Genomic DNA, 178956 nt, shown 5'->3' with positions numbered 1-178956 from the left:
CTTAGTCATGAAAAATCCCCTCCAAGTAATAGTGTAACATCCATGTATGTACATGGTCTTTTTACACTGTCTACCTAAAGGGGATAATATCAAAATTCTAGTCTTTTTTTATTTGATTAGCAGAAAAAAACATGGAGAAAACACGGAAAGGACATTGGAAGTACATCTTTTATTTTTAGAATATTCTTAGTTTTAAAATATTTTAGAAAGGAAGATTGTAATGAGATTAACTCCAAGAGAAATTGATAAACTGCTGGTAGTTGTTGCGGCTGATTTAGCTTATCGACGAAAGGAGAGAGGGCTTAAGTTAAACTATCCAGAAAGTATCGCTATTATTACGTATGAAATTTTGGAAGGAGCAAGAGATGGTAAAAATGTAGCGGAATTAATGGAGCTTGGAAAAAATATTTTAAGTGCTGAAGATGTTATGGATGGGATTGCAGACATGATATCAGATATTCAAGTTGAGGCAACTTTTCCTGATGGAACAAAATTAGTAACTATTCATCAACCAATTCATTAAAGGAAGTGAATGTTATGATTCCAGGGCAATATATCCTTGCGAAAGAAGACATAGTATGTAATGGAAATAAAAAAGCAACGAAAGTTAAGGTGTTAAATCAGGGAGATAGACCGATTCAAATTGGGTCTCATTACCACTTTTATGAAGTGAATGAGGCGTTAAAATTCAATCGTAGTGTAGCAATTGGACAACATTTAAATATTCCAGCGGGTACAGCGGTAAGATTCGAGCCTGGGGATGAAAAAACGATTGAATTAGTTCCGTACTCAGGGAAGCAAGAAGTATATGGATTTAAAAATAAAGTGGATGGCGATATTCAATCTTACAAAAAAAGAGGGAGATAGCATGAGTTTTAAGATGTCACGTAAACAATATGCTGATTTATATGGTCCAACTACAGGAGATTCTATTCGTTTAGCGGATACACAATTATTCGCACATATTGATCGAAATTACACGGTATATGGTGATGAAGCTGTCTTTGGTGGAGGAAAATCAATTAGGGATGGTATGGGACAAAATTCGCAACTTACAAGGGAACAGGGTGTTGTTGATGTTGTTATTACGAATGCAATTATTATTGATTATACAGGAGTATATAAAGCGGATATTGGTATAAAAGATGGAAAGATTTCAGCAATTGGTAAGAGTGGTAATCCTTCAGTTATGGATAATATTGATATCATCATTGGAACATCAACGGAAGTAATTTCTGGTGAACGAAAAATCGTTACAGCTGGAGGTATTGATACACACGTGCATTTCATATCCCCACAACAAATTGATACAGCATTAGCTTCAGGTATAACAACTTTAATTGGGGGAGGAACAGGACCGGCAGAGGGTACTAAGGCAACTACAATAACGCCTGGATCTTGGAATTTAAGAAAAATGCTAGAGGCAGCAGAAGCTTTTCCTATAAATATTGGGTTTTTAGGGAAAGGAAATAGTTCAAGTTTACCTGCCCTGGAAGAACAAATATTTGCAGGAGCTATTGGATTAAAAATTCATGAAGATTGGGGAGCGACTTCTTCAGCAATTAATCACTCGTTACAGATTGCTGATAAATATGATATTCAAGTTGCTATTCATACTGATACGTTAAATGAATGTGGTTTTGTGGAAGAAACGATAAAGGCTATTGATAATCGTGTTATTCATACGTACCACACTGAAGGGGCTGGTGGTGGGCATGCACCAGATATTATAAAGATTGCTGCACTGAATAATATTTTACCTTCTTCAACGAACCCGACCTTGCCATATACAGTGAATACGTTGGATGAACATTTAGATATGCTCATGGTATGTCATCATTTAAAAGCAAATATTCCAGAAGATGTAATGTTTGCGGATTCAAGGATTCGAAAAGAAACAATTGCGGCAGAGGATATTTTGCAAGATTTAGGGGTTTTCAGCATGATTAGCTCTGACTCGCAGGCGATGGGAAGGGTTGGAGAGGTTATTATTCGCAATTGGCAAACCGCCGATAAAATGAAAAAGCAGATTGGTAGTTTAGAGGGAGATAAAGAGTATAACGATAATAATAGAATTCAACGCTATATAGCTAAGTATACAATTAATCCAGCTATTACACATGGGATTTCAGAATATGTCGGCTCTATTGAAGCTGGGAAATATGCAGACCTTGTAATATGGGATCCACAATTTTTCGGTGTTAAGCCAGATATGGTTTTGAAAAACGGGATGGTAGTGATGGCATTAATGGGAGACGAGAATGCTTCGATCCCCACACCACAACCATATTATGAAAAAAAGATGTTTGGTGCATATGGAAAAGCGGTACAGTCAAGTTCGATTACATTTGTATCTAAAGTAGCTTATGAGAATAATATTAAAGAAAAATTAGGTTTAAATAAAGTTGTATTACCTGTTAGAAATACGAGAGAGATTTCTAAGCAAGATATGAAGCTGAATAATGCAACACCAGAAATTGAAGTAGATCCGCAGACATATGAAGTTAAAGTTGATGGACAAGTTATTACGTGTGAAGCAGTAGATGTATTACCTATGGCTCAAAGATATTTTTTATTTTGATATAACGGAGGAGATAAAATGATTATTGAAAAAATTAATAACAACGTATGCAATATGAATGATTTTGCAAATACAAAAAAGCATCTTGATAAAATATTGATTTCTAGTGAGCTTTTACTAAAGAGGGTTCAGAAATTATATTCAGAATCTGGTTTTGAAATTGGGGTGTCTTTAGATAATGGAGAAACATTAAAGAACGGTGATATTTTATATGAAGATGAACATCGTATTGTATATATTGAAGTGTTACCAGAAGAGGTAATTGTAATTACTCCAACGTCAATAAAAGAAATGGGAATTATTGCTCATAACTTAGGAAATAGACATTTGCCAGCACAATTCGATGAAGGGTGTATGATTTTGGCGAACGACTACTTAGTAGAAGATTTACTCAAAAAGGAAGGTGTTCCTTATCAAAAAGAAAATAGAGTATTACCCAAACCGTTCAAGCATGCTTCACACAAACATATTTAACCTACTTAACCTACTTAACCTACTCCAAATTAGTGATTCGAACTTCCCAACAGGAAGTTTTAGTCACTCTTTTGGATTAGAAACATTTATTCAAGAGGGACAAGTTACAAATAAAGGAGAATTTTTCAAATGGATTAATCGATATGTAAAAGTGCAATTAACACACACGGACGGCTTAATTTGCAAATATACTTACGAAGCCACTAAGAATAATGATGGAAAACAAATTACATTTTTAGATGATTTAATAACAGCACAAACATTGCCTTTTGAATGTAGAAGAGCAAATAGAATGATTAGTAAAAGTACTTCTAAACTATTGTGTGAACTGTTCTCATTTGCAAATTTAAATATATACAAAGAAGATGTTATGGGTAATAAATTACAAGGTCATCCGAGTATCGTATACGGAATATTAGGGGCGGAATTGAAAATGACAGTAGAAGAAACGCTCTTAGTTTTCTTATATTCATGTGTTGGAAGTATTATTCAAAATGGTGTGAGAGCCATTCCTCTTGGACAGACGGATGGTCAAAAACTATTACAAGAATGCCATGAATTGATCTGTGAATCTATTGATAGAATTCAAATGCTTTCATTAGAGGATTTTGGATTGAATGATCCTGAATTCGAAATAAATCAAATGCAACATGAAGATGTAAATATAAGAGTCTTCATGTCATAGGGAGGAAAAATAAAATGATAAAGCCTATTAAAATTGGTATTGGTGGCCCGGTAGGTGCTGGGAAAACAATGTTAGTTGAAAAGTTAACAAAATATTTAAATACAGATTATGAAATTGCAGCAATTACAAACGATATTTATACGAAAGAAGATGCAAAGATTTTATTGAAAACGGGTGTTTTACCAGAAGATAGAATTATTGGTGTAGAGACAGGAGGGTGTCCACATACAGCAATTCGAGAGGATGCTTCTATGAATTTTGAAGCAATTGAAGAGCTCATGATTAGACATAGTAATTTAGATATTATTTTTATTGAAAGTGGGGGTGATAATTTAGCTGCCACATTTAGTCCAGAGCTAGTGGATTTTTCAATTTATATTATTGATGTAGCACAAGGAGAAAAGATTCCTCGTAAAGGTGGACAAGGAATGATCAAATCTGATGTATTTGTGATTAATAAAACGGATTTGGCACCTTATGTAGGGGCTGATCTTGGAGTTATGGAGCAGGATACGAAAAATTACCGACATAATAAACCATATTTTTTTACAAATTTGAAGGATGAGGAAGGCTTACAGGGATTAATAAATTGGATGCGACAAAACATCATGTTAGAAGGATTGAAGAAATGAAAGCCCCTACAGGTGTCTTAAACATTGATGTGATGGAAAAGAGACATAAAACGGTACCTATTAAGGTTTATCATAAAGATGCCTTAAAAGTAACGCAGCCAATATATTTGGACGATTATGGTAGAGCATATTACTATATCATGAATTCTGGTGGAGGTTATTTAAAAGGAGACTTCTATTCTATAAATATAAATGTTCATGAAGATGCGAAAACATATATAACAAGCCAATCAGCAACGAAAGTTTACAAGACTCCAAATAGCTATGCTTTGCAAGAATTGAATGTTTATATTGGTGAAAATGCTGTTATGGAGTATTTACCAGATCCGTTGATTATGTACAAGGATGCAGCATATAAGCAAAAAACAAATATATATATGCAAAATAATTCTACATTGATTTTATGCGATTCAGTTACGCCTGGTTGGTCTCCAAATATGGAGAAGTTCACATACCAGTATTTTGATTCGCTAACAAAAGTATATATGGAAAACAAACTTGTAGTTTACGATCATTTATTGTTAAACCCTTTCAAAGAGTCGTTAGATCAAATGGGAATATTAAATCAATATTCCCATTATGGTACTTTCATGGTTATTAATGAGAACATTACAAATGATTTAATTGTAGCATTAAAAACTTCGCTTTCTAACACTAACAATATGAAGATTGGAATATCTTCTATGCCATGTAAAGGCTTTGTCATACGCATACTTAGTCATAATACAGAGGATATGGAGTCTATATTTTTTCAGTGTCATCGTTTTGTTAGAGAGAATTGTCTGCATGAAAAATTAACATCCTATCGAAAATATTAAGTAGGAGAAGGGGATACTATGACTAATGTGGGATTATTATTTGTCGGTGCAGTTCTATTTATGAATGCACTAGCAGCTTTTAAACTCATTGATAGCAAAAGTGTAGGGTACTTCAATTTATTTGTAGGGGCATTACAAACTTTGACACCACTATATTTATTATTTACAGGAAGTCAATCTAATGAGTGGACTATCCTATCTAATGGAACTATTTTTTTATTTGGTTTTACTTATTTATATGTTGGCCTTACGAATATATTAGAACTTGATTCTTCAGGTGTAGGCTACTATTCTCTTTGGGTTGCTATTATTGCAACGGTTATGGGAATAGCGAATCAATTACATGAGAGTGGAAGTCTACAAAGTACAATAATTTGGTTCTTTTGGGCGTTCCTTTGGTTTTTATTTTTCTTGCAAGATGGGTTGAAAAAGAAGATTCATATTTATGTAGGGATTGTTTGCTTCATTGAATCTTGGATTACTGCAACGATACCAGCCCTGTTAACACTTACAAATAATACAGGCATGTTAAATGATTTTGTAATTATTTTAGTGACTATTATAACGATTGTAGTTTTTATTATGGCACTTTTCTTTTTCAAGAGTATTCAATCTAAAGTAGAAAGGGTTAGTAACTATGTGGAAAAGTGAACTGAAAAAAGCAACTAATTTTTTTGTTATTATTATATTTCTTCATGTGCTTGGAATTCTCTTATTATTACCTGCACTGTATAAAGGCAATAGCATAATTGGAATGGCTATTATTGCATATTCTTTAGGATTGCGTCATGCGTTTGATAGTGATCATATTGTCGCAATTGATAATACTGTTCGGAAATTAATTGAAAAAGGTAAAAACTCACAGGGGGTGGGGTTTTACTTCTCATTAGGACACTCTACTGTAGTATTTGTGATGATCGTATTAATTGCTTTAATTGGAAAAACAGCAAAACATGGAATGGAGAGTTTTTCTACTATAGGCGGTATTATCGGCACAATTGTTTCTAGTACATTTCTTATTATTATTGGGCTTACCAATCTGTTGTACCTTATTAAAGTGTTACGAAGCCAAGAGGATAAGCAACCAGAAAACTTAGGATTTATATATCGTTTCACGCAGCGCTTATTTACGTTTATTGATAGTCAAAAGCAATTGTATATGATCGGTTTTTTATTTGGGCTTGGTTTTGATACAGCAAGTGAAATCGGATTAATTGCTCTTTCTACAGTAACTGCAACAAGTCAATCTATCCCGCTTGTAAGTATATTTGCTTTTCCCATTTTGTTTGCTGCAGGAATGTCGTTGATGGATACATTAGATAGTACATTCATGAATACGAATTATAAGTGGGCAATGGAAAATAGTCGAATTAGAAATTCATATAACGTATTAATTACCTCAATATCTGTTATAACAGCTTTTTTAATAGGGGGTTATCAACTATTATCTTTACTTATTGAAAGCTATAATTTACAGGGACCGTTTTGGAATCTCATTCAGGTAGTTAATTTTGATTATTTGGGTATATGTCTTGTTGTATTCTTTATTATTTCTCTTATTGTTTTTGCTGTATGGAATAGAAATGCATTTAAAGAACCACTTACAAAGAGTATAGAGAAATAAAAATATACCGTATGATATTTGGTTAATTATGTATATAAACTGAAATAAAAAACACGTCAGATGAAAATGCATCTAACGTGTTTTTTATTATTTATGTTCCTTATATTCATGTACTTTTTCTTTTACATTACCAACTGTATCTTTTGCATTACCTTTTACTTTATCCCATTTTCCTTCGGCTTGTAATTTCTTATTGTCCGTTACTTTTCCGACAACTTCTTTTACTTCACCTTTTACCTTATCAATGGCACCTTCTACTTTTTCTTTTAAACCATGATCATGCTTTGTCATACATTTCTCCTCCTTGTAGTTTGATTAGAATTCTCTTTTCATATTGCAAGTTGAATGATGTATCTAGTAATAGCGTAACAAATCTAGTTCGAATATTCAAATGATTAATAGAATAGAAAAGGAATTGTCATAAAATGTTTAAGGTTGTAATGCGAAGAGAAAAAATGTTAATTATATGTCTTTCACAGTCCATATTGATTTTGTATAAGCGATTTTCAAATGAGCACGTTCCATATTATTTTGACTACCACTACCAAATCGAGCTTGTCCAACTATTAAATGACAGTCTGTTGCTATAGCTGTTTCTATTCGTTTTTGAATTAATGCAGTATGACAACCTTTACGCTGAAATTCCGGTAAAGTAGCAGAAGCAGCTAATGAGGCAATACCTTTATTTACATACAGTACACCAATGCCTGCAGGGATATTTTGAACTTCAGATATGAAAAAATGCCACCCGGGTTTATTGTAAAGAATTTCGTTATTTTGGCGAACACCATCTTTTGTAAAGGGGGGCATATTAAATCCACGTACATATATGTCTGCAAAAATATCAAACTCATTTTCTTTCAGTTTGCGTACTGAAATGCTAGAAGGGAGAAGGGATGAATCTTCTCTCGGTATACTATATAAAGCAGTATGGAAGCTAGATTGGTAAAAGCCTTTTTGAGATAAGTATTGAAATAGTTCAGTTGTGCCTTGCGCTGGTGTGATTTCAAAACGGCAAGGAATTTGTAGTGATTGATAATGAGAGATGATTACATCTAACTCATCTGTATTTATAAATGTAATGCCTTTTACCGTATTAAAAGCAGGACCAGTAATTACTTTTGATGAAAAGGCAGTGGCACTTCCGAATTTTTTTATTTGTATTTGCATTGGATTTCCGCTCAGTGCTTGTAGTGCTTCTAATCTAGAAGAAAGCATATCTATTTCTGCGTTTTCAATTTCACTTGCTGTATCGAGTGTCATAATAGTACTCATAAAATTCCTCCAAAAAAAATATAGTCATAGTATATATACGTTTTTTCTAATAGGATTCCTGTTGTAATCTAAGAGAATAAGAAGGTTTTTGGAAGGGAAATGGAAGTTAACTGTCGAAGGGAGTAGAAACAGATTAAAGGTGGTGCTCTCATGAAACAGAAAGACGTGCAGACATGCTCTCATTGCGGTTCTCATAACATAGGAGAAGGTGAGTTTATCGGTTATGCACAAATACGGAAAAAGGAGACGATGTTCACATCTTCACCAGTGGATGCTTATATTTGTACAGATTGCGGGAATATCCTTTTATTAAAGGTACGGAATTATGAAAAGTTTAAACAGAAGCCGTTATGATTGTTGAGAAGTGGTCATATCCAGCGTTGTATACGAAACGTCTTATATTAAGGGAAATTAATATGAGTGATATTTTACATATATCCGAGTATGCTTCGGATAATAAATTAACAACTTATACTGTATGAGATGAACATCGATCGTTAAATGGTACGAAAAAGTTTATTTATGAAATCATGGAACGATATGAGAAAGAAAAAGTCGCTCCTCTTGGAATAGTATTAAAAGAGAAGCAGAAACTCATAGGGACATGTGGATTTATAAGTTATGATTCAACTATACATAAATCGGAAATTGCATACACCTTGTCGCGAAAATATTGGGGGAAAGGACTAGCTACCGAAGCGGCGTTAGCTTTTTTTAGTTATGGATTTAATGAGTTACATCTTAATAGCATCGAAGCGGGATGTAATTCAGAAAATGAAGCAACTGAAAGACTAATGAAACGTTTAAATATGGAGTATGAGTGTACGATTCAAAATGATTTGTTTGTAAAAGGTAAATATCGTGATACGAAAAGGTATTGTATATCCCGAGAAAGATATAGGAATAAATGAAATATGTCATAACGAAAACTCCTTTAAATGAATAAGGGAGTTTTTTATTTCTATAACAATAATTATCTTTAATTGTTATAATTGGTTATTGAGAGGGGTTGTTTTATTAACGCCATAATCATAGAAGAAAAACAGCTAAAACGTATACAAAACCGCCATATAACATAATCGCAACCGTAAGTTGACAAAGTGCAACCGCAGGAAGATAGAGATAGGGGCAATGTTTACATACAATTTAGTTAAGAAAACAAGGGGGACACACATATGGGATTTGGTGAGAAACTTTTTAAATTAAGAAAGGAAAAAGGCCTTTCTCAAGAAGCATTAGCTGAGAAATTAAACACGACAAGGCAAGCGGTTAGTAAATGGGAAAACGGTCAAGGTTTTCCAGAAACTGAAAAGCTAATAATGATTGGAAATGTATTTGAAGTATCGCTTGATTACTTATTAAAAGAAACTGCTGAGCAAAGTAATGAAAAGGAACATGGTTATTATGTAAGTAAGGAAATGGCAGAAGGGTATATAGTATATGGGCAAAAAATTTCTAAATATATCGCATTAGGGTTTAGTTTGCTTATTTTATCTACAATACCGTATTTATTATTCAAAGAAGATCCAACAATGTCTACATTCCTTATCATTATTATTGCTGTCCTTGGAATTGGAGCGATTATGGTACCTGTAACGATAGAAGAGAGTCGATACAATGTATTGAAAAAGGAAGAACTACTATTTGATCCAAATTTTTTAAAAGAATTGACAAAAAGATATGCGACTATTAAAAAGAAATATGCTGCAGTAGTAATTGTTGGACTTTGTTTCATAGCAGCGGGTGCAATACCATTTTTGTTTGAGAAAAAGCATATCACTTCAGGAGAGTTAGTACAGTATTATCCTTACTGTGTGGTTCTTATTGCAATTGGTTTTTATCTTTTTGTTAGTGTTTTAGGAGTGTTAGAAACGTACAGAATTTTAGCGGAAAATAAAGAATATAGCAATCGTTTTATCTTTAAACTAAAAAAGAAAGTGAGAGAAAAAGTGGATAATTTTTAATAGGAGAAAACGTGTTTTAATTCGTTTTTTTATTAAAAGCTAAGATAGGAGTGGAATGATGTCAAACCTTTTAGAAATTGAAAATTTGAGTAAATCATTTGGAAACAAAGTTGTTTTAAGAGATGTATCATTCAATGTGCCGTCTGGATCAATTGTTGGATTTATTGGTGATAATGGAGCAGGTAAATCAACAACATTTAAAACAGTACTACAATTAATTTCTAAAGATAGCGGTACAGTAAAAATATTTGGTGAAGAAAATATAAATAAACATGCCAAGATTAAGGAAAAGATTGGAGTCGTATTTGATGCTATGAATCTACCGGCTCATCTTACAATAAAACAACTAAATAAGGTTTTTGAAAAGATGTTTGAATATTGGGACATAGAAAATTTTTATCGATTAGTTCATTCTTTCTCTTTACCTACTGATGAAAAAGTAGGTGAATTCTCACGTGGGATGTCAATGAAACTATCCATAGCTGTTGCATTGTCGCATAATGCAAAATTATTAATCCTAGATGAAGCGACGGGAGGTCTTGATCCTTCATCTAGGGAGGGCGTGTTAGAGGAATTAAAAAGTTTTGTGAGTAAAAGTAATGGTGGTATATTACTTTCTTCTCATATTATGAGTGATGTAGAAAAAATAGCTAGCCACCTTATCATTATAAAAGATGGAGAAATTTTATTGAATGAAGAAAAAGATAAGGTTTTGGACAGTTACGCCATTGTAGATGTTGATGTGGAACAACTAACTTTAATCAACAAAGATATAGTTGTGGCAAAGAGGAACCATGGTTCTTATTTCAATGTACTCGTATCAGATGTACATAAATTACCAAGTGGGATTGCTCATAGAACCATCTCGATAGAAGAAATGAGTGTCTTATTAACGAGGAGTGAAAAATAAATGAGAGGTTTATTATTGACAAACTATTACCTAGTGTATCGAACTTTCTTTATGTTCATGGGAATAGCGATATTGGGAGCGGGATTCGTGTTTTATTTTGGTGATGCTTCAATGTACCGTTTAATTGCTACGTTCATTATCTTATTTGCTGCGATTCCTGCACTTGAAGTTATTAAATATGAGAGTAAGTCGGGTTATGAAAAGTATGTACTTACTTTACCGGTTACTAGAAGTAATATTGTGCAAAGTCACTATTTTTTCTATTTTTTAGTTGTAATTATTGGTACCTTATTATCTTATGGCGTATTTTATGTATATGGTTTAGTTTCAGATACACCAATTGATGATGGTATATTCAAGAGTGTTTCTTTAGGGACTTTCATCATTCTTAATGCCGGAGCAATAGCCTATCCACTCCTCTATATTTTTGGAGCAGAAAAATCTGATGCTATTACAATTGGAGGCGCATGCGGGGGACTTGTTACTTATTTTGGATTACAAAGTGTAATTGGCTATCTAATAGAACAATTTCCAATATCAAATTTAAATTCATCTGTATACATTTCAATTCTATATACAATATTTGGCGTTATCCTATATATCTTTTCTTTTTTTATTTCGGTATTTATATATCGTAAGAAGGAATTTTAATAGATTCTCTCCTAGTATTTTCTGAATTATTTCCAAAGAAATAATTCAGAAAATACAGAAAAATATCGTAATTTTTTGTAGAAGTCTGTTATAATATACAGAAATGAAAACGCTTTAAAGGGAGGGTGTAAACAATATGATGATGAATGTACCTCTAACAATTAGTTCTATGATGGAAAGGGCAGAAAAACTATTCCCGAAGAAAGAAATCATTTCACGGACGCATGATACAGTTACGACCTTAACGTATAAGCAGCTAGGGGAAAGGACAAGAAGACTTTCCAGTGCGTTAACAAAGCTTGGGATTAAAGAAGGCGAGCGCATAGGAACGTTAGCGTGGAATCATCATCGACATGTAGAAGCATATTTTGCTATTCCAGGTATTGCTTCCGTTTTACACACAATTAATATTCGTTTATCTCCTCAACATATTTCATACATTATTCAGCACGCAGAAGATCGTATTTTACTCATTGATGAAGATCTCGTACCACTTGTTGAAAATATTCAATCGCAATTATCAACTGTACAAGCCTACATTATTATGACTGATAAAGACGAACTTCCCAAAACTACACTGGAGCCTGTATATCATTATGAAAAGCTATTAGAAGAAGGCGATCCCAATTTCCAATTTGTAAAAGATATTGATGAAAATACACCTGCTGGTATGTGTTATACGTCAGCGACTACAGGGAATCCAAAAGGCGTTGTTTATACGCATCGTAGTACGGTTTTGCATTGTATGGCACTCGGTTTAGCCGATACAGCTGCTTTATCGGAAAGTGATGCGGCTATGGCAATTGTACCAATGTTCCATGTGAATGCTTGGGGGCTTCCTTTTGCAGCTACTTGGTTTGGAACTAAACAAGTTCTGCCAGGACCAATGTTTACTCCGAAAATTTTATTAGAGATGATTCAAGCTGAAAAAGTAACGATAGCAGCAGGTGTGCCGACAATTTGGCTCGGTGTATTACAAGAGTTAGAAAATGATAGTTACGATTTATCTAGTATAACGAGAATATTATGCGGTGGTGCTGCTGCACCGAAAAGCGTTATTAAAGCATTTGAGCAAAAATATAATGTTCCTTTCGTACATGCATATGGTATGACTGAAACAAGCCCGCTCGTAACACTTGCACGTTTAAAAAGTTATGAAACAGAATTATCATATGAAGAGCAATTAGAAATCCGCTCAAAACAAGGATATCTTGTCCCTGGTGTAGAGATGAAAGTAGTCGGTACAAACGGTGAAGTGAAGTGGGATGGTACTGAGATGGGAGAGTTATGCTTACGAGCACCTTGGATCGCTGAAAGCTATTATAACGATGATCGTACTGTCGAAGGATTCCGAGACGGTTGGTTATATACTGGTGATGTTGTTACAGTTGATGAGGAAGGCTGCGTGAAAATTGTTGATCGTACGAAAGATGTTATTAAAAGCGGAGGAGAATGGATTTCTTCAGTGGATCTTGAAAATGCTTTAATGGCACATGATGCTATATTTGAAGCGGCTGTCGTTGCAATTCCTCATCCGCAGTGGCAAGAACGCCCAGTTGCCTGCGTTGTTCAAAAGAAAAATAGTACGGTTACAAAAGAAGAAATATATGAGTTTTTAAAACCGCAGTTTGCGAAGTGGTGGTTACCAGATGATATTGTATTTATGGAAGAAATACCGAAAACATCTGTTGGGAAGTTTTTAAAACAGGCACTTCGAAAAGAACTTGAGCATTTGCATAAAGAGAAATAACCGAACTTTTATTTGTAAACTTATTTTTAATTACGGTTGACAAATGTCAAAGGGAAAGATAATATAACTCCTATAATATGTTATCTAAAATCTGATTTAAGTTTACAAATAGGAGAAGCAAATATGAATACAAAAAACTTAGTTTTCGTCGCTTTATTTAGTTCTATTATGGGAGTGTTAGGGTTAATACCTCCAATTGCTCTTGCTATTACACCAGTTCCAATTACATTACAATCACTCGGTGTTATGCTTGCTGGTGGGTTGTTAGGCTCACGTCTCGGTGCGTTAAGTCAGCTTATTTTCTTACTTATAGTTGGAGTTGGAGCACCATTACTTGCTGGTGGACGCGGGGGGCCAGGTGTATTTGTTGGACCAAGTGCAGGATATTTACTTGGTTATATCGTTGGAGCGTTTGTCATTGGATATTTAATTGAGCGTTTACGTGAAGTTTCTATTATAAAAGTACTATGCATTAATATAATTGGTGGTATTTTCGTAGTTTATGTATTTGGTATTACTGTACAAGCTTTCTTAATGGGGGTTTCCGTATGGGAAACGATGAAAGTAAGTGCTGTGTTCTTACCGGGGGATTGCATAAAAGCAATTATAGCAGCGATTCTTGTGACAAGATTACATCGCTCATTGAAACATATTATTACGCCTGCTCTAAAGAGTGGGAAATATACAAATGCGAGATAAGAAAGAGAAGAAACACGTTCATTGCGTGTTTCTTTTTATTATTTTGTAGAGAAAGGACATCTCATATGGGAATTACGAAAGAATATAAAAAACATGCCTCTTTACAACCAAATAAAATAGCGCTAAAGGAAAATGATCGAGTTTTAACATATAAAGAATGGTTTGAGTCAGTTTGTAAAGTAGCAAACTGGTTGAATGAAAAAGAATCGCAGAATAAAACGATAGCAATTTTATTAGAGAATAGTATGGGATTTTTACAAATATTTGCAGGTTCCGCAATGGCTGGATGGGTTTGTGTGCCGCTAGATATAAAATGGAAACGAGATGAACTTAAAGAAAGAATAGCGATTAGTAGACCGGATATTATTGTGGCGGAGCAGTATAGGCTTAGTGATATATCGTGCGAAGAAGGAAGGATTATTGAGATTGAAGAATGGAAAGAAATGATTGAGAACTATCTTCCTGCATATCATTCTGTAGAAAATGTACAAAACGCTCCTTTTTATATGGGATTTACATCAGGATCGACTGGAAAAGCAAAAGCGTTTTTACGTGCTCAACAGTCGTGGGTACATAGTTTTGATTGTAATGTACATGATTTTTATATGAAAAAGGAAGATTCTATTTTAATAGCTGGGACGCTTGTTCATTCTCTTTTCTTATACGGGGCAATAAGTGCATTATTTCTAGGACAAACGGTACACATAATGAGAAAGTTTGTACCAGTTCAAGTGCTATCTAGTATAAAGATAGAGAATATTTCTGTAATGTATACAGTTCCTACAATGCTTGAGTCTTTGTATAAAGAAAATAAAGTAATTGAAAGTGAAATGAAAATTATTTCGTCAGGAGCGAAATGGGAAGTTGAAGCAAAAGAGAAGATGAAGAATGTGCTTCCTTATGCAAAAAGATATGAGTTTTATGGTGCGTCTGAGCTAAGCTTTGTAACGGCATTGGTTGATGAAGAGAGTGAAAGAAAACCGAATTCAGTAGGGAAACCTTGTCATAATGTACAAGTTCGAATATGTAATGAAGCAGGAGAAGAAGTACAGACAGGTGAGGTAGGAACTGTGTATGTGAAAAGTGATCAGTTTTTTATGGGCTATGTATCGGATGGAGCTATAATCCCGCAATTGTCCGAAGGTGGCTGGATGACAGTACAGGATGTGGGCTACCAAGATGAAGAAGGCTTTATATATATTGTTGGTAGAGAGAAGAATATGATTTTATTTGGAGGAATCAATATTTACCCAGAAGAGATAGAAAGTGTGTTATATACGCATCCAGCTGTTGAAGAAATAGTTGTGGTTGGTGTAGAAGATAGTTACTGGGGTGAAAAGCCTGTCGCTATCGTAAAAGGAAGTGCTACAAAGCAACAATTAAAGAGTTTTTGCTTACAACGATTATCATCTTTTAAAATACCGAAAGAATGGTACTTTGTTGATGAAATACCTTATACAAATAGCGGGAAAATAGCTCGCAATGCAGCAAAAAGTATGATTGAAAACCGGGAGAAGATATATGAATAGGGCGGTTATTGTAGAAGCGAAGAGAACACCTATTGGTAAAAAAAACGGGATGTTGAAAGATTATGAAGTTCAGCAATTAGCAGCAACACTTCTTACGTTTTTAAGTAAAGGAATTGAGAGAGAAATAGACGATGTTATATTAGGGAATGTTGTTGGACCGGGAGGTAATGTTGCAAGATTATCTGCTTTAGAAGCTGGGCTTGGTTATCATATACCTGGTGTAACGATTGACCGGCAATGCGGCGCTGGATTGGAAGCAATTCGTACTGCGTGTCATTTTATTCAAGGGGATGCAGGTAATTGTTATATTGCTGGGGGCGTAGAGAGTACAAGTACGTCACCTTTTCAAAATAGAGCGCGGTTTTCGCCTGAAACAATTGGGGATCCTGATATGGGAGTGGCAGCTGAGTATGTTGCAGAGCAATATAACATAACAAAAGAGATGCAAGATGAATATGCTTGTCTTAGCTATAAAAGAACGCTGCAAGCATTAGAAAAAGGATATATACAAGAAGAGATATTACCTCATTATTTTAATGGATTATTAGATGAATCTATAAAGCGAGAAATGAATTATGAAAGAATGATTAAGAGAACGAAACCTGTATTTTTGCAAAATGGAACGGTAACAGCAGGGAATTCGTGTGGTGTAAATGACGGGGCATGTGCTGTTCTTGTAATGGAAGAGGGGCAAGCTCGGAAATTAGGGTACAAGCCAGTTCTTCGTTTCGTTCATAGTGCTGTAGTTGGAGTTGACCCAAATATTCCAGGAACTGGTCCGATATTTGCCGTACAAAAACTACTTAGAGAAATGAATTTAGTAATAGAAGATATTGATTGTATTGAGATGAATGAAGCGTTCGCCGCTAAAGTTGTTGCATGTGCGCAAACGTTACAAATTCCGTATGAAAAGTTAAATGTAAATGGTGGTGCAATAGCACTTGGTCATCCGTACGGTGCGTCTGGAGCTATGCTTGTAACGCGCTTGTTTTATCAGGCTAAAAGAGAGTATATGAAATATGGAATTGCTACATTAGGAATTGGGGGAGGGATAGGGCTTGCTCTATTATTTGAGAAAGTAGAAAACTAGCAAGATAACTAGTTTTCTACTTTTTCAGGAATATAGACGTTGTTACCAGGTTTTGCTTTTATTTTGTTCCAAGCAGCGATAGCATCTGTTTTTGATTTTCCTTTGTTGTATGGGTCTTCGAAAAAAGCGCGAGTAAAACGATTGTATTCAAACTGTGTACCGATAGTTGTTTTATAGGATGGTTCTTTTTTACGTTCGTTTTCTTCGTACCAAAACGTTATCGCGTCTTCATACGTTTTTCCGGTATTCTTTTTAAAAAACTTTTGAAGGGCTACTGTAAAGCGGAAGTTTGCTCCAATTTTTTCTTTGAAAAAAGCACGCACATCTTCACTACAGCGGTGATTTTCAGTAATAATTGTTTGAAGAGAAAGATCTTTATAAGAGAGGGAAGCTTTACTTACCTTTTGATGAGAACAGTTTTTTAATATTTTACCTGTAGTTAAATAGTGTGAGATACGCTCGGTTATTTCGATTTTAGAGCCACTAGCTGGTAAATCATGCTCACGACAAAATGTTTGCAGTTCTGTTTTTAACCAATAATAGTTTTGGAAATCTTCAAGGGATATAGGCTTTGTTAAAGGTGGGCGCATGCATATAACAACTTCTTTCTTCCATAATTTCCTTTAATTATAAAACGTATGTTCTTTTTGTGGAAGGATTAATTTATAAATTTAATAGGAAGAGGAGATTACATATGGAAAATGTAATGCAAGTTCGTGTTACTGGGATTTTAATTGAAGGTGAAAAGGTATTGCTAGTAAAACAAAAAGTTGTGAATCGGAATTGGTCTTTACCTGGGGGAAGAGTAGAGAACGGTGAAACGTTAGAAGAAGCGATGATTCGAGAAATGAGAGAAGAAACCGGATTAGAGGTTAGGATTAAGAGACTACTCTATGTTTGTGATAAACCAGATGCTACCCCATCTTTATTGCATATTACATTTCTGCTTGAAAGGATTGCAGGTGAAATCAAGCTTCCGTCTAATGAATTTGATCTTAATCCAATTCATGATGTACAAATGGTAGCGATAGAAGAATTGAGTAGATATGGTTTTTCTGAGAAGTTCATTAAACTTGCATCTGAAAAGTTCTTGAACGCAGGAAGTTATCAAGGATTAAAACAAAACATTGGTTTGTAAACATAAGAGGAGGCTGTTATTTTAGAACAGCCTCCTCTTACTCTATAAGTTGTGTTTATTCTCGTATTTTGTTGGAAAATCGATATTTCTTATAGAATCGTTGATATATTTTGATTTATGATAGATATATTTGAAAAATCGTTAATATAATTTCATTTACTGTATTACTATGTATGAAGCAAAGCAGCAAAGAGGATATCATCCAGTTCAATGACATCCCATTCATAAAATAATTTACACTGCTGACTGTAAAGAAGAAACAAGTTGATTTAAAAACTCATCCCCACTCATAATTGCTTTTCCACCGCCGCGAGCATTCTTTTTATTTCCGCCACCTTTTCCTTCAATAGAAGGGAGGGCATCTTTTAAAAGTGTATTCATATCGAGTGTCACTGCTTTACCACAAGCGAGAATACATTGTAATTTGTCCTCATTTTCAATAACGAAATATGTAATTGCGTGTTCTTGTTGTTCCGTAATAATAGCAGACAGTTTTGCAATTTCTTGCATAGGGCGGTTTGTAAATACTTTAGAAATAAGTATTCCACCGTGTATTTCTAAAGGCTGTTGCAGTAGTTCATTTGCTTCTACAAATAATAGTTTTTCATTCATTGCTTGTACTGCCTTTTCGTTTTCTTTTTGAGAGGTAAGAAGTTGTGCCACTTTTACTGGAATATCAGTTTCGCTACTGTTCAATTGCTTAGAAACATCTGTTAATATTTGTTGATGTTGTCCCATTAATTTAAGAGAACGCCAACCAGCAATAAATATTAAGCGTATACCACCTTTATTGCGCTCCCATCCTAGTACTTGAATAGGGCCTACTTCACCTGCATGTTTCGGGTGTGTTCCGCCACAACCGTTGTAGTCATAGTTTTCGATGATAACAACCCGTATATTTTCTGTCATAGTCGGTTCTTTGCGAAGGGGTAATGCTTTGGCCTCTTCTAAGTTCATCCATTTAATACGAATAGGGTGGTTTTCAAAAACAATTTGATTAGCAATTTGTGCGGCCTTCTCAACAGTTTCTGTAGAAAGGTTAGCAGTTTCTAAATCAATGGTTATAGTTTCTTTTCCAAGATGGAATCCGATCGTCGGTATGTTAAAATGATCCCAAAAAGCAGCGGATAAAATGTGCTGAGCTGTATGTTGCTGCATATGATCAAAACGGCGCTCCCAATCTATTTTACCCTCTACTTCTTCTGTATGTAATTGTTCTATTATGAAATGACGAATTTCTCCATTTACTTCTTCAACGTTACTTACCGGAATACCATTTAAGGTTCCAGTGTCGTGTGGTTGCCCGCCGCCTGTTGGATAAAATGCAGTTTCATTTAAGACAACATATAAGTTTCCTTCTGTATCATGCTCTTGTTTTATAACTTTAGTTGTAAAGGTTTGCTGATAAGCATCGATGTAATATAATTTTTTCTCCAATTTTCTTTCCCCTTTCGTGTTAGCTAGTTTCATTGTAAAGCAATTGAAATTAGTTTCCTAATATTTCAGAAGAAAGAAACTTTTTTTAGAATTTTCTTGCTATAATAAGAAGAAAATGCGGGGGGGAATGAAAATGCCATATGAAAACGGCGTAGATAAGTTGCTTAGTTTAAGCAGAAATATTTCCGAATTATATCGAGAATTAAATGAGATGACCCGGATTTTAACGGATTGTAATCGAGAAAGTGTGAAATTTGATCGGTTATATGTAAAGGAGTTACTTTGGAAAAAAGAAGATGTCATAGAGAAGTATGAACAATTACTCGTCCAGCTTTGTATTAATGAATGCTTTGATTTAAAAAGTGTAATTACTGGCGAATATAAGTATACATATGAAGAAGTAGAAAGCATTGTTTTAGAATTTAATGAAAAGTATAACGTAGCTATTTTGATTAAAGATGTTTGTAAAGAACTACAGTTTACATATGGAATTGATATGGAAATAACGAGAACAGCTCGGGTATAAACATCTCAAGTATAGAAAAAGGAAAAAGAAAGCAGATCCTTTGCTTTCTTTTTTTATGTAGGAAAAGGGAGAGTAGGTTTAAAGATGAAGGGGAAGTTACAAAATATTCATCCACTTGGAATGAGTATCATTATAGGGACATTATTTGCTAGGTTTGCAACTTCAATGAGCATTCCTTTTTTAGCGATTTATTTAACGACTGTTAAAGACGTATCGGCTGGAATGACCGGTGCTATCATTGGAACGAGTGCGCTTGTTGGAGTGTTTGCTAGTTTTATTGGGGGCAATTTATCTGATCGATTTGGTCGAAAGATGATTATAATATGGTCCATGATTGTTTGGGTGTTTGTATTTATAGGATTTTCAGTTGCAGAGCATGTTTTGAGTTTCTTTCTATTAAACGCTTTGAATGGCTTATGTCGTTCTTTTTTTGAACCGACATCAAGAGCTTTATTATCAGATTTAACGAAACCAGAGTATCGTTTACTCGTATATAATTTGCGTTACGGTGCAATAAATGTTGGAGTAGCGATGGGTCCACTTGTTGGATTACAGATTGGAAGTGCAAAATCAACGATTCCTTTTTTAGTAGCCGCTGGAGTGTACATTTTATATACAGTTATATTAGCGTTTCAATTTAAGAAATATCCACTTGATAAAAAGAAAGTAGCTACAGAAAATCCGGTCACAATGTTAAGTGCGGTTCGGATTTTGCGAAAAGACATAGTATTTTTAGTTGCTTTAGTCGGAATCATTTTGAGTAATAGTGGTTTTTCACATTTAACGACGACACTATCTCAATATTTTGCAAATGCACATATATTTCAAGATGGAGTAAAGTTGTTCTCATATATGCTAACTTTAAATGCGATTACAGTAGTAGTTATTCAATACCCTGTTATTCAAATGTGTAAAAAGTATACGCCGTTAGCATCTATTATGGTTGGAACGTTATTTGTGAGCGGGGGATTGTTTGGATTTGGACTAGTAGAATCTATGTTAGGGGCTGCTATATGTACAATTATTTTTACATTCGGAGAAGTATTAATGTTTTCAATGACAGATGTATTTATTGATGAGATAGCTGTTCCACATTTGAAAGGGACATATTTTGGAGCTATGGGATTTTCAGGAATTGGAGTAGTAATTGGTCCTTGGTTTGGCGGGATACTTCTCGATCATTATGGATATCAAAATGGCTTTATAGTATTTTTAATATTAGCTATATTTTCAAGCATAGCGTTCCCAGTTCTTTTAGTGACAAAAGGTTTAATGAAAAAAAGATATATTAGAAATTCTAAAATAGAAATACATGCGAAATAACATGAGCCCGAGCAAACTAAAAGGTTGCTCGGGCTCATGTTTGTGTTTATAGTAATCCTTAATTTGAAAAAAGAACTTTCTTTTCATGTTTATTGGCAACTTCGTTTTTGGAAATATGAATGGCTAAACATCCATTCTCTAAACAGGCTAGCATCTTGTTATAAATGATATTAGTAGGTAAAGGAACAATCCGCTGTAAAGAAGTGTTTTTATAAAGTATACAAATGTTTAGGCCTGTCTCCATCTTTTTAATGAGTACATTTTGTGCAGTTGCATTTGGTACATCTGTTTCCAAAATGTATTCTTGTTCTGTTTCACAAAGGTCAATATGAATTTGATTTGGAAAACTAAAGTTGCTACAAGAATCAGAACAAAATTGATCCATCCATTCTTCGAAACCATCAACATGAAAAAGACAATCCTTCTTTTTCTTGCCCATGAAAGACACCCTCCGTAAAATCTCAATTCATACTATGTTATGCATGAATGAAATAGAGGTGAAGAACAAATAGAAAAATATAAACATTTTATGTGAAAGATACAGTGTGTGTGAATGCTTTTGCTTTACATATCATGATGTGCATGATTTTTTTGACGTGAATGATTACGATTTTTAACTTTGTGAGATCCACTTAAAGGTTCGGGCTGTCCAGAAGATTGCCCTTTTTTCTCGTTTTGACGATTAGATTGATTATTGTTTTTACCCATTGTATTTTACACCTCCTCTCCCTATTTAGAATGAGAGAAGTTTGCGAATTTATACGAGAATGTTTTTTGAGAAACGGGTAAAGATAAGTAGGACTAACTCATATAGGAAGGGGAAAGTGTTATGCCATATCATAAAGATAAGCAACAGGCTTTTCAGGCCGCGCAGCAAGGGGTTGTTCAAGCGGAAAATATATTCAATAATATTGTGAAAAATGACCCGAATTACGGCCATGATTTAAAAGAGTTACGCCAAGAAGTGCAAGAGGCGTACGAACAAATTCAAAATGCACTTGAAGTAGCATCAGAAACGCAGCGTCCACAACTTGAGCAATATGAAAGTAATCTCCAAAATATTATGCGAAATGTAGATCAAATAGAAAAGTGAAAAGGTTGTTGTGAATTCAACAATCTCATTACTTTTAGTGCTACTATGCTGAAACGAAAAATTATTCTATCAATTTTTTCTTTAATTTGTGCAGTACATATATTTCAAGTGGACAAAGTGGAAGCTAAAATGTTGTTAAGAAAAGAGCTAGAGCCAACTGGCTATGTAACATGGGAAGTACCAAATAATGAAAAAATTATCGCAATTACATTTGATGATGGACCGGACCCAACTTATACACCGCAAGTATTAGAGTTATTACGTCAATATAAAGCGGAAGCGACTTTTTTTATGATTGGCTTTCGAGTTCAGCGTAATCCGTACTTAGTAAAGCAAGTGTTGAAAGAAGGGCATGAAATCGGAAATCATACGATGAATCATTTGTATGCGAGTAATTCATCAGATGAAAAATTAGAACATGATATTTTAAATGGAAAGAAATATTTTGAAAAATGGGTGAAAGAACCTTTATTGTTCCGTCCGCCAGGTGGATATATTAATGATGCTGTATTTACTACGGCAAAAAAAGCTGGGTATCAAATTGTTCTATGGTCATGGCATCAAGACCCTCGTGATTGGGCGAATCCAGGTACAGAATCCATAGTAAATCATGTTGTGAAAAATGCTAAAAGTGGAGATATTGTACTGTTGCACGATGGAGGAAGTGATCGTAGTCAAACAGTGGCGGCATTAGCAAAAATTTTACCTGAGCTGAAAAAGCAGGGTTATCGATTTGTAACAGTTTCGGAGTTGTTACGTTATAAACATTAGAGAAAATCCCAAAAGGTATACCTTTTGGGATTTTTCGTTACTGATTCTTTTTTCGTTTTTTATTATTTTGTCGCTCTGCCGGAGTTAAAGGTTCATTTGCGAACTCTTCGTTATAACCAGTTCCTTGTCCTTGTGCGGATGCAGCATTCATTCCTGAAATAGTATGATTTGCTTTTCGTTTACCCATTTTTTCTCACCTCTATAATATTTTTTATAGATAAATCATGAGTTGTTCATAACATATATGAACGTAAAGTAGAGTGCTTTACTTTACAATAATAGTATTTATAAGGAGCATGGACACTATTCAAATTTAGAAAGATAAAGAAAACTTATTATAATCCATAAGTTTCTTATTATTTACTTATTTAGAAAGTTGTAATAAGATATTATCGTAAGGTATTGAAAAGTTTGTCTACATTTTATATTCAGACAAATTAGTCACGTTTAACAGGGGGGAAACATAATGGTCAAACATAATCCATTTCAATCACGTGCAACTTTTGAACTAGATGGAAAGACGTATCATTATTATCAATTGAAAGCGCTTGAAAACGCAGGGGCTGGCAACGTATCTCAATTACCATATTCCGTGAAAGTTTTACTTGAATCTGTACTTCGTCAAGTAGACGGACGCGTAATTACAGAAGAACACGTTACAAATTTAGCGAAATGGGGAACGAAAGATGTTCAAGATATCGATGTTCCGTTTAAACCATCTCGCGTAATCTTACAAGACTTCACAGGTGTTCCAGCTGTTGTAGATTTGGCTTCGCTTCGTAAAGCAATGGCAGACATGGGTGGGGATCCTGACAAAATTAATCCTGAAATTACTGTAGACCTTGTAATTGACCACTCTGTACAGGTTGATAGAGCGGGTACGGCAGACTCGCTTGCATTCAACATGGACTTAGAGTTTAAACGTAATGAAGAACGTTATAAATTTTTAAGCTGGGCACAGAAATCATTTGATAACTACCGTGCAGTTCCACCAGCAACAGGTATTGTACACCAAGTAAATCTTGAATATTTAGCACCGGTTGTTCATGCGGTGAAAAATGCTGAAGGTGACTTAGTTGCATACCCAGATTCATTAGTTGGAACAGACTCACATACAACAATGATTAATGGTATCGGTGTTCTTGGATGGGGCGTTGGTGGTATTGAAGCAGAAGCAGGAATGCTTGGACAGCCTTCATATTTCCCAGTACCTGAAGTAATTGGTGTGAAATTAACTGGTACACTTCCAAGTGGTACAACAGCAACTGACGTTGCATTAAAAGTAACACAAGTATTACGTCAAAAAGGTGTAGTTGGTAAATTTGTTGAGTTCTTCGGTAATGGACTAAAGAGCATGCCTTTAGCTGACCGCGCAACAATTTCAAATATGGCACCAGAATACGGTGCAACTTGTGGATTCTTCCCAATCGACGACATTTCATTAGAATACTTACGTTTAACAGGTAGAGATGAAGAGCAAATTCGCGTTGTTGAAGAATATTGTAAAGCAAATGGCTTATTCTATACAGCAGACAGCAAAGATCCAATCTATACTGATCTTGTTGAAATTGATTTAAATACAATTGAATCTAATCTTTCTGGACCGAAACGTCCGCAAGATTTAATCCCACTTTCAAATATGAAAGAGGAGTTCCATAAAGCTGTTGTAGCACCAGTTGGAACACAAGGACTTGGATTCAATGAGCAAGAGTTCGATAAAGAAGTGAAAGTTACATTGAAAGATCAAGAAGTAACGATGAAAACAGGTGGAATTGCAATCGCTGCAATTACAAGCTGTACAAATACGTCAAATCCGTACGTGTTAATTGGAGCAGGGTTAGTTGCGAAGAAAGCAATTGAAAAAGGACTTAAAGTACCTGGTTACGTAAAAACATCGTTAGCACCAGGATCTAAAGTTGTTACAGAGTACTTAGATAAGTCTGGTTTAACAACGTATTTAGATCAATTAGGTTTCCAAACAGTTGGTTACGGCTGTACGACTTGTATCGGTAACTCTGGTCCATTAGCAGAGGAATTAGAAGAAGCAATCGCAGCAAATGATTTATTAGTAACATCTGTTTTATCTGGTAACCGTAACTTTGAAGGTCGTATTCACCCACTTGTAAAGGCAAACTACTTAGCATCACCACCACTTGTTGTGGCATATGCACTTGCAGGTACTGTTGATATTGACCTGAAAAATGATGAAATCGGTAAAGATGTAAATGGTAATGCTGTTTACTTTAATGATATTTGGCCATCAGCTAAAGAAATTGAAGATGTAGTTCAAAGTGTTGTTACATCTGAATTGTTCAAAAAAGAATATGCACAAGTATTTAACAGCAATGAGCGCTGGAATGAAATCCAAACTTCAAATGAAGCTTTATATACTTGGGATAATGATTCAACATACATTCAAAACCCACCGTTCTTCGAAGGATTATCTAAAGAGCCAGGTGAAGTTGAAACATTATCAGGTTTACGCATAGTTGGTAAATTTGGTGATTCTGTAACAACAGACCACATTTCACCAGCAGGTTCAATTGGTAAGCACACGCCAGCTGGACGTTATTTACTAGAAAACGGCGTACAACCAGTCGACTTTAACTCTTACGGTTCTCGTCGTGGTAACCATGAAGTTATGATGCGTGGTACATTTGCAAACATCCGTATTAAAAACCAAATCGCACCAGGAACAGAAGGCGGATATACAACATATTGGCCAACTGGTGAAGTAACATCTATCTATGATGCTGCTATGAAATATAAAGAAGATGGCACAGGCCTTCTAGTTGTTGCTGGTAAAGACTACGGTATGGGAAGTTCTCGTGACTGGGCTGCGAAAGGTACAAACTTATTAGGTATTAAAGCAGTAATCGCAGAAAGCTTCGAGCGTATTCACCGCAGTAACTTAGTATTAATGGGCGTATTACCATTACAATTTAAAGATGGCGACAGTGCTGAAACATTAGGTCTTGTTGGTGATGAGTCATTTGAAATTCAAATTGACAAAACGGTTAGACCACGCGATCTTGTAAAAGTAGTTGCAATCGATGCAGAAGGCAAAGAGAAGCAATTTGAAGTAGTGGCTCGTTTTGATAGTGAAGTTGAAATTGACTACTACCGTCACGGTGGTATCTTGCAAATGGTTCTTCGTTCGAAAATCGAAGAGTCTAAAGTGTCAAACTAAATAATTGAAATGAATGATAAGGAAGCTAACATTTGTTAGCTTTCTTACTTTATGTACAGAGGGAAAGGGATGAAACCATTTGGTTTCATCCCTTTCCTTTTATTATGCAAAATTGGAGGAATGACAATGAATGAGTATAGAAGAATAATGTTGCCGCTGTTGCAAGAAAAGCTATTGCTAATTAGTGCGATTTGTAGCGGAATAGTAGCTGCCATTTTAAATTTATCCCGTCCGCTATTTATGGGGCTAATTGTAGATAACCTTATTCAGCGGGACTTAAAAGGTACGTATGTATATATTGCTTTGTTTGCGGGGAGCCGCTTTTTGATGTGGGTGAACAATCTGTTATTTGATTATGTAAGCTCAAAAGTAAGTCAGCGAATATTACGAGAGAAGCGTATAGATGTATTACGTCATTTTTTCTTATTACCGTTTGAAGAAAGTGAGAAGGTAAAACAAGGGGAGTTAGAAACATTAGTCGTTTCTGATATTCCGAATTGGGTAAGGTTATATGGATCATTAATAGAATACATCCACGCCATTGCACAATTTATTGGTGCGTTCATAGCTCTACAACATATCGATGTACAGTTCATATGGTGGATAACCCCGTTTTTATTTTTAAGTGCAATTGTTCCAATGATTATGGGGGAAAAAGTAAGAAATATTGCAAGTATTGCTCAAAAAAATCAATCAAGTGTTGTAGAGATGATGTCACAGTTTGTAAAAGGTATACAAGATTTAGGTAGTTTACAAAAAGAAAAATGGGCAATTCATTTGTTTAAAGGAGTGACGGCACAATCTTATAAAACAGAAGTAAAGAAGACGATGATACAACATTGTATTGGGATAGTTGGAACGGTAATAGAAACAGGAGCATATATAGTTGTTCTTATTGTAGGAGCAAAAAAAATAATAAAAGGGGATATGGAAGTCGGTTTGCTTGTGGCGGTATTAGCTACAATTGAGATGTTATTTTTCCCCGTTCGTTATGCGAGTGATTTATTGATGATGACACAAGTTGCTATTGCTTCGGCAAATCGAGTTTTTGGCTTTTTAGATATACCGGCTGAATACAGAAATGTAGAAAGAGCGATGGGAATGAAATTAACAAACGTTTCATTTCAAGAGAACGGTGAAGAGAGATGTAGAATTAAAAATATACATTTGCAAATTAATCCTGGCGAACTCGTTATTATTGTAGGGGAAAGTGGTGCAGGAAAAACAACGCTTTTAAAATTAATAACGGGTTTGTATAAACCATCTAACGGTAGCATTGTTTATTATGGTAATGGGGCTCGTATGACTACAGTGTGGCAAGAATCTCGTTTCTTTCGTACGACAGTAAAAGAGAATATGTATTTTGGGGAAGGGGTCTTAGAAAAACAGTTAGAAAAAAATATTGAACTTGTAAATGCGAAGTCAATTATTAGGAGTTTATCTAAAGGGATTCAGACTGTACTACATAAAAGCGGTGAAGAGTTTTCGGGAGGAGAGAGAAAGCGTCTTGCGTTATTGCGAGCGATTGTATCAAATCCGAATCTCATTATTCTAGATGAACCGACTGCGGGATTAGATCTGAGCAATCAAGAAGTGGTTTGGAATATGCTTAGAGGGCTAGAGGGGAATGTAACGAGAATTGTGACGACACATGATGTCGAGAGGGCGATGATAGCGGATCGGATTGTTGTCATGAAGAATGGGATTATTGTGGAATGTGGGGATCCTAGAGAATTATTAAATTGTAAGTCATTGTTTAAAGAGATGCTAATAAAAAGATAAGAGCTATATAGCGCTCTTATCTTTACTCGGCATTATTAAGTTGATACGTATAGGAATCAGGGTCATTAGTACTAAATTCTTTGACTAGAGTAAGTTGATTCGTATCTGGATTATATTTAAAGATTTTGATTGTACGTTCGCTACTTAGTGATGGATTATATTCTTGAATAGCAAATGTATTTTCAGCAATCTGTGTCATATTACTGGTTGAAACGTTTTCTACGGCATCATGATTTGTAGAAATTTTAACAACTCTTTCACCGTTGAAAAATAAAAGAACGATTACTAAAACAACTAAACATATTCGTATATAGCGAAGTTCTTTACTTATAGGATGTTCTCCCAAAATAATCATCCTTTCTATAACTATTGTATAGTAGTGGTAGTCATCGTGAAGAAACTAAGAATACCGAGACCGGCTAAAAGGATAAATGAGATTAAAGCGATAAAGAGACAAATACGCCCAACTTGCTTTTTTTCAGAATCTTTACTGAAGAGTGAGATGATCCAAGTGATAATCCCGATTGGGGAAAATATAAAACTAAGAATATATAAAAGTATTTTTTCGAATAAATTCATAAAATCCCCCTTTTTGAAAGTTCTATATGTGTAGTTTTCGTCGTATTAGTGCTGCCGTTATGTAGGAAAGTACAGAATAAACAGCACTATAAACAATCCAAGCGTCTAAGTTTTGTAAAGCTAGGTGTATATTAAATTTAGAGACGATAATGAAAAATATAAGTGGAACAGTAAAAGAAATAATAATTGCAGCCCATTTGAATTTGTATAGCAAGTAGCTAAAACAAATACATAGTAATGGTAAAGTGAAAAAAACAAAAGTGAAAGGGTTGATAAGTAATTGTAAAATACATATCACCTCGCAAGTTTTGTATTTATTTCTAATTATATGATAAAAAGGGAAATATTTCATCCGGACTATAAATATTCTAACTATTTCGACTGTGAATATTTCCAAGCTTGTCCGTATAAGCTAAAATAAGGTATATAGTATGTAGTTAATTATGTTATAAGAAGATAAACACGTAAGGGTGATATAATATGTGGCGGAAGCTTACCATTATTGTAGTGTTACTTTGTTTAGCGGGATATGCAGCTTATGAACAGTTTGGTAAAGAGGATCAAGTAATGCAAGAAAAGCCTGCCAAAAGTGAAGCTGCTATGAAAGAGATTTTCGCAAGGAACGGTATTGAAATTGGAAAGAGCGCACCAGATTTTGAATTAGCAAAGATAGATGGAACGAATGTAAAGTTATCCGATTTAAAAGGAAAGAAAGTTATTTTAAACTTTTGGGCAACGTGGTGTGGGCCTTGTCAGCAAGAAATGCCTGATATGGAGGCCTTTTATAAAGAACATAAAGAAAACGTAGAAATTTTAGCTATAAACTATACTCCTTCAGAAAAAGGAGGGGGAGAAGAAAAGGTAAGGAACTTCGCTAAAGAAAAAGGAATTACTTTTCCTATTTTATTGGACAAGAACATTGATGTGACAACAGCGTATAAAGTAATTACCATTCCAACTTCTTATTTTATTGATACAGAAGGTGTTATTCAAGATAAGTTTATTGGACCGATGACACAAAAAGAGATGGAAAAACGGATCGCGAAATTAAAATAATTAGTAAAAAGGCAGAGATGGAAATGGACCATTTCTGCCTTTTCTTTTTCATGGAGTGATGACTTCGTGATATGATAAAGAAAAACTTTAATCATAGGGGGATGAACATCCCCCCATGATTATTAGCCCGCACCAATCGGGCATTTACAGGTAGCCGCAAATAGCGGGGGAAAAGAAATGTAACTGTTAATAACAGATGAGGGAGTGTATGGATTGGGGAATGTATCCTTACCATTAGATTATGTTGTAATTGATTTTGAAACGACAGGGTTTAACCCCTATAATGATAAGATTATCCAAGTGGCAGCTGTGAAGTACCGTAATCATGAAATGATTGATCAATTTGTATCGTATGTGAATCCAGAGCGTCCAATTCCGAGCCGAATTACGAGTTTAACAGGTATTACGAATTATCGTGTTTCAGACGCACCAACAATTGCAGAAGTATTGCCTTTGTTTTTGGCATTTCTAGATACAAATATTATCGTGGCACATAATGCTTCTTTTGATATGCGTTTTTTAAAGAGTAATGTAAATATGCTTGGACTACCTGAGCCTAAAAATAACGTTATTGATACTGTGTTTTTAGCTAAAAAATATATGAAGCATGCGCCTAATCATAAACTTGAAACGTTAAAACGAATGCTTGGAATTCGCTTAAGTTCTCATAATGCATTTGACGACTGTATTACGTGTGCGGCTGTTTATCAAAAATGTGCAGCCGTTGAAGAAGAAGGAAAAAGAAAAGCGAATAAGGAAGTACTTGATGAAACAGCGGTATTTGAAGCAGTAAAAGAAATGCTTGTACGAAATAAACGTGATATTGAGTGGATTCGTTGTATGAATGTTGGGAGTTATTTAGATATAAAAGCCTTTTACCCAATTATAAGGTTAAAGGTCAAAGGGCGAAAGAAATATGTGTTAACAGAAAAAATGGAAGACGATGTAAGAGAAATTTGTACGAGCTTAACATACGAGGCAGCATTGAAAAGTGAGATTGGCAACACGAGAATTATGATTGACAGTGTAGAGGACATTTTGAAGCTAGAGAGCTACATTGTAGAAGAATACGATTCTGTATTACGAGCGCTGGATGAATATAGGGCAAATAAAGTAAATGCGGATGAAGAAATTAAAAAATATTTAAATATGATGGTGTAAAAAATCCCATGTGCAATATATGCGCATGGGATTTTTTATCAAAACATAAAATTTTCTTGCAAATCTGATTAAAGAGTTTTTCATTTGCTCATACTATGTAATAAGAAAGCGTTGAAGAAAGGGTGAGCAACATGAGAAGAAGTCGCCGTAGATCGTTTGAAGAACTTGTAAATGAAAATAAACAACAATTATTAAGCGATCGTGATGCAATGGATCGAATTGAAAAACGAATTGAAAAACGTTATGAAATGAAACTTTTTAAGCAGGCTGAATAATTCTTAACACTAGTACGATACTAGTGTTAAGGAGGCGATAGTAATGGGTAATCCGAAAAAAAATTCAAAAGACTTTGCACCAAATCAAATTGGAACACAATCGAAAAAAGCTGGTGGCAATAAAGGGAAGCAAATGCAAGACCAAACTGGCAAACAACCAATTGTTGATAACGGTTAAAAAAAGGAGAATGTCATCATTCTCCTTTTTGTGTGTTTGGATAATATTATAAAAATATTTAAAAAGCTGACTTTCGTCAGCCTTTTTTCGTAATTGTAAAGTTTTCAACGAGTAAACGCCAATTTTGTGGGAATGGTAGACCAATCTTCCAGTAACTAATACCGCCAATGCCTTGTTCTTTCATTAAATTGAATTTACTTTGAATAGACCTCGAATCTTCAAACCAAACCTCGTGTTGTACGCCGTTTTCATCAAAGTAATTAAAATGTGGAGCTTGGGCTGTGAAATCATAGCGGATAGGAACATTGTATTTACGAGCAAGTGCAACAGCTGCGACAGAGCTAACTGCTTTTGCGGGTGGATTCCCTTGTTTGAAAGGAAGTTTCCAATCAAATCCATATAAATTTTGCCCCATCATAATTTTTTGTGGAGGCATTTGAGATTTTGCATATTGAAGTACTTCTTTCACAGGACCAATAGGGGAAATCGCCATTGGTGGGCCACCTTGCCAACCCCAGTCGTATGTCATAATGACGACGAAATCAACAATTTGTCCTTGTGCTTTATAATCGTGAGCCTCAAAAAATTTCCCTTTTTGATTGGAACTTGTTTTCGGTACAAGCGTTGTACTTAATGTGTACCCGCTAGGTAAGCGTGTTTTCACATTTCGTAAAAAACGATTATAGGCTTCGCGATCTTCAGGTGCCACACTCTCGAAATCGAAATGAATGTCTCGCATGCCATATTTTTCAGCTGTTTGCAAAATGTTAGTAATAAACTTGTTTTGAATTGTTGCATCGCGTAAAATAACCGAGGTCAGATCGGCACTGAAATTTCCATTTTCGATATTTGTAATAACGAGCATAGGGATGGTTTTACCTTGCGTTGCAATATTAGCGATTTTCGCTGTTTCGGTTGGTTCTTTTAATGTACCGTCTCTTTTTGCTTCAAAACTAAAGTAGGCTAAATATGTTAAAAATGGGTTGATAGCACGTGTAGCAGTTACTAAACTTTCTTTTATCGGTATTGTTGAAGGTTGTAAATAAGCAATGGATTCTACTGCTCGTTTTGTTCCTTTCGGTATATATAATTGCTGTCCGACATGGAGAATAGATTTTAATGAAAGGTTATTAACTTTAGCTAAACTGGCGAGAGGAACGTTATACGTTTGAGAAATTCGATAAAGGCTGTCGCCAGGCTGTACATAATAATTATTGCCTTTCGTATTAACGATAAGTGCCTGACCAACAACGAGTGTTTCGGCTGGATTTAGTCCATTGTCTTTTACAATCTCTTCAGGTGTAGATCCATATTTTGAGGCTAAACTATATACGCTATCACCGCTACGAACAGTTACAATTTGAATCATGTGCTTGCCCCTTTCGGTAAAAGATTCACTGTTTTTATTTTATTTTTGATTCCACTGTATTATGATTAAATGTATGCAAGGGAACAGAAGTGAAAGAAGGCGAATAGAAATGTTTGTAGCAGAACATGAAGTTGAAATCCGTTATGCGGAAACAGATCAAATGGGTGTTGTTTACCATTCAAACTATTTAGTGTGGCTTGAACTAGGGCGCACGAAACTTATACAAGATTTAGGATTTTCATATGTTGAAATGGAGAAAGAGGGAATTATTTCTCCTGTGTTAGACTTACAAATTTCATATCGTAAAGCGATGCGTTATGGAGAAAAAGCTATTGTGAAAACGTGGGTTGATACTGTGAGCCCGCTCCGCGTTGTATATGGATATGAAATTTATAATGGTGATGGCGAACTTTGTATTACTGCAAGCACGACGAATATTTGTGCGAAAAAAGAAGGGTTCCGCCCTGTATCATTTAAAAAATTATATCCTGAGTGGTATGCGAAATATGAGGAAATTAAAAAGAAATAAAAAAGCGTGGCAGAAGCCACGCTTTTTTATTTTTCATAATTAAATTGAGGGAAATCATCACCGTCGTTAAGTGTAACTAATAAATTATGTCCATCGAAGAACCACTCATCATCGCTTTCAATAAAGAAGTTAATACCTTCTTCTTGAGTTTGAACAGCAGGGTGCGCAGGGTCATCTTTACGAATACCTAAAGAAAGTCCTTTTTGCACAGTACTGCAACCGCCGTATTGTACGAAAAGGCGTATTGTTTCACCCGATTGTAAGTTTAATTCGTTTTTATACCATTGTGCTGCTTCTTTTGTTACGGAAAGATTCATGTATAGTTCCTCCAAATTATGTTGCTTTTTCTTTTAGTATAAAAAATAACGCAAAAAGACGCTATTAATATGCTTCACGTTTTCTTTTTGCGTTATGTGGGTTACGATCTTATTTTTGCTTTTTTGAAAAGTTTGCTTTTGGTTCAGTTTTATTTATAATTCGTCCGATATTTGCACGGTGTTTATAAATAACCATACCTGCTAATAAACACATCGCAATAATGAAGATTTTATCCCCGCTAACAATGGATGCAATAACAGCAACGACAGCTGTTATCATAGAAGAAAGTGATACGTATCTTGTTGTAAATAAAAGGCTGAAAAAGACAACAGCTAATATTGCAAAAACAACTGGTGAATAGCATAATAGCACCCCAGCAGAAGTTGCAACTGCTTTCCCCCCGCGGAATTTTGCGAAGATCGGATAGACATGTCCAAGAACAGCGGCTAATCCAAACCATAGTGGGTGAATATCTGACCCGAAAATAATCGGTAGACCTGTTGCTAATGTACCTTTTAAAATGTCAGCAATTGTTACGATAAAACCTGCTTTTTTCCCTAATGTACGGAATGTATTTGTTCCGCCTAGATTACCGCTTCCATGCTCACGAATGTCGATTCCATAACCAATTTTTCCAACGACTAATGCAAATGGAATCGAACCGAGTAGATAGGCAACGATAAATAAAAGATATGTAATAACCATGAGTTCAGTCTCCTTTATACAAATGTGTTGATAAAGGGTAAAAAGAGTTTTTCCCATTTATTGTACCATACATTTGTAAAGAGCACATTTCTTTTTTATAAATGAAAAAGTCATTAATTTTTAAAAAAACTTTCACAGGAATGTTACATTTTTCACAGGAACAGAAGAACTATATGTTGTATGATTTTAATCAAAAGACAACAACATGTTGGTGGAGGGTTATGAATGTTGAAACAAAATGTACGTGGAGAAGAATTAATGAAAGTATTTGAGACAATTATCCACGGTAATGAACAAGATTTAATGCAGGAAAATGCAAATGTAGATGGTCGATCTCCAATGGGAGTAATGGGAACGTTCGCATCTGAGAGCGCAAAGTATTATGCAGTAGAAAAATTATTATCAGATCAAGTGAAAAAAGCGATAGATCAAAATATATTATATCCACATGATTTAGATTTTTATGCAACAGGAACGACGACTTGTTCGCAAATTCCGTTAGCGCAAATGCTAGCTAACGGTTTTCATACTGGCCATGGACATATGAGACAACCGCAAGACATTAAAAGTGCGTTGGCGCTTTCTTCAATTATTTTTCAGGCGAATCAAAATATGCAGCACGGTGGTCAATCGTTTGCACTCTTTGATATTGATTTAGCTCCATATGTGAGAAAAACAGTAAAGAGACATAAAAAACGACTACAGTCATATCCGCTTACGAAAGAACAAATAGAGGAATTTGCATGGAAAGAGACAGAAAATGATACGTATCAGGCGTGTGAGGCTTTCGTTCATAATTCAAATAGTATGCATAGTAGGGGCGGGGGACAAGTACCATTTATTTCTATTAACTACGGAACAGACACATCGAAAGAGGGAAGACTTTTAATTAAGCAACTTTTAAAAGCGACGCAAGCTGGACTTGGTAAAGGGGAAACACCGATTTTTCCTATTCAAATTTTCAAAATGAAAAAAGGCGTGAACTTTGAAGAGTGTGATCCGAACTATGATTTATTTGAATTAGCGTTAGAAACGACCGCTGAGCGATTATTCCCTAACTTTTCGTTTTTAGATGCTCCGTTTAATGCTGTGCATTATGACGGTCGACCTGAAAGTGAAGTATGTTATATGGGGTGCCGTACTCGTGTTATGTCTAATATACATGGGGAAGAAACAGCAATTGGAAGAGGGAATTTATCGTTTACTTCTATTAATTTAGTGAAATTAGCGCTAATTAGTGGTTCAAAAGAAGCGTTTTTTGAAGCGCTAAGTTATTATTTAGATTTAGGCGTTAAGCAATTATTAGAGAGATTTGCTTATCAATGTACAAAGAGAGCAAGAGATTTTCAGTTCTTATATTCACAAGGTGTATGGCGCGGTGGAGAGACGTTACAACCTGAAGATGCTGTGGCACCGATTTTAAAACAAGGGACGTTAAGTCTTGGTTTTATCGGTCTTGCAGAATGTTTAGTAGCGTTAACTGGAAAGCATCATGGAGAAAATGAAGAATCGTGGAAGCTTGGATATGAAATTATTTCCTTTATGAGAGAGAGAATGGATAAGGCGATGGAAGAACATCAACTCAATTTCTCTGTAATTGCAACGCCAGCAGAAGGGTTATCAGGAAAGTTTGTGAAAAAAGATAGAGAAGAATTTGGTGAGATTAGCGGTATAACGAACCATAATTACTATACGAATTCATTCCATATTCCAGTTTATTATAACATTCAAGCGATAAATAAAATTCGTTTAGAAGGACCTTTCCATGCCCTATGTAACGGGGGACATATTACGTATATTGAACTAGACGGAGCAGCTATGCATAACAAAAAGGCATTAAAGCAAATTGTGCAAGCGATGGCAGAGAATGGCGTTGGGTACGGTTCAATAAATCATCCTGTTGATCGTTGTAAGTGCTGTAGTTATCACGGAGTTATTGGGAATGAATGTCCAAGCTGTGGAAATGAAGATGAGGCTAATATAGAAAGAATTCGCCGTATAACGGGCTATCTTGTAGGAGATATGTCAAAGTGGAATAGCGCGAAACGTAGTGAAGAGATGGATCGGGTGAAGCATAAATGAAAGTTATGAATATTATTCATGATAGTGTAGTAGATGGAGAAGGGTTGCGGACAGTCGTGTTTTTTGCGGGCTGTCCGCATCGTTGTTTCGGATGCCATAACCCGAAATCTTGGAATGTTTGCAATGGAACTGAAATGACGGTAGAAGAAATTGTGAAAGAGATTGAAAGTAATTCATTAACAGATGTAACATTTTCAGGTGGAGATCCATTCTTCCAAGCTGCTGAAGTGAAAAAAGTAGCAAAAGCTGTGCAAGATTTGAAAAAAAATCTATGGATGTATACAGGTTATACGTTAGAAGAGATACAGAGTTCTCGAAATAATGATATGATAGAGTTGTTACAGTATGGGGATGTTTTAGTCGATGGAAGATTTGAAATCGAGAAAAAAGATTTAACACTTCCATTTCGCGGAAGCTCCAATCAACGTATTATTCGATTGAAAGAGTAAAAAGGCGGGATAGATTATATGAATAAAACAGTATTACTTGTTGAAGATGAAAGAAGATTACGTGAAATTGTTAGTGATTATTTTCGTAATGAAGGCTTTGAAGTAATCGAAGCGGAAGATGGAAAAAAAGCGCTAGAATTATTTGCTGAACATACAATTGATTTAATTATGTTAGATATTATGTTACCAGAAATAGATGGTTGGTCTGTTTGTAGACGAATTAGAAAAGAGTCAGCGGTACCAATTATTATGCTGACAGCACGTTCTGATGAGGATGATACATTACTAGGCTTTGAACTAGGGGCAGATGAGTATGTAACAAAACCTTTTAGTCCGAAAGTGTTAGTAGCTCGTGCAAAGACGTTATTGAAACGTGCGGATGGAGCAGTAGGAGTATCAGAAGAAAATACTATGTCTTTAGCTGGAATAGAAGTGAATCGACTATCTAGAACAGTTTTAGTAGATGGTGAAGAAATTATATTGACACATAAGGAGTTTGAACTTCTTGTTTATTTAATGGAGAACAAAGGAATTGTGTTGTCACGTCAACATTTATTAGATCAGTTATGGGGATATGATTACTACGGTGATGACCGAACAGTTGATACACATATTAAAAAACTGCGAAATAAGCTAGGAGATAAGGCGAAGCATATCGGCACTGTTATTCGAGTAGGTTACAAATTCGAAGAATAACCTTTAAGCTACTATGCATCCCGGCTTTGGGATATAGCAAATTTACACTCTCCTTTGTAGGTGGAATGTACAAAAAATACGTTTCTTGTCTACAATGGTAGATAGGAGTATTTTTTTAATTGGATTTCACGATGAGTTCACAAGAAGGACACAAAATGTGACTATACTGAAAGTACGAATTCACCAGGGAGGGGAAATAAAACATGGGATATTACGACGGACCGAATTTGAATGAAGAGCATAGTGAAACGAGAGAAGTGAAAAAATCAGGTAGTAAAAAAGGATATTTTTTCACAGGTTTAGTTGGAGCTGTAGTCGGGGCGGTTTCGATTAGTTTTGCAGCACCGTACATGCCATGGGTGCAAAATAATGATGCAGCTGTTTCGTCATTCAATTCTAATAAACAAGTAGAAGGAACTGTAGTTCCAGTTGTAAATAAAGCGAAAAATGAAACTGATTTACCGGGAATGATCGAAGGCGCGAAGGATGTTGTTGTAGGTGTGATTAATATGCAACAAAGTGTTGATCCATTTGCGATGCAACCGACAGGTCAAGAACAAACAGCTGGTACAGGCTCAGGTGTTATTTATAAAAAAGCAGGAAATAAAGCATATATCGTAACAAATAACCACGTAGTAGATGGTGCAAATAAACTTGCCGTTAAACTAAGCGATGGAAAGCAAGTCGATGCAAAATTAGTTGGTAAGGACCCTTGGTTGGACTTAGCTGTTGTAGAGATTGATGGATCTAATGTGAATAAAGTTGCAAGTTTAGGTGATTCCAGTAAAATCCGTGCGGGTGAAAAAGCAATTGCAATCGGTAATCCATTAGGATTTGATGGAAGTGTAACGGAGGGTATCATCAGTAGTAAAGAGCGTGAAATTCCAGTTGATATTGATGGTGATAAACGTCCTGATTGGCAAGCACAAGTTATTCAAACAGATGCAGCGATTAACCCTGGTAACAGTGGTGGTGCACTATTTAACCAAAACGGTGAGGTAATCGGTATTAACTCAAGTAAAATAGCTCAGCAATCAGTAGAGGGTATTGGTTTTGCAATTCCAATTAACATTGCAAAACCAGTTATTGAATCACTTGAAAAAGATGGAGTGGTGAAACGTCCAGCACTAGGAGTCGGTGTCGTTTCATTAGAAGATGTGCAAGCTTATGCAGTAAATCAATTAAAAGTGCCAAAAGAAGTAACAAATGGAGTTGTATTAGGTAAAATTTATCCAATATCACCAGCGGAAAAAGCTGGTTTAGAGCAATATGATATAGTAGTAGCGTTAGATGATCAAAAAGTAGAAAATTCACTTCAATTCCGTAAATATTTATATGAAAAGAAAAAAGTAGGCGAGAAAGTAGAAGTTACATTCTATCGCAATGGTCAAAAAATGACGAAATCAGCTACGTTAGCAGATAATTCAGCTACTAAGAATCAATAATCGGAATAAAAGAAAGTCTCTTTCATGTTGAAAGAGACTTTCTTTATCGGATATACTAAAGGAATAGGAGGGATTAATTATGGCAATTGAAAACCCAACTCGTACGGAAATTGGTGAAGTATTAAAGAAAAGTAAAACGATTGCAGTTGTTGGATTATCAGATAAGCCAGAACGCACATCGTATATGGTTTCAAAAGCAATGCAAGATGCTGGGTACCGCATTATTCCAGTAAATCCAACAGTAGATGAAGTACTCGGAGAAAAGGCGGTTTCTTCACTGACGGATATTAAAGAACATGTTGATATTGTAAATGTGTTTCGTCGCTCAGAATTTTTAAAGGATGTTGCGGAAGAGTTTGTAGAGATTGATGCAGATGTTTTCTGGGCACAATTAGGAGTACAAGATGAAGATACATATAAACTTTTACAAGAAAAAGGCTACACAGTAATAATGGATCGTTGCATTAAAGTAGAGCATGTAATGACAAAATAGTATAGATTTTAAAGATAGAAAGATTGATTCAGCCCTCGCTTTTTACATAAGTAGGGCGGATGAACGAGGTGTTCATCATGAGATTTTTTAAAGGCTGTTTTTGGGGATTATTACTTGTTATCCCATTTTGGATATTGATCATTTGGATCATGATAAAGGTTTGGAATGTATAATGTTGGAATACATATCCATTTCTCGTTGACAAACGATTATTTTTCTGAAATAGTAGCCTAGAGGAATCCTTGTGAAAAAAACAAGGATTTTTCTATTGAAAATAGTATATAAAAGAGATAAGATAACTTGCCAAAACTATAGTCGAGGCGTTATTCTATAATAGAAACATATGTTCTGATTTGATTAGGAAAGGGGCAAGGAGTTTGGCGAAGCATCAGTTCCAATATAATGAAGATGCAATTCAAGTGTTAGAAGGACTTGAAGCCGTTCGAAAACGCCCGGGTATGTATATCGGGAGTACGGATAGCCGTGGATTGCATCATTTAGTATATGAAATAGTAGATAACTCCGTTGATGAAGCATTAGCGGGATTTGGCGACGAAATTTCTGTCGTAATACATAAAGATAATAGTATTAGCGTAATTGATAAAGGGCGAGGAATGCCTACGGGAATGCATAAGCTTGGAAAGCCGACACCTGAAGTTATCTTAACTGTACTTCATGCTGGTGGTAAGTTTGGCCAAGGAGGCTATAAAACGAGTGGTGGTTTACACGGTGTTGGGGCATCAGTTGTAAACGCCTTATCAGAATGGCTAGTAGTAACGATTAAGCGAGATGGTAGCATTTATGAACAACGCTTTGAAAATGGTGGTACTCCTGCAACGACGTTAGAGAAAATCGGGAAAACGAAAGAGTCTGGTACAACGATGCACTTCAAACCAGATACAACTATTTTCAGCACAACAAATTATAATTATGAAACATTATGTGAGAGATTACGTGAATCTGCATTCTTATTAAAAGGAATGAAAATCTCGATAAAAGATGAACGTAATGATTTAGAAGATGTGTTTCATTATGAAACAGGAATTGAGGCTTTCGTTTCATACTTAAACGAAGAGAAAGATTCGATTCATCCAGTTGTATATTTCTCGGGTGAGCAAAATGGAATTGAAGCAGAGTTAGCGTTTCAGTTTAATGATGGTTACTCAGAAAACATTCTTTCGTTTGTAAATAATGTACGTACAAAAGACGGTGGTACACACGAAGCTGGATTTAAAACGGCAATGACACGTGTGTTCAATGAGTATGCTCGTAAAGTTTCTTTATTAAAAGAAAAAGACAAAAATTTAGAGGGTACAGATATTCGAGAAGGATTAGCTTCGATTGTTTCTGTACGTGTACCAGAAGACGTACTCCAGTTTGAAGGGCAAACGAAAGGGAAACTAGGTACAAGTGAAGCTCGTTCTTCAATTGATGCAATTGTATCTGAGCATTTAGCTTACTTTTTAGAAGAAAACCCGGATGTAGCTACACTTCTTGTGAGAAAGGCAATTAAAGCAGCACAAGCACGCGAGGCTGCTCGTAAAGCGAGAGAAGAAGCGCGTACTGGTAAGAAGAAGAAAAAATCAGAAGGTACTTTAAGCGGGAAGTTAACACCTGCACAATCACGTAATCCTCAGAAAAACGAATTGTATTTAGTAGAGGGTGACTCGGCTGGTGGTTCAGCAAAGCAAGGGCGAGATCGTCGTTTCCAAGCGGTACTACCATTACGTGGTAAAGTAATTAACACGGAAAAAGCAAAGCTTGCTGATATTTTTAAGAATGAAGAGATCAATACGATTATTTACGCAATTGGCGGCGGCGTAGGGAATGAGTTCGCTGTTGAAGATATTAACTACGATAAAGTTGTTATTATGACCGATGCAGATACGGATGGAGCACATATTCAAGTGTTACTACTGACGTTCTTCTACCGTTATATGAAACCACTTATTGAAGCTGGTAAAGTATTTATCGCACTTCCACCTTTATATAAAGTAAGTAAAGGAAAAGGGAAAAGTGAAGTAATTGAATATGCATGGTCTGATGAAGAATTAGGTGATGTAACGAAAAAGGTCGGTAAAGGCTACATGTTGCAGCGCTATAAAGGACTTGGCGAAATGAATGCCGATCAATTATGGGAAACAACGATGAACCCTGAAACACGTACGTTAATACGTGTGAAAATTGACGATGCATCAAGAGCTGAGCGCCGAGTTACGACGTTGATGGGGGATAAAGTAGAACCTCGCCGTAAATGGATTGAGCGTAATGTACAATTTGGTATGCAAGAAGAAGGAAATATTTTAGAAAATGAAATGATTATGGAGACGGAGGTGGAATAACATGCAGGCAGAGAAGTTTCATGATCTCCCGCTTGAAGACGTGTTAGGTGACCGCTTTGCACGTTATAGTAAATATATTATTCAAGACCGCGCGCTTCCAGATGCGCGTGACGGTTTAAAACCGGTACAAAGACGTATTTTATATTCTATGTATGTAGAAGGAAACGTACATGATAAAGCGTTTCGTAAATCAGCTAAAACAGTAGGTAATGTTATCGGTAATTATCATCCACATGGTGATTCCTCTGTATATGAGGCGATGGTCCGTTTAAGTCAAACTTGGAAAGTACGTAATGTTTTAGTTGAAATGCACGGAAATAACGGTAGTGTTGATGGGGATCCAGCAGCGGCAATGCGTTATACGGAAGCACGTTTATCACCAATCGCATCTGAGTTATTACGTGATCTTGATAAAGAAACAGTAGAATTCGTGTCAAACTTTGATGATACGAGTGAAGAGCCTATTGTATTACCGGCAATGTTCCCGAACTTATTAGTGAACGGATCTACAGGGATTTCCGCTGGTTATGCAACAGAAATTCCACCACATCATCTTGGAGAAGTAATTGATGCTACAATGATGCGTATCGATCAACCGAATAGTTCTGTGGATGACTTGTTAACAGTTATTAAAGGACCAGATTTCCCTACAGGTGGTATTATACAAGGGATAGATGGCATTAAAAAAGCGTATGAAACAGGTAAAGGGAAAATTATTATTCGCGGAAAAGCAGAGGTTGAAACGATTCGTGGCGGGAAGCAACAAATCGTTATTACAGAAATTCCTTACGAAGTAAATAAAGCGAATCTTGTTAAGAAAATGGATGAATTACGTATAGATAAAAAGCTAGATGGAATTGCTGAAGTACGTGATGAGACAGATCGTACAGGTCTTCGTATCGTTGTAGAATTAAAAAAAGAAGCGAATGCTGAAGGTATTTTAAATTATTTATATAAAAATACAGATTTACAAATTCCATACAACTTTAATATGGTAGCGATAAATAATCGTCGTCCGACACTTATGACATTACCTAAGATTTTGGATGCATATATTGGACATCAGAAAGAAGTTGTTACAAGACGCTCACAATATGAATTAAGAAAAGCAGAAAATCGTCAGCATATTGTAGAAGGTTTAAAGAAAGCATTATCAATTTTAGATGAAGTGATTGAAACGATCCGTGGGTCTAAAGATAAGCGTAATGCGAAAGATAATTTAAGTGCGAAATTTGGATTTACAGAGGCGCAGTCAGAAGCAATTGTTTCACTGCAATTATATCGTTTAACGAATACAGATATTACAGCGCTAGAGCAAGAAGCAGCGGAACTTAGTAAGAAAATTATAGAGTTACAGTCAATTTTACAAAGTGAAAAAAGACTTTTTCAAGTTATTAAAACAGATTTGAAGAGAGTAAAGAAAACATATAGTGATAATCGCCGTGCGATAATTGAAGAGGAAATTGAAGAAATTAAAATCGATGTGGAAGTTATGATTCCGCAAGAAGATGTCATCGTTACTGTAACGAAAGAAGGCTATGTGAAACGAACAGGTTGGCGTTCGCATAATGCATCGAACGGGAAATACTTCGGTATGAAAGAGGGTGACATCTTACTTGAGCGTTTCGATACAAACACGACAGAAACCGTTCTTTTATTTACGAACAAAGGAAATTATATTTATCTTCCTGTGTATGAAATGCCAGAAATTCGTTGGAAAGATTTAGGTCAACACGTTGCGAATCTTGTTTCACTCGAGCGAGATGAATCGTTAATTTGGGCAACAGTCGTACCGAATTTTGAAGAAGAAAAACGATTTATCGTATTTGTTACACGAAACGGTATGATTAAGAAAACAGAATTAAACCAATATAAAGTGCAGCGTTATTCACGGGCATTCGTTGCTGTAAACTTGAAAAAAGATGATGAAGTTGTTGATATATTTGCGACAGATGGGACAAGTGATATTGTTCTTGCAACACATGGTGCATATGCACTTGTATTCAATGAAGAAGAAGTAAGTCCAGTTGGTGTCAGAGCAGCTGGTGTGAAAGCAATTAATTTAAAAGAAGATGACTATGTTGCTTCTGGTAAACCGTTAAATGGTGAAAAAGATCAACTTATTCTCGTTACGCAGCGAGGTGCTGTGAAACGTATAAAGGCATCGGAAATTGAGAAATCAACGAGGGCGAAGCGAGGCCTTGTAATTTTTAAAGAGTTAAAACGTAATCCGTACCGCATTGTCGGTATTGAAATTGTTCGAGATGATGAATTAGTTTACATGAAGACAGAGAAACACATTGTAGAAGAAATTGATCCGAAAGCGTTTCGAAATAAAGACCGGTATAGTAATGGTAGTTTAGTACTAGATGTTAATGATACTGGTGAAGTAATTGAAACGTGGACAAAAAAACGAACAGAGTAAATGTGAAAAAACCTTGCTAGTGTATAACTAGCAAGGTTTTTAGTTATGAAAAGGTATGTATGAGCAAAACGTTATGTATATAAAAATAATCTTGTTATAATAATGAGATGAAATCGTTCTCATAAAGTGAAACTTTAATCAGTGGGGGTTTTCTTCATCCCCCACTGATTATTAGCTTTCACCAATCGGGCTTTTACGAGCAGTTGATTCCTCACCTAATTTCTTTGCTTTCGCTGAATTTTGAGGTAGGAATCTTACTGCCCGCAAATAGCGGGATAAATGGAGGGGCAACATGAAAAAAATAGGTGTAGGGATTGTAGGATTTGGATTTTCTAGTACAACATTTCACATCCCGTTATTACAAACGATAGAAGAATACGATATTCGTGCTATTTTATCATCAAAAGAAGAAGTAGTGAAACAAGCATTACCAAATGCTGAAGTTGTTGGTACAATTGATGAATTAGTAAACCGAGCTGATATTGACTTAGTGGTTATTACTTCGCCGAATACAACCCATTTTCCATATGTAAAAGAAGCAATTGTACACGGCAAGCATGTTGTTGTGGAAAAACCATTCGTTGTTTCAATTGAAGAAGGAGAAGAACTTATTTCATTAGCGAAGCAACATAATGTCGTTTTAAGTGTGTATCATAATCGCCGTTTGGATAATGATTTCTTAACGATAAAGAAATTGTTAGAAGAAAAAAGAATAGGGAATGTATACGCATATGAAGCGCATTTCGATCGTTTCCGCCCACATGTACGTGATCGCTGGAGAGAAAAGAATTTACCGGGATCAGGAATTTTATATGATTTAGGCTCACATTTAATTGATCAAGCATTATCATTATTTGGGAAACCAGATGCGATACATGCTGATGTAATAAAGCAACGACCAGGTGCAGAAATTGATGACTACTTCCATGTTGTACTTCACTACGGAGTAAAGCGTGTCATTTTACATAGTAGCAGTTATGTGAAACAAGCTGGACCACATTTTACACTGCATGGAGATAAAGGTTCTATCGTGAAGTATGGTATGGATTCACAGGAAGAACAATTAAAGACTGGAATGAAGCCGGGAGATAATGGTTATGGAGCAGACCCTGAAGAGAATTTTGCTACTTTAGAAACAGAAGAAAGCTTAGAGCGTATTCCAACAGAAGTCGGCTGCTATGACATGTATTATAAAGGTGTAAGAGATAGTATTGTAAATGGTGAGAAACCACCTGTAACAGCACAAGAAGGCTTAGAAGTTATTCGACTTATTCAATTAGCGATTGAAAGTAGTGAAACGGGTAGAGTCATTTCGGTAAAATAAAAAAGACACGATTCTGTGTCTTTTTTATTTTTGCGGAACAGAAAATCCGTAAAAGAACATCGTAACTATATCTTGTATATGTTTTTCTCGATCTCCTTCAAGAAGCTGTGACCCGAAATCATCACCTAATTTAGTGAACATTTGAATGTACAGTAACATCATTTCTTTTGAAAGATGAGGATTAATTTCATTTTTGCGCTGTGCTTGTTCTAGTATTTCTAAATACCAAGGCAGGATTTTTTCGTTTTGATAACTATAAATAAACTCTCGGAGCTCTTCATCCCTTTGCATCATTTGTAGTAACATATCTGGCTGAAATAACCCACCAGTATTCATTTTTCTTACAATCATTTTTTGCATCATATCATGAAAAGGTAAGTTTTCTTCTGCAAGATCTTTATAATATTGAAATTCAGATATTATAAATTCTTGTATGAGCTCCCTAAATAACGCATCTTTACTTCCAAAATGATTATAAATTGTAACTTGAGAAACGTTTGCTTTTTTTGCAATATGTTCTATTTTCACTTCATTAAATCCACGTTCTGAAAATAATTTAAAGGCCGCATCTTTAATGGCACGTTTTTTCTTTTCTTTCACTTTTTCAAAGCCGTTCAAAGCAATCACCTCATTTAAAATATACAAGAAAAAATAATTGAAAACAATATTTTTGAAATATGGACATATAAATATTTCAAAAAGTTGTTGCGAATATGAAAGATGAGGAGTACAATAATTTTGAAATATCATACATTAAATATTTCAAAAAATGAGGTGGGCTTATGATTTCAGTTCAAAATGTCACAAAACAGTTTTCAAATGGAAAAGGCTTGTTTGATATTACATTTGAAGTGAAAGAAGGGGAAGTTTTTGGCTACTTAGGACCAAATGGTGCTGGGAAATCAACAACGATTCGTAATTTAATGGGATTTATAAAACCGACGGCTGGTAAAGCGACAATTTTCGGATTAGATTGTTGGGAAGATGCTGCGAAAATTCAAAGAGAAGTTGGCTATTTACCAGGAGAAATTTCTTTTATTGAAGGAATGAATGGATTAGAATTTTTAAATTTGATGCAAGGAATGCGTGGGTTAAAGGAAACGAAGAGACGTGATGACTTGATAGAGCGTCTGCAATTCGATGTGAAAACACCAATTCGAAAAATGTCTAAAGGAATGAAACAAAAAGTAGGTATAGTTGCGGCATTTATGCATGATCCAGAAGTGCTAATTTTAGATGAACCGACATCAGGACTCGATCCACTTATGCAGCAAATATTTATAGATTTAATATTAGAAGAAAAGCAAAGAGGGAAAACGATTCTTATGTCATCGCATATTTTCACTGAAATTGAGAGAACTTGTGACAGAGTAGCGATTATTAAAGATGGTTGCCTTGTAACAGTTGAAAATATTCATGATTTACAAGAAATGAGACGACAGGTGATAGATGTAACAGTATCAGCGCAAGAAGAAATTGAGTCACTTACACAATCAAATTTACAATTCGAGGCTGTGAAAGGGAAAACAGCATCAATTATTGTACAAGGAAACTATCAAACTGTTTTACAAATACTTTCAAAATATAATGTAACTGCACTTCAAACAAGAGCAATGGATTTAGAACATTTATTTATGCATTATTACGATAAGAAAGAAGGGATAAAGCATGAATAAACAATTATTTTTAGCTAGTTTGAAAGAAACACAAAAAAGTATTTTGAGTTATGCGACTGGTGCAGCTCTTTATTTATGGCTATTAATTTGGATATTCCCATCGATGGTATCAGCGAAAGGCTTAAATGAATTAATAAGTGCCATGCCTGATAGTGTAAAAAAAATCGTTGGAATGGAAAGCCCAATTCAAAATGTAATGGATTTTTTAGCTGGTGAATATTATAGCCTGTTGTTCATTATCATTTTAACAATTTTTTGCGTCACGGTTGCAACGCATTTAATTGCTCGTCATGTAGATAAAGGGGCGATGGCATATTTATTAGCAACACCTGTATCCAGGGTGCAAATTGCAATTACACAAGCTACTGTTCTCATATTGGGGCTACTAATAATTGTAATTGTTACTTATGTAGCTGGTATATTAGGTGCAGATTGGTTTTTAAAAGATAATAACTTAAATAAAGAATTATTTTTGAAAATAAATGTAGTTGGAGGGCTTATATTTTTAGTAGTTAGTGCCTATTCATTTTTCTTTTCTTGTATATGTAATGATGAAAGAAAGGCACTTAGCTACTCAGCCAGTTTAACAATCTTATTTTTCGTATTAGATATGGTAGGGAAATTAAGTGATAAGTTAGAGTGGATGAGAAATATATCTTTATTTACATTGTTTCGTCCGAAAGAAATTGCTGAAGGAACATATAATATATGGCCAGTAAGTATAGGCTTAACTGCTGGAGCGCTTTGTATCTTCATAGTAGCAATTGTAGTGTTTAGGAAGAGGGATTTACCGTTGTAAATTAGAAAGTCCACTGAGAAAGTGGGCTTTTTTCGTTTTTGTAGGAAAAAGATTTCTAGAATATACATTATTTATTAACGATAATCTACAGTATGTTTATTAAAAAACATAATATACACTATTAAAATAGTGTATATGTAACGAGGAAAAATGATGTTGAAAAACTATATAGAATTTTCATGAATATTACTGTAAGAAAATAATTTTTTAAAAATTTTTAATAATAATACTTTACAAATTTTAAAAAATTAGTAGAATAAGAAGTAGTAAGAATCGTCTGATAAATATATAAAGAAAAACAGAATTATCAGAAAATTCTTAAATAGATATCGTTTAGAATTAGGGAGGGTACAGAAAATGAAAAAGAAAAAAATGAAAAAACTAACAGCAGTTGTAGTACCGGTTTTAGCAATGAGCATGGCATTAACAGCATGTTCTACATCAGGTGGAGATAAGAAGACAAGTACAAATTCTAGCTCAAGTGGAGATAGCAAGTCAGGGGAAAAATTAGCAGCGAAACAAGTATTAAATCGAACAGAGACAAATGAAATTCCAACAATGGATACTTCTAAAAATACAGATACATTAGGTTCTCAAATTTTAGGGAACACGATGGAAGGTTTATATCGATTAGATAAAGATAACAAACCAATCCCAGCTGCAGCAGAATCAAGCACGAAGAGTGAGGATGGTAAAAAATATACATTTAAACTACGTAAAGATGCAAAATGGTCAAATGGTGATCCTGTAACAGCAAAAGATTTCGTATTTGCATGGCAACGTCTATTAGATCCAAAAACAACTGCTGAGTATGCGTTTATCGCATTCCCAATTAAAAATGCAGAAGCAGTTAACCAAGGGAAAGCAGAAGTATCTACATTAGGTGTAAAAGCAGTAGATGACCTTACGCTTGAAGTTGAATTAGAACAAGCAGTACCATACTTCTTAAATCTAGTTGCATTCCCATCGTACTACCCATTAAATGAAAAATTCGTAAAAGAAAAAGGCGATAAATACGGTTTAGAATCTGATACAACAGTTTATAACGGACCATTCGTTCTTACTGATTGGAAACATGAACAAGGCTGGAAACTAAAGAAAAATGATCAATATTGGGATAAAAAGACTGTAAAATTAGATGAAATTAATTACAGTGTAGTAAAAGAAGTAGCTACAAAGGTAAACCTATATGATACAGGTGCAGTTGATTCTGCACTTTTATCAGGAGAATTTGTTGATAAGTATAGAAATAATAAAGATGAGTTTGGAACATACTCACAAGTAAGTACGTACTTCTTACGTATGAATCAACAACGTGGTGGACAAGATACACCATTAAAGAGTCAAAAATTACGTGAAGCAATTGCACTTTCAATCGATAAGAAAAATTTAGCAAGTGTTATTTTAAATGATGGATCTAAACCTGCGGACTTCTTAGTACCAAAGGGATTAGCAACTGGACCAGACGGTAAGGACTTCCAAGAAACATTTAAAAATGGTATCAAGCCAGATGCGAAAAAAGCAGCTGCTGCATGGGAAGAAGCGAAAAAAGAACTTGGTAAAGACCAAGTTACAATTGAACTATTAAACTATGATACAGGTAATGCGAAAAAAGTTGGGGAATATGTTAAAGATCAAATTGAGAAAAATTTAAAAGGTGTAACAGTTACCATTAAACTTCAACCATTCAAACAAAAACTGAAGTTAGAAACAGAGCAAGATTATGATTTATCATATGCTGGTTGGGGACCTGACTACGCAGATCCAATGACATTCTTAGATATGTTCCAGTCTAAGCATTCTCATAACCAAATGAGCTTCTCTGATCCGAAATATGATGAAATGATTAAGAAGGCTGGCGGAGAATTAATGGGTGATGCGAAGAAACGTTGGGAAGAGTTAGGAAAAGCAGAAAAACTACTTATTGAGCAAGATGTAGCGCTTGTACCTCTATACCAACGTGGTGATGCTTACGTTCAAAAATCGAATGTAAAAGACGTTGTTCACCATAACATCAGTCCAGAGTATAGCTTTAAATGGGCTTATGTAACCGAGAAAGACGGGAAATAATAGAATTTAAAAAAGGCATTGCAAAAGTGGCTAATCTACTTTTGGAATGCTTTTTTTAGTGTAATTAAATAGAGAAGAATAAGGGGTATAGTATGTAAATACAGTAGATGAGGGATAAATCATACTAAATTACGAAGAAAAAATCTGAATATTTAAAATAAAACTATTTACAAACACAGAAAATAGAGTAGAATAATATTAGTTATAATTTTCTGAAAAGTAAATCCTTAGCAAGGGGTCTCTCAAGGGTTGGTATTGTACATATAATTGGGGAGGGTATAAAAATGAAGAGAAAAAAGATGAAAAAGTTAACAGCAGTTGTAGTACCAGTTTTAGCGATGAGCGTTGCATTGACAGCGTGCTCTGGGTCAGGTGGAGAGAAGAAAACGACTACTACATCTAATAGTGGGGAAGAAAAAAAATCTGATATTAAATATGCAGCGAAGCAAGTATTGAATCGTACGGAAAATCAAGAAATTCCGACGATGGACACTTCTAAATCTACTGATACGTTAGGGGCACAAATTTTAGGGAACACGATGGAAGGATTATATCGTCTTGATAAAGATAATAAGCCTATTCCAGCTGCTGCAGAATCAAGTACGAAAAGCGAAGATGGTAAAAAATATACGTTTAAACTGCGTAAAGATGCGAAATGGTCCAATGGAGACCCTGTAACAGCGAAAGATTTCGTATACGGATGGCAGCGCTTACTTGATAAAAATACAGCTGCAGAATATGCGTTTATTGCCTACTATATTAAAAATGCAGAGGCAATTAATAAAGGTGAAAAACCTGCAACGGAATTAGGTGCAAAAGCGGTAGATGATTATACACTTGAAGTAGAATTAGAAAAACCAGTACCATATTTCTTAAACTTATTAGCATTCCCGTCATACTATCCATTAAATGAAAAGTTTGTAAAAGAAAAAGGAGATAAGTTTGGTTTAGAAGCAGATACAACGGTGTATAACGGACCATTCGTTATGTCTTCATGGAAACATGAACAAGGGTGGCAGTTGAAGAAAAATGATAAATATTGGGATAATAAGACTGTGAAATTAGAAGAAATTAATTACAGCGTTGTAAAAGAAGTGGCTACAAAAGTAAATTTATATGATACAGGATCAATTGATTTCACACTACTATCAGGAGAGTTTGTAGATAAATATAAATCGAATAAAGATGAGTACGGTGAGTATGCAGAATCAAGTACATTCTTCTTACGTTTAAATCAAAAGCGTAACGGACAGGATACACCGTTAAAGAGCAAAAAACTGCGTGAAGCAATTGCTTTATCAGTTGATAAAAAGGGCTTAGCAAACGTTATTTTAAATAATGGATCAAAAGCAACAGATCAATTGGTTCCAAAAGGGCTTGCGACAGGACCTGACGGTAAAGATTACCAAGATACGTTTAAAAATGGTCTGAAACAAGATACGAAAAAAGCAGCAGCTGCATGGGAAGAAGCGAAAAAGGAACTTGGAAAAGATCAAGTTACAATTGAATTACTAAGCTATGATGATGGAACTGCGAAAAAGATTGCTGATTATGTTAAAGATCAAATTGAGAAAAATTTAAAAGGTGTAACGATTAATACGAAAATTCAGCCGTTCAAACAAAAATTAAAATTAGAGTCAGCGCAAGATTATGAAATTTCTTATGCAGGCTGGAGCCCAGATTATGCGGATCCAATGACATTTATTGATATGTTTGAATCGAAGAGCCCATATAACCAAATGAGTTATTCGAATCCGAAATACGATGAAATGGTGCAAAAAGCAGGTAATGAATTATTATCTGATCCGAAGAAGCGTTGGGAAGCGTTAGGAAAAGCAGAAAAATTATTCCTTGAAGAAGATGCAGGATTAGTTCCTTTATATCAAACAGGAAGATCATATGTAATGAAACCGAATGTAAAAGGCGTCGTTAAACATAACATCAGTCCAGAATATAGCTTTAAGTGGGCGTATGTAACTGAGGATGGCGGGAAAAAATAATATAGAGGCATTTTAAAAGTGGCTAAGCTGCTTTTGAAATGCTTTTTTGTATGAATAGGAGAACAAGGCACATGGAAATTTTGAGAAATGTTGAGGTTGCTTTTAAAATTCTACTGTAGGAAATTAGAAAAGAGTTCAACAATTGGATAGATAAATGATAGCAGAGAGTTCATATTGATGAGAAAAATATAGAACTTAGTAATAGAGAAGAATAAGAGGAGGTATGTTTACATATAGTAGATGGGGGATAATTCATATAGTAGTAATAGTAAAATAACAAGTTACTATCATAAAAAAATAAACTTTTAGAATGTTCTTAAAAATACTTTACAAAACTGAAAAAAATAGTAGAATATTAATTAATAAGAATTTTCTGATAAATAAAGTTGGTAGAAATCTCTAAAAGTTAGTAGCGTACATATAATTGGGGAGGGTACAAGAATGAAGAAAAAGATGAAAAAGTTCACGGCGGTTGTAGCGCCAGTATTAGCGATGAGTATGGCGTTAACAGCATGTTCTGGGTCTTCCGGTGGGGAAAAGAAAACGACTACGACGTCTAATAATGGTGGGGAAGAGAAGAAATCCGATATTAAATATGCGGCAAAGCAAGTGTTAAATCGTACAGAAACGAATGAAATTCCGACGATGGATACTTCAAAAAATACAGATACACTTGGCTCGCAAATTTTGGGGAATACAATGGAAGGTTTATATCGCCTTGATAAAGATAATAAGCCAATCCCAGCTGTAGCAGAATCTAGTACAAAAAGCGAGGATGGTAAAAAATATACATTCAAATTACGTAAAGATGCAAAATGGTCAAACGGTGATCCTGTAACGGCGAAAGATTTCGTATTTGCATGGCAACGTCTAGTAGATCCACAAACAGCTGCTGAGTATGCATTTATTGCTTACTATCTTAAAAATGCAGAAGCAATTAATCAAGGGAAAGCAGAAGTTTCTACGTTAGGCGTAAAAGCAGTTGATGATTATACGCTTGAAGTTGAATTAGACAGACCGGTACCATATTTCTTGAACTTAATGGCATTTGCATCATACTATCCGTTAAATGAAAAGTTTGTAAAAGAAAAAGGGAAGAAATACGGTTTAGAGTCCGATACAACAGTTTATAACGGTCCATTTGTGCTTACTGATTGGAAACATGAGCAAGGTTGGAAGTTGAAGAAAAATGATCAGTATTGGGATAAAAAGACAGTGAAATTAGAAGAAATTAATTATAGTGTAGTAAAAGAAGCAGCTACTAGGGTGAATTTATATGATACAGGTGCAATTGATTTTGCACTTTTATCTGGAGAATTCGTTGATAAGTATAGAAATAAAAAAGATGAGTTTGGAGCATATTCGGAAACAAGTACGTTTTACTTACGTCTAAATCAAAAACGTGGTGGGCAAGATACACCGTTAAAGAGCAAAAAATTACGTGAAGCAATTGCATTATCGGTTGATAAGAAGGGTTTAACTAATGTAATTTTAAATGATGGTTCAAAACCAGTTGATTACTTAGTAGCAAAAGGTTTAGCAAGTGGACCAGACGGTAAAGATTTCGCAGAAACATTCAAGAATGGTTTAAAACAAGATTCCAAAAAGGCAGCAGCAGCTTGGGAAGAAGCGAAAAAAGAACTTGGAAAAGATCAAGTGACAATTGAATTATTAAATTATGATACTGGTAATGCGAAAAAAGTTGGGGAGTACGTGAAAGATCAAATTGAAAAGAATCTAAAAGGTGTAACAGTAAATATTAAACTTCAACCATTTAAGCAAAAACTAAAATTAGAATCAGATCAAGATTATGATTTCTCATATGGTGGCTGGAATCCAGATTATGCGGATCCGATGACGTACCTTGATATGTTTGAAACAAAGAATTCTCAGAACCAAATGAGCTACTCAAATTCAAAATATGATGACATTATTGATAAAAGTAAGACAGAATGGATGGCTGATGCAAAAAAACGTTGGGCAGAGTTAGGGAAGGCAGAGAAATTGTTACTTGAAGAAGATGTAGCGCTTGTACCTTTATATCAAAGTGCTAAAGCATATGTTATGCAACCAAATGTAAAGGGAATTGTGAAACATAATATTAGTCCGGAATATAGTTTCAAATGGGCGTATGTAGAAGAGAAATAATAAAAGAAAAAAGCATTTTCAAGTTGCGGTATTATAGCACTTGAAAATGCTTATTTTTCTGTGCACTATTTTTTTATGGATGAATATATGTATTATAGAAAACTCAAAGGAGAATCTCATGAAACGAAACACATACATCGATTTTCTAGCTTATTACGGAATAGGGAGTGCTCATCCTGGTGGTTTTACGTTAACGAAGCAATTACTATCTCAATTGCCACTTAGACACGAAGCAAATGTTCTTGAGATAGGTTGTGGGACGGGGAAAACAGCGGCGTATATGACAAAAGAATTGGGTTATAAAGTGACAGCGGTTGAAAAGAATGAAATTATGATACAAAAAGCGAAAGATAGATGGTTGTTTGATGGTTTAAATATACAATTGATTCAAGGCGATGTAGAAGGGTTACCGTGTTTAAATGATTCTTTTGAGCTTGTACTTGGAGAATCTATACTCGCTTTTACAAATAAAGAAAAGGTTATTTCGGAATGTTATCGTGTATTACAAAAGGATGGGAGACTTGTTGTCATTGAAATGATTACCGAAAAACATATTGAGAAGAAAGAGGAGGAAAAGATTGGACAGTTATACGGTATGAAAGAATTATTAACTGAGAATGAGTGGATTCATTTATTTAAAGCAGCAAATTTTAAAAAAATTACAATTGCGGGTGGCGGAACTATTGCAGAAACAGTTGCAGGACATGTGGAGGAGCCAGAGTGGAATGTATCACCGTTTATTCCGGAAGAATTGTATGAGGCGTGGGTGCAACACGAACAAGTACTGCTTATGTATCAACATATTTTAGGGCATCGGATTTTTATATGTGAAAAATAGAAAAAGAGTTGGCTAAAGATAGTCAACTCTTTACTATGTTAGATGAAAAATAATGCAGCCAAAGTAATTCCAAAAATAAAGCCAAATCCGAGTTCAAGACCCCAGCCACCGCCAAAGCCACAACCGCCGCAACCACGACGGCCACATCCGCAGCCACCGAATCCACCACCGAATCCACCATCGAATCCACCACCACATCCAAATCCACAGTTATCACATCTGCTAAGACCGCCGCAAATATCACATCCGCCGTTTGAATATGCGCCATAGTATCCAAATCCTGTATCAAAAGATGAACGCTGCTGTACTGGCTCAATCCAAACAGAATCATTTGTCACGTCTATTATTTTTCCTAAATGGATATGACCATCACGATCTTCAATTCGAACAACTTTTCCGAAATAACGTTGGCATGTATTATAACATTTTTGTCTATGCATGTTCTTTCCTCCTTCCGTATTACCGTAATACGATATGTAAGCAGGACAAGTGCGGCTTGTACGAATGACCTATCTATCATAATTGTTATACGAAAGGGGAAATATACGAACAGGATACATAACGAGGAGGAAGAGAAATGAAATCTACAGACCAATTTCAGACGTACGAAGTTCCTTGGGAGGAATTAATAGAAGCACTGCGAGGTGAAATGAAGAAACAAGTAGGAGCGGATATTATTGATACGGTCGTATGTAATTTGAAAGATGGTTTTGAAGTGTATACATATGTGCAGGGTGATTTGGATTTCGAGTATACAGAAGCTCTTGAACGAAAATATGGGAGTGACGGGAAAATCCCTAATTTGTTAACAGTTATGCTGGTAGCTAGCATTTATAATACGGGTGAAGAGAATATACGTTTACATGCAGATAATAAAGATAATCCAATTGTTGAGGTATATGTGAAGCAATGAAACACGCTGTGAAAGGCGTGTTTTTTATTTATATGATAAAATGTTAGAAAATTAAGAAAGAAGGCGAGTGAATTGAAAATTAATCATCTTAATTTAACAGTTATAGATGTAACAGCTGCTAGAGAGTTTTTAGAAAAATATTTTAGTTTAACTTGTAGTGGAACAAGGGGGAATGCCTTTGCGGTTTTGCGGGATAATGATGGGTTTATATTAACTTTAATGAAAGGGAAAGAAGTTCATTATCCGAAAACATTTCATGTAGGATTTCCACAAGAAAATGAAGAACAAGTTAATAAAATTAATCAAAGATTGAAGGAAGACGGATTTTCAGTCGAACCGCCTAAACATGCACATGCGTATACGTTTTATGTCGAAGCACCTGGAGGATATACAATTGAAGTGATGTGCTAATTAAAAATCAAACTTTTTGCTAGGAGTTTTTAATTTTAAAAGTAGGAAAAGTCTGTTTTAAGGGTGGAGCTTAAACAGGCTTTTTTACTTATATAATTGGATAGAAAATGCTAGAAGGAATATTACCAAGTTATATATCTATTTACATAATAAAGTTATGGTTCGTTCGTTGTCCTAAAATACAAGTCATATATCTTGTTTCCCCTCATAAATTTAAACATAGGAATTTGTCTACAAAGGTGGCGAAGCCTCATCATGAAAATTCGAATTTGTGCCACGTTCATGTTGTTTCTATTTATATGTTTACCTTTTTCAGTTTTTGCAAAAGGAGAGGAGGCAAAGGAAAGGGTCGTTTCACTTGTATATGATGATTCGGGCAGCATGAGAAATAACGATCGCTGGAAGTATGCCAATTACGCCTTGCAAAGTTTAGTTGCGCTATTAGATGAGAAAGATAAATTTTCTTACGTTCCAATGAGTAAGCCAAATGATCCATTAAACATTTCGTTAACAAAGGATCAAAGGCAAACAGAAATTAATGGAATCGGCGCGTGGAAAACATATTTAAATACTCCATTTAGCGCAGTAGAAACGGCGATGCAATCTATAGAGAAGGAAGCAGATATAGATGGAAAACGTGAATTTTGGCTTATTGTATTAACTGACGGGGCATTTAATGATTTGGAGAAAGATAAGATTGGCGGAAAAGAACAAATTACACAGAAGTTAGCACAGTTTAAGAAAGAGATGGATTCTAAAAAGATTTCTTTACACCCAGTCTTAATCACGATGGAAGAGGATTTAGGGCAGCAAGAGAAGTTGCAGTTAAATACGTTTAAAGAGATTTGGAAAAAAGAAATGAATGGAGTTGTCATGCCGTCTAGCGGTGAGGATGGTATTGTACAAAGTGTGAATCACGTGGCAGCATTAGTTGCAAATCGTGATCCATTTTCTTCTGTTGAATCGATTGTCAAAACGAAAATAGTAGGGAAAAAAGTAGAGATTACAACACCGTTTCCATTAAAGCGTATGACGCTTGTACGACAATCACCTTCTTTGTCTAATTATAAAGTTATGCAACTTTCCAAACCGTTACAATTGCAGTCTTCTTTTTCTATACATGCACCAGGAGAAGCTAAATTATTCGGAAATATAGTGCATGTAAGTACAGCGAATCAGGAAGTGATTAAGCCAGGGACATATACGATAGAAGTGGATCAGGACATTGAGAAAGAGGGATTACAAGTACTTGTTGAACCAGCGCTTAATTATACTGTTTCTACGTACGACAAAGATGATAAAGATAGAAAAACGCTTGAAAAAATGTATGAAGGTGTGACAGCTGTTATTGAAGCGAAACCTACTGAATTACCAATTCAAACTTCTTATTTCGAAGCAGAAGTAGAAATAGACGGAAAGCAGTATCCGATGAAGTGGGATGATAAAAGACATGTGTTTTATTACGAGACAAAGGTTGGTAAAGAGTTAGTACGCGGGAAAGTCCATATGAATATAAAGGGATTTTATAGACAGACGAAAGAATTCAAGATTGAACCAGCTGAAAAACCAAAATTAACACTTCAAGCTGTTACGAAAGATTATGAAGAAAAGGTAACAAATTTAGAAAATAGTAAACCATTTATTTTACAGCCCCAGTTAAATGGTAAACCGATGACAGAAGAGGCTGTAAAGAAACTATTAAAATCTACTGGTGTCACATCGAATCAATCGATCAACTATGAATTAAAACAGCATGGTAGTCAAGTTTATTTTTATCCTCGACCTTATTACTCCGACACATTCAATTTTACAGATACCGGCACCGTAGAGGCTACCATCACGATCAATGATTCAACATTACAAGAAGTAAAGGAAAAGATCGTACTGCACATTGAAAATGCGCCGTTTTTTGAGAAGTATGCGCTCATTTTTAAATTTGTAATTCCTATCACTTTATTACTTCTAATAGTAGGAATTATTATTTTAGGATGGATTGTTCGTCCGAGATTTCATAGGAAAGCATTACTATATTACGAATGGGATCAAGAAGTAGCGAAAGATTGGCTTTATCAATCTGAACCAGAGTTACTTAAAAATAAATGGTGGAAGCACTATTTTGGCATTCCATTCCGAGCAGAAAGAAAGACTGTGCAATCTGTAACATTAATAGCGAAAAAAGGATCGAAATCTATATTTGTAGCGAAAGAATCGCAAGTGGTTGGGATGATTATTGATGGGATGTTTATAACAGAGGAAGAGGTAGGAATGGAGCATAAGACGTTGTATCCAAATGAACTTTTAGTAATTGATAGAGGATATGGTAAGGAGATTTACCGGTACGAATGTGAATAGTAGATAGGGTGTAAGAGGGGCGGAGGAGGCCCGGCTCTCTTTATTCTTCTTTTCAAACAAGCAAGAATAGGAAGGTGGTTCACATGACATTACAAGTTCCAACAATTTTAATTGGCTTAGGTGGAATCGGTAGTACTGTCACACATCAAATATATGAAAGATTACCTGAGGAGCGTCGTAAAAAGGTAGCGATGCATGTATTTGATACAGATGTGAATACATTGAGTAAATTTGATCATATTCGGAAGTTTAAGACGCAAACGAGCTCGAGTAAAACACCGAGAGAGTATATTGCGGGAGATCCAACGATTCCAGAGTGGTTTCCGATGGACCCGACTATACTTGATAAACCGTTAACAGAAGGGGCTGGACAGTTACGCGTCATTTCACGGTTAGCGTTACGTGCTGCGATGAAAGAGGATAAACTCACATCGTTTTGGCAAGAAATCGAGAAGATTTTTCCAGTTACAAGTGATCAGACCGAATATGGTGTACGTGTCATTATTGTAACATCACTAGCCGGCGGAACAGGTTCAGGGATGTTTTTACAAATCGCATTATATTTGCGTGAGATGCTCCGGAAGAAATTGCAGCATCATAACATTTTAATTCGTGGTGCGTTTTTAATGCCAGATGTTTTAGTTAAGACGAGAACGGTTAGTGCGAAAGAGTTTGAAACTGTGCAAGCGAATGGTTACGCATCGTTAAAAGAGTTGCACGCTATTACACTCGGGTCAACTGGTGAATTATCAAAACGAGGCGGCGTAACGATTGAATTAGAATATCGTCCTGATCAAGTGGATGAAGATGGAAGAACGAATCATACGATAAAGCAGCATCATTTACCGTACAATTATTGTTTCTTATATGATTATGAAAATTTACATGGGCACCATTTGCACAATTTATCGGATTATATGGAGCAAATGGCAAATACAATTTATTTACAGTTATTTAGTCCAATGTCTGCAAATCATTTTGCACAAGAAGATAACCAAATTCAGCAATTGGCAGAATCGAGTGGGAAAGGGAGATATTGCGGAGCAGGAACGGCGAAGCTCATTTATCCGTATGAGCACGTTTTGAAATACTGTGCTTTAAAATGGGCGGTGCAAGGTTTAGATGAATCGTGGCTTCATTTAGATCAACTGTTTCAAGAGAAGAAGCAAAGATACGATCAAGATGTAAAACGTGGTATGCAGCGTGAACAGCCAGAGCGTGGGAAAAGTTATTTAGAAGATTTAGAGCATCTTGCTACTCGTCCAGAACAGGCTCATATTTTTTATAGACAAATGTTCAATGAGACGCGCGAAGGAGCAGAGGGCAGTAAGGTTGGTGTCGCGAAGTCTAAGTTGTTTTTAGAGGCTGTCGAAAGCTATGTACACCGTACAGTGCAAAAAGATGAAGAATTAAATCGCCTGCAGCATGAGTGTAAAATATCGGCTGCGAAGCTTAAAATGATGGAACAAATGAAGGGGGAAGTAGCGAGAGTTGATCATGCGGTTCGTTTATATGCTTATGCCATTCCGAGCCGTGTACATGAGCATGTTACTACCCTTCTATATGACATGATCGAATCAGACCGTTTTACACCGAGTGGCTCAGAAGGACAGTCTTACCAATTAAATACATGGTTTTTAAAGAAAACGGATCCAGTTCATCCAGTTGCAGCACGTTTTATGCTGTATGAAATTCGTAAGCAGTTAGTAGAGAAGATGAATCGACTACATGAAAATAATGAACAAAAGCGTAATTTAATTCAAAACTACGATAAGAAATTTAATGTGAGTAATATTGATGGAACTGTAACGGCTGTTCGCCGCGTTGAAATTGCGCAGCAACAAGGCTGGGTCGGGAAAATGTTTTACAATCAGCAACGTGTGTTCAAAAAAGAATTTGAAGATATCGTAACGCAATATGTCCACAAATTAAGTGAGTATCGTAAAGAAATGTTATTAGAACTCGTGTATCAATCGCTATACCAAGCAGTTGATAAAATGATTCAATATTGGGAAAGGTTCTTTGATAATTTACACGAAACACGTGAAAATTTATTGTTTGAAATCCAAAAGCGAAGCAAGGAATTTGAGGGGAAAACGAACCCGACGAATGTATACGTATTAGCTGAAGAGAAATTGCAAGAAAAGATTTGGCAAGATATGCAGCAGCATTTAAATTTAGGTGTATTACCGAAAGATATATCGTCCGAAATTTATATGAGCTTGTACGGGGAATATTGTCGTGATGCGAAAGCCGAAGAAATTCAGTCGAAAAAGGTGGAAGACTTCTATCGTGAACATATATTGAGTTATTGTTATGACGAACTTCAAGTGCGCTATCGTGACAAACTAGAGCTTAATATCGTTGAAGCATTGCGAAAAGAAGCAGATTTCAAGAAACGTGATCGTGATGAATACGTTCGTGAAAAAATTGAAGATCTTTTCCATTTAGCAAGTCCGTTCGTTCCGAAAGTTTCTCATCATAGAGAGTTACAATATTGGGGCGTACATCCTTCTTTAAAACAAGAATTGCAAGAAGAGTTATTGCAAGAAATGTTTAAAGAAAAAGATACGGTAAACGAGGCGTTTTCACCATTTGAAGTGATTTGTTATCGTGCTCATTACGGATTATCGCTACAAGATTTTCCTAAGCTTTCATCTGGACATATTGCGAATGGTTTTATGAACGATAAAGGTGATTATTTTCAATCGTATTATCGCCGCGTTAACAAATTAAATAGTAAAAAATCTAGTTTGACGCCGCATTTAGATAAGTATTGGCACTTACCAGCCTTTATGCCAGACTTGAATGCAACGCAAACGAAGTTAGATTACGACAAATGTAATCGTGCTCTTCTGTACGCGTATATGTATCGCTGGATTAGCTTAGTTGCTGTTGATGGACAATTCGTGTATCAATATAACGGTGTCGGCCGTAGCTTTTTAATCCAGTCGATGGGGAAAAATATTTCAAGTGAAAGTTATAAGTTGCACAGAGCATTGCTTCATAATCCGTTTATTTATGAAAACATCTTGTCACGATTTGAAGAAGAACAAGAAAAGGCAATGATACAAGGTGGACATTTATATACACATGCATTTGTATTAGGCGCTCAAGATATAAGATGGCTCCGTAAAGAGCATGTTCATAATATTTTAGATATGATTTTAATGTATGACCGTGAGGCAAAATATGACCCGACGTTAGAAGAAACATCTGACGATTTGTTAAGGCTATTCCTTGATGAAATTGAGTTGTATTTCCAAAACTATTACGGAACAGGTGCAGATATGGTTGCGAAGAAAGAGAAAGAGATGTTTATGAAACAATTGTGGGATCGTTCGTATGCGAAAGGGTATGTGGATCCAAATAGTGCGCCTTATAAAAAATGGCAAAATGTATTACATGTTCCCGATGAAGAAGAAGTGCCAAAAACGAATGTATAATGAGTGAAAAGGGAATCCTTAAGAATGACAATACAACTTTAGAAATGAGGGATTCCGATGCCATTTTTAGGAAGTGTATATCAAATATTTGGATTATATCCAGAAATTTATTATGGAATGATTTCAGCGGAAATCGCTGAACAACAAATGGAAGAACAGAAAGAACAAGAAAATCAAGAGACTGAATTATAAAACCATGCAGGCTACTCGCCTGCGTGGTTTTTTCGTGTTACAATAAAGCGAATTTTTTAAGGGAGAGAATAAGATGAAATGGATATACTTTATTATTATTAACGTTATAGCATTTAGTATGATGGGGCTTGATAAGCGAAAAGCAAAGAAAAAGCAGTGGAGAACGCCAGAAAGTACGTTGTTTTTATCAGCTGCAGCTGGAGGAGCGGTTGGAGCTTGGATTGGTATGTATATATTTCATCATAAGACACATAAAAGTAAATTTGTCTTCGGTATTCCAGTGCTCGTTATTATAACAGTAGGAGTGTTTTTATACATATAAAGGATTTGCAAGAGGAATGTCGAAAGAAATGCAGATTGAATATTGGTAAAGTAAGCATGTGAGACTTTATAATGGAGAAAAAAAGAGAAGAGGAGAAAAAGGAAGATGGGGAGTCAAACAGCAGAGCAAAAGCAGGGGATTATATATGCAGCAGGTGCGTATACGATGTGGGGAGTCCTTCCGATTTATTGGAAATGGGTGGAGGAAGTACCGGCAGATGAAATATTAGCGCATCGCATCGTTTGGGCATTTGTTTTTATGTTGTTAGTTTTAGGAGTAACGAAGAGGTTTCGTCAGTTTGGTGGGGAGTTAGTGGCCCTTTTTAAACGACCTAAATTATTAATGTCATTAACAATTGCTTCGGTACTTATTAGTGGAAACTGGTTTGTATACATATGGGCCGTAAATCATAACCATGTAATCGAAGCAAGTCTTGGGTATTATATTAATCCACTTATAAGTATTTTACTTGGTACAGTTGTTTTAAAAGAGAAGCTTAATTTTTGGCAATATGTTGCGGTTGGTTTAGCTGGATTGGGCGTTGTTATTTTAACGATACGTTTCGGATCAATTCCATGGGTTTCTCTTTCACTTGCTTTTTCATTTGGATTATATGGATTAACGAAAAAATTATTAAATTATGATGCAACAATTGGGCTTACGATGGAAACGATGTTAGTGACGCCATTTGCACTTATATATTTGTTTATGACAGGAGTTCATGGCTTTGGTTCGTTCGGTTCTATTTCGGCAATATCAACGTTTCTTTTAATAGGGGCAGGTATTGTTACAGCGTTACCACTCTTTTATTTTGCTAAAGGAGCACAACTTATTCCGCTCTATATGATAGGGTTTTTACAATACATCGCGCCGACTATTAGTTTAATTTTAGGTGTGTTCGTTTTTGGTGAACATTTCACATCTACTCATATGATTGCGTTTTTCTGTATATGGATTGCTTTATTTGTCTTTTCAATGGCGAAAACAAAGTTTCTACTACAGAAGCAACCAAAATTTATTAAAAATAAATCAGCAAAAGTATCATAATGCGTAGTATTTTCTACGCATTTTTCTTTATACTTATATTATATAGAAATTCCATTATAGTCAGTGAGGAGCTGAAAAACATGGAAACAATTTTACATAATGATCCACTTATAGCAGCTATAATTTCTTGGTTTTTAGCACAGTTAACGAAAGTCGTTTTTAAATTAATAAAAACAGGCGAGTTTGATTTTGCTAAGTTCTTTGCTTCAGGTGGAATGCCAAGTTCGCATGCTTCGACTGTTACTGCACTTGCTACAGGTGTCGGAGTGGTGGAAGGTGTCGAGAGTCCAATATTTGCGGTTGCCGCTATTTTTGCCATTATTGTTATGTACGATGCTTCAGGAGTAAGGCTTGCGGTAAGTAAGCAAGCGAAAATATTGAATGATTTTTTTCATGGTAGACAAACAGAATATAAAAAGTTAAATGAGCTCGTTGGACATACACCGTATCAAGTTGTTGTTGGTGCACTATTAGGAATTGTTGTCGGGGTTGGGTATTGTTTGTAAGCAGAATGTGTGTAATACACGTTCTGCTTTTCTTTGTTTTCATACATATTTAGATGAGTTTTCGAATATCGTATACGGACTTAGAAAAGGTGGGTGAGCGGTGTGCTACTATATGACAAAGTGCATGAGGAGATAGAGCGGAGAACGACTGCACTTCAAACGATGCAAAGGCAAGACGGAACGTGGCAATTTTGTTTTGAAGGAGCTTTGCTAACGGATTGTCACATGATTTTTTTACTCAAATTATTAGGACGAAATGACGAAATAGAACCGTTTGTGAAAAGGTTAGCATCTCTTCAAACAAATGAAGGGACTTGGAAATTATACGAAGATGAAAAGGGAGGGAATTTATCCGCGACGATTCAAGCATATGCTGCTTTACTTGCTTCGGAAAAATATTCGAAAGAAGATATGAATATGAGGCGAGCTGAAATGTTTATTAAGGAACACGGGGGAGTTTCTCGTGCTCATTTTATGACGAAATTTTTATTAGCGATTCATGGAGAATATGAATTTCCTGCGCTTTTTCACTTTCCAACGCCAATCTTATTTTTACAAAATGACTCCCCCCTCAGTATATTTGGGCTAAGTAGCTCAGCGCGTATACATTTAATTCCGATGATGATTTGTATGAATAAGAGATTCCGTGTAGAGAAAAAGTTATTGCCAAATTTAAATCATATTGCAGGCGGGGGTGGACAATGGTTTCGAGAGGAGCGGTCTCCGCTGTTTCAATCGTTTTTAGGTGATGTGAAAAAGGTAATATCTTATCCATTATCGTTACATCATAAAGGATACGAAGAAGTAGAGCGCTTTATGAAGGAGCGTATAGATGAAAATGGAACATTATATAGTTACGCCAGTGCTACGTTTTATATGATTTATGCTTTGCTTGCATTAGGGCACTCTATTCAGTCTCCAATTATTGAAAAAGCTGTGACAGGATTAAAATCTTATATATGGAAGATGGACAGAGGAAGTCATTTGCAAAATTCTCCTTCTACCGTATGGGATACCGCTTTACTTAGCTATTCATTGCAAGAAGCTAAAGTTACAAATGAAAATAAGATGATTCAAAGGGCGACGGAGTATTTATTGCAAAAACAACAAACTAAAAAGGTAGATTGGAGCGTACATGCATCATCACTTGTAGCTGGCGGTTGGGGATTTTCAGATGTTAATACGACGATCCCTGATATAGACGATACTACAGCTGCCCTTAGAGCGTTAGCGCGAAGTAGAGGGAATGATAGAGTAGATGATGCGTGGGGAAGAGGTGTGGAATGGGTAAAAGGATTGCAAAACAATGATGGAGGCTGGGGAGCTTTTGAACGAGGGGTAACGAGCAAGTTACTATCGAATTTGCCGATTGAAAATGCGAGTGATATGATAACCGATCCGTCCACACCAGATATTACAGGTAGGGTGTTAGAATTATTCGGAACGTATGCACCGAATGAATTGCTTGAAGAGCAAAAAAAGAAAGCTATCAAATGGTTAATGGATGTACAGGAACAGAATGGATCATGGTATGGAAAATGGGGGATATGTTATATATATGGGACATGGGCAACGATGACAGGCTTACGTGCATTAGGAGTGCCTTCTATTCATCCATCGTTGAAAAAAGCAGCTTCATGGCTCGAACATTTGCAGCATGAAGACGGAGGGTGGGGAGAATCCTGTCAAAGTAGTGTAGAGAAAAAATTTATTTCTTTACCTTTTAGTACACCGTCACAAACAGCGTGGGCACTTGATGCACTCATTTCTTACTACGATCAAGAAACACCGATTATTCGAAAAGGAATTTCATATTTGCTTGCGCAGTCTACTATGAATGAAAAATATCCTACTGGTACAGGGTTGCCGGGGGGCTTTTATATTCGCTATCATAGTTATGGGCATATATATCCGTTACTTGCTTTAGCGCACTACGTAAAGAAATATAGAAAATAAACCGAGAGATACTCTCGGTTTATTTTGATGGGTAGTAGGTCCCTGTTGAAAAGAATAAGGAACGTTGTAGTGCCTTATTTTTCTGTTGATTGGCGTTTTTGACGTGCATCAGCGGCATTTGCACGTGCGTTTGCTTCTAAGTCATTGTGGTCAGCGAGTTCGCGAGCGAACTCAACATCAATGCCATCGGCAGCTTTGTTTCGATTTACATTCTTTTTTTTCATTCGACACAATCTCCTTGTGTTTTATGCGGTGTTGCAAAGTTAGTTTGACACAAATAGACTTTTTTATACAAAGAGGATTTGGAAAGCATAGAGCCGAAATATACAATATAACTAATAGAAATGGGGGATAGAGATGGACTTGTTGAATGGGAAAACAGCTGTTGTAACGGGTGCTGCGCAGGGGATTGGAAAAGAAATCGCACGAGTGTTTGCAAAACTAGGGGCCAAAGTATTAATTAGTGATGTAAATGAAGAGAAGCTACAAAAAACGACACGTGAATTATCAGATGAAGGGTATGATGTGAGTTTATATCGATGTGATGTGAGTAATCAAAATGAAGCGAAGTCTTTAATTGAATATGCGGTGCAAAAATTTGGTACATTACATATTTTAGTGAATAACGCTGGGATTACAAAAGATGCAATGTTACATAAGATGGAGAAGTCTGCTTGGGAACAAGTATTACAAGTGAACTTAACTGGCGTTTTTTATTGTATGCAGCCAGCACTTCTTTATATGAGACAACAACAGTATGGACGGATTATTAATATTTCTTCTATTAGTAGGGAAGGAAATATTGGACAAGCAAATTATGCGGCTACAAAAGCAGGGGTTGTAGGCTTAACAAAAACAGCAGCGAAAGAGGTTGGAAGTTTTGGTATTACGTGTAATGCGATTTGTCCAGGGTTTATGGATACTGATATGACAAAAACAATACCGGATAAAGTAAAAGAGAAAATGGTTGGAGCGATTCCAGTTGGAAGAATCGGAACGCCGGAAGATATTGCAAACGCAGCTGCCTTTTTAGCATCAGAGTATGCCTCTTACATTACAGGAGAGGTATTAAATGTGAGCGGTGGGTTGCAAGTGTAAATGAATACATAATGAAAAGAACCTGACCGAGTAGGTCAGGTTCTTTCTCGTTAATTTAAGTTAATCCAAACGCTCTTCACTTCTGTATAGTTGTTCAGCGCGTAAGATCCCATTTCGCGGCCAAGGCCAGATTGTTTAAATCCTCCAAATGGAGATGCTGCATCAAAGACGTTATAACAGTTTACCCATACAGTACCAGCACGTACTTTACTTGCAACATAGTGTGCTGTTTTAACATTTTCTGTCCACACACCAGCCGCTAAGCCGAATTGTGATTTATTTGCACGTTCAATTACTTCATCAATATCGTTAAAAGGTATTGCAGAAATAACTGGACCGAAAATTTCTTCTTTTGCGATCGTCATTTCGTCATTTACGTCAGCGAATACTGTAGGAGAAACGAAGTAGCCTTGATCGAATGGATTACTTCCTCCGCAAAGTACTTCAGCGCCTTCTTCAATCCCTTTTTCAATGTAGCTCATTACACGTTTTTGTTGTTCTTCGGAAACGAGAGGACCGATTGTTGTTTCAGGGTTAAGACCGACACCTTGATTTAGTTTTTTAGAATAGAGGACGAGATCAGCCATGACATTATCATACATTTTCTTTGGAATAAATAAGCGTGATCCAGCAGAGCATACTTGTCCTTGGTTAAACATAACACCAGAAAGTGCACCAGGAATCGCGCGAGATAAGTCGGCGTCTGGTAAAATAATGTTCGGTGATTTACCGCCAAGCTCTAAAGTAACACGTTTCAATGATTCAGATGCTTGTCGCATAATTTGTTTACCGACTGGAGTAGAACCAGTAAATGCAATTTTATCAACGAGTGGATGATTAACAAGTGCTTGTCCAGCTGATTCACCGAATCCAGGAACGATATTAATAACACCTTTCGGGAATCCAGCTTCTTCAATTAATTCAGCTAAGTATAGAGCGGATAGTGGAGTTTGTTCTGCAGGTTTTAAAACGATTGTACATCCTGTAGCAAGCGCAGCTCCCATTTTCCACATTGCCATAAGAAGTGGGAAGTTCCAAGGGATAATTTGACCGACGACACCAACAGCCTCATGGCGTGTATAGTTAAAGTAATCACCGGAAACAGGAATTGTTTGACCAACAATTTTCGTCGCCCAGCCAGCATAATAGCGCATATGCTCAATTGCAAGTGGTATGTCTGCCGCCATTGTTTCACGGATTGGCTTTCCGTTATCTAACGTTTCGAGCTGTGCGAGCTCTTCTTTATGCTCTTCCATTAAATCAGCGAGCTTGTACATAAGACGGCTGCGTTCAGCAGTGCTCATGCGTGACCAAGGACCTTCATCGAAAGCCATTCGAGCAGCTACCACAGCTTTATGAATGTCTTCGCGACCAGCTTCAGCAACGATAGCGAGTGTTTCACCAGTTGCTGGGTTAGGAGTTTTAAAAGTTTTTCCGGAAGCGCTTTCAATGAACGATCCGTTCACATATAGTTTCTTTGTGCCTTGAAGAAATTTCTCTACCTTTTCATGAAGATTTACAGCTAGTTGACTCATTGTATAACCCCCTTGAAAATATAATTTAAACGCAGTACGAGACGGCGTTTATTCCGAAATCAAGGATGTAGGAACTAGATGGAAAGCCTCTAATTTAAATCATAATTAACAAATGCTGAAAATTCAAATTTCATTTGTGTTACAATTGTAAAAAATATGTAATGTAAGAGGGTCTTCTATATGATTATAAAAAATCCTGCTTGTTTTTGCTTTCTAGTAGGAAAAACTAGAAGAACAATGGTACAATTATACATCGTGAGAGGAGGGGGAAAATGAAGAATTATCATGATGATCCGCGCTTTCGAGTTGCCCATAGAGAAGCGTTAATTGGTCTTGGATTAGCTATTATTAATTTTATAATATGGTATGGATTTGCTTATGGGCTTGGAAGTAAGGATCCGAGTGAATATACATATGTATTAGGTTTTCCAGCATGGTTTTTTTATAGCTGTATCGTTGGATTTATCGTAATGGTTATTTTGCTTATTTTAGTTGTTCGTTTTTTATTTCAAGATATTTCACTCGATGAGGAAGAAAAAAGTGAGGAATGATAGATGAATTGGTATGTAATAATCCCAATGATAATTTCTTTTATCGTTGTGTTTTTAATTGGTGTATATGCATCAAGACGTGTACAAGCAACCGCTAATAATAAATTTTTACAAGAATATTTTCTTGGTGGGCGTGAACTTGGTGGCTTATTATTAGCTATGACGATGATTGCTACGTACGGTAGTGCAAGTAGCTTTATCGGCGGGCCTGGTATTGCTTACAATATGGGTCTTGGATGGGTGCTGTTATCAGCGATTCAAGTTGTAACAGGATATATCGTTTTAACGGTTATTGGTAAAAAGTTTGCTATTATCGCTAGAAAGATGGAAGCAATTACGCTTATTGATTATTTAAAGGGCAGATACAATAATAAAGCGGTAGTTGTTCTTTCTGCGTTATGTATTATAATCTTTTTGTTCTCAGCAACAGTAGCCCAGTGGGTTGGCGGCGGACGATTAATTGAGTCGCTAACAGGACTTTCCTACACAACGGCACTATTTTTATTTACATTTTCTGTACTTGTGTATGTGTTAATTGGTGGATTTCGTGCAGTCGCTTTATCAGATACGTTATTAGGAATCATTATGTTAGTCGGAACAACAATCATTTTAATTGCTACTGTCATTGCTGGTGGCGGAGTTGAAAAGATTATGCAGGAACTTATTCAAATTAATCCGAATCTAATAACACCGTTCGGAGCGGATGGAAGTTTAACGAAATCATATGTCACATCATTTTGGATTTTAATTGGGATTGGTGTCGTTGGATTACCGCAAATTAGTGTGCGTGCTATGTCTTATAAAAATTCAAAAGCTATGCACCAAGCATTAATCATTGGAACGGTTGTCGTCGGTACAATTATGATCGGTATGCATTTAACAGGTGTGTTTGCAAGAGTAGTCCTTCCAGGCATAACGGTACCAGATAAAGTAATGCCGCTACTCGCGATGGAAGTGTTGCCACCTTGGTTAGCTGGAGTTTTCTTAGCTGCACCAATGGCAGCGATAATGTCTACTGTGAATTCATTGTTATTACTTGTAAGTTCGTCAATTATTAAAGATATATATGTGAACTACATAAATAAAGATGCCGCGGATAGTACGATAAAGAAAGGTAGCCTATTGATTACTGGTATCGTAGGATTACTCGTATATGCTGCCGCTATTAAGCCACCAGACTTTTTAATTTGGTTAAATTTATTTTCTTTCGGTGGTTTAGAAGCAGCGTTCATTTGGCCGATTGTGTTAGGTTTATATTGGAAAAAAGGAAATGCAACTGGAGCTCTTGCATCTATTCTAGTTGGAGTAGGCTCCTATATGTTAATTCATCTTTGCTTCCCTAATCCATTTGGTATACATACAGTTGTTTTCCCGATTTGCTTGGCGTTTATCGCTTACATCATTGGAAGTATGAGTGTTGTGAAAAAAACAGTATAAGTTAGAAGAAAAACGTAGTCCATATAGGACTACGTTTTTCTTCTGAATTTGTTCTTTTCTATTCTGTATATCCATGGTTATTCATAAATTAATAACAACTGAGGGGATGGAGTTGAGGTCGATGAAAAAAGTGTTGTTTTTGGGAGACCCGGGAATTGATGACTCTTTAGCAATTATGTATGGATTGTTGCATCCTGATATTGATATCGTTGGAGTCGTAACTGGATATGGGAATGTAACGCAGGAAAAGGCGACGAGTAATGCGGCGTATTTATTGCAAATAGCTGGCAGGGAAGATATACCTGTTATTAATGGTGCTAAAATACCTTTGTCTGGTGATTTTGTGACGTATTATCCAGAAATTCACGGCGTAGATGGCTTAGGACCTATTAAACCCCCAAAAGCTTTTTCACCAAATATAAAACCCTTTTGTGCATTTTTCGATATTCTTGAAAAGTATAAAGGAGAATTAATTATTGTTGATGCTGGTAGGTCAACAACATTGGCAACAGCTTTTATTTTAGAAAAACCGATGATGAAGTATGTGAAAGAATATTATATAATGGGCGGTGCGTTCTTAATGCCTGGAAATGTTACACCAGTCGCAGAGGCGAATTTTCATGGTGATCCTATTGCGTCACAATTAGTTATGCAAAATGCAAAAAATGTGACAGTAGTGCCGCTTAACGTTACATCCGAAGCAATTATTACACCAGAGATGGTAAAATATATTACGAAAAACTCTAAAACAAGTTTTAATAAGTTAATCGAACCGATATTTACGTATTATTATAAAGCTTATAAAAAGTTAAATCCCAAAATAACAGGTAGTCCAGTACATGACGTTGTTACAATGATGGTAGCGGCAAATCCATCTCTTTTAGATTACGTGTATCGTCGTGTTGATGTAGATACGGTTGGAGTTGCGAAAGGGGAAAGTATCGCTGATTTTCGCCCGCAACCTGAAGCAAAAGCGTTGAAAAATTGGGTTAAAATTGGCTGGTCTTTACATTATAAAAAGTTTCTAGAGGATTTTGTGAAAATTATGACGTAGACATAATAGTAGCATACAAGTTAAAATAATGGAGATGATTGTTTAAATAATCATCTCCATTATTTTGTTTTTAAGAGATAAATAGAGAAGAGTTACACAATAGGAGAGGAATTTTACTTGAAAAAAACTATAGTATGCGCAGTGGTTGTGGGTATTTTTGTTTTGCTAATATCAGGTAACTTTTTAGTGAAAAAAGTTTGGAGTTCAAATAATGATGATGCGGAATATATAGCATCCTTTATTGAAGAACATAAAGATGAAAAAAATAGCGCGCTTCTAGTAAAGAGAAATGATAAAGTTGTTTATTCTGTAAATCCAAATGTTGTATTGCCAGTTGCTAGTACGATGAAATTAATTGTGGCGCTTGAATATACGAAACAAGTTACCGAAGGGAAAATTGATCCGTATAGTTTCGTCTCAATTAATGATGTGAATCGTTATTATGTACCAAATACAGATGGTGGTGCACAAGACAGGTGGCAAAATTATTTGCAAAAAACAGGGAAGATAACTGAAGGAGCGGTTTCTTTAGAAGAAGTTGCAAAAGGAATGGTTAAGTTCAGTTCAAATGCAAATACTGAATATTTAATGGAATTGTTAGGGCTAGATAACATTAATCGAAATTTACAAAGCTTATCGCTCCCTGCACACCAACCACTATTTCCGATTGTTTCATCATTATATATTCCAGGATATTTGCATAAAGAATTACATGTTCCAAAATATAAAATAGAGAAAAAGTTAAAAGAAATGTCCCAAGAGCAATATCGAGAGTATGCCATGATTATTCATGAACGCTTAAAAAAGAAGGGACCATTATTACAGAAGGAAATTCCTCTTTATTTAGAGGAACGATACGACAAAATTTGGTCGGATAGATTGCCTGCTGCTTCGGCAAATGATTATATGGTATTACTTCAAAAGGCAAATCATAAGGGTGGTCTTACAGAAGCTGAAGAAAAAGTGTGGGCGAATATCGTTGAAACAGATATGAGCGCAAAGAAATATCGTAAAACATTCAGGCATGCTGGACAAAAGAATGGTTATACACCATGGACGGTAACTAAAGCAGTTTATGCAATGGATAAACGCGGAAACTGTACAGAAATTGTTTTCTTAGCAAATAATTTAAATGAAGATGACAGTGCTGAAATACGTAAACACTTAGCAAATTTACATTTCCAAGTGTTGCAAAGTGATAAGTATGATGCGACTTTTATTAAATAAACTCGGTGCTATAAGCACCGAGTTTATTTTTACGTACAAGCACTTTTTTGCCATCCCTGGGTATGATGGGTAGTAATACTTAGGTGAGAGGGGAAAAGGTGATGAAACAGAGTAAAGAAGAGTTTATAAAGAGTGAAGGCGCTGATTTCCCTGGGAAAACATATGTGGATTGTGTATTACAGCATGTATTTGATTTTCAACGCAATTATTTATTGAAAGATATGTTTCAAGTGCATAGGGCACATATTATTATGTTAACTGAAGAAAAGTTGATGAAAAGAGAAGAAGCTAAAGTTATACTAACAGCACTTAAAAAGGTAGAGGCAATTCCCAAGGATAGATTATTATATACGGAGCAGCATGAAGATCTTTTTTTCTTAGTTGAACATTTGCTTTCTCAAGAAGCAAAGTGTGAATTTGTAAGTAATATGCATATCGGTAGAAGTAGAAATGATATGGGTGTAACGATGTATCGCATGAGTTTACGGCAATTTGTATTGCGGTTAATGGAACATCATTTATTGCTGCAAGAAAGTATGCTGGAGCTCGCCGGTGAACATATGGAAACAATTATGCCCGCGTATACACATACCCAACCAGCGCAGCCGACAACATTTGGTCATTATGTTTTGGCAATTTACGATACGATGCAACGAGATTTAGAAAGAATGAAAAAAGCGTATCATCTTTTAAATCATTCTCCAATGGGGGCAGCTGCCCTTTCTACAACAAGCTTCCCAATTAAGCGAGAACGAGTGGCACAGTTACTTGGGTTTACAAATGTAATTGAGAACTCATATGATGCTGTTGCTGGAGCGGATTATTTATTAGAAGTTAGCTCGTTACTAATGGTAATTATGACGAATACGAGTAGGTGGATTCATGATTTTTTACTATTAGCGACGAAAGAATATGATGGGATTACTGTAGCGAAGCCATATGTGCAAATAAGTAGTATTATGCCGCAAAAACGAAATCCTGTTTCAATAGAACATGCCCGTGCTATTACGAGTAGTGCTTTAGGGGAAGCATTTACTGTATTTCAAATGATTCATAATACACCATTTGGCGATATTGTCGATACGGAGGATGACTTGCAGCCGTATTTATATAAAGGAATCGAAAAGGCGATTCGTGTTTTTTGTATTATGAACGCAGTTATTCGAACGATGAAAGTAGAAGAGGAAACGTTAAAAAATCGTTCATATAAACATGCGATTACGATTACAGATTTCGCAGATGTTTTAACAAAAAACTATGAAATACCATTTCGGCATGCACATCATGCAGCAAGTGCGATTGCGAATATGTCATTGGAGCAGAAAAAGGAATTACATGAATTAAATTTCAAAGACATAAATGTATACTTACAAGAAAATTTGAAAGTAAATTTATTAGAAGAAGAGTGGAAAGAAATTATATCACCAGAAGCTTTTATTCAAAAAAGAAATGTATATGGTGGACCGAGTAAAAAAGAGATGGAGCGTATGATTAAAAATCGAAAAGAGTCATTTCAAAAAGAAGAAGAGGTATTTGAAAAGGAAAAACAAAGAATTTTACAAGCTGAAAATGATTTGAATACGTTAGCTTCGAATATTATTGAATCGTAAAAGAGGGATTTAATGAATTAATCGCCAATACTTAATGAAACTATAAATAGAGAGAAGAGATTGTCGATGATTCAATTACATGTATATGAAGAGATTCTTAATTTTACAGAAGAGGTTACACCATTTTTAGAGAAGAATGAGCAGGAAAATAATCTCATATTAGGTGTATTACAAATGGTCCAAGAACCGATATTTATAGGAGTAGCAAAACAAGGGAAAGAAATTGCAGCTGTATTTCTTCAAACAGAAGAAAAGAAACAAATAATTGTTGCTACGTCTGAGATTTCGGCAGTAGCTATTAAGGAACTTGCAAAAGAGTTAACGAAAGTATATCCAAATATTCCTGGATTGATTGGTAATAAAAAAATCGTACAGAAATTAGCGGAAGAGATTGCAGTGTTAGAGAATAAGAAAACTAATGTTGCAATGGAGCAAGGGATATATGAATTAAAACAAGTAAAGAAAAAGTGGAACGGAGATGGAATCTTTCGAGAAGTAAGTAGTGATGAGCTAACATTAATAGAGCAGTGGATATATCAATTTTGCGAAGATGTGAAGCTTCCTACTACGAAAGAAGAAGCGAAACAAACTGCTCATACATTAATTACTAATCATCGTCTATTTGGTTTAGAAGTAGACGGGAAGATTGTTTCTGTAGCTGCAAAAACGAGACCGACTACAAACAATATAACAGTTAATTTTGTATATACACCGAAAGAAGCTCGGAAAAAAGGGTACGCATCTAGTTGTGTCGCTGCACTTAGTCAACGTATGTTAGATGAAGGCTACAAAACAACGACATTATATACGGACCTGGCAAATCCAACATCAAATAAAATTTATCAAGAGATTGGTTATGAGAAGATGATGGAGTCTGTACTCATATTTTTAGAGAAATAGAATGAAAAGGCACGCTATTATAGCGTGCTTCTTTGTTATTCATCAATTCGAATTACTTCACCCTGCGGGAAATTCTCAGTTTCTAGTAAGTTACGAATAGCTTTCGCAACATATTCAGGTGACAGTAGCTTTCCTTCTTCTTTTAATGCGGTGAATCGATCTAAGTTAATAAAGTCTTCTTTATTTGTATTACGAATTTGTGCTTGCATATTTGTATCAACAACACCAGGTGCGAAAGCGACAGTTTTTACAGGATATTCTTTCTCCACTTCTTCAGTAGCTACGCACTGTGTAAACATATTTACACCGGCTTTCGTTGTACAATAAGCTCCCCATCCGAAATAAGGATTTTTTCCTGCACCAGATGAAATATTTATAATGCGTTTATCTACTTTCCAGTCTTTCGTCTGTTTCATGAAAGTGGAAGTAAGGATCATCGGTGCGATTAAATTAATATGAACGTTCGTAATGAATTGTTCACTTTCTGATTTTTCAATAGGTTTCATTGGTGCAACTGTGCCTGCATTATTAATTAAATGAATCGATGAGACATTGTCTTTTTGAATAGATGAAAAGATTTCGTTAAAATGAGTTTCTAAATTATGTACATCTTGAAGATCTATGGAATGGAAAATACAATTGCTGTCGTTTTGCTCTGCGAGTTTTGTAAGGTTTTTATTTTCTCTCCTAGAAATAGAGATAACGGTTGTATTTTCTTCTAACAATTGCACGGCGATTGCCTCACCTAAACCTTGTGAAGTTCCTGTTACGATAACGTAGCGCATAGTGTAGTAAACTCCTCTCCATATATGTGGAATTTTGTTGGACAACGTACATTATATAGTTTGTCTACATTTTATAGTATAGAGCACTTTTTACTATAAATGAAATGAGATGATTGTGTGCCTTTTATGAATCGTTTTACAACAACAGTAACTGGTGCCGTCACGTTCACCGGGAACACGTTGGGACTAAGTCCTACCTCACCTGCACCAAACAATAACTTCGGTACGATTGATGTGTTTACAACGATAAATACATCGCTTCAAGTACCTGGATTCCCGGCAGGAACAACGAATGACTGGCCATTAAATTCTTCAAGTGCAATTTTGAACCTTCCAGCAGGGAGTAGTGTTTTATACGCAGAACTAGTATGGGCCGGCACATACCGGACCGATACAGAGGATGTTACAGCATTTTTAAATGATAATATTTCATTTACAACACCAGCAGGAACATTTTCTGTTGCACCAGATCCTGCAACTGCGCAGCAAGGTTCAGTTGGGAACCAGTTTTATTATGTTCGCTCTGCTAATGTAACGAATCTTGTTAATACAGGGGGAGCGGGAACATATACAACGGGTGCTGTACCGGCTGCAAGAACTTCAGCTGATCCAACAATCAGTCGTTCAGCTGGCTGGACGCTTGAGGTAGTTTATCAAAATGCAAGTTTACCACTTCGGAATTTGTCAGTATATGCAGGTCAAGAAATTATCGATGCTTCATCGCCACCAGTTGATGCTACTATTTCAGGATTTGCAACTCCGGCAACAGGAGCTGTTACAGGAAGAGTGCTCGTAACTGCTCAAGAAGGTGATTCTAGCATTGTTGGAGATCAGCTTCGCTTTGGACCGAATGCAAATGCTACAGTTGCTTTATTCGGACCGAGAAATCCCGCAAATAATTTCTTTCAGTCACAAATTTGTAATGATAGTGGGAATTTAGATACAACTGGCACCTTTGGAAATTTGAATCAGCCGTTAGGGATAGCTTTGGCCGTCCGAAGACAAGGATGGGATATTACGAATGTAGATGCTTCGTCATCCTTAGTAAATAATCAAACGTCAGCGACTGTTCGCTTCGTTACAAATGGAGATGGATATGCTGCAGCTGGTTTTGGTGTTCAAATTGATGCGACAGGGCCAATTATAAATCCCGTTAAATCTGTTGATAAAACCGTTGCAGCAGTAGGTGATATTCTCACTTATACGATTACTGTTCCGAATACAGGGACAGGAAGTGCAGAAAACGTTGTATTACAAGACAGTATTCCGAATGGAACGACGTTTATAGCAGGCAGTGTTACAGTAGGTGGAGTAACTCAGCCGAGCGCCAATCCAGCTAGTGGAATTAATTTAGGAACGATACCGAATAATGCTCAAAGAGTTGTTACATTTCAAGTGAGAGTTACGTCATTCCCAAGTCCAAATCCAATTTCAAATCGTGCAATGGTGTCATACCAATTCCGTCCTTTTGTTGGAAGTCCTCCTATCACAAGTACAGCTTCTTCAAATACAGTACAGACGACGGTAAATCGCGCAAATGTAAGTTTGCAAAAATCTGTAGATCTACAGACGGCAACACTTAATGACATATTAACGTACACAGTGAATGTCACGAACAATGGGAATGTCGCTGCAAATAATGTTATTTTTGTCGATAGTATACCTGCTGGAACAATGTTTGTAACAAATAGTGTTACGGTAAATGGAGTAGCTCGACCAGGAGCGAATCCAGCAAGTAGTATTAATCTTGGAAGTATTAATGCTTCGCAAACGACTGTAGTACGCTTTCAAGTTCGAGTGACATCTAATCCGCTTGTAAATCCAATTCCGAACCGTGCAAGTGCAACGTTTAACTTTATTCCGGTTCCTGGTCAACAACCAATTTCAGGCCAAGCGACAAGTAATACAGTATTTACTACAATAAATATAGCTGATATAAGAACGAGAAAAACAGTGGATAAAGCTTTTGCGACGGTTAACGACGTTCTTACGTATACCGTTACAATTGAAAATACAGGAAATGTACTGGCGACGAACGTTATTTTTCAAGATCCAATCCCAATTGGAACGACTTTTATACCAAATAGTGTAACTGTTGATGGAGTTTCGCAACCTGGGGCAAATCCAGCGACTGGGTTTACGGTAGCGAATATATCTCCAGGTGGAAGTAGAACGGTGACTTTTCAAGTACGAGTTACATCTACCCCATCAGGAGGCACGATTGCGAATCGCGGTAATGTATCTGCTAATTTCGTCGTTATTCCGAATCAACCGCCAGTAACGATTAATAGGCAAACGAATACCGTTGTAACACAAGTTAATACAGGTGGTTTAAATGTAATAAAAGAAGTGAATACAACGCAAGCAGCAGTAGGGGATACTTTAACGTATACGATTGCCGTTCAAAATACAGGAAACGTTCCGCTAACAAATGTATTTTTCCAAGACCCTATTCCTTCTGCTGTTTCATTTGTTGCAAATTCTGTGACAATTAATGGAGTACCGCAAAGTGGATTGAATCCGAATCCAGGATTTTCTCTTCCAAATATTCCTGCGGCTCAAACAGTCGTCGTCACATTTGACGTATTAATTGTACAGGATCCAGAAAATGAAGATATTTTAAATCAAGCAAATGTAACAGCAAGTTTTCAAGTGAATCCGAGTGAACCACCAGTAACAATTAATGTTCCTAGTAACATTGTTAACACAACTGTACAATCAGGGAATTTTGAAGTTGTGAAATCAGTCAATACGGATGTTGCAACGGTAGGGGATGTTTTAGTATATACAATCGAAATCATAAATGCAGGTAGTGTACCAGCGACAAATGTATTTTTCCAAGATTCAATTCCGCAAGGGACATTATTTATTGAAAACAGTGTATTAGTTAATGGTGTTTTACAAGAAGGAGCAGATCCAGAACTTGGATTCCCACTAAATAATTTGCCTACTGGCGCAAGTGTAATTGTTTCGTTTGAAGTATTAATTGATGAAATTCCCCAAGGAAATAATGTCGTAAATAATGCGAATGTAACTGGAGATTTCCTTGTAAATCCAACAGAGCCACCAATTACTGTAACAGTACCAAGTAATACTGTTATGACAGTTGTGAATTCTTCAGGGCTAAATGTAATGAAGAGCGTAAGTGCTAGTGAAGCTGGTGTAGGAGATACGCTAACGTATACAGTTCGTATACAAAATAGTGGAACAGTAGCAGCGACAAATGTATCATTCGTTGATCCGATTCCATCTGGAACAACGTTTGTTGCGAATAGTGTAACAATAAACGGGATATCTCAACCTGGTTTAGATCCGACAACTGGATTTCCGCTTGCTAATATTCCGGTAGGTACGATGGTAACAGTTACTTTCCAAGTGTTAATTACAAGTGTACCATCAAATAGAGTTCTTCCGAATAATGCGAATGTCACTGCTGATTTCCAAGTAAGTCCTCTCCAGCCACCAATTACAATTGTAACGATTAGTAATATTGTTGTGACGCGAGTGAATGTAGGATCACTTAATGTAATGAAGAGTGTAAATACACCACAAGCAGGTATAGGAGATACGTTAACGTATACGATTCTTATTCAAAATACAGGAACTGTTCCTGCAACAAATATCATTTTTCAAGATCCAATCCCAACTGGAGCTACATTTGTAGCGAATAGTGTAACGATAAATGGAGTTGTTCAGCAAGGCGCGAATCCTATGACAGGTTTTCCAGTACCAAATATTCCAGTCGGGCAAACCGCTACCATTACGTTTCAAGTTACAGTGACGAGTGTTCCAAGTGGAGGGAATATAAGAAATCAATCGAACGTTACTGCAAGTTTCCTTATAAATCCGGCAGGACCTCCTATAACGACTGTTACGAATAGTAATTTTGTAGTGACACAGGTAAATACGGCACAGTTAAATATACAAAAATCTTCATCTGTACAACAAGCAGCACTTGGAGAGACTTACACGTATTCTGTTGTCATTCGAAATAATGGCACAGTACTAGCGACGAATGTTTCTTTCATTGATCCGATTGCAACAGAAACAACATTTGTCGCAAATAGTGTAACGATAAATGGAACGCCTCAACCTGGCTTTGACCCAAATGTTGGTTTCCCGCTCCCTAATATCGCAGCGGGAACATCATTGACAGTAACGTTCCAAGTTACGGTAGTTGCACCGTCTACACGTGGAGCAGTATTAAACACAGCATCTGCTACAGCCACTTTTTTATTAAATCCTTTACAACCGCCTGTAACAACGACAAATTCAAGTAATACGACAGTAGTTACAATACCGTTACCTCCTCCTGGTGAAGTAACAGCAACAAAAACTGTAAATGTTGCTGCTGGAGCTGTTGGAGATGTATTAACGTATACCGTTCTAATAACGAATGTAGGAATTATACCTGTTACAGATGTACTCTTCCAAGATGTCATTCCAGAAGGATCAACATTTGTCGCAAATAGTGTAACGATAGGTGGAATACAGCAACTTGGTTTAAATCCTGAAATAGGATTTACAGTTACTCCGTCATTAAATGCTGGTGGAAGTATTACGGTAACATTCCAAGTGACGATTACAGAGATTCCAGATAATGAAGTCATATTAAACGATGCTGACGTTACATTTACTTCACAACCAAATCCGCAGGAACCACCGATTACGCAAACGATATTAACAAATTTAGTCGTTACGACGATTAATATAGCGTCTATTTTCCCATTAAAACTAGTAGATAAAGAGGCAGCAACGGTTGGAGAAATATTAACTTACGATGTACTAATTTTTAACTTTGGAACAGTGCCGGCAACAAATGTTCAATTTCTTGATTCTAGTACGAGTGGTGTAGAATTTGTTCCAGGAAGTGTGAGTATAAACGGAATACCAGAGCCTGGGTTAGATCCGTTCATAGGCTTTACAGTTCCAGATATACCTGTAGGTGATTTTGTACTTGTCACATACCAAGAGATGGTAACGAGCATACCTCAAGGTGGAACAGTTGTTAACTTTGTGGATGTTACGGCTACATTTGCTGTAAGTGAAACAGAGCCGCCTATTACTGAAACAACGACAAGTAACACGACATTAACGAAAATAAATGAATCTGGTTTGAATGTTTTAAAATCAGTAAGTGAGCCGGTTGTTGCAGTAGGAGATACAATCACATATACAACAGTAGTTCAAAATACAGGAACAGTGACAGCGACGAATGTTCAATATAGTGATGTATTACCTTCCTCTATAACATTCATACCGAACAGTGTAACGATAGACGGTGTGTTACAACCTGGATTCAATCCTAATAATGGATTCCCGCTTCCACATATAAATCCAGGTGAAAGTGTAGAAGTAACCTTCCAAGTAACCGTCGTCAGTGTGCCATCAAACGGAACGATTGCCAATACGGCAAATGTGACTGGAAGCTTTATATTAGTACCAGGAGAACCACCAGTTATAGTAAACCAACCAAGCAATACAACACTCACAACTGTAAATAGAGGACGATTTAATGTTATAAAACAGGTGAACAGGGCTGCGACTCTCGTTGGCGATGTATTAACGTATACAGTGCAAATAACGAATACGGGAACAGTAACAGCTAACAATGTTCAGTTTATTGATACGATTTCAGCAGGAGCGTCATTTGTCCCAAATAGTGTAACGGTAAATGGAACTCCGCAACCTGGTTTGAATCCAATTACTGGGTTTGGAATTGGCGATATACTTGTTGGCAATACGACTATAGTGACGTTCCAAGCGACAGTGACAAATATTCCATCTTCAGGAACAATAACGAATGTTGCAAATATAACAGGAAGTTTTACTTTAGTACCAGGAGAACCACCAGTTGTAGTAACAGAGCCAAGTAATACGACAATAACAAGGGTAAATAGAGGGCGATTCAATGTTATAAAAACTGTCAACAAACAGGCGACACGATTAGGAGATACGTTAACGTATAGTGTGCAAGTTACAAATACAGGAACGGTAACAGCGACAAATGTGCAATTTATTGACGTTCCATCACCTAGTTTAGAATTCGTTCCGGGGAGTGTACAGATAAATGGGATTCCGCAAGTAGGTTTAGATCCTTTTGTAGGCTTTTCATTACCGGATCTTGCAGTAGGGGATGGCGTTTTAATAACGTTCGAAGTAACTGTAATCGCAATTCCGCCTTCTAATAGTATTATGAATTCGGCGAGTGTAACTGGTGATTTTGAATTGATTCCAGGAGAACCTCCATTTACGATAACGAATTTAAGTAATACGACAGTAACACCAGTAAATAGAGGCAGTTTAGATATGCTAAAAGAAGTAGATCATCCAATTGTTGGAGTAGGAGAAAAGGTAACGTATACTGTTCGTATATTAAATACTGGTACGGCTGATGCGATGAATGTTCAATTTATAGACGTGTTATCTCAGGAAGCTGATTTTGTCCCAAATAGTGTAACGATAAATGGAATACCACAGCCGGGGTTAAATCCACAGATTGGATTTACGATACCAGATATCCCAGTCGGTGAAACGGTGATTGTAACATATGAAGCTACGATTACAAGTTTTCCTGATGGTGGTACGGTAGTGAACGTTGCTGGGGCATTAGCAGAGTATATTTTAGTACCAGGAGAGCCACCAGTTACAGTGATGGACACAAGTAATACAGTTATTGTAACGGTAAATACTGCAATTTTGTTTGTTGCAAAAGGAGCGGATTTTGAAGTAGCAATGGTAGGAGATGTTGTCACTTACGGAATTGCTGTTATAAATGATAGTACAGTTCCTGTGACGAATATTATTTTAGCAGACATCATTGATCCAAATACTTTATTTATAAGTGGCACGGTAACAGTAAATGATGTACCTTTTCCATTTGCCAATCCGAATACTGGTATCCCTTTAGGTGATTTTCAGCCAAATGATGCAGCGATTATTAATTTCCAAGTTGTAATAACAGGAGGGAAAATAAATAATTTAGTTACAAATACAGCTACAGCGAATGGGCTTGCAACTGTAAATCCTAATGAGCCGCCAGTAGTAGTTGAAGGCGATAGTAATACAGTTGTTATCCCGTTTATTCCTCAAAATGTTTCAACAACAGTCGTAAAAACGGCAGATCTTCAATCAGCAACGATAGGCGATGTTATTACGTTTACGACAGTTATTACGAATACGGGGGATACAGCGATACAAAATATTCGTTTTCAAGATATGTTAGATAGTAGTTTTCGATTTGTTCCTGGAAGTGTAACTGTTGATAATACGCCAGTGCCAAATGTAAGCCCAGTATCAGGGTTTCTTATAGGAAGTTTAAATCCAGGTGAAGCACGGACAGTTTCGTTCCAAGTAACAGTTCAGAGTGCACCAAGTGGTTCAGGAAATTATATTAATCAAGCGAGTATTCGCTTCGAACATCAAGTAGGCACAGTATTGCCACCTGTTACACAAATAATAGATAGTAACATAGTTGTCATTCCATTTGTTCCAACGACAGAACAAATTTGTGAAACAAACTTTAATTGTTTAGACAAAATTCCATTTCACTGTTCTCCGTGTAATCAGTTGCGAATAAATAAAAAATAAACACAAAAAGAGCATCCTGAAAGAATAGGATGCTCTTTTTGTTTAGATCAAGTAGCTTCTTCTTCGGGAGAAGTGAAAAATTCGTTGACTTTGTTGGAGAGTAGAAATGGAATAGCTCCTTTTATAACGGAAATGTCCCAGTCCCACCATGCAAGGTTTTCTAGTTTTTCAATGATTTCTTGCGGGAAACGATATCGAACTAGTTTGGCAGGATTACCAGCGACGATTGCATATGGAGGTACGTCTTTTGTAACAACACTCTTGGCCCCGATAATGGCCCCGTTACCAATTGTAACACCAGATAAAATGCAGGATTGATAACCAATCCATACATCATTGCCGACTACGATATCACCTTTTGAAGAAGGATGACCAGTAATGTGTGCTCCTTCTTCGAAGAGGACATTAAATGGATAAGTTGTTATCCAATCAGCACGATGTTCACCGCCAAGTACGAAAACGACTTCTTCTCCTAATGAACAAAACTTACCTATTTTTAATTTTGTTTCATCATTCCAAGAAAAAATAATAGGGCCTACTTTACTGTAAGTATAATCACCGATATCATATTTATTATATTCAGGTTTTTGATTTAAATATAACATACCAATTTTAGCATCCTCTCTAAAGAAAGTAATGGATATGGAACATTATATGCAAGGTGAAGTAAGGCGAACTATGTTGTATGAAATAGTAATGTGCAAAAATGTTAGTAGGCAAGATGAATAAAAGGGAGTGAAATGTATGAGATACGAAATGGGATTATATAATAAACCTTTTCAGTCGATTCAATTGGGAAAAAAAGTATATGAAGTACGCTTATACGATAAAAAACGTCAACTTATAAAACAAGACGATGAAATTGTATTTACGAACCTTACGACAGCAGAAACGATGGCTGTAAAAGTAACGGAGATAAAACGATACGAAAGCTTTAAAGCAATGTACGAACAAATTGATAAAAAATTATTTGATTGTGAAGAACTTAGTATAAAAGAAATGTTAGAAAGTACATACGGAATATATACGAAAGAACAAGAAAAAGAATGGGGAACAGTTGCGATTGGTGTTGAGGTAATAAAGTGAGAAGAAATCGCGGTGCAGCTATAATTATACAAGGTGGTAAAATCGCTCTTATAAAACGTGTTCGAGAAGGTGAAATGTATTTTGTTTTTCCAGGTGGGGGAATTGAAGAAGGAGAAACACCTGAAGAAGCAACGAAGCGAGAGGTCTATGAAGAATTAGGGATACATATACAAGTGGAGCATCTGATTGCAAAGGTGGAGTATAAAGGTACGGAGTATTATTATAATGCCCATATTATAGGTGGAGTTTTCGGAAGTGGTAAAGGCGAGGAGTTCGAGCTGAAAGATAGAGGGAGTTATATTCCTTTATGGATGCCGGTAAATGAGTTGCCAAATTTAAATGTAAAACCTTATGATGTGGCCAAATGTGTATTTGATTATTATGGAATATAAGGTCTGACAACATACAAAAAAAACCATTGACATAGCCTTCTGATTTAAGTATTGTATTCGAGTATGTTTATAATCAGGAGGTTTATATGAGCAATCAAACTACTACACATCATGTGAAAATGACAACAGCAGATCCATCTGGAATCGGTCTATTTGGATTAGCGATGGTAACACTTGTAGCATCGTCTCAAAAGTTAGGCTTAACAGATGGCGTTTCACTTGTATTACCATGGGCAATCTTTTTAGGAGGATTTGCACAAATCTTTGCATGCATTCACGATGCAAAGCACAACAATACGTTCGGTACAACAGCATTTGGTGCGTACGGCCTATTTTGGTTAGGTGTTGGAATGACTTGGTTAATTCAACTCGGAGTATTTGGCGAAAAATTAGCCCAAACTGCAGATTCAAAACAGCTTGGTGTAGCCTTTATCGGATACTTGATTTTCACGATCTTTATGACAATTGGTGCAATGGAAACACATAAAGTATTATTTATGATTTTCGTCCTTATTGATTTCTTATTTATCGGTCTTTCATTAAGTACTTTAGGTGTTATGCCGCACGCAATGCATAATTTAGCAGCGTATTCTGAACTATGTATTTCATTATTATCTTTCTATGGTTCAGCAGCGGCTGTGTTAAATACACACTTCGGAAAAGTTGTATTACCAGTTGGAAAACCATTTGGTATTTTTAAAAAGTAATAAAAAAGAACAGATGATTGTATAGTCATCTGTTCTTTTTTATTTATTTATAGCTACAGCAGTAGATCCTGTCATTTCGGAAATCTTTTGAGAGCTTGCTGGGTTGCCATCTATCGTTACATGAATTTGTTGCTTAGGGTTCGAGGTAACAACCCAGGCGTTTGGTAAATAGCGTGATTTATGAGATAAGGTTGAAGGGATGTTTAAAATGTCTCCCATTGCGTACAATGTTGCTGACGAGCCCCCGTCCATTGCCATTGCATTTATGGCCCCTTTTTCATAAAGAATATCTTGGCAGTCTCTTAAAGAAGCTCCGATACTATGAGGTTGTCTTCCATCAATGATGAAAAACATAATTGATCCATCTTTTTTCTGAGCCATAATACTTCGGGGACCATAGCCCCATCCGCCATCATTTGTAATCATTTTTTCGCCATTTACAATTAGTTGAGGCATAAAGCCAGCAGCGGAAACGACATTCTTATTTAACAGTTGATTAGCAGAAAACTCTCCTGAAACCATTTGTCCGTATTTTGTAAGTCCACTGACGAGAGTAGGGGTATTAATGTCTTGCGGTGTGTTGATAACTTTCCCGTTTTCAATAACAATACCGATGCCTGTTTTACCACCACCATGCCCCGTTTCATCCCAGAACCCACTAGCATTTACAGCAGCAAGTGCATGGTTTCGTTTTGCCATGACATATATTTTTTCTCCAACGTCTTTCCCTTCTGAACCTTGTTGTGTAACGAGCTTTACATTTAATGGATTACTAATAGTCATTAATTTACCTTCAAAAAAATGATCATTGTATTTTTTCTTTATCGTTTCAATCGAAACGTTTAATGGTGCATTTTTCTTTCGCTCTAATTCTTGTTTTGAAAGTTTAGTATTGGCAAAATCGCTATTTTTCCATTTTGGATTTGTAATGGATTGAGAAATATCATTTAACTCGTTATCAGACAGTAATGTAATTTTTGCGTATTGCGGATGTTGAGACGTTAAAATACTTTCCGCTGCGATGACACGTAAATTATGGCCGTATGAAGTGCCAAATAGAATAATGGCACCCACTGTTAATAATAGTGCTGTCAAAAGGGATGATATTTTTAAAAGTCTAATAAAAAATTTTTTCATTAGAAAGACTCCTCTTTTTGTAAGATCGAAATTGTTTGTTGCCTAAAAATAATGAAATGTGTAAATGGCCTTTCGCATTATATATGCAACATATTAAATGTGAAAGGATGTATATACAATAAGTTGAGAAACTAGATTTGGCAATAGATGAATATGAATGTTAATACTCAAAATGAAAAGGGAATAGTCAGATGTACCATTTCTTTTAGCATAAATGAAAAGGATATAAATTGGATGAAAATAATAATTGAAATTGATTCTCATTATTAATATAATGAGAATGAGAATCAATTATTGTAAGAGGGGGATGCCAAAGTGGCGAAAATTTTAATAGCGTATGCAAGTATGTCAGGGAATACAGAGAGTATTGCTGACTTAATTAAAGTAAGTTTAGATGCCTTTGATCACGAAGTAGTATTGCAAGAGATGGAAGGTATGGATGCTGAAGAATTATTAGCTTATGATGGAATCATTTTAGGATCTTATACGTGGGGTGATGGTGAATTACCATTTGAAGCGGAAGATTTCCATGATGAGTTAGAAAATATAGATTTAACGGGTAAAAAAGTGGCTGTTTTTGGATCAGGTGATACGGCGTATGAGCTGTTTTGTGAAGCGGTAACGATATTTGAAGAACGTCTTGTAAAATGCGGGGCAGAACTTGTACAAGAAGGATTGAAAATTGAATTAGCTCCAGAAGATAAAGAAGACGTTGAAAAATGCAGTGATTTTGCAATTGCTTTTGCCGAGAAGTTCTAGGAACGGGAGTGTCAACGTGGAAACAATGTTAAGTGCAACTGCTATTACAAAGTTAAGAGATGGAAAGCTTTTGTTAGCTACTACATATAATGGTTTATTCATTGAAAAAGATGGAGAATGGAAACAGGCTTTAACTGGTTTCCAAAAACGAATTCGAGATTTACATAGTGAAGGTAACGTAGTTTACGGAGTAGGGGACGAAGGAGTTTTTATTCGTAGTATGAATGGTGGAGAAACGTGGACGATCCAGCGCTTTCCAACGAAAGCAACGAGCTGGAATGTATGTAGTAATGAGAATGGAACAGTAATTGCTCATGGAGATAAAACACTGTATCATTCTAATAATTTTGGTTCCACATGGGAGACTATTCAGCCATTTCTTAATTACGGTAGTGAGGCACCATCTATTCGATCATTATTTTTATATAAACATTACTTATTTATCGGTACGAAAATACATACTAAATATGGTGGTGTTTGGCTTTTTGATTTAGAGACACGTAAATTAAAAAGGATTAAAATAGCGATGAATCAGATGATTTCTGCGTTGACTATACATAATTCCTATTTAGTAGCGGCAAGTGGATCGTGCAAGGGAATTAGCGGAAATATTTCTTTTTGCAGAATAGATGAGAGTATCGAAAGTGATAAAATAGGTTGGCATACATGTCAAAGTGAACAAAAAGCGAGTAGTTATTTAGATTTAAGTGTGGATCAACATGTGTTATATACAACGTCAACGCAAAATAAGGCGGGGATTAGCACTGTTTGCCGTGTGCTTCTTGAAGAAGGAATTGTTACAGTATGTGATTCGGTTAAAGGGCATGGTTGGCGCATTGTTAATGAAAAAGAAGGCTATGTTGTAGCTGGATCAGGTGAATTAAAAGCGATGCAGTGGAAAAAAAAAGCTGTATAACTTTAAAAAAACTTTACTTTTATTATATTGGTATGATATAGTTACTTTAAACCATTTTACTTTTAATAATATAGAGATTTAAATGAGCTGTAACTTCCGAGGAGGATAGCAATGTTAAATCTCCTCTGGGGTTGCAGTTTTTTAATATATGATGTATTATTGTAAAGTGGTTGAAAATGAATATGTACATATAGGTACATTGTAGGAGGATTTTTTAAATGCAAAACGGTAAAGTAAAATGGTTTAACGCAGAAAAAGGTTTCGGTTTCATCGAGGTTGAAGGCGGAGAAGACGTATTCGTTCATTTCTCAGCTATCCAAGGCGACGGCTTCAAATCTTTAGAAGAAGGTCAAGAAGTTACTTTCGAAGTAGAACAAGGTAACCGTGGACCTCAAGCTACAAACGTAAACAAGAAGTAATTATGAAAAAAGAAGGGCTTGCCCTTCTTTTTTTTTGCGTTTTTATTGAATATCCTCCTATGTACATGTAATAATAAGACTGAATTTTTGATTTTTATGTGAAGTTTTTCATGCATAAAGTGCATTAATAAATAAATACTGAAAATAAAGTATGTGTGTGAAAAGGAATTTAGAAAGAGGTAAATAAATTGAAAAACGCTACACACTTCATTGTGTTTGATATTGAAAGGAATTTTAGGCCGTATAAATCAGAAGATCCGTCAGAAATAGTTGATATTGGAGCTGTAAAAATAGATGTGAGTACAATGAAGGTTATTGGAGAATTTTCAGAGTTAGTAAAACCAAGTGCCCCATTAACTCGTCATACAACAAAATTAACTGGAATTACAAAGAAAGATTTAATAGGTGTAGGGAATTTCCCTCAAATTATAGAGAAATTTATTCAGTTCATCGGAGAAGATTCTATATTTATTTCATGGGGAAAAGAAGATTACCGTTTTCTATCTCAAGATTGTACATTATACGGTGTAGAATGCCCATGTATGGAAAAAGAGAGCAGATTTGATGTGCAAAAATTTGTTTTTCAAGCGTATGAAGAATTATTTGAGCATACACCAAGTTTACAATTTGCAGTGGATCAGCTCGGCTTAACATGGGAAGGGAAGCAGCACCGGGCTTTAGCAGATGCTGAGAATACAGCAAATATCTTTCTGAAGGTATATGGCGAGAGAGATATTAACAAGCGATACAAGAGACATGGTGAGCTTGAACTTGTAAAGAACGGAAAACTAACAGAAAAAGCGAAAAAAAGGATGCGGAAATGGGTGTTTAAAGAACTGAGAAAAAATACAGAGCGTCCTTTTGTATGGAGTGCATTTGAAAGCAGTGACACGTGGGAAAGTATAACGGAAAGATATTATATAAGTGAATCAGCAGTAGAACTTCTGAAAAAACACTTTCCTACTGCGGTGAGAAAAGCGGAGCGGCAGCTTAGGTATTTGGCTGAGATGGAGAAAGTAGTAGAAGAAAGTTAGTAATAAAATTTATTTTATTCATATGTACAACTAGACTTTAGGATTAAGTTGCTGAAGTTTAGTTGGAAAATTCACGGCTTGTCCTGTATTGTTAATGGAATATTTTGTTATTTTTAGCACGGATATACATAGAAAAGAGTGTAGTTTAATGGAAGCAATCTTTAACATTTTAACCATTTTAGTTTTTTTGATAATATTTACCACACTATTTGCACTAATTACACTTCCTTTCATAGCAAAGAAGAAGAATTGGAAAAAGCTTAATATATCTTTAACTCGTGGTGTATTAAAGATTAAAATCGAAGAGTAAGGTAAGAGTCTTATACAAGGGAGGTGTGATAGTGATAGACTTGGAAATCAAAGATGTCACCGTACAGATGGAATTAAATGGTGTCTTTTGGAATGAGGATGGAATTGCTGAAATGATGGTGACTACAAAAGCGGAGCATTCTCTTATTCTTCGTCTAGTAGTTGACTTAGAAAGTAAAACGATTCGTGCGATGAATGCCGAGATAGTGGGTGGGTTCTGTCCTCTATGTAAACAGAAAAGGAACGAATGTAGTGAACTTAATGATGTGCAAAATAAAATGGATATTTTAGAAGAAGCCTACGATTGGGTGAGAGAGCATCCGGAATATCGTTTTCAATTATCTTTTTACGAGTACAATAAATTTGAGGTAGTAAAGTAAAATTTTCATTTTAACAACATACATAATGACTAAAAGGAAAAACACCAAAAACTTATAGAAGGACTTGGTCAACTAGAAATATTGAAGTAGATGTCTCTCATGGAAATACGCTTGTACAACAAGGAAGGAATCTGCTTGATTCTACAAGAAATATCATCTTGGTGCAAAAATATTTTTTAAAAATAAGCATATTTGTTATAAAGAAGAAAAACCGATTCTTAGTAGAATCGGTTTTTAATATAAATGTCAACTATGTCCCAAATAAAAGAGCGCTTGTTAATAGAGCTCAGTAAAAATAGGTATATGGAAGCATTTATTCAATCCCATTCGGATCATAAGAATACTGCTGTTTATTCTCAATCCGCTCAATCACATCTTGTAATTCATCTTGCCTCAGAAGCTCAATATAAGAGAATCCTTTCTCAATACTTTTAACAACTTGTCTCCAAAATAGCAGGGTGTACATATAATATTGTATATATGATTTTAAAGGAGATGTTTTCTTGACGAAAAGAAATTGTAGGAGCCACCATCCTTCGTTTGCTCCCTTCATAAGCCCCAATCCTATCACCTCATTTAATCGGGTTAAACGTTATCCCAAAATTGATAAAACAGCTTTCATAAGTCCATTTTCTAGTGTGATAGGCGATGTGAGAATTAAAGATAATGTATATGTAGCTCCGAATGTAAGCGTTCGTGCGGATGAAGGAACTCCATTTTATATTAGTTCAAACACAAATCTGCAAGATGGAGTTATCTTACATGGTTTATTGAATAAATTCGTTTCTGTTGATGATAAAGAGTATTCGATTTATATTGGGAAAAAAGTAAGTGTTGCGCATGGCGCCCTCATTCACGGTCCTTGTTATATAGGAAATAAGGTGTTCGTCGGTTTTAAAGCAATTGTGTACAATGCGATTATTGGAGAAGGCACAGTTATTTCATACAATGCAGTAGTAACAAATGGTGTGCGTGTTTCGGCGAACAGATTTGTACCGCCTGGAGCCAATATAGATACACAAGAAAAAGCAAATGCGCTCATTCGAGTGCCAAAAGACGAAGAAGAATTTGCGCGAGAAGTACAACGTGTAAATCAAGAATTTCCTGCTTCTTATAACTTATTATTCGGTTCGCATCGTTGTTCTTGCGGAATGCCGTACAATCATTAAAAATCAGCAGTTTTTGAGATGAAGTGCTTATTATGCATGACAGTGGTTTAAAAGACTCGTATCCATTGAGAGATGGTGCTTCATTTGAAAAAAATGCCGGATCATACAATATAACATTAACAGATATACAAGACGGACACGTTACAGCGCATGTTCTTGATACGAAATGTTTTCGATAATAAAAAGACAATGATGGAATTTAACCCATCATTGTCTTTTTTACATTATTCTATTCAATTTCTCCTGATCCATAGCTATACTGCTGCTTATTCTCAATCCGCTCAATTACGTCTTGTAATTCATCCGGCTTCAAAAACTCAATTGGAGAGAAGCCTTTCTCAAACGTAAGTGTATCAGCCTCAATCATTAATACATAGCGGTCGTTTACCTTTGCGATATGTATTAAGTCTCCGAAATCAGCAAGTAACGCCTTTACAGAGATATGATCTGCTTTTAGCTTTAATTCCACTTCAGGGGCGTGCTCGACGATTTGAGCAGTAGCTTCCATTACTTCTTCTGTTGAAAATTGTTCCATAATTTCGCGTTTCGGACTGGCAGCCCATACTTCCATCGCTTGGTCGAACTGTTCACGTTCTTCAGTACCTTCTTCAAATACATCTTCAATTTGGTCGTATACCATGTCCATTACTTGTGTTTTCATAATTTCAGGCATAGAGCGTTCGTATTCGACGAATTTTAAGAAGTCTTCAAAGTAGCGGGCGTGTGATGCTTGGTGTATTTTTAGTTCGCCAGGCTCCACCATACCTTCTTCAGGCATGTATGGGTACTGAATAGATTTCATATTCTTTGTTGTGATGGCCATTTCAACGTTACGAATAAGTGTTGATTCATCAGAAATGGAAGCAACCTTTGGTTCGAAGTCACATTTCATTACGAATACGAATGGATCATCAAAGTATTTGCGTAGTTTTGCTTGAGCGATTAAAAACACACCACCACGTACAGCGCTTGTGTCAAGGTATGTATAAACGAGAGGTTCGCTCATATCTTTGAAGTTTTCTTTTGTTTCTGCAAAGCGAATACGATTAAATAAGTTGTAATGAGGGTTTGAATCGAGTTCATGCCCTTCTTCTACAATAAAGCGACCAATCTTCGTTGGGGCTTGTTCTGTTTTTGCGTGACGTTCTACTTTTCGCTTTGAAATTTTTAATAATTCACCATTCAAAAATTCTTTTAAAGAGCTATCTTCATACTCTTCAGCGTCTAATGTTTGAAAATGTTTATAGCGCTTATCAACTGCTTCACCTTTTCCTTCTACTTGTACTACATAAAAGGAAAGAAAATTTATTTCAAAATCCATATTTATCACCTTGTTTCATTTCATTAACTCTTATCAGTATAGAGATGGAAAAAACTTTCGTCAATTTATATAAGGAAGGGGGAGTCCCTTCCTTATATATTTGTTATTTTCGAAGTTAAAATCCGTCTTCTAATGCTGAAAATGGAATGTTTAGCCTGTTTTCTACTGTACGTAAACGCTGATTTAAGCGATTTAATCTACGTGTATGACGCTCAACTGTGTTTTCTAGTTGACGTACTCTTTGCTCGAGCTCATTTACTCGTCTTTCTAATTGACGGTTTCCAGCACCAGGAAAAGAGATTGGAAGTTGAAATTGGCGATTTGGATCATATGGATTAATTTGCTCTGTTTGATCTATATATTGTTGGTATTGTGCCTGTAAATCATACTGAGGTTGGTAACCATATTGGTTATATGAATCATAAGGGTTGTAGGGATACATAAAAAAATCCTCCATTTCTTTATAATAGGTTAAATTCACCATAATGTATGTGCAAAAGCGGAGTAGTGGCACGGCAAATACCTATATACACTGAAGCGAATGATTGTTTTTACCTATAAAAGCTCGGTTTAAGTTGTTTAATAATGATCACATATGAAAAATCGGTATTACGGTTTCTAAAGCATGCAGGTGAATAAAGAGGTGAAATGAAAGAGTTTTACATTTGTATTTTATCTGTTAAATGGTATATACTGGATGAGGATAGGTTGCATAAAAGTTACAATCTTATCAAACTCGAAAATTTATATAAATATGTATAGACATTTACAAAAGAAAAGAGTAATTTTAATAGAGTAAAAAACAACTTGTAACATTTTCTAAATATATTGTAAAATGATTGTAACAAAAGATACATAAAAATGAAATAATACATAAGAAATAATGTTGGGGAAAAGGAGAGAGTATATTGTTCCGAAAAATAAAGGGTATATTAGTAGGGGTGCTATGCGTAGCTGTAGTAAGTGGTTGTGGAACAAAAGTAAGTGATGTGGCATTAGTAAGTGATTTTGGAGGGAACGTTGTAGAGGCTAAGGCTGATGTACAGGATTCAATTAGCTTAGTGGATGGGCGTACTGGTACTGAGGTGAAAAAATTAGATTTATCGAGCTTAGGTTATTTTGAAGATGAAGCGAAATTCAAAGCAGCGGTAACGAAGGTTGCTAGTGAAGTTGGTAAAAGTGTCGATAAAAAGATGGTACCTTCCCGTTTGGCACCTGATGGAACGTGGCAAGAAGGAAAGCCTGCTTATGAGTTAATGGAAAAAGAATTAGTGGCTAAATTATTAAATGTGGGTATGTGGGATTCTTCTTATCAGTTACCAATTGTGGAGAAAAAACCGGTTGCAACACTTAGTGATGCTCAAGGAAGTGGTACTGTAATTGGTAGATATGAAACGAATTTAGGTGGCTCAGCAGGTGGTAGAGTTGAAAATATTCGTTTGTCTGCCGCGAGCATAAACGGGGTTGTTTTAGCGAAGGGAGACCGTTTCTCTTTCAATGCATTAATCGGTGATACAACACCAGATAAAGGGTATCAACTAGGAAAAGAAATTGTGGATGGTAAATTAGTAGATGGTTATGGTGGTGGCGTTTGTCAAACATCATCAACGCTATACAATGCAGCAGATCAAGCTGGTTTGAAAATGGTAGATAGAACTACACATTCTAAAACAGTAGGTTATGTCCCACAGGGAAGAGATGCTACAATTGCTTATCCATATTTAGACTTAGTATTTGAAAATACGAATGATGCTCCTGTTAAGCTTTATATGGGCATTCAAGGCGGAAAGTTAGTTGCTGAAGTACATAAGATGAAATAAATATGTAGTTAAAGGATAATAAAGTAAAATATTTATAGTTTCTATAATTGAAGCCATCTCTTCTGAATTTCAGAGGAGATGGCTTTTGTGTACAGTTTATTAAGAATAGTAAATTGATGTATTACTAGTATGTTCGAAAAAGGGTTGAGTTTAATTCTTAGTTTTCCTATTGACATTGTTTTAAAATGGCTGTATTCTTCATAATAACAACTTAATAAATGGAAAAATTTATTAGTTTTCTTGTCAAGAGAGATGGAGGGACTGGCCCGATGAAATCTCAGCAACAGGCTACAAAAGTACTGTGCTAATTCCAGCAAACGTATGAGGCGTTTGGAAGATGGGGGGAAATGGATTAACATTCAACTCTTCTTATATGTGTAAGAAGAGTTTTTTTGTTTAGAGAGGGGGGAGAAAATGAAATTTGATGTAACGTATTTTTTAGAAAGTTTTCCGCAATTATTTAAGTATGTATACATAACTTTAGGGATTACTGTTGTTTCCATGATTATTTCTTTCTTTATAGGGATTGGCTTGGCAATCATAACAAAAAACAAAACGAAATTTTTATATCCAATTGCAAGGGTGTATATCTCTTTCTTTAGAGGAACACCGTTATTGGTTCAATTGTTTGTGTTGTATTTCGGATTGCCACAAATATCTCCGGCTTTTACAGTACTTACAGCTATGCAAGCAACTTTAATTGGTCTCAGTTTAAATAATGCTGCTTATTTGTCAGAGATCATTCGAGGTTCATTGAATGCTGTGGAATCAGGGCAAATGGATGCTTGTTTATCAGTTGGAATGACAAAAGCACAAGCGATGCGACAAATTATCTTTCCGCAGGCTATTCGTGTAGCAGTGCCGTCACTTGGAAATAATTTTGTTGGATTGTTAAAAGAATCTTCGTTATCTTTTGCACTTGGAGTGGCTGAAATATTGGCACAAGCGAAAATGCTGGCGGCACAATCGTATCGTTATATGGAAAGCTATTTAGCGGTAGCGATTGTGTATTGGATTATTACAATCGTAATCAGCTGGGGACAGAAAAGGTTGGAGAAGAAACTTGATGCACCGTATTTATAAGAGAAATGAGGTGATATATGTGATTGAGTTAAAAAATTTGTATAAATCTTACAAACATAATGAAGTGCTGAAAGGAATCTCACTTACTGTCAAAAAAGGGGAAGTGGTAGTAATTATTGGACCTTCTGGTTCAGGGAAATCGACATTACTACGATGTTTAAATTTATTAGAACAACCGGATGATGGCAGTATTAGAATTGAAGATTTAGAGATTCATACGAAGAAACTTTATCAAAAAGAAATCATAAAATTACGTCAAAAAACAGCTATGGTTTTTCAAAACTATAATTTATTTAAAAATAAAACAGCATTGCAAAATATTACAACAGCATTAACGGCTGTACAGAAAAAAAGTGAAGAAGAGGCAAATGGAATAGCGAGAGAAATATTAAAACAAGTAGGCTTAGCTGATAAAGAAGATTTTTATCCGGCAATGTTATCAGGTGGACAACAGCAAAGGGTAGGGATTGCTAGGGCAATGGCTTTAAATCCAGCTGTATTATTGTTTGATGAACCGACTTCAGCACTTGATCCAGAATTAGTTAATGAGGTATTACAAGTTATTAAAGACTTGGCAAGACAACATATAACGATGGTTATTGTTACACATGAAATGAATTTTGCAAAAGAGGTGGCTGATCGCGTTATTTTTATGGCTGATGGAATTATCGTAGAGCAGGGAACGCCAGAAGAGATTTTTCGAAACCCACAAAATGAACGTACGAAAAAGTTTTTACGGCAATTAAATGCATCTGAAGAAGGAAATCATTTCGTTATTTAGGAGGAAGAGTTATGAGAAAATCGTCATTATTACTAACATTAGCATTAACACTATCAGTTGGAGCTTTGTCTGCATGTGGTTCTAATACAGCAAGTAAAAAGACAGATGAAAAAGTAGTGAAAGTTGGGACTTCTGCAGGTCGTAGCCCATTTATATTTAAAGAAGGTGAGAAAGTAAAAGGTTTTGATGCTGAAATTATTGAAGCGGCCGCTAAGAAAGCTGGATATAAAATAGAATGGAATGTTTCTGATTTTGAAGGATTATTCGGTTTATTAGATTCAGGCCGTATTGATACGATTGCAAATGAATTATCCGTTTCTCCGGAAAGAAAAAAGAAATATGACTTTTCGATCCCGTATGTGTATTCAGGCTCTGTTTTTGCGGTGAAGAAAAATAATAATACAATTAAATCGCTAGAGGATCTAAAAGGAAAGACTGTAGGTGTTGGACTTGGTACAGCAGGAGAGCAAGAGTTAAAAGCTTTAAATAAAAATAATGCTTTTACGATTAAAACGTACTCAGAGGACCCAACGGCGGAATTGAACGAAGTAGGCTTTGGACGCGTCGATGCTTATTATAATGATAAAGTTCAAGTGGAAACAACAATAACAAAGGCGAAACTAGATAATGTCAAAGTTGGATTTGGCCCACTTGAATGGGGAGAGATTGCATTTCCATTTGCAAAAAAGAGTGAAAAGTTAGAAGATATAAATAAGGCGTTAAAAGAATTAGAGCAAGATGGAACATTAAGTGACATATCGAAAAAATGGCTAAAAGTTGATGCTACAAAAAAACAAAATTAAGGTGTATTCGTTGAACGGGCCTATTGCCTATCAACTTACATAAAAAACTAAAGGGAACTGGAGAGGAAGTTATTCATGGTACAAATTCATCCGAAAACACGTATTGGTCATGTTGCATTTAAAGTAAAAGATTTAGAGCGTCAAATTGCTTTTTATGAGAATGTAGTAGGGTTAGAAGTAATTAAACAAGAGGAGAACAAAGCACACTTAGCTGGAAAGGGTGGTAAGAATACGTTACTTGTTCTTGAGCAGTTGGAAGATGTAGCGCTACAAGAACCGCGTACGACGGGTATATATCACGTTGCCTTTTTAGTTCCGACTCGTGAAGCTTTTGCTTCGGCACTATTTGGTGTTATTCGCAATAAAAAGGTAATTGATAGTCCGGCTGAGCAAGAAGGGCGTTATACATATTCAAATGAAATTTTACCAATTTCAAGGTTTAATAGCGCAAGTGATCATACGTATAGTGAGGCATTTTATTTACAAGACTTAGAGGGTAATGGTATCGAAATATATGCAGACCGTCCGCGTGATCAGTGGGGAGAAGGGCCAGGAGGAAGTACGCCACTTGATTTAAAAGAACTAGCAGTGCTCGTTGATTATGAGTTTGATGGCTTACCAGCCGAAACGGTGGTTGGACACGTACATTTACGAATAGCTGATGTGGAGAAGTCACATGAGTTTTATGTAGATACAGTAGGTTTTGAAGTACAACAGCGTGAAGATGATTGCTTATTCATTTCGGCAGGAGGCTATCATCACCATATTGGTGCAAATACGTGGAACGGGGTAAACAACCCGCATCCACCAGCACATGCAACGGGACTAAAAGTGTATACGATAGTACTACCGCATAAAGAAGTGTTAGATGAAGTGAAAGAAAGATTAATAGAAAAACAACATGAAATAAATGAAACTACAAATGGATTTACTGTAGTAGATCCAAGTGGTATTACAGTGCAGTTTGAAATAGAAGCAGTATAAAGTGAAACTTTAATTAGTGGGGGTTTTGCTCATCCCCCACTGATTATTAGCCTTCACCAATCGGGTGTTTATGAGCAGTTAATCTCCCACCACTATGAGAGGTAAGTGAAGGAAACCGATACAGCTTGTGCGTATGCAGTGCATTTTGGTCTGGGTCACAGTCTTTTAACGTGGTCGAACTACAGGAGGAGTAAGCATATTCCCGATGGATCCATTTCCATACTTCCATTATCTAGGGAAATCCCCCAGTATCCAAGACTAAATTTTACCCATACATCATTTTTTTGATGTAGCTCTTGAAGATAAAAACTATTTAATTTTCAAGGAACAGTTATTAACTTAAAACTTATTATACGAGGAGGGTGTATCATGAAAAAAATATGCTTTGTATTAATTGTCGACGCTGGTATAAATTATGGTTCAATATTTTCTCTACCATTTTTAAGGAATCAGGATGATTTGAAGGAATATTTTTCTAAGTATTATGATGTTTCAATTAATTATATTAGGGATAAAAACTCAGTTGACTATTTGGTAGTTCCCAAACCGTGTCCACCTTTTGATAATGAAAATAATCTTCCAATAATTGAAGTACCAGCAATCTTATTTATGGAAAAGGATTTTGAAAAAATAAAGACTTATATAGACAATTATTTTTCTAATAACTCATAAAGAAAATAAAAGTACAGTAAAAAGAAGTCCGATAAAAAACGAGTGGCGTAGAATATTTCTATTAATCATTCGTTTTTTATTATATTTACATATATTTTTTAAAAGAGGATTATAGACGTTCTGAAAAAAATTAATTATAACAAGAACAGTGTTCGTGCTACTATCTACGGTTATTTTTTGTACTAAGTACCCCTTTAACTAACAAGACAACAAAAAATAATTAACATATTAAAGTGAATAATGTTACAAACAATGTAAGGGCTTTCTCTTTGAGTTTTAGCTCTGAATAATAAAGATAGTTAAATCACTAAATGGAGGAGAAAGTAATGACTAATTTATTGCGTAAACTAGCAGATGAAGAAATGGAAACGTCGCTATCTAATGGAGGAGCAGGTCAATTTTGTTCCTTGTATAGTAAATTGTTACCTATCTCTATTGCAGGTTGTATGGCAGGTAATAGTAGCAGTTGTAGCGAAATGCAGCATTACACAGAATATCTTCATAAATACTGTTAATAATAATTATTTTTTTAAAGTAAGATAATACAATAATATGGAGGAGCAGGTAAAGGTGCTACCATTTATCGCTTTGTGAGTGATCAATTCTCTAGCTTTTATACAAAAGTGATTAATACGAATGCTAGGGATGCCGTTCATGTCATTGATGGTTTACTACATCACGAAACAGATTTACATATTGAAGAGCATTATACTGATACAGCTGGATATACAGATCAAGTATTCGGTCTTACTCATTTGCTAGGGTATCGCTTTGCCCCAAGATTAAGAGATATTTTGGACTCGAAACTCTACACATTTGAAAAGCCTGAACAATATCCTGATATGGAGAAATTGTTACGCGGAAGGATTCATAAAAAAGTCATTCAAGAGAATTACGATGATGTGTTAAGGTTAGCACATTCCGTTCGGGAAGGAACAGCGTCTGCGTCTCTTATTATGGGGAAGATTGGTTCTTATTCTAGGCAGAATAGTCTTGCAAAAGCGATAAGAGAAATGGGACGAGTTGAAAAAACTTTATTTATTTTAGACTATATTTCTAGTGAAACGTTACGCCGGCGCATTCAAAAGGGATTAAATAAAGGAGAAGCAATGAATGCCTTAGCAAGAGCTATTTTCTTTGGAAAACATGGTGAACTTCGAGAGCGTGCACTGCAAGACCAATTACAGCGTGCCAGTGCATTAAATCTTATTATAAATGCAATTAGCATTTGGAATACCGTATATTTATCCCGAGCGATTGAGCATATGATGGAAGTAGGAAAACATCAGGAGTCTTTACTTGCCCATATTTCACCTTTAGGTTGGGAGCATATAAATTTCTTAGGTCAATATAAATTCGATATTAACAGTTCCCATTCTATTCGATCATTACGCCCCCTTAGAACATAAATGAAGCCCTTGATTTTCTGCTTAGCGTAGACAAATCAAGGGTTTTTCTTTCAAAATCTTTCTTAGCGTATAATTTCCGCGTTTTGTCGGCAGGACCCCATGCCCATCAACTTAAGAATTTAGAATTCCCCCCAAAAATTATGAGTTTTTTGTTACAAGTTATCACAAAATTTTCGTTTTTTGGGTAGTTTTATTTTCTTAGCTTGATTGCGATGAGCGGTACCCCATAAAGGCCCCTGATACATAATTGATGTTCTGCCATTTGTAGAAAACAATCCACTTATACCATTTTAACAAGAAGAAATATCTCGTCCATGTTGTAATATTGGCTTACGTTAAGCTTGTGAAAAAAACATATTCATGTATAATACAATTGATGTATGATACATTAGTTGTAGGAGGGTGACCTATTTGAAAAGAGAAGATGCCTTAAAACTAAGAACAGATATTAAGAAAATGATTATAATAACTGGGGTTTTTGAATCTCAAAATTTGCCCAATGGACCATTTGAAAAACCTTTACCAACTTCTCAAATGATGGCGTTAGAGGAACTAGAGGTGGAAAAATTAACTGTTTGGCAACTATCCAATAAACTTAGATTAGAGACTTCAACTGTAAGTAGATTGGTAGATAAGTTAGTAAAAAAGGGGCTTATTTATCGTGAAGTAAATGAAAAAAATAGAAGAGAACTTTTTCTGCACCTCACAGAAAAAGGTCACATAACTGTTAATTGCTTAAGAGAGCAATCCATTACATTTTATCAAAGTATTCTCAATAATTTATCAGAATCAGAACAAAAAATAGTTGTAGATGGTTTTGAATTATTTATTGATTCTATTTCTAAGCCTTTTGATTAGAGTGAGGTAAATCATAACATTTGGAGGGTAAAATGAGTTTGGATTTTGAACGTCCTATTATTGAATTAAAAGAGAAATTTGATGAATTAAAGAAAATTATGAAAGAAAATAATGTAGATTTATCGCCAGAAATTCATGTATTAGAAAAACGTTTAAATAAAATGCAAGATAAAATTTATTCTAATATTACACCTTTTCAACGAGTTCAAATTGCAAGGCTACGTAACCGGCCCACGACATTGGACTATATACCTTTATTGTTTACAAACTTTCTCGAACTTCATGGTGATCGATTATATGGTGATGATAAAGCAATGATAGGTGGTATTGCAAAATTTAAAGGGATGCCCGTTACGATTATTGGTCATCAAAGAGGTAGAAATACAAAGGAAAATATAGAAAGAAATTTTGGAATGGCACATCCAGAAGGTTATAGAAAAGCGCTAAGACTTATGAAACAAGCTGATAAATTTAATCGCCCTATTATTACATTTATTGATACAATAGGCGCCTATCCAGGGAAAGGGTCTGAAGAACGTGGAATTTCTGAAGCGATAGCTCGAAATCTATTTGAAATGGCTACACTTAAAGTGCCAATTGTTTGTATTGTAATTGGAGAGGCATCAAGTGGTGGAGCTCTTGGCATTAGTGTCGGTAACCATATCCATATGTTAGAGTATTCATGGTACTCGGTAATTTCGCCAGAAGGAGCAGCATCTATCCTATGGAAGGACGCTAAGTATGCTCCAGAAGCTGCTGAACATATGAAAATTTCAGCAAAAGATTTAAAACATTTAGGAATTATTGATGAAATCATTCCTGAAATTAAAGGTGGAGCACAAAATGATATAAAATCACAGGCAAAAATGATTGAATCTGTAATCGAATCATCTCTAAAAAAATTGATACTATTATCCTCGGAAGAGCTTATACAACAGCGATATGAAAAGTATAGACAAATAGAGAATTATAAATGAAAATATTTAAAGTCCGTATTACATTTCGGAGGATTCTCGCAAAAAATTCTAAATATTTTGCAAATAACCTCTTGAACTGGGATATGCTGATACTATTACTCTACAAAAGATGTGTGATCGGTATGGAAAAGGAAAATTTGTTCAAATGGAAGCATTATCAGCAAGATATTATTTTGTTAACTGTACGTTGGTACGGTACAACTTAATTTTTCGTGATTTAGTAGAAATGATGAGGAACCAGGATTATCCTACCATTATGCTAGAAATATATATGTTATATTTTCTTTTCCACTACCTTTGCACCAGAACCAAAAAATACGCTATTCTTTCTGTAGAATCATAGGAAAGGATGGCGTTTTTGTATGTATCTATCAATTTCTGACGAATTACAATTATTTGCTGAAGAATTATATGAACATCTTACCCCTTCATTTTTGGAAAATCTCGCTAGAGAGCTAGGTTTTGTAAAACGAAAACGTAAATTTTCAGGGTATGATTTAGCTACTATATGTGTCTGGATTAGTCAACGAGTAGCGAGTGATTCATTAGTCCGATTGTGTAGTCAGCTACATGCATCAACAGGAACTCTTATGAGTCCTGAAGGACTAAATAAGCGCTTTAATAAAAAGGCAGTGTTCTTTTTGAAACATATTTTCTCCACATTATTAAAAAATAAAGTTTGTGGAAAGTCAGCAATTCCAAGTGCTTCACTTACCTATTTTCAGCGAATTCGTATTTTAGATGCAACCATTTTTCACGTACCAAAACACTTGGCCAATGTATATCCTGGATCAGGTGGTTGTGCACAAACAGCGGGTATAAAAATCCAGTTAGAATATGATTTACATAGTGGTCAGTTTTTAAATTTCCAAGTGGAACCAGGGAAAAATAATGATAAAACCTTTGGAACAGAGTGTTTATCAACATTACGCCCTGGTGACCTATGTATTCGGGATTTAGGCTATTATTCACTGGATGATTTAGATCAAATGGATCAACGTGGTGTGTACTATATATCGCGACTCAAATTAAACAATAGGGTATATGTCAAAAATGAATTTCCTGAATACTTTCGAAACGGAACAATAAAAAAACAATCTCAGTACATCAAAGTTGATTTAGAGCACATCATGGATACCTTAAAGCCAGGACAGTCCTATGAAATAAAAGAAGCTTATATTGGAAAGGATAAAAAACTATTTACTCGGGTGATTATGTATCGATTAACAGAAAAACAACTTCGTGAGCGTATGAAAAAACAAGTGTACACAGAAAGTAAAAAAGGGATTACATATTCGGAAAAAAGCAAACGATTAGCTGGCATGAACCTATATGTTACCAATACACCTTGGGAGATTGCTCCGATGGAACAAATCCATAATTTTTACTCTCTCCGCTGGCAAATTGAAATCATTTTTAAAACTTGGAAATCCTTATTTCAAATTCATCATTGGCAACATATTAAACAAGAGCGATTAGAATGCCATGTTTATGGAAAACTCATTGCCATTTTTCTATGTTCTTCTACTATGTTTAAGATGCGACAATTAATTTTACAAAAGAAGAAACAAGAATTAAGTGAATATAAAGCAATTGGAATGATTCAAGATCACTTATCGAGTTTGTATCAAGCCATACAACAAAACATCCAAGAAATAACAAAGATCCTAATCAGCCTGTTCCACCTCCTACAGAAGAACGGAAGAAAATCTCATCGATATGAGAAGAAGACTGTTTTTGATATTATGGGTGTTGTTTATGATTATAATGGGTTGAAAAAACAAAAGAAAGTTGCATAATTTAAAAAAGGAAACCCGTTAGGGTTTATTTGGTATGCATATTATTAAGAGTATGCTTCTATTTTAGGAATGCTTTACCTCCACAAAATGAAAGTACACTTTGTTTTCATTTTTAAGTTGATGGGCATGCGGCAGGACCCCTTAAAGGGCACTATTGTTGAATAAACCTTAGATTTTTAAACGACTTTATTGTTTAATTTTCGAGTACAGTGAAGTATCTTATATCGAAAATATAACAACTATATTTTAACCCCGTCCTAAATTTAGAACGGGGTTATGCTTGTTTTAGTCTTTAAAATTTAATAGCTTTATTGTCTTTTTACAGTTAATTGAAGAAGAAAGGACATAACATATTAGTTATATAAAATATGTTATGTCCTTTAATTTATCAACTTTTTTTCAATTTAGGTCTTGATAAGGGATTCACTTTCTGGCTTGTTTTTGATTATTTAGAGCTCAATCCAATACCTTCTCACAACATTCCCATCTTCTTCAGTGTAATCTTCATCCCGGAGACCGCCGTTATGTAAAATCGTTTTCTCAGAAGCCGTATTCACTTCGTCACAAACGACAAGTGCTTTCGTGATGTTTAATTCTTTCGTTTTTTCTAATGATAACTCTAGTAACTTTGTAGCATAACCTTTTCTTCTTTCAGAAGGGCGAATACCATAACCGATATGGCCTCCAGCATTAAATAGATGATCAGTTAAACTATGACGTATATTAACAACTCCTACAATTTTATTTTCATCTGTCACGAGCCAATAAGTAGAATCTGGTACCCAAGTTTCAGGAATATTTATTCCGTTATGTGCGTCGTGTAATTCTTGAATCATTGTCGTGAAATTAGAAGGATTTTTTGAAATAACCCATGGAATCATCGCTTCACCGCTATCTTTCCATTCGTTATAAAAATCTAAGTATTCTTCTTGTAAATCGGTAGTAGGTGTAAGTAAAGAGATGTTCATTGTTAGTAAGCTCCTTTTATTTATGTTTTTTTCACAAAAATTATGATATGAAATGAAAGCGTTTCCTGACTTTCTCAACCTCATTTCACGCAACTCATATGCCATTTTTAACTGAAAATAAGTTAGACGTTGAACTTTAAAGGTTTTTTGTATGAGAAGTAGGATGTTTTATTTATGTTAATATTTAAAATATTAACATAAAATCACTGGGATATTAAATGTATTTTAATAAAATGCTTTTATATCGATGGGTAGATGCATGTGATAATTTTTGTTTTATCTCTCTATAATGAATAAAAGGGGGAAGTGCTTGTGAGCTTACATATTGATTTTATTATACGAATCGGTGTTGCTGGTTTGTTAGGGGCGATAATCGGTATTGAAAGGGAAATTCGCTCAAAAGAAGCTGGATTAAAAACACATTTCCTAGTAGCCGTAGGGAGTGCTTTAATAATGGTCGTTTCGAAATATGCTTTTTCGGATATTGTGTTTGAAGAACATATGGCTCTTGATCCGAGCCGGATTGCAGCGCAAGTTGTTAGTGGAGTTGGATTTTTAGGTGCAGGTACAATCATTATTCAAAAGCAGGCAGTGAAAGGATTAACGACAGCGGCTGGTTTATGGGCTACAGCAGGAATAGGGTTAGCAATTGGAGCAGGTATGTATGTTGTAGGGATTGGAGCGATGATTCTCGTTTTGATTGGTTTAGAGATTGTAAGCCGTATTTTTAAGGTGCAATTTTTATTTCCGCAAAATATAACAGTGCAAATGTGTATAAATAAACACGAAGCGGTACAACAAATAGTAGAGACGCTACGAGTGAAAGGTATTCCAATACTTTCATATGAAGTGGAAGCTTTACAGCAAGATACAGAAATAGTTTATAAGGTAGGAATGCAATTGAAAAATATATCGTCAGAAGAAAAGAATGCATTTATTCAGCATATACAAGCATTACCGGAAATTACGTTTATAAAGTTAAAATCATAGTGTTGAAATAGAGGATAAATGTAGCAGGAATTTCGCTATTATCTATCCTTTTTTGACATAAATCACATGTGAAGTCAAGTGTTAATTTCACTTTGGATGGATACATGTGTGAACGTTCCCTTCTTTTTTCTCAATACAGAATAAATAGTCAGAATAGTAAAATAATGGAGCGGGACACTAAAAAATGTAAGGTAGGGGAGAGCATGAAAGGCTATTCAAAAAAAGTTTTAGTAGGGGTAAGTTTTGCTAGTTTAATGTTAGGGAGTTTTCAAGGAAGCATATTGGCGGAAGATACTAAGGGAGAGCAAGTTTCATATCGAAATGTGCTAAAAATGGAGCCGGTTGGTGTACAACTGCCCGTGGAAGAATTAGCTCATTCATCGAAAGTATTAGAAAGCAAGTCTTTTGAGAAAAGGCTACAATTTGCTGATTTATCGCAAAGACCACCGGAAGTAAAAAAGGAAAGTAAGCAATTAGCTGTAGCGAAAACTTATACAATTGCTGAATTAAATCAATTAAGCAATCAACAATTAGTAGATTTACTTGTAACAATCGATTGGGAGCAAATTACGGGGCTATTTCAGTTTAATAAGGACAGTCTTGCATTCTATCAAAATGATAGTAGGATGCAGGCAATTATTGATAAATTGAAGCAGCAAGGACAAGCTTATACGAAGGATGATTCAAAAGGGGTTGAGACATTAGTAGAGGTATTGCGCTCTGGATTTTATTTAGGTTTTTATAATGCAGAATTAAGTAAACTTAATGAGCGGAGCTATCATGACAAGTGCTTGCCGGCGTTAAAAACGATTGCGAACAATCCAAATTTCAAGCTCGGTACATTGGAACAAAATAGAGTTGTATCATCATACGGAAAATTAATAGGAAATGCTTCGAGTGATGTGGAAACGGTAACATCGGCTGCAAAGATTTTTAAGCAATATAATGATGATTTTTCTACATTGGTAGATAATCTTTCAGCTGGAAATGCGATTTACGATATTATGCAAGGTGTCGATTATGATATTCAATCGTATTTGTACGATACGAGAAAAGTACCGAAAGATACAGTATGGTACCAAAAAATAGATAGTTATATTAATGAGTTAAGTAGATTTGCGTTAATGGGAACGATTACAGAGAAAAACGGATGGCTTATTAATAATGGCATTTATTATACAGGGAGACTCGGCACATTCCATAGTACAGGGACGAAAGGATTACAAGTTGTAACAGATGCGATGAAAATCTATCCTTATTTAGGTGAGCAATATTTCGTAGCAGCTGAGCAAATTACGACGAATTATGGCGGGAAAGATGCAAACGGTAACGTTGTTAATTTAGATCAAATACGAGAAGATGGGAAGAAAAAGTATTTGCCGAAAACGTATACGTTTGATGATGGTGCAATTGTTTTAAAAGCCGGAGATAAAGTGACTGAGGAGAAAGTTAAACGTTTATATTGGGCAGCAAAAGAAGTGAAGGCACAATTCCATCGTACGGTTGAAAGTGACCAACCGTTAGAAAAAGGAAATCCAGATGATGTATTAACGATGGTTATTTATAATAGCCCAGCTGAATACCAATTTAACCGTCAATTGTACGGATATGAAACGAATAACGGCGGTCTTTATATAGAAGGAACAGGTACGTTCTTTACTTATGAACGTACGCCACAAGAAAGTATTTATAGTTTAGAAGAATTGTTCCGACATGAGTTCACGCATTATTTACAAGGTAGATATGAAGTGCCAGGACTTTGGGGGCAAGGTAAGATGTATGAGAATGAGAGATTATCTTGGTTTGAAGAAGGGAATGCTGAGTTTTTTGCAGGTGCAACGAGAACGGACAACGTCGTTCCAAGAAAGAGTATTATAGGAGGACTATCTTCGAATCCAGCAGAACGTTATACGGCAGAGCGAACGTTAAATGCAAAGTATGGAACGTGGGATTTCTATAATTATTCCTTTGCTTTACAATCGTATATGTACAATAAGAGATACGATATGTTTGATAAAGTTCATGATCTTATTAGGAAAAATGATGTAACAGCATATGATGCATATCGCTCTGCTTTAAGTAAAGATGCGAATTTAAATAAAGAGTATCAAGACTATATGCAAATGTTAGTAGACAACCGTGAGAAATATAATGTTCCGTTAGTGTCAGATGATTATTTAGCAACTCATGCACCGAAACCAGTTTCAGATATTGCCGCAGAAATTACAGCGGAAGCAAAATTAAGTAATGTATCAGTAAAGAAAAATAAATCACAATTCTTTAATACATTTACACTGCAAGGAACATATACAGGAACTTCTGCAAAAGGAGAATATGAAGACTGGAAAACAATTACGCAAAACGTTAATGATACGTTAAAACGTTTAAGTGCAAAAGAATGGACAGGCTATAAAACAGTAACAGCTTACTTCGTGAATTACCGTGTAAATGCATCAGGGCAATTTGAATATGATGTTGTGTTCCACGGTATTAATACAGAAGAAGGTGCTGTGAATAAAGCGCCGGTCGCGGTTATAAATGGTCCGTATAGCGGACATACGAATGAAGCAATCTCGTTTAAAAGCGATGGATCAAAAGATGAAGATGGGAAAATTGCTTCTTATAACTGGGAGTTCGGTGATGGTGCGGTAAGTAATGAGCAAAATCCAACTCACGTATATACAAAAGAAGGAACGTATACGGCGAAATTAACAGTAACAGACGATAAAGGATTAACTAATACTGCTACAACAAGTGTAACGGTTCAAAAGAAAGAAGATAACAGTGTAGAAAAAGAGCCAAATAATTCATTCCAAACGGCAAATAAACTGCAGTTAAATCAAGTTTTACGTGCTAGTTTAGGAAACGGTGATACGAGTGATTACTTTGAAATAAATATAGAAACTGCGAAAAACCTTCAAATTAATGTAACGAAGGAAAATAATATCGGAGTAAACTGGGTTCTTTATTCAGAAGCAGATTTAAATAATTATGTTACGTATGCACAGCAACAAGGAAATAAATTAGTAGGTAGTTACTATACGTATCCAGGGAAGTACTATTTACATGTATACCAGTATGGTGGTGGAACAGGGAATTATACGGTAGAAGTGAAGTGAAAAAAAGGGTCGCCATTCATGGTGATCCTTTTTTGTTATGCGTTATACCCGAATAATTTTAGATCTTCTCCTGAGTCTGAAATTATTTTTTCGAATCGCAATCCTACTTTTTCTAACAGCGTACCTGAAGCAGCATTATCTATAGAAGTAATTGCTACAATTCGTTTCATTCTTAGCTTCTGTACACCGTATTCTATTACAGCAGAAGCTGATTCATAGCCGTATCCTTTCGAACGGAATTTTTCTAAAAAGGCAAAGCCGATATCAACATCTTCTAATGAATCTCTTTTAATAAGGCCGCACATACCAATTGGTGTGAGATTTTCTTTTTGTTCAACTAAGTAAAGACCAAAGCCCATTTTATTATACATATCGACGGGTCCATTTAAGATGTATTTTTTTGCATCTTTTAAGTTTTTAATACCTTTATCACCAATAAATTGAATCCATGCAGGATCATTTACTAATTCAAGAATAAACGGAGCATCTTTTACATCGAGCCAGCGAAGAGTGAGTCTTTCAGTTTCAAGAACTATCAATCTATTGCACCACCTTTAATAGTTATAACAATTAGTATGGATTGCGAAATACAAAAATGCAACATATTTTAATAGAGCCCTGCTTGTTCACATAAAGTTCGTTTGTTTTGTATAAAAGGATATTTTATAATTAGAATTGATTGTAAAGAGTGAGATACTTATACAATGACTCCTAGGTAACTAGGAGTTTTTACTATATAACTATCATTATTACTAAATATGACGCACTACACATTCTACTTAAGGAGGTACATAATGAAGAAATTATATAATGCATCGTTTACTTATTTGATTATCGGTTTATTGTCAGGAATATTTGCTAGGGAGTATGGAAAATATAAAGGGATTTTAGGATCTACTTTATTAAATCTTTTGCATACGCATACGTTAGTACTTGGCTTTTTCTTCTTTTTAATTGCTTTAGGATTAGCGAAAGTATTCGCGTTTCATGAAGTGAAAGGATTTAATAACTGGTTTATTTTACATAATATCGCATTAACTTTAATGTTAGGTTCGCTAGCAGCGAGAGGACTTCTTCAACTAAATGGAGCGGACTTTAAAGGGTTAACTTATATTGTAGGGTTCTCTCATTCTATGATGGCATTTACTTTAGTTTGGTTTATGATTCTGTTGAAGAAATCGTCTAAAATATAGTTTTATAAAAAAGAACTTGTAGGGAATACTGCAAGTTCTTTTTTATATATAAAATTATAGGAATCTCACTATTCTGATTATTTTGTATAAAAATGGTATAATTAATGTGGCGTAAATAATATAAAAGGAGAGTACGTAATGGAAATAACAATTGAACGTTTAGTAAATGAATTAAAGGATGTACTTCCTGAAGAGCAAGTAGTGGTTAATAAGACAGTAAGAGAGTTACATAGTAAAGATGAATCTTACCATACTAGTAGTTTACCTGATGTAGTTGTTTTTCCAAAAACGATGGAAGAGGTTAGAGCAATAATGAAAGTAGCGAGTGAGCATAAAAAACCTGTCATTCCATTTGGAGTAGGTTCTAGTTTAGAAGGTCATATAATTCCTTATGAAAAGGGGATTACAGTTGATTTTTCATTAATGAACAAAATACTTGAAATAAGAGAGAAAGATTTTCTTGTGAAAGTACAACCAGGAGTGACTCGTTCTCAGCTCAATAAAGAATTGAAAAAGTACGGTTTGTTTTTTAGTGTAGATCCAGGTGCAGATGCAACGTTAGGAGGCATGGCTGCTACGAATGCGAGCGGAACGACAGCGGTTAAGTATGGCGTAATGCGTGATCAAGTTCGTGATTTAGAAGTGGTGCTTGCTGATGGGCAAGTGATACATACTGGCAATTTAGCGGCGAAGTCATCATCAGGTTATCATTTAAATGGTATTTTCGTAGGATCAGAGGGTACGCTTGGATGCTTTACAGAGCTAACATTAAAAGTATACGGCATACCAGAACATGTTATGGCTGCGAGAGCATCGTTTCCAACTATAAATGATGCAGTAGAAGCTGTTATTAATATACTACAAGCTGGTATTCCAATTGCGAGAATAGAACTTGTTGATGAATTATCTATGAAACAAGTAAATCATTACAATGAAACAAATTACAGAGAAGAACCAACACTGTTTTTAGAGTTTCACGGAAATGAAGCAGGGCTAACGCAAGATATCGAGTTTACGAAGGAAATTGTTTTTGATCATAAATGTAAAGAAGTTGCTTTTGAAACTGAAACTGCGGCAAGAAATAAATTATGGGATGCAAGACATAACTTAGCTTATTCTTACGTTCATAGTTACCCTGGCAAAAAGCTAATGAGTACAGATGTATGTGTGCCAATTTCAGAGTTAGCTGGCGCGATTCAAAATGCGAAAGAGACGTTAGATAAGGTGGGCCTTGTTGGTGGTATTCTTGGCCATGTAGGAGACGGGAATTTTCACGTGCTCTTAATGATTGATCCAAATGATAAAGATGAAGTGAAAAAAGCGGATGAAATAAATGAAAGTATTGTACTGTATGCTCTTAAGCGTGGCGGAACTTGTACAGGAGAGCATGGCGTTGGAATAGGAAAGCAGAAGTATCAAGAAGAAGAACATGGTGCGGCATTATTGGTAATGGAGAAAATAAAGAAAGCTCTTGATCCGCAAAATATTTTAAATCCGAATAAAATTTTCAAGCTAACAGATAAGGAATGATGAATTTTGGAGAAACGAATTATACACTTTGAAGGATTGGTCGTCTTATTAGCTGCGATTTATATATATGCATTATGTGGATTTAGTTGGTTATTATTTATCGTATTACTTTTTGCACCTGATTTAGCAATGGTGGCGTACGCTATTAACAAACGTGTTGGTGCACAAATTTATAATCTATTTCACACATATATCATATCAATATTACTTGTTTTAATAGGGGTCTATGTAAAGATGGATACAATTTTAATGGTTGGTTTAATATGGACAGCACATATTGGAATGGATCGAATGCTTGGGTATGGATTGAAGTATGAAACTGATTTTAAGGATACGCATATTCAGAGGTTATAGCTTAGGTAAAACGGAATTCATTGAATATGTATTAGAAAAAGCTATGAAGGATCGTTGAATAGAAGAGTTTGTATCAATACGAAAATAGACTAAGGTGGCAGAAATCATATAATGCCACCTATTATTTTTGAAGAAGAGGTTTTACTATATGAACTGACCTTATAAAACAATTACAATCTGCCCCTGCCAAATAATAAATCTCGTAAATATAATGGGAAATAAGAAGATAAGAAAAGAGGGAGCTTATGTACATACCAAAACATTTCACTATAAAAGATGAAGAGACGAAGTACGAAATGATTGAACAAAATAGCTTTGCAACTTTATTTTCTCAACATAACGGGGAACCATATGCAACGCACTTACCGTTGTTATTAAATAGGGAGACTCTAACTTTACATGGCCATTTCGCACGTCCGAATGAACAGTGGAAAGATATTGAGAATCAAGAAGTATTAGCAATATTCCAAGGACCACACAGTTACATATCGCCGTCGTGGTATGAAACAAACAAAGCTGTACCAACGTGGAACTATGTTGCAGTACATGTATATGGAGAGTTAGAAGTTGTTGAGGATGAACAGGAATTATTAAATTCTCTTCAAGATTTAGTACATAAATATGAAGACCCACAGAGTACCTACTCGCTAAATGAAGTAGATTCGAATTATATGGCAGGATTAAGTAAAGGGATAGTTGGGTTCAAAGTAAAGATAAATAAAATAGAAGGAAAGGCGAAGTTAAGTCAAAATCATTCTGTGGAGAGGCGGAATTTAGTTATTGAAAAACTTGAGAAAGTTGGTAGTGAGGGGAGTAGAGAGATTGCGGAGTTGATGAAAGGAACAAAATAAGTTCTGTGAAATGAAGGTAATTTACTAATTTTGTAGAAAATATATTTTTACTTAAAAGAAAATGCCTCCGTAGCTCTAGAAGGGAAGAGCGCCGGAAAACATGTCGCACCGGGTCGCAAGGCGAAGGTTTCAGAAGCACCGAAAAGCAAATAAGCTGAGACAGGCGGAATTCCTGTCGGTGAAATTCCGTAGGGAAGCGTGTTCCCCTCAGTCTATGCTTACGAAAGGAGTGCGGGTTCGAATCCCGTCGGAGGCATATGGAAAGCCCTGTATGAAGAAATATTCGATTACATTAACTAAATAAGTGCATTTAAAAAAGACCTTCTTAATGGAAGGTCTTTCGTTTTTAAAGCGCTTTTACAGCTGTTGTTGAGTTGTAGTCTTTACTTACGTCAACAGATTGAACAAAGTCAGGTCTTTGTGGTGCAGGAAGATCAGCATGACCCGCTTGGTATGTAATTGAACTATGAATACCAGTAGCTAAAATACCGAAAACAGATAGTCCTAAAAAAACAGAGCCAATTTTTTTAATCATTTCAATGCCCCTTTCTCAAATGTTTTTTCTTTTGCCTGTAACGCCTTATGAAAATATTCGCTTGCCTTAATGTGGTTATTTTCACCATAAAATTTAACAGCTAATTTTTCTGAGTATTCTTGAGTGTAGTTATATAATAATTCTTTGTCGAAATACGTAATTCCTTTAAGAATAATTGTTTCTAATTCTTCAGAAGGAACATTATTATTTATTTCGTTTAGAATTTTAAAATGATATATATATTCTTCATTATTTAATTCCATACAAATTTTTAATCCTTTTTGGATTAACCCCTCAGCAATACTTGTTTCATCTAGTTTAGAGTGTTCTCTTGCTTGTAAGAAGAGAGCTTTGAAATGTGTAGGCCTCTTTTCAGTTACTTCTGATAGGTGACGTATTGCGAGTGTGGAGAGGTTTTGACTGGCATATAACCAACCCAAATTATTACGTACACTTAAAATTAATTCTTTTTCATCGGATTTTTGTAAAAGGTGTATTGCTGAATTATATTGCTCTTCTGCTTGTTCATATTGTTTTAAATATACAAATGAGGCACCTAATGTATTTTTACATAATCCAACTTTAACTTCGTAGCCAGCTTGTTTATTGAAAATCTCTTTAGCCTTTGTCGCATATTCAATAGATTCAATTGGTTGGTAAAAGTGATAATGGAAAATAGCCATTCGATAATAAAATTCAGCCTGCTCTAGATTATCAGTGTTATTTACTAATAATAATTTAGCCTGTTCATAATGCTCGCTAGCTAAGTTATAGTCTGTGGTTAAAGTTGCATAAATGCCTTTAAAGAAATGATAGTAGTAAGACAGTGGGTGATTAGATGAGATTACGTAAGAATCTATTTTATCAAAACTATCTTTTGAAATGCTTAAACTATCTGCTAAAACTTTAAATCGAAAGTCTAGTAATGAATGATATAATGCTAAGTTTTCATCTTCTTCAAAGTTTAGTTCCTTTTCCTCAATTTCATGCTTTAAATTCGTTGCCTGTGAAACATCTTGCTTTAGCATAGCTAAATACCAATCATTAAATAATTTCGTAATTTGTTCATTACCTTGTAGTTGAACGTTCATGAAATCCCCTCGCTTTTTGAATATTCTTATAAAATATAGTATCAAAAATAACAATATTTAGAAATGATGTTTTATATTTCTCAACATTTATTTAGTAGATTTACTATTAAACAAATTGGAATAAAGATAGTTTTGATATTTAGTTTAAGGAAGGAGGGAGTGGAATTTAGTAAGGATAGCTAAAGGGTGCTTCAGTCCGCTTTTTTGAAAGGGAAATGTATAAAAAGGTGCGTTCACACAATTTGTATGAACACACCTTTTAAAAAAGTATTACACAATCACGTCCCGCAAAAAGTACGATAAGGACGATTAGACGGCACAGGAGGCGTGCAGTAATCCGCTTGTTCTTGAGAATATTCATAAGGATTTGCTAAAGCTTGAAGAAGTTTCTCCATTACGCTATAGTCTCCATCTTTAACAGCTGCTTCTAGTGCTTCTTCTACTCTGTGGTTCCTGGGGATGATTACTGGGTTGTTATTTTTCATCAACTTGTAGGCATCATCTTGTGATTCTTTTTGTCTTTCTAACCGAGATTGCCATAGCTCGTACCATTCTTTAAATTCAGGACTTTCAAATAAAGGTGCATTTTCTAATGTATTGTCAGTTAATGCACGGAATGTATTTGTATAATCTGCTTTATATTTTTCCATCGCTTTTAAAAGTTTCTCAATAAGTGATTGATCATGCTCTTCATTGCTAAATAGTCCTAATTTCTTCTTCATTCCGAGGAACCAATTGTTTTCGTACTGCACGCTAAACTTTGAAATTTCATCTTGTGCAATCTTTAGCGCTGCTTCTTCATCTTCGTGTAGTATCGGTATTAAAGATTCAGCTAAACGTGCGAGATCCCATGCAGCCATATATGGTTGATTTCCGTATGCATAACGGCCTTGTGTGTCAATAGAGCTAAATACTGTTCCTTGATTATAACTATCCATAAAGGCACATGGACCGTAATCAATCGTTTCACCGCTAATCGTTATATTGTCAGTGTTCATTACGCCGTGAATGAAGCCAACGAGTTGCCATTTTGCGATAAGGCTTGCTTGTCTCTTAATGACTTCTTGTAGTAGTGCGACATATGGATTTTCAGTAGATTCAACCTCTGGATAATGTCTTTTTATCGTATAATCAGCTAAAGCTTTGAGATCTTCGATTGAGCCTCGAGCTGCGGCGTATTGGAATGTTCCAACGCGTATATGACTGCTTGCAACTCTAGTTAAAATAGCTCCAGGTAACTTCGTTTCGCGATAGATTGGTTCGCCAGTTGAGACTACTGCTAAACTGCGAGTAGTTGGAATATCAAGCGCGTACATCGCTTCACTAATAATATACTCACGTAGCATCGGACCGAGTGCAGCGCGGCCATCACCACGGCGCGAATATGGAGTTGGACCGGAACCTTTCAATTGAATATCAAACCGTTCGCCTGAAGGAGTAATTTGTTCTCCAATTAAAAGGGCACGACCATCTCCTAACATGTTGAAATGACCAAATTGGTGCCCAGCATACGCCTGAGCTAGCGGGTGAGCTCTTTCTGGGATTGCGTTACCAGCTAAAATGGCAACTTCAGCGTCTTTTTTTAGTTCCTCAGGATTAAAGCCGAGAGATATTGCTAAAGAATTATTTAGTTTAATTAACCCCGGTGAGTGTACAGGAGTTGGGGGGATTTCGGTGAAAAATGATTTTGGCAGGTCAGTATAGCTACTCTCTAAGTTCCAACCAGTTTCGTTTTTATTAGTCATCGTATCTCCTCCTTTTTGTGTATTTTGAAATTTCAATTGTAATTGGTTATTAATTATTTACTTGTACTTATATGTATTCTGTGTGAGGTTAACTAAAAATATTATACGTTTATTATGAATTATCCCCTTGAAATCTATTGTAAGGACTTCATTACATTGTGTCCATTTAACTGTCATAAAAACAAAACGATCTTATCAGATATGGAGAACATGATTCATTTAGCAGAACTTTTTATGTTAATAGAAGCAAAAGAAATTTTCGAATTTCAATTCCTATATTTACTAACTTCTGTTAGGAAAGATGATATACTTACAATAGTTGGGATACCATCAGCGACATTACCTCATTAACCCCACGCGGATGGTATCATTATAAATATATTTATTAAAAAGGATGCGAATCATGGAAAATTACGAATGCAAAAACAGAGAAAACATTCTTGAACAATTCAATTTGACGACTCCCATTTTCCAAGCATTGGGCGATGTAAATCGGCAACAAATTATCATGATTTTACTTAAAACCGATGGTTTAAATGTAACTCAAATAACAGAACAAATGTCAATTTCTAGACCTGCAGTATCCCATCATTTAAAAATATTAAAGCAAGCAGAATTGGTTAGACCAAAGAAACACGGAAAAGAAGTATATTATTCTTTGACAACCAGTAATTTCGTTATTTATATGAAAGAATTAGTATCTGCGATTGAAGCAGGGTATTAATTTTTTTGCATAACATGTTTATAAGTTTGAACATGTAAACGTGAAACTTACACATTTAACTAAATAGGAGGTACAAAGATGCAAAATCAAAACCAATCAAACAAGATTTATTTCTTACTTCTACTAGTTCCTTTGTTTTGGGGCGGTTCCTTCTCGACAGCTGAACATGTTGTAACTGAAATCCCGTCATTAGTCGCAGCTACTCTTCGTTTCGGTATCGCAGGTGTCATCCTGATGGTGTATTTAACAATTAAATCAGAATGGGATATGGCTTCTATCAAGAAAGGATGGAAAGGACTATTACTCGTTGCGTTAACTGGTATTTTCGGCTATAACGCTTTATTCTTTTTAGGTGTACACTATACGTCCGCTATCAATGGTTCATTAATTATTGCAACCATGCCAATCTTCGTTACACTAGGTTCGATTCTTTTTTTAAATGAAAAATGGAACAGTAAAGTCGGAATCAGTTTAGTACTATCTTTAGTCGGTGTTATTATCGTGATTACAAAAGGATCTCTTGATATGTTACTTTCCTTAGCATTTAATGTTGGGGATTTATTGTTTTTAGCAGCTCTAGCATGCGGCGTTATATATGGTTTAGTAGGGAAAGCTGTCATGAAAGACGTTTCACCATTATTTGCTACGACAATAATGACTGTTATGGGTTCTGTTTTCCTAGCAATCTCTTCCTTATATGAAGGGGGTTGGGACAAAGTACCTAGTATGTCTGCACAAAGCTGGTTAGAAATGTTTTATATGGTTGTATGTGGTACGCTCGTTGGATATATTATTTTCAATAAAGGTGTAGAGCAAATCGGGGCGAGCAAAGCGAGCATGTATCTGAACCTTACACCAATCGTTACGACTTTAATTTCTGTCGTATTCTATGGTTCTGTCATGAGTTGGAAAGAAGTAATCGGTATGTTATTTGTATTAATCGGTGTATATATCGCGACTGCAAAATCGGCAAATCAAAGCAAGAAAGTCGCTTTAAATGATTAAAGGAATAGGCATCGATATTACAGAGATTGAAAGATGGAAGAATAAAAAAATACTTCAAAAGCTATTTACAAAGTAAGAAGTACTGTGGGCAAAAGAAAATTATATCAATTATTCTATTATGTGGTGTATCAAAGAAGCGACAGTAAAGGCAATCGGTACTGGCTTTCAAAAGAACACCATGTGGAAAGATATAGAGATAGTAAACATTGATGGGAAATACGAAATACATTTTAGCGCAGCAGCAAGACAAACCTGTCACATTACGGCAGAAGATCAATTTCATATTGATGTGACAAGAAACAGTACGAGTGTGATATCACAAGTAATTTGGACTGATACTCATTTTGCGTAATTAATCTACTATTATAATAGAAGGAAATGAACAAAAAAACCTATGCATGGGCATAGGTTTTTTCTTATCAATCTAATTAACTTAAAGTCAATGCATCATTCATTCTCCGTACCTCATTTCTATCGTTGGTTCCAGTATAACGAGGTTTTTTGATAAAAATACACAAAAAACCCGAATCATGGGGCTTTTTTTAAGTGCCCATGATTCGGGATACAGTTCATATAACGAAGGCTCTTTTTGTTTTTTCCTTTTATTCATACACAGTCTTCATAGTTGTAGATGTATAAAAGGAAAAAAGTAATTTGGGGCGTAATCTATCTATATGATAATTCAAAATGAAATATAAGTCTATATTTTTGTTGGTTTTTTGATTATATTTATGTCACTGAGCTCAGAAGAATATATGTGGAGGGAAAATGTATGGAATCGAAACATGTACCAGTTTTAATTGTTGGAGGGGGATTATCAGGATTATCGTCTGCATTATTTCTTGCGAAACATAACATTGATTATGTACTTATTGAAAGGCATCCGTCTACTGCGATTCATCCGAAAGCGGGTGGAATTACATTTCGCACAATGGAATTATTCCGAGAACTGGGTCTAGAAAAAGGAATTAGATTAGCTGGTAAAGCATTAGAGAATTGTCACGGGAGAATTGCAGTTCAAACAATAGCTGAGGTAAAGCATGAAGAGTTGGAACAAATAAGGGCGGCGCAGTATGAAAATAACGAAAATTTATTTCGTAAAGTGGAAGAGATTAGCCCATCAAAACAAACTGCTTGTTATCAAATTACTTTAGAAGAGATGATGTTACAATGCGCGAAAAAATTAGGCGGAGAGCTATCTTTTTATCATGAACTGGTTTCTTATGAACAAAATGAGAACGGAGTAATAGCAACTATTCGAAATCGTGACACGAAAGAAGAGAGCATGATTCATTGTGATTATGTAATTGCAGCAGATGGAGCGAAAAGTAAAATACGTGAACAGCTAGGTATTCTAACTGAGGGCCGTGGTACAATCGGTGGTTATTATATGAACATATATTTTGAAGCGGATTTGAGTGAATTTATTAAAGGAGACGCATTCGGTTTTACTATGATACTTCATCCAGAAGTAATTGGTGCGCTTATTCCAGTCGATAACGAAAGTAAATGGATTTATCATGTAGCATATGATCCAGTAAAAGGGGAGCGACCAGAGGATTTCTCTATAGAACGCTGTAAACAAATTATTCAAACTGCAATTGGAAGTACGGATATTAAGCCAGAAATAGTAAGTGTTTTGCCGTGGGAAGCGAGTGAAAGTACAGCGGTAAAATTTCAGGACAATCGCATCTTTTTAGTTGGTGACTCGGCGCATATTATGCCGCCAACAGGAGGATTCGGTTCAAACACAGGAATACAAGATGCACATAATTTAGCTTGGAAATTAGCGGCTGTTATAAAAGGGAAAGCAAATCCAAAATTGTTAGAAACGTATCATGACGAGAGATATCCTGTTGCAAAATTAACGACGGACCATGCGAGTAGTATATTATTTCGTGCTGCGAATAGAGAGGAAGGTAATTTGAGTAATATGGATAGTTTAGCTGTCACTGCTGGTTATCAGTATTGCTCAGAAGCAATTATAGACGAATGTAACACATCGCATAGAATGAATATAGTTGATTTGAACGGACGCCCGGGAACGCGTGCGCCACATTTTTGGGGAACTTATGAAGGAAATGAAGTTTCTATACTTGATCTATTTGGTAGCAACTTTGTGTTACTTACTGGAGCAGAGCCTAGTGCTTGGAATGAAGCTGCAAATGTTGTTTCATCCCGATTAGGAGTAAAGATAAAAGTGTATCAGGTAGGTTTAACTGGTGATTTTATCGATCAAGGTAACTTTTTTAGAAAACTATACGGGATAGAAAATGGAGGAGCGGTAGTAATAAGACCAGATGGATTTATTGGATGGCGTACGGAAAATGAGGTAGTAAAGCCGGGTATATTACTTGAAGAGATAATGAATCGTTTATTATGTAATTAAATATAAAACCACCGCTTGTATTTCAAAAGCGGTGGTTTTATTGCTTACAACTTACAAAAATAAAATATTGTAAGTTGTAAGCGGATGTGCTAATCTTATAACCTACTTGAAAGATGAATTTTTTTGATTGCAACTTACAAATAATAAAAAATGTAAGTTGTTGAAATAACAGAAGATAATTTTATTATATAAACAAAATGGATGGTGAAAGAAATGACTGAAAAGGCATTGACGAAAAATGTTGTTTTGGATGCAGCGGAAAAGGAATTGATTAAATATGGATGGAGTAGGACGACACTCGTTAGTATTGCGAAATCACTTGATGTTAGTCATGCAGCTTTATACTCTTATTTTCGTAGTAAGGCAGCACTTCGAGACGCTATTTTGGAAAGATGGTTATTAAAGTATTCGGATCAACTTGAGAAAATTAGTGGGAAAGACGGAGAAACAGCAGTGATTTTACAAGAGTGGTTCTTATGTTTGTTCCAACTTAAACAGAAAGAGTTACTGGAAAATGAAGAGCTATTTACATTGAATAGTTCGTTAGTTCAGCAAAAAAATGCTGTTATCCAAAAACACGAAGAAAGATTAGTTAGACAATTGGAGAAGGTTATAAATCAAGGGATAGAGCGTAACGAGATTGAAAAACAAGACAGTTTATTTTTAGCGCATACGATTTTTGGACTCCTTTCACCGTTCTACCACCCTGCTTTTTCTGAGCGATGGAAAGAAGAGAAGATAAACGAAGAATTTCAAAAGTCATGGGAAATTGTTGCGCGTGGTATTTTTCAAAAGTAAAGAACTTCGTATCATATAAGGCTTTCAATCAGGAAACGTAATGAGAAGGGGAGATTATATGAGTCATTATAAAGAAGAACAACAACGTGTAAATGTAGTCATTGAAAAAGTAGACGAGGAACTGAATGAGCTGGACAGCCGAGTTGGTTCGATGAAGTCTGAAATTGTAAATATAAGAAAAAACTTTTGGGAAGATGTAAAAGTAAATATAGATAATATTAAAGAGGCGGTTGAAACGGCGGCTAGTATTAGGCAAGAGGCCGAGATTCTTTCGGAAAGGGAGCATACCCATCGACATGCGAAAAATGAATATAATCTTTTAACGAAAATAAAAGATACACCGTACTTTGGAAGAATTGATTTTAAAGAAGAACAAGAGGTGGATACTGATGAGATCTATATTGGTATCGGCTCTTTTTATGATAAAGAGACAGATGAATTTTTAGTATATGATTGGCGCGCACCTATTTCTAGTCTTTATTACGATTATTCTTTAGGAAGTGCAAAGTATATAGCGCCAATGGGGACAATATCAGGTGACTTACTTTTGAAACGTCAATATATTATCCGAAATGGTAACATTCAAAGTATGTTCGATACAGGTGTAACGATAGGGGATGAACTCCTTCAAGAAGCGTTAGGAAGAAATGCAAGTGAACAAATGAAAAGTATTGTAGCGACAATTCAAAAGGAACAGAACAAAATTATTCGAAACGATAAAAGTGATGTACTAATTGTGCAAGGGACGGCTGGAAGTGGGAAAACTTCAGCAGCTCTGCAACGGGTTGCGTATTTATTATATCGTTACCGCGGGACAGTAAACGCGGATCAAATTTTGCTATTTTCTCCGAATGAGTTGTTCAATAGCTATATTGCTAACGTCTTACCAGAGCTTGGTGAGGAGAATATGCAACAAACAACTATCCAAGCATACATGGAACATATGATTGGAAAAAGTTTTACTGTAGAAGATCCTTTTTCGCAGTTAGAATACATGTTAACGAAAGAACAGGAAAACGTGTATGAAACGAGGCTAAAAGGAATTCAATATAAATCATCAATTGAATTTATGGGGCTGATTGAAAAGTATGCGAGAAACCTTGGTGAAAAAGGGATGCAATTTCATGATGTAACATTTAAAGGGGAAATAATCATACATGCAAATGCAATATATGATTATTTTTATTCCCTAAACACAGCCATTTCAATACCGAATCGAATGCAACTTGTAACGGAATGGATTAGTAAAAAATTAAATAGCTTTGAAAAGAAAGAAGCGAAAAAAGAATGGGTAGAGCGGGAAATTCAATATTTAAATAAAGAAGATTATAATCGTTTGTATGAAAAGTTAGAGAAGGATAATCAATTTGATTATTACGAGAAAGAGCATGAAGTGTTAACGAAATATGTAGTGAGAAAGCATTTCCGTTCGGTGCGAAGAAAGGTGAAATCTTTAGCTTTTGTAAATCATTCTGCAATATTTCAGCAGTGCTTTGAAACGATCCAGAAAGATGTTTTCGCACCGGATGGTTGGGAAGAAATATGTAAGCAAACAGTAAAGTGTTTAGAGGAAAAGCGATTAGCATATGAAGATGTAGCTCCTTATTTATTTTTAAAAGAATTAATAGAAGGTTTTAAAACGAACCATCTTGTGAAATTTGTATTTGTTGATGAAGTACAAGATTATACACCATTTCAATTAGCGTTTATGAAACGACTGTTTCCGAAGGCAAAGTGGACGTTGCTCGGTGATGTAAATCAAAACATTTTCGCTCATGCTAGTAATAGAGGAACAAATATAATTTCAACGTTGTTTGCAAATAGCAAAGTAGAAACCATTCAGTTAAATCGTAGTTATCGCTCAGCAAAACCTATTATTGAACTTACAAAACATATCATTCCGAACGGGAAAGAAATTGAAGCTTTTAATCGGGATGGTAAGAAGCCGTTATGTATAAAAGTGAATGATGAACAAGAGCGTGTGGAAAGTATCATTGATAAAGCAAGAGATTTGCAAGAGAAAGGTCATAAATCAATTGCGATCATTTGTAAAACCAATGAAGAATGTATGAAGGCTATGGAGTTAATAAGGGATAAATTAGACTACCATTTTGTGCAGAAAGAAAATACGACTTATGAGAAGGGCGTTGTTATTATTCCTGCTTATTTAGCAAAAGGGATAGAGTTCGACGCTGTTATTATATTTGATGCTTCAAGTGATATTTACAGCAAAGAATCTGAACGGAATTTATTTTATGTAGCATGTACACGAGCGATGCATGAATTATATGTATATTATGCAGGAGAGATTACGACAATGCTTTCGAAAGTACCGAAAGCATTATTTCAAAACGAAACGAGTAAAGGGAGAGATGCTTAATGGCTAATCAATTAAATGCTTTTCAAAACTGTAGTAAGGAAGTTTCAATGTTATTACCAATTCCGAAGTATGTAAAATTAGTGCATGAGCATGAAGAACTACGTGACGGTGTAAATGTTGAAATTCAGCGTTATCAAGCAGAAGAACCACTGAATTATGGTGGCTCTCATATAACAACTATTACTTCTCAAAAGAGTAAGCATCTTTTAAGTTACACGAATATGATGCCAGTATACGCTAATAAACTACCTCATAAGGATGAGGCAGAGAAAATAGCGATGGATGTAATGGAAAAGGTTGATCGACAATATGCAAAGGGCCTAACTTTGCTTCGTATAGAAAAACAAACGAGACATTATGTTGACGGGGGACAAACTGTGGAGTTTCCTGTTCTATGGATAAAGATGATGCATAATAACGGAAGTTTTAACTGGGTGACAATTGGTGGTGACGGACAAATCATTGAATTTGAGCGAGAAGTACGCTGGGATTATATGATGAGTCGTCGCCAAACAGAAATGTGGTATTACGATGATTGGGTATTGGCGCGCATCGGGAAAGGACCGGAATTATTGCCGCCAGCTGCGTTGGCTTAATATGTGTACAATGGTAGGCGTCTATGTGGGGGAATGAAAAAGGAAAAGTAATTTTAGTGTTATTTATGCATCATTAGAATATTCGGGAAGCCTTTATATTGGCTTCCCGATATTTTATATGTTGAAAAAATATTATGCAAGATGTTGGTAATATGATACGTATTTTTCTAACCCTTCAATCTCTTTCTCAGGAGGTTCAATTCCACCTTTTCGGCCGTAGCAAACATTTCTCAAGTATTCGCCGAAAATCATAGAGCGACTTTTCTCGTTTTCCATCCAATTATATCTATTAATTATAAAATCACCATCAAAACTTGTATCAAATGTATATGGAATACAAGTTATATGTTTTGGTAAATGTTTTTTTAATACTCTATATTGCCGGCCTGCTCCTAAGCTTTTACATACAAATAGTAAACTATTAATTGTTGTAAAATCAAAGATTTTCTTAGCTTCAATTACATTTGCGATAGAATGGAGAGAGTTTTTCTCGAAAACGATAGCATCTTCCGGTACACCGTGTTCAATTAACTTGTTAACAATTACTTCGGATTCTGATAAATCTCCATAATGCCAGTTTGGATGTTTCATTCCATGTAAACTAGTACCACCTGTGACGATAATTTGTGCACCTAAACCTTGTTGATAAGCATGTAAAGGAGCTTGCCAATTACCAGGATGGGAACCACCGAAAACGAAAATTGCATCACACTGTTGTGGTGTTGATTTTTTTAGGAAAGCGATTTCGGTTATTTCTTCAATTTGTTTTTTCGTAAGATGTGGGACTTCAGGATATTTAGGGATTACCATATGAAAACCTCCTATATAGTGAAATGTTAAATTCATTATATAGCGATTTTGTTTAGTAGAAAAAGGGAAGCTTTTCATTTGGCAGTTCCCCTTTTATGATAACTCTCCTATAAACAAAAGTTCTCCTTCATCATAAAATCCATCTTCATCATGGATTATCTCTTGGAAATGCAATGTTTGGATGCTGTTAGAAATTGATATTTTCCATTCACGCCCGAAGTCGGAAGCATTGGAGAGGGGAATCCATTTTTGAAATTCGTTATCTCTATTGAAAAAATTTTGAAAGTAGTCATCGTTTTTAAATATGATGATTTGTGAGTTCCATAAGCTTGCTATTTTGATCATAACAACGACTCGATATGTATTTGTATCGTTCGGTTTCATTGTCATTAATTGATTTGCTTGATTTAACAGGGTTTGAATGCACAATCGCTTTACTTTCCTAGGTGTTGTACTAGAATCGATAAAAGCTTGAGAGCCTGGTAAAGGCATATGCCAGTATTCATCGTTATAGAAAGTAGACGGAAATGCTTTAGTAGAGTCTTCAATTCTTTTTATAAGAGTTTTTGTTTTTCGTTTCATTCCGCGTATTTTTTTTCACGCATTGTTGATCATCTCCATAAATTTTTGCAAGGCAGCTGAGTGGAAAATATCTTTTCGAATAATAAAAGTAGTAGGAACCTTTCTAAAGTGATTTGGTAATGTATTTAAAGATAAACCATGTTCGTAATCTGGAATAATAGATTTCAGCATAATAGCCGTACCCATACCTGATTTTACACATGCAAGTATTGCTTCAATTGTTCCGAACTCTAGTATTCTTTTAGGTGAAATCCCTTCTTCTTGAAGCCAGTTTTCTAATAGTTTTCTGTAATAACAACCTTGACTAAAAGCGAGTAAATTCAGTTCTTCTATTGTTTTAAAGGAAGATAGAGGAGTCTTGCTAATGAGAACGAGTTCTTCTTCTCGAAATGAAAGTGTATGAAGTTCAGTATGCTGAATATTTCCAGCGATAAGAGCCCCGTCTAGTTTTCGCTCTAAAACGAGCTGAGTTAATTGGTCTGTCGTATTTGTTTCTAGAATCAATTCAACTTCTGGATACTTTTCATAATAGGTCGTTAATATAGACGGGAGACGAACGGCTGTTGTCGATTCTGTACACCCGATTTTTAACGTACCTTTTGGCTCGGTTCCGTTACTTTGGACAGCTTGAATGGATTGATCGATTAGATGGATGATTTGTTCTGCATATGTTAATAAAATTTCTCCGTTAGAAGTTAAAGTAACGCCTTTTCCATTTCGATAAAATAAAGGCACACCTAACTCAATTTCTAGTTGTTTTATACGCATCGTTACACCTGATTGTACATAGTTTAAGTTTTTAGCAGCATGAGATATATTTCCTACTGTCGCAACTTCGTAAAAAACCGTTAAATCTTTTATGTCCATTTATTATCACCCCGAAAAAGGTATCAATTTTTTTGATGGATTCTATTATTAACACTTATTTTACATGATATCAGAACCTTCATACAATGAAAGGGATATGGGGGAGATAACGTTGATAAGTGAAGAAAAAATTGAAAAGTACAGTAGTTCTAATAAATGGATGATGTTAACTTTGGCAACGGTAGCACAGGCAAGTGCAACACTTATAACATATGGAGTAGGGGTACTCGCTTTATTTTGGAAACAGAAATATGTACTTTCGAATATGCAGGTTGGGTTGTTAATAAGTGCTGTAAATATTGGTCCGTTGTTTTGTATGCTTTTTGCCGGAAGGTTACTTGATCGATATAATGAAAGAATATTAATTGGAGCGAGTGCCGTATTACTTGGCGGGGCGCTTTTACTTGCTCATACGGCAAGGGGATTTATTGGGTTATTATTTGTCCTTTTTTTAATAGGGACTTTTTATAGCGTATCCCAGCCAGGTGGAAGTAAAGTAATCTTGAAATGGTTTCCGAAAGAGATTCGCGGATTAGCTATGGGAATACGGCAAGCTGGTATACCTATTGGCGGGGCGTTAGCAGGAGTAATAATCCCTTTGCTTACAATTAAATTTAGTTTAGCTTATACGATAAATGTTATTGCAACTATATGTATAATAGGCGGGTTATTGTTTTTCATATTTTATAAGGAATCGTACGTACGAGAACACACGAGCCAAGAAAATGTAAGTATTTCTTTTTGGATGCAGTTAAAAAAGGTAATATGTAAAAAAGAGCTGTATCCAATTTTTATTACAGGTATTTGCATGATTTCTTTACAAATGATATTAGTCGGACATTTTATAAAATTTTTAGTCATTGAAAAATCGATAACACCTATTGTAGCAGGGAAAGTATTTTCAGTTATGCTATTTTCAGGAATGATTGGGCGAATTATATTAGCTACAATAAGTGATACATATTACAAAGGTGATCGTCGTACACCTTTATTAATAACTGTATGTATTTCTTGTTGCTTAATTTTAGTTGTTGTAATGAGTATAAACACAATGACACTTGAGGTATTGTTTGTGATGAGCGGACTGCTAGGGTTCTTTGCGATTGGTTGGTTTAGTCTTTTTATGGTTGAAGTTGCTGAGTCTGCAAGTGAGGAATCGGTAGGGATGACAGTGGGTTTTGCGCTTACGTTAAATCAAATAGCTATTATTTTTATGCCTGCTTTGTTTGGTTATATAGTAGATGGAAAAGGCTACACATATGCATGGATGGGGATAGCTGCATTATTAAGCGTTTCAGCGGTGAATTTATGTAACAGTAAAAGAATATTAAAAATGTAAATCTTTTATGAAGAAAATCTAAAGAAATGTCGTGAGAGTGACATTTCTTTTTTTATATGCTGTATAATCAATTTAGAAATGAGATTGGTTTTCATTAACGCTCATTTCCTCTTTTGAAATTACCTGTAATTTTAGCCATAATAAGCTGTTTTTCTTTTTCGTTACTTGCCCGATTTATTTTGTTTTAAAAATTTTCAGCATCATTTCCTTTTAAAATTATAATCTTTTTTCCTTAATATTCAATTAAAACTATATTGTTTTTTGTTACTCGATAATGAAACATCATATCATCTAAACGATTGCGCTTATCGGTCTTTTTCAAATTAACGCCTCCATTCTTGTTAATGTGTAACGAATGTTACATAAAAAATTAAAATTAAAGTTGGATGTATCCGATTGTAAGGTGGAAATTTTGTAAAAAAGAACTACAATAGAGAGTAGTTAAAATTTGAACGTTAGAAAAAGGAATCTAGTTTACTATGAGGAATAATAGAGTAGATAGATTATAAGATATTTAAAAATTAAAAGATATAGAATAGAATGGAAAAGTATAAAGTGAAACTAGATAAAAGAGGGTTCCCATATGTTTAAGAAATGGTTAATCGCTTTCTTTGTTTTTGCTATTTTTTGTGGGAGTGTCGCTGCACTCATACATGCAAATAAAGAAAAGAAATACAGTTTGAAGGCATTTTCAAATTTTGAGGATAAAGTTGGAAATGTTCAATCGAAAGTTGATGCGAATCAGCAAAAACGTTATGATATTGCAGCAACGAAACTCGATCAATATTTAAAAGATAAAGGATTTAACGGAACGGTTCTCGTAACGGATAAAAATAATGTGGTTTTACGAAAAGGCTACGGGTATGCGAATATAAAAGATAAAGTTTTAACAACGCCAAGAACAAAATATCGCATCGGTTCCATAACGAAAACAGTAGTTGCAATATCTATATTACAGCTAAGAGAAAAAGGGAAATTGAATATTGAAGACAATGTAAATAAGTATATTCCATCGTTTCCAGCAGATAAAAACATTACGTTACGAAATTTGTTAACACATACGTCCGGATTACCAGATCAGGGACAAGGTAGTGTTGATGCGGCATCACGTTTAAAGTTAGTAACGTGGATTGGAGCGCAAAAGTTGCAATTTCCTGCAGGGACAGGATGGAAATATACAGATTATAATTATATGGTACTTGCGTATATTGTAGAAAAGATATCGAATAAACCGCTTGCTGAATATGTGAAAGAAAACATTTTTACTCCTGTTGAAATGAATGAATCTGGTATGGGTGCAACTCTCCCTGAAGATATTTTCTTAGCAGAAGGTTACACGAAAAAAGATAATGAGTTAATAGCTACACCCCGCTTAAAAATGAACTGGCTGTATGGTTGTGGTGAAATGTATACGACCGTTGAAGATATGAAAAGATTAGATGAGGCTATTATGGATGGAAAGCTGATTTCTAAACAAAGCTTATCAGATATGTTTACAGTATCACCTGCGAGAAAATATGGATTTAGCTTCTATATTTACCCAGATTATTATCATAACCACGGTGTATTAGCTGGCTGGAACACTTTTAATAATTTTAACTGGGATAAAAGAACGTTTGTAATATTATTCTCTAACGTACAAAATGGTATGAATGATACATTTAATCAAGAGTTTAGGAAATTAGCGAATGATTTAATAGAAGGAAAATAATTATTTGAAAATCGGTATTGATATAAAATTATCAATACCGATTTTTTTATTTAATAATGTTTTATTTAGTGAACAAGCAGGTATGAGAGTGGATTAGTACTAGAATAAATTTATGAAGGAAGTCAAATGATATTAATGTTAAATATAGGGAATATACTTTGTGAATGTCATCTATTTGTATTGAAATTATGTGATTATCATGCGGAAGAATAATTGGTAATTTTTACATTGATGAAAAAGCTTGAGCTTCACACTATGTTAAGCCTTACAGTATTGTAGACATGAACAGGAGGTTGAAAAATGAAAAAAATAGTAAAGTTTTGTTTAATAGCTACATTATCTACAACGATTATTAGTGGATGTTCTTTTGAAGGGAATAATGAAAATGCCAAAGGGAAAGAGAAAGAGGATAAAAAAGTAGAGGTACAGAAAAACGCTGGAAAATATACGATGCCGGATGAAAAAGATAAACATGAAGGTACATGGCTACAATGGCCTCATGAATACACATATGGTCAAGAGTATAAACAAGAAGTTGAACCTATTTGGATTAAGATGGCAAGTGCTTTAACTGAGGGTGAAAAAGTCCACATTGTTGCATATGATGAGGAAGAGAAAGAGCGAATCAATAAGCTTTTAATAGATAAAGGGCTGAATATGGATAAAGTTGATTTCTTTATCGCTCCTACTGATGATGTGTGGGCAAGAGATAGTGGACCGATTTTTGTTTATGACAATAATAAGAATCTGAAAATATTAGATCCAGCATTTAATGGTTGGGGAAAGAAAACTCCATATAAAAATGATGCCCGTATACGTGAGAATGTTAGTAAACAATTAGAGATTGAAAGAATTGATTGGGGGAAATTTGTCCTTGAAGGTGGCGCAATTGAATTAGACAGCAATGGGACTGCTTTATTAACTCGAAGCGCAGTAACGAATAAAAATAGAAATCCTGATTTATCAGAAGCGGAAATTGAAAAATATATAAGTGACCTTGGGGTGACAAACTTTATTTGGTTAGATGGAGTGCCTAATTTAGATATTACTGATTTTCATATTGATGGATTTGCTAAATTCCATGATAAATCTACAATCGTAACGATGGCAGAAGATGACTTGGCTGAATGGGGCTTGTCAAACAAAGATATGGATAAATTGTTAGATGCAAAAAATGCTTCAGGACAGAAATATAAGTACGAATACTTACCGCTTAGTAAAGATAAAGTTACTTTAGAAGGTGGAAAAACTCTAGATTATAAGGGGTCGTATATCAATTATTATGTTGGGAATACAGTTATATTGGTGCCTAACTATAATGATCCAAATGACAAAATCGCAAACGATACGATTCAGAAATTATACCCGGATCGTAAAGTAGTGGGAATTGATGTGAGAGAGCTTTATAAAAATGGCGGAATGATCCATTGTGTGACACAGCAACAACCGATTCAATTGAAGTAATCGATTATAGTTTCGTTATGTTGCTTTATAGACAAAATAGGTGAAATGCTAACTTTACTTATTTTGTCTTGTTTTAACATCTGTAACAAGATAGGAATGTATAATTTTAATGTAACGATAATTAGATAAAAGTATATTGTCATTATTGTTTTATATGGAAAAGGAGAAAAATGTTTGTGTTAAAGAATTTAAAAAGAGTATTTTCGTTTTTCCCTATCGTTCTACAGTACATTATAAATGTAGCTTTGATCTGTTTGGGAATTGTTTTAAGTGTGTTTCTTATGAAAGAAGTCATTCAATTTATACAAGAACTTAAATTAAATAGTGAGGAATCTAGTTATCATTTAATTGATAGCATTGTCGTATTCTTTTTATATTTTGAATTCATCGTAATGATTATAAAGTACTTTCAAATGAATTTTCATTTTCCATTACGTTATTTTATATATATAGGTATAACTGCTATTGTTCGTCTAATTATTATAGACCATGATAGTCCAATGGATTCATTGATATATGCTTGCGCGATTCTTGTATTAATTAGTGCTTTATTCATTGCAAATTCTAAAATAATGCGTCGTGATTTAGAAGAGTGAACGTTTGTTGTTTAAATCAAAAAAGATGTTTTATCTTTTGGTAAAAAGGAGTAACAGTATTGAAAGAAATAATCTTAACCAGTTTTATAATAATAGGGTTTATGATTCTGCTATTTAATTGTATACTTTCATAATTTAAAAGAATAAAAGGTTAATAAGGAAAGAGGTTTTTGTAAGTATGGTTCATTACAATAATCAAAATAGTTTACATCAAATATTTACATTAAAAGGAACGGTTGTAAGAGATATTTTCCCGCAAATTTTATTATATATATGTATTTCAACGATAGTAACTGTGATTAATTATTATTATGTAGAAATAAAAATTAATCAAACTCCTTGGGTAATTGTTGGAGGAGCTTTAGGTCTACTGTTAGTTTTTCGTACTAATACTGCCTATGATAGGTATTGGGAAGGTAGAAAGTTATTTGGAACGGTTGGTGCTTGTACTAGAAATTTGGCAGTTAGTTTTTTATGTTATTGGGAGTCTGAAGGGAAAAAGACGGATCAGGAAAAATTAAAATTTTTACATTTGTTAATTGCTTTTCCAAAGATAGCGAAAGGACATTTGAGAGACGAAAAAGATTTATCCGAAATAAAAGCATTGTTTGATATTTGTTCTGAGAAGGAAAAAGAAATGTTGGCTGAGTCTATTCATTTACCGATTAGTATAGTTTTTATGTTAAAAACTATACTATCAAAAGGTTTGAAAACGGGTCAAATTCACCCAAATGCAATAATTAATATGGAAGCTGATTTGAATACTCTGCTTACGGCTGTGGGTGGATGTGATCGGATCAAAACAACGCCTATTCCTTTTGCATATTTTGCTCATATTAAAATTTTACTGCTCATATTTTGCGGGACTTTATCGATTGGTCTTGTTGATAGTCTTGGATGGTTTACAGTACTTGCAACTACGTTTATAAGTTTTGCATTTATAGGGATTGAAGCAATAGGAGTTGAAATTGAGGATCCATTTGGTCAAGATCCAAACGATCTTCCGCTAGAAGGGATTTGCATTGGGGTAGAAACGCATTTAGTGAATTTATATAATCAAAACGCTCTATTAGAAGTAATGGATTTGAATCTTGATAAAAAAGTCATCTAATCCTTCATTGTGTACGACGATTAAAATTTAAAAATCTTGTCAAGAGTCAGTTTACGGCTTAACGACGTCTTTATATTTTTTATATAAATATATAATATTTCTCCGTGCTATAATCCATTCATGAAATGTGCACGTTTCAAAAATTGTAATGAAAAGAGAAATGAATTGGGGAATAGTTAGCTTATTGAAAACAGTTATTCAATCATTATTAAAAAGCGAGGTAAGTAATATGGAACAAAAACATAGTGGCATTATTTTTACTGCAATACCAGATGAATCGAATGAATATTATCGACCATTTTATGAAGACATTATTTATTTTAATGAATATTTAAATGCAAATAAAGCATTTACCGATCAACTTATATCTTTATCTGTTGAAGAGCAAGACTTTCATACAAACTTTTTTGAGTATGATGATATTTGGCTAAGAGATGTTGCACCAGTTGTAACAAATCATCTAGTCAAATTCAAATATCAACCGAATTATTTACCGAAAGATCAAGGGCGATATTTAGATCAACAATTTAATAAATGGTTGAAAAAAAACGACTTTGAATATGTGACATCTCCATTGATATTAGACGGTGGAAATCTTATTTGGAATAAAAAAGATACCGTTATATTAACGGAACGCATATTTGATGATAATTATGATTGGACGGAAGAAGAAATTATAGAGCAACTGGAATGGGATTTAGATGTGAGTCGGGTTATTATTATTCCTGCTGAAGAGGGAGATGTACTTGCACACGCAGACGGGATGGTTAAATTTATTGATGAACATACAATGTTTATTAGTGATTTTTTAGGGGATCATGAATTTAGATATAAGGTTCAAGAGATTATTCAAGAGCAAATGCCAGAGGCTGAATTTATAGTTGTTCCTTCGTCATATACAGAGAAGGGGCAATACGATGAAGAGATAGCGTCAGCAAAAGGTTTATATATAAATATGTTAGAAACATGTGATACGCTTTACGTTCCTAAGTTTGGATTAGCTAAAGATGAGGAAGTTTTACGATATATTCAACAGCATACTGAGAAACAAGTTATTCAAAGTCATGTAGGAGAAATATCGACAATGGGAGGCGCGATGAATTGTTTAACGTGGTATTGTCCTAGTCATTTGTTACCTTCAAAAATGAAAAGGCTGAACGATCAGAATGAAGGTTCTTCAATCAGAAAAATATTTGATTGGTTTTAATAAATAAGCTTATATATAAGAAAATGTATTCAAGGGGTATTTATATGTATACAATTACTGAATTTTCACGGATTTGTAAAATGAGTACACGAATGTTAAGGCATTATGATAAAGAGGAAATATTGAAACCAGCATATGTGAATCCAGTAAATGGATATAGATATTATGAGCAAGGGCAGCTTGAAATAGCGTTGAAAATTAAAAAGCTAAGGGAGTACAAGTTCCCTTTACCGAAAATTAAAATAATTCTTCAATCATCAGATCAAGATTCATTTATTAAACATATGCAATCGCAAATTATAGAGTTGTCTCATGAGGTGAAACAAAATTTACAGGTTATTTCAGAAATGAATGAAATGGTAAATATGAATCATGCTTTAAATACTGCTTGTCATAGAAATTACGATATATTTATTGGAATGAGAAATGAAATAACAGTAATTGCTCAAAGACTGCAAATAAATATAGATGATATGGATGATTATTTTTATGACTTATATGAAAAAGTACAAAAGCATAACTTACAAATGGTCGGTTCGCCCTCTACGGTCTTTTATGATGAAGAGTATATTCCAAATGAAAGTGATGTTGAATTAAGGATTCCGGTCATGCATGGGAACAATAAAGATGTAGTACAAGAATATGAAATAAAAAAATTAAATCCACATCAAATCGTTACTACTATGCATTATGGAAGTTATGACTATATAGGCTACGCCTATATTGCGTTAGAAAAATGGATTGAAAGAAATGGATATGTAATAGATGGTTCACCATATGAGGTCTACATAAAGGGATCTGAATGTGATTGTTTAGTAGAAGAGTATGTCACACAAATTTGTTTTTTAGTTACGAAAATAGAATGAGAATAAGGATTGACATTAACATTATGTCAATCCTTATTCTATTTATGTAAGTAATTCATCATAATAAAAAGGAGAAAGAATATGAAAAGAACAATCATGATTATTTGTCTGATTCTAAGTATGACATGGGTTTCAGCGTGTACTCCTGGAGTAGGAGAAGGTGAGAATGGTAGCTTCGTTCTACCAAATCAGTTGCCAAAAAATGTAGTGTTTAAAAATGGTACAATCTATACTTCAAATGACAAGCAAGACATTGTAGAGGCTGTAGCCGTTAAAGAAGGGAAAATTACATTTGTTGGTTCAAACAAAGATGTAGAAGGATTTATAAATGAAGATACGAAAGTGGTGGATTTACAAGGGCGTTTTATTCTTCCTGGTTTTGTGGACAATCACAATCATATATTTGAGGCGAAATCACCAGCAGCAGGGAATTGTAGTGTTTCACCGGATGCTGCGCTGCAAGAACAACGCTCGTATTTAAAGGCTTGTAAAAAAGATGTGAAAGATGGTGAATGGATAAGCGGAACAGGATTTAGTTTGGAAGAGCTGTTAAAAGATATGGATGAAAAATCAGAACATCAAACCCCATTACAAGTTCTTGATGAGCTATTTCCTAATAACCCGGTATTAATTATGGAAAGAACTTCTCATTCTGTATGGGTTAACTCAAAGGCATTGGAATCAGCAGGAATAAATAAAGAGACGAAAGATCCGCAAGGCGGAAGAATCATTCGGGATCCAGAGACAGGAGAACCTTTTGGAATTCTGTATGATACAGCTGGGGATATCGTGATGGAAAAAGCATGGAATTCTCAGCCCAATCTCTTTGAAAAAAATTATGAAGGTTTGTTAGACGGTTTAGATGAGGTTGCGAAGAATGGAATTACTACAGTCGGCGATGGACGTCTCTATTGGAAACGAGGCTGGTTAGATGTTTGGAATAAAGTAAATGATGAGAAAAAGTTAACATCGCGAGTAGTACTTCGTCCGTGGGTATATCCGAACTTAAATGAAGCAGAACAAATGGAGTATTTCAAAAAAATTAAGCGTGATGATGTATCATCTCGAATGCTTATTAATCAAGTGAAAATGTATAGTGATGGAATTAGCATTAACAGCACAGCTAAAATACTAGAAAAATATAAATTTGAGTGGTTTAAGGGAACACCGTATGGCTTGAACTATATTCCAGAAGAAAAAATGAAATGGTGGTTAACGGAACTTAATAAACTTGGTTACGGTGCACTCATTCATACGATTGGGGATGGCGGGGTAAGAGAGAGTTTAAATGCAATTGAAGCAGCGAAAAAAGAAGGTGCAAATCAGCCTTATACGCTCACACATGTTGAGATGGTAGAAGATAGTGATATAAATCGTTTTGCTAAGTTAGGTATTAGCGCTGATTTTCAAGTAGGCCATGATTTTGCGGAAGATCCTAAACAAAGCTGGGCAAGTACGTATTTTACAGATCAACAGATGAAACGAATTATGCCGTTAGGGCGAATTTGGAAAACAGGAGCAAATGTATCGCTTAGTAGTGATTGGGACGTAAATGAACTAAATCCACTTGTGACAATTTCGAATGCATTAAGTATTGAAGAGAAAGGCTTATCTGATATATATGCAGCTATTGATGCTTATACGATTAAGCCCGCCAAAGCATTAGGCCTTGATAATATTACTGGTTCAATTGAAGTAGGTAAATCAGCCGATATGGTATTACTAAATGAAGATATCACTAAAATGAGTGTCGATAAGATTCCGAATGCGAAAGTTTTAGTGACGGTTTTACAAGGAGAAGTAGTGTATCACAAGGGAAAATAAAGAATCAGTTTATGAAGTAGTTAATATATTTCTGTTGACCTTAACACGATGTCAAAGTTTAGACTGAATTTACATTCGAAGAAGGGGTGAACATGTATGAGAAATATGGAAAATAGTTTGTTTTATATGCCAGCTGAGTGGGAAAAGCATGAGGGGACATGGCTCCAATGGCCTCATGATAAAGCTCATAGAGGTGAAGGTTACAGAGCTAAGTTAGATGATATTTGGGTAACGATGGCAAAGGAGCTTCATTACGGAGAAATTGTGCATATTGTTGTATATGATGAAGAAGAAAAAGTACATGTCCAATCGAAGTTAATGGAAGCGAAAGTGGATATGGATAAAATTGATTTCTTAGTTCAAGAGACGGATGATGTATGGATAAGAGATAACGGACCGATCTTTGTAAAAGATAAGGAAGGCAAGCTCTGCTTAACACACTGGGTATTTAATGGGTGGGGTGAGAAATATCCGTATGAAAATGATACGGGTATTCCGGCGGAAATAAGTGAAATGTATAACATTCCAAAAGTTAATTCTAGTGTCTGTCTAGAAGGTGGAGGAATAGAGATAAACGGAAATGGAACCTTAATGGCGGCAAAAACTTCTATTATAAATGAAAATCGAAACCCTACACTAAGTCAGGAAGAGATTGAAATAGAGTTAACGAAGCATTTGGGGGTCACGAATTTTATATGGATAACGGGCATTCGCGGTGAGGATAATTATGATGAAGATACGGATTACCATATTGATGGGGCAGCACGTTTTGTAAATGAAAATACGATTCTTTATGAATATGATCCTTTTGGGGAGAGTGAATCCTACCTTTTGGAGGCACAGGAAAAGCATTATCAAGAATTGCGACAAGCGAGAAATATAGATGGAAATCCATTTCAGCTCATCCCAGTACCTGTAACAAGAAAAGTGGTAAAAGAGGCAGACTGTAAGGGCTCGTATTTGAACTTTTATATTGGAAATGAAGTTGTATTAGTTCCTATATATGGTGATGAACATGACAAGTTAGGGCTTCAAATCATTGAAGGGCAGTTTCCAGGAAGAAGAATTGTCGGTGTTTATGTAAATGAACTGTATGCGTATGGTGGTATGATTCATTGTGTGACGCAGCAACACTTAGTATAAAGTAACCGAAATGAAAAAAGCATGCAGATTCTATAATCTGCATGCTTTTTTCTATAATGCTGAAAACTCTTCAACAAGTTGGGTGAATCGATTTAATGCACTTTCAATCGGTTCTGGCGTAGTTAAATCAACGCCAGCTTTTTTCAGTAGATTTAATGGATAGTCTGAACTACCGCCTTTAAGGAATTCAATATAGTTTTTCTGAGCATTTGGATCGCCGCTTAATAATTTATCGGCGATTTGAATGGCAGAAGCGAAGCCCGTTGCGTATTTGTATACGTAAAATGGACGGTAGAAATGAGGGATTCTAGACCAGCCATATTTTACTTCTTCGTCAAATACAAGTGAATCACCGTTATATTCTCTAAATAACTTTTCATAAATTTCGCTAAAGACTTGGGCGTTTAGTGGTTTACCTTGCTCGGCCATTTCATGTGTGATTTTTTCAAATTCTGCAAACATGATTTGTGTAAAGAAAGTACCTTTAAAGCTATCGATAAAGTAGTTAATTAAATGATTACGTACGTTCGTTTCTTTTGCTTCTTTTAATAAATAATGAATTAATAACACTTCATTTACGGTAGAAGCGACTTCCGCTACGAAAATGGAATAGTGTGCAGAAATTCTTGGTTGGTATCCGTGTGAGTAATGCGTATGCATACCGTGTCCGCATTCATGAGTAAGGGTGAAAAGGCTATTTAAATCATCATGATGATTTAAAAGAATGAAAGGATGAACACCGTATACACCAAAATTATAAGCACCAGAACGTTTTCCTGGTGTTTCTCTCACGTCTATATAGCGTTTATTTTTAAAGTTTTTTAATGTTTCGATATATTCTTCACCTAAAGGAGCTAGTGACGCGATCATTATATCAAACGCTTCGTCGTATGGAATGTCTTGTTTTACACCTTTTACTAAATCAACACTCAAGTCGTATTGTCTTAGTTCATCTACATTTAATTTTTCTTTTCTAAGTTCATTATACGTATGTAATGATTGAATGTTTTTTTTCGTCGTATCGATTAAATTTTCATATACTTCTTCCGGAACCATGTCGCCAAATAATGATTTTTCTAAAGCTGATGGATATTTTCGTAGCTTTGAGACAGTAACATTATTTTTAATAGCTGCGGACAAAGTAGAAGCGATAGAATTCTTTAATTGAACGTATGGTTTGTAATAAGCTTTATAGGCTTCTTCACGTTTCTCACGATTCTCATCTTCTATTAGCTTTGAATACATTCCACGTGTTAAGTTTACTTTTTCTCCATCATCAGTAGTCACTTCACCAAAAATTATATCTGCATTATTTAACATGCCAAATGTATGCTGCGGGGAGGAGAGTGCTTCACCCATTTGTGATAAAATCTCTTCTTGGTCTTTATTCAAAACGTGTTTTTTATAACGGTATAACTCAAATAAGTCTTCTTTATAATAGTGTAAGCCTTCTGTTTCTTCTATGTAAGAATGTAATGTGTTTTCATCTACACTAAGTAAGAATGGGGAAAAGAAAGATTTAGCCGCACTTACTTTCACGTGTAATTGTGATACTTTATCGACAAGGGATTGAGCGTCAGTATCGCGTGTATCAAGATCAGATTGTAATCGTGCATAAGCGAACATTAAAGATATTATGCTAGATATTTCTTCACTCTTTGTTAAATAAGCTAATAAACTATTGCCGTCGTGAATATTTCCATTAAACTTGTGTAATTCATTCGTTAATACTTCAATTTTATGAAAATCGCTTTCACAATCTTCAATTGTATGATAAATATCCGTTAAATCCCATTTTTCTTTATCAGCTACTTGTAGTCGATCTTTAAGTTCTGTCATAATCATTTCCTTTCTAAATATGTAGTTATATTCCTATATAACTATGAAATACAACAAATTGCAAAAAATCCCTGCTGGAAAATAAAAAGCCTTGCCGGAAATGGCGAGGCTTTAAAAGTTATAATGTAATGCCGAACGTTGAATGAAGGAGGTTTGTATATTGCTCTTTTGTAATTGTTTCTTTTGTTTTATTTCTATTTTTCGTTACTGTAAGGCTATCTTTTGTTAATGATGCGTGCCCGTCATGAGTAAGTTTTACAACAAGAGGTACTTTGTTAAATGGTGAACCTTCATGTTCAACAATAATTTTTTGTGCTGCATTTACTTTCGGTTCATCCACTTCTTCCAAGTAAAATGCATAACCTACTGTCCAATCATCAGTAGAAGATTGATCTAGAAACTCATTGCTTTTACGCATTTCTAAAATATAATTACCTTTTTCAGTCGTTTCTTTACGAATACGATAGTCGCCTGTTACAGAATGAACGATCTCACCTGAGAAAGGAACAGGGGAAAGGGGTAAATATGATCCGAAACCTACTTCAATTAAGTAAAGTTCATTATGATGTTGTAAAACAGTTGCGATATGCCCTGAATCTACAGCCCATATAGAATTTGCAGCGTTATAAACTGTTCCTGAAACGAGATGGACATCGAATTTAGAGTCTTTAAGGAAGTAATACATAGCCGGATTCAATTCATAACAAAGGCCGCCACGGTTGTTTATTAAAATTTTTTCTTTTAGATTTTCTTTTGATATTTCTTTAAAGTTGTTTTCGAGAATATTTAAGTTTTCAAAAGGGACAGATTGTGACATTGCGTACATAATGTTAGGTAAATCTTCAAATGAAACTGTTTCTTTTTCTTCTATATTTAATCGTGCGAAAAATTGTTTTTGAAAGTTTGTCATGAAAATCCCTCCGTTATGATTTTATAGGTAAATTGTAAACAATCTTGAATAAGATGTGAAATTTAAACTATGTGGGGGTACTTGTGGAATATGTGAAGTTACATGAAAAATAATGTGAGAGATTAAAAGATTACTACTTTACTAACTGTAGAACGAATATTATAATAATTTTAATAAATTATGCAAACGTTTTCTTGAAGGGGATGGTGTAAATATGATGAAAAGAATAACAGTAGTCGGCTTGTCGGTTTTTTTGTTTTTACCTAGTATATATGGGGGGAGTAAAGCGTATGCAGATACGGTTAACAATGGAACGTTAATGCAGTATTTTGAGTGGTATGCTCCGAATGATGGGAATCATTGGAACCGCTTGCATTCAGATGCTGAAAATTTAGCTCAGAAAGGAATTACATCTGTCTGGATACCGCCTGCATATAAAGGAACTACGCAAAATGACGTAGGATATGGAGCATATGATTTATATGACTTAGGGGAATTCAATCAAAAAGAAACGGTACGAACAAAATATGGGACGAAAGCACAATTGAAATCTGCAATTGAAGCTTTACATAAGCAAAACATCGATGTATACGGTGATGTAGTTATGAATCATAAAGGTGGAGCAGATTATACTGAAACTGTAACAGCTGTTGAGGTAGACCGTAACAATCGAAATATTGAGGTGTCAGGTGATTATGAAATTAATGCATGGACGGGGTTTAACTTTCCTGGGCGCGGAGATACTTATTCTAATTTTAAATGGAAATGGTATCATTTTGACGGAACGGATTGGGATGAAGGAAGAAAATTAAACCGAATTTATAAATTTAGGGGTATAGGTAAAGCGTGGGACTGGGAAGTGTCTAGCGAGAATGGAAATTATGATTATTTAATGTATGCAGATCTTGATTTTGATCATCCAGATGTTGCGAATGAGATGAAAAATTGGGGGACGTGGTATGCGAATGAATTAAATTTAGATGGCTTTCGTTTAGATGCTGTTAAACATATTGATCATGAATATTTACGCGATTGGGTAAATCATGTCAGAAAACAAACCGGGAAAGAAATGTTTACAGTAGCTGAATATTGGCAAAATGACATCCAGACTTTAAATAATTATTTAGCGAAGGTCAATTATAATCAATCTGTATTTGATGCACCGCTTCATTACAACTTTCATTATGCTTCAAAAGGAAATGGGAATTATGATATGAGAAATATTTTAAATGGAACAGTAATGCAAAATCACCCTGCACTCGCAGTTACTCTCGTTGAGAATCATGATTCTCAGCCTGGGCAGTCATTGGAATCTGTAGTAAGTCCGTGGTTTAAACCGTTGGCATATGCATTTATTTTAACTCGTGCAGAGGGCTATCCTTCAGTTTTCTATGGTGATTACTATGGGACGAACGGAAATAGTAGTTATGAAATTCCAGCGTTAAAAGATAAAATTGATCCGATTTTGACGGCACGAAAAAACTTTGCATATGGTACGCAGCGTGATTATTTAGACCATCCAGATGTGATTGGCTGGACAAGAGAAGGTGATGGTGTACATGCTAATTCTGGTTTAGCGACATTACTCTCAGACGGACCAGGAGGATCAAAGTGGATGGATGTTGGAAAGAATAACGCTGGGGAAGTATGGTACGATATTACGGGTAATCAAACAAATACTGTAACAATTAATAAAGATGGATGGGGGCAGTTCCATGTAAATGGAGGCTCGGTTTCCATATATGTTCAGCGGTAAATTGGTGATGAAAAGAAGAGGTAGACTGAAATATAAGTCTTACTCTTCTTTTTATATTGTTATCATTCCTAAATCTTTATTTTAATAAATGAACTAGTCGACTTTTGAAACAACAAGAGATGCATTGGAATAAATAATGTCACCCGTGGCTTCTCTTATTCGTACTCGAAGGACATCTCCTTGGTTTAAAGGTAATAGATCAGTTCTAGCGGATGTAGTTCTTACCCCAGAACCACCACCAACTCGTGTTTCAATGGCGAATTGAATGGAATCATTTATTGTAAGGTTTAATATACTAGACGAAATAGCTTGTATCACAAATACAATTGAAAAAGATACAGAGTACACACCAGTGGTATCAATTGTAATGGAGTTGTCTACTGGGGTTAGAGTAGTTCAACTAACAGGTCCTGGAATTGTCAAATTAACATTTGTATTAACTACTGCTGAAAAACCGATACCTACTTCAGAAGTTATTGTTCCAAATACCGGGAGAATTCCTAAACCGGTCGCTCCAGTGGGACCGGTTATTCCGATTCCAGTAATTCCTGTAACACCAGTAGGACCAGTTATTCCAATTCCAGTAAAATCTGTCGCACCGGTAGGTCCTGTGATTCCAGTAGGTCCGGTTGGGAATGTAAATGGTGGAATTGGTGGGAGTGTGGGGCCAATTAAATGTGGTTCAAGAGCAGGTCCATGTAAAATAATATATTCTTCGCTCATATAGTAACCTCCTATGATTGCTTGTCATAATTATTAAATGTATTAGGGTAAGTAAATGACATTCGCAATAGCGGAGGCGCTTATTTAATTATTCTACAACGAAATTAAAGTTGCTACTTTAAAATTGGATACGATAAAAACCGTACTGTGATTGCTATAGAACTAAATATTAGTATGTTTTTAACGTGATTTTAATAGATGTTATATTTGCTTTACGATAAAATGATTATAGTGTAAAAATACACTATAAGTGTAAAGTGATAACAAATGGGTGTTTTTACACTTGTGGTTATTAGTTTTTTCTAAAGCAAGATGATGAGTTTTTATTATTCAAGTCAGTGAAGACAATTTGATGTAGCGGTTATTAGAGGAAGTTCTTTATATAAATCGTAATTTAAAATTTTTAAGGGTATTTCTGTATAGGAAGTAGTAGCAAAAGGAGAGGCGATATGAAGAAAATAAAAATGAAATATAGCATAGTTTTTAGTTTATTACTATTAACATCATGTGATATATCGGATGAAGAAATTGAACAAAAAGCACAAAATTATACAAAAGCGGAATATGGTATGTCTGTTAAATTAAACGGAGTTGAAACACTGGATAACGGAAAGGATTTCCTTGGTCCAAAGGGGCGGATAGCTTCTGTGCAGCAAGTCGATGAACCGCATTTGCAATTTCAACTTTATTTTGATGGACAAATCTCTCCAGAAGTAAATAATGACAATTATAAAATGAAAAAGAAAACATATGATTTACAAGGGGAATTTAATACATATTATGGAGAGAAAGGGAATAATACTATACTTATTTTCGATCAAATGCAGACTGGGGATAATGTTTCCGATAAGAATGCTGAGAAAAAAATAACGAAGAAAAATTTACGCCAGTATTATACGGCAGTTTTTAAAAGTAATACTGTTTTAGATGTAAACAATTCTGTACATATGGAGACATTAGCGGAGGTTGCAAGAAGTATTCAGGAATTTAATAAAACGATTGAAGATAGTAAGGGTAGTGTGGATGATATAACGATTCAGTTGCCAAATACTAATAAAGATGTATTACAAAATATTGCTGTAGATTATATAGTAACGGCTGAAGATGCGAAAAAGACCCTTGAGAAAAAGGTTGATTATATGAAAGTTTTACAGTCTACAAAGTGAAAAAAGCATTATCCGAAAAAATTGTCCTTCCTCAGGTGTGAAAGGCAATAGTCTGACACCTTTACTTCTTGCAAAACATATAGTATGATGATTTCAATAAATTAGATTTCAATGAACATAAAATATAAATTAATGAGAGGTGCTTTTTGTGAGTGCGGTAGGTACTAAATAGGAAAAATTTAATGAAATAAATCGGATAAGACCAGGGGATTTTTATGTACATCATACCCCTAATTTTGTCATGGATTTATTTCGAAACCTATGAAGATACCTACAATACTTTATAAAGCGTGTAATAAGGGGGTTGCCATCTGTTTTTTTATGGCTTATTTCCTCATATGTTATTACACTTGCCTTGTAAATGTAAAAGCTGCGGTATCCCCGCAGCTTTTTTGTATATGTTTTTAATGTATAAAAATGGTAATTGAATAATGTAGAATTCATTGGAATCTAATGAGTAGGTATCTTCATTGATGATAGAAATCAATCATAGTGAGGAGAAACAAAATGAATACGATGACTTTTGAAAAGTTACAATATAACGAATTAAAGGATATAGTGAAATCTTATTGTGTAAGTGGATTAGGTAAAGAACTATTAAATAAATTAGAGCCGAGTACGAGTATAAAAGTAGTGAGGAATCGCTTGAATGAAACGACAGAAGCACGAGCTATAGTAGATGCAGAAGGGCATGTGCCTTTCTTCGGAATTTCTAATATCGCTAGTACAATTCAAAAATTAGAAAAAGGGATGATTTTAGATCCAGCAGAGTTAGTAAGTGTTTCAGACTTTTTACGTGGCTGTAGAAAGATTAAAAATTTTATGTTAGATAAAGAATTTTTTGCGCCAGTATTAGCTTCTTATGCGAATTCAATGACTGAATATAAAAGTATTGAAGAGGAAATTAACTTTTCAATTAAAGGAAATAGCATTGATTCTGCTGCTAGTAAAGAGTTAAAACGAATTCGCAATAACATTGATTCTGTAGACGGAAAAATAAAAGAACGTTTAACGAAGTTTTTAAATAGTAGTGCAAATAAGAAATATATTCAGGAATTCTTTATTAGTAAGAAGGACGATAGGTATACGATTCCAATTAAATCTTCTTATAAAAATCAAGTTGCGGGAAGTATAGTTGAAGCTTCGGCTAAAGGTTCAACTGTATTTATAGAACCGCATACGGTTACAAAGTTAAATACGGAACTCGCAAGTTGGAAAGCAGAAGAAGCGATGGAAGAGTATCAAATTTTAGCGACTTTATCAGGAATGGTATTAGAAAATGTTTATCATATAAAAATTAATATGGAACTAATTAGCCAATATGATATGGTATTTGCGAAAGCGAAGTTTAGTAAATCAATCGATGGAATAGAGCCGAAATTAAACGATCATGGCTACATTCATTTAATGAATTGTAAGCATCCGCTTTTAAGTGGAAAAGTAGTACCATTAAACTTTGAAATCGGTCAAGAATACCGTAGTTTAATTATTACTGGGCCGAATGCAGGCGGGAAAACAATTGTGCTAAAAACAATTGGATTGTTAACATTAGCGACAATGTCAGGCCTTCACATCGCTGGAGATAAAGAAACGGAAATTGCTATTTTCGAAAATGTATTTGTAGACATTGGTGATAACCAAAGTATCGAAAATGCACTAAGTACATTTTCATCTCATATGAAAAATCTTTCTGAAATTATGAGGATGTCAAATAATAATACGTTACTGTTATTTGACGAAATAGGAAGCGGTACAGAACCGAATGAAGGTGCGGCGCTTGCGATATCTATTTTAGAAGAATTTTATCTTGCGGGATGTATTACAATTGCGAGTACGCATTACGGTGAAATTAAACGCTTTTCAGAAATGCATGATGATTTTATGAACGCAGCAATGCAATTTAATAGTGAAACACTAGAGCCACTTTATAAATTAGTGATCGGTAAATCAGGTGAAAGTAATGCACTTTGGATTGCGAATAAAATGAATGTGAGAGAACATGTACTGCAAAGAGCGAAAGAGTATATGGGAAATAAAGAATACGCTCTAGAAAAAGTGAATGAAAGTAAGATTAGAAAACCGAAAATGGTGCAAGAAAAAAGAGAAAATGACTATGAATATAAAATCGGCGACCGTGTGAATTTGTTAGATCATAACGATTTCGGGATTGTATATAAGGAAAAAAATAATTTCTATAATGTCGTTGTATATTATAACGGTGAATTCGTTGAAGTGAATGTGAAACGTATTACTTTAGAGGTAGCGGCGAAAGAATTATACCCAGAAGGATATGATTTAAATACACTATTTGTTGATTATAAAGAAAGAAAAATGCAACACGATATTGAGCGCGGATCGAAAAAAGCGCTTCGTAAAATTGAAAAAGAAATAAGAAAGAATAGAGGATAATATAGAATGGTAACGATTAGACAAGAACAAAAAAATGATTATAGTAAGACAGAAGAAGTTGTAAAACAAGCGTTTTTAAATGAAGAATTTAGTGATAAAAAGGAACATGAACTTGTAAAACGTATTAGAGAATGTGACACGTTTGTTCCAGCTTTATCAATTGTTGCGGTAGATGAGGAAATCGTTGGTCACATTATGTTATCGAAAATTACAATAGAACAAGATGAGGCTTCTGTAGATTCATTAGCGCTTGCGCCAGTATCAGTAGCTAGGGGCCATCAGAAGAAAGGAATTGGTGGAAAGCTTATTGGAGCTGCGTTAGAAAAAGCGAAAGAACTTGGATACGGGTCAGTTGTAGTATTAGGACATCCAGAGTACTATCCGAAATTTGGCTTTAAGAAAGCAAGTGAGTGGAATATAAAAGCACCATTTGAAGTACCTGATGAAGTGTTTATGGCGATGGAACTTAGAGAGAATGCTCTTCAAGGTGTAGAAGGAATTGTACAATATTCGAGTGCTTTTGCTGAGTAGGAGTATCGGTTAAGAAATGTAATCATAAAAGATGCTATCTTTTTGTAGGGATATACAGAAAGATAGCTTTTTTTATTAAGCAGATCTACTTACGTATATTTTGCTCAATGAATAATTGAGATGGTAAAATTGATATAGAAATGTAAAGGGAGAGAATAGAATGAAGAAGCGAGAAACAGATAGCAATGAGAATGTAGTTACGTTATATGTTACAAGACACGGTAAAACAATATTAAATGCGAATCATCGCGCGCAAGGTTGGGCAGACTCTCCGTTAGTAGAAAAAGGTGTGGAAGTTGCCTCTAATTTAGGAACGGGATTAAAAGATATTCATTTTATGAATGCGTATAGTAGTGATAGCGGTCGAGCGATTGAAACTGCTAATTTAGTATTAAAATATAGTGAGCAATCAAAATTGAAACTTGAGAAAAGAAAAGATTTACGAGAATTAAATTTTGGTATTTTTGAAGGTGAAAAACTTGAAAATATGTGGGATGTGGTTGGAAAAGCTGCGGGCGTTGCATCTCCAGAAGAACTCATGAAGTTTTCTATTCAAGAAGTGATTAATCTTATTAGAGCAGCAGACCCTACGAAACAGGCGGAAGATTGGGAATTATTTTCTACTCGCATAAAAACAGAGATTGATAAAATTAGTGAAGAAGCTGCTAAAAATGGAGGTGGCAACGTTCTAGTTGTCGTTCATGGGCTTTTGATTACTACCTTAATAGAAATGTTAGACAGTAGTAAAACAAAACTTGGAGTGGAAAATGCTAGTGTGACGAAGATTGTATATCAAGATGGAACATACACAGTCGAGTCTGTTGGAGATATGAGTTATGTTGCAAAAGGGAAAGAAAGTGTGGAAATATAATTATATCTCAAATAGAAATAAGAAAGGGAAGCTAGAAAATCTAGCTTCCCTTTCTTATTTTGTAAATTATGGGGTTAATAAAATCTTCCCAGTACTTTTTCGGCTCTCTAATAATTCATGTGCAAGAGCACCATCTTGTAAAGAGAATGTAGTAGGACTTGCAATGTTTAGTTTTCCAGTTGTAATCCATTCGAATAATTGAGAGGAACGCTCTTTTCGCTCTTCGTGAGTCGTAAGCACATTCCAGAGATCTCCGCCGGTTAAAGTCTTTGAAGTATCCATAAGCATACGTGGATCTACAGGCGTTGGATTACCGCCAGCCATTCCGTAAAATACGACAGTACCACCAACTTTAGTCGCTTTAAAGCTTTCTTCTAATGTAGAACCTACGGATTCATACACAACATTTACTCCGGCACCATTAGTTAATTCAAGTACTTTCGTATGCCATGCTTCAGTATATAAAAATACGTGATCAGCACCAGCTAACGTAGCTACTTGTGCTTTTTCTTTTGATGATGTAAGACCGATTACTTTTCCGCCCTGTAGTTTAATCATTTGGATGAGAAGCTGACCAACACCACCAGCTGCGGCATGTACTAAAGCTATATCACCCTGTTTTATTTGATAGCTATCTTTCGTTAAATAATGTGCTGTTAATCCTTGTAATAAGACAGAAGCGGCTGTTTCAAAAGAAATAGAGTCTGGAAGTGTAATTGCTTTTTCAGATGGAACGGCAACTAATTCTGCATTTGAGAATGGAACGTCAGCAAATGCAATGTGGTCTCCGGGATTGATAGTAGTAACGTTAGCTCCTACTTTTTCAACAATACCAGCGCCTTCATAACCTAATATATAAGGCGGGTTACCAGCGAGATGATAATCGCCGCGGCGTCTATAAATATCAGCGAAATTTAAACCGATTGCTTGCATGCGAACAAGAACTTCATTTGGATTTATGATTGGATCATGTATTTCTTTATATTGTAGTACATCTGGACTTCCAAACTGTTCGAAACAAAGTGCTTTCATATGGAATACCTCCATTTTATTGTTTGTCGATGCTATTTATCATACAATACAAATATCAATAGACAAAGAGGATTATTTCGATGGAATCAATTGGAAATACCGATTGAAAAGAGGGATGATAAATGGAGATAAAACAATTAATTACATTTAAAGTAGCAGCGGACACTTTGAACTTTACGCAAACTGCGAAGAAATTGAACTTTGCTCAATCGAGTGTAACGGCGCAAATTAAAACGTTAGAGGCTGAGCTAGGCACGCCATTATTTGAAAGGTTAGGAAAACGTCTTTTCTTAACTGAAGCAGGCAGGAAGTTTCAACTATATGCTGATAAGATGATTGCACTCAGTAACGAAGCGAAAATGGCTGTGAAAGATGATGAGGAAATAGCGGGTACGTTAATAATCGGTGCACAAGAAAGTCAATGTACATATAGACTTCCTTCTATATTAAAGAGGTTTAAAGCGCAATTTCCACAAATTAAGCTTATATTTAAACCAGCGCATTCCAATAAAGATGCGAAGGAACAATTGATGGAGGGAAAAGTCGATCTTGCCTTTATTTTGGACGAATGTAAAACAGAAGATGCTTTACATGTGGAGCCGCTTATGAAAGAAGAATTAAAAGTAGTAGCTGCTCCTACGCATCGTTTACTTGAGCAACCTTCCGTTTCTACAAAAGATTTAGAAAGCGAAACACTTTTACTAACAGAACTAGGTTGCTCGTATCGGACTTTATTTGAAGAGTTATTCCGTGCGGAAGATGTATACCCAGCAAATAAGATTGAATTTGTTAGTGTCGAGGCAATTAAACAATGCGTTATTGCAGATTTAGGTATAGCAGTTTTGCCAGCAATAGTAGTAGAAAAAGATATACGAGAGGGAACGATAAAGGAATTAGTCTTAAAGAATACAATCACTCCGATCTATACGCAAATTGCTTGGCATAAAGATAAATGGATGACAGCGCCACTGCAGCAATTTATTGAGGTGACGAGGGAGTCTTTTAATTAACGGGTGTTATAAGTGAGGAATTAATATAATAAACGATTAACTTATTTACGGAAAGAAAGAGCATGTTTTGAAATAGATTAATCAAAACGTACTCTTTCTTTTTTGTGTTTATCCCGCTATTTGTGGGCAGTAAGACTCCCACCTTAAAATTTGGCTGGAGCAAAGAAGTTAGGTGGGAGATCAACTGCCCGTAAACGCCCGATTGGTGAAGGCTAATAATCAGTGGAGGACGAACAAAGCCCCCACTGATTATTAGCCTTCACTTTATTAAGTTCAGTTGCAGTAATTAATTAACTAAGGTCTGTGTCAGGAGGAGTGTATCCGAGGTGACGAGCCATGGATACAATTTGACCTTTATGATGAAATTCATGTGTTTCCGCATGAGTTAAAAGCCATAACGGAGTTGTGCTCCAAGGTTCTTTTTGCCATTTCACTTCATTTGCTATATTTTCGAGCCAACGGTCATTGTATTCATCTAAAAAACGCATTACAACCTCATCGACTAACTTAAATCTAGCACGAACTTTCTCGACATCTGCATGCTCAATTTCATAATCACTAGCGAATGAAAAATCTGCTCGTTTTTGCTTGAATGCGAATGATCCAAGCCAGTATCGGTAGCAATCGGCTACATGAATATGGGTTTTTAAAATGCTGCCACTTCCGAAATTAGGAACAGTGCTATGTAATTTTTCTAATGGGATTTCTTCCAAAAACGAAAATAGAGTTTCTCTTGTAGAGCTAATAAGATTATATTGTTGTTTTAAAATATGTAACATGAAATTAACACTCCTCTTTTATTTACTAAACTATTTGTGTAGTAAGTAATTCTATATGTACGAGAGGTGAACCTTTTTATTATTTTTACTAGGCATATTAGATGTATTTCTTCATTGTTTCTGATAGATTAAACAAGGTGAAACTTTAATAAGTTTAACATCCTTAGTTCATAATAAATTGTACATAAAAAAGGAGACGATAAAATGAATAGAATAATTGGTTTAAAACAATTTGAAATAACGCGTGGGGCATTACTTCAATTTATGGAAACGTTAGATGACAAAACTGCGGATACGCAGCCGGAGGGCTTTAACAATACAATTCGCTGGCATATCGGTCATGTGTTAACGGCAGCAGAAGTTTTCATGTTTGGAAAAGAATTTAAACAATTACCAACTGAATATCCAGGTATGTTTGGATATGGTTCAAGACCATCTAAATGGAAAACAGAAGGGCCATCATTAGATGTGTTAACGGTTCAATTAAAAGAACAAGCGAAGCGCATTCAAGAAATTCCAGCAGAAGCATTTGAAAATAAACTTCCAGAGCCATTTTTAGGGTTGGAAACAGTTGGAGAGCTTTACGGTATGATGCTTTATCATGAAGCAGACCATATTGGGCAAATGAAGGCGATGGAACGTATTATTAAGGCTCTTTAGTTTTGGGTAAAGTTAAATAATATATAGACAAAAAAGGGTAGATAATTTATTATCTATCCTTTTTTGTTGTTGAACTTCTTGAAGGATTAAGGATTATGAACGCTAATCATCTTGATGCTGATGAAGAAGGAAAGAAAACCAACCAACCAATTAGGATAAAGAAACATCCTAAATTTTATGGTAGTTATTATTTTTTTTGTATTACTTAATAGAAAAAAAATAATACAGAAGAAAGTATAAGGTTGCAAAATCTGTATGAAATAGGGTATTCCTAAATATGGAATATACGTATAATAAAAGAGAGGAACTAGAAAATGGGGGAATACTATGATTACATTGGAACAAAAGTTGGAGCAATACACACATACATATGCACAGTTAAAGGGAGAACTAAAATGGAAAACAAGTGATTCTCGAACAGGTATGATGATTGCTGCTATGTATGCAGGTAGTGATAAACTGTTTGATCTCGGACGTTTTTTAGAAATTAGTAGTTATATTAAGAATCAGGTAGGGATGTTTTCATACTTAAAGTCTTATCATCGCTTTGTGGTGTCCGCAACATTAGATATTCACTTTACAGATTACAAGGAAGCTTTTCAGAGGTTTTTAGATTTATATGAACAATTGGTCGCTGGTGGCTTTAGCCGGAGTATATTTACTTATCTCGCAGCAGCTGTGCTTTTAACAGAAGAAAATGAACAGCATGGCACGCACATTCAGCGTTCGATGCAAGTATATAAACGGATGAAAGAGGATCATCTTTTTCTTACAGGTACAAATGATTATCCACTCGCGGTTTTACTAGCAGGACAATCAGAGAATGTAGAAACACTTATGGACCGAGTAGAACGTCTTTATCAGAAACTAGCGAAAGCTGGTTTGCGTAAAGGGAATGATCTTCAGTTTTTAAGTCATATCCTCTCACTAAAGAAGGATGTCCGTGAAGAAATGTTAGTTGCAACATGTACAAACATATGGAATTTGTTAAAACAAGAAAAGATAAAAGTGAAACAGATGCATTATCCAGCTATCGGGTTACTAGCGTTACTTGAGGATGGAGAAAAAGAGATTCATTCTATTAAAGCATTGATTGAAAAATTGCAGGGGGAGAAATTATTCCGTTGGCATACAGATACGAATATTCTTATTGCTATTCAACTGTTTGTAAGTCAGAAAGGTGAGGAGAGTAAAGCTACCAACACAGGTTTACAAACTATGATAGAAGTCCTCATACAAGCACAGCAGGCAGCTATGATGGCAACGATTGCCGCTTCATCTGCAGCAACCTCTTCTGCTAGTACTAGTTCATAATGTGCAACTGCTTATGCTCTCGTAAATTATGATGAACCTATAATGCCTTTGATGAGGATGGTTTAAAAAATATTAATAAAAAAGGCCCATCACTCTCTAATGAGTGATGGGCTAACTGTTTTTACATAATCAGCATTATCTTTTCGACTGCTTCAAATGTTTGAGTTGTGTAACAATCATAATGCTAATAACAACGAGTAAAAACCATGAGCTAATTTTGCTTAGGTGAACGAGATTCCATGTTTCCCGTTGATTTGGATATTGCCATGCTCCGAAGAAGGTAGCGATGTTTTCTGCAATCCAAATAAAGAATCCGATAAGGAAAAATGAGAGTACGAGCGGCATTTTATATGTAACGCCTCGTAATGAAAATTCCACAAATGTGCGAAAGAAAACAATGAATAAAATTAAAGTTAATACCCATCTAAAGTCATATAGAAAATGATGTGTAAAAAAATTAAAGTAAATCATTGCTCCTAGAGGTATTGCAAAAATAGCTTTCGGCCAATGATGCATTTGTAAATGCAATCTTCTCCACGCTTGGCATATGTAACTTGCGACACTCGCATACATAAAACCGCTGTAAAGCGGAACTCCGAAAACTTTTGAATACGCCTCTTCAGGATAACTCCATGAACCGAAATGTACTTTATATATTTCTAGTAAAAGGCCGATGAGGTGGAAGACAGTAATTACTTTTAGTTCGTCTTTCGTTTCAAGACCAGTCTTGTACATAATCCACTGCATAAGAAGACATACGATGAGTATGAAATCATATCGGTACAGCCCTGGAATCGAAATGATTTTTGAAAGAGCAAGTGTTAAAAAAATAACGACAGGGAACAAACAGGATAATGCTTGTTCATAAGTAAAATAGAGTAGTTGTTTTACATAAAACATGTTTTCACCTTCAGGGTTTTTATTTGAAAAATCAAAATAATAACTTAGTATATTACAAATTTGAAAATAAAACAGTACATCATTTTGCATGTATTTGGAAGTTTTAGAAGGGAATTGTAATAAGTGTTTTGATAGTTTAACAAAGTAAAAAAATAGTTTGCTATTTAAAAAAAGTGGGGATATAATATCTAAATGAAAATGATAATTATTATCAATAATGATTATAAATAAAAAATAATTATAAAAAAGAACTGAATATAAAGGATGAAATGAAACATGTTACATAAATCTACTGTACATGCTGGCAATAATCGCTGGATACATATTAAGTTCGTATGTTTCATGAGCTTAACAATTTTATGTTTAATCGGATCTATATTTTTAGCTATTGCATTCGGGGCAAAGGATATTCATTTGCAAACGGTGTGGGCAGCGGTTTTTGATTATAATCCGAAATTAACACAGCATCAAATTATTTATGAATTAAGGCTCCCAAGGGTAATTGGCGCAGCAGTTGTAGGAGCTGCTTTTGCAGTCGCTGGAGCTGTTATGCAAGGGGTAACACGAAATCCTTTAGCTGATGCAGGTGTACTTGGAATAAATGCAGGTGCGATGTTTGTAGTAGCACTTAGCTTTGCTTTTTTCCCGCATATGCCGTATTCCTATTTAATGATTGTCTCCTTTATTGGAGCAGTTTTAAGTACAGTACTCATTTTTATTATTGGATCAGCAACATCAGGCGGGCTAACGCCGATGAGGTTAACGATTGCAGGGGCGGTTATGGCCGCGCTTTTACATTCGTTAAGTTCAGGTGTCGCGATTTATTATGACTTAAGCCAAGATTTAGCGTTTTGGTATGCTGGTGGTGTTGCGGGGGTTAAGTGGGAACACTTGAAATTTTTAGTGCCTATTATTCTCATAACAATTGTTTTTGCGACAGCGCTAGGGCGATCTATTTCACTCATATCGATGGGGGATGATGTCGCTACAAATTTAGGTGTAAAAACGAACCGAACGAGAATACTTGGGATGATTATGGTAGTGATTCTAGCAGGTGTTTCTGTTTCAGCTGTTGGTTCCATTGGATTTGTAGGACTAGTCATTCCGCACATTGCTAGAAAATTAGTAGGTGTTAATTATCGACTAATTATTCCTATGTCAGCATTATTAGGAGCTATGTTATTAGTTTTAGCTGATTTAGGGGCAAGAACAGTAAATCCTCCTAAAGAACTTGCGATAGGGATTATGGTAGCTCTTGTTGGAGTTCCGTTCTTCCTCTATATAGCACGTAAAGTTGGGAGTGAGCTATAAGTGAAGAATCTTTTTAACAAGGATAAAAAGAAGGCTATTACTGTAACTACAATTTTCGGATGTATAAGTATCGCTGTAATTTTGATTAGCTTAAATACGGGGACGCTGAGCATCGCACCGCTCAAAGTAATTCAAACGCTTTTTGGCTATGGTGATTTTGAGAGTGCAACCGTGCTATACGATTATCGTATGCCAAGAATTATAATCACAATGTTAGCAGGTATTGGCCTTGGAGTTTCCGGTGCGATTTTGCAAGGGCTATCTCGTAATGCACTAGCAGATCCCGGTATTCTTGGATTACATTCGGGTGCTTCTTTCGGGCTTATTGTATTTGTTACTTTCTTTCATTCTATTAATGAGAGTGCATCGATTTTAATACCGTTATTTACATTTGGCGGAGGAGTGCTAGCTGCATTTCTTATTGTTTTGCTTGCGAGTGATCGGTCAAAAGGTTTACTTCCCATTAGACTTATTCTTGTTGGTATTGCAGTTTCAGCTGGTTTTAGTGCACTTTCGTTATTTTTCTCGCTCAAGTTAAATGATGAGACGTATACATTCGCTTCTAGGTGGTTAGTTGGTAACGTGTGGGGAAGAGATTGGATTCATGTCCTAGCATTATTACCTTGGATTTTGATACTAACTCCGTACGCATGGCTGAAATCCAAAACGTTAAATGCACTGTCACTAGGTGATAGTGTAGCAGCAGGACTTGGTGTATCTGTTCAAAAAGAACGGTTACTGCTTTTAGCTACAGCGGTAGGATTGTCTTGTGCAAGTGTATCAATGGCAGGGGGAATTGGCTTTATCGGCTTAGTTTCTCCGCATATCGCAAGAAAGTTAGTAGGTAGTACATATCAACATTTTCTTCCGTTAGCTGGCATAATTGGAATGATTATTTTAGTACTCGCGGATACGATAGGGCGATCTTTATTTGAGCCAAACTCTATTCCAGCTGGCGTAGTAGTAGCGGCTTTAGGTGCACCATATTTTCTTTATTTACTTACAAAAACAAAATAAATACTTCAAAGAGGAGAACATATGAAAAAGAAACTTACTATTTTATTTAGCATTATGTTTATTTTAGTATTATCAGCATGTGGTCAAACGAAATCTAGTGAAGAGGCAACTAAAAAAACTGAAAAAAGTAATGATCCAAAAATTGCTTCTATGTCTATTCATTTAACGAATAACTTACTTGCATTAGGAATTACACCGGTAGGTTCTGTAATTGGTGGAGATTTAAAAGATTTCTTACCTCACGTGAAAGAACAGTTGAAAGATACGAAGAAACTTGGCGTTGTAACAGATCCGAATATGGAAGCATTACTACAATTAAAGCCATCTGAAATTTATGTGGATGAAAAATATGCTGGCAAAGATTTAGCGAAATACGAAAAAATTGCAAAAACACATTCTTTTAATTTAGATGAAGGTACGTGGAGAGATCATTTAAAAGAAGTTGGTAAGCTTGTAAACCGTGAGAAAGAAGTAGATAAATATATTCAAGATTATGAAGAGCAATCAAAACGAGTAAAAAGTTTAATAGATAAAGAGCTAGGTAATAATGAGAAAGTAATGGCAATTCGCGTTACTGCAAAAGAATTACGTGTATTTAGTACGAAAAGACCGATGGGACCAATTTTATTCCAAGACTTAGGATTACAACCTGCAAATGGTGTAGAGAAAATTGATGGAAACCGTCCTTTCGAAGTAATTTCACAAGAAGTATTACCTGACTTTGATGCGGATGCTATTTTCGTTGTCGTAAACAGAGACGATAAAGCAAAAGCAGCATTTAAACAACTTCAAGAAACACCAATTTGGAAAGACTTAAAAGCTGTTAAAGGCAAGCACGTATACATTATCAATGACCAACCATGGCTTGACTATTCTGCTTTAGGAAACAAAATGGCAATGGATGAAGCGGAGAAAATGTTTACGAAATAATACAGTTTTACTATTAGGAAAGGCCCTCTAAATTTGGAGGGCCTTTTTATTGTTGTTATTGTTAGAATAAATGAAAAATTATACAATGAAGTTAATTCAATGCAAGGGAGATGTGCCAATGTCAGCGCTTATTGTGAGTATCCCGTTAATACAACAGTTCAAAGGACAAGGGGATAATAGGCCAGAATAATTGTCCCCGCTATTTTAAAAAAAGGGGAGTTTTAGATGACAATGAATCTTTTTCAAAATAAAACTATTAAATTATCAGCTATTAGAGAAACAGATGCTAAAGTAATGGCTATGTGGCAAGAGGATAGTGAGTATTTGAGAAATGTAGATACAGACTTAGCATTCCCGCAATCGTTACATGAAATAGCGAGTGATGGGCTATTAAAGGGACGAAGATCGAATAGTGTTTCTTTCATGTTAAGAACAGTTCAAGATGATCGCTTAATTGGTTTTGTTGCAATTCACGGCATAGAGTGGAATAACAGAACAGGTCTATTAGCAATTGGTATAGGAGAGGCAAATGATAGAGGAAAAGGGTTTGGGAGAGAAGCAGTGCATCTTATTTTAAAGTATGCGTTCTATGAAATGAATCTACACCGCGTCGGTCTCGATGTTATTTCTTATAATAAAGCAGCCATTGTACTATATAAAAAGATGGGATTTCAGATGGAAGGGTGTATGAGAGAAGCGGTTCAAAGGGATGGGAAGTGTTTTGATCGTATGATTATGGGGATATTGCGTGATGAATGGATGGAGCTGCAAGATTAAAAGTACATTCCATATTATATATGTAGTATGCAGGAGATATAACAATAATTGGCGAAATTTCACAGTGAACTGATTGAATTTATAAGGAGTTATGCAAAATGAACTTAGAAAAAAGTAAGCCAGTAAACGAAGAGGTCGCTGAATTAAAAGAACTAATTAAAGAATTGCACGGAAGTGTGCATCAACTTCAAAGTGAAGTGCAGCAACTAAGGCACGAAAGACCGGTTGTTGAAGTGAGAAAAGGTGTTCAATTATCACCGGCAATCATCGGGCAAATTGGTGGTATGATTTTAGGTGGATTAGCAATTATAGGTATATTTTGGTGATGGAAAAAGGTATGCGGCGTAGTGCTGCATACCTTTTTTGTTTGAAGATATAATTTCATATAATACAGCTTTTACATTAAATAACGTAAATATATATAAGCATGTGATAACAATAGAGCAATGATCGTTAAGGGGAAACCGATTTTTAAGAAGTCCATATAAGAGAACCCATGTCCTTCACGTTTTGCAATACCAGCAACGACTACGTTTGCTGATGCTCCAATTAATGTTCCGTTGCCTCCTAGGCAAGCTCCAAGTGATAACGCCCACCATAGTACTTCAATTTGCGGAGAATCGACAGATAGTCCGAGTCCTGTAGCTAAATCTTGAATAAGTGGAATCATCGTTGCGACAAATGGGATGTTATCAATTGTCGCAGATGCGATGCCAGATACCCATAAGATAAGTATAGCAGCGAAACCGATATCGCCATTTGTTACGTCGAGTACTTCTTTTGCGAGTGAAGAAATAAGTCCGATATCAATTAATCCGCCAACGAGAACGAATAGTCCGGCGAAGAAGAAAATTGTTACCCATTCAACGTGGGCAAATACATCTTCAATATCATGTTCTTTCACACCGATTAACATAAGAAGTGTAGCACCTGTCATCGCAATAACGGCAGCGTCTACATGAATAATAGAATGAAGTACAAAGCCTAAAATAGTTAGTCCTAAAATCGTAATGGATTTTAAAAGGAGGCTCTGATCTTTAATATAATCTTTTTCATTTAATGCCATTAGCTTTTCGATTTGCTCAGGTGTTGTTTTTAGTTTGTTGCGATACATGAAGTAAATAATGCCAAGTGTAACGATAGAAATAATGATTACGATTGGAGCTAAGTTTAGTAAAAAGGCATTAAAGTCTAAATGTTTATTAGCTGATCCAATCATAATGTTCGGCGGGTCACCAATTAATGTTGCTGTTCCGCCTATATTTGAAAATAGTACTTCTGAAATTAAATAAGGAACAGGATTTACTTTTAAAATACGTGTAATGGATAGTGTAACAGGTACGATTAATAATACGGTTGTTACGTTGTCCAAAAATGCAGAACCGACAGCAGTTAATAGGGATAGTAATAATAAAATGCGGATTGGTTTTCCGCCAGCTGCTTTTGCTGCTTTTATGGCTACAAATTCAAATACGCCTGATTGACTCGTAATATGTACGAGAATCATCATCCCAATTAAAAGGGTAATCGTTTCCCATTGAATATGCGATGTGAAAGCAGTATGTAAATCTACAATTCCAAAAATAATCATAATAGCAGCACCGAATAGTGCGATTACAGCACGATTCAATTTCTCAGAAATAATAAAACCGTACGTGACTAAAAATACGGCAATTGTAAAATAATATTGCCAATTTGCTACTTCATGTGCTGATTGTTCCAATCATGTCACCTTCTTTAAAGTATGTATTCAATTGTCGAAATGTATCTCGCTGTATTAATACGGGATAAAATATATTGTAGCAAATTCAAAAAAGAAAGAAAACTATTTAACAAAGTGAAGGAAAAAACATCAATTCTACATATGATATAAAAAAAAAAAAAAAACAGTGCAAATTATTAGGAAAAGTGAGCGTTGTCCTCTAATATAGAGATAGCAATTTACATTATTTTTGCGTAAAATGGTTTAAAGAGGTGAATTCCGATGGAAATAGTAAAAGATAGTTCTCTTATTCAAAATGAAATTGAACGTTTTGTAAATAAAGATGTATATATTCATTTAGAAACGACGAATGGAGCGTATGCGTCACACTTTAATGAAAAGATGATGACAGTAGGAGCATTCATTCGAAATGCAATTATTCGCTTTGAGCGTGGGAAAATAACTGGAACAAACCCATACCGAGTTGGTTTGAAAATGGATCATGGCTGGGTATATGCAGAAGGCATTACGCACTGGGAAGTAGACGATAAAGAGCGTTTATTACTAGCAGGGCATGATAACCAAGGCCGCTTAGCGGTAGCGCTTGAGCTAAGCTTAACGCCATTTAAGTAAGAAGGAGGGAAACTTATGGAGAGACATGTACTTGTTGTATTTCCGCATCCAGATGATGAAGCATTTGCTGCGGGAGGAACAATTCGCTTATTAACAGATCAAGGAGTACCTGTAACGTACGCATGTGGTACTCTTGGACAAATGGGACGTAACATGGGGAAAAACGTATTCGCTAACCGTGAAACGATTCCAAATATACGTGAAAAAGAATTAAAAGATGCATGTGAAGCGATGGGGATTCAAGATTTAAGAATGCTCGGTTTCCATGATAAAACGTTAGAATTTGAAGATGTTGATTTTGTTGCCGATAAAATCGAAGCGATTATTCAAGAAGTAAATCCATCTCGAATTATTACATTTTATCCAGAACACGGCGTACATCCGGATCATGATGCATTTGGCCGCGCTGTAGTTCGCGCTGTATCACGTATGCCAAAAGAAGAACGTCCAGCCATTCATGCGGTTGCGATTACAAGAAATCGCGAAGCAGTACTCGGTGAACCGGATGTTGTAAATAATATTAGTGAAGTATTTGAACATAAATTAGCTGCACTAGGCGCGCATCGTTCACAAACGGAAGCGATGCTAGAAGAAACGCATGCAAAAATAAAAAACAAAGATGCAGCAACATTAAAATGGCTGCAACTTGAACAGTTTTGGACTTATAAATGGGAGTAGGCTAGAAGGGTACCTTCTAGTAGCTCTTACATAGAAAAAGCGCCGTCACTTGTGATGGCGCTTTTTGTGCTATTGTTTCGTATTAGCCAAATACATGAGCATGTGGAATTTTTCGTCTCTTACATGATAATCGAAATAAGGTCCTGGATCTGTACAGTAACCGATATTTTCATTTTGCATAATTTGAAATCCGTTAACTGATAAATTTTCTTCTAAGTATTTTGGATGTAAAATATGCTCATGGGAATTTGGATATAAGGCTGAAATATTTTTCAAGGATTTGGCCGAGTTATCATAATACGAGTATCCACCGACAATTGTTGAACTGTTATGTAAATAGTTTTTTAGAACATGACTTGGGAACTCTGGGTTGAGCAGTGAAAAATCAGTTATTGTAAAACTATCCACAAAAACATCGATGCTAAGCGGTTTCAATGGTAGATTTAAATCTGAATTCAAAATATAAAGGACGCGTGGCTTCGGATTCATACGCTCAATTCTATTTCTCACCTTCTTGAGCATTGCAAGCGAATAGCCACTGAATACATAGTTTGCGCTTGGTTCAAGAACATCGATATATTTGGGTAGTGATACAAAAGCATCAACGTTTGTTTCCACAATTAATTTGTTTTTCAAATCTATATTTTGTAGAACTTTTTGAAATCGAAAATTACTTTTTTCAAATAAGTTAATCATTTTGGGATTGATCTCTTTAATCGTTTCTTTATCGTAAAAATAAGATGGATAAGGAGACGTCTCGTACAAGTTCGCGGTAATGATAATACCCTCCTCGATAGCTGCTTCGTATCCACAGCTACAAGTTAAACTCCCCGTGTGAATGTAGACTTTTTTAATCGTTACATCTTTCATTTCAAGTGGAATGCGGCATTTTGGACAATAGAGAAAATTTACAAAGTCAAGCGGGATTCCTGTAATACTTTCTTCTTTGGATGAAGGCGAGCTAGTTTGAACCGCTTTTTCAATCAATTGGATAGCTTTTGATATGTCTTCTTTTTTCTTGGTTAGCTCGTCCTTTTTATCAATGAGCGAGTTGTTGTAGTAGTCGATATCCTCATGGTCCGAGAAGTTTGTGACACGCCGATATGATAAAATTCGTTGGATTTCTATCAATGAAAAATGAAATTTTTTCAGCTCAGTAATAAAAGTCATGTCGTCGAAACACAATTGGTTCATCTGATACTGAGTGTTTTTTTTGTCTGGTATTAATAATCCTAGTTCAATGTAATAACGAACGGTATCAGTCGTAACATGAAAAAGCTTCGCAAATGTACCAATTTTCATAGATGTACCCCCAATGAAAAAAGTGGAGTTACTCCACTTTTTTCGCAAAATGAATTCAAAAAACCCTCAAATAGCTATTGACTTGGAGGAAACACCAAGTCATATTATTAACTCAATAAGTTTGAATATTAAGAATATTTTTGACTGTATTGTAACATACATGTCACGAAAGGAGAAGGATTAGCTATGGATAAGATGGATCATATGGATACACTCTCACTATGGACAGCGACTGCAAACAGATATGACAAAGGAAAACCTCTTGAAGGAAATGAAGAGGCGGATGTTGTCATTATTGGCGCAGGTTTCACAGGTCTTTCTTCTGCATATCATTTGCAAAAGTTAGGGAAGAGTGTCATTGTCCTTGAGCAGGAAACAATCGGATATGGCGCAAGCGGTCGCAACGGCGGGATGGTATTGCCAGGCTATAAGTCAACGATGCAGGAGCTTGCCAAGAAGTATGGTGCTGAAGAGGCGAGGCAGCTTAACGATCTTTCTCTGCTTAGTGTTGAATTAGTTAAAAACATTATTGACGAGCATCAAATCAACTGTAACTTCAGAAAGACAGGTCACATTGTGGCGGCTTACAAAGCCAAGCATTTTGAAGGGTTGAAACTTGAAAGCGAATACTTAAACAAAAATTTTGGATATGAATGTAGCGTGCTTAATCGAAGTCAGTTGCATCAAGAAATTGATTCCCCGCAATATTATGGTTGCTTAGTCGACGACTCGAGTTACTCGTTCCAACCACTGAACTATGCAATTGGTTTGGGAGAAGCAGCTAAATCGATCGGTGCAAAAATCTTTGAGCATTCGAAAGCACTATCTATTGAGTACGGCCGAAATAGTGTGAAAGTTATTACAGAAAAAGGTACTGTTACAGCGAAAGACATTATTGTGGCTACAGATGGTTACTCCGGAAAAATTATGGCTGAATTGAATAAAGGCGTACTGCCAATTTCGGCACGTATTATTGGTACTGAACAGCTGCCAGAATCACTAGTGAATAGCGTCATTCCTAAAGATCGCATGGTTTTTGATACAAGCAGTTTCCTTTACTATTTCAGGCGTACACCAGATAATCGGATCATATTTGGCGGTGGCGATATTCGTCCAAACTTAGGTGATGCTGTTTATCAAAATGTTTACGATGCCATGGTTAAAATAATGCCAAAACTAGAAGGAAGCAAGATTGATTACAGGTGGGGTGGATTTATCGGGGTTACAATTGATACGTTCCCTGTTATCGGTAGATCCAAAGAAGGCGCATATTTTGCAACGGGTTATACGGGACATGGCGCGTCTCTCTCGACATTGTTTGGTAAGTTATTGGCACAATGGATCGTTACGGGGAGTGCAGGTGGATATCGATTTGAAAAAGAACGCCTTAAATCATTCCCATTCTATAATCAGAAAACGATGCTGGTCAATATAGCGCATATTGGTTTCAAACTGGTAGATATTATCGCGTAAAGGAGAGGTGTTTATGAAAATTAACATGTTCATTGACGGGAAATGGGTAGAAGCATTATCCGGTGCTAGACGAAATATTATCAATCCAGCAACCGGAGAGGTTATCGCAACGTCTGCTCATGGATCGGCGGATGATGCGAAGATAGCAATCACGGCAGCACGTAAAGCGTTTGACAGCGGAATCTGGTCGGATTTATCGGCTGATGAAAGAGCTAACTATCTATATAAGATTGCAGACCGTCTTGAAGAGAAGACAGCTGAAATTGCCCGTTTGGAAACTGCAAATAACGGTAAGGTTATCCGTGCAACAACCTATGTAGATATTCCTGTATCGATTCAATGCTTCCGCTATTATGCTGACTTGATTAAAGGTATGAAAAAGGAATCTTACACTCGTGATGATGCTTCAGAAACGATTATTATTCATGAACCGATTGGTGTTTGTGGACTTATTGTACCTTGGAATTTCCCGCTTATGTTAGCTGTTTGGCAAATTGCTCCTGCACTTGCCGCAGGAAATACAATTGTAATTAAGCCTGCTGACGTCACTCCTGTAAGCGTATACAAATTATTTGAAATTATTGAAGAGGTTGGACTTCCAGACGGAGTGGCAAACTTAGTATTGGGACCTGGCTCAAAGGTTGGGAATGAGCTTGCAGAGAGCCATGATGTTGACAAAGTAGCCTTTACCGGTGGAACAAAAACAGGTCAAAGTATTATGCGCGCAGCTGCGGGCAATATGAAAAAAATCACACTTGAACTGGGTGGGAAATCTCCACTTATTGTGTTCGACGATGTGGATTTTGAAATCGCAGTCGATAATGCGATGTTTGGTATTTTCCACAATGCTGGGCAAGTTTGTTCAGCTGCATCTCGTTTGCTTGTACAAGAGACTATTTACGATAAGTTTGTTGAAAGATTGGCCGAGCGTGCGAACAAAATTGTAGTTGGCAACGGGGAAAGTGAGAACATTGAAATGGGAGCTCTCACAAATGAGTCTCATATGAATGAAGTTTTACATTATATTCAGAGAGGAATCGAAGAAGGTGCAAAATTAGTTTGCGGTGGTAAGCGCTTAACAGAAAATGGGCTTGATCGAGGATTTTTCATTGCACCAACCATCTTCGCTGATGTAAATGAGAATATGTGTATTGTTAAGGAAGAGATTTTTGGTCCAGTTCTTGTTGTACAGAAATTTAAAGATGAGGAAGATGCCATCCAAAAAGCGAATGATTCCATTTATGGATTAGCCGGTGCTGTATTTACTGAAGATATGGACCGAGCAAAACGTGTCATTAGTAAATTACGTGCGGGAATTACTTGGATTAATAGTTATCATCTCGCTTATGTTGAAGGCCCTTGGGGAGGGTATAAGCAAAGTGGCATCGGCAGAGCGTTAGGTGTTGCCGGACTGGAGTACTTTATGGAAACGAAGCAAATCAATATCCACCAGCATGCAAATCCGGTAGGGTGGTATGCGAATTAATTGAGCTTAACTTGCTATATAAATTATTTGTAAGGGGATATGCTCATGAAAATAGTGGACAACGGTCCGTCATCGAAAATAGAGAAACGAGAAGTAGTGAATAAACCGATAGATGATTCAGTGCTGGGAACCAAGAGTATTCCGTTACTATATTTACGGTTTGCTTTGGCAGGAATTATGGCTAACGTAATTCTAGGAGTTGTATCGGTTATCGATGGCTATTTCGTCAGTGGCTTTCAGGAGCTGGAAATCGAAGGGATCGGAATTGGATTTACGGTCATGGTTATTACCCGTATGATTGGTGTTCTTTTAGGTGTGGGAGCCGGAGCGGTCATTTCACTTCGACTGGGGAAAGGGAAAATCGAAGAAGCTAGAAGTATTATGGGACAAACTTTATGGTTTACTCTTTTCCTGTCTTCTTTGTTAGCTATACTTGGGTTGGCCTTTGAAAATGATATTATGATTTTATTTGGAGCAAGTGATGAAGCACTTCCGTATGCGGTGCAATATAGCCGACTGCTATGGATTTCGTTGCCATTAACGATATTGGCCGTTGTATTAAGTATTTTAACTAATATCGATGAAAAGCCTATATTATCAATGAACAGTTGGTTAGTCGCAGCGGTTGTTGCTGGGACTATGGAATGGATTATGGTAGTGAAGTATGACATGGGGATGATGGGTTCTTCATGGGCTAATACGATTTCGCAATCGATTCCTGTTCTCCTAATCTTTTATTTCTGGTTTGGTAAAACAAAACTTAAGCCAAAAATGAAAGATATGATGATTAATTTCAAGAAGATTGGTGAAGTAGTTTGGACCGGCTTTGCATCTTTCTCGAGTCAGTTCATGATGTTTATTGCAATTATTTTCACCAACAACTTACTGCAAAGCTACGGTGGTGGTCTACACGTTGCAGCTTTCACGATTCAAAACGGTTACATTACAAATCTCCTCGCCTTAGCAGCGCTCGGTGGGATGACAGGGCTTCAACCGATTATTAGTTATAATTACGGTGCGGGCAACCTTGATCGTGTGAAACAAGCAATTAAGATGGGACTCATTTTTACAGTTTCCTTCTTTGTAATCGTGACAGCCATACTAGTCATTTTTGCAGATCCAATTGTGTCATTTTTTTCCGGTGGTAATCCTGAATTGCAGAAATTGGGCATTTGGACGACAGTTATATTCAATTGTTTGTTTACGCTTAGTGCAGTTAGCCTGCTTATCTCTGGTTATTTCGAATCACAAGAGAGAAACTGGTCCGCAACGTTTATTAGTGTAAGTAAAATATTGCTGTTCATGTTACCGTTTCTATTTATTTTCCCAAAATTCTGGGGTGTAGAAGGTGTATGGTACGCTGCTCCTGCTGCAGAAATTCCAGGTGTTCTCATTGCCATATACTTTATGAAAAAAGAGTTTAAACGTTTAAAAAATACAAATGTTAAGACAGTAGATTTATAGACTTATTCCTTCAAAATTACCAATAAGAAAGAGAGAGGATTGTCATGTTTTTTGCGAAAAAACTTACAGCAGAAGAAGCAGAGCAACTAGGTGCCAACGCATGGGAACCGTGGGTAGGCGAACCGAATAAAGGAACGTGGCATGTAGAAGAGCAGGAAGTTTTCTATGTGACAGATGGTGAAGTGTTTATTACTGTTGATGGAGAAAAGTATCATATTACAAAGGACTGGATCGTTTCCTTGGCTAAGGACCTTGTTTGTGAATGGGATTGCCCAGTATTTTTGAAAAAGAATTATAAGATGAACCATGAGATCCATCTGAAATAATGTGAAAATGTTGAAGAAATGTATGTAAATAAGTTTACATACCGTCAAATGAATGCGCTTTCTTTTTAGGGGCGATAACATAAGACGGTTATCTTAAAATAGGAGGCTTCACCATGGTAGTAATGAAAAATGTACAAACGTTGAAAAATTATATTGGCGGACAATGGATAGAATCCACAAGTAAGCAAGTTGAAGAGGTACCAAATCCAGCAACAGGAGAGATTATTGCTCGTGTGCCTCTTTCGACTAAAGAAGATTTAGATAGAGCTGTAGCAACTGCGAAAGAAGCATTCAAAACATGGAGAAAGGTCGCTGTGCCTCGGCGTGCTCGGATTCTATTTCGCTATCAACAGCTATTGATTGAAAACTGGGAAGAGTTAGCTAAACTCGTAACCTTGGAAAACGGAAAAAGTTATAAGGAAGCATACGGTGAAGTGCAGCGGGGGATTGAATGTGTTGAATTTGCCGCAGGCGCACCCACTTTAATGATGGGAGAGCAACTTCCCGATATTGCTACTGGTGTTGAATCAGGGATGTATCGTTATCCGATCGGAGTAATCGCAGGAATAACGCCATTTAACTTTCCGATGATGGTGCCATGCTGGATGTTTCCACTCGCGATTGCATGCGGGAATACATTTGTATTAAAACCATCTGAAAGAACACCGCTATTGGCTAATCGCATAGCTGAACTGTTTAAAGAAGCAGGTCTTCCAGATGGATTACTAAATATTGTGCATGGTGCACATGATGTCGTTAACGGCATTCTTGACAATGAGGATGTGAAAGCTGTATCTTTCGTTGGCTCTCAACCTGTGGCTGAGTATATATATAAAACAGCAGCAGCTAACGGTAAACGTGTACAAGCTCTTGCAGGGGCAAAAAATCATTCAATCGTATTAAAAGATGCGGACCTTAGTTCTACAGTGAAAGAAATTACAAGTGCTGCCTTCGGTTCAGCTGGTGAACGATGCATGGCAGCGGCTGTTGTTGTCGTGGAAGAAGACGTTGCAGATGAGCTCGTTAATAGACTGCTTCAAGAGGCTAATGCAATTACGATTGGTAATGGTCTGGAAGAAGGTGTTTTCCTTGGTCCCGTTATTCGTGAAGTACATAAAGAGCGTACACTCGGATACATTCAATCCGGTGTAGAGCAGGGAGCGACACTTATTCGTGACGGACGTGAAGACGATGTAGCAAACAGCCAAGGTTATTTTGTTGGCCCAACGATTTTTGACAATGTGACACAGGAAATGAAAATCTGGCAAGATGAAATTTTCGCACCGGTTCTTTCTATTGTACGCGTAAAAGACTTGATGGAAGCGATTCATGTTGCTAATGCATCGCCATTCGCAAATGGTGCATGTCTGTACACAAATAGCGCGAAAGCTATTCGTGAATTCCGTGAAGAAATTGATGCAGGTATGCTTGGGGTCAATCTTGGAGTTCCTGCTCCAATGGCATTCTTCCCGTTCTCAGGTTATAAGAAATCTTTCTATGGTGATCTCCATGCAAATGGAAAAGATGGCGTAGAATTCTATACTCGCAAGAAAATGCTTACGGCTCGTTATTGAAAGCGTGATGTAAAACCATAAAAAGATAGAATGGAGCTGGTGATTGTGCAAGCGACGGAGCAAACACAAAGTTTGAAAAAAACAGATGAAAAGTACCTTTGGCATGCGATGAGAGGAGCAGCCCCTAGTCCAACGAATTTAATTATCACAAAAGCAGAAGGGGCATGGGTGACGGATATTGATGGAAACCGTTATTTAGACGGTATGTCCGGTCTTTGGTGCGTGAATGTTGGGTATGGTCGAAAAGAGCTTGCAAGAGCGGCGTTTGAGCAGCTTGAAGAAATGCCGTATTTCCCTCTGACTCAAAGTCATGTTCCTGCTATTAAATTAGCAGAAAAATTGAATGAATGGCTTGATGATGAATACGTCATTTTCTTTTCTAACAGTGGATCGGAAGCGAATGAAACAGCATTTAAAATTGCTCGTCAATATCATGAGCAAAAAGGTGATCATGGACGCTATAAGTTTATTTCCCGCTACCGCGCTTATCACGGTAACTCAATGGGAGCTCTTGCAGCAACAGGTCAAGCACAGCGAAAGTATAAATATGAACCACTCGGGCAAGGATTCCTGCATGTAGCACCGCCTGATACGTATCGAAATCCAGAGGATGTTCATACACTGGCAAGTGCTGAGGAAATCGATCGTGTCATGACATGGGAGTTAAGCCAAACAGTAGCCGGTGTGATTATGGAGCCAATTATTACCGGGGGCGGAATTTTAATGCCTCCTGATGGATATATGGGAAAAGTAAAAGAAATTTGCGAGAAGCACGGTGCGTTGCTCATTTGTGATGAAGTTATATGTGGATTTGGCCGGACAGGGAAGCCATTTGGATTTATGAATTATGGCGTCAAACCAGATATCATTACAATGGCAAAAGGTATTACAAGTGCGTATCTTCCTTTGTCAGCAACAGCAGTTAGACGAGAGGTTTATGAGGCATTCGTAGGTAGTGATGATTATGATCGCTTCCGCCATGTAAATACGTTCGGAGGAAATCCTGCTGCTTGCGCTTTAGCTTTGAAGAATTTAGAAATTATGGAGAATGAGAAACTCATTGAACGTTCCAAAGAATTGGGTGAACGACTGTTATATGAGCTAGAGGATGTAAAAGAGCATCCAAACGTAGGGGATGTTCGCGGAAAGGGCCTTCTTTTAGGCATTGAACTAGTGGAAGATAAGCAAACAAAAGAACCGGCTTCCATTGAAAAGATGAACAAAGTCATCAATGCTTGTAAAGAAAAAGGTCTAATTATTGGTAAAAATGGTGACACTGTTGCAGGTTACAATAATATTTTGCAGCTTGCTCCTCCATTAAGCATCACAGAGGAAGACTTTACTTTTATCGTTAAAACAATGAAAGAATGTTTATCCCGCATTAACGGGCAGTAAAACTCCCACCTCAAAATGCGGCTGGAGCAAAGAAGTTAGGTGGGAGATCAACTGCCCGTAAAAGCCCGATTGGTGAGGGCTAATAATCAGTGGGGGATGAACAAAAACCCCCCACTGATTAAAGTTTCACTTTAGCTCAACTTTAATTAATTATTGATAAATCTTGTTGAAAAGCGGATGAGCCTATTAGGAGATGTAACTTTAAATACTGAATGAATTACTCGAAAAGAGTAATTCCGAAAGGGTTGAGTTTATGAAAGCTGATGTTGTATTGATAAATGGAGAAGTTATTACAGTAGACCAAAAGAATACAGTAGTCGAAGCTGTAGCAATAAAAGATAATCATATCGTAGTTGTTGGCTCAAATCAGGAGGTTAAGAGTTTTATAGGAGAAAATACGGATGTAATTGACCTGCAAGGGAAAACTCTTCTTCCTGGATTCATTGATTCGCATCTTCACATCATTTCTCATGGACTAAATCAGTTGGCGGTCAGTTGTAAAGCTGAACATATTGATTCTATAGATGCTTTATTAGATGATCTGAAAAAGAAGGCCTTAGAAACGCCAAAAGGTGAATGGATACGTGCTTGGGGCTTTAATGAAACCGCTGTGAAGGAAAAGCGTTATCCAACAATTACTGAGTTGGATGAAATTTCAGTTGAACACCCTATTATTATAACTCGTACTTGTCACCACATAAGCGTGGTGAACAGTAAAGCATTAGAAATTGCGCAAATTAACGAGAACACACCGGATACGAATGGGGGAGTTATTGAAAAGAATCAGGCAGGAAGGCTTACAGGAAAGTTAATTGAAGCAGCAAATATGAGTATGAGCGAGGTTGCAAGTTATACAGAAAGTGAAATGATGAAGGCTGTGAAAATTGCATCAGATCATTTCGTTGCAGCTGGCATAACAAGTATACATGACGCAGGTGGAGATGGACCGGAGAGTTTTCGTTTACTACAACGAGCTGTGAAGAGTAGGGATATTCGTGTCCGAATATATGCAATGATATGTCAAATAAATAACTCTCATGAATTTGTTAATAAAATGGTCGAAGCTGGTGTGGTAACTGGTACCGGAGATGAAAGATTCAAAATCGGACCAGCTAAATTGTTTACAGATGGAAGTAGCACGGGGCCTACAATTGCAACCCGTAAGTCATATTCAAGTGCCCCTAACAATTACGGCATTCTTTATTATAGCGAGGAAGAAATCTATAAGGTTTTAGGTGAAGCGCATAAAAAAGGCTATCAAATCACTGTACATGCACAAGGTGATAAAGCTATTGAAATGTATTTGAATTGTGTAGAAAGGGCGCTAGAGGAATCACCAAGAAAAAATCACCGTCATCGAATCGAGCATGCGGGAATTTCTTCACCAGATTTACAAGAGAGAATGAAAAAACTCGAGATGATTCCTATTCCAAATCCTCCATTTCCATATGAATTCGGAGAGATATATGTAGAGCACTATGGTGATCGTGTTAATCACATGTATGCTGCTCGTGATTTTATTGATCGTGGCATCATTGCAGCAGGTAGTTCGGATGCACCAGTTACTGACTATAATCCTTTATTAGGAATTCATGTTGCTGTCAATAGAAAAACTAAGTCTGGAATAGAGGTTGGTGCTAATCAATCTATAAGCGTAATGGAAGCTATTAAACTATACACATGGAATGGTGCTTATGCGAGTTTTGAAGAAGAGATAAAAGGAAGCATAGAGGTCGGAAAACTGGCGGATTTAGTTATATTAAATGACAGTATTTTAAGTGTCAATCCAAACCAAATTAAAGACTTAAAAGTAGAAACAACAATTATTGATGGTGAAATTATCTATCAAAAAGAACAATCAGTGAAAATGTAGCAATAAAAAAACGCCCATTCAATTGTGAGAATGATTTTAACAATTGAAGGGGCGTTTCAGTTGTTTAGTTGCGCTTTTTAAATCGTATTAATTTTCCAAGAGAATTGAAAGGATATTCGTCTACTAACAAATATTCAGATTATGAACACTAGAAAACGAACACAACCTATCATATAATTGAAAGACTATATTTTAAAATCAATGTTAATATTACCCTCCTATAAGTATTAACATGCGTAATTGAGGTGTTTTCTTTGTTGTTTTATGATCGAATTTCTATAATGACCCCTCCTGTTCCATAGCTAAGGAAAGTCTATTCATTTCTGAGATTTTCAAAGTTATAGGAGGGTATTAAAAGTGAAAAAAGTCTCAGTACCATCACTTTGGTTAATGATTATTCTTGTGGCATTTCCGCAAATTAGTGAAACGATTTACACACCGTCTTTACCGGATATTTCAAAGGCGTTGCACGTAAGTAATAATGAGGTACAGTTAACACTTAGTGTTTATTTTGCTGGATTTGCTTTAGGTGTATTTTTTATTGGATGGTTATCAGATATAATTGGTCGTCGCCCAGCAATGTTATTTGGAATTGTAGTATATGGCGCTGGAAGTTTCTTATGCTATATTGCAAATTCTATTGAATTTTTATTGTTTAGTCGTTTTATTCAAGCATTTGGAGCAAGTGCTGGTTCAGTTGTGACACAAACGATTCTTCGTGAAAGTGTAGAGGGGCATAAACGTCATGTTATGTTTGCTCAAATTTCGGCAGTCATTGCTTTTACACCAGCGATAGGTCCACTAATTGGGGGCTTTCTTGATCAAATGTTTGGATTTAAAATAGTATTTTTAAGTTTAGTTGTTATGAGTGTTGGGATTTTGTTATATACGTTTGTTTCGCTTCCGGAAACAAAAACGGAATCAGTAACGGATAAAATAAATGTGTTTTCTGTATTAAAACGGTTGATTACAAATCCGAAAGTAGTAACATATGGGTTATTAATTGGAGGAGCGAATGGTGTTTTATTTAGCTACTATGCAGAAGCGCCGTTTATCTTTATTGAATACTTTCAGTTATCGCCTAGTATGTACGGATTTCTAGGAATTGTTGTCGCTTCCGCTTCTATTATTGGAGCGAAAGTTTCAAAGCGGTTACTTGCTACTTATAAACCAGAGAAAATTATATATATCGGTTGTCTTGTAATGGCAGGGGGAGCTATCCTCTTAACTGTTATTACTTCATTTGGATCAAATCCAAACATAATATATATGATTGGATTTTTAGTAGCGATGTTTATATTGCTATTAGGAATTGGGGTAGCATTGCCTAACTGTTTAAGTTTAGCATTAGTAGATTTTCAAGATGTCATTGGTACAGCTGGAGCATTGTTTAGCTTAGGCTACTATGTAATTGTAACGATGACAATTTGGGGAATGAGTCAGCTTCATACGGGCTCGTTAATGGTGATGCCACTTTATTTTCTTGTTATTGTAGTTATAATGATGGTGTTTACTAAGGTGTTTATTTTTGGTAAGAAAACTTCAAAATCGATTTAAATATGAAATCGTAAAAGAGTCTCATTTTTTAATGAGACTCTTTTATATTTTATGAACATAACTATAGGTATGAATATGTAATTAATATTAAAATATAACAAAGTTGTATAGTTATAGTTATTGGGGAGGGTGAAACTATGTTAATGAACCTAGTATGCGCTCTACTAATCATTTCCGGACTTATTATAGTTGTGAGAAAAAATTTCATTTTAAATCATTATCTTTGTAATTTAATGGCATTCTTTTGTGCTTATATGACATCATCTACCTACGTATTAGAGCAACTTTCATTAACAAAAACAATGTTTATACTATGTTTGTTGTTTATAACTTTTGTTCTTGTATACTCACATTTCGATATTAGAGGGCTAACTTTTAACGATTATACAGTATTTAATCTACCTTCTAGACGAGTGAATATATTAGTGAAAGAAGGGCTTACTGAAGCGGACATAGAATTTACTTTGAATAAAAATAATATATATTTATCAGGATCTCCTGTGAAAATCCGAATATTACATAGACCGTTACATACAACTAATATTTTATTTAGGAAATGTCCAGAGAATATGAGGACAGAAATTAAAGGTATTATTGAGAAAAAGATAAAAGCTGAAGAAAAGAGTTTTCCGCTTTCAGGTGTAGTGTTGATTGTATTAAGTATAGTTATATTTTTCTTAAAATAGGAGATGGGAAAGAGAAAATTTATATGTAAGCATTGGGTAAACAAGAGAGGGAGAAGTTAGTAATATTATAGTTTTGCTGATATATTAAATTCCCTGCATGATGTGTTAATCAAACATGCGGGGAATTACATTACGAACTATAAAGATTGAAGTACATGAGGTATGAAACCGAGGCCGATATTTTCTCCTCGGTTATTTATATTGTAATAATATTCACACTAGAATCATATTGAATAGATGTATTTTATTGTTAATTTAGTTAAAAATTAATCAAACTAATATATAATGATTTACCGAAAAAATAATTGAACTTTTCAGATAAATGAATTAATATGAAGTGAGCAATTTTAAGTTTTATAGAAAATAGGAAGATGAGGGGTTTTGGGAATTTTATAAGAGGCAAAATGAGATTTTAGGATAGCTTTAAAGTTAGTCTAAAATGACGTTTGTTTCATCATTTTCAGGGCCAGACAGGAATTAGGGTACACCATCTTACTTTAAATGCGGCTATGAATCATCTAAGAGGGGGAAATGAAGTGGCAAACAAAGAATTGAAAAGGGGCTTAGAAGCACGTCATATTCAAATGATCGCTTTAGGCGGAACAATTGGTGTTGGTTTGTTTATGGGGTCAGCCAGCACGATTAAATGGACGGGTCCGTCAGTAATGCTTGCATATGCAATCGCAGGTGTTTTCATCTTCTTCATTATGCGTGCCATGGGAGAAATGTTGTATATGGAGCCAAGCACAGGTTCATTTGCGACATTTGGTCACAAATATATTCATCCGTTAGCTGGTTATATGACAGCGTGGAGTAACTGGTTCCAGTGGGTTATTGTTGGGATGTCAGAGATTATCGCAGTTGGAGCGTATATGAAATATTGGTTCCCGGATTTACCGGCTTGGATACCTGGTATTATCGCGATGGTTATTCTTGGTGCGGCCAACTTAATTTCTGTTAAGTCATTTGGTGAATTTGAATTTTGGTTTGCGATGATTAAAATCGTTACGATTTTATTAATGATTATTGCGGGATTTGGACTTATTTTCTTTGGAATTGGTAACGGCGGAGAAGCGATTGGCATATCTAATCTTTGGGCAAACGGCGGTTTCTTTACAGGTGGTTTTTCAGGATTCTTCTTTGCATTATCACTTGTGGTTGGAGCGTATCAAGGTGTGGAATTAATCGGGATTACTGCTGGTGAAGCGAAAGATCCGAAGAAGACACTTACTAGAGCAATTCAAAGTACAATTTGGCGTATTTTAATTTTCTATATTGGTGCTATTTTCGTTATTGTAACTGTTTATCCTTGGGATCAATTAAGTTCAATTGGTAGTCCGTTCGTAGCGACTTTTGCGAAAGTTGGTATTACGGCAGCTGCGGGACTTATTAACTTCGTTGTTATTACAGCCGCAATGTCTGGTTGTAATAGTGGTATTTATAGTGCTGGACGTATGCTTTATACACTAGGTGTAAATGGACAAGCACCGAAATACTTTACGAAGATCTCTAATAACGGTGTACCTTTATTCGGTACAGTTGGTGTAATTATCGGTTTAGCGGTTGGTGTTGTTTTAAGTTATATTGCACCGAAAAACTTATTCGTATATGTATATAGTGCGAGTGTACTTCCTGGTATGGTGCCATGGTTTGTCATTTTAATTAGTCAAATTCGTTTTAGAAAAGAAAAGGGAGCAGAGATGAAAGATCATCCATTCAAAATGCCATTTGCTCCTGTTACAAACTATTTAACGATAGCCTTTTTAATTATGGTATTAATCGGAATGTGGTTTAACGACGATACACGTATTTCACTAATTGTAGGTATTGTTTTCTTAGCTATCGTAACAATTAGTTTCTATGCTTTCGGAATAGGGAAGCGAGCTCCGTTAGACGTTCAAAATGATCAAGAGATTTCAAGTAAATAAAGGTAATAAAAAAGTCCGATTTCTTATTTAGAAATCGGACTTTTTATTATTAAAATTTCTCTAATACAATCTTCCCAATTGTACGTCCACTCTCAAGCAATGCATGTGCCTTTTTAAGATTTTCTGCATTAATTGGTGTTAACGTATCATTTAAAGTAGTTTGAAGAATACCTTCATCTAATAGCTCGCTTACTTTATTTAATAGTTCGTGCTGCGTACTCATATCACCAGTTTCATACATCGCTTTTGTAAACATAAACTCCCAAACGAATGTGGCACTTTTATTTTTTAAAATCCCCATCTCAAGAGGGTGCTCATTTTCTACGATAGAGCAAATTTTCCCTTGTGGTTTAATGATGTCACCCATCGCATGCCAATGCTGATCAGTATTGTTTAAGCAGAAGATATAATCTACATCTTTTAGCCCAAATTCTAATATTTGATCTTTTAAAGGTTGGTGATGATTAACTATATAATCGGCACCGAATTTTTCCACCCAGTGTATAGTTTCGTTGCGGGATGCGGTTGCGATTACGTTTAGTCCAGCCCATTTAGCTAACTGAATAGCAATCGAGCCAACACCACCAGCTCCGCCGATAATTAAAATGTTTTTAAATGAATTTTCATCTTTCTTATTATAATCAATCCCTAAACGTTCAAACAAACCTTCCCATGCGGTAATGGCTGTTAAAGGAAGTGCTGCAGATTCAGCATCACTTAACGTTTTTGGTTTTTTACCAACAATTCTTTCATCAACTAAATGGTATTCACTGTATGTACCTTGCCTTGTAATGCTTCCAGCGTAAAACACTTCATCGCCTTCTTTAAATAACGTACAACCTTCGCCAGTTTGCATAACAACACCACTAGCATCCCAGCCAAGTATTTTCGCTACTTCTTCTTTTTTATCTTTCGGAGAGCGGACTTTTGTATCAACTGGATTAACGGAAATAGCGTTAATTTTAACAAGTATATCCCTTCCTGTGGCAACAGGTCTTTCAACTTCAATATCAATTAAACTGTTTTCTTCTTCAATAGGTAAGTATTCATGTAAACCAATTGCTTTCATTTGTATTCCCTCCATTAAAGTAAGAGTCTTTTTCTCTTTTATTATAGATGCAGAAAGGTTGTTATGTAAAAAAGTACACTCATTTTTATACTGTTATTGGATTAGTTTTAAAATTCCGACAAATAATATACAATTAGTATAGAAAATAATGCGAGGTGAATGACTAATGACAGCGAAACTAAGAAAAAGTGATTATGTAATCGTAATGGCAATTATTATAATGTATTCGTTAATTGGTCACGTATTAAATTTAGATATCTTAAAAGTGATGGCTATTCAACAAAATGGATTTAGTATTAGTTTTGTAGGTATTGCTATATGTTATATCATAGCTAGGTTATTGTTTTTTGCTATTCGGAAATGAAAAAATGATAAGTAATGCTGTAATGAAGAAATTGTGAACAACCTAAAAATAATAGTTGAAACAATGGAAGAAGAGAAGGAGTTTATTTCTCATAAGCGAAATATAGTATTGTTTTATCCTAAATTATTTGTAAAGGTGGATACATAATGACAGTAAAAAAGCTTTATTTCGTCCCAGCAGGTCGTTGTATGTTGGATCATTCGTCTGTTAACAGTACATTAACACCAGGAAAATTATTAGACTTACCGGTTTGGTGTTATCTTTTGGAGACTGAAGAAGGACCTATTTTAGTAGATACAGGTATGCCAGAAAGTGCGATTAATAATGAAGGCCTTTTTAACGGTACATTTGTTGAAGGGCAGATTTTACCGAAAATGACTGAAGAAGATAGAATCGTGAATATTTTAAAACGCGTTGGTTATGAGCCGGAAGACCTTCTGTATATTATTAGTTCCCACTTGCATTTTGATCATGCAGGAGGAAATGGTGCTTTTACAAATACACCGATTATTGTGCAGCGTACTGAATATGAGGCGGCACAACATAGTGAAGAATATATGAAAGAATGTATCTTGCCAAATTTAAACTACAAAATCATTGAAGGGGATTATGAAGTCGTACCAGGAGTTCAATTATTGTATACACCAGGACATACTCCGGGGCATCAGTCACTATTCATTGAGACAGAGAACTCTGGCCCAGTGTTATTAACGATAGATGCATCGTATAGAAAAGAAAATTTTGAAGATGAAGTGCCGTTCGCTGGATTTGATTCGGAATTAGCTTTATCTTCAATTAAACGTTTAAAAGAAGTTGTTAGGAAAGAGAACCCAATTGTTTTCTTTGGACATGATATAGAGCAGGAAAAGAGTTGTAAAGTGTTCCCTGAATATATATAAATAGAAAAGTCATGGGCCAAGTAGCTCATGACTTTTTCTATTAAATAACCTTTTTAAATAAGTTATATACTTTTTTTGAATTACCTTCATTTAATTGATAATAAGTAAGGTCTACGTCATCAGGAGTGTTTTGATGGGCAATCATAACTTCACTACTGTTGTTATCTACTATCCAAAT

At 35.5% G+C, this 178956-nt stretch carries 166 protein-coding genes, 7 pseudogenes and 1 riboswitch (1 of these 174 running past the window's edge); of the genes and pseudogenes, 132 read left to right on the top strand and 41 right to left on the bottom strand.

Going from position 1 to position 178956, the window contains the following annotated elements; translation table 11 throughout:
• Window positions 1–220: 220 nt before the first annotated feature.
• From DET63_RS05535 to DET63_RS05495, 9 genes are read left to right on the top strand one after another with little or no spacing between them, the layout of a single operon-like run.
• Window positions 221–523, top strand: coding sequence for an urease subunit gamma (locus DET63_RS05535; RefSeq protein ID WP_001241327.1), 303 nt, complete (start codon window positions 221–223; stop codon window positions 521–523).
• Between the two features lie 14 nt (window positions 524–537).
• Window positions 538–867, top strand: a complete 330-nt coding sequence (locus tag DET63_RS05530) for an urease subunit beta (protein ID WP_000612162.1) — start codon at window positions 538–540, stop codon at window positions 865–867.
• 1 nt (window position 868) lies between these two features.
• Window positions 869–2581: an urease subunit alpha gene (ureC, locus tag DET63_RS05525; RefSeq protein ID WP_002128526.1), complete on the top strand. Its 1713-nt coding sequence runs from the start codon at window positions 869–871 to the stop codon at window positions 2579–2581.
• 18 nt (window positions 2582–2599) lie between these two features.
• Window positions 2600–3055, top strand: a complete 456-nt coding sequence (locus DET63_RS05520; RefSeq protein WP_113936091.1) for an urease accessory protein UreE — start codon at window positions 2600–2602, stop codon at window positions 3053–3055.
• Complete coding sequence (locus tag DET63_RS05515; protein ID WP_113936090.1) at window positions 3033–3740, top strand: urease accessory protein UreF; 708 nt, start codon at window positions 3033–3035, stop codon at window positions 3738–3740. Before DET63_RS05520 ends, DET63_RS05515 begins: the two co-directional genes overlap by 23 nt.
• A gap of 14 nt (window positions 3741–3754) precedes the next feature.
• Complete coding sequence (gene ureG, locus DET63_RS05510; RefSeq protein WP_000594929.1) at window positions 3755–4372, top strand: urease accessory protein UreG; 618 nt, start codon at window positions 3755–3757, stop codon at window positions 4370–4372.
• Window positions 4369–5190, top strand: coding sequence for an urease accessory protein UreD (locus tag DET63_RS05505; protein WP_113936089.1), 822 nt, complete (start codon window positions 4369–4371; stop codon window positions 5188–5190). The genes ureG and DET63_RS05505 overlap by 4 nt, the downstream gene beginning before the upstream one ends.
• An 18-nt stretch (window positions 5191–5208) precedes the next feature.
• On the top strand, window positions 5209–5841 hold the full coding sequence (locus tag DET63_RS05500; RefSeq protein WP_113936088.1) for an AmiS/UreI family transporter: 633 nt from the start codon (window positions 5209–5211) through the stop codon (window positions 5839–5841).
• Window positions 5828–6814: a HoxN/HupN/NixA family nickel/cobalt transporter gene (locus DET63_RS05495; RefSeq protein WP_113936087.1), complete on the top strand. Its 987-nt coding sequence runs from the start codon at window positions 5828–5830 to the stop codon at window positions 6812–6814. Before DET63_RS05500 ends, DET63_RS05495 begins: the two co-directional genes overlap by 14 nt.
• Before the next feature lie 87 nt (window positions 6815–6901).
• Here the strand turns inward: DET63_RS05495 and DET63_RS05490 are convergent, their stop codons facing one another.
• On the bottom strand, window positions 6902–7105 hold the full coding sequence (locus DET63_RS05490) for a CsbD family protein (RefSeq protein WP_002066614.1): 204 nt from the start codon (window positions 7103–7105) through the stop codon (window positions 6902–6904).
• 171 nt (window positions 7106–7276) lie between these two features.
• A complete protein-coding gene (locus DET63_RS05485; protein ID WP_002066615.1) occupies window positions 7277–8089 on the bottom strand; it encodes a hypothetical protein in 813 nt (270 codons plus the stop codon).
• A gap of 150 nt (window positions 8090–8239) precedes the next feature.
• Between DET63_RS05485 and DET63_RS05480 the strand changes: the two genes are divergently transcribed.
• From DET63_RS05480 to DET63_RS05440, 9 genes and pseudogenes are all read left to right on the top strand, one after another.
• On the top strand, window positions 8240–8443 hold the full coding sequence (locus DET63_RS05480; protein ID WP_002146302.1) for a hypothetical protein: 204 nt from the start codon (window positions 8240–8242) through the stop codon (window positions 8441–8443).
• A pseudogene (locus DET63_RS05475) lies at window positions 8440–9000 on the top strand (GNAT family N-acetyltransferase). Before DET63_RS05480 ends, DET63_RS05475 begins: the two are co-directional and overlap by 4 nt.
• A gap of 264 nt (window positions 9001–9264) precedes the next feature.
• Window positions 9265–10053 (top strand): helix-turn-helix domain-containing protein, encoded by a 789-nt coding sequence (locus DET63_RS05470; RefSeq protein ID WP_002146304.1) that lies wholly within the window; start codon window positions 9265–9267, stop codon window positions 10051–10053.
• 58 nt (window positions 10054–10111) lie between these two features.
• The gene (locus tag DET63_RS05465) at window positions 10112–10963 is read left to right on the top strand and encodes an ABC transporter ATP-binding protein (RefSeq protein ID WP_113936086.1); all 852 of its coding nucleotides are present in this window, start codon (window positions 10112–10114) and stop codon (window positions 10961–10963) included.
• Entirely contained in the window at window positions 10964–11614 is a 651-nt protein-coding gene (locus DET63_RS05460) for an ABC-2 transporter permease (RefSeq protein ID WP_002146309.1), read from the top strand.
• Window positions 11615–11750: 136 nt separating this feature from the next.
• On the top strand, window positions 11751–13364 hold the full coding sequence (locus DET63_RS05455) for a long-chain fatty acid--CoA ligase (RefSeq protein WP_113936085.1): 1614 nt from the start codon (window positions 11751–11753) through the stop codon (window positions 13362–13364).
• Between the two features lie 123 nt (window positions 13365–13487).
• Entirely contained in the window at window positions 13488–14063 is a 576-nt protein-coding gene (locus DET63_RS05450; protein ID WP_113936084.1) for a biotin transporter BioY, read from the top strand.
• A 65-nt stretch (window positions 14064–14128) separates the two neighbouring features.
• On the top strand, window positions 14129–15592 hold the full coding sequence (locus DET63_RS05445) for an acyl-CoA synthetase (protein ID WP_113936083.1): 1464 nt from the start codon (window positions 14129–14131) through the stop codon (window positions 15590–15592).
• Entirely contained in the window at window positions 15585–16682 is a 1098-nt protein-coding gene (locus tag DET63_RS05440; protein WP_113936082.1) for an acetyl-CoA C-acyltransferase, read from the top strand. The genes DET63_RS05445 and DET63_RS05440 overlap by 8 nt, the downstream gene beginning before the upstream one ends.
• A gap of 8 nt (window positions 16683–16690) precedes the next feature.
• Here DET63_RS05440 and DET63_RS05435 read toward each other — a convergent pair whose 3' ends face one another.
• A complete protein-coding gene (locus DET63_RS05435) occupies window positions 16691–17272 on the bottom strand; it encodes a DUF6434 domain-containing protein (RefSeq protein WP_113936081.1) in 582 nt (193 codons plus the stop codon).
• A gap of 104 nt (window positions 17273–17376) precedes the next feature.
• Between DET63_RS05435 and DET63_RS05430 the strand changes: the two genes are divergently transcribed.
• Window positions 17377–17820: an NUDIX hydrolase gene (locus DET63_RS05430; protein WP_113936080.1), complete on the top strand. Its 444-nt coding sequence runs from the start codon at window positions 17377–17379 to the stop codon at window positions 17818–17820.
• 234 nt (window positions 17821–18054) lie between these two features.
• On the opposite strand, the gene DET63_RS05425 is transcribed toward DET63_RS05430, so the two are convergent.
• Window positions 18055–19257 (bottom strand): alanyl-tRNA editing protein, encoded by a 1203-nt coding sequence (locus DET63_RS05425; RefSeq protein WP_181777893.1) that lies wholly within the window; start codon window positions 19255–19257, stop codon window positions 18055–18057.
• A gap of 133 nt (window positions 19258–19390) precedes the next feature.
• Here DET63_RS05425 and DET63_RS05420 point away from each other — a divergent pair, with 133 nt between their 5' ends.
• On the top strand, window positions 19391–19783 hold the full coding sequence (locus DET63_RS05420; protein WP_002137716.1) for a hypothetical protein: 393 nt from the start codon (window positions 19391–19393) through the stop codon (window positions 19781–19783).
• Window positions 19784–19867: 84 nt separating this feature from the next.
• Entirely contained in the window at window positions 19868–21106 is a 1239-nt protein-coding gene (locus tag DET63_RS05415) for an MDR family MFS transporter (RefSeq protein ID WP_002014277.1), read from the top strand.
• Window positions 21107–21164: 58 nt separating this feature from the next.
• On the opposite strand, the gene DET63_RS05410 is transcribed toward DET63_RS05415, so the two are convergent.
• Window positions 21165–21545: an Hsp20/alpha crystallin family protein gene (locus DET63_RS05410; RefSeq protein ID WP_002014278.1), complete on the bottom strand. Its 381-nt coding sequence runs from the start codon at window positions 21543–21545 to the stop codon at window positions 21165–21167.
• Window positions 21546–21670: 125 nt separating this feature from the next.
• Window positions 21671–21814, bottom strand: coding sequence for a small acid-soluble spore protein P (locus DET63_RS05405; protein WP_002014281.1), 144 nt, complete (start codon window positions 21812–21814; stop codon window positions 21671–21673).
• A gap of 121 nt (window positions 21815–21935) precedes the next feature.
• On the opposite strand from DET63_RS05405, the gene DET63_RS05400 reads away from it, so the two are divergent.
• Window positions 21936–22199, top strand: coding sequence for a hypothetical protein (locus tag DET63_RS05400; RefSeq protein WP_002014282.1), 264 nt, complete (start codon window positions 21936–21938; stop codon window positions 22197–22199).
• 45 nt (window positions 22200–22244) lie between these two features.
• Complete coding sequence (gene pdaB / locus DET63_RS05395; RefSeq protein WP_002066634.1) at window positions 22245–22970, top strand: polysaccharide deacetylase family sporulation protein PdaB; 726 nt, start codon at window positions 22245–22247, stop codon at window positions 22968–22970.
• 37 nt (window positions 22971–23007) lie between these two features.
• Here pdaB and sspO read toward each other — a convergent pair whose 3' ends face one another.
• Window positions 23008–23157 (bottom strand): acid-soluble spore protein SspO, encoded by a 150-nt coding sequence (gene sspO, locus DET63_RS05390; RefSeq protein WP_000518057.1) that lies wholly within the window; start codon window positions 23155–23157, stop codon window positions 23008–23010.
• 279 nt (window positions 23158–23436) lie between these two features.
• Between sspO and acnA the strand changes: the two genes are divergently transcribed.
• Window positions 23437–26160 carry an aconitate hydratase AcnA gene (acnA, locus tag DET63_RS05385; RefSeq protein WP_113936078.1) on the top strand — a complete coding sequence of 908 codons (2724 nt, stop codon included), beginning with the start codon at window positions 23437–23439 and terminating at the stop codon, window positions 26158–26160.
• Window positions 26161–26229: 69 nt separating this feature from the next.
• Window positions 26230–27942, top strand: a complete 1713-nt coding sequence (locus DET63_RS05380) for an ABC transporter ATP-binding protein (RefSeq protein ID WP_113936077.1) — start codon at window positions 26230–26232, stop codon at window positions 27940–27942.
• A 22-nt stretch (window positions 27943–27964) separates the two neighbouring features.
• Here DET63_RS05380 and DET63_RS05375 read toward each other — a convergent pair whose 3' ends face one another.
• Window positions 27965–28297, bottom strand: coding sequence for a YmzC family protein (locus tag DET63_RS05375; protein ID WP_113936076.1), 333 nt, complete (start codon window positions 28295–28297; stop codon window positions 27965–27967).
• A gap of 11 nt (window positions 28298–28308) precedes the next feature.
• A complete protein-coding gene (locus tag DET63_RS05370; RefSeq protein ID WP_016092077.1) occupies window positions 28309–28521 on the bottom strand; it encodes a hypothetical protein in 213 nt (70 codons plus the stop codon).
• Between the two features lie 480 nt (window positions 28522–29001).
• Between DET63_RS05370 and DET63_RS05360 the strand changes: the two genes are divergently transcribed.
• From DET63_RS05360 to sspN, 4 genes are all read left to right on the top strand, one after another.
• The gene (locus DET63_RS05360) at window positions 29002–29577 is read left to right on the top strand and encodes a TlpA family protein disulfide reductase (protein ID WP_002190375.1); all 576 of its coding nucleotides are present in this window, start codon (window positions 29002–29004) and stop codon (window positions 29575–29577) included.
• Between the two features lie 213 nt (window positions 29578–29790).
• Entirely contained in the window at window positions 29791–30738 is a 948-nt protein-coding gene (locus DET63_RS05355; RefSeq protein ID WP_016092076.1) for a 3'-5' exonuclease, read from the top strand.
• Window positions 30739–30869: 131 nt separating this feature from the next.
• The gene (locus DET63_RS05350) at window positions 30870–31013 is read left to right on the top strand and encodes an FbpB family small basic protein (protein WP_002014298.1); all 144 of its coding nucleotides are present in this window, start codon (window positions 30870–30872) and stop codon (window positions 31011–31013) included.
• Between the two features lie 43 nt (window positions 31014–31056).
• A complete protein-coding gene (sspN, locus tag DET63_RS05345; protein ID WP_000527988.1) occupies window positions 31057–31191 on the top strand; it encodes an acid-soluble spore protein SspN in 135 nt (44 codons plus the stop codon).
• Window positions 31192–31267: 76 nt separating this feature from the next.
• Here sspN and DET63_RS05340 read toward each other — a convergent pair whose 3' ends face one another.
• Window positions 31268–32560, bottom strand: coding sequence for a glycoside hydrolase family 18 protein (locus DET63_RS05340; RefSeq protein ID WP_002014302.1), 1293 nt, complete (start codon window positions 32558–32560; stop codon window positions 31268–31270).
• Window positions 32561–32669: 109 nt separating this feature from the next.
• On the opposite strand from DET63_RS05340, the gene DET63_RS05335 reads away from it, so the two are divergent.
• On the top strand, window positions 32670–33089 hold the full coding sequence (locus tag DET63_RS05335; protein ID WP_000495812.1) for an acyl-CoA thioesterase: 420 nt from the start codon (window positions 32670–32672) through the stop codon (window positions 33087–33089).
• 26 nt (window positions 33090–33115) lie between these two features.
• Here the strand turns inward: DET63_RS05335 and DET63_RS05330 are convergent, their stop codons facing one another.
• Window positions 33116–33406: a HesB/YadR/YfhF family protein gene (locus DET63_RS05330; RefSeq protein ID WP_002014303.1), complete on the bottom strand. Its 291-nt coding sequence runs from the start codon at window positions 33404–33406 to the stop codon at window positions 33116–33118.
• Window positions 33407–33515: 109 nt separating this feature from the next.
• Complete coding sequence (gene plsY, locus DET63_RS05325; protein WP_002014306.1) at window positions 33516–34112, bottom strand: glycerol-3-phosphate 1-O-acyltransferase PlsY; 597 nt, start codon at window positions 34110–34112, stop codon at window positions 33516–33518.
• A 225-nt stretch (window positions 34113–34337) separates the two neighbouring features.
• Between plsY and DET63_RS05320 the strand changes: the two genes are divergently transcribed.
• The 8 genes from DET63_RS05320 to DET63_RS05285 all read left to right on the top strand — a co-directional run bounded on the left by DET63_RS05320 (window position 34338) and on the right by DET63_RS05285 (window position 45368).
• Window positions 34338–36194, top strand: coding sequence for an anaerobic ribonucleoside triphosphate reductase (locus DET63_RS05320; protein WP_113936075.1), 1857 nt, complete (start codon window positions 34338–34340; stop codon window positions 36192–36194).
• Window positions 36191–36643 (top strand): anaerobic ribonucleoside-triphosphate reductase activating protein, encoded by a 453-nt coding sequence (gene nrdG, locus DET63_RS05315; protein WP_016092073.1) that lies wholly within the window; start codon window positions 36191–36193, stop codon window positions 36641–36643. Before DET63_RS05320 ends, nrdG begins: the two co-directional genes overlap by 4 nt.
• Before the next feature lie 18 nt (window positions 36644–36661).
• Entirely contained in the window at window positions 36662–37339 is a 678-nt protein-coding gene (locus DET63_RS05310; protein ID WP_002087776.1) for a response regulator transcription factor, read from the top strand.
• Window positions 37340–37542: 203 nt separating this feature from the next.
• The gene (locus DET63_RS05305; RefSeq protein WP_016092072.1) at window positions 37543–38784 is read left to right on the top strand and encodes a S1C family serine protease; all 1242 of its coding nucleotides are present in this window, start codon (window positions 37543–37545) and stop codon (window positions 38782–38784) included.
• 79 nt (window positions 38785–38863) lie between these two features.
• Window positions 38864–39277: a CoA-binding protein gene (locus DET63_RS05300; protein WP_016092071.1), complete on the top strand. Its 414-nt coding sequence runs from the start codon at window positions 38864–38866 to the stop codon at window positions 39275–39277.
• Between the two features lie 377 nt (window positions 39278–39654).
• Window positions 39655–41619 (top strand): DNA topoisomerase IV subunit B, encoded by a 1965-nt coding sequence (parE, locus tag DET63_RS05295; RefSeq protein WP_002014314.1) that lies wholly within the window; start codon window positions 39655–39657, stop codon window positions 41617–41619.
• Window position 41620: 1 nt separating this feature from the next.
• Entirely contained in the window at window positions 41621–44044 is a 2424-nt protein-coding gene (gene parC, locus DET63_RS05290) for a DNA topoisomerase IV subunit A (protein WP_002087770.1), read from the top strand.
• 292 nt (window positions 44045–44336) lie between these two features.
• Window positions 44337–45368, top strand: a complete 1032-nt coding sequence (locus DET63_RS05285) for an oxidoreductase (protein ID WP_113936074.1) — start codon at window positions 44337–44339, stop codon at window positions 45366–45368.
• 24 nt (window positions 45369–45392) lie between these two features.
• Here the strand turns inward: DET63_RS05285 and DET63_RS05280 are convergent, their stop codons facing one another.
• Window positions 45393–45986: a TetR/AcrR family transcriptional regulator gene (locus tag DET63_RS05280; RefSeq protein ID WP_113936073.1), complete on the bottom strand. Its 594-nt coding sequence runs from the start codon at window positions 45984–45986 to the stop codon at window positions 45393–45395.
• A 164-nt stretch (window positions 45987–46150) separates the two neighbouring features.
• Here DET63_RS05280 and DET63_RS05275 point away from each other — a divergent pair, with 164 nt between their 5' ends.
• The 6 genes from DET63_RS05275 to DET63_RS05250 all read left to right on the top strand — a co-directional run bounded on the left by DET63_RS05275 (window position 46151) and on the right by DET63_RS05250 (window position 54899).
• On the top strand, window positions 46151–47044 hold the full coding sequence (locus tag DET63_RS05275) for an ABC transporter ATP-binding protein (RefSeq protein ID WP_002014324.1): 894 nt from the start codon (window positions 46151–46153) through the stop codon (window positions 47042–47044).
• Window positions 47037–47843: an ABC transporter permease subunit gene (locus DET63_RS05270; RefSeq protein ID WP_098168396.1), complete on the top strand. Its 807-nt coding sequence runs from the start codon at window positions 47037–47039 to the stop codon at window positions 47841–47843. The genes DET63_RS05275 and DET63_RS05270 overlap by 8 nt, the downstream gene beginning before the upstream one ends.
• Window positions 47844–48200: 357 nt before the next feature.
• Window positions 48201–49913: a peptide ABC transporter substrate-binding protein gene (locus tag DET63_RS05265; RefSeq protein ID WP_113936072.1), complete on the top strand. Its 1713-nt coding sequence runs from the start codon at window positions 48201–48203 to the stop codon at window positions 49911–49913.
• Window positions 49914–50197: 284 nt separating this feature from the next.
• Window positions 50198–51913, top strand: a complete 1716-nt coding sequence (locus DET63_RS05260) for a peptide ABC transporter substrate-binding protein (protein ID WP_002146346.1) — start codon at window positions 50198–50200, stop codon at window positions 51911–51913.
• A gap of 441 nt (window positions 51914–52354) precedes the next feature.
• A complete protein-coding gene (locus DET63_RS05255; protein WP_016092063.1) occupies window positions 52355–54061 on the top strand; it encodes a peptide ABC transporter substrate-binding protein in 1707 nt (568 codons plus the stop codon).
• 118 nt (window positions 54062–54179) lie between these two features.
• Window positions 54180–54899 carry a class I SAM-dependent methyltransferase gene (locus DET63_RS05250; RefSeq protein ID WP_113936071.1) on the top strand — a complete coding sequence of 240 codons (720 nt, stop codon included), beginning with the start codon at window positions 54180–54182 and terminating at the stop codon, window positions 54897–54899.
• A 38-nt stretch (window positions 54900–54937) separates the two neighbouring features.
• Here DET63_RS05250 and DET63_RS05245 read toward each other — a convergent pair whose 3' ends face one another.
• On the bottom strand, window positions 54938–55339 hold the full coding sequence (locus DET63_RS05245) for a hypothetical protein (protein ID WP_113936070.1): 402 nt from the start codon (window positions 55337–55339) through the stop codon (window positions 54938–54940).
• Between the two features lie 137 nt (window positions 55340–55476).
• On the opposite strand from DET63_RS05245, the gene DET63_RS05240 reads away from it, so the two are divergent.
• From DET63_RS05240 to DET63_RS05200, 9 genes are all read left to right on the top strand, one after another.
• Window positions 55477–55812: a hypothetical protein gene (locus tag DET63_RS05240; RefSeq protein WP_002014341.1), complete on the top strand. Its 336-nt coding sequence runs from the start codon at window positions 55477–55479 to the stop codon at window positions 55810–55812.
• A 72-nt stretch (window positions 55813–55884) separates the two neighbouring features.
• A complete protein-coding gene (locus DET63_RS05235; RefSeq protein ID WP_002087749.1) occupies window positions 55885–56223 on the top strand; it encodes a VOC family protein in 339 nt (112 codons plus the stop codon).
• Window positions 56224–56478: 255 nt separating this feature from the next.
• Window positions 56479–58575 (top strand): vWA domain-containing protein, encoded by a 2097-nt coding sequence (locus tag DET63_RS05230; RefSeq protein WP_113936069.1) that lies wholly within the window; start codon window positions 56479–56481, stop codon window positions 58573–58575.
• Between the two features lie 83 nt (window positions 58576–58658).
• The gene (locus DET63_RS05225; protein WP_113936068.1) at window positions 58659–62021 is read left to right on the top strand and encodes a tubulin-like doman-containing protein; all 3363 of its coding nucleotides are present in this window, start codon (window positions 58659–58661) and stop codon (window positions 62019–62021) included.
• Window positions 62022–62078: 57 nt separating this feature from the next.
• Window positions 62079–62213, top strand: a complete 135-nt coding sequence (locus tag DET63_RS05220) for a hypothetical protein (protein WP_002014348.1) — start codon at window positions 62079–62081, stop codon at window positions 62211–62213.
• 73 nt (window positions 62214–62286) lie between these two features.
• Window positions 62287–62535, top strand: a complete 249-nt coding sequence (locus DET63_RS05215; protein ID WP_113936067.1) for a DUF1294 domain-containing protein — start codon at window positions 62287–62289, stop codon at window positions 62533–62535.
• 105 nt (window positions 62536–62640) lie between these two features.
• The gene (rarD, locus tag DET63_RS05210; RefSeq protein WP_002014350.1) at window positions 62641–63582 is read left to right on the top strand and encodes an EamA family transporter RarD; all 942 of its coding nucleotides are present in this window, start codon (window positions 62641–62643) and stop codon (window positions 63580–63582) included.
• Window positions 63583–63662: 80 nt separating this feature from the next.
• A complete protein-coding gene (locus DET63_RS05205) occupies window positions 63663–64088 on the top strand; it encodes a divergent PAP2 family protein (RefSeq protein WP_000447809.1) in 426 nt (141 codons plus the stop codon).
• Window positions 64089–64190: 102 nt separating this feature from the next.
• Window positions 64191–66044: a terpene cyclase/mutase family protein gene (locus tag DET63_RS05200; RefSeq protein WP_113936066.1), complete on the top strand. Its 1854-nt coding sequence runs from the start codon at window positions 64191–64193 to the stop codon at window positions 66042–66044.
• Window positions 66045–66118: 74 nt separating this feature from the next.
• Here DET63_RS05200 and DET63_RS05195 read toward each other — a convergent pair whose 3' ends face one another.
• A complete protein-coding gene (locus DET63_RS05195) occupies window positions 66119–66268 on the bottom strand; it encodes a YfhD family protein (protein ID WP_002066466.1) in 150 nt (49 codons plus the stop codon).
• A gap of 133 nt (window positions 66269–66401) precedes the next feature.
• On the opposite strand from DET63_RS05195, the gene fabG reads away from it, so the two are divergent.
• On the top strand, window positions 66402–67142 hold the full coding sequence (gene fabG, locus DET63_RS05190) for a 3-oxoacyl-ACP reductase FabG (protein WP_113936065.1): 741 nt from the start codon (window positions 66402–66404) through the stop codon (window positions 67140–67142).
• A gap of 50 nt (window positions 67143–67192) precedes the next feature.
• Here the strand turns inward: fabG and dhaS are convergent, their stop codons facing one another.
• Entirely contained in the window at window positions 67193–68677 is a 1485-nt protein-coding gene (gene dhaS, locus DET63_RS05185) for an aldehyde dehydrogenase DhaS (RefSeq protein WP_002066470.1), read from the bottom strand.
• Window positions 68678–68949: 272 nt separating this feature from the next.
• Between dhaS and DET63_RS05180 the strand changes: the two genes are divergently transcribed.
• From DET63_RS05180 to DET63_RS05155, 6 genes are all read left to right on the top strand, one after another.
• Window positions 68950–69228, top strand: coding sequence for a YhdT family protein (locus tag DET63_RS05180; RefSeq protein ID WP_002014357.1), 279 nt, complete (start codon window positions 68950–68952; stop codon window positions 69226–69228).
• Between the two features lie 3 nt (window positions 69229–69231).
• Window positions 69232–70665, top strand: coding sequence for a sodium/pantothenate symporter (panF, locus tag DET63_RS05175; protein WP_016092055.1), 1434 nt, complete (start codon window positions 69232–69234; stop codon window positions 70663–70665).
• A 121-nt stretch (window positions 70666–70786) separates the two neighbouring features.
• Window positions 70787–71719 (top strand): nucleoside hydrolase, encoded by a 933-nt coding sequence (locus tag DET63_RS05170; RefSeq protein WP_016092054.1) that lies wholly within the window; start codon window positions 70787–70789, stop codon window positions 71717–71719.
• A 117-nt stretch (window positions 71720–71836) separates the two neighbouring features.
• The gene (locus DET63_RS05165; protein WP_113936064.1) at window positions 71837–72946 is read left to right on the top strand and encodes a serine hydrolase; all 1110 of its coding nucleotides are present in this window, start codon (window positions 71837–71839) and stop codon (window positions 72944–72946) included.
• A 101-nt stretch (window positions 72947–73047) separates the two neighbouring features.
• The gene (gene argH, locus DET63_RS05160) at window positions 73048–74556 is read left to right on the top strand and encodes an argininosuccinate lyase (protein ID WP_113936063.1); all 1509 of its coding nucleotides are present in this window, start codon (window positions 73048–73050) and stop codon (window positions 74554–74556) included.
• A 66-nt stretch (window positions 74557–74622) separates the two neighbouring features.
• Window positions 74623–75456 carry a GNAT family N-acetyltransferase gene (locus tag DET63_RS05155; RefSeq protein ID WP_113936062.1) on the top strand — a complete coding sequence of 278 codons (834 nt, stop codon included), beginning with the start codon at window positions 74623–74625 and terminating at the stop codon, window positions 75454–75456.
• 35 nt (window positions 75457–75491) lie between these two features.
• On the opposite strand, the gene DET63_RS05150 is transcribed toward DET63_RS05155, so the two are convergent.
• On the bottom strand, window positions 75492–76241 hold the full coding sequence (locus DET63_RS05150; protein ID WP_113936061.1) for a (S)-benzoin forming benzil reductase: 750 nt from the start codon (window positions 76239–76241) through the stop codon (window positions 75492–75494).
• Window positions 76242–76358: 117 nt separating this feature from the next.
• Here DET63_RS05150 and DET63_RS05145 point away from each other — a divergent pair, with 117 nt between their 5' ends.
• Window positions 76359–83831 carry a DUF7507 domain-containing protein gene (locus tag DET63_RS05145; protein WP_113936060.1) on the top strand — a complete coding sequence of 2491 codons (7473 nt, stop codon included), beginning with the start codon at window positions 76359–76361 and terminating at the stop codon, window positions 83829–83831.
• Between the two features lie 47 nt (window positions 83832–83878).
• Here the strand turns inward: DET63_RS05145 and DET63_RS05140 are convergent, their stop codons facing one another.
• Window positions 83879–84436, bottom strand: coding sequence for a CatB-related O-acetyltransferase (locus DET63_RS05140; RefSeq protein ID WP_002128459.1), 558 nt, complete (start codon window positions 84434–84436; stop codon window positions 83879–83881).
• 139 nt (window positions 84437–84575) lie between these two features.
• On the opposite strand from DET63_RS05140, the gene DET63_RS05135 reads away from it, so the two are divergent.
• The 3 genes from DET63_RS05135 to DET63_RS05125 all read left to right on the top strand — a co-directional run bounded on the left by DET63_RS05135 (window position 84576) and on the right by DET63_RS05125 (window position 86016).
• Complete coding sequence (locus DET63_RS05135; protein WP_002128458.1) at window positions 84576–84917, top strand: ASCH domain-containing protein; 342 nt, start codon at window positions 84576–84578, stop codon at window positions 84915–84917.
• On the top strand, window positions 84914–85309 hold the full coding sequence (locus DET63_RS05130) for an NUDIX hydrolase (RefSeq protein WP_113936059.1): 396 nt from the start codon (window positions 84914–84916) through the stop codon (window positions 85307–85309). Before DET63_RS05135 ends, DET63_RS05130 begins: the two co-directional genes overlap by 4 nt.
• 86 nt (window positions 85310–85395) lie before the next feature.
• Entirely contained in the window at window positions 85396–86016 is a 621-nt protein-coding gene (locus DET63_RS05125) for an acetate uptake transporter (RefSeq protein WP_000070943.1), read from the top strand.
• 39 nt (window positions 86017–86055) lie between these two features.
• Here DET63_RS05125 and DET63_RS05120 read toward each other — a convergent pair whose 3' ends face one another.
• Complete coding sequence (locus DET63_RS05120) at window positions 86056–87153, bottom strand: phosphodiester glycosidase family protein (protein WP_113936058.1); 1098 nt, start codon at window positions 87151–87153, stop codon at window positions 86056–86058.
• 315 nt (window positions 87154–87468) lie between these two features.
• On the opposite strand from DET63_RS05120, the gene DET63_RS05115 reads away from it, so the two are divergent.
• From DET63_RS05115 to DET63_RS05095, 5 genes are all read left to right on the top strand, one after another.
• A complete protein-coding gene (locus DET63_RS05115; protein ID WP_001062757.1) occupies window positions 87469–87912 on the top strand; it encodes a flavodoxin in 444 nt (147 codons plus the stop codon).
• 16 nt (window positions 87913–87928) lie between these two features.
• Window positions 87929–88828: a WD40/YVTN/BNR-like repeat-containing protein gene (locus tag DET63_RS05110; protein WP_002066483.1), complete on the top strand. Its 900-nt coding sequence runs from the start codon at window positions 87929–87931 to the stop codon at window positions 88826–88828.
• Between the two features lie 218 nt (window positions 88829–89046).
• Complete coding sequence (gene cspB, locus DET63_RS05105) at window positions 89047–89247, top strand: cold shock-like protein CspB (protein ID WP_001179147.1); 201 nt, start codon at window positions 89047–89049, stop codon at window positions 89245–89247.
• Window positions 89248–89435: 188 nt separating this feature from the next.
• Window positions 89436–90281 carry an exonuclease gene (locus tag DET63_RS05100; protein ID WP_113936057.1) on the top strand — a complete coding sequence of 282 codons (846 nt, stop codon included), beginning with the start codon at window positions 89436–89438 and terminating at the stop codon, window positions 90279–90281.
• A gap of 341 nt (window positions 90282–90622) precedes the next feature.
• Window positions 90623–90970 carry a hypothetical protein gene (locus tag DET63_RS05095; protein ID WP_002087722.1) on the top strand — a complete coding sequence of 116 codons (348 nt, stop codon included), beginning with the start codon at window positions 90623–90625 and terminating at the stop codon, window positions 90968–90970.
• A gap of 313 nt (window positions 90971–91283) precedes the next feature.
• On the opposite strand, the pseudogene DET63_RS31120 reads toward DET63_RS05095, so the two are convergent.
• A pseudogene (locus tag DET63_RS31120) lies at window positions 91284–91400 on the bottom strand (DUF3900 domain-containing protein); the annotation flags it as partial.
• Between the two features lie 73 nt (window positions 91401–91473).
• On the opposite strand from DET63_RS31120, the gene DET63_RS05090 reads away from it, so the two are divergent.
• Complete coding sequence (locus DET63_RS05090) at window positions 91474–92139, top strand: LbetaH domain-containing protein (protein WP_113936056.1); 666 nt, start codon at window positions 91474–91476, stop codon at window positions 92137–92139.
• Between the two features lie 32 nt (window positions 92140–92171).
• Entirely contained in the window at window positions 92172–92318 is a 147-nt protein-coding gene (locus DET63_RS30135) for a hypothetical protein (protein WP_002066490.1), read from the top strand.
• Window positions 92319–92368: 50 nt separating this feature from the next.
• Here the strand turns inward: DET63_RS30135 and DET63_RS05085 are convergent, their stop codons facing one another.
• Together DET63_RS05085 and DET63_RS05080 are read right to left on the bottom strand one after the other, a co-directional pair.
• Window positions 92369–93460, bottom strand: coding sequence for a DUF3900 domain-containing protein (locus tag DET63_RS05085; protein WP_002033604.1), 1092 nt, complete (start codon window positions 93458–93460; stop codon window positions 92369–92371).
• A gap of 115 nt (window positions 93461–93575) precedes the next feature.
• Window positions 93576–93902: a hypothetical protein gene (locus tag DET63_RS05080; RefSeq protein ID WP_002137656.1), complete on the bottom strand. Its 327-nt coding sequence runs from the start codon at window positions 93900–93902 to the stop codon at window positions 93576–93578.
• Between the two features lie 466 nt (window positions 93903–94368).
• Here DET63_RS05080 and DET63_RS05075 point away from each other — a divergent pair, with 466 nt between their 5' ends.
• The 12 genes and pseudogenes from DET63_RS05075 (at window position 94369) to DET63_RS05020 (ending at window position 104646) form a co-directional block, all read left to right on the top strand.
• A complete protein-coding gene (locus DET63_RS05075) occupies window positions 94369–95280 on the top strand; it encodes a VanW family protein (RefSeq protein ID WP_002137655.1) in 912 nt (303 codons plus the stop codon).
• A 237-nt stretch (window positions 95281–95517) separates the two neighbouring features.
• Window positions 95518–95624: riboswitch (SAM riboswitch) on the top strand.
• A gap of 70 nt (window positions 95625–95694) precedes the next feature.
• Window positions 95695–96363, top strand: coding sequence for an amino acid ABC transporter permease (locus DET63_RS05070; protein ID WP_002137653.1), 669 nt, complete (start codon window positions 95695–95697; stop codon window positions 96361–96363).
• 19 nt (window positions 96364–96382) lie between these two features.
• Window positions 96383–97144 (top strand): amino acid ABC transporter ATP-binding protein, encoded by a 762-nt coding sequence (locus DET63_RS05065; protein WP_181777892.1) that lies wholly within the window; start codon window positions 96383–96385, stop codon window positions 97142–97144.
• 11 nt (window positions 97145–97155) lie between these two features.
• Window positions 97156–97947 carry an amino acid ABC transporter substrate-binding protein gene (locus DET63_RS05060; RefSeq protein ID WP_113936054.1) on the top strand — a complete coding sequence of 264 codons (792 nt, stop codon included), beginning with the start codon at window positions 97156–97158 and terminating at the stop codon, window positions 97945–97947.
• 75 nt (window positions 97948–98022) lie between these two features.
• Window positions 98023–98931 carry a VOC family protein gene (locus DET63_RS05055; protein WP_113936053.1) on the top strand — a complete coding sequence of 303 codons (909 nt, stop codon included), beginning with the start codon at window positions 98023–98025 and terminating at the stop codon, window positions 98929–98931.
• Window positions 98932–99300: 369 nt separating this feature from the next.
• A complete protein-coding gene (locus tag DET63_RS05050; RefSeq protein WP_000717614.1) occupies window positions 99301–99603 on the top strand; it encodes a hypothetical protein in 303 nt (100 codons plus the stop codon).
• A 326-nt stretch (window positions 99604–99929) separates the two neighbouring features.
• Window positions 99930–100118, top strand: coding sequence for a hypothetical protein (locus tag DET63_RS05045; RefSeq protein WP_000183240.1), 189 nt, complete (start codon window positions 99930–99932; stop codon window positions 100116–100118).
• Between the two features lie 42 nt (window positions 100119–100160).
• Window positions 100161–101012, top strand: a pseudogene (locus DET63_RS05040) (transposase); the annotation flags it as partial.
• A gap of 411 nt (window positions 101013–101423) precedes the next feature.
• Window positions 101424–101870 carry a MarR family winged helix-turn-helix transcriptional regulator gene (locus DET63_RS05035; protein ID WP_000817662.1) on the top strand — a complete coding sequence of 149 codons (447 nt, stop codon included), beginning with the start codon at window positions 101424–101426 and terminating at the stop codon, window positions 101868–101870.
• Window positions 101871–101902: 32 nt separating this feature from the next.
• The gene (locus DET63_RS05030; RefSeq protein ID WP_113936052.1) at window positions 101903–102847 is read left to right on the top strand and encodes an acetyl-CoA carboxylase carboxyltransferase subunit alpha; all 945 of its coding nucleotides are present in this window, start codon (window positions 101903–101905) and stop codon (window positions 102845–102847) included.
• Window positions 102848–102969: 122 nt separating this feature from the next.
• Window positions 102970–103088: pseudogene (locus DET63_RS05025) on the top strand (IS6 family transposase); the annotation flags it as partial.
• A gap of 121 nt (window positions 103089–103209) precedes the next feature.
• Window positions 103210–104646: an IS4 family transposase gene (locus DET63_RS05020; RefSeq protein ID WP_113936051.1), complete on the top strand. Its 1437-nt coding sequence runs from the start codon at window positions 103210–103212 to the stop codon at window positions 104644–104646.
• 449 nt (window positions 104647–105095) lie between these two features.
• Here the strand turns inward: DET63_RS05020 and DET63_RS05015 are convergent, their stop codons facing one another.
• The gene (locus tag DET63_RS05015; RefSeq protein ID WP_113936050.1) at window positions 105096–105614 is read right to left on the bottom strand and encodes a GNAT family N-acetyltransferase; all 519 of its coding nucleotides are present in this window, start codon (window positions 105612–105614) and stop codon (window positions 105096–105098) included.
• 312 nt (window positions 105615–105926) lie between these two features.
• On the opposite strand from DET63_RS05015, the gene DET63_RS05010 reads away from it, so the two are divergent.
• Complete coding sequence (locus DET63_RS05010; RefSeq protein WP_113936049.1) at window positions 105927–106604, top strand: MgtC/SapB family protein; 678 nt, start codon at window positions 105927–105929, stop codon at window positions 106602–106604.
• A gap of 203 nt (window positions 106605–106807) precedes the next feature.
• On the top strand, window positions 106808–109723 hold the full coding sequence (colA, locus tag DET63_RS05005; protein ID WP_113936048.1) for a collagenase ColA: 2916 nt from the start codon (window positions 106808–106810) through the stop codon (window positions 109721–109723).
• 35 nt (window positions 109724–109758) lie between these two features.
• Here the strand turns inward: colA and DET63_RS05000 are convergent, their stop codons facing one another.
• The gene (locus tag DET63_RS05000; RefSeq protein WP_113936047.1) at window positions 109759–110262 is read right to left on the bottom strand and encodes a GNAT family N-acetyltransferase; all 504 of its coding nucleotides are present in this window, start codon (window positions 110260–110262) and stop codon (window positions 109759–109761) included.
• A 255-nt stretch (window positions 110263–110517) separates the two neighbouring features.
• Between DET63_RS05000 and DET63_RS04995 the strand changes: the two genes are divergently transcribed.
• The 4 genes from DET63_RS04995 (at window position 110518) to DET63_RS04980 (ending at window position 113651) form a co-directional block, all read left to right on the top strand.
• A complete protein-coding gene (locus DET63_RS04995) occupies window positions 110518–110916 on the top strand; it encodes a DUF2871 family protein (RefSeq protein WP_002033617.1) in 399 nt (132 codons plus the stop codon).
• A 138-nt stretch (window positions 110917–111054) separates the two neighbouring features.
• Window positions 111055–112446, top strand: a complete 1392-nt coding sequence (locus DET63_RS04990) for an FAD-binding oxidoreductase (RefSeq protein WP_113936046.1) — start codon at window positions 111055–111057, stop codon at window positions 112444–112446.
• A gap of 6 nt (window positions 112447–112452) precedes the next feature.
• Window positions 112453–112800, top strand: a complete 348-nt coding sequence (locus DET63_RS04985) for a DUF4260 domain-containing protein (RefSeq protein WP_113936045.1) — start codon at window positions 112453–112455, stop codon at window positions 112798–112800.
• Window positions 112801–113045: 245 nt separating this feature from the next.
• On the top strand, window positions 113046–113651 hold the full coding sequence (locus DET63_RS04980) for an FMN-binding negative transcriptional regulator (RefSeq protein ID WP_113936044.1): 606 nt from the start codon (window positions 113046–113048) through the stop codon (window positions 113649–113651).
• 346 nt (window positions 113652–113997) lie between these two features.
• On the opposite strand, the gene DET63_RS04975 is transcribed toward DET63_RS04980, so the two are convergent.
• The 3 genes from DET63_RS04975 to DET63_RS04965 form a co-directional block, all read right to left on the bottom strand.
• The gene (locus DET63_RS04975; RefSeq protein WP_002137631.1) at window positions 113998–114186 is read right to left on the bottom strand and encodes a Phr family secreted Rap phosphatase inhibitor; all 189 of its coding nucleotides are present in this window, start codon (window positions 114184–114186) and stop codon (window positions 113998–114000) included.
• Entirely contained in the window at window positions 114183–115277 is a 1095-nt protein-coding gene (locus tag DET63_RS04970) for a response regulator aspartate phosphatase (protein WP_113936043.1), read from the bottom strand. Before DET63_RS04970 ends, DET63_RS04975 begins: the two co-directional genes overlap by 4 nt.
• 278 nt (window positions 115278–115555) lie before the next feature.
• Window positions 115556–117022 carry a protein adenylyltransferase SelO gene (locus tag DET63_RS04965; protein ID WP_113936042.1) on the bottom strand — a complete coding sequence of 489 codons (1467 nt, stop codon included), beginning with the start codon at window positions 117020–117022 and terminating at the stop codon, window positions 115556–115558.
• A gap of 403 nt (window positions 117023–117425) precedes the next feature.
• Here DET63_RS04965 and DET63_RS04960 point away from each other — a divergent pair, with 403 nt between their 5' ends.
• The 7 genes from DET63_RS04960 (at window position 117426) to DET63_RS04930 (ending at window position 124914) form a co-directional block, all read left to right on the top strand.
• On the top strand, window positions 117426–117746 hold the full coding sequence (locus DET63_RS04960; RefSeq protein WP_000432919.1) for an ArsR/SmtB family transcription factor: 321 nt from the start codon (window positions 117426–117428) through the stop codon (window positions 117744–117746).
• A gap of 78 nt (window positions 117747–117824) precedes the next feature.
• Window positions 117825–118751, top strand: a complete 927-nt coding sequence (locus DET63_RS04955; RefSeq protein WP_113936041.1) for a DMT family transporter — start codon at window positions 117825–117827, stop codon at window positions 118749–118751.
• A gap of 118 nt (window positions 118752–118869) precedes the next feature.
• On the top strand, window positions 118870–119103 hold the full coding sequence (locus DET63_RS04950) for a 4'-phosphopantetheinyl transferase superfamily protein (RefSeq protein ID WP_235661786.1): 234 nt from the start codon (window positions 118870–118872) through the stop codon (window positions 119101–119103).
• 420 nt (window positions 119104–119523) lie between these two features.
• The gene (locus tag DET63_RS04945) at window positions 119524–121140 is read left to right on the top strand and encodes an FAD-dependent oxidoreductase (RefSeq protein WP_113936040.1); all 1617 of its coding nucleotides are present in this window, start codon (window positions 119524–119526) and stop codon (window positions 121138–121140) included.
• Between the two features lie 213 nt (window positions 121141–121353).
• Window positions 121354–121938 (top strand): TetR/AcrR family transcriptional regulator, encoded by a 585-nt coding sequence (locus DET63_RS04940; protein ID WP_002087686.1) that lies wholly within the window; start codon window positions 121354–121356, stop codon window positions 121936–121938.
• A gap of 58 nt (window positions 121939–121996) precedes the next feature.
• Window positions 121997–124318, top strand: a complete 2322-nt coding sequence (gene helD, locus DET63_RS04935) for an RNA polymerase recycling motor HelD (protein WP_113936039.1) — start codon at window positions 121997–121999, stop codon at window positions 124316–124318.
• Window positions 124318–124914, top strand: coding sequence for a hypothetical protein (locus tag DET63_RS04930; RefSeq protein WP_113936038.1), 597 nt, complete (start codon window positions 124318–124320; stop codon window positions 124912–124914). The genes helD and DET63_RS04930 overlap by 1 nt, the downstream gene beginning before the upstream one ends.
• Before the next feature lie 132 nt (window positions 124915–125046).
• On the opposite strand, the gene DET63_RS04925 is transcribed toward DET63_RS04930, so the two are convergent.
• The 3 genes from DET63_RS04925 to DET63_RS04915 form a co-directional block, all read right to left on the bottom strand.
• The gene (locus DET63_RS04925) at window positions 125047–125724 is read right to left on the bottom strand and encodes a YdcF family protein (RefSeq protein WP_113936037.1); all 678 of its coding nucleotides are present in this window, start codon (window positions 125722–125724) and stop codon (window positions 125047–125049) included.
• A 93-nt stretch (window positions 125725–125817) separates the two neighbouring features.
• The gene (locus DET63_RS04920) at window positions 125818–126306 is read right to left on the bottom strand and encodes a DUF3916 domain-containing protein (protein WP_113936036.1); all 489 of its coding nucleotides are present in this window, start codon (window positions 126304–126306) and stop codon (window positions 125818–125820) included.
• A 15-nt stretch (window positions 126307–126321) separates the two neighbouring features.
• A complete protein-coding gene (locus DET63_RS04915) occupies window positions 126322–127173 on the bottom strand; it encodes a LysR family transcriptional regulator (RefSeq protein ID WP_113936035.1) in 852 nt (283 codons plus the stop codon).
• A gap of 112 nt (window positions 127174–127285) precedes the next feature.
• Here DET63_RS04915 and DET63_RS04910 point away from each other — a divergent pair, with 112 nt between their 5' ends.
• Window positions 127286–128512 (top strand): MFS transporter, encoded by a 1227-nt coding sequence (locus tag DET63_RS04910; RefSeq protein WP_113936034.1) that lies wholly within the window; start codon window positions 127286–127288, stop codon window positions 128510–128512.
• Between the two features lie 94 nt (window positions 128513–128606).
• Here the strand turns inward: DET63_RS04910 and DET63_RS30540 are convergent.
• Window positions 128607–128834, bottom strand: a pseudogene (locus tag DET63_RS30540) (hypothetical protein).
• A gap of 261 nt (window positions 128835–129095) precedes the next feature.
• Between DET63_RS30540 and DET63_RS04900 the strand changes: the two are divergent.
• From DET63_RS04900 to DET63_RS04865, 8 genes are all read left to right on the top strand, one after another.
• Window positions 129096–130223, top strand: coding sequence for a serine hydrolase domain-containing protein (locus DET63_RS04900; RefSeq protein ID WP_113936033.1), 1128 nt, complete (start codon window positions 129096–129098; stop codon window positions 130221–130223).
• A gap of 300 nt (window positions 130224–130523) precedes the next feature.
• Window positions 130524–131687: an agmatine deiminase family protein gene (locus DET63_RS04895; protein ID WP_113936032.1), complete on the top strand. Its 1164-nt coding sequence runs from the start codon at window positions 130524–130526 to the stop codon at window positions 131685–131687.
• A 176-nt stretch (window positions 131688–131863) separates the two neighbouring features.
• Window positions 131864–132283 (top strand): phosphate-starvation-inducible protein PsiE, encoded by a 420-nt coding sequence (psiE, locus tag DET63_RS04890; protein ID WP_002165314.1) that lies wholly within the window; start codon window positions 131864–131866, stop codon window positions 132281–132283.
• 178 nt (window positions 132284–132461) lie between these two features.
• Window positions 132462–133394 (top strand): bestrophin family protein, encoded by a 933-nt coding sequence (locus tag DET63_RS04885; RefSeq protein ID WP_002142623.1) that lies wholly within the window; start codon window positions 132462–132464, stop codon window positions 133392–133394.
• A gap of 229 nt (window positions 133395–133623) precedes the next feature.
• The gene (locus DET63_RS04880; protein ID WP_113936106.1) at window positions 133624–134601 is read left to right on the top strand and encodes an agmatine deiminase family protein; all 978 of its coding nucleotides are present in this window, start codon (window positions 133624–133626) and stop codon (window positions 134599–134601) included.
• A 44-nt stretch (window positions 134602–134645) separates the two neighbouring features.
• On the top strand, window positions 134646–135467 hold the full coding sequence (locus DET63_RS04875) for a MerR family transcriptional regulator (RefSeq protein ID WP_060749143.1): 822 nt from the start codon (window positions 134646–134648) through the stop codon (window positions 135465–135467).
• A gap of 81 nt (window positions 135468–135548) precedes the next feature.
• Entirely contained in the window at window positions 135549–137291 is a 1743-nt protein-coding gene (locus DET63_RS04870) for an amidohydrolase (RefSeq protein ID WP_113936031.1), read from the top strand.
• Between the two features lie 96 nt (window positions 137292–137387).
• Window positions 137388–138434 (top strand): agmatine deiminase family protein, encoded by a 1047-nt coding sequence (locus DET63_RS04865; protein ID WP_113936030.1) that lies wholly within the window; start codon window positions 137388–137390, stop codon window positions 138432–138434.
• Between the two features lie 51 nt (window positions 138435–138485).
• Here the strand turns inward: DET63_RS04865 and pepF are convergent, their stop codons facing one another.
• Both pepF and DET63_RS04855 read right to left on the bottom strand, forming a co-directional pair.
• A complete protein-coding gene (gene pepF / locus DET63_RS04860; RefSeq protein ID WP_113936029.1) occupies window positions 138486–140273 on the bottom strand; it encodes an oligoendopeptidase F in 1788 nt (595 codons plus the stop codon).
• 118 nt (window positions 140274–140391) lie between these two features.
• Window positions 140392–141183: an arylamine N-acetyltransferase family protein gene (locus tag DET63_RS04855; protein WP_113936028.1), complete on the bottom strand. Its 792-nt coding sequence runs from the start codon at window positions 141181–141183 to the stop codon at window positions 140392–140394.
• A 214-nt stretch (window positions 141184–141397) separates the two neighbouring features.
• Here DET63_RS04855 and amyS point away from each other — a divergent pair, with 214 nt between their 5' ends.
• The gene (gene amyS, locus DET63_RS04850; RefSeq protein ID WP_113936027.1) at window positions 141398–142939 is read left to right on the top strand and encodes an alpha-amylase; all 1542 of its coding nucleotides are present in this window, start codon (window positions 141398–141400) and stop codon (window positions 142937–142939) included.
• Between the two features lie 93 nt (window positions 142940–143032).
• Here amyS and betA read toward each other — a convergent pair.
• A pseudogene (gene betA, locus DET63_RS30900) lies at window positions 143033–143662 on the bottom strand (collagen-like exosporium glycoprotein BetA).
• A gap of 449 nt (window positions 143663–144111) precedes the next feature.
• On the opposite strand from betA, the gene DET63_RS04840 reads away from it, so the two are divergent.
• The 4 genes from DET63_RS04840 to DET63_RS04825 all read left to right on the top strand — a co-directional run bounded on the left by DET63_RS04840 (window position 144112) and on the right by DET63_RS04825 (window position 148639).
• On the top strand, window positions 144112–144828 hold the full coding sequence (locus tag DET63_RS04840) for a hypothetical protein (RefSeq protein WP_113936026.1): 717 nt from the start codon (window positions 144112–144114) through the stop codon (window positions 144826–144828).
• A gap of 507 nt (window positions 144829–145335) precedes the next feature.
• Complete coding sequence (locus DET63_RS04835; RefSeq protein WP_113936025.1) at window positions 145336–147237, top strand: endonuclease MutS2; 1902 nt, start codon at window positions 145336–145338, stop codon at window positions 147235–147237.
• Between the two features lie 6 nt (window positions 147238–147243).
• The gene (locus DET63_RS04830; protein WP_113936024.1) at window positions 147244–147768 is read left to right on the top strand and encodes a GNAT family N-acetyltransferase; all 525 of its coding nucleotides are present in this window, start codon (window positions 147244–147246) and stop codon (window positions 147766–147768) included.
• 160 nt (window positions 147769–147928) lie between these two features.
• Window positions 147929–148639, top strand: coding sequence for a histidine phosphatase family protein (locus tag DET63_RS04825; RefSeq protein WP_113936023.1), 711 nt, complete (start codon window positions 147929–147931; stop codon window positions 148637–148639).
• 66 nt (window positions 148640–148705) lie between these two features.
• Here DET63_RS04825 and DET63_RS04820 read toward each other — a convergent pair whose 3' ends face one another.
• Window positions 148706–149671: a quinone oxidoreductase family protein gene (locus tag DET63_RS04820; RefSeq protein WP_061689243.1), complete on the bottom strand. Its 966-nt coding sequence runs from the start codon at window positions 149669–149671 to the stop codon at window positions 148706–148708.
• 122 nt (window positions 149672–149793) lie between these two features.
• Here DET63_RS04820 and DET63_RS04815 point away from each other — a divergent pair, with 122 nt between their 5' ends.
• Window positions 149794–150681, top strand: coding sequence for a LysR family transcriptional regulator (locus tag DET63_RS04815; RefSeq protein WP_113936022.1), 888 nt, complete (start codon window positions 149794–149796; stop codon window positions 150679–150681).
• A gap of 290 nt (window positions 150682–150971) precedes the next feature.
• On the opposite strand, the gene DET63_RS04805 is transcribed toward DET63_RS04815, so the two are convergent.
• On the bottom strand, window positions 150972–151460 hold the full coding sequence (locus DET63_RS04805) for a DinB family protein (RefSeq protein ID WP_113936021.1): 489 nt from the start codon (window positions 151458–151460) through the stop codon (window positions 150972–150974).
• A gap of 204 nt (window positions 151461–151664) precedes the next feature.
• Between DET63_RS04805 and DET63_RS04800 the strand changes: the two genes are divergently transcribed.
• Together DET63_RS04800 and DET63_RS04795 are read left to right on the top strand one after the other, a co-directional pair.
• A complete protein-coding gene (locus DET63_RS04800; RefSeq protein ID WP_113936020.1) occupies window positions 151665–152120 on the top strand; it encodes a DinB family protein in 456 nt (151 codons plus the stop codon).
• Window positions 152121–152397: 277 nt separating this feature from the next.
• A pseudogene (locus DET63_RS04795) lies at window positions 152398–153434 on the top strand (DUF4003 domain-containing protein).
• Between the two features lie 135 nt (window positions 153435–153569).
• On the opposite strand, the gene DET63_RS04790 reads toward DET63_RS04795, so the two are convergent.
• A complete protein-coding gene (locus tag DET63_RS04790) occupies window positions 153570–154334 on the bottom strand; it encodes a DUF817 domain-containing protein (RefSeq protein ID WP_113936018.1) in 765 nt (254 codons plus the stop codon).
• A 276-nt stretch (window positions 154335–154610) separates the two neighbouring features.
• On the opposite strand from DET63_RS04790, the gene DET63_RS04785 reads away from it, so the two are divergent.
• The 5 genes from DET63_RS04785 (at window position 154611) to DET63_RS04765 (ending at window position 158695) form a co-directional block, all read left to right on the top strand.
• On the top strand, window positions 154611–155645 hold the full coding sequence (locus DET63_RS04785; protein WP_113936017.1) for a FecCD family ABC transporter permease: 1035 nt from the start codon (window positions 154611–154613) through the stop codon (window positions 155643–155645).
• On the top strand, window positions 155646–156662 hold the full coding sequence (locus DET63_RS04780) for a FecCD family ABC transporter permease (RefSeq protein WP_113936016.1): 1017 nt from the start codon (window positions 155646–155648) through the stop codon (window positions 156660–156662).
• 21 nt (window positions 156663–156683) lie between these two features.
• Window positions 156684–157592 (top strand): iron-hydroxamate ABC transporter substrate-binding protein, encoded by a 909-nt coding sequence (locus DET63_RS04775; protein WP_113936015.1) that lies wholly within the window; start codon window positions 156684–156686, stop codon window positions 157590–157592.
• Between the two features lie 225 nt (window positions 157593–157817).
• On the top strand, window positions 157818–158369 hold the full coding sequence (locus tag DET63_RS04770) for a GNAT family N-acetyltransferase (protein ID WP_113936014.1): 552 nt from the start codon (window positions 157818–157820) through the stop codon (window positions 158367–158369).
• Between the two features lie 98 nt (window positions 158370–158467).
• A complete protein-coding gene (locus DET63_RS04765) occupies window positions 158468–158695 on the top strand; it encodes a coiled-coil domain-containing protein (protein ID WP_002111012.1) in 228 nt (75 codons plus the stop codon).
• Between the two features lie 71 nt (window positions 158696–158766).
• Here DET63_RS04765 and DET63_RS04760 read toward each other — a convergent pair whose 3' ends face one another.
• Complete coding sequence (locus DET63_RS04760; RefSeq protein WP_002014220.1) at window positions 158767–160092, bottom strand: ArsB/NhaD family transporter; 1326 nt, start codon at window positions 160090–160092, stop codon at window positions 158767–158769.
• Between the two features lie 261 nt (window positions 160093–160353).
• Between DET63_RS04760 and DET63_RS04755 the strand changes: the two genes are divergently transcribed.
• Window positions 160354–160704, top strand: coding sequence for a YojF family protein (locus DET63_RS04755; protein ID WP_000407039.1), 351 nt, complete (start codon window positions 160354–160356; stop codon window positions 160702–160704).
• Window positions 160705–160719: 15 nt separating this feature from the next.
• Window positions 160720–161382 carry a bacillithiol biosynthesis deacetylase BshB2 gene (gene bshB2 / locus DET63_RS04750; RefSeq protein ID WP_000439465.1) on the top strand — a complete coding sequence of 221 codons (663 nt, stop codon included), beginning with the start codon at window positions 160720–160722 and terminating at the stop codon, window positions 161380–161382.
• 69 nt (window positions 161383–161451) lie between these two features.
• Here bshB2 and DET63_RS04745 read toward each other — a convergent pair whose 3' ends face one another.
• On the bottom strand, window positions 161452–162684 hold the full coding sequence (locus tag DET63_RS04745) for a MerR family transcriptional regulator (protein WP_002142594.1): 1233 nt from the start codon (window positions 162682–162684) through the stop codon (window positions 161452–161454).
• A 186-nt stretch (window positions 162685–162870) separates the two neighbouring features.
• Here DET63_RS04745 and DET63_RS04740 point away from each other — a divergent pair, with 186 nt between their 5' ends.
• From DET63_RS04740 to DET63_RS04690, 10 genes are all read left to right on the top strand, one after another.
• Window positions 162871–164157, top strand: coding sequence for an NAD(P)/FAD-dependent oxidoreductase (locus DET63_RS04740; protein WP_002033464.1), 1287 nt, complete (start codon window positions 162871–162873; stop codon window positions 164155–164157).
• Window positions 164158–164170: 13 nt separating this feature from the next.
• Window positions 164171–165643, top strand: a complete 1473-nt coding sequence (locus DET63_RS04735; protein WP_113936013.1) for an aldehyde dehydrogenase family protein — start codon at window positions 164171–164173, stop codon at window positions 165641–165643.
• Between the two features lie 45 nt (window positions 165644–165688).
• Window positions 165689–167107, top strand: coding sequence for an MATE family efflux transporter (locus tag DET63_RS04730; RefSeq protein ID WP_113936012.1), 1419 nt, complete (start codon window positions 165689–165691; stop codon window positions 167105–167107).
• A gap of 44 nt (window positions 167108–167151) precedes the next feature.
• Window positions 167152–167433 carry a cupin domain-containing protein gene (locus DET63_RS04725; protein WP_033729945.1) on the top strand — a complete coding sequence of 94 codons (282 nt, stop codon included), beginning with the start codon at window positions 167152–167154 and terminating at the stop codon, window positions 167431–167433.
• Window positions 167434–167546: 113 nt separating this feature from the next.
• A complete protein-coding gene (locus DET63_RS04720; protein ID WP_113936011.1) occupies window positions 167547–169007 on the top strand; it encodes a CoA-acylating methylmalonate-semialdehyde dehydrogenase in 1461 nt (486 codons plus the stop codon).
• A 30-nt stretch (window positions 169008–169037) separates the two neighbouring features.
• Window positions 169038–170402 carry an aspartate aminotransferase family protein gene (locus tag DET63_RS04715; protein ID WP_181777891.1) on the top strand — a complete coding sequence of 455 codons (1365 nt, stop codon included), beginning with the start codon at window positions 169038–169040 and terminating at the stop codon, window positions 170400–170402.
• Window positions 170403–170655: 253 nt separating this feature from the next.
• Window positions 170656–172275 (top strand): amidohydrolase, encoded by a 1620-nt coding sequence (locus tag DET63_RS04705; protein ID WP_113936009.1) that lies wholly within the window; start codon window positions 170656–170658, stop codon window positions 172273–172275.
• 357 nt (window positions 172276–172632) lie between these two features.
• On the top strand, window positions 172633–173832 hold the full coding sequence (locus DET63_RS04700) for a multidrug effflux MFS transporter (protein ID WP_113936008.1): 1200 nt from the start codon (window positions 172633–172635) through the stop codon (window positions 173830–173832).
• 137 nt (window positions 173833–173969) lie between these two features.
• Complete coding sequence (locus DET63_RS04695; RefSeq protein WP_002137571.1) at window positions 173970–174518, top strand: hypothetical protein; 549 nt, start codon at window positions 173970–173972, stop codon at window positions 174516–174518.
• Between the two features lie 536 nt (window positions 174519–175054).
• Window positions 175055–176446, top strand: a complete 1392-nt coding sequence (locus DET63_RS04690) for an amino acid permease (protein WP_002137569.1) — start codon at window positions 175055–175057, stop codon at window positions 176444–176446.
• A 49-nt stretch (window positions 176447–176495) separates the two neighbouring features.
• On the opposite strand, the gene DET63_RS04685 is transcribed toward DET63_RS04690, so the two are convergent.
• On the bottom strand, window positions 176496–177515 hold the full coding sequence (locus DET63_RS04685) for a zinc-binding alcohol dehydrogenase family protein (protein ID WP_113936007.1): 1020 nt from the start codon (window positions 177513–177515) through the stop codon (window positions 176496–176498).
• A 166-nt stretch (window positions 177516–177681) separates the two neighbouring features.
• Here DET63_RS04685 and DET63_RS04680 point away from each other — a divergent pair, with 166 nt between their 5' ends.
• Entirely contained in the window at window positions 177682–177879 is a 198-nt protein-coding gene (locus DET63_RS04680; protein ID WP_113936006.1) for a hypothetical protein, read from the top strand.
• A gap of 146 nt (window positions 177880–178025) precedes the next feature.
• Window positions 178026–178778: a quorum-quenching N-acyl homoserine lactonase AiiA gene (gene aiiA / locus DET63_RS04675; RefSeq protein ID WP_113936005.1), complete on the top strand. Its 753-nt coding sequence runs from the start codon at window positions 178026–178028 to the stop codon at window positions 178776–178778.
• Between the two features lie 40 nt (window positions 178779–178818).
• On the opposite strand, the gene DET63_RS04670 is transcribed toward aiiA, so the two are convergent.
• A protein-coding gene (locus DET63_RS04670) for a hypothetical protein (protein ID WP_002033404.1) crosses the window boundary here: on the bottom strand, window positions 178819–178956 show its 3' end. The gene runs 342 nt beyond the window's last position; only the last 138 of its 480 coding nucleotides appear in the window; the start codon falls outside the window, past its right edge; the stop codon is at window positions 178819–178821.

It is taken from the genome of Bacillus sp. DB-2 (assembly GCF_003315125.1).
GTDB classification, from domain to species: domain Bacteria; phylum Bacillota; class Bacilli; order Bacillales; family Bacillaceae_G; genus Bacillus_A; species Bacillus_A mycoides.
The sequence above is the reverse complement of the archived record's forward strand: the minus strand, read 5'-3'. Positions and strand labels throughout refer to the sequence as shown.

Excerpts from the sequence above, each read along its gene's own strand:
- DET63_RS05535 (WP_001241327.1), top strand. The coding sequence starts at position 221 with ATGAGATTAACTCCAAGAGAAATTGATAAACTGCTGGTAGTTGTTGCG.
- DET63_RS05530 (WP_000612162.1), top strand. The coding sequence starts at position 538 with ATGATTCCAGGGCAATATATCCTTGCGAAAGAAGACATAGTATGTAAT.
- ureC (WP_002128526.1), top strand. The coding sequence starts at position 869 with ATGAGTTTTAAGATGTCACGTAAACAATATGCTGATTTATATGGTCCA.
- DET63_RS05520 (WP_113936091.1), top strand. The coding sequence starts at position 2,600 with ATGATTATTGAAAAAATTAATAACAACGTATGCAATATGAATGATTTT.
- DET63_RS05515 (WP_113936090.1), top strand. The coding sequence starts at position 3,033 with ATGCTTCACACAAACATATTTAACCTACTTAACCTACTTAACCTACTC.
- ureG (WP_000594929.1), top strand. The coding sequence starts at position 3,755 with ATGATAAAGCCTATTAAAATTGGTATTGGTGGCCCGGTAGGTGCTGGG.
- DET63_RS05505 (WP_113936089.1), top strand. The coding sequence starts at position 4,369 with ATGAAAGCCCCTACAGGTGTCTTAAACATTGATGTGATGGAAAAGAGA.
- DET63_RS05500 (WP_113936088.1), top strand. The coding sequence starts at position 5,209 with ATGACTAATGTGGGATTATTATTTGTCGGTGCAGTTCTATTTATGAAT.
- DET63_RS05495 (WP_113936087.1), top strand. The coding sequence starts at position 5,828 with ATGTGGAAAAGTGAACTGAAAAAAGCAACTAATTTTTTTGTTATTATT.
- DET63_RS05490 (WP_002066614.1), bottom strand. The coding sequence starts at position 7,105 with ATGACAAAGCATGATCATGGTTTAAAAGAAAAAGTAGAAGGTGCCATT.
- DET63_RS05485 (WP_002066615.1), bottom strand. The coding sequence starts at position 8,089 with ATGAGTACTATTATGACACTCGATACAGCAAGTGAAATTGAAAACGCA.
- DET63_RS05480 (WP_002146302.1), top strand. The coding sequence starts at position 8,240 with ATGAAACAGAAAGACGTGCAGACATGCTCTCATTGCGGTTCTCATAAC.
- DET63_RS05470 (WP_002146304.1), top strand. The coding sequence starts at position 9,265 with ATGGGATTTGGTGAGAAACTTTTTAAATTAAGAAAGGAAAAAGGCCTT.
- DET63_RS05465 (WP_113936086.1), top strand. The coding sequence starts at position 10,112 with ATGTCAAACCTTTTAGAAATTGAAAATTTGAGTAAATCATTTGGAAAC.
- DET63_RS05460 (WP_002146309.1), top strand. The coding sequence starts at position 10,964 with ATGAGAGGTTTATTATTGACAAACTATTACCTAGTGTATCGAACTTTC.
- DET63_RS05455 (WP_113936085.1), top strand. The coding sequence starts at position 11,751 with ATGATGATGAATGTACCTCTAACAATTAGTTCTATGATGGAAAGGGCA.
- DET63_RS05450 (WP_113936084.1), top strand. The coding sequence starts at position 13,488 with ATGAATACAAAAAACTTAGTTTTCGTCGCTTTATTTAGTTCTATTATG.
- DET63_RS05445 (WP_113936083.1), top strand. The coding sequence starts at position 14,129 with ATGGGAATTACGAAAGAATATAAAAAACATGCCTCTTTACAACCAAAT.
- DET63_RS05440 (WP_113936082.1), top strand. The coding sequence starts at position 15,585 with ATGAATAGGGCGGTTATTGTAGAAGCGAAGAGAACACCTATTGGTAAA.
- DET63_RS05435 (WP_113936081.1), bottom strand. The coding sequence starts at position 17,272 with ATGCGCCCACCTTTAACAAAGCCTATATCCCTTGAAGATTTCCAAAAC.
- DET63_RS05430 (WP_113936080.1), top strand. The coding sequence starts at position 17,377 with ATGGAAAATGTAATGCAAGTTCGTGTTACTGGGATTTTAATTGAAGGT.
- DET63_RS05420 (WP_002137716.1), top strand. The coding sequence starts at position 19,391 with ATGCCATATGAAAACGGCGTAGATAAGTTGCTTAGTTTAAGCAGAAAT.
- DET63_RS05415 (WP_002014277.1), top strand. The coding sequence starts at position 19,868 with ATGAAGGGGAAGTTACAAAATATTCATCCACTTGGAATGAGTATCATT.
- DET63_RS05410 (WP_002014278.1), bottom strand. The coding sequence starts at position 21,545 with ATGGGCAAGAAAAAGAAGGATTGTCTTTTTCATGTTGATGGTTTCGAA.
- DET63_RS05405 (WP_002014281.1), bottom strand. The coding sequence starts at position 21,814 with ATGGGTAAAAACAATAATCAATCTAATCGTCAAAACGAGAAAAAAGGG.
- DET63_RS05400 (WP_002014282.1), top strand. The coding sequence starts at position 21,936 with ATGCCATATCATAAAGATAAGCAACAGGCTTTTCAGGCCGCGCAGCAA.
- pdaB (WP_002066634.1), top strand. The coding sequence starts at position 22,245 with ATGCTGAAACGAAAAATTATTCTATCAATTTTTTCTTTAATTTGTGCA.
- sspO (WP_000518057.1), bottom strand. The coding sequence starts at position 23,157 with ATGGGTAAACGAAAAGCAAATCATACTATTTCAGGAATGAATGCTGCA.
- acnA (WP_113936078.1), top strand. The coding sequence starts at position 23,437 with ATGGTCAAACATAATCCATTTCAATCACGTGCAACTTTTGAACTAGAT.
- DET63_RS05380 (WP_113936077.1), top strand. The coding sequence starts at position 26,230 with ATGAAACCATTTGGTTTCATCCCTTTCCTTTTATTATGCAAAATTGGA.
- DET63_RS05375 (WP_113936076.1), bottom strand. The coding sequence starts at position 28,297 with ATGATTATTTTGGGAGAACATCCTATAAGTAAAGAACTTCGCTATATA.
- DET63_RS05370 (WP_016092077.1), bottom strand. The coding sequence starts at position 28,521 with ATGAATTTATTCGAAAAAATACTTTTATATATTCTTAGTTTTATATTT.
- DET63_RS05360 (WP_002190375.1), top strand. The coding sequence starts at position 29,002 with ATGTGGCGGAAGCTTACCATTATTGTAGTGTTACTTTGTTTAGCGGGA.
- DET63_RS05350 (WP_002014298.1), top strand. The coding sequence starts at position 30,870 with ATGAGAAGAAGTCGCCGTAGATCGTTTGAAGAACTTGTAAATGAAAAT.
- sspN (WP_000527988.1), top strand. The coding sequence starts at position 31,057 with ATGGGTAATCCGAAAAAAAATTCAAAAGACTTTGCACCAAATCAAATT.
- DET63_RS05340 (WP_002014302.1), bottom strand. The coding sequence starts at position 32,560 with ATGATTCAAATTGTAACTGTTCGTAGCGGTGATAGCGTATATAGTTTA.
- DET63_RS05335 (WP_000495812.1), top strand. The coding sequence starts at position 32,670 with ATGTTTGTAGCAGAACATGAAGTTGAAATCCGTTATGCGGAAACAGAT.
- DET63_RS05330 (WP_002014303.1), bottom strand. The coding sequence starts at position 33,406 with ATGAATCTTTCCGTAACAAAAGAAGCAGCACAATGGTATAAAAACGAA.
- plsY (WP_002014306.1), bottom strand. The coding sequence starts at position 34,112 with ATGGTTATTACATATCTTTTATTTATCGTTGCCTATCTACTCGGTTCG.
- DET63_RS05320 (WP_113936075.1), top strand. The coding sequence starts at position 34,338 with ATGTTGAAACAAAATGTACGTGGAGAAGAATTAATGAAAGTATTTGAG.
- nrdG (WP_016092073.1), top strand. The coding sequence starts at position 36,191 with ATGAAAGTTATGAATATTATTCATGATAGTGTAGTAGATGGAGAAGGG.
- DET63_RS05310 (WP_002087776.1), top strand. The coding sequence starts at position 36,662 with ATGAATAAAACAGTATTACTTGTTGAAGATGAAAGAAGATTACGTGAA.
- DET63_RS05305 (WP_016092072.1), top strand. The coding sequence starts at position 37,543 with ATGGGATATTACGACGGACCGAATTTGAATGAAGAGCATAGTGAAACG.
- DET63_RS05300 (WP_016092071.1), top strand. The coding sequence starts at position 38,864 with ATGGCAATTGAAAACCCAACTCGTACGGAAATTGGTGAAGTATTAAAG.
- parC (WP_002087770.1), top strand. The coding sequence starts at position 41,621 with ATGCAGGCAGAGAAGTTTCATGATCTCCCGCTTGAAGACGTGTTAGGT.
- DET63_RS05285 (WP_113936074.1), top strand. The coding sequence starts at position 44,337 with ATGAAAAAAATAGGTGTAGGGATTGTAGGATTTGGATTTTCTAGTACA.
- DET63_RS05275 (WP_002014324.1), top strand. The coding sequence starts at position 46,151 with ATGATTTCAGTTCAAAATGTCACAAAACAGTTTTCAAATGGAAAAGGC.
- DET63_RS05270 (WP_098168396.1), top strand. The coding sequence starts at position 47,037 with ATGAATAAACAATTATTTTTAGCTAGTTTGAAAGAAACACAAAAAAGT.
- DET63_RS05265 (WP_113936072.1), top strand. The coding sequence starts at position 48,201 with ATGAAAAAGAAAAAAATGAAAAAACTAACAGCAGTTGTAGTACCGGTT.
- DET63_RS05260 (WP_002146346.1), top strand. The coding sequence starts at position 50,198 with ATGAAGAGAAAAAAGATGAAAAAGTTAACAGCAGTTGTAGTACCAGTT.
- DET63_RS05255 (WP_016092063.1), top strand. The coding sequence starts at position 52,355 with ATGAAGAAAAAGATGAAAAAGTTCACGGCGGTTGTAGCGCCAGTATTA.
- DET63_RS05250 (WP_113936071.1), top strand. The coding sequence starts at position 54,180 with ATGAAACGAAACACATACATCGATTTTCTAGCTTATTACGGAATAGGG.
- DET63_RS05245 (WP_113936070.1), bottom strand. The coding sequence starts at position 55,339 with ATGCATAGACAAAAATGTTATAATACATGCCAACGTTATTTCGGAAAA.
- DET63_RS05240 (WP_002014341.1), top strand. The coding sequence starts at position 55,477 with ATGAAATCTACAGACCAATTTCAGACGTACGAAGTTCCTTGGGAGGAA.
- DET63_RS05230 (WP_113936069.1), top strand. The coding sequence starts at position 56,479 with ATGAAAATTCGAATTTGTGCCACGTTCATGTTGTTTCTATTTATATGT.
- DET63_RS05225 (WP_113936068.1), top strand. The coding sequence starts at position 58,659 with ATGACATTACAAGTTCCAACAATTTTAATTGGCTTAGGTGGAATCGGT.
- DET63_RS05220 (WP_002014348.1), top strand. The coding sequence starts at position 62,079 with ATGCCATTTTTAGGAAGTGTATATCAAATATTTGGATTATATCCAGAA.
- DET63_RS05215 (WP_113936067.1), top strand. The coding sequence starts at position 62,287 with ATGAAATGGATATACTTTATTATTATTAACGTTATAGCATTTAGTATG.
- rarD (WP_002014350.1), top strand. The coding sequence starts at position 62,641 with ATGGGGAGTCAAACAGCAGAGCAAAAGCAGGGGATTATATATGCAGCA.
- DET63_RS05205 (WP_000447809.1), top strand. The coding sequence starts at position 63,663 with ATGGAAACAATTTTACATAATGATCCACTTATAGCAGCTATAATTTCT.
- DET63_RS05195 (WP_002066466.1), bottom strand. The coding sequence starts at position 66,268 with ATGAAAAAAAAGAATGTAAATCGAAACAAAGCTGCCGATGGCATTGAT.
- fabG (WP_113936065.1), top strand. The coding sequence starts at position 66,402 with ATGGACTTGTTGAATGGGAAAACAGCTGTTGTAACGGGTGCTGCGCAG.
- dhaS (WP_002066470.1), bottom strand. The coding sequence starts at position 68,677 with ATGAGTCAACTAGCTGTAAATCTTCATGAAAAGGTAGAGAAATTTCTT.
- DET63_RS05180 (WP_002014357.1), top strand. The coding sequence starts at position 68,950 with ATGAAGAATTATCATGATGATCCGCGCTTTCGAGTTGCCCATAGAGAA.
- panF (WP_016092055.1), top strand. The coding sequence starts at position 69,232 with ATGAATTGGTATGTAATAATCCCAATGATAATTTCTTTTATCGTTGTG.
- DET63_RS05170 (WP_016092054.1), top strand. The coding sequence starts at position 70,787 with ATGAAAAAAGTGTTGTTTTTGGGAGACCCGGGAATTGATGACTCTTTA.
- argH (WP_113936063.1), top strand. The coding sequence starts at position 73,048 with ATGAAACAGAGTAAAGAAGAGTTTATAAAGAGTGAAGGCGCTGATTTC.
- DET63_RS05155 (WP_113936062.1), top strand. The coding sequence starts at position 74,623 with ATGATTCAATTACATGTATATGAAGAGATTCTTAATTTTACAGAAGAG.
- DET63_RS05150 (WP_113936061.1), bottom strand. The coding sequence starts at position 76,241 with ATGCGCTACGTTATCGTAACAGGAACTTCACAAGGTTTAGGTGAGGCA.
- DET63_RS05140 (WP_002128459.1), bottom strand. The coding sequence starts at position 84,436 with ATGTTATATTTAAATCAAAAACCTGAATATAATAAATATGATATCGGT.
- DET63_RS05135 (WP_002128458.1), top strand. The coding sequence starts at position 84,576 with ATGAGATACGAAATGGGATTATATAATAAACCTTTTCAGTCGATTCAA.
- DET63_RS05125 (WP_000070943.1), top strand. The coding sequence starts at position 85,396 with ATGAGCAATCAAACTACTACACATCATGTGAAAATGACAACAGCAGAT.
- DET63_RS05120 (WP_113936058.1), bottom strand. The coding sequence starts at position 87,153 with ATGAAAAAATTTTTTATTAGACTTTTAAAAATATCATCCCTTTTGACA.
- cspB (WP_001179147.1), top strand. The coding sequence starts at position 89,047 with ATGCAAAACGGTAAAGTAAAATGGTTTAACGCAGAAAAAGGTTTCGGT.
- DET63_RS30135 (WP_002066490.1), top strand. The coding sequence starts at position 92,172 with ATGCATGACAGTGGTTTAAAAGACTCGTATCCATTGAGAGATGGTGCT.
- DET63_RS05085 (WP_002033604.1), bottom strand. The coding sequence starts at position 93,460 with ATGGATTTTGAAATAAATTTTCTTTCCTTTTATGTAGTACAAGTAGAA.
- DET63_RS05080 (WP_002137656.1), bottom strand. The coding sequence starts at position 93,902 with ATGTATCCCTACAACCCTTATGATTCATATAACCAATATGGTTACCAA.
- DET63_RS05070 (WP_002137653.1), top strand. The coding sequence starts at position 95,695 with ATGAAATTTGATGTAACGTATTTTTTAGAAAGTTTTCCGCAATTATTT.
- DET63_RS05060 (WP_113936054.1), top strand. The coding sequence starts at position 97,156 with ATGAGAAAATCGTCATTATTACTAACATTAGCATTAACACTATCAGTT.
- DET63_RS05055 (WP_113936053.1), top strand. The coding sequence starts at position 98,023 with ATGGTACAAATTCATCCGAAAACACGTATTGGTCATGTTGCATTTAAA.
- DET63_RS05050 (WP_000717614.1), top strand. The coding sequence starts at position 99,301 with ATGAAAAAAATATGCTTTGTATTAATTGTCGACGCTGGTATAAATTAT.
- DET63_RS05045 (WP_000183240.1), top strand. The coding sequence starts at position 99,930 with ATGACTAATTTATTGCGTAAACTAGCAGATGAAGAAATGGAAACGTCG.
- DET63_RS05030 (WP_113936052.1), top strand. The coding sequence starts at position 101,903 with ATGAGTTTGGATTTTGAACGTCCTATTATTGAATTAAAAGAGAAATTT.
- DET63_RS05020 (WP_113936051.1), top strand. The coding sequence starts at position 103,210 with ATGTATCTATCAATTTCTGACGAATTACAATTATTTGCTGAAGAATTA.
- DET63_RS05015 (WP_113936050.1), bottom strand. The coding sequence starts at position 105,614 with ATGAACATCTCTTTACTTACACCTACTACCGATTTACAAGAAGAATAC.
- colA (WP_113936048.1), top strand. The coding sequence starts at position 106,808 with ATGAAAGGCTATTCAAAAAAAGTTTTAGTAGGGGTAAGTTTTGCTAGT.
- DET63_RS04995 (WP_002033617.1), top strand. The coding sequence starts at position 110,518 with ATGAAGAAATTATATAATGCATCGTTTACTTATTTGATTATCGGTTTA.
- DET63_RS04990 (WP_113936046.1), top strand. The coding sequence starts at position 111,055 with ATGGAAATAACAATTGAACGTTTAGTAAATGAATTAAAGGATGTACTT.
- DET63_RS04980 (WP_113936044.1), top strand. The coding sequence starts at position 113,046 with ATGTACATACCAAAACATTTCACTATAAAAGATGAAGAGACGAAGTAC.
- DET63_RS04975 (WP_002137631.1), bottom strand. The coding sequence starts at position 114,186 with ATGATTAAAAAAATTGGCTCTGTTTTTTTAGGACTATCTGTTTTCGGT.
- DET63_RS04970 (WP_113936043.1), bottom strand. The coding sequence starts at position 115,277 with ATGAACGTTCAACTACAAGGTAATGAACAAATTACGAAATTATTTAAT.
- DET63_RS04965 (WP_113936042.1), bottom strand. The coding sequence starts at position 117,022 with ATGACTAATAAAAACGAAACTGGTTGGAACTTAGAGAGTAGCTATACT.
- DET63_RS04960 (WP_000432919.1), top strand. The coding sequence starts at position 117,426 with ATGGAAAATTACGAATGCAAAAACAGAGAAAACATTCTTGAACAATTC.
- DET63_RS04955 (WP_113936041.1), top strand. The coding sequence starts at position 117,825 with ATGCAAAATCAAAACCAATCAAACAAGATTTATTTCTTACTTCTACTA.
- DET63_RS04950 (WP_235661786.1), top strand. The coding sequence starts at position 118,870 with ATGTGGTGTATCAAAGAAGCGACAGTAAAGGCAATCGGTACTGGCTTT.
- DET63_RS04945 (WP_113936040.1), top strand. The coding sequence starts at position 119,524 with ATGGAATCGAAACATGTACCAGTTTTAATTGTTGGAGGGGGATTATCA.
- DET63_RS04940 (WP_002087686.1), top strand. The coding sequence starts at position 121,354 with ATGACTGAAAAGGCATTGACGAAAAATGTTGTTTTGGATGCAGCGGAA.
- helD (WP_113936039.1), top strand. The coding sequence starts at position 121,997 with ATGAGTCATTATAAAGAAGAACAACAACGTGTAAATGTAGTCATTGAA.
- DET63_RS04930 (WP_113936038.1), top strand. The coding sequence starts at position 124,318 with ATGGCTAATCAATTAAATGCTTTTCAAAACTGTAGTAAGGAAGTTTCA.
- DET63_RS04925 (WP_113936037.1), bottom strand. The coding sequence starts at position 125,724 with ATGGTAATCCCTAAATATCCTGAAGTCCCACATCTTACGAAAAAACAA.
- DET63_RS04920 (WP_113936036.1), bottom strand. The coding sequence starts at position 126,306 with ATGAAACGAAAAACAAAAACTCTTATAAAAAGAATTGAAGACTCTACT.
- DET63_RS04915 (WP_113936035.1), bottom strand. The coding sequence starts at position 127,173 with ATGGACATAAAAGATTTAACGGTTTTTTACGAAGTTGCGACAGTAGGA.
- DET63_RS04900 (WP_113936033.1), top strand. The coding sequence starts at position 129,096 with ATGTTTAAGAAATGGTTAATCGCTTTCTTTGTTTTTGCTATTTTTTGT.
- DET63_RS04895 (WP_113936032.1), top strand. The coding sequence starts at position 130,524 with ATGAAAAAAATAGTAAAGTTTTGTTTAATAGCTACATTATCTACAACG.
- DET63_RS04885 (WP_002142623.1), top strand. The coding sequence starts at position 132,462 with ATGGTTCATTACAATAATCAAAATAGTTTACATCAAATATTTACATTA.
- DET63_RS04880 (WP_113936106.1), top strand. The coding sequence starts at position 133,624 with ATGGAACAAAAACATAGTGGCATTATTTTTACTGCAATACCAGATGAA.
- DET63_RS04875 (WP_060749143.1), top strand. The coding sequence starts at position 134,646 with ATGTATACAATTACTGAATTTTCACGGATTTGTAAAATGAGTACACGA.
- DET63_RS04870 (WP_113936031.1), top strand. The coding sequence starts at position 135,549 with ATGAAAAGAACAATCATGATTATTTGTCTGATTCTAAGTATGACATGG.
- DET63_RS04865 (WP_113936030.1), top strand. The coding sequence starts at position 137,388 with ATGAGAAATATGGAAAATAGTTTGTTTTATATGCCAGCTGAGTGGGAA.
- pepF (WP_113936029.1), bottom strand. The coding sequence starts at position 140,273 with ATGACAGAACTTAAAGATCGACTACAAGTAGCTGATAAAGAAAAATGG.
- DET63_RS04855 (WP_113936028.1), bottom strand. The coding sequence starts at position 141,183 with ATGACAAACTTTCAAAAACAATTTTTCGCACGATTAAATATAGAAGAA.
- amyS (WP_113936027.1), top strand. The coding sequence starts at position 141,398 with ATGATGAAAAGAATAACAGTAGTCGGCTTGTCGGTTTTTTTGTTTTTA.
- DET63_RS04840 (WP_113936026.1), top strand. The coding sequence starts at position 144,112 with ATGAAGAAAATAAAAATGAAATATAGCATAGTTTTTAGTTTATTACTA.
- DET63_RS04835 (WP_113936025.1), top strand. The coding sequence starts at position 145,336 with ATGAATACGATGACTTTTGAAAAGTTACAATATAACGAATTAAAGGAT.
- DET63_RS04830 (WP_113936024.1), top strand. The coding sequence starts at position 147,244 with ATGGTAACGATTAGACAAGAACAAAAAAATGATTATAGTAAGACAGAA.
- DET63_RS04825 (WP_113936023.1), top strand. The coding sequence starts at position 147,929 with ATGAAGAAGCGAGAAACAGATAGCAATGAGAATGTAGTTACGTTATAT.
- DET63_RS04820 (WP_061689243.1), bottom strand. The coding sequence starts at position 149,671 with ATGAAAGCACTTTGTTTCGAACAGTTTGGAAGTCCAGATGTACTACAA.
- DET63_RS04815 (WP_113936022.1), top strand. The coding sequence starts at position 149,794 with ATGGAGATAAAACAATTAATTACATTTAAAGTAGCAGCGGACACTTTG.
- DET63_RS04805 (WP_113936021.1), bottom strand. The coding sequence starts at position 151,460 with ATGTTACATATTTTAAAACAACAATATAATCTTATTAGCTCTACAAGA.
- DET63_RS04800 (WP_113936020.1), top strand. The coding sequence starts at position 151,665 with ATGAATAGAATAATTGGTTTAAAACAATTTGAAATAACGCGTGGGGCA.
- DET63_RS04790 (WP_113936018.1), bottom strand. The coding sequence starts at position 154,334 with ATGTTTTATGTAAAACAACTACTCTATTTTACTTATGAACAAGCATTA.
- DET63_RS04785 (WP_113936017.1), top strand. The coding sequence starts at position 154,611 with ATGTTACATAAATCTACTGTACATGCTGGCAATAATCGCTGGATACAT.
- DET63_RS04775 (WP_113936015.1), top strand. The coding sequence starts at position 156,684 with ATGAAAAAGAAACTTACTATTTTATTTAGCATTATGTTTATTTTAGTA.
- DET63_RS04770 (WP_113936014.1), top strand. The coding sequence starts at position 157,818 with ATGACAATGAATCTTTTTCAAAATAAAACTATTAAATTATCAGCTATT.
- DET63_RS04765 (WP_002111012.1), top strand. The coding sequence starts at position 158,468 with ATGAACTTAGAAAAAAGTAAGCCAGTAAACGAAGAGGTCGCTGAATTA.
- DET63_RS04755 (WP_000407039.1), top strand. The coding sequence starts at position 160,354 with ATGGAAATAGTAAAAGATAGTTCTCTTATTCAAAATGAAATTGAACGT.
- bshB2 (WP_000439465.1), top strand. The coding sequence starts at position 160,720 with ATGGAGAGACATGTACTTGTTGTATTTCCGCATCCAGATGATGAAGCA.
- DET63_RS04745 (WP_002142594.1), bottom strand. The coding sequence starts at position 162,684 with ATGAAAATTGGTACATTTGCGAAGCTTTTTCATGTTACGACTGATACC.
- DET63_RS04740 (WP_002033464.1), top strand. The coding sequence starts at position 162,871 with ATGGATAAGATGGATCATATGGATACACTCTCACTATGGACAGCGACT.
- DET63_RS04735 (WP_113936013.1), top strand. The coding sequence starts at position 164,171 with ATGAAAATTAACATGTTCATTGACGGGAAATGGGTAGAAGCATTATCC.
- DET63_RS04730 (WP_113936012.1), top strand. The coding sequence starts at position 165,689 with ATGAAAATAGTGGACAACGGTCCGTCATCGAAAATAGAGAAACGAGAA.
- DET63_RS04725 (WP_033729945.1), top strand. The coding sequence starts at position 167,152 with ATGTTTTTTGCGAAAAAACTTACAGCAGAAGAAGCAGAGCAACTAGGT.
- DET63_RS04720 (WP_113936011.1), top strand. The coding sequence starts at position 167,547 with ATGGTAGTAATGAAAAATGTACAAACGTTGAAAAATTATATTGGCGGA.
- DET63_RS04715 (WP_181777891.1), top strand. The coding sequence starts at position 169,038 with ATGGAGCTGGTGATTGTGCAAGCGACGGAGCAAACACAAAGTTTGAAA.
- DET63_RS04705 (WP_113936009.1), top strand. The coding sequence starts at position 170,656 with ATGAAAGCTGATGTTGTATTGATAAATGGAGAAGTTATTACAGTAGAC.
- DET63_RS04695 (WP_002137571.1), top strand. The coding sequence starts at position 173,970 with ATGTTAATGAACCTAGTATGCGCTCTACTAATCATTTCCGGACTTATT.
- DET63_RS04685 (WP_113936007.1), bottom strand. The coding sequence starts at position 177,515 with ATGAAAGCAATTGGTTTACATGAATACTTACCTATTGAAGAAGAAAAC.
- DET63_RS04680 (WP_113936006.1), top strand. The coding sequence starts at position 177,682 with ATGACAGCGAAACTAAGAAAAAGTGATTATGTAATCGTAATGGCAATT.
- aiiA (WP_113936005.1), top strand. The coding sequence starts at position 178,026 with ATGACAGTAAAAAAGCTTTATTTCGTCCCAGCAGGTCGTTGTATGTTG.